The 230,686-nt window shown below is 33.9% G+C and carries 225 protein-coding genes and 2 tRNA genes (2 of these 227 only partly in view); 100 read left to right on the forward strand and 127 right to left on the reverse strand.

The window, feature by feature from the left end; all coding sequences use genetic code 11:
• Nucleotides 1-2,033, forward strand: the 3' portion of a protein-coding gene (locus tag EG348_RS06650) for a tetratricopeptide repeat protein (protein WP_164463261.1). It extends 607 nt beyond the left edge of the window; only the last 2,033 of its 2,640 coding nucleotides appear in the window; its start codon lies off the left edge, out of view; the stop codon is at nt 2,031-2,033.
• Between the two features lie 56 nt (nt 2,034-2,089).
• On the opposite strand, the gene tsaB is transcribed toward EG348_RS06650, so the two are convergent.
• The 9 genes from tsaB to rpiB all read right to left on the reverse strand — a co-directional run bounded on the left by tsaB (nt 2,090) and on the right by rpiB (nt 9,725).
• Nucleotides 2,090-2,776, reverse strand: coding sequence for a tRNA (adenosine(37)-N6)-threonylcarbamoyltransferase complex dimerization subunit type 1 TsaB (gene tsaB, locus EG348_RS06655; protein WP_123981805.1), 687 nt, complete (start codon nt 2,774-2,776; stop codon nt 2,090-2,092).
• 136 nt (nt 2,777-2,912) lie between these two features.
• Complete coding sequence (locus EG348_RS06660) at nt 2,913-3,314, reverse strand: hypothetical protein (protein WP_123981807.1); 402 nt, start codon at nt 3,312-3,314, stop codon at nt 2,913-2,915.
• Nucleotide 3,315: 1 nt separating this feature from the next.
• The gene (locus EG348_RS06665) at nt 3,316-4,065 is read right to left on the reverse strand and encodes an SDR family NAD(P)-dependent oxidoreductase (RefSeq protein ID WP_123981809.1); all 750 of its coding nucleotides are present in this window, start codon (nt 4,063-4,065) and stop codon (nt 3,316-3,318) included.
• Between the two features lie 91 nt (nt 4,066-4,156).
• Nucleotides 4,157-4,528: a YraN family protein gene (locus EG348_RS06670; RefSeq protein ID WP_123981811.1), complete on the reverse strand. Its 372-nt coding sequence runs from the start codon at nt 4,526-4,528 to the stop codon at nt 4,157-4,159.
• Between the two features lies 1 nt (nt 4,529).
• A complete protein-coding gene (locus EG348_RS06675; protein WP_123981813.1) occupies nt 4,530-5,027 on the reverse strand; it encodes a hypothetical protein in 498 nt (165 codons plus the stop codon).
• A 2-nt stretch (nt 5,028-5,029) separates the two neighbouring features.
• Nucleotides 5,030-5,959, reverse strand: coding sequence for an LD-carboxypeptidase (locus EG348_RS06680; protein WP_123981815.1), 930 nt, complete (start codon nt 5,957-5,959; stop codon nt 5,030-5,032).
• A complete protein-coding gene (locus EG348_RS06685; RefSeq protein WP_123981817.1) occupies nt 5,956-6,642 on the reverse strand; it encodes a LysE family translocator in 687 nt (228 codons plus the stop codon). Before EG348_RS06685 ends, EG348_RS06680 begins: the two co-directional genes overlap by 4 nt.
• A gap of 152 nt (nt 6,643-6,794) precedes the next feature.
• Entirely contained in the window at nt 6,795-8,948 is a 2,154-nt protein-coding gene (gene rnr, locus EG348_RS06690) for a ribonuclease R (RefSeq protein ID WP_123981819.1), read from the reverse strand.
• A gap of 342 nt (nt 8,949-9,290) precedes the next feature.
• Complete coding sequence (gene rpiB / locus EG348_RS06695) at nt 9,291-9,725, reverse strand: ribose 5-phosphate isomerase B (protein ID WP_123981821.1); 435 nt, start codon at nt 9,723-9,725, stop codon at nt 9,291-9,293.
• Nucleotides 9,726-10,281: 556 nt separating this feature from the next.
• On the opposite strand from rpiB, the gene EG348_RS06700 reads away from it, so the two are divergent.
• Nucleotides 10,282-11,472 (forward strand): phosphoglycerate kinase, encoded by a 1,191-nt coding sequence (locus tag EG348_RS06700; protein ID WP_123981823.1) that lies wholly within the window; start codon nt 10,282-10,284, stop codon nt 11,470-11,472.
• Between the two features lie 693 nt (nt 11,473-12,165).
• Here the strand turns inward: EG348_RS06700 and EG348_RS06705 are convergent.
• The 6 genes from EG348_RS06705 to EG348_RS06730 all read right to left on the reverse strand — a co-directional run bounded on the left by EG348_RS06705 (nt 12,166) and on the right by EG348_RS06730 (nt 20,957).
• A complete protein-coding gene (locus tag EG348_RS06705) occupies nt 12,166-12,987 on the reverse strand; it encodes a class I SAM-dependent methyltransferase (RefSeq protein ID WP_123981825.1) in 822 nt (273 codons plus the stop codon).
• A 113-nt stretch (nt 12,988-13,100) separates the two neighbouring features.
• Complete coding sequence (gene mnmG / locus EG348_RS06710; protein WP_123981827.1) at nt 13,101-14,963, reverse strand: tRNA uridine-5-carboxymethylaminomethyl(34) synthesis enzyme MnmG; 1,863 nt, start codon at nt 14,961-14,963, stop codon at nt 13,101-13,103.
• A gap of 250 nt (nt 14,964-15,213) precedes the next feature.
• Nucleotides 15,214-15,621: an rRNA maturation RNase YbeY gene (gene ybeY / locus EG348_RS06715; RefSeq protein WP_123981828.1), complete on the reverse strand. Its 408-nt coding sequence runs from the start codon at nt 15,619-15,621 to the stop codon at nt 15,214-15,216.
• A 4-nt stretch (nt 15,622-15,625) separates the two neighbouring features.
• On the reverse strand, nt 15,626-17,782 hold the full coding sequence (locus EG348_RS06720) for a patatin-like phospholipase family protein (protein WP_123981830.1): 2,157 nt from the start codon (nt 17,780-17,782) through the stop codon (nt 15,626-15,628).
• Between the two features lie 2 nt (nt 17,783-17,784).
• Complete coding sequence (locus EG348_RS06725; protein ID WP_123981832.1) at nt 17,785-20,232, reverse strand: bifunctional UDP-N-acetylmuramoyl-tripeptide:D-alanyl-D-alanine ligase/alanine racemase; 2,448 nt, start codon at nt 20,230-20,232, stop codon at nt 17,785-17,787.
• Between the two features lie 137 nt (nt 20,233-20,369).
• The gene (locus tag EG348_RS06730; protein ID WP_066753995.1) at nt 20,370-20,957 is read right to left on the reverse strand and encodes a thymidine kinase; all 588 of its coding nucleotides are present in this window, start codon (nt 20,955-20,957) and stop codon (nt 20,370-20,372) included.
• 60 nt (nt 20,958-21,017) lie between these two features.
• Between EG348_RS06730 and EG348_RS06735 the strand changes: the two genes are divergently transcribed.
• From EG348_RS06735 to EG348_RS06755, 5 genes are all read left to right on the forward strand, one after another.
• Complete coding sequence (locus tag EG348_RS06735; RefSeq protein ID WP_123981834.1) at nt 21,018-22,571, forward strand: hypothetical protein; 1,554 nt, start codon at nt 21,018-21,020, stop codon at nt 22,569-22,571.
• 8 nt (nt 22,572-22,579) lie between these two features.
• Nucleotides 22,580-23,254, forward strand: coding sequence for a 16S rRNA (cytidine(1402)-2'-O)-methyltransferase (gene rsmI, locus EG348_RS06740; RefSeq protein ID WP_123981836.1), 675 nt, complete (start codon nt 22,580-22,582; stop codon nt 23,252-23,254).
• A 39-nt stretch (nt 23,255-23,293) separates the two neighbouring features.
• Nucleotides 23,294-24,730 carry a WG repeat-containing protein gene (locus EG348_RS06745; protein ID WP_123981838.1) on the forward strand — a complete coding sequence of 479 codons (1,437 nt, stop codon included), beginning with the start codon at nt 23,294-23,296 and terminating at the stop codon, nt 24,728-24,730.
• Nucleotides 24,731-24,908: 178 nt separating this feature from the next.
• Nucleotides 24,909-25,652, forward strand: coding sequence for a 3-oxoacyl-[acyl-carrier-protein] reductase (fabG, locus tag EG348_RS06750; RefSeq protein ID WP_123981840.1), 744 nt, complete (start codon nt 24,909-24,911; stop codon nt 25,650-25,652).
• A gap of 3 nt (nt 25,653-25,655) precedes the next feature.
• Entirely contained in the window at nt 25,656-26,978 is a 1,323-nt protein-coding gene (locus EG348_RS06755; protein WP_123981842.1) for a DUF6056 family protein, read from the forward strand.
• A 52-nt stretch (nt 26,979-27,030) separates the two neighbouring features.
• Here EG348_RS06755 and EG348_RS06760 read toward each other — a convergent pair whose 3' ends face one another.
• The 3 genes from EG348_RS06760 to surE all read right to left on the reverse strand — a co-directional run bounded on the left by EG348_RS06760 (nt 27,031) and on the right by surE (nt 29,906).
• Nucleotides 27,031-28,071, reverse strand: coding sequence for a GMP reductase (locus EG348_RS06760; RefSeq protein WP_123981844.1), 1,041 nt, complete (start codon nt 28,069-28,071; stop codon nt 27,031-27,033).
• Between the two features lie 399 nt (nt 28,072-28,470).
• Nucleotides 28,471-29,136, reverse strand: a complete 666-nt coding sequence (locus EG348_RS06765) for a GNAT family N-acetyltransferase (RefSeq protein WP_123981846.1) — start codon at nt 29,134-29,136, stop codon at nt 28,471-28,473.
• Nucleotides 29,136-29,906 (reverse strand): 5'/3'-nucleotidase SurE, encoded by a 771-nt coding sequence (surE, locus tag EG348_RS06770; protein WP_123981848.1) that lies wholly within the window; start codon nt 29,904-29,906, stop codon nt 29,136-29,138. Before surE ends, EG348_RS06765 begins: the two co-directional genes overlap by 1 nt.
• Before the next feature lie 146 nt (nt 29,907-30,052).
• Here surE and EG348_RS06775 point away from each other — a divergent pair, with 146 nt between their 5' ends.
• The 3 genes from EG348_RS06775 (at nt 30,053) to EG348_RS06785 (ending at nt 33,826) form a co-directional block, all read left to right on the forward strand.
• Nucleotides 30,053-32,182 carry a carboxy terminal-processing peptidase gene (locus tag EG348_RS06775; RefSeq protein ID WP_123981850.1) on the forward strand — a complete coding sequence of 710 codons (2,130 nt, stop codon included), beginning with the start codon at nt 30,053-30,055 and terminating at the stop codon, nt 32,180-32,182.
• Nucleotides 32,183-32,293: 111 nt separating this feature from the next.
• Nucleotides 32,294-32,665, forward strand: coding sequence for a hypothetical protein (locus EG348_RS06780; RefSeq protein WP_123981852.1), 372 nt, complete (start codon nt 32,294-32,296; stop codon nt 32,663-32,665).
• A 15-nt stretch (nt 32,666-32,680) separates the two neighbouring features.
• Nucleotides 32,681-33,826, forward strand: a complete 1,146-nt coding sequence (locus tag EG348_RS06785) for a virulence RhuM family protein (protein ID WP_317127000.1) — start codon at nt 32,681-32,683, stop codon at nt 33,824-33,826.
• Between the two features lie 47 nt (nt 33,827-33,873).
• On the opposite strand, the gene EG348_RS06790 is transcribed toward EG348_RS06785, so the two are convergent.
• Nucleotides 33,874-34,377 (reverse strand): superoxide dismutase family protein, encoded by a 504-nt coding sequence (locus tag EG348_RS06790; RefSeq protein WP_123981856.1) that lies wholly within the window; start codon nt 34,375-34,377, stop codon nt 33,874-33,876.
• A gap of 189 nt (nt 34,378-34,566) precedes the next feature.
• On the opposite strand from EG348_RS06790, the gene EG348_RS06795 reads away from it, so the two are divergent.
• The 7 genes from EG348_RS06795 to EG348_RS06825 all read left to right on the forward strand — a co-directional run bounded on the left by EG348_RS06795 (nt 34,567) and on the right by EG348_RS06825 (nt 40,967).
• Complete coding sequence (locus tag EG348_RS06795) at nt 34,567-36,810, forward strand: TonB-dependent receptor (RefSeq protein ID WP_123981858.1); 2,244 nt, start codon at nt 34,567-34,569, stop codon at nt 36,808-36,810.
• Nucleotides 36,811-36,903: 93 nt separating this feature from the next.
• Complete coding sequence (locus EG348_RS06800) at nt 36,904-37,557, forward strand: hypothetical protein (protein ID WP_123981860.1); 654 nt, start codon at nt 36,904-36,906, stop codon at nt 37,555-37,557.
• Between the two features lie 137 nt (nt 37,558-37,694).
• Entirely contained in the window at nt 37,695-39,020 is a 1,326-nt protein-coding gene (locus EG348_RS06805; protein ID WP_123981862.1) for a 2TM domain-containing protein, read from the forward strand.
• Nucleotides 39,021-39,031: 11 nt separating this feature from the next.
• Nucleotides 39,032-39,334: a 2TM domain-containing protein gene (locus EG348_RS06810; RefSeq protein WP_123981864.1), complete on the forward strand. Its 303-nt coding sequence runs from the start codon at nt 39,032-39,034 to the stop codon at nt 39,332-39,334.
• Between the two features lie 235 nt (nt 39,335-39,569).
• Entirely contained in the window at nt 39,570-39,863 is a 294-nt protein-coding gene (locus tag EG348_RS06815) for a 2TM domain-containing protein (RefSeq protein ID WP_123981866.1), read from the forward strand.
• A gap of 33 nt (nt 39,864-39,896) precedes the next feature.
• Nucleotides 39,897-40,172, forward strand: coding sequence for a 2TM domain-containing protein (locus EG348_RS06820; protein WP_123981868.1), 276 nt, complete (start codon nt 39,897-39,899; stop codon nt 40,170-40,172).
• Between the two features lie 51 nt (nt 40,173-40,223).
• Nucleotides 40,224-40,967, forward strand: a complete 744-nt coding sequence (locus tag EG348_RS06825) for a LytR/AlgR family response regulator transcription factor (protein ID WP_123981870.1) — start codon at nt 40,224-40,226, stop codon at nt 40,965-40,967.
• A 48-nt stretch (nt 40,968-41,015) separates the two neighbouring features.
• Here the strand turns inward: EG348_RS06825 and EG348_RS06830 are convergent, their stop codons facing one another.
• Nucleotides 41,016-41,912 (reverse strand): hypothetical protein, encoded by an 897-nt coding sequence (locus EG348_RS06830; protein WP_123981872.1) that lies wholly within the window; start codon nt 41,910-41,912, stop codon nt 41,016-41,018.
• Nucleotides 41,913-42,026: 114 nt separating this feature from the next.
• Between EG348_RS06830 and EG348_RS06835 the strand changes: the two genes are divergently transcribed.
• The 4 genes from EG348_RS06835 to EG348_RS06855 all read left to right on the forward strand — a co-directional run bounded on the left by EG348_RS06835 (nt 42,027) and on the right by EG348_RS06855 (nt 46,426).
• A complete protein-coding gene (locus tag EG348_RS06835) occupies nt 42,027-42,752 on the forward strand; it encodes a glycine-rich domain-containing protein (protein ID WP_164463262.1) in 726 nt (241 codons plus the stop codon).
• 15 nt (nt 42,753-42,767) lie between these two features.
• On the forward strand, nt 42,768-43,118 hold the full coding sequence (locus tag EG348_RS06845; RefSeq protein WP_123981874.1) for a hypothetical protein: 351 nt from the start codon (nt 42,768-42,770) through the stop codon (nt 43,116-43,118).
• 258 nt (nt 43,119-43,376) lie between these two features.
• Entirely contained in the window at nt 43,377-45,626 is a 2,250-nt protein-coding gene (locus EG348_RS06850; RefSeq protein WP_123981876.1) for a carboxypeptidase-like regulatory domain-containing protein, read from the forward strand.
• A gap of 11 nt (nt 45,627-45,637) precedes the next feature.
• Nucleotides 45,638-46,426, forward strand: coding sequence for a DUF4249 domain-containing protein (locus EG348_RS06855; RefSeq protein WP_123981878.1), 789 nt, complete (start codon nt 45,638-45,640; stop codon nt 46,424-46,426).
• A 106-nt stretch (nt 46,427-46,532) separates the two neighbouring features.
• Here the strand turns inward: EG348_RS06855 and mnmA are convergent, their stop codons facing one another.
• Nucleotides 46,533-47,720, reverse strand: a complete 1,188-nt coding sequence (gene mnmA, locus EG348_RS06860; protein ID WP_123981880.1) for a tRNA 2-thiouridine(34) synthase MnmA — start codon at nt 47,718-47,720, stop codon at nt 46,533-46,535.
• Nucleotides 47,721-47,835: 115 nt separating this feature from the next.
• Between mnmA and EG348_RS06865 the strand changes: the two genes are divergently transcribed.
• Nucleotides 47,836-48,363, forward strand: a complete 528-nt coding sequence (locus EG348_RS06865) for a transporter (RefSeq protein WP_123981882.1) — start codon at nt 47,836-47,838, stop codon at nt 48,361-48,363.
• A gap of 85 nt (nt 48,364-48,448) precedes the next feature.
• On the opposite strand, the gene EG348_RS06870 is transcribed toward EG348_RS06865, so the two are convergent.
• The 7 genes from EG348_RS06870 to EG348_RS06900 all read right to left on the reverse strand — a co-directional run bounded on the left by EG348_RS06870 (nt 48,449) and on the right by EG348_RS06900 (nt 54,036).
• Entirely contained in the window at nt 48,449-49,003 is a 555-nt protein-coding gene (locus tag EG348_RS06870; RefSeq protein ID WP_123981884.1) for a hypothetical protein, read from the reverse strand.
• 4 nt (nt 49,004-49,007) lie between these two features.
• Complete coding sequence (locus EG348_RS06875; RefSeq protein ID WP_123981886.1) at nt 49,008-49,388, reverse strand: hypothetical protein; 381 nt, start codon at nt 49,386-49,388, stop codon at nt 49,008-49,010.
• 23 nt (nt 49,389-49,411) lie between these two features.
• Nucleotides 49,412-49,987: a hypothetical protein gene (locus EG348_RS06880; RefSeq protein ID WP_123981888.1), complete on the reverse strand. Its 576-nt coding sequence runs from the start codon at nt 49,985-49,987 to the stop codon at nt 49,412-49,414.
• Nucleotides 49,988-49,991: 4 nt separating this feature from the next.
• Nucleotides 49,992-50,366: a hypothetical protein gene (locus EG348_RS06885; RefSeq protein ID WP_123981890.1), complete on the reverse strand. Its 375-nt coding sequence runs from the start codon at nt 50,364-50,366 to the stop codon at nt 49,992-49,994.
• A 62-nt stretch (nt 50,367-50,428) separates the two neighbouring features.
• Nucleotides 50,429-50,980 (reverse strand): hypothetical protein, encoded by a 552-nt coding sequence (locus EG348_RS06890; protein WP_123981892.1) that lies wholly within the window; start codon nt 50,978-50,980, stop codon nt 50,429-50,431.
• A gap of 4 nt (nt 50,981-50,984) precedes the next feature.
• Nucleotides 50,985-51,359 carry a hypothetical protein gene (locus tag EG348_RS06895; RefSeq protein WP_123981894.1) on the reverse strand — a complete coding sequence of 125 codons (375 nt, stop codon included), beginning with the start codon at nt 51,357-51,359 and terminating at the stop codon, nt 50,985-50,987.
• A 148-nt stretch (nt 51,360-51,507) separates the two neighbouring features.
• Nucleotides 51,508-54,036 (reverse strand): ATP-dependent Clp protease ATP-binding subunit, encoded by a 2,529-nt coding sequence (locus EG348_RS06900; RefSeq protein WP_123981896.1) that lies wholly within the window; start codon nt 54,034-54,036, stop codon nt 51,508-51,510.
• A 153-nt stretch (nt 54,037-54,189) separates the two neighbouring features.
• Between EG348_RS06900 and EG348_RS06905 the strand changes: the two genes are divergently transcribed.
• Genes EG348_RS06905 through EG348_RS06920 form a run of 4 tightly spaced genes read left to right on the forward strand, consistent with a single transcriptional unit; the run spans nt 54,190 to nt 56,968 of the window.
• Nucleotides 54,190-54,417 (forward strand): uroporphyrinogen decarboxylase, encoded by a 228-nt coding sequence (locus EG348_RS06905; protein ID WP_123981898.1) that lies wholly within the window; start codon nt 54,190-54,192, stop codon nt 54,415-54,417.
• Nucleotides 54,414-55,523: a glycosyltransferase gene (locus tag EG348_RS06910; protein WP_123981900.1), complete on the forward strand. Its 1,110-nt coding sequence runs from the start codon at nt 54,414-54,416 to the stop codon at nt 55,521-55,523. Before EG348_RS06905 ends, EG348_RS06910 begins: the two co-directional genes overlap by 4 nt.
• A gap of 57 nt (nt 55,524-55,580) precedes the next feature.
• The gene (locus EG348_RS06915; RefSeq protein WP_123985031.1) at nt 55,581-56,000 is read left to right on the forward strand and encodes a SufE family protein; all 420 of its coding nucleotides are present in this window, start codon (nt 55,581-55,583) and stop codon (nt 55,998-56,000) included.
• A gap of 2 nt (nt 56,001-56,002) precedes the next feature.
• Entirely contained in the window at nt 56,003-56,968 is a 966-nt protein-coding gene (locus tag EG348_RS06920) for a glycosyltransferase family 9 protein (RefSeq protein WP_228414839.1), read from the forward strand.
• Between the two features lie 220 nt (nt 56,969-57,188).
• On the opposite strand, the gene EG348_RS06925 is transcribed toward EG348_RS06920, so the two are convergent.
• From EG348_RS06925 to EG348_RS06940, 4 genes are all read right to left on the reverse strand, one after another.
• Nucleotides 57,189-57,923, reverse strand: coding sequence for a metallophosphoesterase (locus EG348_RS06925; protein ID WP_123981902.1), 735 nt, complete (start codon nt 57,921-57,923; stop codon nt 57,189-57,191).
• A 32-nt stretch (nt 57,924-57,955) separates the two neighbouring features.
• Nucleotides 57,956-58,378, reverse strand: a complete 423-nt coding sequence (locus tag EG348_RS06930; protein WP_123981904.1) for a hypothetical protein — start codon at nt 58,376-58,378, stop codon at nt 57,956-57,958.
• Nucleotides 58,379-58,522: 144 nt separating this feature from the next.
• Entirely contained in the window at nt 58,523-58,948 is a 426-nt protein-coding gene (locus EG348_RS06935) for a hypothetical protein (protein ID WP_123981906.1), read from the reverse strand.
• A gap of 46 nt (nt 58,949-58,994) precedes the next feature.
• Nucleotides 58,995-59,459 carry a hypothetical protein gene (locus EG348_RS06940; RefSeq protein ID WP_123981909.1) on the reverse strand — a complete coding sequence of 155 codons (465 nt, stop codon included), beginning with the start codon at nt 59,457-59,459 and terminating at the stop codon, nt 58,995-58,997.
• Between the two features lie 150 nt (nt 59,460-59,609).
• Here EG348_RS06940 and EG348_RS06945 point away from each other — a divergent pair, with 150 nt between their 5' ends.
• Nucleotides 59,610-59,864, forward strand: a complete 255-nt coding sequence (locus EG348_RS06945) for a helix-turn-helix domain-containing protein (RefSeq protein WP_164463263.1) — start codon at nt 59,610-59,612, stop codon at nt 59,862-59,864.
• 410 nt (nt 59,865-60,274) lie between these two features.
• On the opposite strand, the gene EG348_RS06950 is transcribed toward EG348_RS06945, so the two are convergent.
• The 3 genes from EG348_RS06950 to EG348_RS06960 form a co-directional block, all read right to left on the reverse strand.
• Nucleotides 60,275-60,457, reverse strand: coding sequence for a hypothetical protein (locus EG348_RS06950; RefSeq protein WP_123981914.1), 183 nt, complete (start codon nt 60,455-60,457; stop codon nt 60,275-60,277).
• Between the two features lie 68 nt (nt 60,458-60,525).
• Complete coding sequence (locus tag EG348_RS06955; RefSeq protein WP_123981916.1) at nt 60,526-60,972, reverse strand: JAB domain-containing protein; 447 nt, start codon at nt 60,970-60,972, stop codon at nt 60,526-60,528.
• A 259-nt stretch (nt 60,973-61,231) separates the two neighbouring features.
• Entirely contained in the window at nt 61,232-61,582 is a 351-nt protein-coding gene (locus EG348_RS06960; RefSeq protein ID WP_123981919.1) for a hypothetical protein, read from the reverse strand.
• Between the two features lie 507 nt (nt 61,583-62,089).
• Here EG348_RS06960 and EG348_RS06965 point away from each other — a divergent pair.
• Complete coding sequence (locus EG348_RS06965; RefSeq protein ID WP_123981921.1) at nt 62,090-66,457, forward strand: NACHT domain-containing protein; 4,368 nt, start codon at nt 62,090-62,092, stop codon at nt 66,455-66,457.
• An 89-nt stretch (nt 66,458-66,546) separates the two neighbouring features.
• On the opposite strand, the gene EG348_RS06970 is transcribed toward EG348_RS06965, so the two are convergent.
• Entirely contained in the window at nt 66,547-67,044 is a 498-nt protein-coding gene (locus EG348_RS06970; RefSeq protein WP_123981923.1) for a hypothetical protein, read from the reverse strand.
• Nucleotides 67,045-67,048: 4 nt separating this feature from the next.
• On the reverse strand, nt 67,049-69,271 hold the full coding sequence (locus EG348_RS06975; protein WP_123981925.1) for a cysteine peptidase family C39 domain-containing protein: 2,223 nt from the start codon (nt 69,269-69,271) through the stop codon (nt 67,049-67,051).
• A 404-nt stretch (nt 69,272-69,675) separates the two neighbouring features.
• Here EG348_RS06975 and EG348_RS06980 point away from each other — a divergent pair, with 404 nt between their 5' ends.
• From EG348_RS06980 to EG348_RS06995, 4 genes are read left to right on the forward strand one after another with little or no spacing between them, the layout of a single operon-like run.
• Nucleotides 69,676-71,496, forward strand: coding sequence for a P-loop NTPase fold protein (locus tag EG348_RS06980; RefSeq protein ID WP_123981927.1), 1,821 nt, complete (start codon nt 69,676-69,678; stop codon nt 71,494-71,496).
• A 3-nt stretch (nt 71,497-71,499) separates the two neighbouring features.
• The gene (locus tag EG348_RS06985) at nt 71,500-72,336 is read left to right on the forward strand and encodes a hypothetical protein (protein WP_123981929.1); all 837 of its coding nucleotides are present in this window, start codon (nt 71,500-71,502) and stop codon (nt 72,334-72,336) included.
• On the forward strand, nt 72,333-73,631 hold the full coding sequence (gene qatC / locus EG348_RS06990) for a Qat anti-phage system QueC-like protein QatC (RefSeq protein ID WP_123981931.1): 1,299 nt from the start codon (nt 72,333-72,335) through the stop codon (nt 73,629-73,631). The genes EG348_RS06985 and qatC overlap by 4 nt, the downstream gene beginning before the upstream one ends.
• On the forward strand, nt 73,624-74,355 hold the full coding sequence (locus EG348_RS06995; protein WP_123981934.1) for a TatD family hydrolase: 732 nt from the start codon (nt 73,624-73,626) through the stop codon (nt 74,353-74,355). Before qatC ends, EG348_RS06995 begins: the two co-directional genes overlap by 8 nt.
• Nucleotides 74,356-74,411: 56 nt before the next feature.
• Here EG348_RS06995 and EG348_RS07000 read toward each other — a convergent pair whose 3' ends face one another.
• The 8 genes from EG348_RS07000 to EG348_RS07030 all read right to left on the reverse strand — a co-directional run bounded on the left by EG348_RS07000 (nt 74,412) and on the right by EG348_RS07030 (nt 82,586).
• Entirely contained in the window at nt 74,412-75,662 is a 1,251-nt protein-coding gene (locus EG348_RS07000; protein ID WP_123981936.1) for a DUF3871 family protein, read from the reverse strand.
• Nucleotides 75,640-76,131, reverse strand: a complete 492-nt coding sequence (locus EG348_RS21835; protein WP_228414840.1) for a hypothetical protein — start codon at nt 76,129-76,131, stop codon at nt 75,640-75,642. Before EG348_RS21835 ends, EG348_RS07000 begins: the two co-directional genes overlap by 23 nt.
• A complete protein-coding gene (locus EG348_RS21840) occupies nt 76,128-76,583 on the reverse strand; it encodes an ATP-binding protein (RefSeq protein ID WP_262696710.1) in 456 nt (151 codons plus the stop codon). Before EG348_RS21840 ends, EG348_RS21835 begins: the two co-directional genes overlap by 4 nt.
• Before the next feature lie 441 nt (nt 76,584-77,024).
• Entirely contained in the window at nt 77,025-79,544 is a 2,520-nt protein-coding gene (locus EG348_RS07010) for a DEAD/DEAH box helicase (protein ID WP_123981938.1), read from the reverse strand.
• A gap of 56 nt (nt 79,545-79,600) precedes the next feature.
• The gene (locus tag EG348_RS07015; RefSeq protein ID WP_317127001.1) at nt 79,601-80,794 is read right to left on the reverse strand and encodes a site-specific integrase; all 1,194 of its coding nucleotides are present in this window, start codon (nt 80,792-80,794) and stop codon (nt 79,601-79,603) included.
• A 325-nt stretch (nt 80,795-81,119) separates the two neighbouring features.
• Nucleotides 81,120-81,194 (reverse strand) — tRNA-Val (locus EG348_RS07020).
• 30 nt (nt 81,195-81,224) lie between these two features.
• A tRNA-Val gene (locus EG348_RS07025) sits at nt 81,225-81,299 on the reverse strand.
• A 42-nt stretch (nt 81,300-81,341) separates the two neighbouring features.
• Entirely contained in the window at nt 81,342-82,586 is a 1,245-nt protein-coding gene (locus tag EG348_RS07030; RefSeq protein ID WP_123981942.1) for a bifunctional folylpolyglutamate synthase/dihydrofolate synthase, read from the reverse strand.
• A 98-nt stretch (nt 82,587-82,684) separates the two neighbouring features.
• Between EG348_RS07030 and EG348_RS07035 the strand changes: the two genes are divergently transcribed.
• The 5 genes from EG348_RS07035 to EG348_RS07055 are packed head-to-tail and all read left to right on the forward strand — an operon-like array spanning nt 82,685 to nt 86,881.
• A complete protein-coding gene (locus tag EG348_RS07035) occupies nt 82,685-83,998 on the forward strand; it encodes a TolC family protein (RefSeq protein ID WP_123981944.1) in 1,314 nt (437 codons plus the stop codon).
• A 1-nt stretch (nt 83,999) separates the two neighbouring features.
• Nucleotides 84,000-84,590, forward strand: a complete 591-nt coding sequence (locus tag EG348_RS07040; RefSeq protein ID WP_123981946.1) for a SprT-like domain-containing protein — start codon at nt 84,000-84,002, stop codon at nt 84,588-84,590.
• Nucleotides 84,591-84,592: 2 nt separating this feature from the next.
• Nucleotides 84,593-85,675: a mannose-1-phosphate guanylyltransferase gene (locus EG348_RS07045; protein ID WP_228414842.1), complete on the forward strand. Its 1,083-nt coding sequence runs from the start codon at nt 84,593-84,595 to the stop codon at nt 85,673-85,675.
• A 32-nt stretch (nt 85,676-85,707) separates the two neighbouring features.
• A complete protein-coding gene (locus EG348_RS07050; protein ID WP_123981948.1) occupies nt 85,708-86,379 on the forward strand; it encodes a hypothetical protein in 672 nt (223 codons plus the stop codon).
• Nucleotides 86,339-86,881 (forward strand): GNAT family N-acetyltransferase, encoded by a 543-nt coding sequence (locus EG348_RS07055; RefSeq protein ID WP_123981950.1) that lies wholly within the window; start codon nt 86,339-86,341, stop codon nt 86,879-86,881. The genes EG348_RS07050 and EG348_RS07055 overlap by 41 nt, the downstream gene beginning before the upstream one ends.
• Nucleotides 86,882-87,028: 147 nt before the next feature.
• Here EG348_RS07055 and bcp read toward each other — a convergent pair whose 3' ends face one another.
• Nucleotides 87,029-87,478, reverse strand: a complete 450-nt coding sequence (bcp, locus tag EG348_RS07060; RefSeq protein ID WP_123981953.1) for a thioredoxin-dependent thiol peroxidase — start codon at nt 87,476-87,478, stop codon at nt 87,029-87,031.
• 33 nt (nt 87,479-87,511) lie between these two features.
• Here bcp and EG348_RS07065 point away from each other — a divergent pair, with 33 nt between their 5' ends.
• Entirely contained in the window at nt 87,512-88,132 is a 621-nt protein-coding gene (locus EG348_RS07065) for an endonuclease III domain-containing protein (protein WP_072410121.1), read from the forward strand.
• A gap of 9 nt (nt 88,133-88,141) precedes the next feature.
• On the opposite strand, the gene EG348_RS07070 is transcribed toward EG348_RS07065, so the two are convergent.
• Together EG348_RS07070 and EG348_RS07075 are read right to left on the reverse strand one after the other, a co-directional pair.
• On the reverse strand, nt 88,142-88,624 hold the full coding sequence (locus EG348_RS07070; RefSeq protein WP_123981956.1) for a DinB family protein: 483 nt from the start codon (nt 88,622-88,624) through the stop codon (nt 88,142-88,144).
• A gap of 93 nt (nt 88,625-88,717) precedes the next feature.
• Nucleotides 88,718-90,514 (reverse strand): DUF885 domain-containing protein, encoded by a 1,797-nt coding sequence (locus tag EG348_RS07075; RefSeq protein WP_123981959.1) that lies wholly within the window; start codon nt 90,512-90,514, stop codon nt 88,718-88,720.
• Nucleotides 90,515-90,685: 171 nt separating this feature from the next.
• Between EG348_RS07075 and EG348_RS07080 the strand changes: the two genes are divergently transcribed.
• From EG348_RS07080 to EG348_RS07095, 4 genes are all read left to right on the forward strand, one after another.
• Nucleotides 90,686-91,147 (forward strand): hypothetical protein, encoded by a 462-nt coding sequence (locus tag EG348_RS07080; protein ID WP_072410127.1) that lies wholly within the window; start codon nt 90,686-90,688, stop codon nt 91,145-91,147.
• A 175-nt stretch (nt 91,148-91,322) separates the two neighbouring features.
• A complete protein-coding gene (locus tag EG348_RS07085) occupies nt 91,323-92,027 on the forward strand; it encodes a MotA/TolQ/ExbB proton channel family protein (RefSeq protein ID WP_123981961.1) in 705 nt (234 codons plus the stop codon).
• 10 nt (nt 92,028-92,037) lie between these two features.
• The gene (locus tag EG348_RS07090; RefSeq protein WP_123981963.1) at nt 92,038-92,436 is read left to right on the forward strand and encodes an ExbD/TolR family protein; all 399 of its coding nucleotides are present in this window, start codon (nt 92,038-92,040) and stop codon (nt 92,434-92,436) included.
• Between the two features lie 34 nt (nt 92,437-92,470).
• Nucleotides 92,471-93,358, forward strand: coding sequence for a ferric siderophore ABC transporter substrate-binding protein (locus EG348_RS07095; protein WP_123981965.1), 888 nt, complete (start codon nt 92,471-92,473; stop codon nt 93,356-93,358).
• Between the two features lie 15 nt (nt 93,359-93,373).
• On the opposite strand, the gene EG348_RS07100 is transcribed toward EG348_RS07095, so the two are convergent.
• The 10 genes from EG348_RS07100 to EG348_RS07145 all read right to left on the reverse strand — a co-directional run bounded on the left by EG348_RS07100 (nt 93,374) and on the right by EG348_RS07145 (nt 101,434).
• The gene (locus EG348_RS07100; RefSeq protein ID WP_123981967.1) at nt 93,374-93,766 is read right to left on the reverse strand and encodes a hypothetical protein; all 393 of its coding nucleotides are present in this window, start codon (nt 93,764-93,766) and stop codon (nt 93,374-93,376) included.
• Nucleotides 93,763-94,332: a hypothetical protein gene (locus EG348_RS07105; protein WP_123981969.1), complete on the reverse strand. Its 570-nt coding sequence runs from the start codon at nt 94,330-94,332 to the stop codon at nt 93,763-93,765. The genes EG348_RS07100 and EG348_RS07105 overlap by 4 nt, the downstream gene beginning before the upstream one ends.
• Nucleotides 94,333-95,736, reverse strand: a complete 1,404-nt coding sequence (locus EG348_RS07110) for a nucleoside recognition domain-containing protein (protein WP_123981971.1) — start codon at nt 95,734-95,736, stop codon at nt 94,333-94,335.
• A 182-nt stretch (nt 95,737-95,918) separates the two neighbouring features.
• The gene (locus EG348_RS07115) at nt 95,919-96,431 is read right to left on the reverse strand and encodes a DUF6973 domain-containing protein (protein ID WP_123981973.1); all 513 of its coding nucleotides are present in this window, start codon (nt 96,429-96,431) and stop codon (nt 95,919-95,921) included.
• A 54-nt stretch (nt 96,432-96,485) separates the two neighbouring features.
• Nucleotides 96,486-97,340 (reverse strand): acetyl-CoA carboxylase, carboxyltransferase subunit beta, encoded by an 855-nt coding sequence (accD, locus tag EG348_RS07120; RefSeq protein ID WP_123981975.1) that lies wholly within the window; start codon nt 97,338-97,340, stop codon nt 96,486-96,488.
• Nucleotides 97,341-97,432: 92 nt separating this feature from the next.
• Entirely contained in the window at nt 97,433-98,503 is a 1,071-nt protein-coding gene (gene fbaA / locus EG348_RS07125) for a class II fructose-bisphosphate aldolase (RefSeq protein WP_072410144.1), read from the reverse strand.
• A gap of 70 nt (nt 98,504-98,573) precedes the next feature.
• The gene (locus tag EG348_RS07130; RefSeq protein ID WP_123981977.1) at nt 98,574-99,440 is read right to left on the reverse strand and encodes an NAD kinase; all 867 of its coding nucleotides are present in this window, start codon (nt 99,438-99,440) and stop codon (nt 98,574-98,576) included.
• A 2-nt stretch (nt 99,441-99,442) separates the two neighbouring features.
• Complete coding sequence (locus EG348_RS07135; RefSeq protein ID WP_123981979.1) at nt 99,443-100,093, reverse strand: CBS domain-containing protein; 651 nt, start codon at nt 100,091-100,093, stop codon at nt 99,443-99,445.
• 185 nt (nt 100,094-100,278) lie between these two features.
• Nucleotides 100,279-100,809, reverse strand: a complete 531-nt coding sequence (locus EG348_RS07140) for an RNA methyltransferase (protein WP_123981981.1) — start codon at nt 100,807-100,809, stop codon at nt 100,279-100,281.
• A gap of 4 nt (nt 100,810-100,813) precedes the next feature.
• Complete coding sequence (locus EG348_RS07145) at nt 100,814-101,434, reverse strand: toxin-antitoxin system YwqK family antitoxin (protein ID WP_123981983.1); 621 nt, start codon at nt 101,432-101,434, stop codon at nt 100,814-100,816.
• 56 nt (nt 101,435-101,490) lie between these two features.
• Here EG348_RS07145 and EG348_RS07150 point away from each other — a divergent pair, with 56 nt between their 5' ends.
• The gene (locus EG348_RS07150) at nt 101,491-102,090 is read left to right on the forward strand and encodes a hypothetical protein (protein WP_123981985.1); all 600 of its coding nucleotides are present in this window, start codon (nt 101,491-101,493) and stop codon (nt 102,088-102,090) included.
• Between the two features lie 10 nt (nt 102,091-102,100).
• On the opposite strand, the gene EG348_RS07155 is transcribed toward EG348_RS07150, so the two are convergent.
• The gene (locus EG348_RS07155) at nt 102,101-102,982 is read right to left on the reverse strand and encodes a bestrophin family protein (RefSeq protein ID WP_123981988.1); all 882 of its coding nucleotides are present in this window, start codon (nt 102,980-102,982) and stop codon (nt 102,101-102,103) included.
• A 225-nt stretch (nt 102,983-103,207) separates the two neighbouring features.
• On the opposite strand from EG348_RS07155, the gene EG348_RS07160 reads away from it, so the two are divergent.
• Complete coding sequence (locus tag EG348_RS07160; protein ID WP_123981990.1) at nt 103,208-104,083, forward strand: cupin-like domain-containing protein; 876 nt, start codon at nt 103,208-103,210, stop codon at nt 104,081-104,083.
• A gap of 181 nt (nt 104,084-104,264) precedes the next feature.
• Nucleotides 104,265-106,862: a DNA mismatch repair protein MutS gene (gene mutS, locus EG348_RS07165; RefSeq protein ID WP_123981992.1), complete on the forward strand. Its 2,598-nt coding sequence runs from the start codon at nt 104,265-104,267 to the stop codon at nt 106,860-106,862.
• Between the two features lies 1 nt (nt 106,863).
• On the opposite strand, the gene EG348_RS07170 is transcribed toward mutS, so the two are convergent.
• The 3 genes from EG348_RS07170 to EG348_RS22065 form a co-directional block, all read right to left on the reverse strand.
• Nucleotides 106,864-107,298 carry an energy transducer TonB gene (locus EG348_RS07170; protein ID WP_123981994.1) on the reverse strand — a complete coding sequence of 145 codons (435 nt, stop codon included), beginning with the start codon at nt 107,296-107,298 and terminating at the stop codon, nt 106,864-106,866.
• Between the two features lie 72 nt (nt 107,299-107,370).
• On the reverse strand, nt 107,371-108,165 hold the full coding sequence (locus tag EG348_RS07175) for a hypothetical protein (protein ID WP_123981996.1): 795 nt from the start codon (nt 108,163-108,165) through the stop codon (nt 107,371-107,373).
• Between the two features lie 181 nt (nt 108,166-108,346).
• Complete coding sequence (locus tag EG348_RS22065; protein WP_410494138.1) at nt 108,347-108,496, reverse strand: bacteriocin-like protein; 150 nt, start codon at nt 108,494-108,496, stop codon at nt 108,347-108,349.
• A 128-nt stretch (nt 108,497-108,624) separates the two neighbouring features.
• Here EG348_RS22065 and EG348_RS07180 point away from each other — a divergent pair, with 128 nt between their 5' ends.
• The 3 genes from EG348_RS07180 to EG348_RS07190 all read left to right on the forward strand — a co-directional run bounded on the left by EG348_RS07180 (nt 108,625) and on the right by EG348_RS07190 (nt 110,263).
• Complete coding sequence (locus tag EG348_RS07180) at nt 108,625-109,113, forward strand: TlpA family protein disulfide reductase (protein WP_123981998.1); 489 nt, start codon at nt 108,625-108,627, stop codon at nt 109,111-109,113.
• Nucleotides 109,114-109,123: 10 nt separating this feature from the next.
• Nucleotides 109,124-109,777, forward strand: a complete 654-nt coding sequence (locus EG348_RS07185; RefSeq protein ID WP_123982001.1) for a thioredoxin family protein — start codon at nt 109,124-109,126, stop codon at nt 109,775-109,777.
• Between the two features lie 90 nt (nt 109,778-109,867).
• On the forward strand, nt 109,868-110,263 hold the full coding sequence (locus EG348_RS07190; protein ID WP_123982003.1) for a DUF2809 domain-containing protein: 396 nt from the start codon (nt 109,868-109,870) through the stop codon (nt 110,261-110,263).
• Here EG348_RS07190 and EG348_RS07195 read toward each other — a convergent pair whose 3' ends face one another.
• From EG348_RS07195 to EG348_RS07210, 4 genes are all read right to left on the reverse strand, one after another.
• The gene (locus EG348_RS07195; RefSeq protein WP_123982005.1) at nt 110,264-111,181 is read right to left on the reverse strand and encodes a YARHG domain-containing protein; all 918 of its coding nucleotides are present in this window, start codon (nt 111,179-111,181) and stop codon (nt 110,264-110,266) included. It abuts the gene before it with no gap.
• A 66-nt stretch (nt 111,182-111,247) separates the two neighbouring features.
• Entirely contained in the window at nt 111,248-111,886 is a 639-nt protein-coding gene (locus EG348_RS07200) for a DUF2306 domain-containing protein (RefSeq protein WP_123982007.1), read from the reverse strand.
• A 6-nt stretch (nt 111,887-111,892) separates the two neighbouring features.
• Nucleotides 111,893-112,300, reverse strand: a complete 408-nt coding sequence (locus EG348_RS07205) for an energy transducer TonB (RefSeq protein ID WP_123982009.1) — start codon at nt 112,298-112,300, stop codon at nt 111,893-111,895.
• Between the two features lie 11 nt (nt 112,301-112,311).
• Entirely contained in the window at nt 112,312-113,514 is a 1,203-nt protein-coding gene (locus EG348_RS07210) for an NAD(P)/FAD-dependent oxidoreductase (protein WP_123982011.1), read from the reverse strand.
• A 114-nt stretch (nt 113,515-113,628) separates the two neighbouring features.
• Between EG348_RS07210 and EG348_RS07215 the strand changes: the two genes are divergently transcribed.
• From EG348_RS07215 to EG348_RS07225, 3 genes are all read left to right on the forward strand, one after another.
• Nucleotides 113,629-114,120, forward strand: coding sequence for an acyl-CoA thioesterase (locus EG348_RS07215; RefSeq protein WP_123982013.1), 492 nt, complete (start codon nt 113,629-113,631; stop codon nt 114,118-114,120).
• Between the two features lie 101 nt (nt 114,121-114,221).
• Complete coding sequence (thiL, locus tag EG348_RS07220; RefSeq protein ID WP_123982015.1) at nt 114,222-115,286, forward strand: thiamine-phosphate kinase; 1,065 nt, start codon at nt 114,222-114,224, stop codon at nt 115,284-115,286.
• 78 nt (nt 115,287-115,364) lie between these two features.
• Nucleotides 115,365-116,042 carry a hypothetical protein gene (locus tag EG348_RS07225; RefSeq protein WP_123982017.1) on the forward strand — a complete coding sequence of 226 codons (678 nt, stop codon included), beginning with the start codon at nt 115,365-115,367 and terminating at the stop codon, nt 116,040-116,042.
• A 102-nt stretch (nt 116,043-116,144) separates the two neighbouring features.
• Here EG348_RS07225 and EG348_RS07230 read toward each other — a convergent pair whose 3' ends face one another.
• Entirely contained in the window at nt 116,145-116,774 is a 630-nt protein-coding gene (locus tag EG348_RS07230) for a hypothetical protein (protein ID WP_123982019.1), read from the reverse strand.
• A 187-nt stretch (nt 116,775-116,961) separates the two neighbouring features.
• On the opposite strand from EG348_RS07230, the gene EG348_RS07235 reads away from it, so the two are divergent.
• The gene (locus tag EG348_RS07235) at nt 116,962-117,567 is read left to right on the forward strand and encodes an REP-associated tyrosine transposase (RefSeq protein ID WP_123982021.1); all 606 of its coding nucleotides are present in this window, start codon (nt 116,962-116,964) and stop codon (nt 117,565-117,567) included.
• 214 nt (nt 117,568-117,781) lie between these two features.
• On the forward strand, nt 117,782-118,144 hold the full coding sequence (locus EG348_RS07240) for a hypothetical protein (protein ID WP_123982023.1): 363 nt from the start codon (nt 117,782-117,784) through the stop codon (nt 118,142-118,144).
• A 104-nt stretch (nt 118,145-118,248) separates the two neighbouring features.
• Here EG348_RS07240 and EG348_RS07245 read toward each other — a convergent pair whose 3' ends face one another.
• The 3 genes from EG348_RS07245 to pepT all read right to left on the reverse strand — a co-directional run bounded on the left by EG348_RS07245 (nt 118,249) and on the right by pepT (nt 121,851).
• The gene (locus tag EG348_RS07245; protein ID WP_123982025.1) at nt 118,249-118,503 is read right to left on the reverse strand and encodes a hypothetical protein; all 255 of its coding nucleotides are present in this window, start codon (nt 118,501-118,503) and stop codon (nt 118,249-118,251) included.
• 261 nt (nt 118,504-118,764) lie between these two features.
• Nucleotides 118,765-120,339, reverse strand: coding sequence for a DUF3472 domain-containing protein (locus tag EG348_RS07250; protein ID WP_123982027.1), 1,575 nt, complete (start codon nt 120,337-120,339; stop codon nt 118,765-118,767).
• Nucleotides 120,340-120,603: 264 nt separating this feature from the next.
• Nucleotides 120,604-121,851, reverse strand: coding sequence for a peptidase T (gene pepT / locus EG348_RS07255; RefSeq protein ID WP_123982029.1), 1,248 nt, complete (start codon nt 121,849-121,851; stop codon nt 120,604-120,606).
• A 186-nt stretch (nt 121,852-122,037) separates the two neighbouring features.
• Here pepT and EG348_RS07260 point away from each other — a divergent pair, with 186 nt between their 5' ends.
• Both EG348_RS07260 and EG348_RS07265 read left to right on the forward strand, forming a co-directional pair.
• Nucleotides 122,038-122,886, forward strand: coding sequence for a hydroxymethylglutaryl-CoA lyase (locus EG348_RS07260; RefSeq protein ID WP_123982031.1), 849 nt, complete (start codon nt 122,038-122,040; stop codon nt 122,884-122,886).
• A 154-nt stretch (nt 122,887-123,040) separates the two neighbouring features.
• The gene (locus EG348_RS07265; protein WP_123982033.1) at nt 123,041-123,877 is read left to right on the forward strand and encodes a sulfurtransferase; all 837 of its coding nucleotides are present in this window, start codon (nt 123,041-123,043) and stop codon (nt 123,875-123,877) included.
• A 178-nt stretch (nt 123,878-124,055) separates the two neighbouring features.
• Here the strand turns inward: EG348_RS07265 and EG348_RS07270 are convergent, their stop codons facing one another.
• From EG348_RS07270 to EG348_RS07285, 4 genes are read right to left on the reverse strand one after another with little or no spacing between them, the layout of a single operon-like run.
• The gene (locus EG348_RS07270; RefSeq protein WP_123982035.1) at nt 124,056-124,382 is read right to left on the reverse strand and encodes an SUF system Fe-S cluster assembly protein; all 327 of its coding nucleotides are present in this window, start codon (nt 124,380-124,382) and stop codon (nt 124,056-124,058) included.
• A 3-nt stretch (nt 124,383-124,385) separates the two neighbouring features.
• Nucleotides 124,386-125,090: a 3'-5' exonuclease gene (locus tag EG348_RS07275; RefSeq protein ID WP_123982037.1), complete on the reverse strand. Its 705-nt coding sequence runs from the start codon at nt 125,088-125,090 to the stop codon at nt 124,386-124,388.
• Between the two features lie 14 nt (nt 125,091-125,104).
• On the reverse strand, nt 125,105-125,452 hold the full coding sequence (locus tag EG348_RS07280; protein WP_123982039.1) for a tRNA-binding protein: 348 nt from the start codon (nt 125,450-125,452) through the stop codon (nt 125,105-125,107).
• On the reverse strand, nt 125,449-125,958 hold the full coding sequence (locus EG348_RS07285) for a hypothetical protein (protein WP_123982041.1): 510 nt from the start codon (nt 125,956-125,958) through the stop codon (nt 125,449-125,451). Before EG348_RS07285 ends, EG348_RS07280 begins: the two co-directional genes overlap by 4 nt.
• Before the next feature lie 202 nt (nt 125,959-126,160).
• Here EG348_RS07285 and EG348_RS07290 point away from each other — a divergent pair, with 202 nt between their 5' ends.
• From EG348_RS07290 to EG348_RS07310, 5 genes are all read left to right on the forward strand, one after another.
• Nucleotides 126,161-126,742, forward strand: a complete 582-nt coding sequence (locus EG348_RS07290) for a DUF4840 domain-containing protein (protein WP_123985034.1) — start codon at nt 126,161-126,163, stop codon at nt 126,740-126,742.
• 103 nt (nt 126,743-126,845) lie between these two features.
• A complete protein-coding gene (locus EG348_RS07295; RefSeq protein WP_123982043.1) occupies nt 126,846-127,409 on the forward strand; it encodes an RNA polymerase sigma factor in 564 nt (187 codons plus the stop codon).
• The gene (locus tag EG348_RS07300; protein WP_123982045.1) at nt 127,402-128,796 is read left to right on the forward strand and encodes an outer membrane beta-barrel protein; all 1,395 of its coding nucleotides are present in this window, start codon (nt 127,402-127,404) and stop codon (nt 128,794-128,796) included. Before EG348_RS07295 ends, EG348_RS07300 begins: the two co-directional genes overlap by 8 nt.
• A gap of 144 nt (nt 128,797-128,940) precedes the next feature.
• The gene (locus EG348_RS07305; RefSeq protein WP_123982047.1) at nt 128,941-129,909 is read left to right on the forward strand and encodes a T9SS type A sorting domain-containing protein; all 969 of its coding nucleotides are present in this window, start codon (nt 128,941-128,943) and stop codon (nt 129,907-129,909) included.
• Between the two features lie 168 nt (nt 129,910-130,077).
• Nucleotides 130,078-131,613 (forward strand): YifB family Mg chelatase-like AAA ATPase, encoded by a 1,536-nt coding sequence (locus tag EG348_RS07310; protein ID WP_123982049.1) that lies wholly within the window; start codon nt 130,078-130,080, stop codon nt 131,611-131,613.
• A gap of 94 nt (nt 131,614-131,707) precedes the next feature.
• Here EG348_RS07310 and EG348_RS07315 read toward each other — a convergent pair whose 3' ends face one another.
• Both EG348_RS07315 and EG348_RS07320 read right to left on the reverse strand, forming a co-directional pair.
• Entirely contained in the window at nt 131,708-132,925 is a 1,218-nt protein-coding gene (locus EG348_RS07315; RefSeq protein WP_123982051.1) for a spondin domain-containing protein, read from the reverse strand.
• Nucleotides 132,926-133,106: 181 nt separating this feature from the next.
• Entirely contained in the window at nt 133,107-135,317 is a 2,211-nt protein-coding gene (locus EG348_RS07320; protein WP_123982052.1) for a S46 family peptidase, read from the reverse strand.
• An 86-nt stretch (nt 135,318-135,403) separates the two neighbouring features.
• On the opposite strand from EG348_RS07320, the gene EG348_RS07325 reads away from it, so the two are divergent.
• Entirely contained in the window at nt 135,404-135,838 is a 435-nt protein-coding gene (locus tag EG348_RS07325; RefSeq protein ID WP_123982054.1) for an META domain-containing protein, read from the forward strand.
• Between the two features lie 211 nt (nt 135,839-136,049).
• Here EG348_RS07325 and EG348_RS07330 read toward each other — a convergent pair whose 3' ends face one another.
• From EG348_RS07330 to EG348_RS07345, 4 genes are all read right to left on the reverse strand, one after another.
• Complete coding sequence (locus EG348_RS07330) at nt 136,050-136,466, reverse strand: hypothetical protein (protein WP_123982056.1); 417 nt, start codon at nt 136,464-136,466, stop codon at nt 136,050-136,052.
• 6 nt (nt 136,467-136,472) lie between these two features.
• The gene (locus EG348_RS07335; RefSeq protein ID WP_123982058.1) at nt 136,473-139,019 is read right to left on the reverse strand and encodes a beta strand repeat-containing protein; all 2,547 of its coding nucleotides are present in this window, start codon (nt 139,017-139,019) and stop codon (nt 136,473-136,475) included.
• 5 nt (nt 139,020-139,024) lie between these two features.
• Nucleotides 139,025-139,504, reverse strand: coding sequence for a T9SS type A sorting domain-containing protein (locus EG348_RS07340; protein ID WP_123982060.1), 480 nt, complete (start codon nt 139,502-139,504; stop codon nt 139,025-139,027).
• 190 nt (nt 139,505-139,694) lie between these two features.
• On the reverse strand, nt 139,695-140,408 hold the full coding sequence (locus tag EG348_RS07345) for a LytR/AlgR family response regulator transcription factor (RefSeq protein WP_123982062.1): 714 nt from the start codon (nt 140,406-140,408) through the stop codon (nt 139,695-139,697).
• Nucleotides 140,409-140,613: 205 nt separating this feature from the next.
• On the opposite strand from EG348_RS07345, the gene hflX reads away from it, so the two are divergent.
• The 9 genes from hflX to EG348_RS07390 all read left to right on the forward strand — a co-directional run bounded on the left by hflX (nt 140,614) and on the right by EG348_RS07390 (nt 150,060).
• The gene (gene hflX / locus EG348_RS07350) at nt 140,614-141,840 is read left to right on the forward strand and encodes a GTPase HflX (protein ID WP_072410390.1); all 1,227 of its coding nucleotides are present in this window, start codon (nt 140,614-140,616) and stop codon (nt 141,838-141,840) included.
• The gene (locus tag EG348_RS07355) at nt 141,840-142,469 is read left to right on the forward strand and encodes a DUF4919 domain-containing protein (RefSeq protein WP_123982064.1); all 630 of its coding nucleotides are present in this window, start codon (nt 141,840-141,842) and stop codon (nt 142,467-142,469) included. The genes hflX and EG348_RS07355 overlap by 1 nt, the downstream gene beginning before the upstream one ends.
• A 15-nt stretch (nt 142,470-142,484) precedes the next feature.
• Complete coding sequence (locus EG348_RS07360) at nt 142,485-143,765, forward strand: cation:proton antiporter (RefSeq protein WP_123982066.1); 1,281 nt, start codon at nt 142,485-142,487, stop codon at nt 143,763-143,765.
• A 14-nt stretch (nt 143,766-143,779) separates the two neighbouring features.
• Nucleotides 143,780-144,499, forward strand: a complete 720-nt coding sequence (locus tag EG348_RS07365) for a DNA alkylation repair protein (RefSeq protein WP_123982069.1) — start codon at nt 143,780-143,782, stop codon at nt 144,497-144,499.
• A gap of 57 nt (nt 144,500-144,556) precedes the next feature.
• On the forward strand, nt 144,557-145,222 hold the full coding sequence (locus EG348_RS07370) for a hypothetical protein (RefSeq protein WP_123982071.1): 666 nt from the start codon (nt 144,557-144,559) through the stop codon (nt 145,220-145,222).
• 15 nt (nt 145,223-145,237) lie between these two features.
• Nucleotides 145,238-147,307 (forward strand): hypothetical protein, encoded by a 2,070-nt coding sequence (locus EG348_RS07375; RefSeq protein ID WP_123982073.1) that lies wholly within the window; start codon nt 145,238-145,240, stop codon nt 147,305-147,307.
• 3 nt (nt 147,308-147,310) lie between these two features.
• The gene (locus EG348_RS07380; RefSeq protein WP_123982075.1) at nt 147,311-148,546 is read left to right on the forward strand and encodes a hypothetical protein; all 1,236 of its coding nucleotides are present in this window, start codon (nt 147,311-147,313) and stop codon (nt 148,544-148,546) included.
• A 39-nt stretch (nt 148,547-148,585) separates the two neighbouring features.
• A complete protein-coding gene (locus EG348_RS07385) occupies nt 148,586-148,924 on the forward strand; it encodes a DUF6122 family protein (protein WP_123982077.1) in 339 nt (112 codons plus the stop codon).
• Nucleotides 148,925-148,989: 65 nt separating this feature from the next.
• Nucleotides 148,990-150,060, forward strand: coding sequence for a calcium:proton antiporter (locus EG348_RS07390; RefSeq protein ID WP_123982079.1), 1,071 nt, complete (start codon nt 148,990-148,992; stop codon nt 150,058-150,060).
• 78 nt (nt 150,061-150,138) lie between these two features.
• On the opposite strand, the gene EG348_RS07395 is transcribed toward EG348_RS07390, so the two are convergent.
• On the reverse strand, nt 150,139-150,552 hold the full coding sequence (locus EG348_RS07395; protein ID WP_123982081.1) for a hypothetical protein: 414 nt from the start codon (nt 150,550-150,552) through the stop codon (nt 150,139-150,141).
• Between the two features lie 392 nt (nt 150,553-150,944).
• Nucleotides 150,945-151,325 carry a group III truncated hemoglobin gene (locus EG348_RS07400; RefSeq protein WP_123982083.1) on the reverse strand — a complete coding sequence of 127 codons (381 nt, stop codon included), beginning with the start codon at nt 151,323-151,325 and terminating at the stop codon, nt 150,945-150,947.
• A 245-nt stretch (nt 151,326-151,570) separates the two neighbouring features.
• On the opposite strand from EG348_RS07400, the gene EG348_RS07405 reads away from it, so the two are divergent.
• From EG348_RS07405 to EG348_RS07430, 6 genes are all read left to right on the forward strand, one after another.
• Nucleotides 151,571-152,542, forward strand: coding sequence for an ion channel (locus EG348_RS07405; protein WP_123982085.1), 972 nt, complete (start codon nt 151,571-151,573; stop codon nt 152,540-152,542).
• Entirely contained in the window at nt 152,543-153,031 is a 489-nt protein-coding gene (locus tag EG348_RS07410; RefSeq protein WP_123982087.1) for a YkgJ family cysteine cluster protein, read from the forward strand.
• 119 nt (nt 153,032-153,150) lie between these two features.
• Nucleotides 153,151-153,483 (forward strand): hypothetical protein, encoded by a 333-nt coding sequence (locus EG348_RS07415; RefSeq protein WP_123982089.1) that lies wholly within the window; start codon nt 153,151-153,153, stop codon nt 153,481-153,483.
• A gap of 109 nt (nt 153,484-153,592) precedes the next feature.
• Nucleotides 153,593-154,333, forward strand: a complete 741-nt coding sequence (locus EG348_RS07420) for a LytTR family DNA-binding domain-containing protein (protein ID WP_123982091.1) — start codon at nt 153,593-153,595, stop codon at nt 154,331-154,333.
• Between the two features lie 103 nt (nt 154,334-154,436).
• Nucleotides 154,437-155,690, forward strand: a complete 1,254-nt coding sequence (locus EG348_RS07425; protein ID WP_123982093.1) for a hypothetical protein — start codon at nt 154,437-154,439, stop codon at nt 155,688-155,690.
• Nucleotides 155,687-155,956 carry an amidohydrolase family protein gene (locus EG348_RS07430; protein ID WP_123982095.1) on the forward strand — a complete coding sequence of 90 codons (270 nt, stop codon included), beginning with the start codon at nt 155,687-155,689 and terminating at the stop codon, nt 155,954-155,956. Before EG348_RS07425 ends, EG348_RS07430 begins: the two co-directional genes overlap by 4 nt.
• A 149-nt stretch (nt 155,957-156,105) precedes the next feature.
• Here the strand turns inward: EG348_RS07430 and gdhA are convergent, their stop codons facing one another.
• From gdhA to EG348_RS07445, 3 genes are all read right to left on the reverse strand, one after another.
• Nucleotides 156,106-157,464 carry an NADP-specific glutamate dehydrogenase gene (gene gdhA / locus EG348_RS07435; protein ID WP_072410391.1) on the reverse strand — a complete coding sequence of 453 codons (1,359 nt, stop codon included), beginning with the start codon at nt 157,462-157,464 and terminating at the stop codon, nt 156,106-156,108.
• A gap of 192 nt (nt 157,465-157,656) precedes the next feature.
• Nucleotides 157,657-158,766, reverse strand: coding sequence for a DNA-processing protein DprA (gene dprA / locus EG348_RS07440; protein ID WP_123982097.1), 1,110 nt, complete (start codon nt 158,764-158,766; stop codon nt 157,657-157,659).
• Nucleotides 158,767-158,805: 39 nt separating this feature from the next.
• Nucleotides 158,806-159,573, reverse strand: coding sequence for a rhomboid family intramembrane serine protease (locus EG348_RS07445; RefSeq protein ID WP_123982099.1), 768 nt, complete (start codon nt 159,571-159,573; stop codon nt 158,806-158,808).
• Nucleotides 159,574-159,840: 267 nt separating this feature from the next.
• On the opposite strand from EG348_RS07445, the gene EG348_RS07450 reads away from it, so the two are divergent.
• Nucleotides 159,841-160,782 (forward strand): DUF3078 domain-containing protein, encoded by a 942-nt coding sequence (locus tag EG348_RS07450; RefSeq protein WP_123982101.1) that lies wholly within the window; start codon nt 159,841-159,843, stop codon nt 160,780-160,782.
• Between the two features lie 231 nt (nt 160,783-161,013).
• Nucleotides 161,014-161,937 (forward strand): DUF3078 domain-containing protein, encoded by a 924-nt coding sequence (locus EG348_RS07455; RefSeq protein WP_123982103.1) that lies wholly within the window; start codon nt 161,014-161,016, stop codon nt 161,935-161,937.
• Between the two features lie 121 nt (nt 161,938-162,058).
• On the opposite strand, the gene sufD is transcribed toward EG348_RS07455, so the two are convergent.
• The 4 genes from sufD to EG348_RS07475 all read right to left on the reverse strand — a co-directional run bounded on the left by sufD (nt 162,059) and on the right by EG348_RS07475 (nt 166,250).
• Nucleotides 162,059-163,366 (reverse strand): Fe-S cluster assembly protein SufD, encoded by a 1,308-nt coding sequence (gene sufD, locus EG348_RS07460; RefSeq protein ID WP_185145508.1) that lies wholly within the window; start codon nt 163,364-163,366, stop codon nt 162,059-162,061.
• Nucleotides 163,367-163,485: 119 nt separating this feature from the next.
• A complete protein-coding gene (sufC, locus tag EG348_RS07465) occupies nt 163,486-164,229 on the reverse strand; it encodes a Fe-S cluster assembly ATPase SufC (protein WP_072410231.1) in 744 nt (247 codons plus the stop codon).
• A gap of 160 nt (nt 164,230-164,389) precedes the next feature.
• Nucleotides 164,390-165,838: a Fe-S cluster assembly protein SufB gene (sufB, locus tag EG348_RS07470; RefSeq protein ID WP_123982105.1), complete on the reverse strand. Its 1,449-nt coding sequence runs from the start codon at nt 165,836-165,838 to the stop codon at nt 164,390-164,392.
• A gap of 82 nt (nt 165,839-165,920) precedes the next feature.
• The gene (locus EG348_RS07475; protein ID WP_072410235.1) at nt 165,921-166,250 is read right to left on the reverse strand and encodes a HesB/IscA family protein; all 330 of its coding nucleotides are present in this window, start codon (nt 166,248-166,250) and stop codon (nt 165,921-165,923) included.
• Nucleotides 166,251-166,464: 214 nt separating this feature from the next.
• Here EG348_RS07475 and EG348_RS07480 point away from each other — a divergent pair, with 214 nt between their 5' ends.
• Together EG348_RS07480 and EG348_RS07485 are read left to right on the forward strand one after the other, a co-directional pair.
• Entirely contained in the window at nt 166,465-167,397 is a 933-nt protein-coding gene (locus tag EG348_RS07480) for a GLPGLI family protein (protein WP_123982107.1), read from the forward strand.
• Nucleotides 167,398-167,405: 8 nt separating this feature from the next.
• Nucleotides 167,406-168,284 carry a GLPGLI family protein gene (locus EG348_RS07485; RefSeq protein WP_123982109.1) on the forward strand — a complete coding sequence of 293 codons (879 nt, stop codon included), beginning with the start codon at nt 167,406-167,408 and terminating at the stop codon, nt 168,282-168,284.
• A 52-nt stretch (nt 168,285-168,336) separates the two neighbouring features.
• Here EG348_RS07485 and EG348_RS07490 read toward each other — a convergent pair whose 3' ends face one another.
• From EG348_RS07490 to EG348_RS07550, 13 genes are all read right to left on the reverse strand, one after another.
• Nucleotides 168,337-169,197 carry a neutral zinc metallopeptidase gene (locus EG348_RS07490; protein WP_123982111.1) on the reverse strand — a complete coding sequence of 287 codons (861 nt, stop codon included), beginning with the start codon at nt 169,195-169,197 and terminating at the stop codon, nt 168,337-168,339.
• Nucleotides 169,198-169,297: 100 nt separating this feature from the next.
• Nucleotides 169,298-171,376 (reverse strand): LTA synthase family protein, encoded by a 2,079-nt coding sequence (locus tag EG348_RS07495; protein WP_123982113.1) that lies wholly within the window; start codon nt 171,374-171,376, stop codon nt 169,298-169,300.
• Nucleotides 171,377-171,611: 235 nt separating this feature from the next.
• Nucleotides 171,612-172,130: a 6,7-dimethyl-8-ribityllumazine synthase gene (gene ribH, locus EG348_RS07500; protein WP_123982115.1), complete on the reverse strand. Its 519-nt coding sequence runs from the start codon at nt 172,128-172,130 to the stop codon at nt 171,612-171,614.
• Nucleotides 172,131-172,133: 3 nt separating this feature from the next.
• A complete protein-coding gene (locus EG348_RS07505) occupies nt 172,134-172,841 on the reverse strand; it encodes a tetratricopeptide repeat protein (protein ID WP_123982117.1) in 708 nt (235 codons plus the stop codon).
• Nucleotides 172,842-173,023: 182 nt separating this feature from the next.
• Nucleotides 173,024-173,560: an adenine phosphoribosyltransferase gene (locus EG348_RS07510; protein ID WP_123982119.1), complete on the reverse strand. Its 537-nt coding sequence runs from the start codon at nt 173,558-173,560 to the stop codon at nt 173,024-173,026.
• Nucleotides 173,561-174,757 carry a hypothetical protein gene (locus EG348_RS07515; RefSeq protein ID WP_123982121.1) on the reverse strand — a complete coding sequence of 399 codons (1,197 nt, stop codon included), beginning with the start codon at nt 174,755-174,757 and terminating at the stop codon, nt 173,561-173,563.
• Between the two features lie 51 nt (nt 174,758-174,808).
• Complete coding sequence (locus EG348_RS07520; RefSeq protein ID WP_123982123.1) at nt 174,809-175,825, reverse strand: hypothetical protein; 1,017 nt, start codon at nt 175,823-175,825, stop codon at nt 174,809-174,811.
• Between the two features lie 145 nt (nt 175,826-175,970).
• The gene (locus EG348_RS07525) at nt 175,971-177,302 is read right to left on the reverse strand and encodes a quinol:cytochrome C oxidoreductase (protein ID WP_123982125.1); all 1,332 of its coding nucleotides are present in this window, start codon (nt 177,300-177,302) and stop codon (nt 175,971-175,973) included.
• Nucleotides 177,303-177,310: 8 nt separating this feature from the next.
• A complete protein-coding gene (locus EG348_RS07530; RefSeq protein WP_123982126.1) occupies nt 177,311-178,012 on the reverse strand; it encodes a c-type cytochrome in 702 nt (233 codons plus the stop codon).
• Nucleotide 178,013: 1 nt separating this feature from the next.
• Nucleotides 178,014-178,535, reverse strand: a complete 522-nt coding sequence (locus EG348_RS07535; RefSeq protein WP_034724188.1) for a DUF3341 domain-containing protein — start codon at nt 178,533-178,535, stop codon at nt 178,014-178,016.
• Nucleotides 178,522-179,919 (reverse strand): NrfD/PsrC family molybdoenzyme membrane anchor subunit, encoded by a 1,398-nt coding sequence (gene nrfD, locus EG348_RS07540; RefSeq protein ID WP_072410253.1) that lies wholly within the window; start codon nt 179,917-179,919, stop codon nt 178,522-178,524. The genes EG348_RS07535 and nrfD overlap by 14 nt, the downstream gene beginning before the upstream one ends.
• 25 nt (nt 179,920-179,944) lie before the next feature.
• On the reverse strand, nt 179,945-182,992 hold the full coding sequence (locus tag EG348_RS07545) for a TAT-variant-translocated molybdopterin oxidoreductase (RefSeq protein WP_123982128.1): 3,048 nt from the start codon (nt 182,990-182,992) through the stop codon (nt 179,945-179,947).
• 22 nt (nt 182,993-183,014) lie between these two features.
• A complete protein-coding gene (locus EG348_RS07550; protein ID WP_123982130.1) occupies nt 183,015-184,379 on the reverse strand; it encodes a c-type cytochrome in 1,365 nt (454 codons plus the stop codon).
• 182 nt (nt 184,380-184,561) lie between these two features.
• On the opposite strand from EG348_RS07550, the gene EG348_RS07555 reads away from it, so the two are divergent.
• Nucleotides 184,562-185,101 (forward strand): SPOR domain-containing protein, encoded by a 540-nt coding sequence (locus EG348_RS07555; RefSeq protein WP_123982132.1) that lies wholly within the window; start codon nt 184,562-184,564, stop codon nt 185,099-185,101.
• A 48-nt stretch (nt 185,102-185,149) separates the two neighbouring features.
• Here the strand turns inward: EG348_RS07555 and EG348_RS07560 are convergent, their stop codons facing one another.
• From EG348_RS07560 to EG348_RS07585, 6 genes are all read right to left on the reverse strand, one after another.
• A complete protein-coding gene (locus tag EG348_RS07560) occupies nt 185,150-186,424 on the reverse strand; it encodes a DUF6080 domain-containing protein (protein WP_123982134.1) in 1,275 nt (424 codons plus the stop codon).
• 77 nt (nt 186,425-186,501) lie between these two features.
• Nucleotides 186,502-187,347 carry a T9SS-dependent choice-of-anchor J family protein gene (locus EG348_RS07565; protein ID WP_123982136.1) on the reverse strand — a complete coding sequence of 282 codons (846 nt, stop codon included), beginning with the start codon at nt 187,345-187,347 and terminating at the stop codon, nt 186,502-186,504.
• A gap of 91 nt (nt 187,348-187,438) precedes the next feature.
• On the reverse strand, nt 187,439-188,980 hold the full coding sequence (locus EG348_RS07570; protein WP_123982137.1) for a protein adenylyltransferase SelO: 1,542 nt from the start codon (nt 188,978-188,980) through the stop codon (nt 187,439-187,441).
• Between the two features lie 75 nt (nt 188,981-189,055).
• On the reverse strand, nt 189,056-191,437 hold the full coding sequence (locus EG348_RS07575; protein ID WP_123982139.1) for a transglycosylase domain-containing protein: 2,382 nt from the start codon (nt 191,435-191,437) through the stop codon (nt 189,056-189,058).
• Between the two features lie 6 nt (nt 191,438-191,443).
• The gene (locus tag EG348_RS07580) at nt 191,444-191,908 is read right to left on the reverse strand and encodes a gliding motility lipoprotein GldH (protein ID WP_123982141.1); all 465 of its coding nucleotides are present in this window, start codon (nt 191,906-191,908) and stop codon (nt 191,444-191,446) included.
• On the reverse strand, nt 191,901-193,352 hold the full coding sequence (locus tag EG348_RS07585; RefSeq protein ID WP_123982143.1) for a stage 0 sporulation family protein: 1,452 nt from the start codon (nt 193,350-193,352) through the stop codon (nt 191,901-191,903). Before EG348_RS07585 ends, EG348_RS07580 begins: the two co-directional genes overlap by 8 nt.
• Before the next feature lie 276 nt (nt 193,353-193,628).
• Between EG348_RS07585 and EG348_RS07590 the strand changes: the two genes are divergently transcribed.
• From EG348_RS07590 to EG348_RS07620, 7 genes are all read left to right on the forward strand, one after another.
• Complete coding sequence (locus EG348_RS07590) at nt 193,629-194,864, forward strand: OmpP1/FadL family transporter (RefSeq protein WP_123982145.1); 1,236 nt, start codon at nt 193,629-193,631, stop codon at nt 194,862-194,864.
• Between the two features lie 10 nt (nt 194,865-194,874).
• Nucleotides 194,875-196,413, forward strand: a complete 1,539-nt coding sequence (locus tag EG348_RS07595; protein WP_123982147.1) for a G-D-S-L family lipolytic protein — start codon at nt 194,875-194,877, stop codon at nt 196,411-196,413.
• An 86-nt stretch (nt 196,414-196,499) separates the two neighbouring features.
• Nucleotides 196,500-197,438 (forward strand): ribose-phosphate pyrophosphokinase, encoded by a 939-nt coding sequence (locus tag EG348_RS07600; RefSeq protein ID WP_123982149.1) that lies wholly within the window; start codon nt 196,500-196,502, stop codon nt 197,436-197,438.
• 55 nt (nt 197,439-197,493) lie between these two features.
• Nucleotides 197,494-198,138: a 50S ribosomal protein L25/general stress protein Ctc gene (locus tag EG348_RS07605; protein WP_123982151.1), complete on the forward strand. Its 645-nt coding sequence runs from the start codon at nt 197,494-197,496 to the stop codon at nt 198,136-198,138.
• Nucleotides 198,139-198,298: 160 nt separating this feature from the next.
• Nucleotides 198,299-199,519, forward strand: a complete 1,221-nt coding sequence (locus EG348_RS07610) for a cysteine desulfurase (RefSeq protein ID WP_123982153.1) — start codon at nt 198,299-198,301, stop codon at nt 199,517-199,519.
• A gap of 180 nt (nt 199,520-199,699) precedes the next feature.
• Entirely contained in the window at nt 199,700-200,518 is an 819-nt protein-coding gene (locus tag EG348_RS07615) for a T9SS type A sorting domain-containing protein (RefSeq protein WP_123982155.1), read from the forward strand.
• 144 nt (nt 200,519-200,662) lie between these two features.
• Complete coding sequence (locus tag EG348_RS07620) at nt 200,663-201,295, forward strand: NAD(P)H-dependent oxidoreductase (RefSeq protein ID WP_123982157.1); 633 nt, start codon at nt 200,663-200,665, stop codon at nt 201,293-201,295.
• A 224-nt stretch (nt 201,296-201,519) separates the two neighbouring features.
• Here the strand turns inward: EG348_RS07620 and hemE are convergent, their stop codons facing one another.
• The 6 genes from hemE to hemA are packed head-to-tail and all read right to left on the reverse strand — an operon-like array spanning nt 201,520 to nt 206,727.
• Nucleotides 201,520-202,551, reverse strand: a complete 1,032-nt coding sequence (hemE, locus tag EG348_RS07625) for a uroporphyrinogen decarboxylase (RefSeq protein WP_123982159.1) — start codon at nt 202,549-202,551, stop codon at nt 201,520-201,522.
• Nucleotides 202,552-202,599: 48 nt separating this feature from the next.
• Nucleotides 202,600-203,283 (reverse strand): uroporphyrinogen-III synthase, encoded by a 684-nt coding sequence (locus EG348_RS07630; protein ID WP_123982161.1) that lies wholly within the window; start codon nt 203,281-203,283, stop codon nt 202,600-202,602.
• The gene (locus EG348_RS07635; RefSeq protein ID WP_123982163.1) at nt 203,283-203,939 is read right to left on the reverse strand and encodes an N-acetylmuramoyl-L-alanine amidase; all 657 of its coding nucleotides are present in this window, start codon (nt 203,937-203,939) and stop codon (nt 203,283-203,285) included. The genes EG348_RS07630 and EG348_RS07635 overlap by 1 nt, the downstream gene beginning before the upstream one ends.
• 10 nt (nt 203,940-203,949) lie before the next feature.
• Nucleotides 203,950-204,531, reverse strand: a complete 582-nt coding sequence (locus EG348_RS07640) for a DUF1287 domain-containing protein (RefSeq protein WP_123982165.1) — start codon at nt 204,529-204,531, stop codon at nt 203,950-203,952.
• A 26-nt stretch (nt 204,532-204,557) separates the two neighbouring features.
• Complete coding sequence (gene hemC / locus EG348_RS07645) at nt 204,558-205,466, reverse strand: hydroxymethylbilane synthase (protein WP_123982167.1); 909 nt, start codon at nt 205,464-205,466, stop codon at nt 204,558-204,560.
• Nucleotides 205,453-206,727: a glutamyl-tRNA reductase gene (gene hemA, locus EG348_RS07650; RefSeq protein ID WP_123982170.1), complete on the reverse strand. Its 1,275-nt coding sequence runs from the start codon at nt 206,725-206,727 to the stop codon at nt 205,453-205,455. The genes hemC and hemA overlap by 14 nt, the downstream gene beginning before the upstream one ends.
• A 399-nt stretch (nt 206,728-207,126) precedes the next feature.
• Between hemA and EG348_RS07655 the strand changes: the two genes are divergently transcribed.
• From EG348_RS07655 to EG348_RS07685, 7 genes are read left to right on the forward strand one after another with little or no spacing between them, the layout of a single operon-like run.
• Nucleotides 207,127-208,152, forward strand: coding sequence for a rod shape-determining protein (locus EG348_RS07655; RefSeq protein ID WP_054512301.1), 1,026 nt, complete (start codon nt 207,127-207,129; stop codon nt 208,150-208,152).
• Nucleotides 208,153-208,179: 27 nt separating this feature from the next.
• Nucleotides 208,180-209,034, forward strand: a complete 855-nt coding sequence (gene mreC, locus EG348_RS07660; protein ID WP_123982171.1) for a rod shape-determining protein MreC — start codon at nt 208,180-208,182, stop codon at nt 209,032-209,034.
• Nucleotides 209,027-209,533: a rod shape-determining protein MreD gene (locus tag EG348_RS07665; protein ID WP_123982173.1), complete on the forward strand. Its 507-nt coding sequence runs from the start codon at nt 209,027-209,029 to the stop codon at nt 209,531-209,533. Before mreC ends, EG348_RS07665 begins: the two co-directional genes overlap by 8 nt.
• Nucleotides 209,530-211,557 (forward strand): peptidoglycan D,D-transpeptidase FtsI family protein, encoded by a 2,028-nt coding sequence (locus EG348_RS07670; protein ID WP_123982175.1) that lies wholly within the window; start codon nt 209,530-209,532, stop codon nt 211,555-211,557. Before EG348_RS07665 ends, EG348_RS07670 begins: the two co-directional genes overlap by 4 nt.
• Complete coding sequence (gene rodA / locus EG348_RS07675) at nt 211,557-212,786, forward strand: rod shape-determining protein RodA (protein ID WP_123982177.1); 1,230 nt, start codon at nt 211,557-211,559, stop codon at nt 212,784-212,786. The genes EG348_RS07670 and rodA overlap by 1 nt, the downstream gene beginning before the upstream one ends.
• 47 nt (nt 212,787-212,833) lie before the next feature.
• Nucleotides 212,834-214,405, forward strand: coding sequence for a hypothetical protein (locus EG348_RS07680; protein ID WP_123982179.1), 1,572 nt, complete (start codon nt 212,834-212,836; stop codon nt 214,403-214,405).
• A gap of 56 nt (nt 214,406-214,461) precedes the next feature.
• Nucleotides 214,462-215,043 (forward strand): pentapeptide repeat-containing protein, encoded by a 582-nt coding sequence (locus tag EG348_RS07685; protein WP_123982181.1) that lies wholly within the window; start codon nt 214,462-214,464, stop codon nt 215,041-215,043.
• A 157-nt stretch (nt 215,044-215,200) separates the two neighbouring features.
• Here EG348_RS07685 and EG348_RS07690 read toward each other — a convergent pair whose 3' ends face one another.
• Complete coding sequence (locus EG348_RS07690) at nt 215,201-215,911, reverse strand: C40 family peptidase (protein WP_123982184.1); 711 nt, start codon at nt 215,909-215,911, stop codon at nt 215,201-215,203.
• Nucleotides 215,912-216,246: 335 nt separating this feature from the next.
• On the reverse strand, nt 216,247-218,442 hold the full coding sequence (locus EG348_RS07695; protein WP_123982186.1) for a glutamine synthetase III: 2,196 nt from the start codon (nt 218,440-218,442) through the stop codon (nt 216,247-216,249).
• Between the two features lie 215 nt (nt 218,443-218,657).
• On the opposite strand from EG348_RS07695, the gene EG348_RS07700 reads away from it, so the two are divergent.
• From EG348_RS07700 to EG348_RS07720, 5 genes are all read left to right on the forward strand, one after another.
• Nucleotides 218,658-220,346: a DUF6909 family protein gene (locus EG348_RS07700; protein WP_123982188.1), complete on the forward strand. Its 1,689-nt coding sequence runs from the start codon at nt 218,658-218,660 to the stop codon at nt 220,344-220,346.
• Between the two features lie 205 nt (nt 220,347-220,551).
• Complete coding sequence (locus EG348_RS07705; RefSeq protein ID WP_123982189.1) at nt 220,552-221,019, forward strand: DUF1572 domain-containing protein; 468 nt, start codon at nt 220,552-220,554, stop codon at nt 221,017-221,019.
• A 215-nt stretch (nt 221,020-221,234) separates the two neighbouring features.
• A complete protein-coding gene (locus tag EG348_RS07710; RefSeq protein WP_123982190.1) occupies nt 221,235-223,076 on the forward strand; it encodes a M1 family metallopeptidase in 1,842 nt (613 codons plus the stop codon).
• A gap of 74 nt (nt 223,077-223,150) precedes the next feature.
• A complete protein-coding gene (locus EG348_RS07715) occupies nt 223,151-223,909 on the forward strand; it encodes a type III pantothenate kinase (RefSeq protein WP_123982191.1) in 759 nt (252 codons plus the stop codon).
• The gene (locus EG348_RS07720) at nt 223,909-224,442 is read left to right on the forward strand and encodes a GNAT family N-acetyltransferase (protein ID WP_123982192.1); all 534 of its coding nucleotides are present in this window, start codon (nt 223,909-223,911) and stop codon (nt 224,440-224,442) included. Before EG348_RS07715 ends, EG348_RS07720 begins: the two co-directional genes overlap by 1 nt.
• Here EG348_RS07720 and EG348_RS07725 read toward each other — a convergent pair.
• The 11 genes from EG348_RS07725 to EG348_RS07775 all read right to left on the reverse strand — a co-directional run.
• Complete coding sequence (locus EG348_RS07725) at nt 224,439-224,870, reverse strand: nucleoside deaminase (protein WP_066753674.1); 432 nt, start codon at nt 224,868-224,870, stop codon at nt 224,439-224,441. The two genes, EG348_RS07720 and EG348_RS07725, sit on opposite strands and share 4 nt — an antisense overlap.
• Before the next feature lie 3 nt (nt 224,871-224,873).
• The gene (locus EG348_RS07730) at nt 224,874-225,497 is read right to left on the reverse strand and encodes an energy transducer TonB (RefSeq protein WP_228414844.1); all 624 of its coding nucleotides are present in this window, start codon (nt 225,495-225,497) and stop codon (nt 224,874-224,876) included.
• A gap of 52 nt (nt 225,498-225,549) precedes the next feature.
• A complete protein-coding gene (locus tag EG348_RS07735) occupies nt 225,550-226,470 on the reverse strand; it encodes a helix-turn-helix transcriptional regulator (RefSeq protein WP_123982193.1) in 921 nt (306 codons plus the stop codon).
• Nucleotides 226,471-226,666: 196 nt separating this feature from the next.
• A complete protein-coding gene (locus tag EG348_RS07740) occupies nt 226,667-227,020 on the reverse strand; it encodes a hypothetical protein (protein WP_123982194.1) in 354 nt (117 codons plus the stop codon).
• An 11-nt stretch (nt 227,021-227,031) separates the two neighbouring features.
• Complete coding sequence (locus tag EG348_RS22070) at nt 227,032-227,253, reverse strand: EndoU domain-containing protein (protein WP_123985037.1); 222 nt, start codon at nt 227,251-227,253, stop codon at nt 227,032-227,034.
• Nucleotides 227,250-227,561 carry a hypothetical protein gene (locus EG348_RS07750; RefSeq protein ID WP_123982195.1) on the reverse strand — a complete coding sequence of 104 codons (312 nt, stop codon included), beginning with the start codon at nt 227,559-227,561 and terminating at the stop codon, nt 227,250-227,252. Before EG348_RS07750 ends, EG348_RS22070 begins: the two co-directional genes overlap by 4 nt.
• A 107-nt stretch (nt 227,562-227,668) precedes the next feature.
• Nucleotides 227,669-228,007: a hypothetical protein gene (locus EG348_RS07755; protein ID WP_123982196.1), complete on the reverse strand. Its 339-nt coding sequence runs from the start codon at nt 228,005-228,007 to the stop codon at nt 227,669-227,671.
• Nucleotides 228,008-228,157: 150 nt separating this feature from the next.
• Nucleotides 228,158-228,538, reverse strand: a complete 381-nt coding sequence (locus tag EG348_RS07760; RefSeq protein WP_123982197.1) for a hypothetical protein — start codon at nt 228,536-228,538, stop codon at nt 228,158-228,160.
• A 10-nt stretch (nt 228,539-228,548) separates the two neighbouring features.
• Entirely contained in the window at nt 228,549-229,262 is a 714-nt protein-coding gene (locus EG348_RS07765) for a hypothetical protein (protein ID WP_123982199.1), read from the reverse strand.
• 94 nt (nt 229,263-229,356) lie between these two features.
• Entirely contained in the window at nt 229,357-229,746 is a 390-nt protein-coding gene (locus EG348_RS07770) for a hypothetical protein (protein WP_123982201.1), read from the reverse strand.
• An 11-nt stretch (nt 229,747-229,757) separates the two neighbouring features.
• Nucleotides 229,758-230,686, reverse strand: partial view of a hypothetical protein gene (locus EG348_RS07775; protein ID WP_123982203.1) — the 3' portion only. Its footprint extends 1,339 nt past the window's final position; 929 of the gene's 2,268 nt are visible here — the last part of the coding sequence; its start codon lies off the right edge, out of view; the stop codon is at nt 229,758-229,760.

Here is a 230,686-nt window from a genome sequence, read left to right on the forward strand (position 1 = left end):
TCACTCATATGAAGAATGACAAAAGGATTCCTTTAGCTAAAACTTATCAAGCTGCAGCATATGCTCAGTTAAAAGATTATCATAAAGCTCAGGAGATTTTCGCTCAATTGAAAACTGAAGATATTAGTAAAGATTATAAAAAAATATCAAGTATTTACTCTGCTGAATCGCTTTTGGATGCAGGAAAAAAAGAAGAAGCTACAAAAGAACTTGATAATGCTTTTGAATTAAACACCAACCGAAAACTGAAAAGCAGAATCGCCTTCTTAAGAGGTCAGGTGTTGGAAGGTTTAAACCAAAATGAAAAAGCAAGAGAAAGCTTTATGGCCGCATACAAATACGCCAATGATTTTGAATTTGAGGTTAAATCCCAGATTGAAATTGCCAAAACTTTTAACGGAAAAGGTGATTATGAAGGCGCCAGAAAGTATTTGGAAGATATCAGTAAAAAAGGAACTTACGGATCCAGAAAGAATGAATTTTATTATGCATTAGGTTTAATGGCCAACAAAGCAGGTAAAAAACAGGAAGCTCAGGATCTTTTCAAGAAATCTTTAAAAGAAAAGGTTTCAGATCTACAGGTTCGTGGTTTGGCTTACTATGAAATAGGAAAGGATTATCTTGATAAGAACGATTATATCGGAGCCGGAAGTTATTATGATTCCGCGCTTGTTGCAATGACTTACGAGCCTTCAAAAGTGCTTTTGCAGGAACAGTCTATCAACATCAAGAAAATATCAAAAAACTATTATCTGATCAAAAAAAATGACAGTATTCTTTCTCTAGCAAAGATGTCTGAAGCTCAAAAAACAGATTTCTTCTCTAAACATATCGCCAAATTAAAAATAAAAGAAGAAAAAGAAGAGCTTGAGAGAAGACGTGCAGAAAGAGCCAAAGGCTTTGATACAGGGGATTACAGTGCCAATTCTATTTTTGCCAATAGTTCTAATGGTTTTGAGGATTTCGGGACAAGTACAAAAGGTTTTTATTTCAGTAATACCGGTACCGTATCTAAAGGATCTTCAACATTTAAACAAGTTTGGGGAGACAGAGCGCTTGTCGATAACTGGCGTTATTCTAAGAAAATGGCAACGATCGATGATATGAAAAACGAGGCGTTGGGCGTTACTTCAGCACCTAATCCCAGACGTTTTGAACCTTCTTTCTATATTGAGCAGATTCCTACTGATGTAGGCAAATTAGACCAGCTTAAGAAGGATAGGGACACTGCTTCTCTAGGTTTGGGTATCATGTATCAGAATTATTTTACCAATACCCCTTTAGCTACAAAAACTTTATATGATCTTGTAGATGTAAAACCTGAAGAAAAAGTAATGCTACAGGCTTTATATGAGATTTTTAACATGAATTATGAAAAAAATCCTCAGATTGCAGAAAGAGCGAAGTCAATTTTGTTAAAAGATTATCCTTACACGTCGTATGCAGAATTTGCCAGAAATCCTAAGAACAGTACTTTTGTAAAATCTTCCGAAGATGTTCAGAATGAATATAAAAAGGCCTACGCGTTATTTGAAGCAGAAAAGTTTGCAGAAAGTAAAGCAGTCATAGAAGCAGCTATTCAGAAATATCCGAAAGATGCTCTGGTACCTAAATTCTCATTATTAAATGCATTTAATACCGGAAAATCAAGTGGAAAAGAGGTAATGATCCTTCAATTGGAACAAATTGCTTTAAATTATGGTAAAACCCCCGAAGGAATCAAAGCGAAAGAAATGCTAAATTATTTAAAGAGTGAGCTTTCTTTCCAGGAAACTGATAATAAAGGAAATACCATCCAGAAACCGGGTACTAACCCGCTACAGCAACCTTCATCGATGAATATGAATAATCCGGGGCAAATAAATAATAGCACGAACGCTATACCAACTAAGCCAGAATCTACAACTGTTCAGCCATCTCCGTCCGCAAATTCTGCTGCAGTGCTTTTAGATGAAAGTGTTCCGCCACCAACTCAACCAGGTAATACACCGGGACAAAAACCAAAAACTCAAGCTCCGGCAAAACCAAAATAAAATAAGAAAGCGAAGATTACTCTTCGCTTTTTTTTATGTAGTTGTTTATTATTTCGTTAAATAGAATCAGGTGATTTCTTTTTCTTTACTCCATGAAAATCTTTCAAATAAAATGGTTCGAAATAAGCAATATCTTCAAACTCCTTATTTTCAATTTTTTCTAATGTTTTCTTTACTAAATATTGTGCAGAAGGGTAGATGGTCTCATTAAAATCAGCATTCGGAAGCTGTATAATTTCCTGTGCTTTTTTAGCTCCGTCTCCTACAAACAATACTTTTTTATCTTTAAATTCTTCAAAAGAAGTTTCATCTAGAATCTTTGCTTCAGTCTGGGAAAGTTCTTTTCCGTTTTTGCCGTCATAAACGGCCGTATAAACCTCCATTCTTCTTGCATCGATCAATGGAATGATATAATCATAGTTTTGGTCTAAAAAAGGCTCTATCATTGTGTCAAGAGAATTAACTGCAACCAATGGAATCTTTAATCCATAACAAAAACCTTTTGCTGAAGAAGCGCCAATTCTTAATCCGGTGTAAGAACCCGGACCTTTTCCTAAAGACACCGCCTGAATCTCTTTCATGGAGATTCCAGCACCTTCCAAAGCCCATTCTACAAAAGTGTGCAGACTTTCTGACTGCTTATAATTATCTGAAACTTCTTCGCAAACGCACAATAACTTATCATTGTCTGAAATTGCTACAGAACAGTTTTTTGAAGATGTTTCGAGGTATAAAATTTTCATTTTTAATAATTAAATCTATCCAATATTTCATCAAACTAAAAGAAGTTTTAAAGATTTCTACGAAAGACAAAGTTTGGAATTATTCTATTTTGCAAATTTATGGCTTTATTTCGATACTCTGACGGCTCCAGAGTTTCTAGACAGAATTCTTTTTCATCCAAATTTCCAATAAAACCAGCTTCATCTCAAAACTTTGATCTTTATATAAACCTGATACTTGGATTTTTCTTCTGATACTGGCGAATTTCTTATGCTTTTTAATCTCAGAAATTTCAATTTGCTTGATTTCTTTATAGATCACTTTTTTACTCGAAAAGTCTTTTTTAAAATCATCAAAATTCTGAGTCCAGCCGTTTGAATGACCAAAAGATACATCGGAAGACAAAATATTAATTATTTTATTGTCGTTATTCTGCATGTATTGATCTAAAAGTGAAATACTTTCAAATAACTTTGCGTCTTTTTGACTTGTTTTAAAACTCTGACAACTCCAAAAAGTGAATGAAAGAAGTAGGAAACAAAGTGCTAATTTTCTCACCTTATTTTCTGTAAATCGTTCTCGGTTCTGCCTGAGCAGTAGGGTAGATTGTCATATCAGAAACACTCACATGCTTTGGAGCGTTGACACAATAAGCGATCGCATCAGAAATATCTTCAGCTTTTAAGGCTTCATATCCGGCATACACTGTGGAAGCTCTTTCGCTGTCACCTTTAAATCTAATTAAAGAAAAGTCTGTTTCTACGGCTCCTGGTTGAATATTGGTAACCTTAATTCCAAATTCTGTTAATTCTATTCTCATTCCTTCGGAAATTACGTCAACCGCTTTTTTGGTAGCGCAATACACAACTCCGTTGGCATACGTTTGTCTTGCTGCCACAGAACTGATATTTACAATATGTCCGGAATTTCTTTCTTTCATTCTTGGAATAATCATTTTAGAAACATATAAGATACCCTTTACATTTCCGTCGATCATAGAATCCCAATCTCTTGTGTTGCCTGCCGAAAGAGGTTCAAGACCATGAGCGTTTCCTGCATTATTAATGAGAACATCAATATTCTTCCATTCTTCCGGAAGCGAGTTTATCGCGTTCTCAACTTCTTGATGATTCCTTACATCAAATTTCAAACTAAATATTTCGGTATATTGAGAAAGTTCAGTTTTTAGAGATTCTAAGACCTCAATTCTTCTTCCGCAAATAATAATTCTGTTTCCTTGTTTTGCAAAAAGTTCTGCAGTGGATTTTCCTATTCCGGAGGTTGCTCCTGTGATGAGTATTGTTTTCATAAAATTTTCAATTTTAAATGTAGCAGTCTAAAAATTTATCAATGTAATAATCATTGGTAAAATGCTAGATTGATACATTGTTACACTTATACTAATTAGCATCAAATGCCTCAAAAGCATCTATTATATGCTCTATAACCAGTCTTCCTTTTTCATCGGGAAGAACTGAAATGATATCAAATCTTACTTCCTGATTTTTATTAAACTCTTCTAAATAATGATTCGTAGCCGAAACTATTAATGATATTTTTCTTTTATTAACGGCTTCTTGAGGCAGCATAAAAGCATCTGTTGAACGAGCTTTTACTTCGACAACAACTATTAAACTATCTTTTTCGGTGATAATATCAATCTCTGCTTTTTGATAACGAAAGTTTCTTATTAAAATTTTGTAGCCGTTCTTTTGTAGAAATTCTACAGCTAGGTCTTCTGCTTTTTTCCCGAGGTCGTTATGGTTTGCCATCTTATTTTTTATTAAATCTTGCTGCCTTTCCTTCGGATGCAATTTCAAATTCTTCTTCTATCCAAGATAGCAATTCATGGTGAAAATTCAGAAATAATTCTTTATTTTCTCCTTCAATAAGAGTTTCAGAAATATCGTAAGGAATATGAATAGTTTGCTCCTCTTTATTAATTTCTAATTTATAATATTCACTTTTTGAATGGGCAGAAGTAGAGTAAATAATTTTATCCGACTTTACTATTTTAGGAACAATAATCTTTAAGTTCAATCCTAAAATAGTTTTAATTTTCTGCTCTAGATCTTCTGATAATTTGTCCCTTATTATTGTAAATCTTCGTAATTGTTTTCTTTCAAAATCATTATCAGGAAGATGATCAAATTTAATATACCAGAAAAATTTTAGACAAAATTCAAAAGTATCAGAAATGTATAAATCTTTCAAAACAAAATCACCAATGAATCCAGGACTGAAATGATATTCAAAGATTATATTATCCATTTCTAAAATTCAACTTGTACCTTACTTTCAATTTTCAGTTTAACCTCGCTTCCAATAATCAAAGGTCGGTTGTCTTTAATATGACCATTCGGGAAACCAAAAGCAACAGGAAATTTATATTTTGAAAGTCTCTCTGAGATCAATTTATAAGCGAATTCATCGAAGCTATTATTATATTGGGTATTCTCTTTTTCATCTCCCATGTTGGTCATTCCTCCAACAATCAGTCCTGAAATTTTAGTAAAAACTCCGGCTAATTCTAAACTCATAATCATTCGGTCAAGAGCATAAAAATTTTCACCGATATCTTCGATGAATAAAATTTTATCTTTAAAATCAAATGAGTATTTGGTTCCTAAAAGAGCATAAATCAGGGCTAAATTCCCTCCAACCAATTCTCCCTTAGTATTTCCTTTTTTATTAAATTGATTGGGTTTTATGATGTATTTTGGAGCTTTTCCTTTTAAAACATCAAAGATCAAATCATAACTTTCGTCTGTAACCCCGAAACTTGAAGTTTTAATCGTCTGTCCATGAATAGAAGCAAAGCCTTTCTTCAACAAATAACTTTGGATCACGGTATTGTCAGAATAACCGATATACCATTTCGGATTTTCTATAAATTTGTTAAGCTTCAGATGCTGAATCAGATGCTGACAACCATATCCGCCTCTGGAAGCCCAGACTGCAGAAATTTCTTTATCATTTAAAGCCCAATTGATATCTTTTATTCTTTCCTTTTCTGTTCCTGCATAATTGTATCCGTTTGAGAATTTAGTATAAAGATGTTCACCTAAAACAGGCACAAAACCTTTATTCTTGATCATCTTAATTCCATTTTCTAGTTGAGATGCATCAACAGCACCTGCAGGGGAAATAACAGCTATTTTATCACCTTTTTTAAGGGATTTTGGAAAGATTATTTTTTTCATTTGTTTTTTTGATATTTCACTTCAGTTTTTTCTGCTTCTTCTAATCGTTTATCAAATTGGTTGAATTTTTTAAAGCTCTGTAAAAAGATAAAGAAACTGAAAAGTATAAGGATTCCGCCAACGATTCTTCTGATCTGATTGGCTAATTTTTGTGTTAATTTATCGTGGAATTGCTTTGCCAAAAAGATTTTAGCAAGATCAATACATAAATACGTTCCAATCACCAAACCAATATAAAGAATAAAATTACCCGTATCAGGATATTCTTTTCTCACCGAAATTACGGTAACCAGCCAGAAAAGGATAACTCCAACATTTAAAAGATTAAAGAAAAAACCATTCATAAAGGTTTTAAAATAATTTTGACTGATGATCTTTTCTTCACCCGGCATGTGCATTTTGGTTTTCGTGACCATCATGACAATTCCGTATACGAAGATAAGGATGGAGGTGATTCTATAAAATCCGGGATGCTTGTCTATTAAACTCACGAGGTCTGCGCTCGCATAATACGCCGCAATAATGCACAACAAATCTGCTGTAATTACTCCTACATCTAAGGCCAAGGCATGTTTTGGCCCTCTCGAGAAGCTGGTTTCTATTAATAAGAAAAATATTGGTCCGATAAAAACAAGACTCAACATGAATCCCAGAATAACAGCAGAAAGTACTAATTCAAACATTTAAAAATTGTTTCTCTTCCAAATTTAAAAATTATATTTCTATTTGTCGATAAAATCCAATTCTTTTAGGTTTTGAAACGCAATTTGGAAACTTTTTAAAAACAAAAAGACCGCAAAATTTGCAGTCTTTTATATTATATTGTGATATTTATTTAATCAACAATCTTAAAGTCTAATTGTTTTTGAATCAAATTAGCTTTAACCACTTTTATTTGAACCTGATCTCCCAGCTGGTATCTTTTACCTGTTCTTGAACCATAAACGGCATGTGTAGATTTATCATACGTATAAGAATCATCCATAAGATCTCTTAATTTAATCAATCCTTCGGCACCGTTTTCAGGAATTTCTACCCAGAAACCGAATTCAGCAACACCGGAAATTACACCATTGAAAGTTTCTCCCAAGTGTTTTTCCATAAATTTCACCTGCATGAATTTAATTGAATCTCTTTCAGCATCAGCGGCCAATCTTTCTCTTGAGCTACAATATTTTGCTTTCTCTTCAACTTCTTCTCTACTGGTAGATTTTCCTCCATCCAGATAATGTTGAAGAAGACGGTGAGCAATCAAATCCGGATAACGACGGATAGGAGAGGTAAAGTGAGAATAATAGTCAAATCCCAATCCGTAGTGACCGATAGGATCTGTAGAATAAACTGCTTTACTCATACTTCGCATCGCTAACGTTTCAACCATATTTTCTTCGCCTTTTCCTTTTACATCACTTAGTAATTGGTTTAAAGATTCAGCTACTTTTTTGGTATTAGCCAAATCCATTTTATATCCAAAAGTAGAAACAAAATCTCTTAGAGCCTCTAATTTTGCTGGATCAGGATCATCGTGAATCCTGTAAATGAATGTATTATTTGTAGGCGATCCTTTTTTAGATAGTGAAACGAATTCTGATACTTTTTTATTCGCTAAAAGCATGAATTCTTCAATCAGGTGATTTGAATCTTTACTTACTTTAAAGTAAACCCCGATCGGCTGATTGTTTTCATCAAGATTAAATCTTACTTCGCTTCTGTCAAACGTGATCGCACCCTGTCTGATACGCTCTGCACGCATGATTTTTGCTAAATTATCAAGAACTAAAATCTCTTCAGTATAATCTCCTTCTTTATTTTCAATTCTTTCCTGAGCTTCCTCGTACGTAAACCTTCTGTCTGAATGAATTACCGTTCTACCAAACCATTGCTTCTGGATTTCTGCGTTGTCATTTAATTCAAAAACTGCTGAGAACGTAAATTTATCTTCATTTGGACGAAGTGAACAAACATCGTTACTTAAAACTTCCGGTAGCATCGGAACAACTCGGTCAACTAAATATACCGATGTAGCTCTTTCGTACGCTTCATCATCCAAAATAGTTCCCGGAGTTACGTAATGAGAAACGTCTGCAATATGCACCCCAATTTCCCAGTTTCCGTTATCCAGTTTTCTTATAGATAAAGCATCATCAAAATCTTTTGCATCTTTCGGGTCAATGGTAAAGGTTGTGATACCTCTCATATCCCAACGTTTAGCAACTTCTTCTTCGGTAATTCGTCTGTCGATTTTATCGGCATCTGCTTCAACTTCCTCAGGGAATTGATAAGGTAAACCATATTCCGCAAGGATAGAGTGAATTTCAGTCTCATGCTCACCAGGAGCACCTAAAACTTTGATAATTTCACCTTCAGGATTTTTATCTCCAGGTCGCCATTCTGTCATTTTTACAACAACTTTATCACCATCCTGAGCCCCTCCGAATTTTCCTTTTGGAATAAAAATATCTGTGTTGATTGATTTTTTATCACAAACAACAAATCCGAAATCTTTATGCGTAACAACCTGTAAAGTTCCTACAAATTCTGTTCTGTTTCTTTCCAAAACCTCTAAAACAGAACCTTCCAGTTTCTTTCCTTTATAAGTATAGGTGACGATCAAAACTTTATCGCCCTGTAGTGCATCTTTCACATTTTTAGAGTGAATGAAAACATCATCTTCAAGACCTTCAACTCGTACATAGGCATTTCCTGATTGGTTAAAATCAATAGTTCCGGTTAAAGTTCCTGCAATATTCAGGTTTAATATGTATTTCCCTTTTTCAGTTTCCTTAATTCTTTCAGAAGCCTGAAGTTTATGTAAAGCCTGAATTACAAGCTCTCTCTGTCTTGGATTTTTATGATCAATTCCGTCTGAGATCTGCTTATAATTATAGATCTTCGTAGAATTTTCAGTCATGAAACGCACGATCAATCTACCGATTTCCATCAGCTTATGATCATTTTTCTGACTTATATATTTTTTCTTTTTTGGCATTTTTTAATTTTCTTTATTAATTACTTTTGGTTTTAAAAATCATTATTAAAACCACTTTTTACTTTAAAATCATCTAAAAATCTATTATATAAGATGATTTTATTTTTTGTTTAGTTTAAACAACTACATCAATTTTCCTTCCTTTTTTATAGTTGGATTTTTGTTTTGTATAAATTTAATACAAATATGGAGAAGAGGGGAGAAAAACCTTCTATTAAATATCTGTTAAATATTATATAGGTTTTGAGAAGTAAGTATGGAATATGTTCTCTATTCAACACGCAAATATACAAAATAAAAAATAAATAAGGCTTGCAATTTGATTTACAAGCCTTTATATGTTTAGCAAAATGCTATTTTGTCAACTCTGCCTTGGTGTCTGCCACCTTCAAAATCTGTAGAAAGAAATTGATTTACTATTTCAATAGCTACCTCTTTTGAGATGAACCTTGCAGGAATCGAAATCATGTTCGCATCATTATGCTGTCTTGCCAAACTTGCAATCTCGGGCATCCAACAAAGAGCGCAACGAATTTTCTGATGTTTGTTCGCCGTGATCTGAACACCGTTTCCGCTTCCGCATAGAAGAATACCCAGCTCATTTTCTCCATTTTCAACAGAGGTCGCTGCGGGGTGTACAAAGTCAGGATAATCCACACTGTCTGTGGAAAACGTTCCAAAATCCTGAACATCAAAGTTTTCTGATAAATAGTTCTTAACAATCTCCTTATACTCGAAGCCAGCGTGGTCTGCAGCAATAGCAATTTTTCTTTTCATAATTCTTGAATTAAACTTTTTTAGACATATTTCCACACAAATGTAAGTATAATGTGGATAACTCTTGAATTTTTGGGGATTAATTGTGAAAAGCCTTGTGGGTAAGTGTTGAAAAAACTTCTGAAATAAACCTTTTGTAACATTAAAAAAAGTTGTAATGAAAATTGCGTCCAAAAATTTTAACATTTTTTTTCAAAAAGTTTACTGGCAGATTTCTTCAACTTTTCCATAAATCAGTTATTAATAATTGGAATTGGGGAAAAGTTATCCATATTTGTTAGTAACCAATAGAAAAATCAGATTTACAATAGATTATAATGTAAATAAAATGTTAGTAGCGTACAAATTAAGTGTTATAAAGTATTTCAAAAAAACTTATCCCCTAAACTAACAACACTCAACAACAACTATCATTCTTTTTTTTATAAAAGAGAAAATATTGTTGATAGGTGAGTGATGGGTTTGCCAATAACTTTTTTGAAAACTTTTGTCCGGTTGGAGCTTTTCGAAAATTTTAAAATCTTACATTTGTGAAACGAAAATTCAACAGAAATTTATGAAAACAATCAACGATTTCAATTTTAAAGATAAAAAGGCTCTGGTAAGGGTGGATTTTAATGTTCCGCAGGATGATCAGCTTAAAGTTACAGACAATACGAGGATCGTAGCTGTAAAACCTACAGTTGAGAAAATTCTTAACGATGGAGGTTCCGTAATTTTGATGACACACCTTGGAAGACCTAAAGGAGAAGTGAAAGATGAATTTTCTCTAAAACATATTCTGAACGAAGTTTCTACTGTGCTTGGCAGAGAAGTAAAATTTGTAGAAGAATCTATCGGAGAGAAAGCTGAGCAGGCAGCAGCAAATCTTAAACCGGGAGAAATCTTATTATTGGAGAATCTGCGTTTTCATAACGAAGAAGAAAAAGGTGACGAAGGCTTTGCTGAGCAACTTTCCAGATTGGGAGACGCTTATGTGAATGATGCTTTTGGTACTGCACACAGAGCTCATGCTTCTACGGCAGTCATTGCAAACTATTTTTCTTCAACTAAGTTCTTCGGTTTATTGATGGCTAATGAACTAAAAGCTATAGATAAAGTTTTGAAAAGTGGTGAAAAACCTGTTACAGCTATACTTGGTGGATCTAAGGTTTCAACTAAAATTACCATTATAGAAAATATCCTTCCGGCGGTTGATAATTTGATCATCGGAGGTGGAATGGCATTCACTTTTATTAAAGCTCTTGGAGGAAAAATCGGAACTTCATTGGTTGAAGAAGATAAATTGCCTCTGGCTCTGGAAATTTTAGGAAAAGCTAAAGAACACAATGTAAAAGTTTATCTTCCGTCTGATACGATGATTGCTGAAAGTTTCAGTAACGACGCAGAAAGAAAAGAAGTAGATATTTACGAAATTCCTGAAGGATGGATGGGATTGGATGCTGGTCCAAAGTCAAGAGATCAGTTCAATGACGTTCTTTTGAACTCAAGAACAATTTTATGGAACGGCCCGATTGGAGTTTTTGAAATGTCAAACTTTTCAGCGGGAACTGTAGCCCTTGGTGACAGTATTGCTGAAGCTACAAAACTTGGAGCTTTCTCTTTAGTTGGAGGAGGAGACAGTGTTGCTTTTGTAAAACAGTTCGGTTACGCAGACAAAGTAAGTTATGTTTCTACCGGAGGTGGAGCAATGCTTGAAAGTTTGGAAGGTTTGGAACTTCCTGGAGTTGCTGCCATCAACAAATAAAATTTTTAAAAAATATATTTTAAAGTCTGCTGAATCTATCGGCAGACTTTTTTATTTTCTGATTTATCTAAATTTTAAAAATTACTATTTTCTGAAAATGTGAAAAAAAATGGCTTTCATAATTATATTTAAAATTAAAAAACTGAAATCTTTAAGGTATTTGGACGTTATTTTAAATTGGAGCTTCAAAATGTGTGTTTTTGAAAGAATTTACTTTTTTAAAGCTTAATTTTTATTGATTTATTTAATTTCTATTCATTTTGTCATTCCGTAGAAATCGAAACTTAGATTTTATTTTCATTGATGAGATTCTAAAGTAATTATTATATAGAATTATTAAATGAAATGTTTTGATTGCACACTTTGAATTTAATGATCATACTTGGAGTGTAGGTTAATTTTTTTGTAGAATTTGATTTTAAGGCGATTTATAAATTATAATTTATAAATTTTTTAATATCTAATTTTTGAAAATTCAAATCCATTTATAGAGTTACTAATATTTTACCAACAATTTTAATTGAAATAATTGGAATTTTCCAAGATTTTCTCTTTTTAAAAAATATTGAATGAAAAGTTTGGAGTAGGAGAGGAGTTGGAAAAATAAAAACTCAAGAAAATATCCTGAGTTTTGCTTTTTTTAATAGAAATTGGTGAAAATTCACCTCTATAAATGCCTTAAAAATCGATTTTCTACTTTTTTTCGATAATGTATATCAAACTTGAAAATTCGTTATTAAAAAGTGCTTTTACGTTAGAAATCGTTCCGTAGATGGTTGCTTTTAGCCAAAAAAGAGGTGATTTCTTGTATTTTTCGCTCAACATAGAGATATAATAAGAATCTAAGACTAAAGGTTTTATTTTTCTCATTTTCCAATTTGGTTTCTTTGAAATTAAATTTTCCATTCCGGTTTTTGAAAAATGATAGATGTGTCTCGGTACATCATACGCTGCCCAATATTCTTTATAATGTTTTGCATCGAAAGAAGTAGGGTTGGGAACTGCAATAATTAATAATCCTTTTTCTTTTAATTTTTTATTAAAGATCTCCAGCATTTCATCCTGATTTTCCACGTGCTCGAATACATGCCATAAAGTAATTGCATCTAAACTTCCATCTTCAATTATATTAATATTATCTAAAATTTTAGCCTTTGAAATTTTACTTTGAGCAGCTTTTCTGGCATCTGCATCAGGTTCAAAACCTAGAGTTTCAAAATCATTTTCTATATATTTTACAAATTCACCAGCGCCACATCCATAATCTAGTACATTGGAACCTTTATTTATTCTATCAATAAGGATGTTTTTTTTATACTGCAGATTGAAAGATTGTAAGAATTTATATAGCTTTTCTTTTAAACTTCCCGAATCCTGATGGTGAGAAATATAGTCTTCACTTTCATAATATTTTGAAATATTCGATGGAATAGGGGAGGTCTTGAAGACTCCTTTTGTTTCTGTTTCTTTAATTTCAAATACTTCATGAGAAAGAAAATGATCTTTAATTTTCATTTAAATAACTTCTTTTAAATTAAAAATTAAGATATTTTAAGGATAAAATAATCTCATAAATACCTTAATTTTTGCTTATATTTTATAAATGTTTCACGTGAAACATTTTGTAATTAACGTCCTAAATACACCATTAAAACATTAATATCAGCAGGTGATACACCGCTAATTCTACCTGCCTGAGCAAGAGTTTTTGGTCTTACTTTAGTCATTTTTTGTTTTGCTTCTGAAGAAAGGCTTGATATTTTTATATAATCAAAGTCTTCAGGAATCTTTACATTTTCCAAACGATTTAGCTTGGCAACGTTCTCTTTTTCCTTTTCTATATAACCTTTATACTTGATATTTACCTCTGCCTGTTCTCTTACTTCATCGTCAAATTGAGAAGTAAATTCTTTAATAACATCAATATTATCTAGTTTTTCTAGAGTAATATTAGGTCTTGTAAGGAATTGCGCAGCTCTGTATGCCTGGTCTACAGGGTTACTTTCTATGCTTTCAAGGATAGGATTAATAATGCCAGGCTTTAAAGAAGTTTCTCGTAGAAATGATTCAAGTTGCTCACTTTTAGCTATTTTCTCGTTAACTCTTATTAATCTGTCTTCTTTTGCTAGACCTAGTTTATATGCCTTTTCAGTTAATCTGATATCTGCGTTATCCTGTCTTAAAAGAAGTCTGTATTCAGCTCTAGAAGTAAACATTCTGTATGGTTCTTCGGTCCCTTTTGTAATCAAATCATCGATTAAAACACCGATATAAGCTTCATCTCTATTAAGGATAAAATCTTCTTTATCGTGTACTTTGTTGTGAGCATTTATACCGGCAATTAAGCCTTGTCCTGCTGCTTCTTCGTACCCTGTAGTACCATTGATCTGACCTGCGAAATATAGATTTTCGACCAATTTTGTTTCTAAAGTATGCTTTAATTGAGTAGGAGGGAAGTAGTCATATTCAATGGCATAGCCTGGACGGAATACTTTTACGTTCTCAAATCCTGGAATATGTTTCATTGCTTTGATCTGAACATCTTCCGGAAGAGAAGAACTGAATCCGTTTACATAGATCTCAACAGTTCTCCAACCTTCGGGTTCTACGAATAACTGATGTCTTGTTCTCTCTGCAAAACGGTTGATTTTATCTTCAATACTCGGACAATATCTTGGTCCTAAACTCTGAATTGTACCATTAAACATTGGGCTTCTATCGAAACCTTCACGTAGAATTTCGTGTACTTTTTCGTTCGTATAAACGATATGACAACTTAATTGTTTGGTTAATTTAGGTGTATCTAAATAGCTGAATTTTTGAGGATTTTCATCTCCTTTTTGTTCTTCCATTTTAGAGTAATCTAAGCTTCTTCCGTCTACGCGGGGTGGGGTACCGGTCTTCATTCTTCCGGCTTCGAAGCCTAAAGAAACCAATTGTTCTGTGATGCCAAAAGCTCTTGGTTCACCCATTCTTCCACCGCCTAATTGTTTATCTCCAACGTGGATTAATCCGTTAAGGAAAGTACCGTTTGTAAGGACAACAGATTTAGATTTTATCTCAATTCCTAATGAAGTTACAACTCCAATGGCTCTTCCATTTTCAATAATTAAGCTCTTAACCATATCCTGAAAGAAATCAAGATTGGGTGTATTTTCTAACGCTAAACGCCATTCTTCGGCGAAAAGCATTCTGTCATTCTGTGTTCTTGGGGACCACATTGCAGGACCTTTTGATAGGTTAAGCATCTTGAATTGGATAGCAGATTTGTCTGCTATAATTCCTGAATAACCACCCATTGCATCGATCTCTCTTACGATCTGTCCTTTTGCAATACCTCCCATTGCAGGGTTGCAACTCATTTGCCCGATCGTCTGCATGTTCATTGTAACAAGCAGAGTCTTGGAACCTAAGTTGGCTGCTGCAGCTGCTGCTTCACATCCTGCGTGACCTGCACCAACTACGATTACATCGTATATTTCTGATATCATTTTATATTGCTTATTTTAAGCCTTAACTTTTAATCTTTTTTATAAATGTTCCACGTGAAACATCGTTTCTGAATAAGATCTTAAAGAACCTGTATTCGGTATTATTTAGCCCCGATCGTAGCATTTGTTTGAGCTCTTTTTTATTTAAAAAATAAAAAGCGAGTGCGAAGAGCGGGAATAAGCTTCTAAAAAATTAAGAGATTGAGATTATGAAATTAAGTAATTCCCGTATCTCTGATTTCTAAATCTATTATAAATACTTTGCCAAATAAAAATCTTCTTTACTGCGCATTAACTGTTTTTCTTCCTCAGTTTTATCTTTATATCCTGAAAGATGAAGAATACCGTGAGCTAAAACTCTTCGAAGCTCTTCTTCGTATTCTTTGGATAGAGTAGAAGCGTTGTCTGAAATGCGCTGCAAAGATACGAAAATCTCTCCGCTTATTGTTTTGCCTTTCACGTAATCGAAAGTGATGATATCTGTGTAGTAATCATGCTGTAAATAATCCTGATTTACTTTTAATAAATACTCGTCATCACAGAAGATATAATTGATGTCACCAAGCTTTTTTCCTTCTGAAAGAATAATATCTTCCAGCCATTTTATGTAGTCTGTACTTACAGATTCCTGTAAGTTTTCGTAAAAGAATTGTATCATTGTTTTAAAACCAGTGTCCTAATATAACACTGAATATACCTTTTTGATTATTTTTAAGTGAGTGGCTGAAATTAAGCCTTATTTGTCCAAAAGGAGATTTGTATCCTGCGGAAACTCCTACTGAACTGTAATTAAGTTGTACGGTATCTTCAAAGCTTATATCATCTGAAAGATTTGCTAAAGAAAAATTACCGCTGAAAAAATAGTTCTTGTTAAATTTAAATTGGAGATCATTTGAAATCAGCAAAACATTATTAGAATTAAGCTGTGCAAAATAGAAACCTCCAAAACTTTTGAAGTTCACCATATTCTGTTCGAAAATTCCTCCCAATCTATACTGATAAAATTGTGGGAGATTTTCTCCAATTGTAACTCCTCCATAAAGATTCAAACGATAAGTGAATTGTTTTGTGAGAGGAATATTAATTCTGATATCGGCTTTTATCTGTACCAATCTTTTATCTACTTCAGATTTCATCAAATCAATTACTTTTCCTTCAGCAGAAATATAGACTCCTTTTGTAGGGAAATCTCTGTCGTTTTGAGTATCGCTTTTTAAGAACACATAAGGGTTTAAAAACCTGCTTATTCTTTTATTTGTACCATTAGCTTCAGCGTCGAAATAATCGTGGCTTATACCTCCTCCAATGGCGAACTTGTCTCTCCATACAGATTGTATGTAGGCTTCATTTCTGAACCATTCCCATTTATCTACACTGTAGTTATCTACATTTTTTAAATCAAAACTCATTCCTGAGGAATAAATTCCGAAACCCGGAATGTATCCGTTATCTATAAAGTAATTTAAATAGTATCTTGGTTTATCTCCAACAATTACATCTAGAGAAAGATTTGAATTTTTGAAGAGAAGACGTTTGGCAGAATAATTTACAAGTAAACCAGTTTTAAAAATTTCATCATAATGAAGACCAAATTTCACAAAATGTCTTGCATCATCTTCCGTTACATAAAGTTTCAGATAACTTGCATCGTTTTCCGAAATGATATCGTAATTAATAAATTTATAATTATTGGTAGCAACAAGCTTATCTATTTTTTTATTGATGCTCCCATAAGTCTGAAGAGAGGGGAGACGTAAACCCATTTTTCCTAAGACATAATTTTTTCCGAAAATTCTTCCTCCGTCTATGGCGATGCTGTCGATTTTGTAAACGTTAGAATAAATAGGATTTACACGTTGTCGAAGTCTGTCAAACGATCGCTTGGGAAGCTGATCTAGTATTTCTGTGTATTTTAAACCTTCCACGTAACCGCTATCGAGAATTTTTTTCTTTTCGTCATAGCTTGTGGCTGTCATACCTTTTAGATTAGGCTTAATATTGATATCTGTATATTTATATTGGCGTTTGGTATCTTTATGGATGTTCATGTCAATAACCTGATTGAGGATCGCTATAATACTGTTTAAATCCTCTCTTGTCGATAGATCCTGGTTAAGATCCACACCGATGACGATATCGATACCTTTGTCCTTTAATGGCTTTGAAGGATAGTTTACCGTCATTGCTCCGTCGATGTAAATACTGTCACCAATTTTTACAGGATCCATTAAAGATGGGAATGCAGAACTCGCCATAATAGATTGTACCAAATCTCCTTTTTCAAAGATTTCCATATTTCCACTTTCAAGGTTTGTAGCAACGCACATGAAAGGAATAGGGAGTTTTGAAAAATCATCTATTGTAGAAACATTTTTGAAAAGCTCTTTCAATAAATATACATTTTTCTGTCCTGAGCTTATGGAAGAGGGAAGTGTAATTTTTCCGTTTTTTAAAGGAATTGATAAAAGATATTTATCTACGGATTTATTGAAGAATGTACTTTCCTTTCGAGATTTGGGATCCATGATCAGGGAATAGAAATCGGTGTCCATCACAATCTTTTCTATTTCTTTTCCTGAATAGCCGGAAGCATACAAACCTCCTACAATTGCCCCCATACTTGTTCCGGCAATATAATCGACCTTTACTCCTAAAGAATCTAATACTTTAAGTACCCCGACATGAGAAAAACCTTTGGCACCGCCACCGGCAAGTGAAAGTCCTATTCTTGGGTTTTTAGGAATCACTAAATTCTTTTTTACTTGAGATGGTATCAAAAGTAATTGGAATACAAATAAGAGAATCAGGAGTTTTCTCATAATTAATCTTTTATATAAATCCGTTTCACCCGAGGCGAAATGGAGGTTAATACTTCATATGTGATCGTTTTGCAGTATTCTGCAAATTCTTTTAAACTTGGTTTTGCATTGAAGACCATAACGGTGTCGCCTTCCTTTACATTGGGAATATTATCTACATTCAGCATCATCATATCCATACAAATGCTTCCGACAATTGGAGCCAAGGTTTTATTGATGCCTACTTTTCCTATCTGGTTTCCTATCAATCTCGGGATTCCATCTGCATATCCTACAGGAATTGTTGCAATTTTTGTTAAATGGTCTGTTTTGTATTTTCTGCTGTAACCTACTGATTCTCCGTTTTCTACCATAGAAATTTGAGAGATAACAGTTTTAAAACTTACTACAGACTGTAATTGCTTTTGTATTTCACTATTTGGTGATTCTCCTAGCATTCCTATCCCGATTCTCACCATATCATATTGGTGATGGGTATAACTTGTTATCCCAGAAGAATTTAAAATATGTCTGAGTGGCGAATATCCTAATTTTCCAATAAAATAACTTGAATTTTTTTCAAATACTTCCAATTGTTTTAAGGTAAATTCTTTCTCCTCGGGTAAATCTGAAGACGATAGATGACTGAAAATACTTTGAACTTTTAAGTTTCTTTCATTTAAAGTTTCGCTTAATTGATCCAGTTCAAAATCTTTAAAGCCAAGACGATGCATTCCCGTTTCCAATTTAATATGAATTGGGAATTTTTTATCATAACCTGATTTCTGAACAGCTTCATAAAACAAATCCAAAACCCTGAAACTATAAATTTCCGGCTCCAAATTGTATTCAATAATCGCATCATAACTGTGTTGCTCAGGATTCATCACAACAATAGGAGTGGTAATACCTTTTTTACGGAGCTCAACACCTTCATCGGCATAGGCTACACCAAGATAATCAATATGATGATGTTGCAAAAATTCTGAAATTTCATAACTTCCTAATCCATAAGAGTTTGCTTTTACCATGGCCATCATTTTGGTCTTGGGTTTTAGTAAAGATTTATGGTAATTAATGTTATGAAGAATTGCATTTAGATTTACTTCTAAAACAGTATCATGTTTTCTGAGTTCAAGAAGATCTTTCAATTTTTCAATCTCAAATTTTCTTGCTCCTTTTAATAGAATGATCTGATTTTCTAGTTCGGTAAGGTGTTTACTGTCAATTAATTCTTGAGTATTAATAAATGTAAAAGTTTTAGATTTAAATAAATCACTAAACCTTGATATTTCATCTCCTATTAGGAAAACAGAATCAAATTTTTGTTCATTCACAAGCTCAGAAACTTCTTCATACAACTCCTGAGAATTAGAATTTACGCCCACAATATCCGTTAAAACCAAAGATTTTTTAGTCTTATTGTATTCATTTAAAAATTGTAGAGCGGTTTTCAGAGAATCAAGATCGAGGTTGAAAGAATCATTGATTACAATATTATTCTTAATTCCTTCAATCGCTTCAAGTCGCATTTCTACAGCCTTCAAAGCGTTGATTTTTTCGACGATCTTTTGATTTTCGATGCCTAATTCTTTTAGTACTGTAATTAGCGCCAAAGCATTCGTTAAAGTCGCTTCATCTCTTTGATTCGCCGGAAAACTTATTTCCTCACCGAAATATTCAACAACAATGTTTTCATCTTTAGAAATATTATTCTTAATGAAAACCTGATTGTGATTTTTAAAGCCGTAAGAAATTAATTTTTTACTTGAATATAATTCTTTTATTTTTTTGTCTACCAACTCGTTGTCACCATTAAAAATAATGATTTCGGAATCTTTGAAAAGCTTAATTTTTTCATCAATTAATTCTTCCTCAGATTCAAAATTAGCGGCATGGGCAGTTCCGATATGAGTAAGCAAACCGATTTGCGGATGGAAAATATTTTCCAGTTTTTGCATTTCGTTGGGCTTGGAAATTCCTACTTCAAAAATTCCCAATTTGTGAGAATCATTAATTTGAAGCAAGGAAAGCGGAAGTCCGATCTGAGAATTAAAACTTTTTGGACTTTTTACAGTCGGAAATTCATTCCAAAGACATTGGTACAACCATTCTTTTAAAATAGTTTTTCCATTACTTCCCGTAATTCCTATGGATTGCAAATTGGAATTTTCAAAATGATATTTTGCTAATTTTTGAAGAAAATCAATAGAATTTTCAACAATAATCCAAGTTACATTTTCTAACTGCGGAAATTGATGTTCGGAAATTATGATGGTAATTCCTCTGTCAATAGCAGCTTCAATAAACTTTTCCCCTGAATTTTTTTGAGTATTAATTGCAATAAAGGCGGCATTTTTTGTTGAATAAATGATTCTGCTGTCAAAAGCTATCGTTTTGACAATTAAATTTTCATCTCCAATAATCTTTGAATTGGTGATTTCTGCAATTTGTTGTACTGTATAATTCATTGGTGCCCCTTCTGCTTTATATTTTGTGTTGACTGTTTTGTTGATTAATTGGATAACAGGATAAAATTTTCCAGTATTTCATTTAACCATAATATTTTTTTATTAAATCTAAAATTAATTTAGACTTAAATTTAATCTTATTTTTTCTTAGAAAGTACTTCTTCAATAAAAACACGACGGCTTACTGCTTCATAACTTTCTGTTTCACCGAGCTCCACAAGATTATTGCCCTGAGAAATTCTCATGGAATAATTGGCAAGGTTACCCGTTCTCTTGCAAATAGCATGCACTTTCGTCACGTATTCTGCGGTGGCCATCAAGTTGGGCATTGGTCCGAAAGGACGTCCTAAAAAGTCCATATCCAAGCCTGCAATTACCACTCGTATTCCGCTATTTGCCAATTGATTAGCTATTTCTACAATGCTTTCATCAAAAAACTGTGCTTCATCAATTCCTACAACATCACAATTTGACCCCAATAAGAGAATCTCACTGGGACTTTCCACAGCGGTACTTCGGATTTTATTCTGATTATGAGAAACAACGTCCTCATCGGAATATCTGGTATCCGTTTTTGGTTTAAAAATCTCCACATTTTGCCCCGCCATTTCAGCTCTTCTGAGTCTCCGGATCAACTCTTCGGTTTTTCCGGAAAACATTGAGCCACAAATAACTTCCATCCAACCACTTTGTTTGGAATGATTAATTGTATTTTCTAAAAACATTTGTTAAATTAGCCGTATATTTTTAACATCAAAAGTAAGCAATTTTAACAAGATTCTCATATGCAGAACATCCAAGATTTAAAGGAAAAGATTTTTTTTGAATCCAAGAATATCATTGATATTTTGGAGAAAATCAACAATGTGGACGAACTACTTTCCAAGCAAGATCTTGTAGATGAGCTTGCGAACAGGATATCGTTCTTACGGCTGTTGGAAAAGAATATCGAGTATTTTATTACCGATAATTCTGTTCAAAATTCAGAAAATCAGCAGAATATTTCTTTCGTTAACCAAAATTTTGAGTCTCAGGAATCAAATAATGATGTTACAGAAGAGGAAGCCATTTTTAATAATGAATTTAATGAAATTGACGAAAATGATAACGGCTCTTCCTACAAAGATAACGCTGTAATTACTGTTGATACTGAAAATATTCAACCTGAAGAGGCTGAGGAAGAAGCAATTTTCAATAATCAGCTGAACGAAATCGTTGAAAATGAATATCACGAAAATATTGTAAATCTTGTTGAAGAAAATTCTGAACCGAAAAATGAAGAAAATTGTATTGATCTGGATTTAACGAAAGAAGAAGTTATTTTTAATCATCAGTTAAATGAAATTGATGAAGAGCAACCTTCAGATTATCAGGGCAATATTTTAAGTTTCATTGATGAAGAAAGAATTCTTGCGGATGCAGAACCTGAAACGGATGAAGATATCAATGAAGAAATATTTAGTCAGACCATTACGGAAGAGGAAGTAATTTTTAATAATCAGTTGAACGAAATTGATGAATTTGAAAATGAAATTTCCGATAATCGAGGAAATGAATTGAATAATTTTGATGAAGAAGAGAAGATTCAAGATAGTTTTGAATCTAAAAAAGAAGAAAAAGTTGAAATTATCCCAAATATTTTTGGAAGCGAAGACTTAGAAGACGAAGAAATATTGATTGAAGAAAATGAGGAGCAATTCATTACTTCAAACGTAACCATCGGACAGGGAGAAATGGTAAATGAAACCTCCAATGTTGAAAATATTCTCAGTGAAATAAAAAATGATGCTCAAAATGAAGAAAAACATGAGCAAGAAATAATCGCAGAGGAAATCGACAGAAGAAAGATCGTAAATATAGATAAGCCACTTCCTGAATTTGAAAAAGAAAAACTGGCTTCTGACGAAAGTTTTGAAAATCTAGAGGCTTATAATCAGGAGAAAAAAATAAGATTGTCTAATATTAAAGGTTTAAAGGCTGTTCAGTCTTTATTTGATGATGACCATTTGCAGGTAGAAAATCCTCTGGAAAAACCAATTCCGGTTGTGAAAGAAGATACAGGAAGTATTCTTAAAACAAATATTCCGACCAATTTAATGGAAGCGCAAAAGGCAAAACCTGAGTTTAAATTAGATCTAAACGACAGAATTGCTTTTACAAAAACATTATTTGGAGGAAGCCAGTCTGAACTGAATGAAGTAATTGGTGTACTCAACAGATTCAGAACATTAGAAGAAGCAAAAGAGTATCTGAGTGACCTTTATTACGACAGAAAATGGAGCAAGGTAGATGAATATGCACAGAGACTGTGGATATTGGTAGAAAATAAATTTTTATAAACTAAATTTTGAGCGGAATCCTTTATTTTGTTCCCACACCCGTCGGGAACTTAGAAGACATGACTTTCAGGGCAGTAAAAGTACTGAAAGAGGTAGATTATATTTTATGTGAAGACACGAGAACTTCCGGAATTCTTTTAAAGCATTACGAGATCTCTAAACCTTTAAAATCGTATCACTTACATAATGAGCATCAGGCAACGGAAAAGGTAATTAATGATCTTAAAAGCGGCCAGAATATCGCCATTATTACCGATGCAGGAACTCCCGGAATTTCAGATCCCGGTTATTTATTAAGCAAAGCAGGATCAGACAATAATATTGAGATGATCTGTCTGCCCGGAGCAACAGCTTTTGTTCCGGCTTTGGTGGTTTCCGGACTACCGAATAATGAGTTTTTATTTGCAGGGTTTCTTCCTCAAAAAAAAGGAAGGCAGACGAAACTTAAACAACTTGCAGAAGAAAAAAAGACAATCGTTTTATACGAAAGTCCACACAAAATAAATACAACACTTGAACAGGTAAAAGAGTTCTTTGGAGAGAATACGAAAGCCAGTTTGAGCCGTGAAATTTCTAAAAAATTCGAAGAAACTAAACGTGGGACAATTAATGAGCTAATTGAATTCTCCAAAAGCAAAACTTTAAAAGGAGAGATTGTTCTTATTGTCAATAATTCTATTTAATTGAAAAATATAATTTTAATATTGTTTTCATCGGTTTGTATGGCACAGCAGACCGATCAGTACAAGCAGATCTTATTATCAAAAGAACTGGGAAAAGACGTCCGCTTTTATACGAAAGGCTACGGAATAATTTCCGATCCGCAAACCGGGAAATCCGGGATTGTAGATTCGTCGGGCTCTATTTCTTTTGATTATCCTTTTAAGAGTGAAATCTCACGTTTATCTAAAAACAGATTCATTTTAAAGACCAAAGATGCCATTTCTAAAGGAAAAATAGCTTTAATTGATGCAAAAGGCGATCAGTTGATTGCTCTTGATAATTTTAAGTTCAGAACATGGGAAAATAAAGATAGAATGATCTATTCCAAAGACGGAAAAGACTGTGTTTATGATTACAATGGTAAGCAGATCATTCCTTTTTATGATGAAATACAATTCGCCAGCGAAAACAGATTCTTTGTAAAAAAAGACAATGGCTGGTTTATCTATGATTTTGAAGGAAAGCAGGTTTCAGACAGAGAATTCAAGGAAAATCTTCGTTTTTATAAAGGGAAAGTATACCTCACAACAGGTGCCAGAAGTGGTGAGGTTGTGGATAATAACGGAAAAACTGTAAGCACATTTTCTGATCATTATATTGAAGATATTAATGGTTTTCCTTTCTTAATTACAAAAAATGTTATCAAAAATAAATATGGAATCGTAGATGAAAACGAAAATGTCTTGGCTGATGAAATCTACGAGCAGGCTTTTATAGGAAGAGAATATATTTATCTGATACAGGATAATAAAGTGAGTATTTTTTCTAAAGCAGAAAAGAAGGTTTATCCTACTGATTTTCATTATGTAAACCATTTGTTTAATGGAATGTTTAAGACCTTAAAAGATGACAGAAATCCTAAAATAGCTGTTCTTAAAACCAACGGAGAAATCATTTTTCCTAAAGAATATGATGTTGTTGAAGCTTTCAAAATTAAAGATGAAAATTATCTCTATGTAAGTAAAGATGGGGAAGAGAAACTTTTAGATAAAAACTTAAACAGCGTTTTAGACGATGGTTATCAAATAGAAAAGGTCTTTTTTGATAATTTAATTGTAAAGAAAGAAGATACTTTTTATAAATTTTTACCAAAAGATAAATCTTACACAGAGCTTAAAAATATCACTTCCATAAAACCATTTCAGTTTTATCCGGCGATTATCTGCAAAAATAAGGAAAACCTTTACGGCATGCTTGATGAAGCGGGAAATGAAATCATACCATTCGTATATGACGATATTTTCACGTTTTTTTCAGGAGATGAAGTTGTAGTACAAAAAGGAAATAAATTCGGCGTTACGAATCTTAAAAATGAACCTTTAAAAGAGGTTGTTTACGATAAGTATTCGGTGGACAGAAAGAAAATTAAGCTTACAAAAGGCAAAGAATCGGAATTTATAGATTTTACGTCTTCAGAAAACAAAGTCTTATTTTAACGATATTTTCATATGACAAAAAACATTCATAAAATTTTATTAAAATAATGGTTTAAAATGCATTAAATAACAAATTATAATATCTTTGCGCACCATTTAATTTCGATAAAATTAAATATATTAAATTAGCCAAAACACAATAAGCTAATTCATTAAAGGAAAAATAATTGTCAGAAATATGAAACTATTAGAAGGAAAAGTAGCACTTATTACCGGAGCTACAAGAGGAATCGGAAGAGGAATTGCAGAAATGTTTGCTCAACAAGGGGCAAAAGTAGCATTCACTTACGCTGGTTCTGTAGATAAAGCGAAGGAATTAGAAGCGACTTTAAGTTCTGTAACTCAAATTAAAGGTTACCAATCTGATGCATCAGATTACGATGCGGCTCAAAAATTAGTAGATGAAGTAATGGCTGAGTTTGGTCAAATCGATATCTTGATCAACAACGCAGGAATTACAAGAGACAATCTTTTAATGAGAATGTCTAAAGACGATTGGGACACAATTATCAAGGTAAATTTAGATTCAGTATTCAACCTTACAAAGGCGGTTATCAAGCCGATGATGAAGGCAAAATCAGGATCTATCATCAATATGACTTCTGTTGTGGGAGTAAAAGGAAATGCAGGACAGGCAAATTACGCTGCATCTAAGGCAGGAGTTATCGGATTTACAAAATCTGTTGCGTTAGAATTAGGTTCAAGAAATATCCGTTGTAACGCTGTTGCTCCAGGTTTCATCGAAACTGAAATGACAGGTGCTTTAGACGAAAAAGTGGTACAGGCTTGGAGAGAGGGAATTCCATTGAAGAGAGGAGGACAGCCTGAAGATATTGCAAACGCTTGTGTATTTTTCGGAAGCGAGATGTCTGCATATGTTACAGGACAGGTTCTGAATGTTGACGGCGGAATGCTAACATAAAATATGAAATCTGTACAGAATATCGTTTTATTCTTGTCGATTTTTACCCTTATCGGTTTGATGTACATTGCTTATTTTAATGTGTATCAAACCGATGATTATATCTACTCATACGGAACCCGGAAACTTGGAGTTCTCAATAATATCAAAGACTTTTATTTAAACTGGGGTGGAAGGTATTTTGGATATTCTCTTAATACATTAAATCCTGTTTCGTATGATAGCGCAGGGATTTTGCCTAAAATTTATCCGTGTTTTTTATTTTTAAGTTTTATTGGAATTTCAATCTTAAATTTTAAGCAATATTTCAAATATTCTTTAAAAGAATCGACTGTTAAGAGCTTTATTCTTTTCTTTTTTTATACCATCCTTTTAGTTAGTCTTCCTGAACATTATTTTTGGGTTACAGGAGCTACTATTTACTATCTCCCAATTATTTCATCCGGATTTCTACTGTATTTTATAGGCAAATATTTGGAATCAGAAAAAAAGATATGGTTTTATCTGTCGATTCTGGTTATTGTTCTTTTAATGGGTTCTAATGAAGTTTTAGCATTGATTCTTCTTGGTTTGCTAGCTGTGTTTTATTATCAGAAAAGATCAAAAGAAATTGGATTATTATTAATTATTGGAATTCTGTTTTGCTTTATAAGTTTTTTAGCTCCCGGAAATTTTAAAAGATTAGATGATTCCGCAGGCGGATTTCTTATAAAATGGATCAAAAGAATAGGCGTTTTTGGAGTCAATAATATCTATATTTTTATTAAAACAGGCTTATTGATGCCTTTATTCATCAAAATATTTGAAAATGAATTAAGATTTATTGTAAAAAAAATAAACTTCAAAAAAGCATTAATTATTTGGTCAGTTTCATTTTTGCCATTGATTTTTACAGCCTACATCATGAATACGATGGGAAGACAGTTTGAAAATCTTATATTTTTCTATTTTATTTCAGCTTCGGTTTTATGGTTTTTTAGGTTTGAAAAAATTAAAAAATATTGGTGGGTAAGCCTTGCGATCATATTTTTACCCGAAACTAATTTTTTACCTGAAAAATATTCAAATTATAACCTTGATTTTAATGTAAATTCTATCGGAAAAGAGATTCTTTATACAGATTTGAATAAGTATGATCACGAAATAGAAAACAGAATAAACACCATCAAAAACTCCCAAAAAGACTCTTTAATTCTCGATAAAATTAAAACTGTTCCTAAAGTTTTATATTTTGATGAAATGTCTTCCGTAAAAGAGGATAAAAACTATGTAAGTGATCAAATGCAGAAGTATTTTGATAAAAAATATATTAGAGTAAAGGATTAAAAAAATGCCTCCAGATCATTATCACAGAGGCACTTTTTATATTTAAATGGTTTTAATCTTTAAAAATCTGATTTTCCTGTTCCTGAACTCTGATAAAAGTCGTCCTTTTTGACAATTCTTTCAACTTTGAAGCTCCAACATAAGTACATGTAGAGCGTACACCTCCCAAAATATCTTTCACAGTTTCCGAAACCGGACCTTTGTAAGCAACTTTCACCGTTTTTCCTTCGGAAGCTCTGTATTCTGCAACGCCACCTGAATGTTTATCCATTGCTGTTTTTGAACTCATTCCGTAGAATGTGCGGTATTTTTTGCCGTTTTCTTCGATAATTTCGCCGCCACTTTCGTCATGACCGGAAAACATTCCGCCGAGCATCACAAAATCTGCACCGCCACCGAAAGCTTTAGCTACATCTCCCGGAACTTTACAGCCACCGTCAGCAATGATATGACCTCCTAAACCGTGAGCAGCATCAGAACATTCTATAATTGCAGAAAGTTGAGGGTAGCCAACGCCGGTTTTTACACGCGTTGTACAGACAGAACCCGGACCGATTCCGACCTTAATGATATCTGCGCCTACCAAAAGAAGTTCTTCTACCATTTCTCCGGTTACAACATTCCCTGCGATAATGATTTTATCAGGAAAATTGGTTCTTGCTTTCTTCACAAAATCCACAAAATGCTCGGAATAACCATTGGCAACATCAATGCAGAGAAACTCGATTTTTGGGTGGTTTCCGAGGATTTGTCTCAGCTTTTCTTCATCAGCTTTTCCTGTTCCTGTGCTTAATGCAATATATTGATGAATACTTTCGGGCTGACTATTTAAAAATTGGCTCCATTCTTCAACAGAATAATGCTTGTGAACAGCTGTAATGATTTTATCTTTAGCTAATTCTACCGCCATTTCAAAAGTTCCCACTGTATCCATATTGGCTGCAATGATAGGAGTTCCCAGCCATTTCTTTTTGGTATGTTTAAAAGTAAATTCTCTTTCTAAGCTAACTTCCGAACGGGATTTTAATGTAGAACGTTTCGGGCGGAACATGACATCCTTAAAACCTAGTTTTATATCGTATTCTATTCTCATAATTTGGATAAATTAATAAGAATAAATGTAGGAAAAAGATTTAATGAAATGGTGGATTTGAAGGATTTTATAAATTCTTTAAGAAAGAATATTATTCATTAATGTCCTTTTGTCTTGAAACAAAAGAACGAAAAATTCAAGACTTGGAAACTTCCGCTAAAAATAAATTTTGTTCACTAAAAATTCTAAAACTTGCGCGAAATCAATATTTTTTCTTCATTTCTAAATTTGTCTCGCGCTTCAAACAGTAGAATTTTCTTAACGTTCACAAAATTAATTTTCTTAACGCTCCATTTTCCTATGTCGTTTTAGGTCACGTCTAAATGTATTGAAAGAATCTGTGAAAATTTGTGAAAACTGTGGTTAAAAATATTATTTTAATTAAAAAAGGTGCAAAAATTATCTTTTCACACCCCATAAATTTATTTTTCCTCTAAGCTCAAAACCGAGTTTTTCATACAGTTTTTTTGCTCCAAGATTATTTTCAGCAACATGAAGAAAAGGAGTTTTCCCATCTTCAAATATTATATTTGAAACAAATGCGACCAATTGTTTTGCAAGACCTTTTCCCAGATAATCTGTATCTGTGATCACGGCGCTTACTTCTGTCATATCTTCCATTTGCATTCTTTGGCCTGTTACTGCAACGAGTTTATCATCTTTAAAAATCCCAAAATATCGACCCAATTCAGGCGTTCTGCTTTTGAAATAATGAGGATAAAACTTTTTAATGAAAGTCAATAGTTCATCATGATCTTCATTTTGAAGTTCAATGATTTCTTCAGTAAAATCTAATTCAATTGTATTTTCTAAAACATACTGATCGCAGACAAGCTGAGACATTTCAGTTTTAAAATCTCCCAAATCAGGCTTTGCTCCGAAAATGAGAAAATCATCACAGATTTTTGCATACTCTGTGATGTCATTTTCTTTTGCTCTATTTAATGAACCTCCAAAAGTAGCGACTTCAGGATCATAAAATTTAGAATCTCCGAAGTTCAAGCAAAACTTTTTATGATATTCATTAAGTGAATGATAGATAGGATTGTCTAATTTCTCGTACATTAATCAAAGTTCATTACTTCTTCCAACGTTTTGATATATTCATACGCTGTCATATCAAATTTTACAGGGACGATTGAGATGTATCCGGCAGCTAAAGCCGTTTCGTCAGCATCTTCAGATTCATCCATATTATTGAAATATCCTGTCAGCCAATAGTATTTTTTTCCGTGTGGATTTACTCTTTCGTCAAAACTTTCTTCCCATTTTGCATTGGCCTGTTTGCAGACTTTGATCCCTTTAATTTCTTCTTTAGGAAGTTTCGGAATGTTTACGTTTAATACAATTCCTTTTGGCATTGGGTTTTCCAATGTTCTTCTAACGATATTTTGAATAAATTCTTTGGCTTGAGTAAAATCTGCTTCCCAACTGAAATCAAGCAATGAAAATCCGATGGCCGGAATTCCTTCAACTCCAGCTTCCACAGCTGCAGACATAGTTCCTGAATAGATCACATTAATTGATGAATTCGCCCCGTGATTGATCCCTGAAACCACGATATCCGGTCTTCTTGTCAAGATTTTATCAAGAGCCATTTTCACACAGTCAACGGGAGTTCCGCTGCACGAAAAGTCTGTTTGTGGACCGTCAAGCGTCACTTCTTCGAAGCTTAAAGTAGAATTAATGGTAATTGCGTGGCCTTTCCCGCTTTGAGGAGAATTGGGTGCTACAACAATAACTTCTCCGATTTCGTTCATAAAACTGATAAGATTTCTGATACCAGGTGCTGTGATTCCATCATCATTAGTAACCAGAATAAGTGGTCTTTCCATAAAATATTTTAATTTTAACAAAAATACTTAAAACTATCTGATATTTATAAATAAGGTATTAAATTTGATAGTTTGTAACAGTAATTTAAAAATTACTACTAATTAAAATACTTTTTTAAAAATTAATAAAAATACATTACAGATTTATGTGGAAAAATTTCAAGCTAAATAAATTTTTACTCCTAATTCCATTAACAAGTCTAATGTTTTGTTTCAACTCACCTAAAAATGACGATGAAAAGATGCAGACGATAATGGTGAGCGTAAAGAACACTCTTTCTTATCTACATTACAGCCCGAAAGCTATTAATGATGCTTATTCTAAGGATGTTTACAAACAATATTTTGAGATGATAGATCCGGGAAAAAGATATTTCCTGCAATCTGATATGGATGAATTCAGCAAGCACGAAACAAAGCTTGATGATTATCTGAATATCGGAGATCTTACGTTTTATAAATTGACTACGGACAGACTTTTCCAAAGGGTTGATGAGATTGATAAATTAACTCAGGATATTTTCAGTAAGCCAATCAATTTGGAAGAAGATGAAACGTTGGTTTTAGAAAATAAGCTTAAAAAAGCACCGGTTTCTAAGCAGGATCAATATAATGAGTGGAAAAAATTCATTAAATACAATATTCTTCAGGAAATTGAATCTTTAAATAGCAAAGAACAAGCTCAAAAAGAGAAAAAAGATTCTGTACAGAAATATAAATTACAGGATACGATTAAACTTCAGATCCTTACGCCTGAACAGAAAAAAGTAAAAGCTACAGATGAGGTGAAAGATCTTGTAAAAGACACATTCACAAGGTTTAAAAAGAGAAATAAAATGAATTGGTTTACAGTGTACATGAATGCTTACACTGAGGTTTTTGACCCGCATACCAATTATTATTCTCCAAAGGATAAAGAAGAATTTGATATGACTTTCACAGGAAAAGTGATTGGTATCGGAGCTATTATTCAGGAGAAAAAGGGGTACTTGTATCTTGGAGCTCTTACAATCGGTGCACCCGCTTGGAAGTCTAAACAACTTACGGAAGGTGATAAGATCCTAAAAGTAAAATCTAAACCGAAAGATGATGCAGTAAATGTTGTAGGAATGCTTTCTGAGGAAGCCGTAAGATACATCAGAGGTGAAAAAGGAACTCCGGTTACGTTAACGGTTCAGAAAAAAGACGGAACGATAAAAGAAGTTACAATGATCCGTGAAGAAGTTGCTATTGAAGATACTTTCGCAAGAAGTATTGTAGTGAACTCTCCAAACGGTAAAAAATATGGTTTCATCAATTTGCCAAGTTTTAATGCTGATTTTGAAGATGCTAAAGGAAGAAACGCTTCTGATGATATTAAAAATGAGATCATTAAACTTAAAGCTCAAAACATTGACGGAATTGTTCTTGACCTAAGAAATAATGGTGGTGGATCTTTAACGGAAGTGGGTGATATCATGGGACTTTTCATGAATGCAGGACCTTATGTTCAGGTAAAAGATGGAAACGGAAAAATTCAGACATTAAAAAATAAGCAGGAAACTCCGATCTGGACAGGCCCTCTTGTTATCATGCAAAACGAACTTTCGGCTTCAGCTTCTGAGATTTTGGCTGGTGCAATGCAGGATACTGGAAGAGCAATGATTATCGGTTCTCCGCAGTCATTCGGAAAAGGAACGGTTCAGACTTTTGTTGATTTAAACAGATTCTTAAATACAGAAGATGATTTCGGTTCTTTAAAATTAACGATTCAGAAATTCTACAGAATTACAGGAGAATCTACGCAAAGAAAAGGTATTGTTTCTGATATTCAGATGAAAGATTTCTTCACGTATGCTGAAATAGGAGAGAGATATGACGATTATGCATTGGCATGGGATAAAATTCCAAGCACGACTTTCCAAAAGCTGAACTATTTCGATGTGAAAGCATTAGAAAAAGCAAGCAACGATAGAATGGCTAAAAACACTAACTATCAGTTATTGTTAGAATCTGCTCAATGGAGAGAAAAATTAGATAAAGAAGAAACAATCACGCTTAATATCAATAAGTTTAACGAGTTGATGAAGCAAAGAAAAGCTCAGATCGAAAAATTCAAAGCATTAACGAAATTTGAAAACGGTCTTCAGTTCACACTTTATCCAAATGAAGTTGAAAGAGAGAAAAAAGACGAAGCATTCAAGAAAAAATCTGATATGTGGATCAAAAATCTTAAAAAAGATCCTTACCTTCAGGAAGCAATGAATATCATTGGAGATATGAATGTGAAAAAATAAAATAAAAACCCCGCTAACTAAAATTAGCGGGTTTTTTTATGCAATAAAGCTATATATATATAATTACATTAATATTGGTTTTGTGTAATTATCTTCTTATATTTGAATTGTATGGAAAATATAAAATTTAAGTCAGTTTCAGATTTGATAAGAGAATTTCCAAATGAGCAGACATGTATTGAATATTTGGAAAAGCTCAGGTGGGATGGGAATGTAATAAGCCCATTTGATCCGACTTCAAAAGTATATAGCTGTAAAGGAAATAGGTTTAGATGTAAGAATTCGGGAAAATATTTTAATGTTAAAACAAATACTATTTTTGATAATACTAGGCTAGAATTACAGAAATGGATTATAGCTATTTATATAATAACTTTTGAAAAGAAAGATATTTCATCCGTACAACTAAGTAAAGATCTGGGTATTACTCAAAAGTCAGCTTGGTTTATGATTCAAAGAATTAAAAAATGTTTCGAAGTTTAATTATAAAAATAAATGATGGAAAATAATTTAGATAATATTTCAAATTTTATATTTTATCAGTCAGATGATGGTAAAATAAGTGTTCAGGTTGTTATAGATAATGATGGTGAAACAATTTGGGCTTCTCAAAATTCAATAGCAAACATATTTAATACTTCTAAACAGAATATAAGTTATCATTTATCTAATATTTTTGGTGAAAATGAATTAGATGAAAATTCAACTGTCAAAGAAATTTTGACAGTTCAAAAAGAAGGAAATAGAGACGTTAAAAGAGTAGTTGACTTTTATAATTTAGATGCTATTATATCTGTTGGGTATAGGGTTAATTCTCATCAAGCAACACAATTTAGAAGATGGGCAACAACAGTTTTAAAAGAATACTTAATAAAGGGATTTGTTTTAGATGATGAAAGGTTAAAACAAGGAAATAAACTTTTTGGGAAAGATTATTTTGCAGAATTACTTGAGAGAATTCGAGAAATTAGATCAAGTGAGAGACTTTTCTATCAAAAAATAACTGATATTTATGCAACTTCTATTGATTATGATTCTCATTCACCAACTACGAAAGATTTCTATGCGACGGTTCAAAATAAGTTGCATTGGGCAATTCATCAACATACAGCCGCTGAGTTAATCCAATTACGAGCTGATTCAAGTAGACCTAATATGGGGTTAACTTCATGGAAAAACCAGAATAGAGATGGCAAAATATTAAAAACAGATGCAGTTGTTGCTAAAAATTATTTGAATGAAGAAGAATTAAGTGAATTGAACAGAGTTGTCACTATGTATTTAGACTTTGCTGAGAATATGGCCAGAAGACAAAAAGAAATGAAAATGGTTGACTGGATAGGAAGATTAGATGGATTTCTTTTATTTAATGAATATGGAGTTTTAAAAGATTCGGGCAAAATTTCAGCTTCTGTAGCAAAAAAATTAGCAGAAAAAGAATATGAAAAATTTAGAGTAATACAAGATATAGAGTATAGATCAGACTTCGACAAAGTAGTTGAAGAAATAAAAGTTAGTGGAAGATTACCAAAACAAGCAGGGCTCAGTATCAGAAAAGCTTTAGATGATTTTGAAAACAATAAAGAAACAGATTTTGATCAAAAACTTAAAAAAGGATTAGGCTTTAATCCTAAAGACGAATAAAAACCCCACTAACTAAAATTAGCAGGATTTTTTATTCAGTAAATTGATTATTTAATTTCAATACATCCAACTCTTCCGCCTGCATTTCCTGTAGGCTGAGTATGGAAATCATCTGCCGCAGCATGAATGATCATCCCTTTTCCGATGATATTTTTAGACTCGTCTGTACATCCAAGACACCATTTATCAGTTTTGAAAGTCAGCGTTGCAACTCCTTCCTGATTTACCACTAAATTCCCTATATCTCCCATATGGAAATGCTCTGCTCCCCATTTTCCATGATCGTCTTTTCCTGGGTTCCAGTGACCGCCTGTAGAAGTTCCGTCTGCTGCAGAACAATCGCCTTTTTCATGAATATGTACCGCGTGGATTCCCGGAGTAAGATTGGTGATATTAAGTTTCATTACAACCTCGTTTCCGTTCTGAGTAAACTTTGCAGTTCCTCCTGTTTGTGTTCCGCTTTTAGCGTTTACAGAGTACATCTTTGTAGTTCCGCAAGAAACTGCAAATAATGCACAGCCCGCCAATAATGCTAATGTTTGTACCTTCATTTTAAATGATTTTTTAAGTGATTTATAATAGTATAAATTTAGGAACATTTTTTAGAACACTTTATAATTCTAGTCTTTTTTATGTTAAATAGAAAGATCTTACAGTTCAGGATACAAATTTTACCATTCGGAAAGAAAAAATTAGCGGATTTAAATTTTCAGATTAATTTTGGAATCAAATTAAGACTAATGAAAACCCAGAGACAAAAACTTTTATTTCTTACCACCTTTTTCTTATTTATCTTGAGCTATTCTCAGGTAAAGGTTTCCGGAAAAGTTACTTTTCGAAATAAAGGAATAAGCGAAGTAAATGTCACGTTAAAAAATACTTACGATGGAGCAACGACGGATGCAAACGGCAATTTTACATTTGAAACTTCTGAAAAAGGAAACCAGATATTAAGCTTTACCCATTCAAAATATAATGATATTGAAAAAGCGATTGTCATTGAAAATCAGGATCTTTCTGTGAATGCAGAATTGAAAGAGCAAATCAACGAAATCGATGCCGTGGTAGTTTCTGCAGGTTCAATTGAGGCGAGCGATAAGAAAAGAGCGACCGCTTTACTGTCTCCAATCGATATTTACACAACAGCAGGAGCAGACGGACAGATTTCTTCAGCTTTAAATTATCTTCCGGGCGTTCAGAAAGTAGGTGAAACAGAAGGTTTATTCATCCGAGGAGGTACAGGAACAGAATCTAAAATTTTCATGGATGGAAGCTTAATTAATAACTATTTCTCAAGCTCAGTTCCGGGAATTGCAGGGAGAGATCGTTTTAACACGTCTCTTTTTAAAGGAAATGTATTTTCAAGTGGTGGATATTCTGCGCTGTACGGGCAGGCTCTTTCCGGGGCTTTAATGTTGGAAAGTGTTGATCTTCCGGATCAGAGTTCTTACGATTTTGGGATTTCTCCGATATTTTTAAGCGCAGGATTTCAAAAATTGGGTGAAGATAAAAATCATTCTTACGGAGCAACTTTGGGATATTCAAATTTAAATCTGATGCAGGAAGTTCTGAATTTTAATACTGATTTTATCGACGCTCCTCAAGGCTTGAATGCAGATGCCAATTTCAGAATTAAAACAAAATCAGGCGGATTTTTCAAGTATTACGGAATGTACGACACCAACAGCATGGGCGTAAAAACAGAAAGCTTAGAAGCTGATAATCAGTTTTCTTTAATTAAATTGAAAGGAAAAAACACGTATCATAATTTATCGTTCAAACAAAAATTCGGCAAGTATCTTTTAAATGCAGGAACTTCTTATTCATTCAACAGAACGGATCTTAATTTTTCAACAGAATCAAATGAAGTTGAAGCTGATAAGATGAGGTTGCTTACAGACGGAAATTATATAAACCTAAAGGCAGTTTTAGAAAGAAAAATAAACAAAATCAGTGCCTTACGAGGCGGATTTGAATTAAACAGTACCGACGAAAAGCTCTCTTTTGAAGAAATAAATAAACATTATAAAGACCTTATTTCAGCTGTTTTTGTGGAAACAGATTTGGGTTTCAGTAATCAATTATCAGCAAAAATAGGAGTGAGGGCAGAAAATTCTTCTTTCCTTGGCAAAACGAATTTTGCTCCGCGTATCGCTCTGGCGTATCGTTTGGCTAAAGACTGGACAACCTCTTTCGCGTACGGACTTTTCTATCAAAATCCTGAAAGTAAATATATTAACGGCTCGGCAGATCTTGATTTTCAAAAATCTCAACATTACATTTTGCAAGTTCAGAGAACGACGGATGGCAGAAGTTTACGTTTTGAAGCTTTTTACAAAAAATACGATCAATTGATTAAAGTTTCAAACCTTGGATTTAATAATAATCAGAATCAACCCGTTCAAAAAGCAGATAACAACAACGGATTCGGTTATGCAAAAGGCCTTGAACTGTTTTGGAGAGATAAAAAAACATTCGAAAATATTGATTATTGGATCAGTTATTCGTTCCTCGATTCAAAAAGAGATTTTATGAATTATCCTGTAAGCTTAAAACCGAATTTCGCTTCAGAACACACGCTATCTGCGGTTGCGAAAAGATTTATTCCAAAATGGAAATTAGGAGTTAATCTCTCTTATACGTACGCAAAAGGACGACCTTATTATGATTTTGCAACGAAAGATGTGAACGGCGAGACGATTAATTATACAAGAAATGAAGGAAGATTGAAGGATTATAACGCGCTTAATGTAAGCTTTAATTATCTTCCGAATCTTGGGAAAAAAGATGCCAAAGCATTCACTGTTTTTGTGTTGAGTGTTTCAAACGTTTTAGGATCAAAAAATGTTTATGGATACAATTTTTCACAAGATGGATCAAGAAGTTCTGCAGTGGTTCCGCCGGTGAATACTTTTGTCTTTATAGGCGCATTTATAAGCTTTGGAGTTGATAAAACACAGGATGCGATTAATAATAATTTATAAAAATCTAAATAATCTGTACTTTTAATGATTTAATTATATTGATTAAATACATATCTTTGAATAAAATATAACTAACCTCAAAAATTAGAAATAATGAAGAAATATCTATTAAGTTTTGCTTTAGCTTTTATGGGCTTAACGGCATTTGGTCAGACTGCTTACGAAAAATCAATGACTGAAAAAATTGCCAAGCTGGAAACCGTGAAATCGGCAGAAGATTTTCAGACGTTGGCCAATGATTTCGAAAGAATATCAAGAATTGACCAAAACCAATGGCTACCTGTTTACTATATCGCTTATGCTTATATCCAAAAAGGGAGAGCGCAGATGAACGCTGGTAAGAAGGATGAATTGTTAACCTATTCAGGAGCTGCTGAAAAATATCTGACACAGGCAGAAGACCTTGGCGGAAAAAACAACTCTGAGATCCATTTATTGAAAAAAATGGCATATTCTTTAAGAATGATGGAAAATCCTCAACAAAGATATATGACAGACGGCGTGAAGGCTGCAGAAGAGCTTAAAATAGCTGAACAGCTAGATTCAACCAATCCAAGAATTGCTTTGATCAAGGCTGAGGATATGTATTTCACTCCGGAACAATACGGAGGAAGCAAAACAAAAGGAATTGAGCTTTTCAAACAGGCTTTAGAGAAATTTAATGCTTTCAAACCAAAATCTGCATTAGATCCAAACTGGGGAAAAGGAGAGGCTCAGTATTTCATCAGCCAAGGAGCTAAGAAATAAAAAACTTAAAATATTGTAAACCTTCCAGATCATGGAAGGTTTTTTTTGTGCAGTTCAGTTATTGAAAATGACCGTTCGGTGAGAAATAATTTTTAATACCTTTAATTAAAACTAATTTTGAGCTAAGAAATTCAATCATGAAACGTAAAAATATTATCACCTTACTTTGGATATCACTGGTTACTTCAATGTTCTTTTTTATCTTTTTTACGGATGAAAAAAACGTTGAAAACTTTTTACTGACCGTGTTGATATCTTTCATGTATTCGTTCGTTTTAGGTGCAGGAAATGGCTTAATTAATGATTTTCTTAATAAAAAATTCCCTTGGTCTGAGGCTACAACAAAAAGAGCGGTCATAAGCATTGTTTCGATTCTTATTGCGAATATTATTTTAGTCTATTTCTGTAATTATGTGAATTTTGTACTGATTCAGAAAGCAGTAAATACAGCAGAATATTTTTCGGGAAGATATAATTTCATCAATTGGTTTACGATCAATGTGGCGTTGTTGATTTCTGCTTTTCTTCATGCGCGAGGTTTCATGGAAGAGCTCAAAAAAACGTCCAAAAAAGAAGTTGTAGAGCAAAAACTGATCGCAAAATCTGCCAATGCACAATTTGAGAGTTTAAAGAACCAGTTAGATCCGCATTTTCTTTTCAATTCACTGAATGTTTTGAGTTCATTAATTGATGAAAATCCGAGACAGGCGCAGAAGTTTACTGCTTCAATGTCAAAGATTTACAGATACGTTTTAGAACAGAAAGATAAAGAGTTAGTCACTGTTGAAGACGAAATAGAATTTGCAAAAACCTATTGCGATCTTTTAAAAACCAGATTCGAAGACAGTGTAGATTTTGTTTTTGATGTAAATAAAGAAGATTACAGAAGATATGTCGTTCCGCTTTCGCTTCAATTATTGTTGGAAAATTGTATAAAACATAATTTTGCGACTTCTTCAAAACCATTAATTATTAAAGTTTTTTCTGAAAATGATACGCTTTGTATTGAAAATAATCTTCAGGTAAGAGAGCAGATGAAAGAGAGTGCAGGAATCGGTTTGTCGAACATCGTTCAGCGTTATTCTCTGCTTACGAAAAGGAATGTTTTTATCGAAAAATCCGAAGATTATTTTAAAGTAAAACTTCCGATATTATTAGCTAAACCAAACGAAACGAGCATAAAAGTTGAAGATAACGATAAAGCTTACGAAAGGGCTAAAAAAAGAGTAAAAGAGATCAAAAGTTTTTACGGGAACTTAATTTCGTATTGTATTATCATTCCTTTTTTGATCATTGTAAACCTTATTACCAATCCAAAACATATCTGGTTTTATTTTCCGATGTTGGGCTGGGGAATTGGTCTCGTTGCTCTCGTTGCTCACGGAATGAGCGTTTTTGCAATCGGAAAAAGCTGGGAAGAAAAGAAGATCAGAGAAATTTTAGAAAAACAAGATAAAAGATAAAAACTACTAGTATGGAAAATATGGATCAAAACGATCTTCGTTACAAAGAAGCGGAAAGAAGAGTGAAGAAAATAAAGAATTTTTATGTTTTCCTTTTCATTTATTTTGCTGTGAATATTTTTGTTTTATTTCTGAATTACAGAGAATTGGAACCAGGAGAAACGATTTGGAGCCTAAAATACTTTTCTCTCCCGATATTCTGGGGAATCGGCGTTATCGGTTACGGAATGAGAGTCTTTATACCCGGCTTTTTACTCGGAAGCAATTGGGAAGAGAAAAAAATAAAAGAATTAATGGAGAATGAAAAAAATTAACTCTACGATATTATATAGCACAATTTATATTGTGCTTTTTTATTTTTATCACAAAACTATGTTGGATCATATGTGTAAATCAGTGGGAGTTTAAAGATAGCATTTCTATTAATCTTAGAATTTTACATTTCAGTATCCATTTTCTACAGCTCGGTAAGATAAAGTTGATTTGAAGCTCTTTATTGATCTAAATTTGAATCAACAAAAACAAACAAAACATTTAAAAACAAATATTATGGAAACATTCGCAAACAAAGAAAGCATAGCTTACAGAAGAGCAGAAAGAAGAGTAAAAGAATTAAAAGGATTCTACGGAAATCTTACTTCTTATTGTCTTGTAATTCCTTTTTTATTGGTTCTTAATCTTTTAACTTCTCCGGATCATTTATGGTTTTACTGGCCAATGTTAGGATGGGGAATGGGTCTTGCCGCACACGGAATCAATGTTTTCGGAATCGGAAAAAATTGGGAAGAGAAAAAGATCAAAGAATTGATGGATGAAGATAGAAAAAACGTAAAAACACTTTAATTAATCAATAATAACTTTTTAAAAATCAATATCATGAATTATAATCAGGCAGAACAAAGAGTAAAAGAACTAAAAAAATTCTATAAAGGTCTATTTTGGTTCGCAATCATTACAGGATTCGTTTTTTTAGACGATATTTTTGAAAAAGGAGCATTTGATTTCTCACTTTTCGATGGATCAATTATTTTAGGAATCTGGGGAATTATTTTGACTGTAAAAGCGGTTAAATTATTTATTTTTGATTCAGATTGGGAAAAAGAAATCATGGAAAAGGAGATGAGAAAATCAAAAGAACCAATAAACTTTTAATACCTGAGAAGTTTTATTTAATTTTAATTCCAAATTAAAAACTAAAAATCAATGATTAAAACTGTCATTATCGAAGACGAAAAACCTGCAGCAAGAAAGATTGAGAGAATGTTGAGTCTATTTCCTGAATTACAGGTTGTTGCAAGTATTGAATCCGTAGAAGATGGCGTAAAATGGTTCTCTGAAAATGAACATCCGCAGCTTATCTTTTCAGACATCGTTTTGGGTGACGGTTTATCGTTTGATATTTTTGAAAAAGTTCCTACAAAAGGTTTTATCATTTATACAACAGCGTTTGATCAGTATACATTGAAAGCTTTTAAACTCAACAGCATCGACTATCTTTTAAAGCCAATTTTGGAAGAGGATCTTGCCGGAGCTATTGAAAAATTCAAATCATTTCTTCCATCAGGAAATCCTGTTACTTCACAGGAAATTAAGCAGTTAATTAAAAAAGATAAGACAACACTTTCCAGGGTTTTGGTTAAGATCGGATATAATTTGAAGATCGTTCAGACAAGCGAGATCAGTTGTTTTTTTAGTGAAAATAAGATCGTTTATCTGCAGACTGAAGACCGTACTTATCCTTCAGATTTCACATTGGATGAGTTGGAAGATGTCTTGGATGAAAAGAAATTTTTCCGGGCAAACAGGCAGTTTATTATTAGCTCAGATTATATTAAAAATATTCATACCTCACCCAATTACAAAGTAGAATTGAATTTTCAGCCACAGGAAGAAATTACTGTAAGCCGCGACCGTGTGAAAGATTTTAAAGACTGGCTGGTAAGTTAATTTTTTAGCCAAACACCAAACACTAGCAACCAAACACCAAAATACCAATCACCTGTAATCAATCCTGTTAGCTTCAGTATCTTCAAGTTGTGCTATAATTGATTTTGGAATTTCATCGCTGTCAATCGGGAAGCTGATAGAGTCAGGAAAAAATGTTTTCCGGTCTGCTTTCTGAAAAATTTCGAACAGGGCAATCGGCTCTTGATTAAAACTAATACACGTACTTATAAAATGCAACTCATGGAGCTTATATTCTGGATTTTTCAGTTTTTCCTTGATATCTTTTATTCTTGATATGAAGTGTCTTTGGCGGATAAATGTATTGCTGTTCATGATGATAAAAACATAATCAGAATAGGCTGTCACCTTCCCAAAGTACTTGTGGTGATCACCACCGCTTCTTTCTATAAAATATTCGCCTGAAGTCTCCGATTTGTAGATTTCCATTGCAGAACGCCAGATTCGGTCATCTTTTGCCTGTAAGGGGTTATCAGGAAGATTTCTGTTGTATGAATACCAACATCCAACCAATCGATCCAAAAGAACGATGTTTTGCTTGGCATTATTCATATCAATTCTCAGATCATTAAAATTAAATGCTTCTGTATTTGAATTAATAAAATCAATGTAATTTGAATATCCCAGCACCTTTACTATAAGACTTAATTTCGCCAAATTAGGTTTGCTTAAAACTGCATTTTCATTTTGATAATATTTCTTTAGTTTGTTGATTATCAAATGTTCATAAAGGTAGTTTAAACCTAGTAAATCCGGTTCTTTTTTTATGTTCTTTTCTGTATTGTCATTGATAATTAAATCATTAAGTTCAGCAACAATATATGACCATTCTGTTTTTGAAACATCTTCCCAATTATTTTTCTTTAAAAAATGCAGACTCAGGAAATTCATCAATTTCTCAAGATGCAGGATATCTTCTTTTTTCATGGGTCTAATTTTATAAGACTAATTTAAGATTTTTTTAAAACCAAAAAAGATTATTGTAAGACTTTTATATTTTTTAATCAATCCAAATTTGAGTAGAAATTAAAAGTTAAAACAATGGAAACAAAAAAGTTATTACAAAACGATTCTCTCTGGAACAGACTTCAGGAGTTTTCGTTAGACGCTCCCAATGTTGATTTTCCTTTCTCAAAAAAATTAGCAAAAGAAGAAAACTGGAGCATAGATTTTACTAAAAAAGCGATAGAAGAATATAAAAAATTCGTTTATCTCTGTTGTACGCTTCCAAACGGAGCTTCACCAAGCGAAATTGTAGATAAAGTATGGCATATGCATCTTATTTATACCCAAAATTACTGGGAAGAATTCTGCCCGAATATTCTGAAGAAGAAACTTCATCATCATCCTTCAAAAGGTGGTTTTGCAGAAAAGGATAAACACCATAATTGGTTTTCAGATACTTTAAAAAATTACAGAGATATTTTTGACCAAGACGCACCCGAAGATATTTGGAGCAATGAAAATAAACCCAGAAGAGTAAATTGGCTAAAAAAATTAAGATTGATTCCTTTTTTCATCCTTTTTTTGATCTTTACCTCTTGCTCAGAAGGAATTCTTAGTGTTTTTTCAATTACTTTTCTAGGACTGCTACTTTTTTCCATTTTTATCTCTGCAATGAATGCAGTTTCAGATGCTGATGATACAACTAACGACCGGAATAAAAATAATGATTCCGGATCCGGCTGTGGAGGTGGTGGTGGAAGCTGCAGCGGCGGTGGCGGTTGTGGCGGAGGATGTGGTGGTTGCGGAGGGTGTGGCGGCTAAAAAAAACTTGCAACTATGAAAAAAATAATATTTCATTCAGTATCGGTTCTGATAAGTCTGATTTGGCTTGTTAAAGAACATCAAACTTACAATCCCATTACTTTAAAAGGTCCGGATTTCCTAAAGTTCTATTTCATTCTTTTGTTAGGATTTTATGTTTCGGTTATAATTCTTACCTTTTTTAAAGAAACCATATCTAAAATTACAATTTACTTTATGATTTTTATTATGGTTTTAGGTATCGTAAAATTGATAAGAGGGATGATTTTGGTTAAACCGTTTGGTTATCTTTTAGTAATTATGTTTTTTGAAGTGGCTGTTTTGATATATTTTATGTTATTTTATTCTAATAAAAAGTTAAAATAATGATCAGATTCGACAATCAATTAATTGAGAAAGTTAAATAATATTAATTTGTAATCTTTTTAAATACCTTCTTAAAACAGAATTTATTTAAAAGGTTTTAAAAAATACTTTTGATTTAAGCATTGCTTTGTTTTTTTTAATTTATACTTATTTTTTAGCTAATATTTTTAATTTTTGGCATAAAAAACTGTTATTTATCATGAATTCTATACAGGTTTAAATCTGTATATCTTTGCCGAAAGTAAATATACAACACAAATGATGCGAGTTACAACGATGGCAATTTTTTTGTCAGTTTTTGCTTACGCCCAAAAAACACATACTATAAACGGCGTTATCAAAGACAAAGATACCGGAGAGCTTATTCCCGGAGCATTGATAAAGGTGAAAGAACTGCCGGAAATCAATGTTCAAACCAACGAATATGGATTTTATTCCATTTCGCTTCCTGAAGGCGATTATACGCTGGATATCAATTATTTAAAACATATCGAGGCTACTAAAAAAATTCATCTTGCGGAATCCATGAAAATGAACTGGGATCTGGAAAGACAAGACGGTGAAATTGAAGAAGTTGAGATAAAAAAAAGGACATCTATCATTTCTAACAAAACAAAAACCGGAGCAGAGGTTTTGGATGTTCAGGCGATGTCTAAACTTCCTGTGATTTTTGGTGAAAAAGACATCATCAAGACCTTGCAGTTTCTTCCGGGAATCAGCGCTCAGGAAGGTAGTTCAGGTTTCAGTGTGCGAGGCGGAAATACAGACCAGAATTTGTTTTTGCTGGATGAGGCTCCTGTTTTCAACAACTCACATTTACTTGGTTTTTTCAGTATTTTCAATAGCGATGCGCTTAGAAGCGTTACGGTGTATAAAGAAAATATCCCTTCGCAGTATGGGGGAAGATTATCTTCAATCATTGATGTTAAAATGAAGGAAGGAAACAATCAAAAATATAACGTAACAGGTGGTATTGGTTTGATAAGCAGTAGACTAAGCGTTGAAGGGCCTCTTCAAAAAGGAAAATCTTCTTTCATCATTTCTGCGAGGCGTACCTATGCAGATATTTTGTACAATGCGATCGCAAAACCTACTCCCGAGAATAAAGTTAAGCTGTATTTTTATGATATTAATGCCAAGCTTAACTACAAAATCAACGAAAACAACAGTCTGTATTTTTCGAGTTATTTCGGACGTGATGTCTTAGGTTTCAAAGAATTCAAAAACAACTGGGGGAATTTAGCCGGAACATTGCGATGGAATAGTATTCTGGGAGATAAGCTTTTTTCCAATACCTCTTTGGTGTTCAGCAATTACGATTATAAAAGTACAATAGAAGATAATAAAGGTGGTATTGTGGAAGTAAATCCCAATGTCAGAAATTTAATTTTCAAGCAGGATTTTACGCATAACCTTAATCTTCAGCATTCTTTGCGATATGGTTTCCAGTCATCTTATTATATTTTCAATACGCCAAATCTTCCGGAAACGGTAACTTCTGACTTCTTAAGGCAACCAAGATCGATGTGGGAAAATGCAGTTTATATTAATGATGATTTTAAGATCACGGATAAATTATTTGCAAATTACGGATTCAGGCTATCATCTATTTCGTCGGGTGATAACAGTGTTGAAAATCAGGCTACAACTAATTTTAAGAAAAACTATATCAATTTTGAGCCGAGAATTGCTTTTAATTATGAATTTAATAAAGACAATATAGCAAGGTTTGGTTATACCAGAAATACGCAGAATATACAGACTTTGGTAGCCAACGGCGGACTGAATGATGTCTGGATAAACCTTAGAAAACCACAGATAGCCGACCAGATAAATGCCGGATATACCAGAAAACTGAACGATACATATGAGCTGAATGCAGATGTTTATTACAAAAAGATGCAAAATCTTGCCGATTATAAAGATGGATTACAAGTAAATGTAATGGATAATATTAAGGATAATCTTTTGTATAACGGGCAGGGAAGAGCCTATGGACTGGAGCTTATGCTAAAGAAAAACCGAGGCAGGCTTACCGGCTGGGTGGCTTATACATTGTCTAAATCACAGAGAAGAATAGACGGCATCAACGATAATGCATGGTACAATGCGAACCAAGACAGAACACATGACTTATCGATTGTTTCAAATTACGAATTGAGTCCGAAATGGACAGTTTCCGGAGCGTTTGTATTTCACACCGGAAATGCAGTTACGTACCCGGTCGGAAAATATGAAATTGGCGGAAATACAGTGTTAGACTACGGGAAAAGAAATTCCGACAGAATGCCATCGTACCAAAGACTGGATCTTAACTTTACTTATGAAGCTAAAAATAACAACCGTTTTAAAAGTTCATGGTCTTTCGGGGTCTACAATATTTACGGACGGAAAAATCCATATGCCATTACATTTGGTTCGGATAAGATTTCATATGGAAAAGTGGAGGCAACTCAGTTCAGCTTTTTCTCGATGGTTCCCAACGTTTCTTACAACTTTAAATTCTAAAAATATAAATAATGAAATATATAGTAAAATTCTTGCCTGCTTTTTTATTGCTTCTTTGTGTCAGCTGTGCGTTTGAGGATGTTGTAGAGCTTCCCATCAAAGAAAAGGATGGTAAAATAGTGATAGAAGGTAATATTACGGATCAGCCGGGACCGTACTTTATCAGGATCACAAGATCCATAAAACTGGCTCAGACGGGAGAAACCCCTGCTGTAAAAAATGCTAAGGTTATTCTAAGTGATAACAACGGGCAAACCGAAACGCTGGAATTTGAAAACGGAATGTACCATACCACAAATTTTACATCACACCCAGGAAACACATACACGCTTTCTGTAACGGTAGACGGTACAACTTATACTTCAAAAAGCACAATGCCTAGTTTAGTACCGCTTAATTCATTAAAACAAGTCGTAAGGGAGCAGGTAGATTCGGCAGATATTTTAGGAGTGGTTCCAGTGTTTACAGATCCTGTGGAAAAGGGTAATTATTATTTATTTAAAATGCGTCTTACCGACCACGATTTGGATCCTCAGGTTTTCTCTGATAATGTTGATAATGGTATGGTGAATACGAGATTTATTCCCAGTACAACAGGTTTTAGAAAAAATGATACCGTTGCAGTTGAAATGCAGTGTATCGATAATCCTGTGTACAATTATTTCTCTGTACTTTCTCAGGCTTATCTTAACGGTTCTGGGGGAACAACTCCTGTTAACCCGCCAAGTAATATCAGCAACGGAGCTTTAGGTTATTTTTCAGCACATACCTCGCAAACGAAAATTATTATTATCCAATAATTAAATGATCATTAATTAAAGTAAGTTTAAGATTAAAATAAATAAAAAGACCTGAAAATGTTCAGGTCTTTGTGTTTTAAATATATTGTAAGTTCAACAGATTTTATTAAGAAATCACACCGCTCCCAATAAGTTCATCTTCAAGATACCAAGAAGCAAACTGACCTTCGGCAATAGCAGATTGAGGTTGCTCAAATTCCATGTAAAAGGCATTTTCAAACTGATAAATCGTGGCTTTTTGAAGTTCCTGTCTGTAACGGAATCGCGCCAATACTTCCATAGACTCGTTATTTTGTAATCTCAAATCTTCGCGAACCCAATGAAGTTCAGTATTATCAATTTTCAATGCTTTTTTATGCAATCCCGGGAAGCTGTGTCCTTCTCCAACGAAAATAATATTGTTTTCCATGTCTCGGGAAACTATAAAACAGCTTTCTTTATGTCCGCCGATTCCAAGTCCTTTGCTTTGTCCGATCGTGAAAAATTGGGCACCTTGATGCTTTCCGATTACTTTTCCGTCAGCTTTTTTATAATTGATTTTTTGACTTAAATATTCTAATTCTTCTTCTTTTGAAGAAAATTCAGGTATTTCCTCAGCAAAAAGCGGAGAATCTTTGAAAATTTCTACGATTTCACCTTCTTTTGGAACCAATTGCTGTTGTAAAAACTGTGGAAGACTTACTTTTCCGATAAAACATAATCCCTGAGAATCTTTTTTATCAGCTGTAACCAATCCGATTTCCTTTGCAATTTCTCTTACCTGTGGTTTTGTCAGTTCTCCAATCGGAAATAATGCTTTTGATAACTGATCCTGATTTAATTGGCATAAAAAATATGATTGATCTTTATTGTTATCTTTTCCGGCTAAAAGATGGAAAATTTCCTTTCCGTTTTCATCAAAAGTAGAATCTACTCTTGCATAATGTCCTGTTGCTACTTTATCTGCGCCCAAAGACATTGCCGTCTTCATAAAAACATCGAATTTTACTTCTCTGTTGCATAAAACATCAGGATTCGGAGTTCTTCCTTTCTGATATTCATCGAACATATAATCCACGATTCTTTCCTTGTAAAGATCGCTCATATCAATCACCTGAAACGGAATTCCCAGTTTCTGGGCAACCATCAAGGCATCATTACTGTCCTCTATCCACGGACACTCATCTTCTAACGTTACCGAAGCATCGTTCCAGTTTCTCATAAACAAAGCCACCACTTCATGGCCTTGTTGCTGCAGCAAATATGCTGTAACACTGGAGTCTACACCTCCGGATAATCCTACTACTACTTTCATTGTATTTCAATTTTACGAAACTCTTAACGGGAGTTCTTAGTTTGACGCTGCAAAAATACAATTAAAAAAATTCGTAAAAAAACCATAATTTTAAACATCGATAAAAACAATTTATATGAAAAAGTTTATTATTCCTTTAGTATTGATGCTTTCAGGATCGGCATTTTCCCAAGTTTCAGTTGGCACAACAGAACAAAATAATAACCGATGGACGTTCGGTGGCGGAATTGGGGTTGGATTCGGCAGCAACAGCACATTTAATTTGTCAGCTTCCCCAAGAGTTGGTTACAGGCTTACGGATGATCTTGAAGTTGGAGTTGTAGGAAGTGTTTCCTGGCAGACTTCAGATTATTATCGTTCGACAATGTTCGGAGTTGGCCCGTTTCTGAATTATTATATTGCTCGAACTTTTTATTTAAGTGCTAATTATCAGCATTACTTTATCAATTATAAAGATAAATATTACGATTATAAAATGAATGAACAGGAAGATGCTTTGTATCTCGGAGGAGGCTATATGCAGAGAATCGGGAACAATTCTTTTATGCAGATTGGTGTGATGTATAATGTTCTGTGGAAAGAGAATTCAAGTATATTTTCAAGTGGCTTAGTGCCAAATATTGGATTTGTAGTTGGATTGTAAAATTAATTATAATATTGATATAAAAATAATTCCCGAAGCATCTCGCTTCGGGAATTTTATTTGATTTTTTTTTTAGATTAAATCTCTAAAATAATACAATAAAAGTTGAACCTCCAACAGTAAATATAGTCCCATTAACCGCGGGACTACCATAACCGGAAAGATCTAAAACAGGAGGGTTAGCCGTGCCACAACCCATATGCATTGTGTAATAGCCACCTATTGCTACACCCGAAGTATTTTTTACGCCGAATTTCATACCTGCCCATTTTGATCCCATCCAAAATGCTGTAGGGACAGGATTTCCGGGAAGATTATAAGGATTCAAATAATCAGCGTTCACCACCCAACTATTAATTAAAGGGGTATCGGGATAGGCAGGATTATAAGTATTTGAAGTATTTACATCCTGGTTATAATATGCTTCTACATAACCTAGAGGAGATGAAGACGCAGGCCCCAATACCGACAGGCTGGTGTTAGCCTGAATATTAGGGCCGCAGTTGATTGTGCTGGTATAATTGGATTTCCAGATTGTATACTCAATAATTGTATCCGTGTAGTTTTGTATAAAAAGATCATCTTGCGCGGAGGCCCAAAATGATGCAATAAATGCTGTCAGTAAAAATAACTTTTTCATAATGTTAATTTTCAGATGTATAGTTTTTATTAGTTTTCTTGTTGTACTCTCCATAAACTTGGACTGCCCAAGTAAGAATTTTTTCCTTGTCTCCGCGTGTTTGTCTTTCTATTTCAGCATAAGAAACTCCAGATGAAGCGATGAGGTCCTTTGCAGCAGGTAAAAGCATTTCTTTTTTATAATCACTCAATTCTGCAGATGTTTTTGGCGTTGCGGGAGCAGGTTCTTTCTCCATCGCTACTTTTTTAATCGCTAGATTGAATTTTTGTACCGCCTCAGGCTTTGAAATATCCGGAGTTGTATTTGTTGCCATATTTTCATTTGCACAAGATAAAAATGTAAGCATGGGAATACTTAAAAGCAAAATTGTTTTTCTTAATTTCATGATAATTGTTTTTAATTAAATGATTAAAATATAACAACCCAAGTTGCTCCTCCTACTGTAAAAAGGACGGCATCTGTCATAGAGGGAGGAATTACGTTACCTGTTAAATCTGAATATACAGTTGTACTCCCACAAAATTGACCAAGGAAATAATATCCTCCAACATTTACTCCTGATTGATCCTGTACTCCAAATTTAATCCCCGTCCAGGTTGTCACATTACTGAAAACATTAAGAACCCCTGCAGGAGCATAATATGGAGCTGCAAAATTGGAGTTAGCGATCCATCTGCCTACCTGAGGGGTGGATGGATAGGCTGCATTAAATGCGAAAGTATTATTTACATTCCCATCATAATTTGCATCTATTGAAACTGAAGGATCATTAGTATATCCTAACTTTAATAAATTGTTTGTGACGGTTCTTGCTTCCAAATTAGGAGTACATCCTGTTGTCGGGCTCCCTAAATTAGATTTAATCAAGTTATACTCTACATAATTAGGAGTATAGTTCTGGATATAAATTGGTGGAGGAGGTGGTGTTTGAGCAGAAACGCAATATGAAGCAATAAATGTTGCCAGTAAAAGTAGTTTTTTCATGATTTTAGTTTTCAGATTTGTAGTTTTTATTAGTTTGCTTGTTGTAATCTCCATAGACTTCTACAGCCCATTTTAGAATTTTTTCTCTATCACCTCCTGTTTGTCTCTCTATTTCAGAATACGAAACTCCGGATGAAGCGATGAGGTCTTTAGCAGCTGGTAAAAGCATGTCTTTTTTGTAATTACTCAGTTCAGCAGACGTTCTTGGTGTTGCAGGAGCAGGTTCCTTTTCCATGGCTACTTTTTTGATCGCTAAATTGAATTTTTGTACTGCTTCCGGCTTCGAAACATCAGGCATCGTGGTTGTTGCAGATGATTCATTCGCACAAGATAGAAATGTAAGCATCGAAATGCTTAAAAGTAAAATTGTTTTTTTCATGGTTAAATTGTTGTTAAAAATTTTATTGATAGTGTTTTAACTAGTTAAAGTGATCTAAATTATTAATAGAGTATTATCCAGGTTGCTCCTCCGGCTTCAAAAAAAGTACCATTGATAACCCCGCTAAATCCGGCAACAGCTGTTGGTGATCCGCAAAAATATCCCATAGAATAATATCCTCCGATATTGTTTCCCGACTGATCCTGAACGCCCAGTTTTATACCTCCCCATTTTGATCCTGAAATAGCTGCTGCAGGAACCGGATTAGAAGGAAGAGTGTACGGATTGGCATAGTTGCTGTCTAAAGTCCAGGTGTCAATTAAAGGAGTTTGAGGAAATAGAGGATTAAATGTATTTGATGTATTGATATTTCCGCTATAAAGAGCTTCAACAGGTACTATTCCAGGTGAAGTAGAGTAGGTTAATGTTGACATTCCTGTGACAGAACTTGAGGATTGTAGGTAAGGGCTAATACAGTTTCCCGATGTATTTAAAGGGTTTAATCTCCATACGACATACTGTATAACCGTATCCGTATAATTTTGGATATAAAGATCTTGTGCCGAAACGCAAAATGAAACAGCAAATGATACTAATAAAAGTAATTTTTTCATGATTCTAGTTTTCAGATTTGTAGTTTTTATTAGTTTGCTTGTTGTAATCTCCATAGACTTCTACAGCCCATTTAAGGATTTTTTCTCTGTCACCTCCTGTTTGTCTTTCGATTTCAGAATATGAAACTCCGGATGAAGCGATGAGGTCTTTAGCAGCTGGTAAAAGCATTTCTTTTTTGTAATCACTCAATTCAGCGGATGTTCGTGGAGTTGTGGGAGCCGGTTCCTTCTCCATTGCTACTTTTTTGATGGCTAAATTGAATTTTTGCACAGCTTCCGGCTTTGAAACGTCAGGCATTGTGGAGGTTGCAGATGATTCATTGGCGCAGGATAAAAATGCAAGCAAGGAAAAGCTTACGAGTAGAATTGTTTTCTTCATATTAATGATATTGATTTAATGTTCAATAAAATTAAATATTTTTTTCAATTAATCATTAAATAGTGAAAAAAATATGTTAAAAATTAATTAAAACGAAAAAAGCACCGAGAAAATCCCGATGCTTTTAATTTTAAAATTAATTTATTGGTTAAGAAGATTTTTCAACCGTCTTTTTTGTTTTCTGAGCTTTTCCGGCTAGGCCATCTTTCGCTTCATTCACATCTAAAATAATAGTTTCTCCTTCATTTAATTGTTTGTTTACCAGCATTTCAGCCAATAAATCCTCAATATATTTCTGGATCGCTCTTTTTAGAGGTCTTGCGCCGAAGTCTTTATCCCATCCTTTTTCAGAAATAAAGTCTTTTGCTTCTTCAGTAAGATCAACTTTATATCCTAATTTATCAAGTCTTGTATAAAGCTTGTTCAATTCAAGATCAATGATTTTTTTGATGTCTTCTTTCTCAAGAGAGTTGAAAATCACAATATCATCAATTCTATTCAGGAATTCAGGAGCAAATGCTTTTTTAAGGGCATTTTCAATTGTTCCTCTAGCTCTTGTATCAGAACCTGTTTTCTTAGCAGAAGTTCCGAATCCTACACCGTCACCGAAGTCTTTGATATCTCTGGTTCCGATGTTTGAAGTAAGGATAATGATTGTATTTCTAAAATCAATTTTTCTACCTAAACTGTCCGTAACGTGACCTTCATCTAAGATCTGCAACAAGATGTTGAATACATCCGGGTGAGCTTTTTCAATCTCATCCAAAAGAACCACAGCATAAGGTTTTCTTCTTACAGCTTCTGTTAATTGTCCACCTTCCTCGTATCCAACGTATCCCGGAGGCGCTCCAACCAATCTTGAAACCGCGAATTTTTCCATGTATTCACTCATATCGATTCTGATCAAAGATTCATCAGATTCGAAAAGTTCTCTTGCCATTACTTTCGCTAGCTCAGTTTTACCAACACCCGTTGTTCCAAGGAAAATAAATGTTCCAATTGGACGGTTTGGATCTTTAAGACCAGCTCTGTTTCTTTGAATAGCCTTAACAACTTTCTTCACAGCATCTTCCTGACCAATCACTTTTCCATTCAGTTTGTCGTCCATCTGAGCCAATTTATCAAGCTCATTTTTACCGACTTTCGTTACAGGAACTCCGCTCATCATAGAAACTACTTCCGCTACATTTTCATCGGTTACAGTTTCTTTCTTCTCTTTTACATCTTTGTCCCATTTATCCTGAGCAGAATTTAATTCCATTTGAAGACGTTCTTCTTCATCTTTAAGCTTTCTTGCCTCAAGATAATCCTGAGCTTTTACAGCTTTCTGTTTCAGTTCTTTAATTTCTTCAATTTTTTGTTCAAAATCAATGATCTCGGTAGGAACTTTCATGTTTTTAATATAAACACGAGATCCGGCTTCGTCCATTGCATCGATCGCTTTATCCGGTAAGAAACGGTCTGTAATATATCTTGCCGTTAAGTTGACACAAGCCAGAATTGCTTCCGGAGTATACACTACATTATGATGTTCTTCGTATTTGTCTTTAATCTGATTCAAGATCTGAATGGTTTCCTCAATATTAGTAGGCTCCACCATTACTTTCTGGAATCTTCTCTCTAAAGCACCGTCTTTTTCAATATACTGACGATACTCATCAAGAGTTGTGGCACCAATACATTGGATCTCACCTCTTGCTAAAGCCGGTTTGAACATATTGGAAGCATCTAAACTTCCCGTAGAACTACCTGCACCAACAATCGTGTGAAGCTCGTCGATGAATAAGATCACATCACGGTTTTTTTCTAATTCCGTCATGATGGCCTTCATTCTCTCTTCAAACTGTCCACGGTATTTTGTACCAGCTACCAAACTTGCAAGATCCAAAGTGATAACTCTTTTACCATAAAGAACTCTTGAAACTTTTTTCTGTTGAATTCTTAATGCTAAACCTTCAGCGATGGCAGATTTACCAACACCAGGCTCACCAATAAGCAACGGATTGTTTTTCTTTCTTCTTGATAAGATCTGAGAAACTCTTTCGATTTCTTTCTCACGACCGATCACAGGGTCTAATTTTCCGTCTCTTGCCAAAGAAGTTAAGTCTCTACCAAAGTTGTCCAACGTTGGAGTTTTACTTTTTGCAGAGCCTAAATTTCCTGTAGGCTTTCTCATTTGCTCAAAATCTTCTCTCTCTTCGTCGTCATCGTAAGCACTCATTTGTGGCGTCTGACCAGAATTTTTCAGCATCGTTTGATATTCTTTTGATACTCCTTCATAGTCGATGTCGTAAGCGCCTAGTATACTTGAGGTAGGGTCTTCATATTTATATAGAATGCCTAAAAGCAAATGAACGGTATTAATTTCATTACTTTTATATTGTCTGCATTCTAGCTCAGCACGTTTGATTGCATGATCTGCCATCTTGGTGAAAGAAATATTAGTAACCTCCTCAGAAATAGGATTAAGACTTACTGTATTTAGAGTTTCAATTTTTCTTCTGATTTGTGTTAAATCCGCATTAAGGTTTTGAAGGATTTCTTTTGCAGAGTTTTCCGTTTTTATAATACCTAAAAGTAGATGTTCTGTATTGAGAAATTCACTTTTCAGCCGTTTAGCTTCGCTTTTGCTTTGTTTGAACACTTGGCTCAAACCTTGTGAAAACTTATAATCCATAATATATCTCATTAGAATAAAAGCAACATTGCCATTTATTCATTATCTAAATTACAAATATTTTACCAAAAATCAAATAATGACTTTATGGCAGAAAAAAACTTTATTATCTTATTGAAAATGACTAAGTTTGTTATCCTATAAATTTTTCTCATGAATCCCGAAATTTCTACTTATATCGGATATTCTGCTTCACTTTTTGTAGTGCTGAGTTTTATATTGAAAGATGTAAGAAAAATCAGAATTGTTAATATGATCGGCTGTATCTGTTTTGTCATTTATGGCATTTTCAGCGGAATGCTTTGGCCGGTGATTATCCCAAACGGGCTTATTTGCTTTATACAAATTTACCATTTGCTGGCAGGAAAAAAAAGTAAATGAGGAAAAAAATAATTACTTCTGCTTTTAGTAATTTATATACAGATCAACGTATTGAGAAGGTCTGCAGGACTTTGCATGAAAACGGCTATGAGATAGACTTAATAGGAAATGACTGGGGCGGAGCGGAAGAAATGCAGCGACCTTATTCTTTTTCCAGAATTAAATTAATTTCTAAAAGTTTAAAAACAGCTTATTTTGAATTTAACTGGAAATTATATCAGGAATTAAAAAAGAAAGCAGATGAAAACACTATTCTTCATGCAAATGATCTTGATGCACTGCTTCCGAACTATCTTATTGCTAAAAAATTAAATATTCCTTTGGTTTTTGACAGTCATGAAATTTTTTCCGAAATGCCGGCAATTCAAGGCAAAATGTCACAAAAATTGTGGAGATATTTGGAGAGAAGCATCGTTCCGAAAGTGAAATTTATGATAACGGCGAGTGGAAGTTATGGAAAATGGTTCCAAAAAAAGTATGGAATTGATCCAATTGTTGTTCAGAATGCACCCCGAAAAATCAATTTTAACCTTGAAATTTCGGAAAATGATCCCAAAATAGTTTTATATCAAGGTGCAATAAACCCGTTTCGCGGAATTGATAAAGCAATTTTAGCAATGCATCATCTTGATAATGTAATGTTGAAAATTGCAGGAGATGGACCTCGTAAAAAAGAATATGAAGAATTAGTTATTAAAGAAAATCTTCAACATAAAGTCCAGTTTTTAGGAAAATTAAGACCTGAAGTTCTACGAGAAATTACATTAACTGTCGATTGTGGGATGAGCATCGAAGAGAACGGGGGAGAGAGCTATCTGTATTCTCTACCTAATAAGGTTTTGGATTGTATCCAGGCGCGAGTTCCTTTAATTCTGTCAAATCTTCCTGAAATGCAGAATATTAAAAGACAATTTGATGTTGGAGAAATTATTAAAGATCATCAACCTGAAAATATTGCCGAATCCATCCGATTAATTTTAAATAAAGGAAGAAAAAATTATCAAACCGAACTTGAAAAAGCCGCAAATGCTTTTTGCTGGGAAAATGAAGAAGTAAAACTATTGCAGGTTTTTGAAAATGCTTCAATTTCGCATATTTGCGTATAGCTTACTGCTTCAAGCCTAAAGCATAATTTAGTATCTTTGCAAAAAGAAAGTAAAGAAATGACCATTAAAGAAAAACAGAAGGAACTTATCGACGAATTTGCGTTTCTTGAGGACTGGGAGCAAAAATATGAGTACATCATTGATCTTGGGAAAGAATTAAAAGGTCTTCCGGATGAAAAAAAAGGTGATGAAAATCTTATTAAAGGCTGTCAGAGTAAAGTTTGGATTGATGCAGAGTTCAGAGATGGAAAATTGTTTTTTGATGCAGATTCTGATGGTATTTTACCAAAAGGAATCGTTTCTTTATTAGTGAGCATTTACAGTGGCCATTCTACACAGGAAATTTTAGATTCTGATTTCGAATTTATCTCAGAGATAGGATTACAGGAGTTTCTTTCTCCTTCCAGAGCCAATGGACTCATGGCGATGACAAAACAAATTAAATTTTATGCAGTTGCCTATCAACTAAAGTCGTAGCTGTGACCAGAATTTTAGCATATCGTTTTTCCGCTTTTGGTGATGTCGCTATGACAGCGCCGGTTTTTCGAGAGTTCTTGGAACAGAATCCTGACGTTGAAATCATCATGGTTTCGAGAAAGAATTTTGAGAGCTTATTCTCTGATATTCCGAATGTTATATTCAAAGGAATCAACTTAGATGATTATAAGGGTATTTTTGGTTTGCAAAGATTAGCGAATGAATTAATTAAAGAATTTCATCCCGATATGATCGCTAATCTGCATGATGTGATCAGAACGAAAATCTTAGATAAAATTTATCGAAGAAAAGGACTTAAAGTATTCAAAATCAATAAAGGAAAAGAGGAGAAAGAGCATCTAACCGATATTTGGAATTTAAATAAAGTTCAATTAAGAAAAACGGTTGAACGCTACGCTGATGTTTTCTGCGAAATGGGTTTTAAGGTGGAACTTTCTCATCAGTTAAGACCAACTTCAACTAATAAATCCGGAATTGGTTTTGCGCCATTTGCCCAACATAAAGGAAAAATGCTTCCTTTAGAGAAATCTTACGAGTTGGTGAAAATTTTAGCCCAAAAACATAAGATCTATTTCTTCGGAGGCGGAAAAGAAGAGACTGAAACATTAGAAAAATGGGAAAGTCAGATTCCGAATACAAAAAGTTTATCAGGCAAATTAAGCCTTACCGAAGAACTCAATAAAATTTCAGAATTAGAACTAATGATCTCCATGGATTCGGCAAATATGCATTTGGCGAGTTTAATGGGAACGAGATGTGTTTCTATTTGGGGCTCTACGCATCCATATGCGGGGTTTTTAGGCTTCGGGCAGAGTGAAGATGATGTTGTACAGGTGAGTGATCTTACGTGCAGGCCTTGCTCTGTTTTTGGAGATAAGGAATGTTATCGAGGAGATTGGGCTTGTCTGGAAGAACTTAATATCCAGAAAATAGTTGATAAAATTTAAATAGAATTAAAAATATATAATTAAGGAATCTCTAAATAAAGAGGTTCTTTTTTTATGATTATTGTATTGAATGATATAAACAAAAAAATCTCCCTTTAAAAAGAGAGATTTTGTGGGCCCTGAGGGACCCCAGTTCTTTTAGTTTATAGGTTGATATGTAATATCTTACAGTTTTTTCTTAATAAGGGTATGCCTAAAAGTATGCCTTTTTACTTTAAACTTAACTACTTTCTTTTGTGTCAGGATATAACTCTTCTATAATATCACTTTGCCATATTTCTTTGGAGTTAGTATCCATAATAGTAAGCCTTCCTTCAGCATAACCAGCTCCTGTATCTAGATTCCAAATGTTACATCTTTTAATAGGTACAGTTTCATTGAGAATCAGTGTAGGGGTATGACCTATGAAAACTTCCTCATGTACATTAAATATTTCCATTCTAGCCTCAAATTCAAAAGTATTATGTTCTGTATTGGCAAATGACCACAGGCTTCTATCCCAATAATAATTTTTAACAAATCTTTCATTCCCTAGACCTTTAGGAGAGGTGAATCCTGCATGAACATAACCTCTGTTTTTGGTGTCAATATAGAAATCAAACATTTCATTAAAGAAATTCAAGTGTGATTCTTCATTGATATATCCTGTATTAATGTAGGATTCTACAGTAGCTTTTCCTCCTTGCATTAGCCATTCCATTTTAGGGATTCCTCCTCTTAGCCATTCGTGGCAAAATAAGTCATGGTTACCTCTGATAAACAAAGGCTTATAAAGACATTCTTCTGAAAGATCTATATAAAACTGAACTAATTCAGCACTTTCTGCGCCTCTATCAACCACATCTCCTAAGTTTATTAATAGGTCTTCATTTGGATTGAATTTACATCTTTCCAAGACCTGTTTTACAGCTTTTAAAGCTCCGTGCTGGTCTCCAAGTACTAGTATTCTTCCCATTTTTAATGTTTTTAGATTAATATTTTAAAGTTTTATTCCAATAGGGTTTTGATGTAAGTAAAGGAGTTTGAAAAGTAAATCAACCTTATTTCTTTACTTACAGGAAAATAGATACTCCAATAAATCACCTTTCTGGTTATGAACCTGTGTATAATCATACCATCAGGAAGAATTTCAAGGTTCACTCTGGTAACTCTTTCTGATAAGGCTTTATTAAGCCTGTTATAATAGTGTTCAGATTTCTTGTCAAATTCCAGTATTACAACTTCCAATATATCCCAATGGAAAATAAGCTCTGTTCTGTGAGGTGTGAAGTTTAAGAACTTTTTAACCTCACTTCCTACCCACAAGTAACTACAGTAAGAATTCTCTGAGATACTGTTTGTTATACTCATTAGGCTCAGTTCCCAGTTGTCATATTGGTAGCCTATACGAAATGATATTCTTGGTTTCATATTAGTTTTAAGATTAAAAAACCACTCTTTGAATAGAGTGGTTTAAATAGAATTACTTTTTCTTTTTTATAAGCCTAACAATCACAATTGCAATCATGGCTAAGACTATTCCTTGTACCATATTATATTCCTTGTACCATATTATTATTTTAATTGTTTGAAAACTGATATTATTCCATTTGTATTATCTGCACCTATACGCATTGTGCTATTTTCATAATACTTTGTACTTTTATAGCTGTATGCATATTGAAAATCTGATGTAAGAATCTTATTTCTTAAAATTTCATACGCAGTATACTCTGGCCTATAAGTAATCATGAATAGCTCTGTATTTTTCCCTACTTCAATTTTTTCTATTCCTCTTGAAGTTTCCTTTGCAAATCGATATATGGGATAACCTTCTGAATTATCAACTCTGGTTTGAAAACCAAGTTGCTTTAATTCTTTTGTTATTGTTTCACTATTCTGAATATTAATATAATCAAGCAATTTTGAAGCACTAATAGATTGTGATGTATATAATAATGGAAGGAATAGAAGCAGATACAGATGTAAGTATTTTTTCATGTAAAAAAATTAGTTATTATTTGAATCTCTTAGAGTATAAGCTTTGTTAATCAACATATTTCACTTTAGGTTGTGGGAACTTTTTAATGTACTCTTTTGCTTTGTCAGGCTCAATAATATCAAATGAAGCTTTTCCTGTTGTTAGACCATAAGCTGGACTAAGTCTTATGTAGTATGTCTTTCCTTCTTTTGCATTTACTGTGAAGAAATCTTTATTCTCAGTCTGATCCTTTCTGATCTTATTACCCTCAAAAGCTCCTTCTAAATTATATTTACCAGCATCTACATCCCAACACAGATAGTTCTTATAGTCAAGCCTCCCAATCATGCTTCCATTAGATGATAGAGTTATATAATAGTGGCTTAACTTTCCTGTTGGTCTTATAACATAGATTCTTGCTTTATTAACAGGTACCTCAGAGTTTACATCTGGAAACTCTACATATTGAGAAGTCTGAGAGTATAGGTAAGTTGAACATACTAAGATGAATAATAGTAAAGTCTTTTTCATTGTTTTTAAGTTTATTTAATTAGCAAATTATATATAAATAGTTTCTGTTCCTTACGGGAGTCCGTAAAATTACAAAACATTTATTGCCATATATGGCATTACAATACGCAAACTTAACCATTTCCTTTGATGTTGCCAAATATGTCAATAATGGATAAGATAGAACTTCAAAAGTTAGTAGGTAGAAAAATTAAAGAACTTAGGGAGCAAGAGGATTTGACTCAATTACAATTGACTGTAAAGATTGTTGAGTTGGGAGGAAAAATGGATGCTACCAATATTTCTCGCATAGAGTCTGGAAGAACGAATATTAGCCTCCATCAACTTTATAGAATTGGTCAGGCATTAGAAATTCCAATGAAAAACTTTTTAGATATAGATGATTTGGCTATTTATGATTTATAGCCTTTAAAATAATAGTTCCTTATCCTATTCGTTACCATTTTCACTAGGAACTAATCAGTATCTAATTCTATTTACTCTCCAACTTACTAGTAGCCCAAGATATTACAATTTCGCTATAATATATATGTAATAGGATTTTGGCTATTAGCCTAAATCTAGGTGGTTTGGGGTAATGTTCTGCTGCTATACACGAGTGGAAGTGATTTAAAAAAAAGTAATTAATTACCATGTTTCTAGCATAGCAGAGATATATCAGTGACAAAGTGCTAAAATATCTGAGAACTCACTTAATATTGCTTCTATTTCACTAGGTAAAGTGGTAACATTTTGATATTGTTTGGTTTATGATTTTACACTAGTTCCAAAAGCTGAACTTGGGATTAAATGGCACTTTGGCACTGTTAAGGAACTCACATTTCCTGAAACTCATTCAGTTTTGCTTCGAGTATTACAACTTCTGTTTTGTCTGTGTAGCAATTATTTTCCTTCGCATATCTGTTTGCCAATTCAAAGCTGGAAAAAACACCTAGGAAGATTCTAGATGATTTACTTTTATAAACATCTGTTTCAAATAATATAAATAAGTTTTTCATGATGGATTTGTTTTAAATTCCAGATAGATATAATAAAGCTAGAGACATATTGGAACTACTGTGCTTATTTACAATAAACCATCATCTGCAAAGCTGAAATAATCTTCTTTTGAAATGATTAGGTGATCTAATAGCATAATATCCATTATCTTACAGGCTAATTTCAATTTCTCAGTAGTATCAATATCTGCTTTACTAGGACTGAGGTTGCCACTAGGGTGATTGTGAACAATAATAATTCCACTAGCCAAGGTCTTTAGTGCTATGGAAAGGACAATTTTAATATCTATGATACTAGATGAAATTCCTCCTTTTGATAGATCATAAATGCCTAGAACCCTATTGGCTTTGTTTAGTAGCAATATCTTCACTTCTTCCAACATTTCCATTGTATCTAGGTTCCAGTGGTTGGTAATAAGGCTGTAACTCTCTCTGCTATTACTTATTTTTTGTTCAGACATTATATGAGCAGAATAAGAAACAAGTAATTCTGCCACTTGTGTGTTTGTTTTCATAAAAGAATTTAGGGTATTAGTGAATGAATAATCTGAAAAGTATGAGTTTCTGTATTTACTATATATACTCCTGCAAAAACTCATACTTTTTACTAGTAGATAAAGATTAGAAATGTCCATTTTGTGCGAGAGTATATAGTATTACCACACAGAATGGACATTTTCTTGTTCTAGAAAAAAAGTAAAATCCGTCCAAAATTCCTACAATCTATATATGGACTCAGGAAAAATGGACGGATTAATTTTTATGTTCTAGGGCTTATGCAAAGGCTTCTTCAAGTTGTTTTGCTAATTTCTCTTCAGAACTTTCCACACCTTCAGGAAGATAGATGTATTTGTGGTTCAGAGTAACTTCCTCACCAGATTCTTTGATAGTGTACTGATAAGGCTCTGTAGTAATCTTTGCAACCTTTCCAGACATCTCAGCACCTATTAAACCTTTACAGGTTTCTTCATCAAATGTAGTTGATATAGTAGCTTTCTTAGCTGTAGCATAGTATTGACCTGTAGCCTGGCTTAATACCATTTCAATTCCTCCTTGAACTTCTAAAATGTAGAATGAAGTTCCATCCTCTTTTTGTCTTGTTTTGTAACTGATAATTCGTACCATTGCTTTTGATTTTTGAGTTAGAAATTAATGATTAAGCCTGTTTACTACAGACTGTAAGAATAAGTGGAGGTGTTGAGTGCGGGGCGTAATGTAAGAGGTATTATCTTATTTTTCTAGAAACTATAGTTGATTTGTAAGTTTGGTTGGATGCAAAGCACTAACATAAATATTCATATGTTAAACAAAAGGTTAAGATACCATTCCTAGAAATGAATGAAATAGATTTTAGAACTGTAGCAGAATAGAGATCTATCCTTCAGTTTCAAAGTAATATTTACCTCCAATAAAAAAAGCTTAATTCCAACTTAGGGAGGGGGTATTGAGGAATCTTTAATCAAAGGGGGTTTGCAATGGAAGGACGGAAGCATAAGAATAAAGTCTCTAAAATTTTATTTTTTATAATTTTTTACAGAGGGAAGGAATAGATGGAGGACTTTCGTGAGGTGTAAAATTTTAAGGTTTATTTAAATCTGCTTACCTTTAATATTCTTTATAAGAATAAAAGTGATGAATAAGGATTGGTTATTATTAGTTCAAAAGTTTGATGTAGAAAGTGCTAGAATAAAATTTGAAAATATATGTGAAAGCCTGTTTAAAAAATTATACCCAAAAAAAACTGTTAGAACAGTTAAAGTGAATCAAGGAGATGGCGGAATTGATATATTTATAGGTGAAATAGGTGTTGAACCAATACATGTAATTCAGTGCAAATTCTTTCTTTCAGGGATTGACGAATCACAGAAATCTCAAATAAGAGAATCTTTTAAAACTGTTGTTGAATCTAAAGAATTTGAACCTAAAAGCTGGACTTTATGCATAATAAATTTGCTGGATTTATCACAAAATAAGTGGTGGAGTTCTTGGAAAAAAAATGTTGAAAAGAATTACAACTTACCAAACAGCTTTATAAGCTTAAAAGATGGGAATGAGTTAGTAGGGCTACTTAAAGAACACCATCTTTACAATAATTCTTTTGAATTAGAGGACAGCATCAGACTAGAGGAAATACATAATAAAATTGTAAAAGGAGATTTTGTTCCAGAAATTGATGTGAAAGAAATCCTAAAGAAAGCATCATATCCTTTATTACAAGTAAGAAACTATATTGAAAATAAAACTATTACTCATATAACGAGAACTGAAACTAAGTCAATATATGATTGGATTATAAATGAGCTACCTGTTAAACAAAAAAATGTTCTCATCCTAAAAGGAGAAAAAGGATTGGGTAAATCTGCAATACTAAAGGATTTATATGAGAAACTAGAGAAAGAGGGATTTGATGTAATAGGTATAAAAGCAGATAAGTTTTATTCAAATTCTATTTCAGATCTTGAAAGTAAGTTATTTGATAATTTATTAACCTTTGATAAAATAATAAAGAAGGTAGAGGAGAAAGGAAGCAAGATAGTAGTTATAATAGACCAGATAGATGCCTTATCTCTTACTTTATCTTCAAATAGGGAATTTATAGAAACTTATAATAAGCTTATTTTACATCTCCAAAATAGTAAATATATAAGAATAATAGTGTCTTCAAGGTCATATGATTTAAAATATGATGCAGAATTGAGTATTTACAATTCTGACGAATATAGAAAAGTGCTTGTAAACCCACTTTCTACAGAGAATGTAACCCAGACTCTTTCTTTATTTAATATTAACAGCACTTCCCCAAAATTACTACAGCTATTAAGAGTTCCAAATCATTTAGATATTTTTTGTAGAATATTTGATGGTAATTCTAAAAAAGAGGTAGATTCTATTTCTTCTTTAAAGGATTTATATGATCAACTATGGAAAAAATATGTCAGTCCTAAAAGAGATTTAAACCTCAAAAAACTTATTTTCTGTATAGCACAAAAAATGTATATAGAGCAAAGAATTTCTGTAGGTAATATTTATGAAGATGATTACTTTCAAGAGATTCATTACTTAAATTCATATAGCTTATTAAGTGAGTATAATAAAGAAATACAGTTCTTTCACCAATCATTTTATGAATATTGTTTTGCAAAGCAGTTCGTAGAAAATCAAGAAAGCCTAGAAAAATATATTTTAGATAATGAACAGAGTCTATATGTAAGGTCCGTTATAAAGATGGTTTTGGAATATTTAAGAGAATATGATATAAAGAAATATATAAATACAGTAGAAAATATTCTCATTTCTCCTGATTATAGGTTTCATGTGAAATCTCTTGTAATTACTAATATTGGTAGTGTAAAATATCCATGCACTTTAGAGAAGGAATTAGTTGTCATTAACGTACTTAAACGTGCTGATTATGAAGAGGTTTTTATGAATTCCGTTTATTCTGAGGGTTGGATGAAGTTTTTTATGTCAGAAAATATATTTATTAAGCGTTTTTCAAGTGAGAAAAATATAAATAATGAAGAAGATAAAACTTATTCTTTAAGTGATACTCTTTTTAATAGCAACTGGTTTATATTTAGAAATAACATAAATCTCTGCTCTATTTCCATTCTTGACTATTTAGATTCAATATCTTTTGAAAATAAGGATGGATTTATTGCTCAACTTCTTATGCAAATTGATGATTGGTCTGATGAAAATCTATTAAAGTACTTTGAAAAGTATATGCCCTTTGAAAATGAATCTACGGGTAGAAGAGAAAACTTTTGGCATTATGAAATCCTTAAAAGGGTTTTTCCAAATAATAGAGAGTATACTTTCAATAAACTTGCAGAGCCTATTTTGAATTTATATGAAGATAAAAAACAAATGTATGAATTTGAATACTCCTTAAATGCCACCATCGAAGAGCTTTATAAACACTCTCCATTAGAAACTTTTCAATTTCTATTTGGTCTTTATCAACAGATATCAAAAACACATAAAAAGCCATATTTTAATTATGAGAATATCCAATCTCCATTATATGAAAGCTCTAAGCTAAAGGATACTGACAGGTCTTTGATATCTCGAGGAGAAAAAGGAATAAAGCACTATCTGTACGAGTTTATAGAGAGTAGTGAAAACAGTTTTATATTAGGACTATTTACTAATTATAAAAATACTGATAATGTAGCTATTATTAAGTTAATTGTAAGAGGGCTTAACACTAGCCCAGACGTATTTAAAAATGAGATTATAGAACTAATAGATATTCTAACTAAGAAAGATATCTTTAGTGGAAGTGATGATAATTTTCAAGTGCTATTAAGGGAGCTTATTAGTAATATTTATTTGCACTTGGATAGGGAACAGACTAACTTTCTTAATAAGATTTTGTTAAATATTAAAACAACTTATGATTATTGGGTAGATAAAGGGAGGAAAAGAGTGTACTTACAGAGCTTTGGGAAAAAGAAATATCTTTTTATAAAAGCTCTTCCATCAGAAAAGATAAAAGATTATGAAAATCTCTATAAAACCTATCAAGAACTCAATAGAAAATTTGGAGAACTTAACCATAAAAAAGCAATGCATTCTTCTGGAGTTAAATGGGGTTCTGTAGGCTCTCCTTTAAAAGATTCAGCATACAATAATATGAGCTTTAAGCACTGGAGAAAAAGCATGATAAAGTATAATGAAAACTATAGTCCTATAGAATGGTTAAAAGGTGATATAGAGCAACATTCTACTGCTTTTAGTAATAAAGTAAAAGAAAATCCAGAAAAATTTTATGATTTTATAGAAAGCTTATTTGAAAACAAGGATATATCACCTAGGTATGTCATTAAAGGTATTGGAGGACTGATAGATGGTGGATATAACCCTGAAAAAGTGAAGAGAATTTATAAAAAATTTTTAGCATTAAATATTAAAATCCCTTTATATCAGGACATACTTAATCATCAAGCTGGTTATTTCGTGAAAAATAAAAATATAGATTTAGATATAGTATCATATCTACGTGATATGGTGATTAATTTTCCTGAAAAAGAGAAAGAATTAAACCCTCAATATCCTTTACATGATGCCATTAATTCAATAAGGGGATCTGCTCTTTACGAATTAATGTGCTGTTACTATGATAAAGATTTTGAAGAAATAATATTTTCATCAATAGAAAATGTAATAGAAAATCCACTTTGTAATGACTCAGTAAGAGCTATGATCTTGGATAAGCTTGCATATCTAAATCACCTAGATATAGATAGAGCATTTAAAATATTCTCAAAACTAACAGATACAGATGATGTTAAAATCCTTAAGTTTTCTATTAATACTGCTCAATACTTTAATAATAAATATCATAATGAAATGGAGATTTATTTCAACAGAATATTAGGAATCTCAGAACTTCATAAGGAGAGCTTTGTAATGATATCAAGCTGGTTACTTGGCTTAGATAATGACAAACAACTTTTCAATAAATTTATAAACAAAGGAAAAGAAGCGAAGCTATGTGCCCTACATGTAGCAGAAGAGTTTCTAATTGACAAAAGTGGAAGTGTTAATGATAAAGCATTAAATATATTATCTAACCTCTTAGGTGAGACTGATAAGGAATTTGCACATGAATATTCAGCCATAATTTTGAGAAAATTTAAATTGGCAAACTTCTCTTGTTTCTTGCCTTTTCTTCGAAGCTATTCTAAATCTTTTTCCTGCAAAAGGAGTCCATCATATTTTTTACAATATCTTTTAAAATCCTCTAAAGATTATCCTGAAGAATGTATAGAACTTTTAAGTAATATGGATTTCCGTGAAGCTCCAAATATTCAAGAAAGGGGTTATTATGATAAAGAACCTGTACAGCTAATACTGGGAATATATAGTAAATTGGTTTCAGAAATCAATAAAAATAAACACCTCATAAATAAGTCTCTTGATATTTTTGATAATATGCTAAAGCATACACATCTTAGAAACAATGCTAATCAAGCCATAGAATCTATGATATAAATTAGTTAATATTTAATCTGGCAGCTATAAATAAAACCATTCCTAATCAAGAAATGGTTTTGTTATTAGAGTGTAGGAGACTTTAAGTTCTATTTTAATATTTTATATGAAGTGTAGTCCTTGATTGTTTTTAGCTCATAAAATTCTTGTTTATCAGCATCTATAATCCTAATATCATCTAAAGGAACATTTTGACAGTGGATGAAATTAATAAACTTACCCGCGTTAAACTTGCCTTTTACAATAATATCAAAACCTTTTTCTACTTCTAATGAGCTGTACCATTCCCAATCTCTAAGCCTTTGATAATCATCGATATTTGAATTAACACTATACAAAAATTCATCATATTTTTTGTTGTCATCATCTAACTGATTAATTTTAGATACAATTCCTTGTGGTAAAAGTTTTTCCCATTTAGGGTCTTCATCACTTAAATTTTTATTTTTCAAAATTGTTAGAACAGCTTCCTTAAAATTGGTCAATACCTCTTTAGCGTTGTTTATATTTCTTATTCTCACAATTTGATACCCTTTTAAAGGCTTTTCACCTTTTACATTAAGTGTTATGTTTCCTTGTTCTGTCATCACTTTATTTTTTAATAATTACTGCTTTTTTGTTAAATATTTTTTCAAAATCTTCTATTTTCATACTATAAGAAGAGCCTTGATTCATAGGTAATGGGTCTCGTAAAAATACTTTTCCATTTTCTACTTTTTCCAATACTATTGCATGTCCTTTAAACTCATTAGTCCATAAACTTACAACTGCCTTATCTCCATCTTCTAGTTTTTCTAAAAGCATGGTGAATTTAATATCTCTTTCTGCAATGGCTATAACTTCATCTTCTAATCTCTTAAAATATAAAGCTTCAGGAATATCTAAAATTGAAGCCCCACCAGCATCAGTTTTTAAGGCTCTAGCCAACTCATCTTCTAACAATAAAATACCTTTGTCATGTAATGCCATTCTCAAAGAAGTAGCAGCACAAGTATAATCTGTAGATTGTCCAAAGACTTTGGCTTCACTTACAAATCTTTCAATCTTAATTCCTGCATTTTCAGCAAAAGATTTGGTTGCATCACCACCACCTTTTTGTAATTTTCTTCCTTTAAGTATTACTTCCTCTATATCATGAATCTCATCAGCTAGTTCTTCAGCCTTAGCTCCATTTTTAGTACCCTGTAATAGTTCTTCTATAAACTTAATGAAGCCTTTAAACCCTTTCGCACAAGCCTTCCCAAATCTAATAATAAATCTTGAAAGAAAAGTTAGTAAATCTGTAATACCAAATGTTACAGCAGAAATTGCTTCCCTTGTTATTACTTTTAGCAAGCTTGTAGCTTTTTGTAGATAAGTTGTTCCTTTTATGACATTTCCTGCACCCTCAGTAAAAATAAAAAGTAAAATATTGATGATGAACTCAAAAAAGACTATACCTACATAAAATGCTATTGTATAACGAGAAGCTTTATCCCAATACTCCTTCATCTTGTCAAATATACCTTCAAAATCAGATTGGGAGATACCTCCACCTGAACTGAACAGATCTTTAACTCCTTTTAAAAATACAGGACTATTTGCAAGAATCCAGTCTAATACATCTTCTGCTTTCTCTAACAAATCTCTTTTATCCTTATACTGGTCATAAGACAAGGCTGTTGTTGGCTGAAAAAGAAACTGTAAGATGTATAAAATACATTGTAAAAGACCTATAAGCCCACTGTTTATACCACAGTAAAAGGCATTAGCAACTTTCAGAACCTCTATTCCTTGTTTTGCCAGCTCAGTAAGGTCATCTCCAACCTCAGAAAGAAAATTTTTAATGGTATCAATAACACCACTAATCTTTTCTACAAGTCCTTTGAAGGCATCAGGAAGATGTTCAATAGAAGCATCCTTAACTTTACTTGCTGCCTGTTTTACCAATTCCCAAACCTGAGTAAAAGCAACTTCTGCACCCTGAACAAAAGGATTGTTCCCCAGATTTTCAAAGAATTGTGAAGCCTTATTCATATTTATTGGTATAGGAATCACACCTACACCAACTACAAGAGGAATCAAAGGTGTGTAATCCTTAGATTCAGGGTTGTAATTCTTCTCTGTAGGTTTTAAGCTTTCCAATTGCTCTGCACACCATCCAATGGCATCAGCAGGAATGGAAGTGATATTACCTATGATTTCTTCAAATCTTCTGTCTCCTGTGTAAAACTGATATTCTCTCATTAATGCATCACGTGCAAGAGTTGCATTAATCTTATCTCCTTCATGGGTGTATGCTAGCTGGGCTAAAAAAGCAGCTTCATCTTCCAAAGATGTGATATTCTTAAAGAACTTTCCACCAACAGTAGAGGGGAGTGGGTCTGGAAATCTCTTAAAAAGCTGAACAAAATAATCTCCCATCTTGGCAATATAAAAATCACCTGCGAAGTTGGATTTTTTAGAATCTGGTTTTTCATAGAAAAGGAAAAGACTCTGGGGTTCTCTTTTGTTGGCATTATAGCTTCCCAATACCTGAGAACCATTCTCACAAGGTAATACCTGAGCTTGATACTCATATCCTTTCTCTCCCTTATCATTTATTCCAGTAGACGCAAAGACTGATACAGGATTATCAGTAAGATAAGAATATCCTAGTGGAGTGTTTCTGTAATCATGGAAAGGACTTCTGTAATCAGGAGAATTATCCTTGTTGACTATAGTATTTCCAAAGGCACTATTATTCCCTACAAATCCCTTATTTAAGTCTTCAATGGAAATGACTTTGAACTCTGATAAATCATCACTCCAGTCATCATCAAATAGTTTTTTCATAAGCTGTGTTTTAGAAGTTAATATTTTGTTTAAATGTTTCTAAAGCAAAGCTAATCTTCACTCACGCCAAAACTTGACGTGTTATATTTTGTTATATGGAATTAAAAAATCCATCCCAAATAAAAGTAAGCAAATTTCATTTTTAGCTAAAGTCTAATCTGCCTGAAAAACTTGTTTTTCCGGAAAAAATTTACGGAGGAATCCCATTATCCAGAATAGTGGTGTGTTTGGTGTGGGGAGTATTACATGAGAATATAACCGTAAAGTTTTAATACAAGGATAGGAGTTTTTGTTATATCCAAAACTGTATTTAAGCGCAAAACTTAACTAATATTACGGAAAACAGTAATTATAACATCAAAAATCTTTGTATTTTACGAATTCAAAAAATAAAAACATATAATATGTGGAAAGATAGTGAAACGCACATTGACTTATTGAACTTTGATTATTTAGTTGAGGTCACGAAAGATATCATTGAAAATGAAGATTTGTCTCCTTGTACCATTGGAGTATATGGGGATTGGGGAAGTGGAAAATCGAGTTTGGTAGAAATGATTCTAAAATCATATGAAGCAAATGAAGATTTTTTATGCATAAAATTTAATGGATGGTTGTTTGAAGATTATGAAGATGCCAAAACAGCGTTGCTAGGAACAATTATAGATAAAATTAAAGAAAAGAGAAACCTCAGTGCAAAGGCAATAGCCGGAGTAAAAAAGCTTTTAAAAAATATAAATTATCTAGATTTAGCAAGTAAAGGGCTGAAATATGGAGTAGATTTCATGCTGACAGGTGGATTAGGAACTATTGCAGATATTACAATACAGCAGGTTGCTTCACATTTAAAATCAGCAGGTCAAGAAGTTAAAGATGAGGAAATAAAAAAAGTTCTTGAAGGTACTTTTTCAAAGGAGGAAGTAAGAAAAAATCTTAGAGAGTTTCAAAAAGATTTTGAAGACTTACTTAAAGAAACTAAAATTAAAAAATTAGTTGTTTTTATAGATGAACTTGACAGATGTAACCATGATACAATTCTAGAGACTTTAGAAGCAATAAGATTGTTCTTGTTTACAAAGGGAACTTCATTCATAATTGGCGCAGATGAAAGGCAAGTAATGTATGCTGTAGGAAAAAGATTCCCAGAAGTTAAAGGAAACCATTTAGATATTGGTAAAGAGTATCTTGAGAAAATGATACAATATCCAATAAAAATACCTCAGTTGGGTATTTACGAGATGGAGTTTTATATTACATCATTATTTCTTCAAGAAACTTTCAAAAAAGAATATGCTGAAATAATAGAATTTCTTAAATCAGAAAGAGAGCAAAACTTCATTAAATTCGAGATTAGTTATGACTTAATAAAAGATAAATTTCAGGACATTGATGAGGATAAGTTAAAAGATGTAATATCAGTCTCTAAGCAAGTTTCATCAGTACTTTCAAACAGGCTTAATGGAAATCCAAGACACTGTAAAAGGTTCTTGAATGCGCTATCCATGAGAATGAAAATGGCTGAGTTTAAAAATATAAACTTAGATAAAAAGGTTTTAGCTAAATTAATGTTAATAGAATATTTCAAAGATGATGTATTTAAGAAAATAGGAGAACTTCAGGCAAATGAAAATGGGAAGCCAACAGAAATTAAACTAGTTGAAGAAAACAAATGGGATGAGGTAGAAGCTTTGAAGCTTTGGAAAGATGATTCTTGGTTAAATAATTGGATAAAGTCTGAACCAAAACTGTCAGATATTGATTTACAAAACTATTTTTATTTCACAAGAGAAAGCTTACAAACTGCTTCCTTTAAATCATCTTACTCGCTTAGCTCAGAAGCTGAAAATATCTTAAAAGGTTTGCAAGCAGGCTCTGATACTTTCAGAAATGAAGCTATTAAAAAATCAAGAAATATAAATGAATTTGAATCTTCAGAGATTCTAAAAACACTTTTTGTATCAATAGAAGCATCAACAGAGATTGATTTAAACTTATTAAAGTCATTTCTTGAATGGGGTAAAGCTAATGAAAGTCTCCATTCTGATACTATAGCAAAATTGTCAACCTTACCTGCAAAAGCTCTAAAGTTCACTTTCATACCCAATATTTTTGAGTTTGGAAGAGCTACTTATAAGTTTGAAGATATTAAAGAACTAGCTGGGAAATGGGAAAAAGAAAATACAAAATTAAAAAAAGCAATTGAGCAGGAACTAAAACAAAACTAAACTATGGGAACATCAAGTATGTATGGGGGGTATTCCAATGGGGGTTCACAAAATAATCCTCTAATACCACCAGATTTTGAAGATAATGAGCAGGAAAACACCAATAATCAAGAAAGTCAGAATCCTGAAAATGAAGACTCTGAACAAGATTCAGAGGATAATAAGGTAGAACAACAAGAAGAACAAACTGTTGAATGGAGCAATGCAAAAACTTTTATGTCAAATGTAGCTTCAGGAAGATCTTCTAATATTAAGGGAACAGTTTCAAAATATGTAAAAGCATATGGAGGAGCTAAATCTGCTTCAAAAAATGCAGTAGGAGGGATTAAAACAACTATTAATCTTGGAAATTTTGTAAAAAGTATTTCAGAGCAAGGACTGAAAGAAACTCTTGATGCTTATAAGATAGATTATAAGGATAAGAGCACAAAAGAAATTCTAAGCGAACTAATAAACATTTTAGCCCCTTCTCCTAAAACAAAAGATGATGCTGTTTCAAGAAAGGCTTTGATTCTCACAATGGAAGTGTTATATGAACTTATAGAAAAAGAGAATTTAGAGATAGAAGCTATTGAAAAATTAGATATAAATATCATAATTCCAACTTATATAGAAGTTTATATCTATCAAAAGTTAATAAATGATTTAGGATCAAGAATTGAAAGTAATTCTAAAAGTGCAGCAGATGCAGTAGCATTAGAAAAGGATATAAAAGAATATATTCATTCTAAGATTGAGATTGTCTTTAAAGGTAAAGAGATTAAAGATTATGAATTTTCAACAAAAGAAATACTAAGCCTTTATAACCAATGTTACACCGTAATTGAAGATTTATTATGACAGAATTTATATTTAAACTAAATACTGATGATGCATTCACTGTAGCCTCAGCAACTGAAGTAGATTTAACTTCAAAGGCAGACTATAATCATACATTTTTTAATTTATTAAGACCTCTATATCGTATGCCAAGCTTTTTTCAAAATGAGGCATTAGATTTATGGTATATCTCTTTAATGGTGTATTATGTTGATAGGAAGGTTTTAAGAAGCGGAACCTTTGACAACTGGACTAGAGAAGTAAAACTTTACATTCCAGTATTAGAAGTTGATAAATGGAATGAAAATAAGGATTTGCTTGTAGAAATGATTTCTTACTTAAGTGGTGATATTTGGGATTTTGAGTTTAGAAAAAGAGAATTAAATGAAAAAGAGGCTAAAATATCTAGAAACATTGCTCAAAGATATATTTCAAGTAAGTATATTCCTGATTGCTTTTGTATGCTATCTGGGGGTCTAGATTCATTTATTGGTGCAATAGATCTACTAAAAGAAAGCAAAAACATTGCATTTATTGGGCATTATGGAGGAGGAAAAGGGGTAAAGCCTTTCCAAGATAAAGTTGCTTCCCTATTAAAGGATAAATTTGGCTTACAAGATGAGCAATTTTTCAATTTTAATGCAACACCAATTGGAGGAATTGAAGATACAACCAGAACCCGTTCATTTATGTTTTTTATGCATGCTATTATTCTAGCATCCTGCATGAATAAAGAAGTTGATTTATATATTCCTGAAAATGGATTAATATCTTTAAACATTCCTCTTACCAATTCTAGATTGGGGAGTAGTAGTACTAGAACAACACATCCATATTATCTAAAAATGTTTCAGGAATTATTAGTAAAACTTGGTGTAAAAATAAAATTAAAAAATCCTTATCAGTTTTTAACCAAAGGAGAAATGTTATTAAACAGTAAGGAACCAGATTTTATTAAGGAACATTATAAAGAGACAATGTCTTGTTCCCACCCGGATCAAGTCAGATGGGTAAAAGGTAGTTTTAAGCCGAAACACTGTGGCACATGTTTGCCATGCACTATTAGAAGAGCTTCTGTTTTAAAAGCATTTGACAGTGATGCTACACCATACAGAGATATTGATTATGAAAATAGGAAAGCAAACATAGAACTAAGATCTTATAAGATTGGACTTTTAGATTATGTTGAAAATGATAAGGGTTTATTTACAATTCAAATGTCCGGAAAAATTGATGAGGAGATAGATAAGTATGAAGATTTATTTAAGAGAGGAATGGAAGAATTAGCCACTTTTATAAATACTAAGAATGACTAATTTTTTATTTGACACTCATGCTCATTTAGATTTATCACCTAATTTTAATGAAGAAGTTAACAGTATTGAAAGACTAAAAATATATACAGTAGCTGTAACAAATCTTCCTCCTCTTTATATTAAATTTAAAAATAGGATTGAATCAAAATATATAAAGCCTGCTTTAGGCTTTCATCCTGAACTCATTGAGAAATATCAAAAGTATATACCTCAAATGTGGAGTTTATTAAATGAGGCGAAATATATTGGAGAAGTTGGTTTAGATTATAAGGTTGCAATTAACTCAAAAGCAACTCAATTAAGTTTTTTTGAATCACTTATTCATAAGTGTAATGATTTAGGTGGGAAAGTATTAACCATACATAGTAGAAATAGCGTTGATGATATTTTATCTATTATAGGAAGTAGGTTTAATAGTAAGTTCATCTTACATTGGTACTCAGGTAATTTAAAAAATATAGATATAGCAGTTGCCAATGGAGCCTACTTTTCTATTAATAATGCAATGTTCAATTCTAATAATGGTTTAAAGGTAATCAATCATATACCTGCTGACAGGCTTCTTTTAGAATCTGATTATCCTTTTGTAATGAATAAGAACAAAACTCCTTTCAGAGTTACTGATATTAATGAAACTGTTAATAATTTAGCCAAACTCAGAAATAAGGACTATGATGAAATGCTGGGGCTTTTAAATATTAACCTGAGAAAAATATTATCATAAAAATTACTTTAGGTAATAAATATTGAAAAATAGCCCTGTATCAAACAGGGCTATTACTAACTCAAAAACCAATGATAATTAGGACTACCATTGAGTGTTTTCTGAATACCCTTTGAAAACTCAAAAGCATTCAGATTCCTGTCTAGGAAAGTATCTATATAACTGCTCTTATTAGCCTGTGTAAAGAGATTGTAAGCATCCCAAAGGTTAATTCTTCCATCTGCCTGTCTACAAAAGTTATTATCTTCATAATAGTCTTTTGCCATAGTATTGATATGGCTGTCATTAAAATTTAACAAAGGAATATTCTGCTTTTCAGACTTAGGTAGATGTTGATAGAGCCTACTTTTTCCTATAAGCTGAGCAAACTGATGCTCAGAAAGATAATCCTGTGTAAGCTCTTTCATTTCCATAAGGTGAAGCTCTGCATTATAACTCTGCATTGTTTCTAGTGCCTTAGTGTATAATTCATGAGCATTGGAAACCCTCATATCTTCAAGAAATCCATCTGTTGATACACACAGATTCATGCAGACTTGGTTTTGGAATCCTATAAAAAACTTAAACCTCTCCAGTGACTTTTTTGAATATAAATTTTCCTGATTATAACTTCTGATTCCTCCTATTGTAAGAGATAGCTCATTACCATTTACAATATCAGTGATACTTGGAACTTTAATAATGAATGCCATTCTCTCATAGTAAATAGTCTTTTCATGCTCTAAAAGCTCTTTTACGGGCTTATATATTGCACTTGGAGTTCTGCCTTTAATTTGATGAGAAACTCTGATTTCTGGTTCTGTAATGCTATGGTGAGGGAACACTTCTTGAACAGCACTCAATACCACTTCGATAAACTCCTGATGAGCTATTGTCTTCTCATTATCCTTAGAAAATACAGGAATAATACAATCACTCTGTAAGTGATGTAGTGTGACTTCTGATGTATTAGCTAGGATAAAAGGATTAGGCTGATTATCTCTACTTTCAGCTAGAACAGCAGGATTATGAGATATAGTCTGTGCTTTAGAATTAGGCATTAAAAAAGCCTGAACTACATTTGAAGTTTCAGGCTCTTTCTTTGGGATATCAATTCTGGGGATATCAATCTCATTCATCTTGCTTGGGTAGAAAACCTCTGCATCTTCAAAGGTCTCATTATCATCTAGGAAAAGGTCTCTGATTGATTTCTTTTCTACAGAAACAGTATTGCTTACACTTCTTAGCTCTAGGCTTATAGGAGCTTCTACTGATCTAGAAACTAATTCTATAATGTTGGGAGTTTTACTGAAACTTTGAGTGTCCATTTTTACTGAAATTATTAGGGTTAGTTAAATTGATAAGTAGGGATTTCTTAGCTTCAAAATCAGGCTTTAAGTTCTCCTGATACTGAGGAAACTGTCTGTACAAGGCTAATAGTTCAGTAACAGATTTACAGCTTTGGATAGTTTCATATACTTCCTGTTCTGTAGCATCTATCAGGTTTTGGCTTGGAGTACACTCAAAAGCATCTTTTGGATCTATTTTAGGCATAGAGTTTCTTCCTGTAGGACTTGGGACAAAGCTTTGTGTAGGATCAGTTTTTGAACCTGAATTACACCATTCCAATATCATTTTACCCGTATCAGATGTAACTACAAATTCAGGTTTGTTCATAAATAGTCCTGTTCTGTCCTTTGAAGCTTTAGCTAAGTGGTTTTCATTGACTAACTCGAAGTTGATGGTTAATTCATATTCAAAACCATCTCTGGTGATCTCTTTTGTTCCATGCTTCACCACTTGGGTTTTGCCATTACTTCAACATCTAAAGAGTAATCTATCTTTCTTCTTGTGGTGGTAATTATGTGGCAACTTGATTGTAATATCTTATTGATAAAGGCTTGGTGGCGAGGCGTAACTAAACTCCAGTCTTGGAACCTACCTCCTAATTGCTCATGAATTTGTAAACATCCTCCAGAACCATTCCATTCATGACTGACAGAATCAATGATTACAACTGAGATATTAGATTTCTCACATAGCTCAATTGCCTGAATGTATCTTTCAGGACTGTATGGAGCTTGTAAGTCCAGTACATTGTAGTTTCCTAAGTCTGAATAAAGAGAAGCAGAAGAGTTCTCTGTATCTATTACAGCTATTTTACTCCAGTCCTGTGTCATTCCGTAAGCTAATAGTAAAGCTGATTTGGTCTTTCCAAAGCCTGATGCTCCAGATAAGCCAAGTCTCAACTTGACCTGTTGTCTTTGTGATTGTTTTAATTGCATAATGATTAATTTAAAAGGTTGAAAATGAATTTATTTTATGGGTGAATTACAATTTGGCTATCAGCTTCAAATGTTTATGAGTAGAGCTAAAACTATTGAAATTGTGCTGAGAAAATTGTAACTTCGTGTACCAAAAGGTTTTGGAACAAAAACTTACAACAGAGTTGTCCTCCTCTGAATTCGTGCGTTGTTAAATCATAGATTTTTAAGGTTGGGGAGATTTAAAAAGAACCCCTTGTGTCATTACCTAAAACTAACCATTTTATCTAGGGTATAAGAGGTAATATGAAAAGAGAATTTATAACTTGATAAAATAATAAATCCCCGTACACTAGAGTACAGGGATTGTTTTTATACGTCCACTTTTCCTAAAACCTATATATAGTCTTAGGGATTTTGGACGGATTAGTTTCTTCTTACTTGTTCCGTTATATTTCTGATCTCTTCTTCAGAAAGTGCATTTACCTCAAAAAAGGTTTCAGGTAAAGTTTCATAGTCATAATCAGGCAGAGAAATATAGTTTACTACTTCTGTATGATTAGGAATAGGTCTAACAATAAGGATTTTCTTACCATTTCTTCTAGCTCCAGTAGATTCTTTATAGTTTTCAGTTTTATAAAAGTCTGCTATAATGATACTATACAAAGATTCAATTTGTTTGCTTTCTTCTTTTTTCACAAATCTATCTTTAAAATCATATTTTGAAAGCATCTCATCCTCTTCTAGGAAATGCTTTAGCATTTCTCTAAACTCTTCTATTCTGTCTTGTGGGATAAAATCAGCATCAGGTTTATTTAATACAAATTGAAATGTGCCCTGTTGAGCTGTAGTAATAGTTTGTTGTGAACTGATTATTTGTTGCCTTAGAAAAGATAAAAATTTGAATGCTTTAAGTCTTCTAGTAGCTAATGGATTGTCCTGAACATCATCAATATTTATTCTTTCAGCATGAGCTAAACCTTCAAGGAAATATTGGCTTCTATCATATAGTCCATCATAAAGCTCTCCATCTTTAAAATACTTATACTTATTCACTGGATTATTGGGGTAACCAAAATGTTGTACAAAGCTAAGTAGTTGTAATTCAAAGTATTTATTGTGGCTAGCTGTTCCATTCTTCTTTAAAGGTAGCTTTTGTCCACTAGAAGTTTGGAATATAAGTTGAAAGTTATTGAATAAATCATCTCTGAATATATTATAAAATTGAGCATCATTATAAAAATAATATATATGCATTCTTCTATCATCTTTGAAGTAGTAGTTATTACAATATTCTTTCAATCCCTTTTGTATTTCTCCATATTTAAAGATTATGGTTGGCATTCTATTACCAGAAACTAGTTTACAGTTGATAAATTGGTTGGTAATAGCGCAATAAGTGATATAAGAAGATAGATCATTTCCAAAGAAATCATATTTTTTAGCTAGTACAGCTTCTCCCTCATCTAGCTTAAACAGCCTGTATTCAGGGAAATCTAATCTGGCTTTACTTGACCTATCTAATGTCTTAACAAAATCAATCTCTTGTTTAATATTCTCTTTGATTTCTTTTTCATAGAATGTACTAAGTAGCTCATTTTGTGATGATAGGGTGAGATATTTTACTTTATATTCTACTTCCTGAATATCCATTACAGAAGTGTAAAATTCTTTGAATTCTTCGGTCTTTTCTACTTCCTCAAAGTGGAGAGATTCAAAATCAAAATCTTTTGGTTTTGGGAGAATGAGATGTATTTCTCCTTTTACTCTTTGTCTTGCTAGTGCCTGAATAATGGAGTTTATGCCTCCAGAGAATATTCCATAGTTGTTTTTAAAAAGCATTTTAGCTCCTCTAGGAGGTAGGATGATTACATAAGCATGATTCTCCTTTTTGATGCTTACACCAGTTTTAAAATTAGTCCCAACATTGCACAGGCTTGAATTGTATCTGTTTTGGGGTATAGCTCTATCATTTCTTTGATTTAGAACCAGTTCAGAAGTACAATTATTGATTTTATCATACTTCGAATATAATTCCTTTCCAATCCCTGAATCTTTATTTTTAATAATATTATCTGCTAGTGTTTTTGAGTAAGATAGTATATCAATATTTTTTCCTAGATAGATAAGTTCCTTTACTAGCTCAGTAATAGTCTTATCATCATAAGTATAGAATTGTTCATTATTGTAATGTAAGAATAGTTCACTTTGTTTTTCAGGGAACCTTATCCTTTCAGATTCTATAATTTGTATTTTATCATCAGTTAGCTCAGCTAAGTACTCAATAACAACTTTTGAGGCTTCATTATATGTAGCACTGATGATGTAGTTTTTAAGGATTACATTTCTCCATTTCCAAAGATTAAAAATATATTTTTCTTTAAAATTATGAATAGCATCATGTATTTCATCATAGATAAAGACAACTTTCTTTCCATGTTTTTCACAGTATTTAACCAACCTATTGATGTAATATCTTTTGATACTGGAGTTTATAAAAGCATCCTCTCCGGGATTTCCTAAAAGACAATTTGCTGTAACTATATGAACTCTCTTATGCCAGAAGTCTGCGGCTTCTTCATTTCCCAAAACCTCATATCTGAATACATCTCTTTCAGGAATTTCTTTTTCCAAGATATCCTTGTAATATTGTTCTACAAGGCTCACAAAAGGAGAAGCTAAGAAAACAACATAATCTGTATTAGTGTAATATTGCTTTACAACATCAATTATTGCTGTAGTCTTACCTTGCCCTACACCTGCATTAATAACTACAGTATTCTTGTCATGTAGCTTAATGTGACTAGTTAAAGGGGTTTTAATATATCCATTACTATCAGGAGAAATAATAATCTTTTCAGTAGTATGGAAGTTGGGGAAGTCTTCAGGATTGATTTGTTTAAACTCAATAGGGAAGTCTTCAAAATGTATATTTGGTAGCTCCATGCTTAATAAAATTTAACTGCTTTGTAAAAATAGTACAAAGCAGTTAATAATAAGACTTATTTTAGTTTAGAATTTAACTTACCCATCTGTTCACTAACTTTTTCCTTTACAACCTTAGCATAATGTTGTTGTGTAATTCCAATCTCTGAATGACCTAAAAGCTCAGAAACTATTTCCATAGGGACATCATTGTAAAGTAGAATAGTAGAAGCAAAGGTTTTTCTTGCTATGTGATGAGTGAGAACTTTGTTGATACCTACAATCTCTGCTATCTCCTTTAAATAAGAGTTGAACCTTTGGTTTGAAACAATAGGGAGTGTTTGATTTTCAGCCTTGTACTTGTCTAAAATGCTTGAAGCCTTTGATAGTAAAGGAACTTCATAGCTCTTATTAGTTTTCTGTCTGTGAATATGTATCCACTTGTTGGTGTCAAAGCCTGTCTGAATATCACTTTCTTTAAGGTTTGACATCTCTGTGTAAGCTAATCCAGTATAACAGCAGAAAATGAACATATCAGCTACTTGTTGTAGTCTTTCAGAAGCAAAATTATGTTTTTCTAATGCTTCAAGCTCTTCTTTAGATAAGAATACAATTTGCTTTTTAGGCTTCCTATTCCTGTAGAGTAGGAAAGGGTCTTTAGCTAAATAATCCAGTCCTACAGCCAACTTAACTATTTGTTTAAACCTTTGTATAGTCTTGTAGATTGTATTCTGTTTAAACTGCTTTTCTGCCTTTAAATAGAACTCAAACTCTGTGATAAATGCCATAGTCATATCTTTCAGAAGATAATCAGATTTTTTGTACTGATGCTTTATGAAAGACTTTACATGAGTCTGTGTCTGATAAAACTTAGCTACTGATACTTTAGTGGTAGAGATACCAATCAGTTTTTCCTGTTTAGAGATATGTAAATTAAACATTTCATTAATGGATTTATCCTGCTTGATATTCTCTCCTTTGAACTGTCTGTAGATGTCATCTACATCAAAGTCCTTTTCCTGAACTTGGAGAAATAAAAAAGCCTGATTAATGTCTTGTTTAATCAGGCTTAATTGAGTGTTGATTTGAGTGTTTCCTTTATTGGGAGGATGAGCTTTCTGTTTTGAAGCATTCCAATAATCTGGGTTGATAAACATCCCAGTTGAAAAAGGTTTTCTTTGCTTGTCTAAAGTGATTCTACACTCAATTGCACAGACTCCTTTTTCATTAGTTCTGTTTCTTCTTAATAGAAATAGTATTGATAATTTCATAGTATTCATGGGTGTTTAGATTGGTAACCTAGATTTTTGTTGGTAACCTAATTGGTAACCTGAGTTTAAAACATTTTAACTTTAGTAATGCTTTATTTTACTCTTTTTAATCTTGATTTTAGAAGTAAAATCAGAGTAAAATAGCTCGAATAATGAAGTTGGTAACCTGTAGGAAATATTGGTAACCTAAAAGTCTGCCTTAAAATTGGAAAATGATGCTTAAAATTAAGTTTCTGAAAGAATGATTAAAATACTCAAAAAGCCCATGAATAGGAGAGATAAGTGTATATAACAAAAAAATCTCCCTTAAAAAAGAGAGATTTTGTGGGCCCTGAGGGATTCGAACCCCCGACCCTCTGGGTGTAAACCAGATGCTCTGAACCAACTGAGCTAAGAGCCCTAAATTTTTTAAAGGTGTTAGGAACCTTTGTGGGCGATGAGGGATTCGAACCCCCGACCCTCTGGGTGTAAACCAGATGCTCTGAACCAACTGAGCTAATCGCCCTCTGTAACGTTATTTCCGTTTAGAGTGGTGCAAATATACGACTTATTCGGAAAACTCCAAATTTTTTTCTAAAAATTCTCCAACAACAAAGTTACTTCCGCCGATAAAAATCATTTCTTCATTTGTACAGCGTTGTTTTGCAGATAAATACGCTTCCTGTACAGAATCGAAAATTTTATAAAAAATTTTTGCATTTATCAGCAGATCTTCATAATCTTTCGGATGTCTGCCCCTGTAGATAGACGGTTTTGCAAAATAAAACTCAGAATTTTCAGGTAATAAACTCATCACTTCGTCGATCTTTTTATCAACCACAAAGCCTAAAATAACGTGTTTATGCTTATCAATTGAGTTTAACTGAGTAAAAACCTGCTCCAAACCTGCCTGATTATGTCCTGTATCGCAAATTGTCAGTGGATTTTGTGAAAATTCAAACCAGCGACCGATGAATCCGGTATTTTTATGAACGTTTAATAATCCGTTTTCAATATTTTGATCGGAAATATTTACATTGAGTTTTCTTAATTCTTCAATTAATGCTAGAACAACCTTTATATTTTTTTCCTGATAATTTCCCTTTAAGTCAGATTTTAAATCAGTTTTTAATAGCGTAGCATCAACAAATAAAGCATTTTCTTTGATTGATTTTTCTTTAATAATATTTCTTACGACCTCATTTTCGTCTCCAAAAATAATTGGAGTGTTATTTTTAATGATACCTGCCTTTTCAAATGCAATTTGCTCAATTGTATCTCCTAAAATATTTTGATGGTCTAATTGAACGTTTGTAATGGCAGAAACCAAAGGTTTAATAATATTCGTGGAATCTAATCTTCCGCCCAAACCAACTTCAATGATTGCAAAATCTACCTGCTGCTGATAAAAATATTCAAAAGCCATAATGGTTGTGAACTCAAAAAAAGAGGGAAGAATATCTTCAGGAAGACCTTTCAGTTTTTGGATAAAATTAAAAACAAATTCTTTGTCACAGTTTCTGCCGTTTACTTTTATACGCTCCGTAAAATCAATAAGATGAGGGGAATTGTATAAGCCAACTTTATAACCTGAGTCCTGAAGAACCGATGCCAGCATATTGCTGGAAGAGCCTTTTCCGTTGGTTCCTCCGATATGGATGCATTTTATTTTTTCCTGAGGGTTGTCAAAAAAATCACAAAGTTTAGTGATATTATCTAAACCAGGTTTGTAAGCTTTTTCTCCATCAATCTGATAGTTAGGCGCTTGTATGAAAAGCCAATCAACGGCTTCTTGGTATTTTTCGGTTGTCATGATACAAAATTCTCAAAAGTTTGATAAAAATAAAACATTAATTTTTTTTATCTGTAACTTTTTTAAATTTGATTCGTCTAATATCATAAAATCAGAATATGAAAAAAGTTTGGATTATTGTTTTGGGATTAACAAGCATGGGCTTAAGTGCTCAGAAAAGATGGTCCTTAAGAGAATGCGTAGACTATGCCGTAGAGCATAATCTTCAGGTGATCCAAAATGAATATTCAAAACAAATTCAGGATTCTAATTTAAAAATAGCTAAAAATAACTATTTACCATCTGTTTCTGCAAGTGTAGGAAATACGGTGAGTTTTGGTCAGGCTTCGTTGGGAACGGGAAGTATCAGGAATGACAGGTTTAGTAATAATGCCAATCTGGGTGCTGATATGTTGATTTACAACAATGGAAGGTTAGAAAAAACAATTCGTAAGACAGAATTTGATGTAGAAGCCAGCCAGTACGACATAGAAACCATTAAAAATGATATTTCTCTGCAAATTGCTCAACAGTATTTAACAACATTGCTGAACAAAGAAATCGTGAAAATTTCTCAGGCAGCGGTAGAAAATGCTCAAAAACAAGCCGACAGAGCAAAAATTACAACTCAGGTTGGAACTACAGCTCAAACAATTCTGGCGGAAGCTGATGCTGGATTGGCGAGAGAAAAGCAAAATCTTAAAACTGCTGAAATTAATGTTGGAAGAAGCTTATTTGCATTAGCTCAGCTTTTACAATTAAATGAATATAAAGATTTTGATGTGGAAGATGTAAGTGTTTCAGATCAATTATCTCCGCAATTAAAATCTGTAGATGAGGTTTTGACGACAGCTTATGAAAATCAGCCTCAGGTGAAAGCTGCTGAAAGTAGAATTAAATCAGCCGTAGCACAGACAGAAGTATCGAAAACTGCATTTTGGCCTACAATAACGGCAAGTGCAGGGATTGGAAGTTTTTATAATAACTTGTTGAATGCTCAGGATGAAAGAGTTTTCTTCCCACAATATAAAGACAATTTTGGGCAAAATGCAGGAGTTTCTATAAATATTCCGATTTTTAATAAAGGAATTACTAAACTTCAGGTTGAGCAATCGAAGATTAATGAAAATATTGCCAAAGCAACTTTAGAACAGCAAAAGCAAACCGTAAGACAGAATGTTCAGAAGGCACAATTTGATGTTGATGCAAATTATGAAATCTATTTATCAGCCGTTGAAACTGAAAAAAGCACGAAACTGGCTTTAGATTTCGCGGATAAAAGTTATGTTGCAGGAAGAACAACTATTTACGATGTGAATGTTGCAAGAAATAATTATGCAAATGCGCAAGGTTCTGTAGCTCAGGCTAAATTTAACTATCTTTTCAGTCTTAAATTATTGAATTTCTATGCAGGAATTCCACTAAGTTTGTAAAATGTCTATTCAATCATTAGAAAAATATTTACCAGCTAATACACTTCAATATTTAAAAAATTGGTTTTTAGATTATTATATTCATATTAAAATTACACGAAACAGGAATTCTAAACTTGGAGATTACAGAAAGCTCCCTGATAATTCTCATGAAATAACGATAAATTCTACACTTCCGCCACAGCTTTTTTTCTTTGTTTTGACCCACGAATTGGCTCATTTAATAGCATTTGAAAAATACGGAAGAAGAATTTCCCCACACGGAAATGAATGGAAAGAAACCTTTCGATTAATGCTTCTTGAAAGTGTTGATGTGTATGAGGAAAATTTAAGACCTATTATTGCAAAATTTTCTAAATCCCCAAAGGCTAATTTCATGGCCAGCCCTGATTTGGTTAAATATTTTCACATTGAAAAACAAGATGATACCTTACAATTTATTGAAGAACTTCAAAAAGGAGACTATTTTATCTATGGAAATGAGAAGTATTTGTTAGAAGGTCTGATTAAAAAAAACTATCTTTGTAAGAACCTGGCTACTGGGAGGAAGTATTCTTTCAAACCTTTAGCAAGGGTAGAAAAATGTAGTTAAACATGTCAAATTCAGATAAATACTGTGTGATAATGGCTGGAGGAATCGGCAGTAGATTCTGGCCGTTGAGCACGCAGAAATTTCCAAAACAATTTCAGGATATTTTAGGAACCGGGCGTACGATGATCCAGCAGACGTATGACAGGATCAAAAAAATCATCCCGAGTGAGAATATATTTGTAATTACGAATAAAGAGTATGTAGCTCTTTCTCATCAGCAATTACCGGAAGTTCCCGAAGATAACATCGTTGGGGAGCCTTTGATTAAAAATACGGCAGCCTGTAACCTTTACATGGCTAACAAAATAGCTGAGATCAATCCGAATGCGACCATGATCGTTTTGCCGGCAGATCATTTGATTTTAAAAGAAGATATTTTTCTGGAAAAAGTGGAGGTGGCTTTTGATCTTGCTTCTAAGCATGATTATCTGGTGACTTTGGGAATTACGCCTACAAGACCTGACACTGGTTACGGTTACATACAATTTGTAGACAAAAAAGACTCTGAATATTTTAAAGTAAAAACTTTTACAGAAAAACCAATTCTGGAACTTGCACAAAGCTTTCTTGAAAGTGGAGATTTCCTTTGGAACGCAGGGATTTTTATCTGGAATGTTAAAAGTATTCATCATGCTTTTGAAATGTATCTTCCTGAGATGACCCAGCATTTTATGGCTTGTGAATATAATGCGGACAGTGAAAAAAGCTGTATTGAAATTATTTATCCGAAAGTTCAGAAAATTTCTATTGATAATGGGATTTTAGAAAAAGCTAAAAACGTTTATGTAATCCCTTCAGACCTTGGTTGGAGTGATTTAGGAACATGGACATCCGTTTATGAAAACGCTGAGAAAGATGAGAACGAAAACGCGGTAAAGCAAAAACATATTCTGACTTACAACACAGAAGGAAACATCATTCACGTAAAAAACAGCAATAAAGCAGTTGTAATTGACGGATTGAAAGACTTTATCGTTGTAGATACAGAGAAAGTTCTATTGATATGTCCTAGAGATCATGATCAGTTAATAAAAGATTACGTTCTTGATCTGAAAAATTTAAAAAAGGGAGAGAAATTCATTTAAAAAATGGCATAATTTCTGCCACGTTTTGAATTATGATAAAAAATACATCCAAACTTATTTTGTTGGTTTTCTTTCTTTTAGGTGCGCTTGCGTATTCTCAGGAAAAGAAAAAGTTTAGCAGTATTCCTAATATTCTGAAAGGAATTATACCAAACGATAAAATAGATTTTTGGGTGTTGGTGTACAATACCTATGCAAAAGATCAGGAGATCAGTATTTCTGGATCTAAGCATGATTATACGCCTCAATTTTCAGGATTTGATCTTTTCCCCGATGAAGAAAGCTTTTATTATATCGCATATTCTTCAGGAGGAAAAATAAATTACGTTACAGATCTTAGTAGTTTAAAAACATTTATCGGAAAGGTAGATAATGTACAGGAAGCCGCAATTATGGCTACTGTAGAAGGATATCTTGTAGATGAAGAATTCAAAGATGTTGCAGGAAATTATTATGAAGACGGTTCGAATTATTATCTGGATCTGGGAAAATTGACTTCACAAGAGTGTCCTTACCAGAAAAAGCATTACACATTAACGGTAAATAAGTCTACCGGAGCGATTACCAATGTAAAAGACAACGGAGCCTATATTGAGCTTTACAATAAAAAATGCGCCAATAATCCAAGGCTTCTGAAAATCGAAAAGAAAGAAGAACCAAAAGATGAGCCTAAAAAACCAGCCAAATCAACCAAACGAAAATAACGTCTACGAAACAGAAAGACTCATCCTCCGTCCAATGTCATTGGATGACAGGGAGTTTATTTTTGAATTGTACAACAGACCAAAATTCATAAAATACATCGGTGATCGTAATTTAAAAACGGTTGAAGATGCAGAGAATTATATCAAAAACAGATTTCTTCCGCAATTTGAAAAATTAGGTTTCGGAAATTATTTGGTTGTTACTAAAGATAAAAATGAGAAAATCGGTGGAGTAGGAATCTTCGAAAGAGAAGGCCTGGACATCGTAGATATTGGATTTTCCCTGTTAGAAGAATTTGAAGGTAAAGGTTATGCTTACGAAGCTGCTCAAAAAGTAAAATCCATCGGAATGGATGATTTTGGGTTAAAAAAGATCTCTGCCATTACATCAAAAGAGAATTTTTCTTCCCAAAAATTAATCGAAAAATTAGGTTTAAAATTTAAAAATCATGTCACTCTTCCCAATGAAGATGAAGAATTGATGTATTACGAAACGGAATAGTTTCCCATTATGTTTGTCATTCTGACGAAGGAAGAATCTAAACTTAATGTTCTTAACCTCTAAAAATAATTTTAATGGTTAAAGATTTGATTATTAATGAGATTTAGATTCTTCCTTCGTCAGAATGACAAAAGAATGTGTTTAAATTTATCCTTCCAAAATCTGCTCAGCCGCCGTTTTCGAAGTCACTTTTTCAATTACTCTTTTACAAACACCTTTTTCGTCAAAAATAAAAGTTGTTCTTACAATTCCCATATACGTTTTTCCGAACGTTTTCTTTTCCTGCCAAACCCCGAATTTTTCAATGATATCGCGATTTTCATCTGCAATCAGATCATAAGGAAAAGCAAATTTGTTATGAAAGTTCTTCTGTTTTTTCACAGAATCTCCGCTTATTCCTAATAATTGGAAGCCTGCTTTTTCCAATTGAGAATAATTGTCACTCAAATTGCAAGCTTCTACCGTACAAGTCGGAGTATTGGCTTGAGGATAAAAGAAAATAACCAACTTTTTTCCAATTAATTTTGATGAGGTTACCATTTCTCCATCTTGATTTGTTCCTTCAAATTCTGGTAATTTGTCTCCAACTTTAAGCATAATGATTTAATTTTGCTCAAATTTAATGGTTAAATGACAAAAAAGCAAAGAGCCGAGCTTGTGCAACTCGAATTAGAGAAATTATATCCTGAAGTTCCCATTCCGTTGGATCACAAAGATCCGTATACATTGATGGTTGCCGTGGCACTTTCTGCGCAGACGACCGACAAAAAAGTAAATCAGGTAACGCCTCAATTATTTGCAGTTGCAGATACGCCTGAAAAGATGGCAAAATTGGAGGTTTCTGAAATTAAAGAATTGATCAAAGAAATCGGATTATCCAATACCAAAGCTAAAAATCTAAAGAAAATGGCAGAAGTATTGGTGGAAAAACATAACAGTATTGTTCCGCAAACTTATCAGGAGTTAGAAGAATTGGCTGGAGTTGGTCATAAAACAGCTTCCGTGGTGATGAGCCAGGGCTTCGGATTTCCCGCTTTTCCTGTCGATACACACATTCACAGACTGATGACGCAATGGAAGCTGACTTCCGGAAAAAACGTCGTAGAAACGGAACGTGATGCAAAAAATATTTGGAAGGAAGAGGTTTGGAATAAACTTCACCTTCAAATTATTTTTTATGGAAGAGAATATTCTCCTGCAAGAGGAAAAGGAGAGAAGGATTTTATTACGAAGATGATGTTCGATAAATAAAAAACAACCTCAAAAAAGGTTGTTTTTACTATTGAAAATATGTTTTTGATTATCCAGTAATCTTCTATGATAATTGATCTGCCCCAAATGATAACTTAAATGTCCAAACAAATGGATCAGAAAATATTCGGTTGTCATTTTATATCCTAAAGGTTCAATAGGATATTCTTTTTCCAGATCATTTTCATTAAGCTGATTGAGTGTTTTGATGACAATATCTAATGTTCCTTTAATTTTTTCAATTAACTCAGTACGTGGAATATTTTTTAATGAAAACTCAAGTTCTCTGTTTCTCACATAACCGGAATTTCCCAGTATTGCTCCGAAAAAATGATTAAGATTTCCAACCAAGTGAAGACAAAGATTTCCAGCCGAATTGGCAATATTTTCATCTGTTTTCCACATTGAAGTTTCGTTTTGATAAGCTTCAATTTCTGTTTTTAATTTATTGAGATCTCTGGTGTAGAGAGATTTTAGGCTTTCTGTTATCATTTTGATGATATTTATTATTGAATGGATTTTCTGTTAAACAAAAGACGGAGCTTTTATGATTGCTCCGTCTAAATTATATAAATTTTTCAAATATTACTTCTGCTTCTTCGCCCAAAGCTCCATTTTTCTGTTCAAAACATCCAAAGGAAGACAACCCTGACTCAACACTTCATCATGGAATTTTGCCAAGCTAAACTTATTTCCAAGTTGTTTTTTATATTGATCTCTCAATTCACGGATTCTCAACGAACCGATTTTATATCCTAAAGCCTGTCCAGGCATTGCCATGTATCTCTCAACTTCTGCAGTTGCACCGGCTTCATCATAAGAAATATTGCTTAGGAAATATTTGATAGCTTCTTCTCTCGACATTTTTCCGGTGTGAATTCCTGTGTCAACAACCAATCTTACAGCTCTCAACATCTGGTCGCTTAAATATCCCATTTTCTGATAAGGATCTGTATACAAACCGAATTCCGGACCTAAAGTTTCGCAATAATGAGCCCAACCTTCACCGTAAGCTCCAAACCAACCGAATCTCATGAACTTTGGTAATTTAGTATTTTCCTGTTGCAGAGAAACCTGATAATGATGTCCAGGAATGGCTTCATGCAGGAAAAGCGACTCCATTCCAGATGTTACATTGAATTTTGAAGGATCCGGAAGCGGAACATAGAAAATTCCCGGTCTTTTTCCATCAGGAGTTCCCTGGATATATTCTGCGCTTGCACTTGCTTCTCTGAATTTTTCCGTCTGTCTGATCTCAAATTTTGTTTTTGGAGTTACACTGAACATCGTTTTTAACTTCGGAGTTATTTTAGCTAAAATCCCGTTGAATCCGGCTAAAACTTCCTTAGAAGTCTTGTAAGGCATCGCTTTTGGATCAGTTTTTACAAAATTGATGAATTCTTCCAACGTTCCTGTAAATCCAACTTGTTGTTTTACTTTTTCCATTTCAGCACGAAGCATCGCAACTTGTTGAAGTCCTATTTTATTAATTTCTTCGGGAGATTTATTGGTTGTCGTCCAGCTTTTTACATAATAAGCATAGATGTCGCTTCCTTTCGGCAGGCTGTTGTAACCGTCTGTATCTCTTCCTTTTGGCAGGTATTCTGTTTCTAAAAATTTACCCATCTTAGTGTAAGCAGGAATTATTTTTTTAGCAATAGCTTCCTGATACAATTTTGTGAATTTATCTTTTTGAGCTTGTGTAAAATCTTTCGGGAATTTTTCAATAGGTCCGTAGAAAATATTTTTTTCAAAATCCGGAGTGATGATTTCTTCAGCTTTCATCTGAGGAATCATCTTTACAATTAGTTTTTTAGGCAAAACCACTTTATTATTGATTCCTTCTTTGAAATTTTCAATCGCGGCATCGATCCACAAAGGAAATTTTTCCATTCTTTTTAACCAGTCTTCGTAATCTTTTTCTGTTTTAAAGGGCTGACTTCCTTCTCCACTTCCATACAAAGGAAAATTTAATGGTAATCCTCCAAATTGGGTAAACGGAATATATTCGGGATGATAAGTATAGGCTTCAATTTTATCTTTTAAAGTATAATCCAAAACGTCATATACCACTTTATCGTCATCAGAAAGGTTTTTATAATCTACCTGATCCAGCTGTTTCTGAACAGAATTATAAAATGCTACTTCTCCGGAAATAAAGTCTTTATCGATGTTTATCGGAAGCTGATCATTATATCTGAGATCTCCCTGTGACGTAGCTTCCAACGGATAGAGTTTTAGATATTGCTCATAATAATTTGAAGCAATAGAATCTATGTTTGTCGGAGTCACTTTCGTTAGCGGAGAATCGGATTTTTTACATGAAATTAAGCTTGCTGCCAAGCCTAATCCTAAAATACTTTTCGATAAAATGTTTTTCATTTTCAGAATCTTTATGAAAACAAAAGTAAGTATTATTGAAGTAAACCGATTATTAATAAACTCGATTTTTAGAAAAATAATTTTCAAAAAATTTTCCGCTTTCAATCTATTTTTTATCTTTGCTGAAAACGTTTAACAATCATATTTATTACAGCTCTTTTTTAAGAAATAATGAAAGGGATTTTAAAAATTTACCATCCGGAGGAAACGCTAACATACAATATTAGAAATACTTATTGCAAGGCGGTTTACAGTAACCAAGAACATTTTCTTGAGGTTGAAATAATCACGGATGACAGCTTAGATCATGTAGACGATGATTCTTTACACTACAATTTTCCACAGCTTTCGCTGAATATTTTCGATTTTCCTATCGAGACAGCGGAAATAGAAGGAAAAACTATTCAAATCAATGATTCTGAAGAGGAAACCTATACAGAAGTAGATCTTTTTGACGATGAAGATGCTTTTATCTATGATAATGAGCTTCAATTCGAGAAAAACGAAGAAGACGTGCTTCAGGTGATTTGGAAAGGAAATATTGATGATTTCTACACAGGATCCGGCAAACCGATTCCTTTTAGGCTCAAATGCGAATTTAAACAAGATGAGATTGTGGTAGACGAAGATTAATTTAATCTTCTCTTCAATAGTTTTATAATCAGATTTCTTTTCAAAATATTTTGGAAAGAAATTTGCTGTTGATAAAAAATAACAAAATTTAAGGTGTTTTTAAGCATTTTTTAAGACATCAATTCATAATATTCAACTACTTTTGTCGTTAAAACCTTTATAAATACTAATATTAATGCTGCTAACGGAACTTACTCAGATTTTATTTGCACAAATAACTGCGCCTGCAGTTGCAACAGATGATTTAGAATTTTCATTTTGGAAGATCATGTTCCACGGTGGAGCTTTCGCCAAAATAGTAATGTTTACCGTGTTGGCACTTGGTGTGTTTTCGGTATATCTGTTTTTTGAACGTTTTTTCTTTATTAAAAGAGTGACTTCAAAAACGGATGCCAATTTCATGGATAACATTGAAGATTTTATTAAAGAAGGCAAAATAGAATCTGCTGCAGATTACTGTAAAAGACAAAACTCTCCTGAAGGAAGGATTCTAGAAAAGGGAATATCGAGATTGGGACGTCCGGTTTCTGACATTGTAAGCGCCATGGAATCTCAGGCTCAGGTAGAAGTAGCGAATATGGAAAAAAACCTTAACCTTTTGGCCGTTGTACCGAGTATTGCACCGATGTTAGGGCTTTTGGGAACGGTTATCGGGATGATCATTGCATTCTTTAATCTATCTCATGCGTCAGGATCTTTCTCTCCGAAAACATTGTCTGAAGGTATTTATACGGCGTTGGGACAGACGGCGGTTGGTCTTGCAGTGGCAATTCCGGCAAACTTTTTCTACAATATTCTTTTAACAAGAATTGATAAATTTGTATTGAAAGCGCAGAATATGTCCGGCGAATTTTTAGATCTTATCAATAAACCTTTATAAATCTTTCCAGATGAAAATTCAGAGAAGAAATAAAGCGAATCCCGAATTCAGTTTGGCAGCGATGACCGATGTTATCTTGCTGATGCTGATATTCTTTATGATTACTTCGTCAGCAGCCAATCAAAGCGCTATTGAGGTGAATCTGCCAAAAGCGGGAGCCGTAGAAGATAATATTCCGAATCCTTTGGTGGTAAGTATAAAACCGGACGGAACTTATTTTGTGGATGATAGTCCTGTAACGAAAGATCAATTGGAACCAGTGATTGTCAATAAATTAACTAACCAGACCAACAAATCTTTTACCATTCGTGCAGACGAAAATACAATGCATAAAGATGTTGTTTTTGTAATGGAAATTGCTGAAAAGAATAAATTCAATATTGCCATTGCGACGGTTAAAGATAAATAATAACTCCGAAAATATCGGGAAGGATCATTTTAAGATGAGAAGTTATACAGTGAACAAAGACGAGCAAAACAGAGACAGGATAAAGAGTGCGATACTTTCTATCCTTATTTGGTCTGCAATTCTACTTTTTGTTTTTCTATATAAATTAAAACCGGAGCTGGATAAAAAGCCTGATGAAGTTGTTACCACAATGCTCGTCAACTTTGGAGACAACCGAAACGGGAAAGGTATTGAAGAACCTGCCGAACAGGAAGGAAGTCTAGCGGCTGCGACAGAAGAAGTTACTCCGGAACCTGTAGAAGCTGCCGTTCCTGAGACTAAAACTGTTGTAAAACCGGAACCACAGCCTGAAACGAAGAAAGCTGAAGCTAAGGACAAAGTACTTACGGGAAATAATTCAAAACTTACTGTTCCTAAAAAAGAAGAAGCAAAAAAATCTGATAAAAAAGCAGCGACAAGTACTTCTGCTTCTAAAAATACTAAAAAAGCAGGAGCCACAACTGCCAATTCTAAAACAGGAAGTGGTGACGGAAAAGGAAATGCGGCCATCGGAAATTTAATTAAAGGAAGAGGAACCAAAGCCGGAAGCCAGGGAACGGGTGAAGGAATCGGAAATGCGGGAGATCCTCTTGGCGGTGACGGAAATGGCGATAGCAAAGTAGGAATCGACAGGAAATTAATCGGGTACATTCCCGGAACAATGGGAAGAGGAGGTGCACAACCAACTAATAGCTGTACAGCAAGTGGTACAATCACAATTGCTTACACTGTAGATAAAGCTGGAAACGTAGTCTCTGCAAGACGATCAGGTGGAACGTCAGATCCTTGTATTTCTTCTAATGCGGTGGCTTGGGTTAAGAAGTATGTAAAAGCCGAAAAAGCAAGCACATCCTCAACCGGAACTTATAAAATTACATTCTAAAAATACAAAAGCACTTTATTCAAGTGCTTTTTTTATTTCGTTGATTCTGTTAATAACCGGAAGGGCAAAAATTCCGCTGGTTTGAAGATACAGTTCGTAGAACGTTTTTGCTTTGTCCAGAAAATCATTATTGTTGGTTTGTTTTCCCGTAAAGTAAAAAAGACTGCCCAACATTTCGTAATAATCTTTGTGATCCCTTTCCTGTCTTTCGTTGACGATTTCTATAATTTCTTCTTTTGATTTTGCTGAAAGTGTAGTAAAATCAAATTTGAAAATATCCCTCATTAAAGACTCAAAATCTAATTCTTTCTGCATTAAACTTTCTTCAGGTTTGTCTAAAATCAGTTTTTGTAATGCTTGAGTTAACTGACGTATTAATCGTAAGGTGAATTCTTTATCTGTGATCATTTCTTTTTATTTAAATTGTTTATATTTTTGTGTACTAATTTAATAGAATCATAGTATTTTGAATGTTCAATTGGATTATTAAACATCTTTAAATTAATAGAATTAAAAAAATCGATATAATTTTTTATATGTGCACGTGGAGGTTTACTGCTTTTAATATTATTGCACTCAAAACAAACAGAAATATAATTAATGACTTTTTTATCTTTAAGAAAAATGATATTATGTCTAGGGTAGAAGCAATCAGTAAAAATAACTGATGTGAAAGGATTTTTATTTTCTCGTCCGCTTAAAATATCATTAAGGTGTTTTATTTGAGAGGGATTTAATGTTTTGCTGATTGTATCTTTAAACTTTTTTACATTTAATTCTTTATCAAAATCTCCATCATAATAATCCATAGGATTTACGCTGGCAAAAGCAATGACTTTATCATATTTGAAATCAATATAATCTTTTAGATTTTTATTTTGAACAAAATTGCTTTTTACAGGCTTATTTACATTGTCCTTTTTACAACCGACAATGAATAAACAAAAAAGCGTAATGTAAAATACTCTAACCATTTACGCAAAAAATAGATAAGCTAGCGCAATCGCAGTAATAACACCCACTAAATCCGCCAAAAGCATTGCAATTACCGTATATCTTGTATTCTTCACGGCTACAGCTCCAAAATAAACTGCAATCACATAAAACGTCGTATCTGAGCTTCCTTGCAGAACTGCAGCCAATTTCCCTTGAAAACTATCTGCCCCGAAAGTTGTCATGGTATCAACCATCATTCCACGTGCTCCTGAACCGGATAAAGGCTTGATCAAAGCGGTTGGAAGTCCGTCAACAAAACGAGGGTCAAAATTGGCTGTAAAAGCAACCCATTTCATTCCGTCAATGATCACATCAAAAACTCCTGAAGTTCTCAGAAGAGAAATTGCGATCAACATTCCAACTAAATAGGGAATGATCTTCACACAGGTCGTAAAACCTTCTTTTGCGCCTTCAATAAAAGCGTCAAAAACATTGATTTTTTTATAAAGTGCACCAAGAACAATTCCTAAGAAAATAAAGAGAATCAATCCATTGCTTAAGACTTTACTAAAGGTATCTAATTCGTCTTTACTTAATTGAACTAAATATACAACCAAAAGTCCAATGATCGCTGAAATTCCGCCTACATAAGCGATAACAACAGGACGAAGAAGATTTATTTTCTGATATAAAGAAACAATGATCATGGCTGCTAGCGTCGCTGCGAACGTGGCAATCATACACGGAAGAAAAATATCCGTTGGCGTTTTAGAACCCATTGAAGCTCGGATGGCGATGATAGAAACCGGAATTAAGGTCATTCCTCCCGCGTGAAGACACAAAAACATGATCTGTGAATTGCTCGCAGTATCTTTATTTGGATTTAAAGTTTGCAGACTTTCCATAGCTTTTAAACCAAATGGGGTTGCAGCGTTATCCAATCCTAAAAGATTGGCACTGAAATTCATCAGCATATGGCCAAAAGCAGGGTGGTTTTTAGGGATTTCAGGAAATAGCTTTGAAAAGAAAGGTTGAATTAATCGACTTAAAAGATTGATTCCGCCGGCTTTTTCTGCAATACTCATGAATCCCATGAATAAGGTCATGATTCCAATTAAGCCAATACAGATTTTTACGGCAGTTTCAGAGGTTCCTATAACGCCATCTGACTCCTGAACACGATATACTTTTACATCTTGTTTAAGAGAATCTGTCTTGTAATGAATTCTGCTGTCGGCAAAATTCTGTGTTTTCATCAAACTGTCTCGGACAACATGAGAGAGGGTATTCATTTTCTGAGTTCCTATTTGTACCGTATCACCGCCTTTTCCAACAACCATATCATTGAAAATGGTTTTGTAATGACTTGATGACATATACTTTATACTTGCAATAGCAATGGCAACGATAATAAAAGCTGACCAAATTCTGCTGAGAACCATTTGATTAAATTATAATTGGTTAAACTTATCAAAAAAACTCCAGATTACAAAAGAGACAGCAACTTTTTGTCATTGCGAGGAGCGTAGCGACGAAGCAATCTCAATAAAACCAAGAATACTTTAATATAAATAAGTTTAGATTCCACGCTTCACTTCGTTACGGACTAAATGGTTACATAAAACTATTTTTCATCAAGATAAACCAAGTGTCCTGCAAAATCATCATCTAGGTTTTTCAGAACTTTTGCGTCTTTCATTTTATCAATTAATGCATCAATGAAAAATCCTTTTTCAAAAAACTGACGGTGAATTCCGGGTAATAATTCCATGAAATAATCCATTCCGATTTTATTGTTATGGAGATCCATTTTGGTTTCCAAAGGTTTGTTTGGAAATAATTCTTCGTGCATATCGGTTATTCTTTTACAGAAATCCAATGCTTTTTCGGGTGAAGAGATCTTGCTGCAATACATCAGGATGAAAGCGCACCAAAGGGCGTGTCTGAAAGCATTTCCTATTCCATTATTGGATGCGGTTTCGGGAAAGCGTTTCTGAGCGATAGTAAAAGCCTGCATGGTGGCATAAAAGCTTAATAAAGAAAAAAGAGGATGGGGAAGAACGAGCGATAAAAGACGACAAATCTTTTTAAAGCTCATACTTCGGATGGTATTGAAAAATATTTTAAAAGTCCTCATAAATAAAAATCTCTCCCCAATTAGAGAGAGATTGTATTGTATTTGTTACAAATTTTAAGCATGTACTGCTAATAAATTTACTGTTTTAGCTACTACTTCTTTAATTTCAGTTCTTTTTACGATGAAATCAACAAATCCTTTTTCCTGCAAGAATTCAGAAGTCTGGAAACCTTCCGGTAAATCTCTACCAATAGTTTCACGGATAACTCTTGGTCCTGCAAAGCCGATCAAAGCTTTAGGTTCAGCCATAATGATATCTGCAGTCATTGCAAAAGAAGCTGTAATTCCTCCAAAAGTAGGATCACAAAGATAAGCGATGTATAAAAGTCCCGCTTCTGAAAGCTGAGCTAATTTAGCCTGAACTTTAGCCAATTGCATCAAAGAGTACGTTGCTTCCTGCATCCTCGCACCTCCGGACTGACAAATAATCATGTAAGGAAGTTTGTTGGCGATACAGTAATCAATTGCTCTTCTGATCTTTTCACCCATTACAGAACCTAACGATCCTCCGATAAAAGCGAAATCCATACAAGAAACTACCATTTTAGTTCCGTTTACAGTTCCTACACCATTTCTGATGGAATCTGTAAGCTTTGTTTTAGCTTTTACTTCTTTTAGACGGTCTGCGTAAGGCTTTGTATCTTTGAAGTTCAGGATGTCTATACTTTCAACATTAGCATCTAGTTCAGTGAATTTACCTTCGTCAAAAAGGATATCAAAAAATTCTGCACTTCCTATTCTTACATGAAATCCGTCTTCAGGAGAGACATAATTGTTCTTCTTAAGTTCGTCATGTTCTACTACTTTTCCTGATGGAGTTTGGTGCCAAAGACCTTTTGGAACATCCTTTTTTTCATCAGTAGAGGTGGTAATGTTTTTTGCTTTTCTTTTAAACCAGTCGAATGCCATATCTATATAATTGATGTATGATAAAAGATAAAAGATGAAATGAAAGCGGTTTAAAAATCACAGATCATTCATCTTTTATTATTTATTTAAATTTATTTAAGCGTATTTACGTTATTTAAGTCTTCAAACGCTTTAACCAATCTTGTAGAGAAAGTTTCTTCACCTTTTCTTACCCAAGCTCTTGGGTCATAGAATTTTTTGTTAGGTTTCTCTTCTCCTTCAGGGTTTCCTATTTGAGCTCTCAGATAATCAATATTGTTAACCATATAATCTCTAATTCCTTCTGTGTAAGCGAATTGAAGGTCTGTATCGATGTTCATTTTGATCACACCGTAATCTATCGCTTCTCTGATCTCTTCTAAAGTAGATCCAGAACCTCCGTGGAATACGAAATTCACAGGTTTTTTACCAGTTCCGAATTTCTCTTCAACAAATTTCTGAGAGTTGTCAAGGATTTTTGGTGTAAGAACCACGTTTCCTGGCTTGTAAACTCCGTGTACGTTACCGAATGCTGCTGCAATGGTAAAGTTGTCTGAAACAGCTTTTAATTTTTCGTAAGTATAAGCGATATCTTCAGGCTGAGTGTATAATTTAGAATTGTCTACATCAGAGTTGTCTACACCATCTTCTTCACCTCCTGTAACACCGATCTCAACTTCTAAAGTCATCTGCATTTTAGCCATTCTTTCGAAATACTTAACAGAGATCTCCAGGTTTTCTTCTAAAGATTCTTCAGAAAGATCCAACATGTGAGAAGAGTAAAGAGATTTACCTGTCTGCTTGTAAAATTCTTCACTAGCATCCAATAATCCGTCGATCCAAGGCAATAATTTCTTTGCACAGTGGTCTGTATGTAAAATTACAGTTGCTCCGTAAGCTTCTGCAAGAGTGTGAATATGTCTGGCTCCGGCAATAGATCCTAAAATAGCAGCCTTCTGACCGTCATTGCTTAATCCTTTTCCTGCGTTAAAAGCAGCTCCACCGTTAGAAAACTGAATGATAACAGGAGAGTTTAATTTTGCTGCAGTTTCCATAACAGCATTTACATTACTAGAACCAATTACGTTTACAGCCGGTAATGCATATTTGTTTTCTTTAGCATGCTGAAAAATATCAGTAACTAATTGACCTGTGGCAACTCCTGCCGGGAAAATTCTGCTCATGTTTTACTTTTTATATAAATTATTAGGTGTTTCTAAAATTCCTGTAAAGGTAAGAATTTTTGATAAATTGTTAATTTCTTTTGTCGCGCCCCCAAAGTAGTTTCTGGCGGATGGTTTCATAGAAGCTCAGATCATTCGGCTGTACCAGAAGAATCTGGAAACTTGCCTTTTTAATAATGATTTCTTTATCTGTTTCTATATGGATTAATCTTGAATCTAAAGAAAGCGAATACTGAGGCACTCGGCTTTCTACTCTGAATTTTATTTCTACTCTGTCATTTACCACTAAAGGTCTCACATTCAGATTGTGAGGGGCAATAGGGGTGATGACGAAGTTTTCGTTATTTGGAGAAATGATCGGTCCGCCACAGCTTAAAGAGTACGCCGTTGAACCTGTTGGGGTAGAAACGATGACGCCGTCTCCCCAGAACACATTTAAAAATTCATCATTAATATATGAATCTACCGTAATCATAGATGTTGTTTCTTTTCTTGAAACCGTAACATCATTTAAAGCATACGGAAAAAACTCGTCTGATCTTGGTGAAACGACCTCAATAACAGCACGACGGCTTGTTTTTACATCACCTTTTAAGATAGCATCCAGTTCTTTGAAGGCTTCTTCTTTGGTAAAACTTGCCAAAAATCCTAATCTTCCGGTATTTACACCAACAATTGGGATTTCAAGATCTTCAATGAAAGTTAAAGAGTTTACGATCGTACCATCCCCACCGAAAGTGAAGAAAAGATCAACTTCCTTATCGATAAGATCCTGCTTATTATTAAAGGTTTCAAAAATTTTTGAAAACTGAAGGGCTTCCGCCATTCCCTCGTACAAAACAGATTTTACGCCTCTGCTTTCAAGTTCTGAAACAAATTTGCTTAAATATAAAAAAGTATCAAGATCTTTTTTCTGAGAATATATGGCTGCCTTCATGTTTAAATTTCTATGAATTTTTGTAAAAACCCGAATCTGTCTTTAAACAGATCAGATTTTTCGTCAGAATAAAATTTTTCTACAATTCTATAATCATAACGGTCAAAAGTTGCGTCTATCGAGCTCAGATTTTCATTGCTGATCTTTATGGTCACGTGAATCACTTCATCGGACATAAAACTGATGAATCCGCCATAAAATTTTGAGTTGTTGCTCTCAATAATATTGGCGATTTCGGTCATCGAATATTTTCTGGCAGGGGTTTCAATCGTAAGAATAGCTCCCAATTCCGAAAACAGCGGATATCTCGACAGATCCTGAAAAATGTCTTCACAGCTGATATATCCCAAATACTTTTCACTTTTAGTGATAACCGGAATAATGTTGGCATTGAAGGTATAAAACAAACGAATGCTGTCCATAATATTGTTATCCTCAAGAATCGCAAAACGCTCGATCTGATGTTCCAGATCTTTCAAAGTTCCTTCTTCTTCATAAAGGAAATCCTGCGCAATTGCTCCGTAAAAGTGATGGGATTTTTTAACGAAAATATGAGAATATCCAAAGTCCTCTAACATGTCTCTTGCTGATTCTATTGAGTCAGTCAAGCTAAAACACGGGAAATCTTTTGAGATATAGTCCTTGATAAACATTGTGCTAATTTATAAAAAATTAAACGAAACTTTTTCTGAAAACCTATATTTTTTTTGGGAAAAATAAAAAAACCAAATTTAAAATTTGTTCGCGCCGAAAAAAAAAGTATCTTTGTCGCCTTTCATTTTTACTTTTTATTAGATTTATTTCAAACTGCACTGTCTTTTAGACACATGCAGTTTTTTTATTTTAAGGCTTTTGTGAATTCCCACATGACGATTCCGCCACATACACTTACATTTAAAGAATGCTTAGTTCCTAATTGGGGAATTTCTAAAAATGTATCAATATTTTCTAATGCTTCATCGCTGATTCCTTCCACTTCATTTCCTAAAATTAAAGCATATTTCTTTGTTTTATCGATCGTGAAATCTGTAATCATCTGGCTGTTTGAAGTTTGTTCAATACCAATAATTTCAAATCCTTTACTTTTCAGATCACCGATTGTTGTGTTAATATCACTTTCATGGCTCCAGTCAACGCTTTCTGTTGCGCCTAATGCCGCTTTGTGAATCTCACGGTGAGGCGGTTGTGGAGTGATCCCGCACAGAATAATTTTTTCAATTAAAAAAGCATCTGCCGTTCTGAAAGTAGCACCCACGTTGTGCATGCTTCTAATATTATCTAAAATAATGATCAAAGGAATTTTCTCAACTTTCTTGAATGTTTCTACATCTATTCTGTTAAGTTCTTCCAGTTTTAATTTGTGTACCAATGTATTATTTTGTTGAAATTAATTTTCCGTCTTTATAAACTTCTGTTTTTTCAATGCTTCCGTCTTCGCGATAATGTACTCTGGTGCCATTCCATTTATCATTTACGAATTCCGTTTCCCTTTGGATTTTACCCGATGGATAAAGCATTTTCCACTTTCCTGTAGCAATCCCTTTTTCGTAATATCCGATCTGCTTTACGGATTTTCCATTTTCGTGAAAAAGTTTGCTTTCGCCGTCTAATTTACCAAATTTATAATTAGAAACTTCAATTACAACGCCTGAAGGTGAATAAAAAGTTGCCGTAGAGCTGTTATCGTAAACGTTTTTTTCACCATTTCTAAAGACTTCTTTCGAGGTTAAAACTCCATTTTTATCGTAATACGACCATTCTTTTACTTTATATCCTTTTTTATATTCTCCTTTGGCCTGAGTTTTTCCATTTTCAAAATAAAAAACAGCATCGCCTTCTAATTTCCCTTTTTTCCAGTCTGCAACTTCTTTTACCTGTCCGTTTTCATAGAACTGTTTGCAGGTTCCTTCCTGTAAGCCGTCTTTAAATCCGCATGGTTTTTGAGCTAAAGCGAAAGATATTGTTGAAAATAATAATAGAAAAATGTATTTCATAGAATTTTTTATTTCAAAAATAGCAAAATACTTATATTTGACTAAAAAAATACGCTATGAAAAATGTATCAGTTGTCATGATGTTGTTCTTTGGTTTTATTTTTTCAAAGGCTCAAAATACTTATTATCCACAGGCTTTTTTCGATAAAAAGCTGGCTCAACAAATGATAGGCTTTGGAAATTCTACGCTTGAGGGTGTTGCTTCAACCAAACAAAAGAATAATTGGGGGATCAAACCTTTATTGGGAGAAAAACATTATGCTCCGAAGGGAACTGTAGTGATGCTTTTTCCTGTAACGCCTTATTTTGAAGAGTTTTACAGCATGAGAAAAAAGTACGAGAACAAAAAAACTACAGTTTATATGTCCGAAGAAGCTTTTAAATATAGAATTGAAGCTTTAACCGATGATCGCGGCAGATTTAAATTTGAAAAACTTAAACGCGGAAAATATTATCTTGAAACCATCGTCAATTTCACAGCGACAGCAAGTTATCAGCAGAAAACGGGGCAATCAGATGCGTACAACGCTTATGGAGGATATTTGTACTCCACACCGATATATCAAACGTTTTTCTACGGATATTCTTCCGGAAACCGAGAAAGCAAATTTGTAGAAATAAAACAAGACGGCGAAATAAAAGAAATCAACCTTTAAAGGTTGATTTTTATTTTTTAAGACCCATAATTTGGTGAACATTCTTCTCGATATTCTGCGCCAAAGCTTCCATCGGAATATCATTTTCATCATTATTAAAAGGATCTTCAATTTCTTCCGCAATCATTTCCAGACTCATCAATACATAGTACACAAAAACGGTCAATGGCACCATGAAAAGCCCGATGTTGATGACATAAGCAATCGGCAAAGCAAAAACATACAGAATAATAAATTTCTTAATAAACGAAGAATAAGAATAAGGAATTGGAGTATTTTTAATTCTCTCACAACCACCACAAACATCCAGAAAACCGGAAAGTTGATTATCTAAATACAGCATTTCAACGTCTGATATTTTGCCTTCTTTTTTTAACTGACCCAATTTATGCGTTAAAAGAATAACAATTTCACTTGGTCCGTGATGTTTCAAAGATTTTTCAATTTCAGAATAATCTTCATCCAAAGCCAATCTCGTGGATTCCTTAGAAAGATGTTTTGCTAAAAAGTGAGGATAAAATTTTAGATATCTTGCAATCTGTTCAGCATCTTTTCTGTCATCAATTAAGATATTATTGATTTTTACAGCAAAATTTCGGGTGTCGTTTACCAATTTTCCCCAAAGTTTTCTTCCTTCCCACCATCTGTCGTACGCTGTGTTTGTCCTGAAAACCAATAACAAAGAAAGAACAAAACCTAATAAAGAATGAATCATTCCCACATTGCTGACTCCGGATTTTGAAGTAAGATGAAAATATTCTACTTCTAAATACTGAATACCCCAAGAGTACAGTCCTACCAAAATCATACTTGGAAAAAGGATTTTCAACGTATCACTTTTATGTAAACTGAAAAGGATTTTAAGGAAATGTTTGGTATTGTAGGCTCTCATAAATTAGGTTAGTCTTACAAAGATAAAATTTTCGTTTTACTTTCCTTTTACGGGAAACTTAAAATTAGTTTTAAAAAAAATGAGAATTTAATGTCCCACAGATTTCCAAGGTTTTAAGCTATTTTTTAATCATCTGTGCAGATCTGTGTGATCTGTGTGAGAAATATAATTTTTCTAAATTTCAAAAAAACACTATTTTTATTTCGCATTAAATCCACAAACAAAATGATTCTCGAAAACGTAGATGTTGTCAACGATATCAGTAAAGAAGATTTTCAGAAAAATTATTTTAAAAAGCATAAACCTCTCTTAATTAAAAATTTTGCGAGCCGTTGGGATGCTTTCGATAAATGGAATTTCGATTTTATCCGCGAAAAAGCAGGTGAACAGGACGTTCCGTTGTATGATAACAAACCGGCAGATGCTTCCAAAAGTACAGACGCTCCCGTCACACACATGAAAATGAAGGATTACATCGATACCATAAAAAGTAAGCCTTCAGATCTGCGTATTTTCTTTTACATTATCACTGACAGACTTCCTGAGTTGCTGAAAAATTTCACCTATCCTGATCTTGGAATGAAGTTTTTTAAACGACTTCCCACTTTATTTTTCGGGGGAAGTGATGCCTATGTTTTGATGCATTATGATGTCGATTTGGGAGATTTTCTTCATATTCATTTCGAAGGAAAGAAGAGAATTTTATTGTTTGATCAAAAACAATCGCCTTACTTATATAAAGTTCCGCTATCGGTTCACACAATCTATGATGTAGATTATGAAAATCCTGATTACGAAAAATTTCCGGCTTTGAAATATGCAAAAGGCTATGAGATATTTATGGAACATGGTGATGCGCTTTTTATTCCGGGAGCATTTTGGCATTTTAACAGATATTTAGAACCCGGATTTTCCATGTCTCTACGAGCTTTGCCTAATAAGCCTAACGTTTTTGCAAATATGCTCTATCATGTTTTCATTATGAGATATACAGACAAACTAATGCGAAAGCTTTTTAAAGAAAAATGGGTGAATTATAAGCAGAAATGGGCGTATGAAAAAAGTACGGAAGCTTTGGCTAAAAATTTAAATAATAGATGATTTTTTATTTCCCACAGATTTCACGGATTTAGACAGATGATTACGCATATTTTTTGTAGAAATTTAAACAGAAACATCTGTGTAAATTCGTAAGAGAAAAAATATTTTAAATTAGGAAGCATTTTAATCCTTCTGTTTTATTTCTTACTTTTACCATCCTAATTTTTTAAGAAAGATTTTAATGGCAAAGGCGAAGAAAGAAAAGAAAGAAACCCCGTTAATGACTCAATATAATACCATCAAGGCGAAATATCCTGATGCGCTTTTATTATTCAGAGTGGGAGATTTCTATGAAACTTTTGGGCAGGATGCTGTTAGAACTTCTCAGATTTTAGGTATTGTTTTAACTAAAAGAGCAAATGGAGACGGGCACATAGAATTGGCGGGATTTCCACATCATTCTGTAGATTCTTATCTGCCAAAGTTAGTGAGAGCCGGACTTCGAGTTGCGATCTGCGACCAATTGGAAGATCCTAAAACCGTAAAAGGAATTGTAAAAAGAGGAGTGACCGAATTGGTGACGCCCGGAGTTACGTTCAATGATCAGGTTTTAAACTCAAAAAAGAATAATTTTCTCCTTTCTGTGCATAAAGAAAAAGAAAAATTCGGAATTGCTTTGGTTGATGTCTCAACAGGAGAGTTTTTGGTAAGTGAAGGAAATCTTGAGAAATTGCTTCACATTGTCAATACTTTTGATCCGAGTGAGATTATCTATCAGAGAAGTGTGCAACTTCCGGAGCAGCTTAAAAATAAAAGCGCCTTCAAGCTTGAAGACTGGGCTTATCAATATAATTTTGGCTACGAAAAACTGACGAATCACTTTAAAACCAATTCTTTAAAAGGTTTCGGGGTTGAAAATTCTCAGTTGGCTATTACCGCAGCAGGAGCCATTTTTGCTTATCTGGTGGAAGATACGCACCATAATTTATTGGCCCATATTACAAAGATTCAGGTTATTCCGCAGGATGATTTTTTAATGATGGATAATTTCACGCTGAGAAATCTGGAAATTGTTTATCCAAGTAATCCGCAAGGGAAATCATTATTAGATATTATCGATAAAACTTCAACTCCGATGGGAGGGAGGTTGTTGAGAAGAAGAATTATTCTTCCTTTAAAATCTGTTTACGAAATTGGCAGAAGGCTTTCTTTAATTGATTTTTTAAATGAAAATGACCATCTGAAATACGAAATTTCCCAGCTGTTAAAGGCTATTTCCGATTTAGACAGATTAATGGGAAAATTGGCGGCCGAAAAGATCTCGCCTAGAGAATTAGGACATTTGCGTCAGAGTTTAATTAATATTCATAAAATTAAGGCTTTGCTTCATCCTCATGCCGATGTTTTGGCTTGGCTTGAACCATTGTGTGATCTTGATGAGTTGATTAAAGCTCTGCAAAATCATTTGAATGAAGAACTTCCGGTAAGTCTTGCGAAAGGAAATGTCATTAAAAAAGGTATTTCCGAAGAGCTGGATATGTTGAGAGGACTTCAAAGCAAAGGTCGTGGTTTCCTTGATGATATGTGTCAGCGGGAAATTGAAAGAACAGGAATTACAAGTCTTAAAATTGATTTTAATAATGTTTTCGGATATTATATTGAAGTTCGAAATACACATAAAGATAAAGTTCCAAGTGATTGGCTGAGAAAGCAAACGTTGGTGAATGCAGAACGTTACATCACGGAAGAATTAAAAGAATACGAAAGTCAGATTCTTGGCGCTGAAGACAAAATTGGGGTTTTAGAGAATCAATTATATAGAAATGTTTGTTCTGAAACCATGGTTTATATGGATCAGATTCAGGAGAACTCAAATATAATTGCACAATTGGATGTTGCGGTTGGTTTGTCAGAACTTGCTGTTTCTGAGAGTTATACGAAACCTGTTTTAACGGATACTTTTTCAATCGATTTAAAAGAAGCAAGGCATCCGATTATTGAAAATGCGCTTCCTTTAGGCGAAAAATATATTCCGAATGATATTTATTTAGATAAAGATTCTCAGCAAATTATCATGGTTACGGGACCCAACATGGCGGGTAAATCGGCGATCCTTCGTCAGACAGCGATTGTTTGTCTTTTGGCGCAAATTGGAAGTTTTGTTCCTGCAAAATATGCTGAAATTGGAGTTTTAGATAAAATTTTTACCAGAGTAGGAGCAACAGATAATATTTCGGCGGGTGAATCAACTTTTATGGTTGAAATGAACGAAGCTGCTAATATTTTGAATAATATTTCAGACCGAAGTTTAATTTTATTAGACGAAATCGGTCGTGGAACTTCCACTTATGATGGAGTGTCTATTGCTTGGGCGATCGCGGAATATCTTCATCAACATCCGACTCAGGCTAAAACGTTATTTGCAACGCATTACCATGAATTGAATGAAATGACCGTGAATTTCGAGCGTGTAAAGAATTTCCACGTTTCTATTCAGGAGAATAAGGGAAGTATCATTTTCCTTAGAAAGCTAATTCCTGGTGGAAGTGAGCACAGTTTCGGTATTCATGTTGCAAAATTGGCTGGGATGCCTTCAAAAGTGGTTAACAGAGCCAATGAGATCTTAAAAACGTTGGAAGCAAGCCGCGGACAGGGAACTGGCGCATCTGAAACTATCAAAAGAGTGACCGAAGAAAATATGCAACTTTCTTTCTTCCAATTAGACGATCCTGTGTTGGAAAATATCCGTCAAGAACTGACGAAAATTGATATCAATACTTTGACACCAATTGAAGCTTTAATGAAGCTTAATTCGATTAAAAAGATGATCGGGAAATAAGTTAATATTTCTTCAATGATAAAGGGAAAGTATAAAGATAACGAACGGGCTCATTATTTACAGTAGCTGGTTTCCATTTTACAAACATTCTTCTGATCGCTGTTTCTGCGGCTTCTGAGTGTTTTTTATCATCTCCTGTCGCTGTAACGTATCGTACATAGCCGTTTTTTTCAACGATAAAATAGACTCTTGTGTTGATCTTATTGGTTTTTACATCAATAATATCCATATTGTCGGCAAATTTTCTGTGGAAAGCTTCCATTCCTCCCGGAAATTCGGGTGCCTTATCTGCTTTTGTTACCACATCATCCATTTTCATTTTTGATTTTAAAAATGTATAATCTGTAATCGTTGGAGTACCTGTTTTTGTTTCTGCTTTTTGCCCAAATACTGTAATACCTAAAAATGCTATTAAAAAGAAGAATAATTTTTTCATAGCGAAAGAATTTAATTAAGATTTCGATGCTTTTAACCAAAGCAAAAAGAGAGCCTAAGTGCTCTCTTTGTATTATAAATGATTGTATTCGTAAGTAGTGATCTCGGTATCGGTTATGCTTGTCCCTGTTTTTTCATAAAAATCGCGGGTGTCTTTCTTAGGATATCCGTTTGTATGGTATTCGTAGGTTGAATGGTAGATTGTCCATTCGTCTCCTGGTGTAGTAGTATATTGGATACGGTTGTTATAATCTATAACATTACGGGTTGATCCGTTCATATCCTCACTGTCCATAAGTCTGGTGTATCCGATGATATTTTTAAATGGAAAACTTCCGCCGTCATAAGCAACATTTTTAAGAATTCCGGTTCCGTTTTGATTTGTTCCCGGCTGTACATCTGCTACGGTTTCCGTCCAGTTTTTTAAAGATCCGTCAGTGTTTAAATACACATCTTTTACATAAGTTTTAGTTGAGTTGGTATGAGCAAGAACATCGGTTATTCTTACACGATCGGCACCAATATAGGCATAATCTGTAGTGTAAGTTCCTCCTTGATAAGTAGATGATTTTTTTGTAATCTTGTTTGAACTGTTATACGTTACATTTGTGGTCTGTGTTGATCCATCAGCGTAAGTATCAAGATATTTGGTGATCAAGTCACCGGAATAGGTATAAGTTCTTTTGAAATTATCCGTTGTATTGGTCATGGTAACAATCTTGGCTCCGTTATAGCTAAAAGTGTAATTATCACCATCCTGCACCATTTTTGTGACTAAAATTGGGTTGTCTTCCGCGGAAGTATCTTCCTCAACCGTTGCACAAGATGTGAAAAGTAAAATAGGTAGTAAGAAGTAAAATTTTTTCATATAAATTGATTAAATGAGTTATAAGAGTCAAAAATAAGAGAAATAATTAATTATTGGAATTAATTATGATTAAAAATATAATGTGATTGACGCATTTTTAATTAAAAATATATTTTTTCTAACAAAAAATGACACCAAAATTTGATGTCATTATAATTTTAATATAGAGAAGTTTTAAAAATTAACAGCAAACTCCTTTCGCGTTGCAAGCACCAATGTAAGCTTCACCATCTGTGTCTGTAAAACAAAAACAAGTTGCAACACACTTTATTTCTCCGGCGCCATTAACTTTCTCTAATTGTTCTCTTGTAAGTTTCTTTAAATTTTTCATAAAATAGTTTTGATTTGTAGTACGAATATAAATAAAATAAGTCAAACATAAGTGATAAAATTATTTTTAGGGTTAATTTTAACATCATTCCAAAATAAAAGCTAATAATAATTTCACTAATTTTGAGTATGAAGAATGTAATCAGTATATTATTTCTGTGCTTGTGTTTTACGGTTTTTAAAGCACAACAGACAACGGTTCCTTCTGTTAAATATGAAGAGCTTGAAAAACGTATTCAGCAGGAGAAAGATAAACTTCTTGTCGTTAATTTTTGGTCAACAACATGCGCGCCATGTGTAAAAGAGCTTCCACATTTTATGGAAATGAATAATAAATACGCCAACGATCTGAAATTTAAAATGATTCTGGTTTCACTTGATCGATTGGTAGATAAAGAAAGAGTAATCAAATTCATCAAAAATAAAAACCTCACGGCAGAAGTCATTTTATTGGATGATATCAAAAGAATGAATACTTGGATTCCTAAGTTTGAAAAAGACTGGGACGGAAATATTCCGGTGACTATATTTTATAAAAATGGTGAAAAAGTACATTTCAATGACGGCGAAATGAGTAAAGAAGAACTTGAAAATACAATTACTAAAAATTTACAATAATCAAAATAATATGAAAAATCTAAAAATTTTAATGACAGCTTTTATTGTTGGTTTAGGGCTTTTGAGCTTCACCACGATAAACGATGATAAAACACCTCAAAAGCGAAACTCTTCTTCCGTAAAAGGATATGAAGTAGGTGATGAAGCAACAGATTTTAAGCTTAAAAATATCGACGGGAAAACGGTTTCTCTAAGTGATTTTAAAGCTGCAAAAGGCTTTATCGTGATCTTCACATGTAATCACTGCCCGTACGCGAAAAAATATGAAGATAGAATCGTAGAGCTTGACAAAAAATACAAAGACCAGGGTTATCCTGTGATCGCGATCAATCCAAATGATCCAAGTGTACAGCCGGAAGACGGTTACAAACAAATGATCGAGAGAGCGAAACAAAAAGGTTTTACTTTCCCCTATTTGGTTGATGAAGGTCAGAAGATTTTCCCTCAATACGGAGCGACAAAAACGCCACATGTATTTGTTTTACAGAAAGAAAACGGTAAAAATATCGTAAAATACATCGGAGCAATCGACAATAATTACGAAAATCCAAACGACGTCTCAGAATATTACGCTCAAGACGCTGTAAACGCTTTAATAAAAGGTGAACCCATAAAAATGACAAAAACTGTTGCCATCGGATGCACCGTGAAAGTAAAGAAATAATATCTTTGTCGAAATAATAAATAATCGGTGTTCTTTTGAATGCCGATTTTTTTAATAATAAAATCAATTGGCTTTAGCCAAAACTTAAATATGAAATTCAAATTCAGTTTAAAATATTTCGTTGCAACAATAGTAATTTTCTTGGTTGAGGTTTTAATTGCTACAAAACTAAAAGATATTTTCTTCGTCAGAGCCTACCTTGGAGATGTAATTGTGGTGATTCTTCTGTATACTTTTGTTAAAAGTTTTTTTATTGTTAATAATCAAAAACTGATTCTGGGAATTCTTGCTTTTTCTTGCCTGATCGAGTTTGCACAATTCTTCAATATTGCAGAAAAATTAGGCTTCCAACAAGGAAGCCTGATGTATATCGTGATCGGAAATTCATTTTCCTGGATCGATATTTTATGTTATGTCGCGGGTTGTTTGCTGCTTTTTCTTTTTGTGAAATTTATTAATCCAAAAGAAGAAATAAACGTAAATTAATTATCTTCCGAAACTGTCATATTTATCTTCCGCATATTTTATAAAACGGTTCAACAAAGCCACGTTCTCTTTTTCCATTGGAGAAAGGTCGCTGTCTACATTATTAGAAACCGGAATATACCAATCTGTCTGTTCAAAAAAGTTTCTGTAAGTCTGTTTTTTAAAAGCATAACCATGTCTTGCAAAAACCGAATTTTTAATGATTTCAAGATCTAGTTTTCTTAAGTTTTTAAGGTCTTTTTCTGCCAGTTTTTGTTTCGAAGCATTTAATTTAAACACAGCATCAGAAGCAACTCTGTTTTTTTGAGTTGTATATTTTTCTGTTTTTCCGGTTTCTTCATCGGTGTATTTTTCGACAAAGTCTTTCGGGTTTTCCCAATCTACCAAATTTGATTCTTCATCCAACATAAAATTAGGATTATAAACGAATTCTTTCTTGGTTAATTTTAATGTCTTTAGTGGAGATTTTACAGCTTTTTTATTGAATACAGACCATTTTCCGGTAAGGCTGTCACCAGTTAATTTTACTTCAAATCTTCCATCCGTTTTATCGTTTCCAGGTTCGTCAAGCGTAAATGATTTTGAACTTTCATTAAAAATTCCTCGGAATGGTCGTTGATTTCCATTCACAATACTTTGCCCGTAAACACTGTCTTTTGTGATCCTGTTGATCTTTAATGCGATCTTTTTATAAACATCACCTTCATATTCCTCACCATCTTCAGAAGTGATCATTTCCTTTCCTGCAAAATCACCCATGTAAATTCCGTACAATTCTTGGTGAACTTCAGGAACAACTGCAGAGTCTTTCTTTGCAACAAGAGAATCTTTTGACGAAACGGTTTCTTTTGCATCCTTTTTACAGGCAATTAAACTAATTGTAAATAAGGAGACTAATGTTAATTTTAAAATTTTCATATGTAGTTTTTTTGATTTTTAATGGTGGTGTACAATCGCAAAATTACGGATTGTAGTAAAGCGATTTTATATAATTTTTTTTGTGATTAAATATTCAATTAAAAGGATATTCGGAACCCAACCCATCCATGCAATAATTTCATAAACATCCATCGGATTGGGGTGGAATAAATATACAATAATAACCTTCCACATTCTTAAAGTGACTGCAGAAAGCGTTAATGCAAAACTGCGCCACATCCATTGTTTATGTTGTTTAAATTGCTGCTGTCGGGCAAATTGGTATGCTTTAAAAGTAGTAAACCACCACAAACTTCCCAAAATAACAAAAGAAATTTTAGAAAAAACATCTCCGTTAGCTAAAAATCCCATATAAACTCCTGATGGAGCAGAAAAGATCAATAATAGAAAAATATAAACCTTTCCCGAGTTTCTGTGGAAATTTTTCAACCCAAAATTTTTCCTGAGAATAGATGAAAATCCTGAAAGTAAAACAAAAATACTCGTGTAAACATGCGTGTAGAAGAACCACAAATACTCCGGTCTGTCGGTAACTTCGGTTTGTTTTATCATTAAAAAACTCACCTCAGTTTTTAACGGAATATATTCTAACGTGATTTTCAGCATAAGCCAAAAAAAATATCCGAACCCTATGATTAAAAGGGTTTTGAGGACGTTTGGGATGTTTTTTTTGATTAAATGCATTATATTTTACATACCATTCATGGTGAAAGGAATAGTAAACCAATACTTAACAGGTTGATTATTATACATTGCAGGTTTCCATTTCTTTTTGATGGAATTTATTACACGTTCCATTTCTTTATTTAAAATTTGACTGTCGCCAGTTGCTGTTACAGATTTTATACTTCCGTCAATATCAATAGAAAATTTTACTTGAGATTTGACGGTTCCATTAATTTTAGATAGTATAGCGGTATTAAATTTTTTTGAAATAAGGTTTCTGAATTCATTGATTCCACCTGGAAATTCTGGCATTGTGTCTACCTTATCAATATAATATGAGGCTTGTGTATTATTTGATTTACTTGCTTCTGTTGTTTGAGAAAAAATCAGATTGAAACCTAAAAATAGAATTAAGATTAATGTTTTTTTCATAAATGTATTTTTTAAATGTTATTCAAATCCTGTGCAATCAGCCAAGCTTCACTCCAGCAAGCCTGAAAATTAAAGCCTCCTGTCACCGCATCAATATTCAAAACTTCTCCCGCAACATAAAAATTAGGCAAAATTTTAGAGGACATATTTTTAAAATTAATTTCTTTTAAATCTACCCCTCCAGCAGTTACAAATTCATCTTTAAAAGTTGATTTTCCTGTTACCTGCAGTTTCTTTTTGCATAAATTTTCAAGAATCATCTGCATTTCCTTTCCAGAAATTTGGGCAACCTGTTTGTTGAGGTCAACTTTTGAAACTTCTAATATTTTCTGCCAGAATCTATTCGTAATATCAAATATTTTCGCTAGTCCAATAGTCTTTTTTGGATTGGATTGTTTGAAGTTTTGAAATAATTCTTCTGCATCATCAATATCTTTTGAGATAAAGTTAACTTCAATTTCAAAATTATATTTAACCTTTGCTAAGCTTAATGCTTCCCAAGCCGATATTTTTAAAATTGCGGGTCCCGAAAGTCCCCAATGGGTAATTAATAAAGGTCCGCTTTCTTCTGTCTTTAATTTCGGAATGGAGATTTCTGCATTTTCAAAGCTTGTTCCGGGCAATTCTTTTAATAAATCATTCTTAATATTGAATGTAAAAAGGGATGGAACCAAATCAATGATTTTATGTCCTAAATTTTCAATGATTTTCAATGACTTCGGCGAACTTCCCGTTGTATAAATCACAAAATCAGCTTCAAAATCGCCTAAACTTGTTGTAACGATATATCTTTCGTCCAGTTTTTCAATTTCTTTTACCGAGCATTTTGTTTTTACTTCAACTTTTTTTTGCTGAATTTCATTCAATAACGTATTAATAATGGTCTGTGAAGAGTTGCTTTCAGGAAATACTCTGTTGTCATTTTCTATTTTCAACGGAACTTTTCGTTGATCAAACCAATCCATCGTGTCTCCCGGCTGAAATTTAGTAAAAACACTTAATAATTCCTTATTCCCACGAGGGTAAAACTGAACCAATTCTTTTGGATCAAAACAGGCATGCGTCACATTACAACGTCCGCCTCCGGAAATTTTAACTTTCTGAAGTACATCTGAATTTTGCTCAAGAATCGTAATTTTATATTTTTTTTCGTCAAGATTTGCTGCGCAGAAAAAACCTGCCGCACCACCTCCGATAATGATAATTTGCTTCATAATTCCTTTAATCTTATGCTGAAGATTATTTTTCCAAAAGTACAATTTTTATAAACCATCTTATTTGAGTAATTTTGAAGAATATAGTTTAATTATTCTAAAACAGATTTCTAAATGATATTTTACCATAAATTCGAAGTTCGTTGGAGTGATCTTGATGCCAACAAACACTTAGCAAATTCTTCTTACGTGCAGTTTTGCGCCCAAACCAGAATGGCTTTCATGAAGCAGGAAAAAATGGGCGTTACGCAAATGAGCCGATGGGGGATTGGCCCTGTGATCATGCATGAAAGATTTTCTTTTTTCAAAGAAATATTCGCAGATCAGGTTGTTATTGTAAGTCTGGAAATCGATGGATGTGCGGAAGATTGTTCCATTTATCGTTTTGTACATAAATTTTATCTTCCTGATGGTTCACATTGTGCTACTTCAGAGGCCACAGGAGTTTGGATCGATACGATGTTGAGAAAAATGACAACTCCACCGGATGATGTAATAGAAGCGATGAACAAATATAAAACACCGAATACGGTAATTTTAACGAGAGAAGATTTTAAGAAATTACCTTTCCGTCCGGAAAATATTGATCCGACGAAACTTAACTAATAAATGATAATAGATAAATGATAATAGATAAATGATGGTTGATAGAGTAAAATTCTTCAAAATCATTTATTATTTATTAATCATCACTTATAAATTAAAATATGTTTGAAGATAAAGAACCAGAATTAACGCCGATCTCTAAATTAGGAGAATTTGGCTTGATTAAGCATTTAACAGAACATTTTCCTTTGTCCAACGAGTCTTCGGAGATTGGAGTGGGAGATGATGCGGCAGTGATTAATCCTGGAAATAAAAAAGTTGTTCTTACAACGGATGTTTTGGCAGAAGGAGTGCATTTCAATTTAGGATATGTTCCATTAAAACATTTAGGATATAAAGCAGTTGTTGTGAATCTAAGTGATGTTGCAGCAATGAACGCTACTCCGACACAGATTTTGGTTTCTTTGGCGGTTTCAAACCGTTTTCCTGTGGAAGCTTTGGAGGAAATTTATTCTGGAATTCAGGCTGCTTGTACTCGATATAAAGTAGATTTGATCGGTGGAGATACAACAAGCTCAAATGCAGGTTTGGTCATGAGTATTACTGCTGTCGGAATTGAAGATGAGGAGAATATTATAAAAAGAAGCACTGCAAAACCAAATGACCTTCTTGTTGTAAGTGGTGATTTGGGTGGCGCTTATATGGGACTTCAGATCTTAGAAAGAGAACATGCTGTGTATCTTGCTAATCCGAATATGCAGCCTGAAATGGAAGGATTTGATTATATTCTGGAAAGACAATTGAAACCTGAAGCAAGAACAGACGTTAAAGGTATTTTAGAAGGACTGGATATCAAACCAACTTCTATGATTGATATTTCTGACGGTTTAGCTTCTGAGATCTTACATCTTTCAGACCAGTCAAAAGTTGGTTTCAGATTGTATGAAGAGAAAATTCCTATGGATAATTTGACGATCACTACGGCTGATGAATTTAATTTAAATCCAGTAATGGCAGCTTTAAGTGGCGGTGAGGATTATGAATTATTATTCACCATTTCACCAAACGATTTTGAAAAAATGAAAAATCACCCAGATTTTACGATCATCGGGCATGCTGTTGATAAAGAGGAAGGCAATTTCATGGTAGCAAGAGGTTCTAATCAATTGGTTTCTCTTACTGCACAGGGCTGGGATGCTTTTTTAGGAAATAATCAAAACGATTAAATTTTATTTAATTTTGAAATATTGTGAAACCACTGCTTTTGTAGTGGTTTTTTTGTTTAATTTAATTAGGTCTCTAATTTGCAGAGAAAAGAAAAACATAAAATGAGATTCTATAAAGACACAAATGATTATTATCTGAGAAAAATTCTCGATGATATTGAGTTATCAAAATTTACAACTTCATGGGTTTTCTACGAATGGGAGAATGGTATAAATGTGAGAGATTTTTTTAAGAATGAAAAAGTCTATTCTTTTTTATGGGAATATTCAAATGATATTTTTCTAAAAAAAATTGATGACTGGAAGAGGGCGTTTAGAAGAAATAAAATTGAAATTCCTGAAGATATCAACTCATATCAAAAGGATTATTATTTATCTCCTGAAAGAAAAGTATATTTAGATATACTGGAAGCTGACTTTATTACAACAGGAAAGATATTTGAAAACTTCACAGGGCATAATCATACAGAACGCCTTGCTCAAATTGTTGTTAAAAATAATGTGCGGTTTTCGGATTTAAACTTGAATTTTCTTGAAAATATTGATTCTTTTGCTAGATTTGAAGAATATCTCAAAATTTTAAATTTAGACTCAATTCATGCAATTATATTAAACGGATATCATCATGGAGGAGAGTTAATAAAAATTTTTGTACATAAAAAAGAAGTAAAAATTATCCCGAATGAGGATGTTTTATCGTGGAATATTTTTGAAAATACTTTTGTATCTAGACCTTTTAATTGGAAAGTTGAATAATCTATTTAAAATATTATTAATAACCATTTCATTGTGCAACTTTATTTTCAAAGTTTTTCTTTCCGATAAAATCTTAACATTGAAAATTAGAAAAATACATCTTTATATTAAGCCATTTTCACGTAGTAATTTTTCAATTTCAGCACTATTTCTGAAAATAAGACTTCCATTCTTATCTCTTTTAGCTTGAAATCCGTAAGTGCAACGACATCCGTATTTATTACTACAATTTTTGTGAGGTAATCTAGGAGTTTTAACAAGAAAATTGTAGTCGAATATTTTTCCATTATCTGAATTACACTCTTGACAGCAATTTTTCCCCCCAATAATAATAACTTCCCCTTCAATACCATCAACTTTTAAGCTTAATAATTTATGCTTTGACGATAACTCTCTCAAATGAATTGAATTTATGCTGTCTTTATTTTTTAAAGAAAATGTTGACATAAAATAATAAATCATACTTAATGTTTGATTATTATTGGAGTTTTGAGCTATTAAATGATTATAAGCAGACCATATAAAGTCTTTTAGTTTTTCTATTTCATTATCCTTAATCTTTTCCTTGTTAAACTTAGCTATTAAAATTGCTTCATTAAAACCAAGATTTTTTAAATCATTAAACGAATTGTTCTTTAGGTTATGAAATTTTCGACTTATCTTATTATCAATTAGGTTTTTATTTTCTATTTTATCATTTGAAAATATATTTTTGAGAAATTTAGAAATCATAATTATTATTTTTTCAAATTTAAGGACTAAAAGTTACTGCATTATAATTAGATATAAAAAATTAATCCCCGCTGCGCAAAGTCTGTGACTTTGAGCCAGATTAATTAAAAATAACCGCTACAATTTAGTAGCGGTTTTTACATAAAAAAGAAAATTAATTTTACATTTATACTATAAAAACAAAAAGGTGAAAGAAGGATATATTATAAGAGATCAGGAGAGACCGCATTTCATAACCTGTACAGTTGTGGATTGGGTTGATGTTTTCACAAGAAAAGTTTATAGAGATGTAATAATTGAGTCTTTAGAATATTGTAAAAAACATAAAGGTCTTGTACTGTACGGCTACGTCATAATGAGTAATCATATTCATTTAATTATACAATCGAAAGAAGGTAAGTTATCAGATTTAATCAGAGATTTTAAAAAGTTTACATCAAAGAATATTTTAGAGAAGATACAAATAGAACCCGAAAGTAGGCGAGAATGGATGCTGGAAAGATTTTCCAAAGCAACAGAAAGCCATACTAGAAATAAAACGTATCAATTTTGGCAGTACGGAAATCATGCAGAGGAAATATATACATTACATTTTTTATGGGATAAGCTTAATTATATTCATCTAAATCCTATAAGGGCGGGTTTAGTTGATAAGGCGTATAATTATCTATACTCGTCAGCAAGTAATTATGTTCTGGGAAATGGATTATTGGATGTAGAATTAGCAGATAATCCTGTGATTGATGTAACTAAGAAAAATGAGTTTTGGAAATATAATAATTATAATGAATAGAGCTCAAAGTCACGGACTTTGCGCAGCGGCTTAATAAAAAAACCGCTACAATTTAGTAGCGGTTTTTTACATAAAAAAGAAAATTAATTTTACATTTATAATATAAAAAACAAAAAGGTGAAAGAAGCATATATTATAAGAGATCAGGTCAGGAAATATGGTCAGCTCAAAGTCACAGACTTTGCGCAGCGGGTTAAAATGAAAATTTGTCAATATGAATGGTATAGAGGAAAAAAGTAAGCCTAGAATCTCAAAAAAACAGTACATCCAATTTGCATTTGTAATGATTGGTATGATAAGTTTATTTATACTTTTCCTATACTTTATGGCAAATAATAGGCAAAAAGAAATACAAGAAATCAATAATGATTACTCAATAACTACTGGTGTTATAACAAAAATTAGCCTATATAAGGGGCATCACATCGATGTAAAATTTAAGGTAAATAATGAGTTGATAAAAGGATCTGATGGAATGCAAAAATCGACAAATAAAAATGTAGGAGATTCTATACAGATTAAATATTCAAATAAAAACCCAACTAATTTTATAACCGAATTAAATAATAGTTTTTGAGAAAGTCGATATTTGCTATCTAGCAATAAAAAAATCGCTGCACAAAGTCTATGACTTTGCGCCAAATCAAAAAAAAACCACTATGATTATAGTGGTTTTTATCATTAAAAAGGCTGTTCCGTACAACGATCATCTCCGGGAGGGCAATACGTTCCGCCACCACCGCCAGACCCACCGCCACCGCCTACGGCGACACATTGTCCGGGATTTCCGTCGTCATTCATTTCGCATGCTTTTCCGAAGGTACATTCGCAGTCTGTCCAGCAATAGGCAGAATCTCCGTTGCTATGACAGCCACCTCCACCACCTCCCAAAATGTTGGAAAGATCTTTTCTTAAAAGTTTTTTGATGTTTTTCATAATTAAAGTTTTGTATTTGGTTTAAAATATTTTGTAATATTTAAATATAAAGAAATTTAATTAATTCGATTTTTATAAATTATGTTGAAGAAAATTCGGAGCTTAAAATTTATAAAAAAGATTTAAAAGTAATATCAATGGGTTTCTGGCTATAGTAAGCTCAATTTTATAGATAAACAAACGCCCTCGTGAGATCATATTATTAAATCAATAAAGATCAATAAGGCTGCTTCAATTTTGAAACAGCCTTATTGATGTACTTTAATTTTTAGTAAATTTAAAGTTGCCTTTCATCTCATTGTTTTTACTAAACAGACAGAGTATGTAGTTTCCTTTTATCAATTGTCCAAGGGAAATTTCGCTTCCGTTAGTTTCTCCATTCATGATCATTCTTCCATCTGTACCAAATATTTTGTATTTATAGGTATTATCTTTTAAACCGCTTACTTTTATAAAGTTTGTTGCAGGATTAGGGGAAATTTGTATAGTGTTCGGGTTTTCAATATCAGATACAGATAAAGTCTGGCAACCTGGCAGATCTGCAGGGTTTATATCAGGACTTTGCGTAGGAGTGGCAGTAGTTAATATTGTATTTAAAGGAATTGTTTCATTGAAAAACCCGCCATTTTTTAAATAAAATTTATTGTTGATCGTCCCTCCGTAAGCATCTATTCTTTGATTGGCAGTATAAGTGGCATCAGCTGTAAATTTTGCCTGATTAATAGGCATCCATTGTCCCTGCTGTGTTTTTATCCACTGATTTCCATACTCTGCTCTTCTTCCCATATAACCGGAGTTGGGGGTGAAGTTTTCTACAAAGCTGTAAAATCCTTTTAAATAAGTGTCTGTGTAAGGTCTTTTCCAGCTTGCAATAATTTTCCATGTACCTGATTCGGGAGCAAAAAACCATGCTGTGTAATCTGTTTTTCCCGTTCCGTCCGGTTCTCCTTTTACTAGAAACTTGTAGGTAACTCCGGCTTGCCAATTGTATTGCAGATAGCTTTGTCCGCCAGAACCTTCGTTTCCGAATTGTCCCGTTATTACATTGGTTCCCTTACAATTTAAAGTTATTTTGTGATCTTCCGGAATATTGTTGGGATCATCTGTAGGAAATGGGCTCCAGACAGAGAATAAAATTCGTCTTTCTGTGCTGGAATTTACCTGCATTCCAAAATATCCTTGCTGAAAACCATTGGCCATAAAATAAGAACCAACTTTGTCTTCCCCTACAGGAACTGTTACTTCATTATAATAATAAGAAACATTATTTGTAGTAGGAATTACATATCCTAAATGACATGAAGGCCCTCTTCTTGCCCAATAATAATAACTGGTATCATTGCTGAAAATATTGGTCCCTGTAGTTGCAGAACCCGAAAAAATAAAATGAGAAGCATCTCCGAAATAACCTCCAGTTTTCGTGACACCTTGGAGATCTATTTTTACGTAACCAGGAGTTGAAACGGTGAAATCTCCCACAGGATATTCCGTATATGTTGATCCGGTCATGGTAATGGTCTGAGAAACACCATTTACTGTGATTTTTGCTGTACTGCTTCCTGAAGGAACACGTGCTTTCAGACTGAGGGTAAGAGTTCCCGCATTCGAAACTTTTAAATAGGTGCTGATTATGGTATTTGGATTAACCCAATTGGCTAATCCATTGGAAGTGATCACTTCTGGTGCACCTGCTGGTGAATAGGTTATAAATGCGTTTCCTGCTAAAGCAACCTCATTGGAAGGAGGATAGTGACTTAAATTCCTGCTGTAATTTGCTGAAAAAAGAAAGCCGAAAGAGAATACCATGAATGTGGTAAACAGTAATTTTATTTTCATTTTTTTTATTTTTTATAAAGATAAAAAATGTTTTTTTTGTTGAAAAATAGGATTTCGTAATTATTTTTTAATAATTATGTATTTAAATGTAATATTTATTGAGGAAAATAAATTTTTGTTGAAAAAAATAAAATAAATCAGTTTGTAGTGAAAATTTTATTTTAAATATTTTTTTTCATAAACTGAAGAAAACTTTAAGAGCTTAGCAAAAAAAAATCAGGCGCAGATTACTGCGCCTGATCTTATATCTTTAATCAATATTGATTATTTTTTTACAATATTAATAATAACCTCCATTGCTTTCTCCATACTTTCCAAAGCAACGTACTCGTAAGGTCCATGGAAGTTCATTCCACCTGCAAAAATATTCGGACAAGGAAGTCCCATGTAAGATAGCTGAGCTCCGTCTGTTCCGCCTCTGATTGCTTTGATCTTAGGTTCAATGTTCGCTTCTTTCATCGCTTTTGCAGCAAGATCGATGATGTGCATCTTTCCTTCAAACTGCTGCTTCATGTTACGGTATTGTTCCTTGATCTCCACTTCAGCGGTTCCTTCTCCATGTTTTTGGTTGAATTCAGCAACTTTTTCCTCCATGAATTTCTTTCTCGCTTCATATTTTTCTTCATCATGATCACGGATGATGTATTGAAGTTTAGCTTCAGAAATATCAGCGGTAATATCCATTAAATGATAAAAACCGTCAAAACCTTTCGTCGTTGCCGGAGTTTCATTTGCCGGAAGTAATTGAATAAATTCAGCTGCTAAAAGACCAGCATTCACCATTTTTCCGAAAGCATAGCCTGGGTGTACACTCAATCCATGGATTTTCACCACAGCGCCAGCAGCGTTGAAGTTTTCATATTCTAATTCCCCAACTTCACTTCCGTCCATTGTATAAGCAAATTCTGCCCCGAATTTTGCAACATCAAATTTATGTGCCCCTCTTCCGATTTCTTCATCAGGAGTAAATCCTACAGCAACTCTTCCGTGCTTGATTTCCGGATGCGCGATCAGATATTCCGCAGCCGTTACAATTTCTGCACAACCTGCTTTGTCATCAGCTCCCAAAAGAGTATTTCCGTCAGTTGTAATTAAAGTCTGACCGGTATATTGTTTTAAGCTTTCGAATTTTGAAGGAGATAAAGTGAATCCTGTTGTCTGGTTTAAAACTAAATCATTTCCATCGTAATTTTCCCAAACCTGAGGTTTTACATTTTCACCACTGAAATCTGGTGAAGTATCATAATGTGAAATAAATCCAATCGTTGGCCTGTCATCATTTTCAAGGTTAGATGGGACGTAGCCCATAATATAACCGTTATCATCAATCGAAACATTTTCTAAACCTATAGTTTTAAGTTCCTCAACAATATATCTTGCGATGTCCCACTGCCTTTCTGTAGAAGGTGTTGTTTCACTTTCTGCATCGCTCGTTGAGTATATTTTTACATAATTAAGAAAACGGTTCAGTAACTTTTCTTTCCACAATTGGTTGAATTCTATTGTACTCATTAGATATCATAAATTTTAACAAAGTTAGCAAATTTGATGCTCAGAATAAGTTATTTGCAGCCGAATATATGTTATTGAAATTTTAAATCACCTATAAAAGGTTGAAAATCAAAATAATGTTAGCTTTGTGCTAATCTAATATAAACTTGTTTAGTTTTATTATATTTGAGAAAATCAAAAGTACCAATGTTTCTAACTGAATGTCCGAGAGATGCAATGCAGGGTTGGGGAGAATTTATCCCTACTGACAAAAAAATAGACTATATCAACTCCTTGATGGAAGTTGGGTATGATATACTGGATTGTCTGAGTTTTGTTTCTCCAAAAGCAATTCCTCAGCTTGCTGATTCTGATGAGGTTGCCGAAAATATCGACAAATCTTTATCCAACACAAAAGTTTCTGCGATCATCGGAAATTACAGAGGTGCCGAGAAAGCATTGAAGCATCAATCTGTTGATATTCTGGGTTTCCCGTTCTCTATTTCCGAAACTTTTCAGCATAGAAATACGAATAAAAGTCAGGAAGAAGCTTTTAATGAAATTATTAAAATGCTTGAACTGACGAAAAGCGAAAATAGAGAATTAAACATCTATTTTTCAATGGCTTTCGGAAATCCGTACGGCGAAATGTGGAAATGGGAAGATGTAGATTTCTGGGCACAAAGGTTTTCGGAAATTGGAATTAAAAACATCTTACTTTCTGATACAACGGGAGTTGCAACGCCAGAAACGATCTCTCTTTTATTCGAAAAAATACCTTCAAAATATCCTGAAATCAATTTCGGAGGACATTTTCATAACCGATATGAAGATTCTTATTCGAAACTAAAAGCAGCTTACGATAAAGGCTGTAGAAGATTCGACAGTGCGATTAAAGGAATCGGCGGTTGCCCGATGGCAAAAGATGATCTGGTAGGAAATATGCCTACAGAACAGGTGATCAATTTTATGAGCGTTGAAAAAATAGATCACAAATTAAATTTATTAAACTTCGAAAGTTCTTATAACAGAGCGAAGGATATTTTTCATTTTTGAGACATTGTCTCTTTTATTATGAGCGATTTCAGCCTGAGCTTGTCGAAGAATAATAAAATAAATATCAATAGGAGCGGGTTTTAACCCGCTTTACTATATTTAAAATCAAACGGCTTTAGCCAAAACTTAAAAATTAACTCCAAAATCAACAAAAATGTCACCAATAATCTCACCATCCGAATTTAAAAATCTTCCAACAGCAAATCTCATCATTCTTGATGCAAGAGCAGGAAAAGATATATATCAAAACTATCTTGAAAAGCACATTAAAGGAGCAAGATTCATCGATTTAGATAAAGATTTAGCCGAGATTGGAGAAGATGCAGCTTTTGGTGGAAGACATCCTCTTCCGGATATTGAAAAATTTGCAGAAACATTGTCAAATCTTGGAATTTCAGAAGATTCTCATGTTGTTATTTATGATGATAAAAACGGAGCGAATGCGGCGGCAAGAGCTTGGTGGATGTTAAGATCTTTTGGATTAAAAAATGTTCAGGTTTTAGATGGAGGTTTTCAAACTGCTGAAATAAATGAAGTAGACTTTTCATCAGGTAAAGAAACTTTTGAAAAATCAGATGTAATTAAAAAAGATAGTTGGCTTCTTCCAACTTCAACGTTAGAAAGTGTTGAAAATGAATTGACAAACGATTCTTCAACAGTAATTGATGTAAGAGATGCTTACCGATATAATGGTGAATCTGAGCCTATTGATTTGGTTGCGGGACACATTCCCGGCGCAATCAATATTCCCTTTTCTGAAAATCTTGACGAAAATGGAAACTTCTTAAAACCAGACATTTTAAAAGAAAAATATTCAAAATTATTAGAAAATAAACCTAGTAATTTAATCATTCATTGTGGATCTGGAGTTACAGCATGTCATACGATTTTAGCTTTAGAATATGCTGGTTTTCAAATGTCTAACTTGTATGTTGGCTCATGGAGTGAATGGAGCAGAAGAGAAGGGAAAGAAATTGCTAGAGAGGTTTAATATTAATAAAGTAATCGTCCTATTTGTATTTGTCATTCTGTGACGAAGGCAAAATCTCAGCGTTAGTTTAGAGAGATTCTTCACTCCACTTTGTTGCGTTCAGAATGACAGTGAAGATTATAAAAACAAAATAAAAGGCTGCCAAAAATGACAGCCTAATTTATTTTAATTCAAGAATTTAAAGCATTCCTAATTCAAACTTCGCTTCTTCGCTCATCATATCCTTGTTCCAGCTAGGCTCAAAAGTAAGCTCTAAATCTACACTTTTCACATTTTCTACTTCCGCAACCTTGTCTTTAACCTCCTGTGGAAGCGTTTCTGCAACCGGACAGTTGGGAGTAGTAAGGGTCATGATAATTTTTACATCGCCATCCTCAGAGATCTGAACATCATAAATAAGCCCCAATTCATAAATATCCACCGGAATTTCCGGGTCATAAACGGTTTTTAATACTCCAATGATTTCTTCTCCTATATCGGCAATTTGATCGTCTGTAAATTTCATTTTTTAATCTAGATTGATATTCCTTTTCAACAAATCTTCCTGACGCATTCGTCGGAAAACATTTGCCAAAGTTAAGACATCTTTTTCACAATAGTCGACTATTCTTTGCAAGTCTTTTTCTATGTAATAGATTGATGAAACCATTGAACCGTCGATATCATCTTTCGGAGTCGGAATTCCGAAAACATGGGCAAGTAATTCTAAAGAAATGAAGCTTTTATAGTCTCCGAACTTCCATAATTCCATCGTGTCTATATGGGGGATTTCCCAAGGTTTTTTCCCAAACATCTGAAAAGGATTGGGCGGTTGCATTCCGTTAATCAGAAAGCGTCTTGCGATCCACGGGAAGTCAAATTCCTTTCCGTTGTGGGCACAAAGGATCACGTCACGAAGCCTTGGACTGTTGAATATTTCACCAAATTCTATCAACATTTTCTTTTCATCATCATTTGCGAAACTTTTGATCTTTAACGTGTCATTTTTTTCGATCATTCCGATGGTGATGCAGATTATTTTTCCGAATTCGGCCATAATTCCGGCTCTTTCAGGATAAAATTCTTCTGCTGTAGCTTCATCTTTCCTCTGAAATTTTGTTTTTTTATCCCAAAGTTTTTGTTCTGTTTCGGGAAGCTCTTCCCAAGAACCTGTTCCCGTAACGGTCTCAATATCAAGGAATAAAACTCTGTCTAATGGAATATTTTGTATCATGTATTTTTATTATTTTAACCAACCTGCAATCCGTTTTTTGTCGGAAGAGAAGGTGATAAAAGTGTAATGTCTTTTGAATCTTCGCCATAAACTCCTAAAACCAGACATTCGCTGAAAAAGTTGGCAATTTGTTTCTTTGGAAAATTAACGACAGCTAAAATTTGCTGTCCGATTAAATCTTCTTTCTGATAAAGAGAGGTTATTTGGGCTGCAGATTTTTTTATACCTAAATCTCCAAAATCAATTTCTAATTGATAGGATGGATTTCTAGCTTTTTCAAAATCGGTTACTGAAATTATCGTTCCCGTTCTGATATCTAATTTTTCAAAATCTTGCCAAGAGATTTCGGGTTTTATTGTCATGATAATGAGTTGATTAATTGTTCTACTTCTGTTTTCTGTTCTGCATATTTGTGTTGTAGCTCGGAGCCTTCGCCCATTCTTCTGTAATATTCCAGCGCTTTATTTCCGAAAAATTTTCTGTGAAAATCTGAAACATCAGGGATTTGAGGGAAAACTTTATGAAAAAGCATTTCATAATACGCCTGAAATTCTCTTTCATTTTTATCTTCAACTACATTTCCTGGTGCTTTTTGTCTTACATGAAGCATTTCGTGAGCAATCATATTAAGAACGAGATTCAAATCAAAATCAAAAATATTCTTGGGAATCATTACCATTTGAGGATGTCCCAATTCTCCTTCAGCTGTTAAAAGCATTGAATTTGGGGAAAGTTCTTGCCTAAAGCCAAATCCTGCAAAATTTTCATGTTCTAATTTAAATGAGCTGATTAAATATTTCGCAGCATCTAAAATTTGATCATGCTCTTTATAGGCATTGAGATGTAAATTGATTTGTTCGAAATTCATTCAAATATATGTTTTAACAAATGTATTAAAATATTAAAAACTTAAAAATTATTTTTCGAAGCATAAATTTTTTCTTTTTAAAATCAATTAGTTATGATTTTTTTTAATGTTTATTTCAAAATGAATGCAAGATTCCTTCAAAAACGGATTTATATAAGTGAGTACTCAAAGTAAATAATGTATAATGAAAATAATTAAAGTAATGAAGAAATTAACAGTACTTAAGGCTTTTATGGTCGTTTTGGTTGCGTTTGCAGCGATGTCTTTAACATCTTGTAATAATGATAGTTATAACCCTGTTCCGGTGAAGCTTGAAGATGTCAATGGCAACTATAAGGCAAAACTTTTTATACAGCAGGGAAATAAAGGACCTGTTGTGGAGAAAATTATCAACTTTTCAGCAAAGGATACGATAGTTACTTTTAAAGATTTCCCAATCAGAGAAATTGTAAAATCTGTAGTAAAAGATCCTGTGAAAACAGATACGGCATTAGCTAAAATCGGAAAATTTGAATATAAACTTAATTATACTTCAAAAATTAATACAGAACAGAATATTGTTGAGTTGACCTTTGCTCCCAAGAAGCTGAATATCCAAATTCCTGTAGACGGAGTAACTAAGAATGCTGTAGTAACAGTTGTTGCTAAACAAAAAGGTTTTTTTGTGGGACAAGATTGGTCTTTGAGATTCGGCTTGGTAGCAGAAAAAATAATAGTTGATGGTGTAGAATTAGCCCCCTTTGAAACCATTAAATATGATATTCCGTATTCTATAAAAAACTAAGAGACGGATATCATGCATGATAGGTTGTGCTTTGTAAAAAGGCAGCCTATTTTTGCATTAGAATTAAATTAATCATAAAATCAGGATGTTATTGTAAAAATACATGGAAGAAAGTAAGGAGCAGATTTTGATAAAACGCCTTCATTTGAAGGAAGAAACTGCCTGGAAGGAGCTTTTCGAAGCTTATTCCGGAAACCTTACCTATGTATGTTCACGATACATTATCGGGCAGGAAGATGTGCATGATGTTTTGCAGAACAGTTTTATAAAAATGTTTCGTTCGATAGATTCATTTGAATACAGAGGAAATGGTTCTTTAAGAGCCTGGATTACCAGAATTGTGGTGACGGAATCTTTAAAATATCTTAAGCAAAATCCTGATTTTAAACTCGTTGAAGATGAATTTGAAATACCGGATGTTCCGGAAGAAGAACCCGATCTTCAGGAAATATCCCAAACAACGATCATGAAAATGATACGAACTCTTCCCGATGGTTACAGAACCGTTTTTAACCTTTTTGTGTTTGAGGAAAAGAGTCATAAAGAAATTGCCGGGATTTTGGGAATTGCTGAAAATTCTTCGGCATCGCAATTTCATAGAGCTAAAGCGATGCTTGGTCATAAAATAAAAGAATATAAAATGTCAAAAACAGCGCAATATGAGTAATCAGTGGTTGAATGATATGCGCAGAAAAATGGAAGATCATACAGATGATGTTCCGGAAGGATTGTGGGACAATATTAAAGATGATCTGTTCTCTGAAGATGATAAAATAGCAGGATTTCCTATCATTGGAAATGATTTGAAGGCGGAAAATAAAAATACATCTACGTTTAGATCTAAAAAATTAATATACCGGATCAGTGCTGTTGCGGCTGTGATTGCAATGTTTTTTATTGGTGGAAAAATATTCGATTTTTATAATAATGAAAAGGAAGATTTACCAAAAATTACTAATTCTAAGAATGGAAATAAAGCAGAATCAACAGATCGCTTGTCTGAAAATCAAAATCTATCGATTAAAAATCAAAATTTAAATAATTCTGATTTATTTAGAGGAAATTCAAGTTCAAATATCATCACTTCAAATAAAAATTCATCAAAAAATAGTCTTAATGAGATTCTGAATACACATAATGAAATTTTTAAAAATGGAATTAATCATTCTGGAAATCAAAATATAAATACGATAACAGATATAATTGATCATAACAATAAAATTGCACAACAAGAAAATGTAATTATTGGTAATAATCAGTCAATCAATGATATAAAAGAACCGTTTTCACAGGAAGAAAAAGAGTATAAAGATAAATTTGAATCAATTCAAAAAGAAAAAATAGCAAAAAAACAATCCAAAAAACCTTGGATGCTGAGTTTGCTCACAGGAAATACTTCAGGAAGTTCATCAGAACAATTTCCGGGATATGCTACCTTAAGCGGAAGCCCGATGAATGTTGATGATCTTTTTTATGCAAGCTCAGAAGGAAATCCTTTTGTACAGGTGCTTTTAGCGAATCAAAATAAAGAAGTGGAAGCAAGAATAAGACATAAAGTTCCCGTTACTTTAGGTGTTTCAATGTATTATAGTTTAGGGAAAAAATGGGGAATCGGAACGGGAATTAATTATACCAAATTATCATCCGAACTTCGTTCTGGGAGTGATGCTAATTTAATAAAAAGCGATCAGTCGGTTCATTATATCGGTGTTCCTGTGCAGGTAAATTATAACGTGATTAAGAAAGGAGCATTTACAGGATACGTCACTGCCGGAGCCATTGTTGAAAAGGCGGTTGCCGGAGGTGTCACCACAAAGTACATTGTAAATAATGAAGTAAAAGAAGAAAATAAAGAAGGATTGGAGGCAAAACCGGTTCAGTTTTCTGTTAACAGCGGAGTAGGATTACAGGTAAAAGTTGTCAATAAAATAGGGATTTATGCAGAGCCGGGTATCGGCTATCATTTCAAAGATGACAGTTCACTCAATACAATATATAAAGAAAAACCATTAAATTTTAATGTAAAGTTCGGGATTAGATTGTTGATCGACTGATAATTAATTCACACATCAAAAACAATATCTAAAAATAAATCAGGCTTATTAATTAATACGCTCTATGGTATTGATATGCCGGAATCTTAACCAAAATTAAAACTGATAAAATATTAAAAATCAATTCACTAAATAAATATTAACATGAAGACAAAATTAATTTTTTTAGCATTTTGCCTATTCCTGAGCATTGTAAAATTACAGGCTCAATGCACACCTACAATCACAAGCCCGAGACTTGGGACAATGTTTCAGAACAGCGTCGTTTTTTGTCATGCAGAAACTGAAACGCTTTCTACAACACAAACTTACGGAAGTTATCAATGGTACAAACAGCAGTGGGACTGGCAGTCTCCAAATCCAAATCCGTGGGTTGCCATATCGGGAGCGACATCACAGACATTGACGATCAATGGTACAGATGACATGCTTTATTATTTTAAAGTTGAAGTTACAGACGGAGACTGTATAGCAGAGAGTCCCGCGATTCTTGCAGATGGATATGCTTATGGGCTTCCATTCATGATGGTAGATCTTACGCCCGGAACTTACGAAGAAGTACAGCCCGGAGAATACAATGTTTGCCAGGGAGCAACCGTACAGCTTAATAACGGATTCCCAGTGGTATACGGAAATCACACTTGGTTTAAATGTCTTCCAAGCAATAATCCTCCTTCACCCACAGATCCTTGTATCATCGCCGGAGCAACGGGAGATTCTTATGTTGCAAGTGCTTCCGGAGAATACGGATTTTATGCCTGTACAGAATATTGCCCTAGCCAATGTGAAATGTTGAGTGATATAGCATTTATTAAACTTAATTTCGGAAACTGGAGCTTTTGTACTTTAGGAACAGGTGAAACCAAACCAAAAGAAAATATTTTAAAATTATACCCAAATCCGACAACACAGTTCTTATACATCGGAAAGGAGTCTGATAAAACATATAATAATGTTTCTATTGTTGATATGTCCGGAAAACTTGTTTTACAGAAAAAAAGCCATCAGTATAATGAAGCGATCGATGTAAGTAGTTTTGTTCCGGGGACTTATATGATTGTTTCTAAAACGCTGGATGGAAAAGTATATAAAAATAAATTCATAAAGAAATAGAGTAAAGTAATAGTTAGTTTTTTAATAATTTATGTTAAGATCGGTACAGAATTCATCCCTGTGCCGATTTATTTTTTTTATATAATAACGATTAAAACTAAATACCATAAACTCAACAGTGAATTCTGTAAAATAAAATATTAATTATTTTTACGGCAAAACACAATCATGCTGATTAAAATATATGGAAGTGCAATTCACGGAGTTTCTGCTCAGACAATTACCATTGAAGTTAATGTTGATACAGGTGGAGTAGGTTATCATTTAGTAGGACTTGCAGACAATGCTATCAAAGAAAGTAGTTACCGGATTTCTGCTGCTTTAAAAAACGTTGGCTACAAAATTCCCGGTAAAAAAATCACCATCAATATGGCTCCAGCAGATCTTCGGAAAGAAGGTGCTGCATATGATTTGAGTATTGCCATCGGAATTTTAACAGCTTCGGATCAGATTTTAGCTGAAAATATTCAGGATTATATCATTATGGGTGAGCTTTCGTTGGATGGAAGTTTACAGCCGATCCGTGGCGTTCTTCCGATTGCTATTCAGGCGAGGGAAGAAGGTTTTAAAGGAATTATTTTACCTAAACAAAATACGCGAGAAGCTGCTATCGTCAATAATCTTGATGTATATGGTGTTGAAAATATCAAAGAAGTTATTGATTTTTTTAATGAAGGAAAACCTCTTGAAAAAGTAGTTTTAGACACCAGAAAAGAGTTTCAGGATAAAATTAATCTGTTTCCTTTTGATTTTTCTGAAGTTAAAGGTCAGGAAACCGCAAAACGAGCTATGGAAGTCGCTGCAGCAGGTGGACATAATATTATTCTGATCGGACCTCCCGGAAGTGGAAAAACAATGTTGGCTAAAAGAGTTCCAAGTATTTTGCCTCCTTTAACGTTGAAAGAAGCTTTGGAAACAACAAAGATCCATTCTGTAGCCGGAAAAATGGGAACTGAAACGTCTTTAATGACGGTTCGCCCTTTTAGATCACCTCATCATACGATCTCGGATGTTGCCTTAGTTGGTGGCGGAAGTTATCCTCAACCCGGAGAAATTTCTCTCGCTCATAACGGTGTTTTGTTTTTAGATGAAATGCCGGAATTTAAAAGAACCGTTCTTGAAGTGATGAGACAACCTTTGGAAGACCGTGAAGTTACCATTTCGAGAGCCCGATTTACAGTAAATTATCCGGCAAGTTTTATGTTGGTCGCCTCTATGAACCCAAGCCCGAGCGGATTTTTCCCTGATGATCCTAATAATACTTCATCTGTCTATGAAATGCAACGATATATGAATAAGCTTTCCGGACCGCTTTTGGATCGAATTGATATTCATATAGAAGTACAAAAAGTTGAATTTGAACAGCTTGCAGAAAAAAGAAAAGGAGAGAAAAGTGAAGACATCAGAAAGCGTGTTTTAATTGCCCGTGAGATTCAGGGCGAGCGATATAAAGACTTGGAAATTAGTTATAACGCTCAAATTGGACCAAAAGAAATTGAAAAATTTTGTGAACTTGATCAATCTTCTTTTAATCTCATAAAATTAGCCATGGAAAAACTCAATCTTTCCGCAAGAGCCTACGATAGAATTTTAAAAGTAGCAAGAACAATTGCTGATCTTGAAGAGTCTCAAAATATTTTATCTCATCATATTTCTGAAGCCATACAGTACAGAAGTTTGGATAGAGAGTTTTGGAATGTGTAGCTCTCATTAATTATTTTAAATTGATTTCTTACAAATAAAAAAATCCGAATAGTATGAGCTGTTCGGATTTTTTATGCAAAATTTTAAAGCAAAATTAATTAATAGTCACTTTCAAAACATTCTGAACACTCGGATTTGGAAATTGGTTTCCAACTTTAGAAATCACCACATTTTCAACTTGTGGAGTTCCTCCAAATAAAGCCTGATGATTTCCTGCTCCGGGATACTGATCAACACCTGTTCCAGAATCAAATAAAGTGGTTTTTGAAGTTACATCACCAATGGCGCTGGCGTCGATACTTTGTTCGTTGGCATAAAACCAGTCATTAGAAAAACCAAACATCGTTACATACGCGATCTTATCTCCCGGACTTGATTGAAACTTAGTCATAATCTTACTTCCGGGTGCAACTGGTGCATTTCCTGCAACATAGATTCCTTTTACATTAGGTGAAGATTTTAAACTGTTTTGAAGTTTGGTTACATTTCCCATCTGAGCAATTTCTTTTAATCCTTTTCCGTCATCTACTTTTCCCAGCTCATAAATTGGATTTTTGTCACCACTGTAAACAACAACCAGAGCAGGCGAAAGGCCTGTCATAATCCCTGTATTGGCATTTAGTTTTGTTACCATTTTGGTGATATTTCCCATTTGTGCAATGTCTGTGATTTCAGGATTTGACATAGCATTTGGGGTGAAAAATGGCGCTGGATTTAATAATTGTGAACCATTATAATTTGAAACTGCCCAAACTCCGGGTGAGAAAGGTGTTTCATTGGCAGTTCCGCCCGAAGTGTTTGTAATTGTTAGGGTAAATTCTGATGAAATATCATTATAAGAGAGATTCAATTGCATTAATTGTGATGCTGTTACATTCGGAACCAGTGCAATTGGTTTGTTTTCTGCTTGGCCGGAAATATTGTCTTTGGTACCGTTGTCCCATAATTGAACTTCTGATGAAACATCTCCTGTAATGGCATTTCCACTGGCATCAAATAATTTTATTCCTGGTTGCTTGGATGCGAAAAACCAATCTTTCGAAGCTCCATACATCGTTGTAAACATTAGAGATTGAGCTTTTCCTGCACTGAATTTGAATGATACAGATTGGCCTGGTGTGATAATGGGAGTTCCTGTTCCTTGAAAACTTCCACTTTGTACAAAATCTTTTGGTGTAACTACATTCTCAAAAGTGATGGTTTTTTCTGCTGAAAGCATTTCCATCGTATCATTGTTATCACAAGATGTAAGAGCAAATGTTGTCATGATTCCTGTTGCTAATAAAGCAATTTTAAAGATGTTCTTTTTCATAATAATTTTTTATAGTTATAATTATATTCTTACAACTATAGACGACAGCTTTTTTAAAACCTGACAAAAAAAATATATTATTTTCTTTTTTGCTCGCTTAATTGGTTCAATTTTAAATGTTTAACAATAAAAGAACCGCGAAATAAAATTTCGCGGTTTTCAAAAATATATTCAATGAAGATTATTTTTTCTTTTTACCTGTAGCTTTTGTGTGCTCAGGCTTTGCAGCTTTAGTTTTTGTGTCAGCAGGAGTATTTTCATCTCTTACTAATTTTAGCTCGTCGATCAATCTTCTTGCGCCAGCGTACTTATCGATTGTCCAAAGAACGAAACGAACGTCAACGTTGATTGTTTTTTGCCATTCTTGTTCGAAAACGATGTCACCGCTTAAAGCTTCACTATTTCCGTCGAATGCGATACCGATAAGGTTTCCGTCTCCATCAATTACAGGAGAACCAGAGTTACCACCTGTAATATCGTTGTTTGACAAGAAGTTTACAGGCATATAACCTTTAGCATCAGCATATTGACCGAAGTCGCTCATGTTGTAAAGATCAATAACTCTTTGTGGAAGATCAAATTCTTCATCACCTTTCTTGTATTTACCTACAAGACCAGCCATATCTGTATAATAGTTATCAGTAACACCGAAATAGTTTCTGTCTGTTCTGATTGGTAATTTATCTACAGTTCCGTAAGTTAATCTCATTGTAGAGTTAGCATCCGGATAGAATTTTTTCTCAGGCATAGCTTTCATTAAACCAGCTAAGAAAAGACGGTTGTTTTTAGCAAAATTGTCATCGATTTTAGAGAATCTCTCTCCAGATAATCTTTGGTCTGTAGCTACACCGTTAGCGATCTTAAGAAGCGGATCTGCATCTAATTTTAAAGCATCCGGGTGCAAAACAAAGTTTGTAGCAGAAGTTTTGTTAGCGAAGATAGATGAATAAGCAACGTTTGACAGGTTCTTAGCATCTAATCCCATAATTGTAGGAGAAGCAACATCTTTATCTACTTTTGTCTGATAAAGGTTAACCATTGAGTTCAACATTTCACCTTCTAAGTTGGTGTTGATGTTTTCGTAAGCAGCTTTTACAGCAGCATCTACTTTTGGCTTCATAGCCAATCTTCCCTGCATATCTTGTGCAGCATAAGCTTTAAGTACAGCACCTAACTGGTAAGCAAGGCTGATGTATTTTGAGTTTCTTGAAAGCTGAGACATATAATTTCTCTCAACATTTCTTTTAGAAACTTGTTTGTAATAAGTAGCGATATCATCTAAGACAGTTTCGTTCTCTGCAACGTTTGCAGGTTGTACAGCCCATGTTTTGAATGCTTCTTCTACTTTTTGCTTGTCTGTAATTGTTCCGTTTTTGATAACGGCATCAATTGTTCCTTGTCTGTTTTTCCAGTAGTTGGCTACAGAAGCGTACTGAGAAGCATAGTTTAATTGAGTTCCTTTATCTTTATCCATGTACTTCTTCATAACGTCCATCGCTAATTTAGAAGCCTCAACCCAAGCCGGATAATCTTTATTAACCATTTGCTGAATTCCGTAAGAAGTCAAATAACGGTTTGTTCTTCCCGGGTAACCTAGGATCATTGAGAAATCACCTGGCTTAACTCCTTTAAGAGAAACAGGTAAGAAATGTTTAGGCTTTAAAGGAACGTTTGTTGGAGCAAATTCCGCAGGATTTCCTGCAGCGTCAGCATAGACTCTGAAAACTGTAAAGTCTGCAGTATGTCTTGGCCATTCCCAGTTATCTGTGTCACCTCCGAATTTCCCTAAAGATGATGGCGGTGCACCTACTAATCTGATATCTTTATAATCTTGGTAAACGAAATAATAAAATTCGTTTCCGTTGAAGAAGTCTCTTACGACTACTGTATATTTCCCGTTTTCAGAGTTTTCAGTCTGGATCGCTTTAGTTTCAGCATCAATCACAGCTTTTCTCTCTTCTCCGGTCATTTTATTGTTTAATTTAGAATTGATTCTCTGCGTAGCATCATCCATTCTAACTAAAAATCTTACATAAAGATCTTTTGCATTAAACTCATCTTTCTGCTTCATTGCCCAGAAACCATTCTTCAAATAGTCTTTCTCCGGAGTAGAAGCTGCTGCAACAGCACCGTAACCACAGTGGTGGTTTGTGAAAATAAGTCCTTTGTCAGAAACGATCTCACCAGTACAGAAACCACCGAAACTTACGATAGCATCCTTCATGCTTGAGTTGTTTACTGAATAAATCTCTTCAGGGGTTAAATGCAAACCTTCTTTTTGCATGTCAACACCATTTAATCTTTTGATGAGCATTAACAGCCACATCCCCTCATCCGCTCTCATCTGAGCGAAGCCCAACAAGAAAGTGAATAGTAGAAATAGTCTTTTCATTTTATATAATAATTTTTGTGTCGCTAATTTACTAATTTTTATGGGATTCTGCTTCTGAATGGTATGAAAATGGGATTCTGGAATGTATGAAAAAAATATTGCTCTCAGTTTTCACTGTTTTGTTTTTAGGTTTAGTTCTAAATTGCTCTACAGTACAGATTAAAGATCCGCACATTCAAAGAGAGTGGATGTTGGTTTCTTTTGGTAATTTCACTAAAAATGAATTAGTTGAAAATAAAGCGGGTATTAATTTAACTGCCAACAAGGAAAAAGGTAAAATCCGTGGAAGTGCTTTTATGGGATGTAATAATATGTTCTTTGGTTCTGAGTTTAAGAACAATGGAAAAGTGAAGATTTCAGAAATTGGAAGTACTATGAAAGCATGTCAAAATATGGACTTGGAAACCAAATTTTCAAAAAGTTTTCAAAACATGACGAAATATTCTGTTGAAGGGCATTTTCTTACATTGTCGGATGGTCAAGGAAATTCAATGAAATTTGTTGCTGCGGATTGGGATTAGTAAAAAGATTTGATAAAAAAGGCTCACTCTTCAACGCTAAGTTTTTCATTCCAGAGAAATCCAAATGAATTTTATAGAGATGCTTCCAGCATGACAAAGTGTATTTTCTACCTGTAAATATTTAAATAATTCAATTTTAAAAATATAAAATATAAAAAGTCCACCTTGTTAGATGGACTTTCTTTTTGGTTGAAAAATCTAGTGTTTGTTATTAGTTTTTAGGAATTGTTTTTTTTATCTCTTCCAAGGTTGCCGTGTTTGGTAATCCTTGTACATTTTGATTTGTGTTCCTAGAATTATTTGCTTTACGTGCCTGTCTATTGGGAACTGTTGCTAAAATTTCTTCTAAACTTGCTGTATTGGGCAGTAATTTTCCTGTGTTGTTACTTGATGGTTGTGTTTTTGCCTCTTGTTTTTTTACTTCAAGACCTTGTTCGGATGCTAAAGTTACAGTTTGGGTCTGCTTTTTCTGAGCATTTTCCTGGTTGCTTTTCAGCATTTGGGCATCACGCTCTTTAAGTTCTTTTACGACTTGAGCCTGATCCTGCAGTTCGGAAGTTTTTTTACTTTCCTGAGCGTAAATATTTACACTCAATGCTAATAATGCGATGATATATAATGATTTCATGATCGTTTATTTAATGTTTACAAGTACTTTTATTTTTCCGATTCCGTCTTGGTCATAATCTTGAAGTGCTTTTCCAATTACTTGTCCGATTTTTACTTTTTTAATATTGGCTTTCATGGCAACTCCTGATTTTGATGAGGTTACTAAAAGATCGCCTCTTTTTATAGCTCCGCCTTGCAGACAAACTTTTGTCGGAATAACTCCAATGACACCCATCGGAACTTTTCCGATTAATTCAGAATCAATGTTTTCTTCTGTTAAAAGAACCCCGGGCTTAGTGGCGTAAACTCCGGCAACAAGATTAGAATATGGTTTTGAAGATTTTTCTACGGTTCTGTCGGTATCAGTTGAGATCACCAAAATATCACCAGGTTCGTATTCTGAAGTGTTTCCTTCAACGTCAAAGGCTTCGGCTAAATCGGCACCACTGTTTTGAGTTCCTCCGTTGAAGAATCCTTTTCCTGTTTTATCGATACGGGCAACGTTCGTTGAGGCGCTTTGATAAGTCGCAATGCTACCTGATGGGCCTTGATGATTAATAAGTAAAGTAGATCCTGTACCGGTTGTGGTTATATTCACAACTGGCTGGCCGTTGGCATTATTAAAGTTTCTGAAATATCCGGCTCTACCAGTCCCGAAATTAGGAACCCAGCCATAAATAGCAGAACCCGTTCCGTCTACTGTAGCTTCAACACCATCTCCGTTTCCTCCTGCATTTGCTGTAATTCCGTTTCCTGCACCTTCTGCTAGCGCAATTAAAGCGGGTCCGTTTCCTGCCGGATTTCTTTGATAGAATAATCCTGCAAAACCGCCTGTTCCTGTTGATTCTCCATAAACACCCGCAGTTCCGAAATTAGCAAACTGAGAACTTACTTTTCCGTGTACAGCAGCTGAAGTTCCTAAGATGTTATCTACAAAGAAATCTCCCGCTATACCATTTCCGACGGTTTTAACGGTAACTACAGCATTGTTGTTATCTGTGTTAAAATTTTGAAATTCGGCAGCACGTCCTGTACCGAAAGTAGGAGTCCAGCCATAGATGGCACGTCCTGCTCCGTCTACATTGGCTTCTATTGCGTCACCGTCTTTTCCGGCATTGGCGACGATAGCATCACCATTCCCATCTGTGATGGCTACTAATGCACGTCCGTTGCCGTTTACATTTGAAGCAAAGAAAAGACCTCCGAATCCTCCAGTTCCTGAAGAGACACCGAAAAGTCCTGCTGCTCCAAAGTTTCCGAAAATAGTTTTGGTTTCACCTCTTACGGCTGCACTTACGCTGTTTGTATTATTTGAAAGGAAAGATGAAACGTTTCCTAAAGTATTATCCGGAATATTTCCTGTACTGTTTGATTCTACTTCGAAAGTGTTTCTGTCATTCGAAGCATTTAAGTTTTCGAATCTTCCTGCTCGTCCTTTTCCACTGTTTTGTCCAACCTGTCCTAAAACACCCACAGATGTTCCTGTTGTATTTGTCGCCACAAAACCTCTTACGCCATAACCTCCACCATCATTTCTTCCTACTACGGCTCCAGCAATATCGCTGGTGTTTCTACCGACAACAGCCTCGCCGCCTCCGTTATTATCTCCTATAATACCAGCTGAAGATTGAGCAGTGGTGATTCCCTGTACGGCAAATCCACTTCCAGTAGAACTTAATAGACCTGCGCCGCTTCCTGATGAAGAGACATTAATAACGGTTCCGTTTCCTAAAGTTGAGGCGTTAAGAACGTTATTGGCATTGGCATTATTTGCTATTGAAATATTTGCAGCAATACCATTTGTACTTGTAGCATTAAGACCTGTTCCTGTATTACTGTTGGCATATACTCCATATCCGGCTCCTGATGAATTTCCGTAAACTCCTAAGCCGCTAGGGGTAACACCATAAACTCCCCATCCGCTTCCTGCCTGGCTTCCCCAAACACCGACACCTAGTCCTCCTGTACCATTATTGATACCCCGAACACCTGAAGAAAATCCTCCGGGGGCAGTATTGCTAACGATTCCGCGAACGGCAGCAATGCTTGAAGTTGTTGTGTTATTGATACCTTCCACTGAAGTTCCGTCTCCATCATTAATTAATGTGAAAAGTGTTCCAGCATTATTTACAGTATTGGTATAAGGAATTGCAAAACTTCCGCCACCTCCGCCTGCTGTTTTTGCATACATTGCGTAAGGAACACTTAATAATTGACTTGTTCCTGCGATGGTATAGTTAGTTCCACCTGCTGGATCTGTTTCTGTTTTTAAATAATAATTTCCTGTAGACCAGTTGATGGTGTTGAATGTTCCTGTAAGAATGGTTCCTGTTCCTATTTCAAGGGTTACAAGGCCGTTTACGTTGGTATTTCCGGTAAGTCTTTCAGAATATACCGCTGCTCCGGCTGGAGAACCCTGTAATACACTTACTCGGACAGCCACAGCCTGATTAGATAAAATTTGACCTGAACCATTTCGCATAATGGCCTGATAACTCATTTTTTCGGGTACCTGTGCATAAGCTAAAAAGGAGCCCAGCATAATCCCGAACGTTAATAATATTTTTTTCATGGTAGTTATTTTTTAATGATTTTGAATGTTTTGATGTTTTCTCCGTTTTGGTTGATCCTGATGATATACATGGCGGATGGTAACGAAGAAAAATTGAACTCGGATTTTGATTGAGTAATTTTATCCTTTTTAATTAATTTCCCTTGAGCGTCGAATAATGAATACTCGGCTCCTTTGTAACTGTTTATGGTGAAATCTAAAAACAGATAGTCTTTAAATGGGTTTGGATAAATTAAGATGTCTTTTTCAGCTGATGACGTTTCACTGGTAGCGAGGGTGGTGATTTCGTAGGCCTGTTGTACGCCTTCCAAAATTTGATTGGTACCTTTCACAAGGTAAGTGGTTTGCCCCACACTGTAAGAAACGGATCCTGTGCCTCCTGTAGCATTTGCTCCCGTTGCCAAGACTACTGATTGTGCTTTCAGCAGGCTGACGGATAAGGTGAGCAGAATGAGAAAGAAACAGTAAATAGATGTTCTTTTCATGTAAAATAGTTTTGTGGTTATTAATTGGTTTTGTCCTAAAATTTGTGAAAATTTTGGAAGACTAAATTACCACATATCACGGCCGTATATTTGGAAAATAGACAAACGACCGAAATAATCGACGAATGACGATTAGTGAAATATTGTTTACAATTTATTTATAAACCAATAGGTTAGGATGGTTTTGTTTTTAAGATCTTGGTTCAAAAAAAGAAAGATTGTCTTTGTAAGTTCTTCCGATGGGAAGTTTGATTTGATGAACCAGCTCAACCTCATGCGTATTTTTACTTCTGATCAAATGGCGCGGCACAGCATAGCTTCGATGAATTCTTACAAAAGAGTCGAAAGAGTTTTTATGGAGAAGATTTCCTATGGAATCTAGAATACAGTGTTTTTTTTCGGAAGTGATGATCCTTGTGTAGTCTTTTAAAGCTTCAAGATACAGAATGTCAGTTATTTTAACTTGGAAAACATTTCCGTTTTCTTTTATTTTAATGCTGTTTTCGCCCAGTAAAGTATCAAAACAGTCGCTTTTCTCTTTCATTTCAAAATAATCGAAAAGCTTTTGCATGGAATGATGAAAACGTTCTGTTTTTAAAGGTTTTGAAATAAAATCAAAGGTATTGATCTCAAAAGTTTCAATAGCAAATTCCGGATAAGAACTTACAAAAATGCAGATAGGGATTTTATGAGCTAGTTTCCTGAATTCCAATCCATTCATGCCGGGGAGCTTGGCTTCGATGAATAAAAGATCGATAGGAAGATCGAGATACGGAATCGCTTTTTCGGCTGAATCAAAAGACGCAACAATTTCTATGTTCTCATATTGTTTAATATGATGATGCAGAACCAGCATGTCCAGTTGATCATCGTCTATGATCATACATTTAATATTGGTAATCATGATTCTCCGATGTTAGTTTTTATATAACTGATTAAATTTTAATTATTAAACTCAAACAATTACTTCATAAAGTTATTAAATTTCTATAAATCAACAGCATTGTAAACTTAAATTAACATTAAGATCTTATGAAATATAAAAAATGATTTTGTTTTTTCTTCTGAAAATGGTAACTTGTAAATCTCATAAACATAGACAGAATTTAATGCTAGACAAGAAAGAACATAATTACGAAAAAGCTATTTTGGTGGGTGTTATTACTCAAAACCAAGATGAAGATAAGCTTACGGAATATATGGATGAATTGGAGTTTTTGGCTTTTACAGCCGGAGCTACCGTACAAAAAAGGTTTACTCAAAAATTAACTCAGCCTGATTCCAAGACCTTCATCGGAAGCGGGAAAGCTCAGGAAATAAAAGAATATGTAAAGGAAAACGAGATCGGAACCATCATTTTTGATGATGAATTATCACCATCTCAGCTTAAAAATCTTGAAAAAGAAATTGAAGTAAAAATCCTAGACAGAACCAATCTTATCCTTGATATTTTTGCCCAAAGAGCTCAGACTTCTTATGCAAGAACTCAGGTTGAATTGGCGCAATATCAATATCTTTTACCTCGACTGACAAGAATGTGGACTCACTTGGAGCGTCAGAAAGGGGGAATCGGGATGAGAGGTCCCGGGGAAACTGAGATTGAAACAGACCGTCGTATCATCCGCGACAGAATTTCCTTATTGAAGGATAAACTGAAAACAATCGATAAGCAAATGGCTACCCAGCGTAACAATCGTGGGAAGGTCGTTCGTGCAGCTTTGGTAGGGTACACCAATGTTGGAAAATCTACATTGATGAATGCTTTGTCGAAATCTGATGTTTTCGCTGAAAATAAATTATTTGCAACACTGGACACTACGGTAAGAAAAGTAGTGATCGGAAATTTACCGTTCTTATTGACGGATACGGTAGGATTTATCAGAAAATTACCTACTCAGCTTGTTGAATCTTTCAAATCGACTCTTGATGAGGTTCGTGAAGCAGATTTGTTGATTCATGTTGTAGACATTTCTCACGAAAGTTTTGAAGATCATATCGAATCTGTAAACCATACGTTAATGGAAATCAATGCCCATCAAAAACCGATGATCATGGTTTTCAATAAAATTGATGATTTCAGTTATGATAAAAAGGATGATGATGATTTAACACCATCTACAAAAAGAAATGTTTCGCTAGAAGAATGGCAGAAAACATGGATGGGAAAATCTAAGCATCCAACTGTTTTCATCTCAGCTTTAACGAAAGAAAACTTCCCGGAAATGAAAAAGATGATCTACGATGAGGTGATGAAAATTCATATCGCGAGATTTCCTTACAATGATTTCCTTTTCGAATATTTCGAAAATGATGAGGAAGAAGAAACCAACGAGTAATGAAATATCACTTTTTCCTTTTACTTCTTTTTGTGTCGGTTTTTGGTTTTAGTCAAAAATCAAAGATCGATTTCAAAAGTATTGAGAAAAACCTTACGAATGCTCAGTCTCCGTATAATTACGAAAAACTGATCTTTAAATATAAGGGATATCCCAAATCTTTAGACAGTATAGAAGCGCAATATCTGTACTATGGAAGAAATTTCAAAAAAGATAAAATTTCTACTTCAGATGACGATTTTAAGAAGCTTGCAGAAGCTTTCAAGGATAAAAATTTTGAAGAATGCATCAAATTAGGCAAGGTTCTTTACGATAAAGATCCTACCAATTTGGATGTTCTTCTTATTTTGCTGCGTGCGTATGATTCTCAGAAGGATGGTAGTAATTTCTCGCATCATTTGGGACAGTTCCGTCTGCTAGCAGACGCTATGAAGGCTTCCGGAGACGGGAAGTCCGAGAAAACGGCATATGCTGTAAACTCTGTCGGGGATGAGTATATTCTTCTGAATATGTTAAATATAGGACAGGATTACACAAGAGGTTCTAAAGCTTTAAAAGACGGAATGATGGATATTTGGGAAAAAGAAGACAATAAAATTTATATCAAAGTACTTTATATGGACTTTTAATTTAAAAACAACTTAGTGGAGTTATATTATTCATTTTCAGCTTTAATCGTTTTAGCATCAATATTCGCATATCTTAATTACAGGTTTTTGAAACTTCCGAGCACAATCGGGATTATGGTGATTGCCATAGTGGTTTCTATTATTTTGGTTTCTTTCGGAGAAACTTTTTTACCAAGAACGTTCTGGCACCTTCATGATTTAATGAGTGGAATAGACTTTACAGAAGTTCTGATGGGTGCCATGCTTAATTTTCTTCTCTTTGCAGGAGGAATCCATATTAATATAGATGATCTCAAGGAACAATTCCGGCCTGTGGTGATCTTTTCAACGGCGGGAGTGGTTATTTCTACTTTTGTTGTCGGGTTTGGGATGTTTTATCTTTTGCCTTTTTTAGGAATTAATCTACCTTTTATATACTGTCTTCTCTTTGGGGCTTTAATTTCACCAACTGATCCTGTTGCAGTTTTAAGTATTTTAAAACAGGCTAATGTTTCAAAATCATTGGAAACTAAAGTTGCCGGAGAATCTCTTTTTAACGACGGGATGGCAGTTGTGATATTTTCAGTAGTGTTGCAGTTGGCGATCGGAAAAGAAGTTGATTTAGGACTTGAAAGTATAGGTTTATTATTATTAAAAGAAGCCGGCGGAGGTTTGTTATTAGGTATCGTGTTAGGTTGGGTAACTTCAAGATTAATGCGTGAAGTGGATGACTATATTATCTCCGTTTTGGTAACGCTTTCTGTCGTAATGGGCGGTTATCTTATTGCAAGACAAATGCATATTTCAGGACCTTTGACGATGGTTGCAGCAGGTTTATTCATGGGTAATTTTAATGTTAGATTTAAAATGAAATCCATCACTCAGGATTATCTGATCAAATTTTGGGAGTTGATTGATGAGATCCTGAATGCCGTGTTATTCTTATTTATAGGTTTTGAATTACTAATGATCAAGGACCTTAAGCATTTTATTGTTCCGGGATTAGTTGCTATCGTAATTGTTTTATTAGCGAGAGTAATTTCGATTTGGGGACCTACCAAATTAATGAAAACAACTTTTAGCCCGCAAACGGTAAAGGTATTGGTTTGGGGAGGAATTCGAGGTGGTGTTTCCATTGCGTTGGCGATGTCTATCCCAAAAAGTGAATACAGTGAAATTATTTTAAGTATCACTTACTGTGTAGTTGTGTTTTCAATTATTGTTCAGGGACTTACCATTGCAAAAGTTGCCAATCCTAATAAAATTGCAAAAGAAGAACAGGAGCTGGGAAATATTACTTCAGATGAAAGTCGTTAATTATTTAAATATCAATGATTAATATAGTTAAAGAAATAAAAGAAGCATTAGCCGTTCTGTCAATCCCAGAAAAAGCAGCATTTTTTCCGAAATTCTTCAAAACGGGAAAAGGAGAATATGGGGAAGGTGATTTGTTTTTAGGCGTAAAAGTTCCTGATCAGAGAAGCGTTGCCAAAGAATATTATGCTAAAATTTCCTTAGATGAACTCAGCGAATTGCTTTCTTCGGAATATCACGAACATAGATTAACTGCATTATTTATTTTAATTTCTAAGTTTGAAAAAACAAAAGACCCAAAAGTAAAAGAAGAAATCGTTGAATTTTATCTGAATCATTTGCAATACGTTAATAATTGGGATCTGGTAGATTCAAGCTGTTATAAGATCTTAGGTCGGTATACTTTTGAAAATCAGCGAGAAGACTTACTAAAAAAGCTTTCTGATTCTGACGAAATGTGGCACAAAAGAATTGCCGTTGTCGGAACAATGCATTATGTGAAAAAAGGTGATTTTAATTTAACTAAAGAATTTGTAACCAATAACTTAAAGCATCCTCATGATCTCATGCACAAAGCAAACGGATGGCTGTTAAGAGAAATGGGACAGAAAAACGAAACAGAGCTGATTAATTATTTAAATAAACACTATAAAGAAATGCCGAGAACCTGCTTGCGATATTCAATTGAAAAACTGGATGAAGAAGTGCGACAGGATTATCTTAAAGGCAGAATATAAAAAATAAAACTACTTAATACAGGAGAATTAAGTAGTTTTGCGTTTTAAACCTAAGTCATGAAAACTTTTCTAAAGCAGTTTATATTGCTGCTTCCTTTATTATTGCTAACGAGCTGTTTTGATATCATTGATAAAGTCAATGTAAAAGCTGATGGAACAGGAGAGTACACTGTTATTCTGAATGCCAGTAAAAGCAAAACCAGACTTGCTTCCATTTCTAAAATGGAAAAGGTAAACGGTAAAAAAGTCCCAAAAAAACCTGAAATTGAAAGTAAAATCAATGAAGCAGCAAGAATTTTTAAAGCGACTCCAGGAATCAGCAATGTGAAAACAAGTGTTGATTTTGATAATTATATCATTAAATTAAGCTGTAGTTTTAAAAAAATTGAAAATATCAATGCCGGACTGGAGCAATTAAAGGCTAAAAATATTCTTGGAAAAATGATTCCTACCCAAATTTACAGTCAGAGTATTGGAAAATCATTTACAAGAAACAAGATCAATACCTTCAAAGCGAATTACGATAAGATGAGTAAGGCGGATAAAGAGGTCTTTAATAATGCCAAATATACTTCCATTTTACAATTCGAAAACACGATAAAATCGCAAACGAACTCTTCTTATTTGCTTTCGCCCAATAAAAAAGCGGTGAAGCTTGAAGCCAATGTTTTAGATTTTATTCTTCAAAAGAAACAAATACAAAATAATATCCTTTTCCAATAATTTCAAATTTAAACCATGAAATCTATCTTTAAAAAAACACTACAAATTACGCTCTTTGTCTTCGGTTTTGTGCTTGTTTTTGCACAACAAAAGATGAAAATACCCAATGATGCCGCATTTTACATGGAAATCAACGGAAAACAGCTTAATAAAAAAATAAACTGGGACAAATTCAATCCTTTTTTAAAGGAAATAACCGAAAAAAAGAACAAAAAAGACAAAGGCAATAAAGGAAATCCGTCTTGGAACGATTTTTCCAAAACAGGGATTAAATACGATGCAACGCAATATCATTACGGAACTTTCAATGATTCTGTACAATCATATACCGCTCATTTTATTTTAGATAATAAAGAAAAGTTTCAGGAATTTATTAATTCTACCAAGAAAAAAGGACAGGAAATTTCCAAGAAAAACAAATATTCTTATGTTGACATCGACGATGATATTTTCGTTGCATGGAATGGTGAACGTGCTGTTTTAAGCGTGATCAACTACAACAAGCCTTACAAAGATGATTGGGCAGATGAAGTTTCCATAGACAGTGCAATGGCTGTGGTTGACAGTACTGCAGCCGTTGTAGACAGCGCGTATGCTGAAGAACCCGAAAAACCTTTTGATTATAAGGAAGAAATTAAATATTTGAAGGAAGATATTCAGTCTTTAAAAGAAAATATAAAGGAAAATAACTCCGAAATTGCGAAAATTCAGAAAGACATCAAGTATCTTGAAAAGCATCATGAATATCCAAAAGAAAAGAAAGTCGCAACGGATACTCAATATTCTGAAAATGAAGCTGAAGCAGTGGCTCCTCCCGAGAAAGATGAGGATATGGAGGGTGAAGATTATGCAATAGATTCGGACTATCAAAAGGAAATGGATTCTATACGAATAGAAAAGTTCAAAGTGGTAAAAAAGCTTGCAGAAGATTCATTTGATAAATATTTTAATTCAAATTTAGACCTTGATGTTCCGTCGCAAATGGTGGCTTTCAGAGATACAAATGCTGATGTTTTCGTGTATACAGATTACGGAAGAATCGTTAATGAAGGGATCTACGGAAGAACGATGAAGCGTTTAGAGTTTACTCAGTTTCTTCAGAAAGCTTACAATTCAAACTCTTCTTATAACTTATATTTTGACAAAGACAAAGTAAAATTGGTTAACAATTATCAGCACAAGGATGCCAATGTGCAGAAAAGTATTGCTGATGTTTACAAAGGCAAGAAAAACAAAAAATTAACGGAGCTGATTAATGATAAAAGCATAGGATATTACTCAGTTAATATAAACGGATCTAAAAGTTTTGATATGATTTACAGTCTGTTCAAGGATATTGGAGACGCAGAATATCAGAAAGAAATGGAGCTGATGATGGAAACCATGAAAATTGTTCTGGATGAAGAAGCCATTGCTAAAATAGCACCAGGAAACGGAATTTTTGTTTTAAATGAATTAAAATCTAAAAAAGTAGACTACACAGATTACGATTACGACGACGATTATAACGAAAAAGAAGTAAAGAAAACGAAAGATATTATGGTTCCTAACTTCGTTTTTGCCTTTGCAACAGAAAATGAAGGCTATTGGAATCGTATTTTTAATTTATTAATTACGAATAAAAAAACAGCGAAGAATTTTACGAAAAAAGGAGAATTCTATTCTTTTAAAGACGATAAAAACAGCGGATATCTTGATCAGTTCTTTTTTACCGTAAAAGACGGAATTGTATATGTTACGACCTCAACAGATAATATTATTCCGAAAGATCAGTCTGATATTTCTAAAAAATGGGCAAAAGAATCAGCTAAATATCCTTTGTCGGGAAGACTGAATATCCAGAAGCTTTTGGTAGGAATGGAAAAAGAATTCAAAAGTACTTCCGAGAAAAAAACGCTGGATCTTTTAAGAAAAAATATTGGCGAAGTTTATTATAAAACAGAAGTGAAAAGCGAAAACATACAAACGGAAATGGATTATAATATTAAAGATTTATCTGAAAACAGCTTAATGTATTTCTTTGATCTGTTTGATGATGTTTATAAAATCATGGAAGAGCCTGAAAAAACATTGAAAACATTATAATCAATGAATAAGAAGAAATTTATTGTCCCGTTAGTTCTTTTGCTCGGCATTGCTGTTTACTTTGTGTTTTATCATAAAGACAAAACTTTGAAATTTGTCCCGAAAGATGCAGATGCTATAGTTTTAATTGATGTTAAGAAACTGACGAGACAATATATTTCCAGCTTTATAACCCATCCTTCACAATGGTCTGGGAACAAAAATAAAAGTGGAAATAAAATTTCATTACAAGATTCGGGGATGAAAATTCCCGATTTTTTGCAAATTTTTCACATCAAAAATTCCAAATTCTCGGATTGGTATTCTGTGATTGAACTTAAAGATCAACAGAAATTCTTAGCTTATTTAAAACAGCAAAAATTTATCAACAAAGGGAAAAATACCTTTCAAAAAAACCTGATCTTCATTAAAATTGACGAAGGAAGATGCATTTTAGGAACTTCTAATTTGGCTTTTGTAAATATAGATCGACAACTTTCTCAATCTTCAGAAAAAGATAATTTTAATTCAGATAGCTTTATTCACAATGCTTTAGGAAGTATTTCCTTTATTTCCGGTGATAGAACCCGAAATTTTTCAATTGAATTAAATGAAGATGATATTGAAATTAAGAATGAATCAAGTTCGGAAGAATTTGCTTCAATTATTTCTAAACTAGAGCAAAAAATCTCTTTTCTAGAAATGGAATTGGATGCTCAAAACATAAAAAAATACGTTCAATTTTTCGATAAAAGTATCTCGGATTCTTCGCAAATTAATTATTTAAAAGCAACTGCTGAACTCGAGCAGGTGAATGATACGATTGTAAGCTACGGATATGATGATAATTTTAATGAAGTCGAAAAAAAGACCTATCAGAAAATCACTCAGCCGAATTATGTGATTGATCTTCAAAGTTTAAATTCTGAAAAAACTTGGAAATATTTTCAAGATAAAAAATGGATCAATGCTCAAAATCAATTTACGATTATTCCATTTCAGCCGAATTTTATTGAAAAAAATAAAGCCGGATTTAAAATAAAATCGACCAGAAAACCTCTGCAATCATCTTCAAATTTAAAAGAAAACTATATTTTTGTCAAAAATAGCAATTTGCTATTGTCGTCTTTCAGTACTTTAGGATCAACCGAAAAAAAAATAATTTCTAACTTAGACTATATTTTTTACGGAAATAAGGGAATGGAGTATTATATAAAACTAAAGGCAAAAAAAGGAGATCTACCTTTGATTTTAAGATAATAAATATAATTTTCTCTATGCTAAAATGATTAATTATTAATGAGTTCTTTTGAAATTTTTTTATTAAAAACATGCACGCATTATTTTCTGCATCTGATTTTTCCGGTGTTTATTGCGTTGATGTTTTTTCGTGAAAACTGGAAGAAGGCTTATTTTATTCTATTGGCTACCATGCTTGTTGATTTGGATCATTTACTTGCCAATCCCATTTTCGATCCGAACAGAGCAAGTGTAGGCTTCCACTTTTTACATTCTTATTATGCCATTTCGGTGTATTTTTTGATGCTATTTTTTAAAGGAAATATCAGAATTATTGGTGTCGGACTTTTGTTTCATATGCTGACAGATCTTCAGGACTTTTATCTCTGGCCTCATTAAAATAAGATTAATATTTTCTTTTGATATTTGAATTTCAATAGATTTTTTGTATTTTGTAGAAACTTATGAAATTAAAAGAATTTTTAAATTACACGTATATTTTTCCTGTTCTGGCGGTCATTTATTACTTTTCCGGATTAATGGGCGGCGGAGTTATTTATGATGTTATTGCCGGTCTTTTACTTACCGGGAGTGTTTTATCGGCAGTTCATCATGCTGAAGTTGTAGCACATAAAGTAGGGGAGCCTTTCGGAACAATTATTCTTGCGCTTTGTATAACGATTATTGAAGTTGCATTGATCATTTCGTTAATGGTTGCAGGCGGGGACGATGCGATGACGCTGGCCAGAGATACAGTTTTTGCTGCGGTAATGATTATTCTGAACGGTATTTTAGGAATCTGTATTTTAATAGGAGGAGTGAAGTATTACGAGCAATTTTTTGCAAGAACCTCCGCAACCACTTATTTGGTGAGTATTGTTTCTATTTTGATATTAACCTTGGTACTTCCCAATTTTACATCAAGCGTCAACGGACCTTTCTATAACAGGGCTCAGCTTATTTTTGTTTCTATTGCTTGTTTGGTCATTTACGGAGTCTTTCTGATGGTTCAGACCGTAAGACATCGAAACTATTTTATTATTACTGATGACGATCCTAGTTCACATTATATTCCGTCAAAAACGGCAACAGTTGTAAGTTTTGTTTTCTTGGTTATTTGTCTTGTTATTGTTGTTTTAATGGCAAAAGGACTTTCAGGAACGATTGAAGATATGGTACGAAGTGTGGGAGCTCCAAAATCATTGGTAGGAGTTATTATTGCGGCGGTGGTTTTACTTCCGGAAGGGGTTGCAGCGATCAGAGCGGCAAGAAGTAACCAGATACAGTCAAGTTTAAATTTGGCATTAGGTTCTGCTTTGGCAAGTATCGGATTAACGATTCCTGCGGTATCTGTTGTGTGTATTATGTACGATATTCCTTTCGTTTTAGGACTAGATAAAAAAGATATTATTTTACTTTCTTTATCAGTCTTTATTGTAATGCTGTCTTTAAGCCGAGGAAAAACAAATATTCTTTACGGAACGGTATTGCTGGTGAACTTAGCAGCGTATATTTTTACAGTAATTGTTCCTTAATTATTAAAATTTTACTTCAATGAAAAACTACAATCTTAGCTAAGATTGTAGTCCTTTTATATTAATAGGTACGCTAGATTAATCTTGCATTTCCCATAATTCTCCTTCTCCCTGATATCCATCTTGTAGCCACATTTTATCAAATGCGTGGCTAAGAGTTTTTCCTACTTCTTTACCATAGCAGTTGAAAGAAACTTTATTTGGGCTGTGAACTACCATTTCCCACTCTTCTCCTTCTCCCTGGATTCCGTTTTGTAGCCATAATTTATCGAATGCGTGGCTTAAATACAATCCACTTTCTTTACTGATGCACTTTAATGCAACTCTATTATTTGATAGTGTTTCAAGAATGAAAACTTCGCCTAATCCTTTAATGCCATTTTGAAGAAATACATCTCCATTTCCATGGCTTAAAAATTGTCCGATTTCTTTTCCTTGAGCTTGTAATAATACTACTGTAGCTGTTTCTACGTTTTCTTTAGTTAATTCCATGATTTCTAAGTTTTTTGAAAATTTCCTACTCTAATTGCTTTTCGGATACCGCAGTCAAAATTTTATTTTTGAGACGTCTGTAGTAATTTTGATAGGGTAAAGCTAGAGATTAAAAAAGTATCTCAAATCAGTAGAAATACTTAAAAATCAATTAGTTAAAAAAGTATCGAAATGGTGATATATTTTGTTTTTTCTTACTATTCATGCTATGTGGTAGCTCTTGAAATAAAGTTGAAACTGTTTTTGATGATCAAAAAACCGTCTTTAGATTTGTATCTTGAAAGATAAAGTAGTATGTAAATCAATTTGATTTACATCCAAAATTGAAAAAAAAGATCCTTTAATGAAACGATAATGTTGTGGTGAATGTGTTGTAAGTAATTTCTTAATTATTAAAGTTTTCTGGCCATTTCCATCTTGTAAGCCATTAATTTGGCGATGTTTTCTGATTTATAAATAGCCATATCAGCATTTTCACCAACGAAATTTTCTTCGATGGTCAGTTTCCATAATTCAAGCCATTTTTCGAAATGTTTTTTTTTCATCGCTTCCATTTCATTGATGGGGAAGTGTACGGCCATTGGATTTCCTTTATAAGTCATTTGCCCGAAAAGAATGGTTTCCCAAAACGAATACATCTTTGGTAAATGCTTGTCCCAATCTACTTTGGCAACGTCATTAAAGAAAAAGCTAATGGTTTCATCTTTAACCACTTTAGCGTAAAATGAATTCACAAGATGCTCAATATCTTCTCTTGATTCCAGTTTTTTCATACGTCAAATTTAGTTTAAAATCAATTTAAAAATTCAATCACAAGATTGATAAATTTCATGAAAACAATATTTTATCTTTGCATGTTGGTTTGATTTTAATTGAAATTAAAAATGATCGATTAGATCTTTATGACATTGCTAATACGATCTGCTTTGACACTCGCTTCGCTCGCGACATTTGTCTTTGTGAGGAGTGGAATATTATAAAATCAAACTAAAGAAAAAAACAAAAATGATTTAAAGAAATGGCAAGAGGTTTCATGAAAAAAATTCGGCAGAAAAACACCGAGAGTAGTGGTTTTGGAGATAATGTTTCCGGAAGATTTATTAATAAAGACGGTCTTCCAAACGTTAAGAGAAGAGGCGTGAATGTTTTCAATAGACTCAGCTGGTATCATACCATGCTGAATTTATCTACATTCCGATTTCTCACATATCTTGTTGTGGCATATATTCTGATTAATCTCGTTTTTGCGATGATCTACTATTTGATTGGAGTACAGCATCTTACCGGGATTGATAAAAGTGACCCGTTAAACGAATTTATTGATGTATTTTTCTTTAGTTCACAGACTTTTACGACTGTTGGTTACGGAAGAATAGCGCCAGTTGGTTTTGCAGCGAGTTTAGTGGCTACTTTTGAAGCTTTTTTAGGATTGCTTACCTTTGCCATTGCAACGGGTTTATTTTACGGAAGATTTTCGAGACCGAGAGCCTATTTGAAATTTTCTGATATCACAGTGATTGCTCCTTTTCAGGATACAACGGCTTTGATGTTCAGATTGGCTCCATATAAAAATAATGCATTAACGGATGCCGAAGTTATTTTGTCAACAGCGATTGAAGTGATTGAAGACGGTGTTCCGAAGAATAAATTTTACAGATTAGATACTCAACTGGGGAAAATTAATACATTGGCGCTCAACTGGACGGTTGTTCATAAAATAGACGAAAATTCGCCGTTTTATGGCTTCTCTGAAGATGATTTTAAAAACACGAATATTGAAATTATCGTTCATGTACGGGCTTTCGATGAAGTCTTTTCAAATACGGTGGTTCAGAGGTCGTCTTATGTATCTAGAGAAATCTTGTACGGAGCAAAATTTACTACGATGTATTATCCAAATAAAGAAGATCAGACAACCATTTTGGATTTGGATAAGATCAATGATTATCAAAAAGCAGAACTTCCCGTTTTGGCGGAAGAACAATTATAAATGAATTTAGAACTTTACAAGAAACAGGCTTTACAGAAACAAAAGGAGCATAAAAAATTTCTGGACGGATTAAAGAAAAAACCGCCCAAGAACCTCGATTATGTTGTTCAGGAAACACATGATGAAGTTTTTGAAAAGATAGACTGTCTGCAATGCGCCAACTGCTGCAAAACGACAGGGCCTTTATACACTGAAAAAGATATTGAGCGCATCTCAAAACATCTTCGCATGAAATCTGCGGATTTTGAAGCCAAATTCCTGCGCGTAGATGAGGATAATGATAAAGTTTTGCAAAATCTGCCATGTTTTTTCCTTAATAATGACAATACATGTTCAATTTATGATGTAAGGCCAAAAGCATGTAGAGAATATCCGCATACAGATCGTAAGAAAATTTACCAAATCAATAATTTGATGATAAAAAATACGGTGATTTGTCCTGCAGCGTTTGAATTTGTTGAAAGAATTATGAAAAATTTAGAGAAATAATTTATAATCCCAATTCGTCTTAAAGAGTTATAAAGTACGTTAAATAAAGGTTTTAGATATAATATTAATGGAAAGGAGGTCGTTTTAAAAGTATTAAACAACCATTTAAAATTTATATTATGAAAAAGTTAATCTTAACATCAGCATTTACATTAGTCGGAGTAATTGCGGTATCGGCTCAAACGGAAACTCAAAAGCCAGCAGAAACTAATAACCAAACTTCAACTCAAGCACAGACTCAAGGAACTTGGAATACAGCTACGGCTACACAGGGAGCAACAGCAACTACACCAAGTACAACCACTGCAACGACAACAATTGATGGTGCAGCAACAACGGCAACTACCGCTGATGCAACAGCGACAGTAACTGCTGATACAAGTATGGAAGCAACGAAGCCTGCAGATGCAACAAAAGAAGAGAAAAAGTCTAAAAGAAAAAAGTCAAAGTAGAAATAGTCTTTTATAATTCAATGAAAATCCTGGAATGTAATATTTCAGGATTTTTTTTGTAATTATGTGTAAATAATTAATCACTATATAATAGTCATTTTCTTATTACATGAAAAAACTAAACCCATCGATTAAGCATCATTTACTAATAGGGATTTTCCTAAGTATCTGGCTTTTTATTTTTGCCTTTTTTATAAGACCATTTGACGATGGAACAATAAGTTTTAAAGTATGGGTTCTTATCAGTATTGGTTTTAGTTTCATCGCATTTCTATGTTATGGTATGCTTGCTTTAATTCAAGAAAAGATTTACAATAAACTCTTAAAATGGAGCATTGGATTAGAGGTAGCCAGTCTTATTTTTTTTCAACTACTTTTTTTGGTATGTACTTTTTGTTTTTACAAAAGTCCTTTCTTACATGGAGGATATGATTTTTTTACATTTTTAAAGATGATAATTCTTAAATCGGCTTTGATCTCGACACCTATCATAGTTCTGGCAAGAATATATGCTGTTACATTAATTCCTGCAAAAGATGATAATATCATTATTAGAGGAGATAATAAGTTGGATATTTTAAAAATAAAAAAAGACGATTTGATTTGTGTCTCAAATTCGCAAAATTATGTCGAGATCTTCTTTATAGATGGTAGTGTGTTAAAAACAAAACTAATCCGGAGTACGCTTAAAAAAATCCAGAATGATTTTGATTTTTTAATCCAAATTCATCGTTCACATTTAATAAATCCATCCCATTTTAAGGCCTGGAAAAATCAAGATACGATTTCTCTTACTCAAATTGAACTTCCAGTTTCTAAAAATTATAGAGAGCATTTATTGGCTTTGTAATTTCCGTACCTAAAACGGTGTATTTCGTACCTAATCCCCATTTTTACATAGTTTTAGTGAGTTTTTGTATTTATTTTGTTTTTCAAATTAAACGAGATAATTTATGAAAAAACGATGGATCAGGAGAATTTTGTATTCAGTTATGGCATTATTAAGTATTCTTATCTGTACTTTTATTTGGGCTGATCATGAATTAAATAAAGTCATGGGAAAGTCTACTAAGAATATTGATATTTCTTCAATTATTAAACCTTCTAAAATACTGCAGATAAGAAATGTCAACGTTCTTTCAGAAGATTGCAGTCATTTCATCAAGAATCAAAATGTACTGATTAAAGATGGTGTGATTATTCAATTAAGTGAAAATCCGGTTATAAATAAAGATGCTGATATTATTGACGGGACAGACCAATATCTGATTCCGGGTCTTGTAGACAGCCACGTTCATTTAAAAGAAAGTAAAAATGACCTGTTTTTATATTTGGTAAACGGGGTTACTTATATTAGAGAAATGGCCGGACAGCCTGTTGTCTTAGAATGGAGAAAGGCGATACAAAAAAATGGTCTCGGCCCAAGAATGTTTATTGCATCCCCGCCAATATTTAGTGAGAGCGGATTGATGGGTTATTATTATGGTTGGACAAGAAAATCTATCAACTATTCAAATAAAGAGGATGCCCAAAAAGCGATAAAAAAAATAAGCGAACAAGGTTATGATGCCATTAAAATGTACGGTTTTGTGAATCTGGAAATGGTTAAGACAACCAATGAAATTGCTAAAGAAAATAATCTTCCGGTGATTGGTCATATACCATTGGTTAATTTAGAAACCTTTTATCATTCAGGTCAAAAAGAAGTGACTCATATTGAAGAGCTTACCATTAAAACTATTGATGAGTTTGGAAAGCCAATTTCTAAAAATCGGAAAGAGTATCTTGAGTTTTTAAAAGTACGTTCAGTTCAGATTGCCGAAAAATTAAAAGAAAATAATATAAGTGTTACTTCAACGGTTGGGTTGTGTGAAAGTTTTGTAGAACAAAGATTTAATTTAAAATCTAAACTTAAAGAAGTAGAATTAAAATACGTCAATCCCAAAATTATTGAAGGAACGCCGCTTTATAAAATGGGTTGGCTGCCAGGCAAAAGCGGATATGAATATGATGGAAAAGATGAAGCCAAAGCAAAAAGATCATCGTTAATTTTTTGGAAAACCTATGTAGAAGCAATACATATCATGACAAAGGCAGTAGCTGATCATAAAGTTCCCATTATGGTGGAACAGATGCTAATGTACCTGTTTCTGTTCCCGGGTTTTCTCTTCACAATGAATTGGAATCCTTGTCCAAATCCGGAATGACCAACTCGCAAGCTATTTATTCTGCAACGGTTGCGCCCGCAAATTGGATGAAAACTAAGACGGGAAAAATAAAAGCAGGATATTATTCAGATTTAGTGCTGCTTAGAAAGAATCCGTTAGAAGATATTAAAAATACGAAGACTATTGAATATGTATTTTTTAATAAATATGCCATAAACAAAAACCAAATTAAAACTATTTTGAAAGCTGTAGAAGATGCTAATAACGAAAACAGAAGCATTAAAATTGATGAATATTTACATTGAAAAAATAGAGTACTTTTTAACCAAATAAAAATAAAAAAGCGTTGAATAAATCAACGCTTTCTCCTTTCACTTTTTACTTTTTTCCCATTTATAACCCCGGGAACAGGCTGTATCAAAAAAGGTCGGGAAAATTTCCCAACCTTTATATTTTATACTACTCCTTGAGCTAACATTGCTTCTGCAACTTTCACGAATCCGGCGATATTGGCACCTTTTACGTAGTTTACATAGCCGTCTTCCTCTTTTCCGTAGTCTCTACAAGCTTTATGAATTCCGATCATAATTTCTTTCAATCTAGCATCAACTTCCTCAGAAGTCCAGTTTAGACGGATAGAGTTTTGAGTCATTTCTAATCCTGAAGTAGCTACACCACCAGCGTTAGACGCTTTACCAGGAGAGAATAATACTTTATTGTCTAGGAAATAGTTGATTGCATCTAGTGTTGAAGGCATGTTTGCAGCCTCAGTTACACAAAGACATCCGTTTTCAACCAATAACTTAGCATCTTCTAGGTCTAGTTCGTTTTGAGTTGCAGAAGGGATGGCAACATCACACTTCACTTCCCAAGGACGTTTTCCAGCAAAGAACTGCGCAGAAGGATATTTTTTAGCATAATCCTCAGCTCTGTTGTTTCCTGAATTTCTAAGCTCTAATAGATAATCGATTTTTTCTCCATCGATTCCGTCTTTGTCATAAATATATCCGTCTGGTCCGGAAATAGTTACTACTTTTCCTCCTAGTTCAGATATTTTTTTGATAACTCCCCAAGCTACGTTTCCGAAACCTGAAACACTTACCGTTTTATCTTTGAAAGTTTGACCGATCGTTTTAAGCATCTGCTCAGCGAAGTAAACAACGCCGTAACCTGTAGCTTCAGGACGGATTAATGAACCTCCGTAAGCAAGACCTTTCCCTGTAAGAACTCCCGTAAACTCGTTTCTGATTTTTTTGTACTGTCCGAATAAATATCCGATCTCTCTTGCTCCAACTCCGATATCTCCTGCAGGAACGTCCGTTTCAGGACCGATATGTTTACATAATTCTGTCATGAAAGCCTGGCAAAAACGCATAACTTCCATATCAGATTTTCCTTGTGGATCGAAGTCTGAACCTCCTTTACCACCTCCCATCGGAAGAGTAGTTAATGAGTTTTTGAATACCTGTTCGAAAGCTAAGAATTTAAGAACTGACAAGTTTACAGTAGGGTGGAAACGGATTCCTCCTTTGTAAGGCCCAATCGCAGAGTTCATCTGAATTCTGAAACCTCTGTTTACCTGGATTTCTCCTTTATCGTCAACCCATGGAACTCTGAAAATAATGATTCTTTCAGCTTCCGCCATTCTTTCTAGAAGTTTCATTCCCGTATATTCCTTTTTGGTCATGATAAACGGAATTACAGTCACAGCAACTTCTTTTACAGCTTGTAAAAATTCTGGCTCGTTAGGGTTTTTTGCCTCAATTTTTGCAATAAACTCCTGAATTTTCTGGTCAATATTATATTGTTCCATATAATGTAAGGTTGAATATTATTGTCAACAAATTTAATTTTTTTTTCAAAATTCACAATACCTTATTTAATATTTGCTGAAAATTTAATAATAAGATGGCTAAATATTATTAAATCCACAATTAGTGTTCAAATATTGTTGAAAATTAAAAGTTATCTATGAAATAATGCAATATTAAGAAATAGTTAAATCTCAAATTGCAACGAATTGCCTCCCGGAATATGATTTCACTCTCCCCAAAAGCTCTAATTCTAAAATTACGGGTAAAATTTTGTGAGAAGGAAGCGATATTTTCTGTACAAGATCGTCTAAAGTTATTTGCGGATTTTCAGTGATCGAATTATATATTAATCTTTGATTTTCAGTTAATTGAATGCTTTCTTCAATATGCTGAAATAATTCTCCTGTTTTTTCTTGAGGCTTATTGAAATCCAACAAATCAATCAGGTTTTTTATGGTTGAAATTGCTGTTGCTTTATGCTGGAAAATCAGATGATTACATCCTTGGCTGTATTTATCTGTGATTTTTCCTGGAAGGGCAAAAACTTCTCTGTTGTAATTATTCGCAAATGTTGCGGTACTTATAGAACCTCCTCCAAAAGCTGTTTCTACAACAATTGTTGCAGGAGAAATTCCTGCAACGATCCTGTTTCTTTGGATGAAATTTTCCCTGTCAGGTTTTCTTGAAGAATTAAATTCTGTAAATAAAGTACCATTATTTTCAATAATCTTTTCTGAGAGTTTTTTATTTTTTGCAGGATATAAAAGATGAAATCCGTGTGCCAGAACTGCCACCGTAGGAATTTGATTTTGAATGGATTGTTCATGAACTTCCTTGTCGACTCCCAATGCCAATCCGCTCACAGAAATATAATTGTTTGTTCTTGTTTCTTCAAAAAAATCCTGTATAAATTGTTTACCATAAAGTGACATGTTTCGCGTCCCGACAATACTCAATGTTTCTAAGGAATCATCAAAGTTTCCTCTTTGATAAAGTATGGCTGGAGCATCATCGCATTCGTTAAGTAAATGGGGAAGTTCGTTGAGATGTCTTAGTCTTATTTGAATTTTATTGTTTTCGCAAAATTTCAATTCATTTTCTGCAAATTCCAGATAAATAGGATTTCCGATATCGGAAACGATTTTTTTGCCGATCCCATCTACTTTACTGTATTCTTTTTTTGCGTTTTCCCAAACTTCTTTCGCGCTTCCAAATGTCCGGACGAGTTTAATGAAATTAATATCACCAATAAGGTTACATTCGCGTAAAGCGATGGAGTAGAGTTGTTCTTCAGAATACATTTGTGTTGTTTTATCTCACAAATGTAGAAAAAATAAGTTTTATTTTTTTCTTAATTCATCCAAATGATCCCAAATATCATCTCTTTTTTTATACGGTAATTCTAAGAAATCGTCGGGATGATTTTCTTTGTATTCCTGCCAAAGTTTGTCGTCTTTTTCGCTGTAATAATTAGGAAATTCCCAAATGTATTTTTTCTTTTTCTCACCTACATTTTTAAAGGCAAAAGCAATAATACTTCCCACAACCGCGCCGGAAAGGTGTGCCTGCCAGGAAATTTTGCTTGGTTCCTGCAAGTTGTAGAAAAGCTCTTCCGGAAACATCCCCCAAATCAAACTTCCATAATATAGAACCACCAATAATGATATGGTTAAATGTGTTGTATTCCATTTAAAAACACCACTGAAGAAAAGGAAAAAGGCGAGAACATAAACCACTCCGCTGGCTCCGATAGTACATGTATAAATATATTCGCCGGTAAGAATATCGACAGGTGGCAATAGCCAAACCAATAAACCTGTAGCAAGCCATCCTAAAATGAAGACTTTATTGGCGACCAAAGGATAAAATTGATAAAGGAGAAACATAAGAACCGCAATAGGAATTGAATTTCCTATGATGTGATCTATATTTCCATGTAAAAGAGGAGAGGTGATGATTCCTAGTAAACCTTCCGGCAACAATGGAATGATTGCCCCAAAGCAACTTCCAAAAAAACCTTGCATCTGTAAAAAGTAGCCAAACCACATTGCTGCAAGCATTAGCAAAGGGTATATGATAGCTCTTTTGGAAATTACATTTTTTAACATGGATATTTTACGTCAAATGAAACGCCAATGATAAATTTCGGAAAATTTGGCGATGATTTCATTGATCCTCAATTATTTTAAGACAAAACGTTATGATTTTAATCACTTTTTAAATTTAAACAAAATTTTTTGTCATCGAATTTTATAAACTGGCTTAGTTTTAGTATGTTAATGCTGAAAAAATACATTGTTGAGAAGATTCATATTGATACAGATTTGTTTCAACCAAAATTATATTGATATTTTTGTAAATGAAAATCTTGAAGAATGAAGAAGTTTTTATTGATTCTTTCCGGTTTTGTCGGGATCTATGCAAGTGCGCAAGAAGAATTAAAAAAAGATACTGTAGTAGTAGATACTGTAGTAGTAGATACAGTAAAACACTGGTCGGTTTTGGGTAAAAACTCATTAATGTTTAATCAGGCGGCCTTTTCAAATTGGGTCGGTGGTGGAGCTAACAATATTGGTTGGCTTGCGGGAACAGATTACAATATTACCTATGAAAAAGGCAAAGATCTCTGGGAAAATATTATTGTTTTAAATTACGGACAAAATAATACCCAAGGTATCGGAATGAGAAAGACCCAGGATGTTATTAATGTCTCTACCAATTATGGAAGGCAGTTTTCAAAAAGCTGGTATCTGTCTGGTGGTGCGAGTTTACTTACTCAGTTTGCAGCAGGATATGAGGACGGAAATAATCCTGAAGCTAAAAAAATATCCAATTTTATGGCTCCCGGATACTTAAACTTTGGTTTGGGTATTACGTACAGACCGAATGATAATCTTACGGTTACTATGCGTCCTGCCAACGCGAGATGGACTCTGGTTCTGGATAAAGAACTTCAACTTGCAGGAAATTACGGTTTGAAACAAGACGGAGATTCTTCTTTATTACAGTTCGGTTTTCTTGGAACAGCTTTGTATAAAGTGAAATTGATGGAGAATGTAAGCCTTACCAATACAGCTTCCGTATTCTCAAATTATCTGGATCATCCGGACAGATTGGTTCTTGCTTATGGAGCCGTTTTGAATTTAAAAGTGAATAAATTCTTATCTTCAAACGTAGCAGTTGATGTTCTTTACGATCATAATCAGATTCAAAAAACGCAATTGAAGCAGACATTAGGAATTGGTCTTGCTTACACTCTTAATAATGGAGTAAAAAGGTCTGACAGAAAAGACAGCCAATGGTGGCTTAAAAAATAAAATACTAGAAATAGTAGATGTAAAAGCAATTCAGAAATGGATTGCTTTTTTTGATTTTAATTAAAACTGATTTTAAGTAGCTTTAAGTTCATGCTTTAAAATTTAATATAAATTATATTTAACATTCAGAGAAATAAAGTTTTATGCATTGAATATTTATGTCAAAAATAAGTGATTTGTTTTTTAACAAAAATTATATTTATACTTTTGTGTTAATAAAATCCTTCAACTATGAAAAAAAGTTTATTACTACTTTCCATTTCTCTTGGAATAATTGCAGCTGCACAGGAAACAAAAACTGATGCGCCAGTCGTGGATACTACGAAAGCCTGGTCTATTCAAGGGCAAAATACATTAATGCTGAATCAGGCAGCCTTTTCAAACTGGGTAGGCGGTGGAGCCAATAACGTTGGTTGGCTTGCCGGAGTTAATTACAATATGACCTACGAAAAAGGCAAAGATCTTTGGGAAAATATCGTAATTCTTGGTTATGGACAGAATAATACAAAAGGTGTCGGTACGAGAAAAACACAGGACGTTATTAACCTTTCAACCAACTACGGAAGAGAGTTTAGAAAAAACTGGTATCTTTCCGGAGGTGCGAGTTTACAGACTCAGTTTGCAGGTGGTTATGAAGATGGAAACAATCCTGATGCAAATAAAATCTCCAATTTTATGGCTCCGGGGTATGTAAATGTGGGTGTTGGAGTTACTTACCGTCCTAATGATAATTTTACAATGACGCTTCGTCCGGCCAATGCAAGAATAACTTTTGTACTGGATGAAGATCTGCAATATGCAGGAAGTTATGGATTAAAAAATGACGGAGATTCTTCACTTTTCCAGTTCGGTTTCTTGGGAACGGCTATTTATAAAGTGAAATTGATGGAAAATATTAATCTGACCAATACAGCTTCCGTATTTTCGAATTATCTGGATCATCCGGAAAGATTGGTTCTTGCTTATGGGGCTGTTTTAAATATGAAGATCAATAAATTTATCTCTTCGAATATTACATTGGATTTAATGTACGATCATAATCAAATTAAAAAAACTCAGCTAAAACAAACCTTAGGCGTTGGTTTTGCGTATAATATTGATAACGGCAGAAAACGTTCTGATAAAAAGGATAATCAATCTTGGATGAAAAAATAAGTTGGTGAATGGTGAATTTTGCTCTGCAAGTGAATTGTCAATGTAAAATAGTAATGAAACCAGCCACATTAAATAAAAAAAGCACTTCAATTTGAAGTGCTTTTTTATGATCAATTTATTTTTAGAACTCTATGTCTACGTTTAATTTCTCTGCCAAAAGCTTTGAAACTTTCTCTTTAAGAGGTTCAATATCAATATTCTGCATGGCATCATTCGCAAATGCATATAACAATAAAGCCTGTGCTTCTTTTTTAGAAATACCTCTTGCTCTTAGATAAAATAATGCATCTTCATTCAATTGTCCAACCGTACAGCCATGAGAACACTTCACATCGTCTGCGAAAATCTCTAACTGAGGTTTTGTATCAATTGTAGCTCCTTCACTTAGTAAAACGTTGTTATTTTGCTGATAAGCATTCGTTTTCTGAGCAATTTTATCAACAAAAACTTTTCCGTTAAATACACCGTGAGCATTATCTTTGAAAATACCTTTATAATTCTGGTAACTTTCACAGTTGGGTGTCTTATGATGAACCGCCGTGTGGTGGTCTACCAATTGGTCTTTCCCAATGATTGTGATTCCGTTCATGAATGAATTAATGTTTGATCCATTATGAATAAAATCAAGATTATTTCTAACCAATTTACCTCCGAAAGTGAATGTGTTTACAGTCGTTAAACTGTCTTTTTCCTGTTTTGCGAAAGTGCTGTCTACAAGATAAGACGTATGATTATCGTTTTGAAGTTTATGCCAGTCTGCCTTTGCATTTGGATACGTGAAAATCTCCGTTACAGAATTTGTTAATACAAATGTATCATCAAAATTGTGGTGACTTTCAATAATTTCCACTTTTGCTCCATCTTCTACGATCAACAGGTTTCTTGTGTTGTAGAAGGTGTTTTCTTCTTGATTTTGAGAAATATAGAAAACATGGATTGGTTTTTCAATCACGACATTTTTCGGAACTTTCAGAAAGAAACCATATTTGCAATAAGCAAGATTTAAATCTGTAAAAGCCGAATTTCCGTCAGCAATTGTATTAAAATATTTATCAAAAACTTCTTTGTGATTCTCATCATTCAAAGCGTAATTGAACGATAAGAACTCTACGTTTTCGATAGAAACTTTAGATAATTCTTTATGAAGTTTACCGTTTACAAAAACGATCCAGTCAAAATTTTCTTCGCCTAAATGCAATTGGTCGAATTGCTCTTTGGTGATATTGTGACTTTCTTTCGGGGAAAAGTTATAACTTTTTTCCGTGATCTCTTTGATGTTGGTATATTTATATTCTTCGTCTTTTTTGGTCGGAAAACCAATGCTTTCAAACTTTTGAAGAGCAGATTTTCTATCTTCATCCAGAAATCTGTGACGAAGACCTTCCAAAAATTCACCGTGGTTGTCAATAATTTGATCGTATAAAGCCATTACTGCGATTTCGGCCATCACACCTTTTTTATATATTTGAATATTGTAATAATACTGCGGTTTTTCCGCTTTGTTTTTTAGTTAAAATTGATAAAATCTTAACTGAAAACTTTTTCTTCTTAGTTAAGAAGCCAATCGTAACCTTTCTCTTCAAGCTCTAAGGCCAGAGATTTGTCTCCTGTTTTGATGATCTTTCCGTCTGCTAAAACGTGTACAAAATCAGGTTGAATATAGTTAAGCAATCTTTGATAGTGAGTAATCAAAAGAACTGCATTTCCTTCGTTTTTGAAAGTATTTACACCATCTGCAACGATTCTCAATGCATCAATATCTAATCCTGAATCTGTCTCATCAAGAATAGCCAATTTTGGGTTAAGCATCATCATTTGGAAGATCTCGTTTCTTTTCTTTTCACCTCCTGAAAATCCTTCATTCAATGATCTTGAAAGAAAGTCTTTTTTGATGCCTAATTGCTCAGACTTCTCACGAATCATAGCCAACATTTCTTTTGCAGACATGTCTTCCAATCCGTTTGCTTTTCTGGTTTCGTTTAAAGCAGCTTTGATAAAGTTGGTTACAGAAACCCCTGGAATTTCCACAGGATATTGAAAAGAAAGGAAAATACCTTTGTGCGCTCTGTCTTCCGGAGCGTCTTCAATAATATCTTCTCCTTGAAAAAGAATTTCTCCGTCTGTAACTTCATACTCTTCTTTTCCTGCGATTACAGAAGAAAGAGTAGATTTTCCGGCTCCGTTCGGTCCCATGATGGCATGAACTTCACCCGGTTTTATTTCGAGATTGATACCTTTTAAAATTTCTGCGCCATCTGCAATTTTGGCGTGCAAGTTTTTTATATTTAACATACTTTTAAATTTATCGCAAGGTTAGACTAAGATTTTTTTTAATCTCCTTTGCTTTTTTAAGATAAACAAAGGCGCTAACACTTATCAATGAAATACTATTTCTTAATTTTTTGTTTTAAACATTAAGAATTTATCAAATAAAAACTTAATGCTTATATATCTATCCTACTGATCCTTCTAATGAAATTTCCAATAATTTCTGCGCTTCAATAGCAAATTCCATTGGTAATTTATTTAAAACTTCTTTACTGAAACCGTTTACGATCAAAGCAATTGCTCTTTCAGTATCAATTCCTCTTTGGTTACAGTAGAAAATCTGATCTTCACCGATTTTTGAAGTTGTAGCCTCGTGCTCTAATTGAGCTGTAGGATCTTTAATTTCAATATAAGGGAAAGTATGTGCACCACATTCGTTACCCATTAGCAAAGAGTCACACTGAGAGAAGTTTCTTGCTCCTTTTGCAGAAGGCATTACTTTTACCAAACCTCTGTATGAATTCTGAGATTTTCCTGCAGAGATTCCTTTGGAAATAATCGTTGATCTGGTATTTTTACCAATGTGGATCATTTTTGTTCCTGTATCTGCATATTGGTGATTGTTGGTCACAGCAATAGAGTAGAACTCACCGATTGAATTGTCTCCTTTCAAGATACAAGACGGATATTTCCAAGTAACAGCAGAACCTGTTTCAACCTGAGTCCAAGAGATTTTTGCATTTCTTTCGCAAAGTCCTCTTTTCGTTACAAAATTGAAAACACCTCCTTTTCCTTCTTCATTCCCAGGATACCAGTTTTGAACGGTTGAATATTTAATTTCAGCGCCATCCATTGCAATAAGTTCTACAACAGCAGCGTGAAGCTGGTTTTCGTCTCTTGATGGAGCTGTACAGCCTTCAAGATAAGAAACATAACTTCCTTCATCCGCAATAACGATTGTTCTTTCAAACTGACCTGTACCTGCTTGATTGATACGGAAATACGTAGATAATTCCATCGGACATCTTACGCCTTTTGGAATATAGCAGAAACTTCCGTCAGAAAATACTGCGGAATTTAATGCTGCATAGAAGTTATCTCCTCTAGGAACTACTTTACCAAGATATTTCTTCACAAGATCCGGGTGATTTTTGATCGCTTCAGAAATTGAACAGAAAATAATTCCTTTTTCCATTAACGTGTCCTGAAAGGTCGTTTTTACAGAAACTGAATCTATTACGATATCTACAGCAACTCCTGAAAGTCTTTTTTGTTCCTCAATATTGATTCCTAATTTTGCAAAAGTTGCCAATAATTCCGGATCTACTTCATCTAAGCTTTCTAGTTCTGGCTTAGATTTAGGGGCTGCATAATATTTAATCGCCTGAAAATTAGGTTTTGTATATTTAATGTTTGCCCAATCAGGTTCTGTCATTTTCAGCCAGATTCTGAAAGATTCCAAACGCCATTCTGTCATCCATTCCGGCTCTTCTTTTTTAGCAGAGATGGCACGGACGATGTCTTCATTTAAACCAATCGGGAAATCTTCATAATCGATCTTTGTTTCCCAACCGAATTCATATTTCTTATTTTCTAAATCGACTCTTAAGTCGTCTTCAGTGTATTTACTCATTTTAATAGATTTTAGATGTTAAAATGCAGATGTTAAAATTTCGCGATATGCTAACTTCTAACCTCTAGTTTCTAACTTCTAATTATAAAGAAAAACTCTCTCCACAACCACACGTTCTGGATGCATTAGGATTGTTGAAAACAAACCCCTTTCCGTTTAATCCTCCTGAATACTCAAGAATTGTTCCTGCAAGATAAAGGATAGCTTTTTTCTCAACAACAATTTTTACGTCATTGTCTTCAAAAATTTGATCTGTGTCTGCTTTTTGATTGTCGAATCCCAAAACATACTCTAAACCAGAACATCCTCCACTTTTTACCCCAACTCTTATATAATCTTCAGCAGGGTTGAAGCCATCTTCCGTCATAAGTTGGATAGCTTTTGCCTTTGCTTGGTCTGATACTTTTATCATTGTATTTATTTAGAATGATTTAATCTTGCAAAAATACGAACTAATTTCCGCAATCTCAAATTGAAGATATCTATTTTAATGATTCTAATCTTATTAAGTTCATTATTGATATGATTGTTAATGTTAAAATTGTATAAATTTTCTATCACCAATCGGGAGATTCTGTTTTTGATTTAACTTTGATCAGGATTTTTTATCTATAAAATAAATAATAATGAAAAAGAAAGGGCTTGTTTTTTTAATGTTGTTTTTAGTAACAATGTCTTACGGGCAGACTATCAGATACATTTATGAAACTTCAGTTAATCCTGATTCAATTAATCTGGTCAGTTTAAAGAACGAGAAAACTTTTTTAGATATTAAGGACGATCGATCATTATTTATAAGTGAGAATAAATTAATTAAAGATTCTTTATTCTCGACATTTAAACTTGACGAAAAAAAAGAAAATAAAAAAGAGGAAAAAGATTTTTCGAAACTTGGACTCAAAAAACATTTTGAACCTACTTTTTTTGAATATTACATCATTAAAGATATTCCTAGTCAGAAAGTTTATTATTATGATAGAGTAGCCGGAAAGCAAATTTATTATCAGGAAGACAGACCTGTAAAATGGGAAATAACAGATATTACAGAAAAACAGAATGGATATCCGTCCCAAAAAGCGATTGCCAATTTTGGGGGTAGAGTCTGGACGGCATGGTTCACAAAAGAGATTTCAATTTCTGACGGGCCCTATAAACTTTCAGGATTACCAGGATCGATTGTGAAGCTGGAAGATGATAAAGGCGATTATAAATTTGATCTTATTAAAAAAATTATCGTTAAAAATGCTTTCGAAGAACCCGTTAGCTCTGATGCAAAACAAAGTAAACGAATTAACTTTAATGGAGATAAGGCTGCAGTGGAACTGGAGTTTGCAAAAAATAAACGACTGGGCGGAAATGGAATGCAGAACTTTGGAGACGGCGGAGGAAGACATGGCGGTGGAATGGGCGGAATGAGAGGCGGCAACCACTCAGGTGGTGGCGAAGGAATGTCTCACAGAGGAGCGATGGACGGTAATAATCCATCAATTCAAAGTTCTAACACAGAAAATACATCTTTTAAAAAAAGTATAAACCAAAACCCAATTGAATTAAAATAAAATTTAAAATGAAAAAAATAGGAATCATTGCTTTAGCATTATTCATGCAGAATATCTATGCACAAGCCAACAGATTTGTGTACCAAGTGACCATGAAACCGGATGCAGCAAACAAAACTGATATAAAAACTGAAAACGCATACTTAGATATTTCAGCTGAAAAATCGATGTTCTATTCTGAAAACAGATTGAAAAGAGATTCTATTATGCAGAGAAGCTTTCAAACTAACGGTGGAAGAGGTATTAGTTTCAACAGAGATCAGATGGAAGGTTTAAGGTCGATTATTAATTATTCTATTGAAAAAGATAAAACAAACCAAAAGACCTTTTTTAAAGATAGAATAGGTCGAGATAATTATTCTTACGAAGAAGATCGCCCCTTAAGCTGGAAAATACTTCCTGAAACCACAAAAATTGGAGAGTATAAAGTTCAAAAAGCTGAAACAGATTTTGGTGGTAGAAAATGGACGGCGTGGTTTACAACAGACTTACCTTATCAGGATGGGCCGTACAAATTTACGGGACTTCCAGGGTTGATCGTAAAAGTGGAAGATGCTCAGGGAGAGTATTCTTTTGATTTAATGAAAAACTATAAAATTGCCGATTTTCCGACAATGAATCAGTTTGGGAATACCATTAAAGTAAAAAGAGCAGATTATTTAAAACAACAGGAAAAATACAGAACTGATCCAATGTCATTCATGAGCCAGCAAGGCGGAGGGTTTTCTCAGACCAGAATTGGAGGTAGTGGTATTGCTTCACCAAGATCAGGTGGAGGCGGTGGAGGCCGTGGTGGAAATCAAAATCCTGCCGAAATGAGAAAGAGAATGGAAGACAGAATAAAAGAGGAAGCTAAAAACAACAGCAATCCGATAGAGTTGAAATAAAACAAAACCCTGAAGAGCTTCTTCAGGGTTTTTAATTTTTATAAGGATCAATTTATTTTAAAAGCTGATTGAAAGTATCACCTTGTCTGATGTCTCCGGTAGTATAACCTTTCATAAACCATTCTTTACGCTGTGCAGATGAGCCGTGCGTAAAGCTTTCCTGATTCACATATCCCTGAGATCGTTTCTGAATGTTATCATCTCCAACGGCCTGTGCAGCTTCAATGGCAGACTCAATATCGCCGGGTTCTAAAATATGCTCTCTAGAATCTGTTTTCTTAGCCCAAACTCCGGCATAGAAATCAGCCTGTAACTCCGTTGCAACAGAAACTCTGTTCATTTCGGTTTCAGAATATCTTCCGCTTCTTCTCAAAGCATCAACTTTTTGGGTTGTTCCTAAAAGCGTTTGTACATGGTGGCCAACTTCGTGAGCCAAAACGTAAGCAATCGTAAATTCGGTAACTTGTGCTCCAAATTTTTGCTGTAGCTCATTAAAGAAACTCATATCCATGTAAACAGACTGATCTGCAGGACAATAAAAAGGTCCCATTGCAGATTGTGCAGTTCCACAACCGGACTGAGTGGTTTCTGTAAAAAGAATGATTTTTGGAGGAGTATAAGTCATGCCGTTTTCCTTGAAAATCTGGTCCCATGTAAGGATGTTCCATTTTCCCATCATGTCCACCATTTCTCCAATTTTCTTGTCATTGGCACTTAATTCTCGTTGTTCAGTCTGAGTTTGCGGTGAAGACATGCTGCCAGAGCCTAATATGCTTGAAGGATCTCCTCCCAGAAAGAAGATGATAGCGGCAATAATTAAAGTTCCAAGTCCGCCACCTACAATTGCACCGCCACTTCCACCGCCTCCGCGACGGTCTTCAACGTTGCCTCCTCTATCGTCTGTCCATTTCATAGTGTGTAATTTTGTTAGTAAAGTTAAAAATATAAAATTAATATTAACATTAAATATTTACTTGAAAAATTCTCAAGAAAAATATTTTTGACGATTAAAATTAACGATTCAACTGATTGTTTTTTAACCAATAAGAAGTGGACTGGTATGCTGAAATTGTTTCATCAACAAGCTTTTGATTATTATCTTTTAAAATATTTTCATCATAATAAATATTGAATTTAGGAGATAATTTACCCGGTTTTTGTTTTAAAGAATATTGTCTGATAATTCTTACAGGCGAAATGATCGTTAAATGATCATCTTTCACAAATCCCAGGTCCTGATACGTTGCAATATAAGCTTTAGGCTGAAATTCTTTTGTGAAAACATCCTGACCTAAGAATTTAGATTGATAATTAAAATTCAATAGCCCAAAAACAGTCGGCATTACATCGATCTGAGACATCAGTTTATCAAATTTTTGAGGCTGAATAAATCTGTCAGAATAAACCATTGCAGGAATTTTATATTTATCCATCGGTAATTCTGTGTCTCCTGCGCTGGAAGCACAATGATCAGCGATAATAACGAAGACTGTATTTTTGTACCAATCTTGTTTTTTAGCCATTTCAAAGAACTTTCTAAGCGAATAGTCGGTATATTTTACTCCGCCTTCACGGGATTTTGCATTTCCTGGAATATCAATTCTTCCGTCAGGATAAGTAAACGGTCTGTGATTGGAAACCGTCATCCAGTGATTAAAAAACGGTTTTCCTGATTTTGATTCGGCATTCATCACCTGAATTGCTTTTTTAGCCATATCTTCATCAGCAACGCCCCAAACATTGGCAAAAGAAATTTCTTCAGGTTTAAAATTATCTCTGTCAACAATTCCATAACCGTTTCCGGCAAAGAAATCTTGCATATTGTCAAAATAACTGTATCCGCCGTATAAAAATTTCACATCATAACCTTTAGATTTGAAAACACTTCCGGTCGTGAATTTATTCTTATTATTTTCTCTTTTAATGATACTTTCTCCAGCCGTTGGAGGAATACAAAGCGTTAATGCTTCCAAGCCGCGAACGGTTCTGTTTCCTGTAGCATAAAGATTGGTAAACATCATTGATTTATCAGCCAAACTATCCAGAAATGGAGTAAGCTTTTCTGTGTTACCATAATGTTCCATAAAATCTGCAGAAAGACTTTCAATGGAAATTAAGACTACGTTTTTCTTTAATTCAGGTTGCTCAGAGGTGATATTTCTTGTTAAAGTTGGCTGTGTATATTGACTTAAGAAAGTTTTTTCAGCCAGTTTTTGATCTATTTTAGGATAAAACTGGAAATAATCTAGTTCGTTATGAGTAAATGCCCAGTAAAATTTTGGTAATCCGTTAGCTTCAATTTCTTCCGCAAAGACATTTGGAGAGGTTATTTTCGTTGTAAAACTTAATCCTAATAAACTTACTGCAACCAATACAATGAAAGAACCCAACAAGATGAATTTCTGTTTCAAATTCGGAAGGTCCAGAAGCTCCTTTCTTGTTTTTCTATAAATGAAAAATGTGATCGCAAGTCCAACAGCAAAAATGGAAAGGAATAAAGGAACAACAGGATAACTTTCCATGATGTTTCCGATAACTTCATTCGTGTAAATAAGATAATCTACAGCGATGAAATTGTATCTCAAGCCAAATTCATTATAAAAAAAATACTCACTTACCGCATTGAAAATGATAATTACCGAATACAAGAATAATATGATGAAATAAAGAACATTTCTGATCTGGATTCTTTTGCTCGGCAAGAAAAGCATTAATCCAAAGAAAAGTATTTTTAAACCAATAAAAGCGAGTGCGATCTCAGCAATTGAGCCTCCATATTGTTTAAAAATATTGTTGGGAATAACGAGGATGTAAAGGAAAATAAGGATAAGTATTCCTAATATGATATGTCCGTAAGGCTTATCGTACTTCGAATTTGATAGAAATAAAAAGTACAGTGCTAAGAACACACTCGCAATAGTGAATACAAAAATGTCGTTAATAATTCCGATCGATAATACTTTAATGATCTCAAAAAAGCTAAAACTTGCGGTTGTAATGGGATGAAATAAGAAAACAAGTCTTATAACTAATGAAACGATAAGGTAAAAAATACCCAAGTATAAAAAAGGTTTAATTTTTTGAGTAATCATCTGGTTGAATTATAAGTTGATTTTTCGCAAAGATACTTTTTGTTCACAATCATTTAATAAAAAATACATAAACATGTTATTTATTAGGAGTTTTATAAATTTTTAATTTATCCTTAAAAAATAGATGTCTGAAGATAAAACCTTATTTAGTGCAGAAAATAAGGGAGTTATCAATAAAAAAAGGACTATAAATAATAGTCCTTTTTGTTTTATGAATTTATAAAGAATGTTAAAATTATGAGTGTCCGAAACCAATATTTCCAGTTTTTTCAGATAAATTCTTTTTAAAATCTATCATTCTTAACGCTGTAACAGCTGCTTCAACTCCTTTATTTCCAAGATCGCCACCGCTTCTTGCGATAGACTGTTCTTTGGTATCGTCTGTTAATACGCAGAAAATAGTCGGAGTATCGGTTAAGATATTACAGTCTTTGATTCCCTGAGCTACTGCCGAGCAAACAAAATCGAAGTGAGGAGTTTCTCCACGGATCACGCAACCTATGGCAATTACCGCGTCGTATTTTCTTTCCTTGCAAAGCTGCATGCTTGCATAGTTAAGCTCAAATGCTCCCGGAACCGAGAAAAGTTTAATATTTTCAGCTTTTACGCCTTCTTTTTCAAGGATTTCCAAAGCTGCATCACGAAGATTGTATGTTACAAAATCATTCCACTCAGAAAAAACAATGCCGATAGAAAAATCTTCGGCATTAGTTATATGAAGTGGCTTGTAATCGGATAGATTAACTGTTGCCATTTTTTAGTAATATTTAGTCATTTCAATATAAGAATCAGACATTCCGTTGTCGTAGTCCTGATATTTTTCGTCAATTGCAGAGAAATATTTTTTAGCATCTGCATTTTTCTTTAATCCTAATGCTAAAATACCTGCTTTTCTTGTGAAATAGTAAGTAGTATAAGGATCATCAGATGCAGAAGATGCTTTGTCTAATAATGATAAAGCTTCGTCATTTTTGTTAAGACCTGATTTTGCATCTGCCATTGCGCCATATTTCATTGCCATCAATGTTTTGTTATCAGATGAAAATTGATCTAAAAGATCATAAGCTTCCTGGAATTTTCCTTCTTTGAATTTTAATAAACCAGCGTTGTATCCTGCAAGTTTACCAACATTTGTAGAAGAATAATCGTTATAAGTACCTACAAAACCTGGGTTTGCAGCAGATTTCCCTCCCAAAGCTTCTTTATCTTTACCTTCCATAAGATTTTTCTGAGCAGAAAGGAAAGTTTTCATAGCTTCAACATTTTTAGGAGCTACAATAAATTGCTGATAAGCGAAAAACCCTAGAACACCTAAAACAAGTGCGCCAAAAACAATACCTAGAGGCTTTGAATATTTTTCAAGAAACCTTTCAGTGTTTAAAGCCTCTCTGTCAAGGTCTTTAAAAAACTCTACTGTTTCTTTACCTTCTTGCTCGTTTTGAGCATTCTTTGTAAGTTTTGCCATAAATTCTTAAAAATTGAACTGCAAATTTAATTGTTTCTGAATGATTTACAAAATACTTTGAGGGTATTATTAATAAAACTCTGTGAAAGCTTTAGATAAATCATTTAAACTCTTGAAAAATTGCTTGTTTTTAGATTAAAAAAGATGCTCAACATTGTTCAGCATCTTTGTATTTGTACATTTTAATATTCTAAAATATGATAGATCTCGGAGTTGAATTTTTTTAATTTTTCATCACCATTAAGACCTTTAAGACCAATCAGGAAACTGAATTGAGTTACGGTTGCACCTTGTTTTTCAACTAATTTAGCCGCTGCTTCTGTAGTTCCGCCTGTTGCCAATAGATCATCGTGAATTAAAATTCTTTGTCCTTTTTTGATCTGTCCTTCGCGGGTTTCAATTACTGCATTTCCATATTCCAGATCATATTTTTCTGAAATGATGGGTGGAGGAAGTTTTCCCGCTTTTCTGATCAGGATAAACGGAACTTCTAATGCTACTGCAATCGCAATTCCGAATAAATAGCCTCGGCTTTCAATTCCGCAGACTGCATCTACTTTTCCTTTACTGAATGCTACCAGATCTTTAATTACATCTTCGTAAAGCTTTGGATCTAAGAAAATAGGAGAGATATCTTTAAACTGAATCCCCGGAATCGGAAAATCAGGAATATTCTCAATCGTATCTTCTAGTTTTTTGATGAGTTCTTTTGAAGCCATTTATGGGTTTATTTTATAGCTGGAAATTTTCCAGTCTCCGTTTACATTTTTAAGTCCGAAAGTTACCTTTAAAGAAGTTGTTTTTCCGCTTTTATCGGTAACATCGTAAGTTGCATTTACGCTTGCATTATTAGGATTTGTAGCGTTTGAACTGATGTTTTTAACGCTCACATTTTTCACAGATCCAAAACCTGAAGTCGGGTTAGAGAAAGACTCATAACTTCCCCAGTTTGGATTGTTTGATGCATCGAATGCCGCTTTAAGGTTTTGTGAACTTACATTATTTAAAAACTTCGTTACTGTATTTTTTGGATCTGCAACCGGCTGTTTTGGTGTAGCAGGTGTTGTAGTTGCTGCAGGATCTGTTGTTCCTGTCGTTGGAACTGTTGCCGTAGGATTATTTGGATCAATAACTGCAGGATCTTGAGTTACCGCTGTTGAATCTACTTTTGGAGGTGCAGGAACTTTCAATGCAGATGGATTCACATCCAATCCTATTTTTGACATTTTGAAAGTTTTTGCAGTCGTTTTTACAGAAACTGTGATGTCTATTTTATTATCAACCACTTTTGAAGCAAGAAGTGATGAGAATTTCAAGTTAAATCCTTTGAAATTATTATCCTGCATCAGGTTTTTAGCGGTAGAAAGTCTTACTCCGTTGCTGAAGACTTCTAATGTAGCTTCTAATCCAGCTCCTGTAAATGCAACAGGATTTCCTGCATTATCTACCAATCTTGGAATGATCTGGATCGCAGTTGCGCCATTTCCGTCATCCGCAGAAGGTCTTGTGATGAGGCTTAAAGAGCTTGCTTTAACATCGTTTGGATCGCTTTCTTTTGCTTTGTCGTCACCGAAGATATTCATTTCTCCTAATGAAGGTGGAGCAGTACTTGCCCAATCGATACCGTTTTTCTGTGCAACCTGATCGGCCATTGTCAGGATTTCTGGAACTTTTTTTCCGTTAATAAGCTGGCCAAGAGCTTTCAATTCGTTGACATCACCTTCAGCTTCTACTCCAAATGTTTTAAGAATATAAAGAGCTTCATTAAATTTTATCTGTTTAATGGTAGGAAGACTAGAGGTCATATCGTTGATACTAGACTGTAAAGTTTGCGTACTTGTAGCATCTACATGATCTTTCTTACATGCCGTAAAAAGCAATAAGCTGAAAATTAGTAGAAAAGAAAACTTTTTCATGTTTTTTTGGTTTGCTACAAATTTAATAAAACCTTTACTAATAGACATTTTTTATTTTTTATTTTGTTGCTCTTTTAAATCATCTTTAAAGAATGAGCTGAAAACGCTCTGCATGTTCGGAAAAGATGGTGTTTCCCAGAACTTTGTCTGATAATTGCTGTTATCTGTTCTGAATTTCACTTTTTCAATGTCGTTTTCGTTGCTGAAATTTAATTCTGTAGGATAGAAATTGGTATAAAGAATCAATTGATTGTAATCCGGCTCGCTTTTATGTTTTAACTTTAAAAAATTGATTTCATTAAATTCTAATAAATCACGTAATGTTTTTTTGCTTCCTTTTTCATAGGAAAGATTTAAAATGCTTTTAATATCAAAAAATCTGTATCCGAACAATGCAAATTCTTTTTTCTGTAAAGCTTCGCCGGTAATTTCGATTTGATCTTTTTGCTCGCCTTTGAGTTCTTTAATGGTTGATCTTTTACTTTTATAGTCTAAAATATTTCCCACTTCTTTTAAATCCGGAACCTCCAGTGTTGAATCATAATCCCACATTGCAGTCTGCTTTTTTTCAAACTTTACATCTTCCAGTTTGTAGATTCTGTATTGCTCAACATTAGTACTTTTTAGTTTCTTGGTTTTATTATCAAAAATGTATGTGACGATTCCATCTGTATAACAATTCAGTTTGTTGTTGACTGTTACATAAGAATTAAAGTTTCCTTTCACAAAAATATACTTTGCAGGCTTATTATTTTTAATAACTACCGTTTCGATATCTTTTACTCGGTCATTGATCTTTATTACTTCTTTATCAAAGTCTGAATAGGAGATCGTTGCAACCGAAAAATTATCATAGATGATTTGGAATTTTTCCTGCGCCGGATCTATAGATTTCTTATCTATTTTTCCATCAATATCAGAAAAAGCAAGAACGCTTCCGTCTTTTCCGAAAACTGAAACTTTAGGAAGTGGTTTATTTGTTTTTTCCGAAACAAAAGTAATGGATTGTGCATTGATGATTTGAAATGCAAAAACGAATAACATGTAGAACAGATAACCTTTTTTCATAATAATTTTTTAATAGTTATATAACCAATCTATTCATAAGACAACTTAATTTTAAAAAAGTTGCATGGAATGGTGGATTTATTCCATAAAAAAAGACTGATTATTTAATAATCAGTCTTTTAAAGTTTTATTATGTTACAAGTCCTTAGAAAGGATACTCATAAATTTCAGATTCATGTAAGAATGGGTTACCTGTAGGAATCAATTTAAGTTTAGCTAATGCAGAAAGCACTGTAAACATAAATAATCCAACTACAAATAATACAGCTCCTAATATTAGCAACAATACTTCCGGAGTGTTCCAGAAAGGTCCTACCGTTCCCGGCATTACCATGTTAAAGTAATCTAACAAGTGACCTAAAATAACCACAACTGCCATTACTGTAACCACTTTGTAGTTTCTCTTAATACTACTACTTACTAATACCAATAATGGTAATAAGAAGTTGATGATCAACATTGGTAAGAAAGTAACACCGTAATGTTGAAATCTTCCAAAGAAGTAGTTAACCTCTTCCGGTACGTTTGCATACCAATAAAGCATAAACTGTGCAAACCACGTGTACGTCCAAAGCATACTTGTAGCGAAAAGGAAAACTCCTAAATCATGCAAGTGATTGTCATTGAACTGTGGTAAGAAACCATTTTTCTTAAGATAAACACTTAATAAAATGATAACAGCAATACCACTTGAAAGGCAACTAACCATTGAATACCAGATATACATTGTAGAATACCAGTGAGGGTCAATAGACATCAACCAGTCCCAAGCCCAAGCTGCAGAAGCAAACCCGAAGAATGCGATATATCCAACAGCCCATCTGTAAAGGAATTGATACTCAACTAATGATTTTGTATCATCTACTTTTTTAGACTGTGCTTTCAATTTCCATGCGAAGAATGATGCTCCGATTACGTAGATCAATGTTCTGATTGCATAGAAAGGAATATTTAAGAATCTTTTCTTTTCAAATAAGATCACATCAAAATGTGCAGAGTTTGGATCTGTTAAATCCGGATCCATCCAGTGGAATAGGTGACCTTGGTGAAAAATGTTCAATAACATTAGAATTACCAAGATTGCACCACCGTAAGGGATGTAAGAAGCAATCGCTTCCATTACTCTTGTAATGATGATCGGCCATCCTGCGTGAGCAGCGTGCTGAATACAATAGAAAAATAATACTGCGCAGCTTACTCCAAAGAAAAATACAGCCACAAAGTGTATTGCCGCTAAAGGCTGATTGTGAATCTGTAGTTCCGCATGTTCCAAGTGAGCAGCGTGATCCTGAGGACCAATCATTTCACTTGAATGTGTAGGAGCAGTGTGACCAGAAGCATGAACAGCTTCCATCATTTGTTCTATTCTTTCTGTGCTAATTCCTTTATTCAAGAAAAAACCAATACCAAACAGAACTAAACCTACAACAAGAAGTATTAGAGAAGTTGATTTTAATTTTGGTGAAAAACTATACATTTCTTTTCTTATTTTTTAGTTTCGGTAGTAGTCTCTGTTGCAGCTGCAGCTGGTGTAGCTGTAGCCGTTGTAGCTGCTGCGGGTGCTGCCGCTCCTTTTTTGAAGGCGCTCATCACATACATTGCAACTCTCCATCTGTCTCCAGCGTTAAGTTGTCCTGCATAAGAACCCATCGCGTTTCTACCGTTTGTTAGTACATAATGAACAGACCCTACAGTAATTTCTCTATCAGCATAGTTTGGTACACCAGAGAAAGCACCGCTTTGTACAATTGGTCCCTGTCCATCACCTCCTGTTCCATGACATGCAGCACAAGTATGGTCAAAAAGTATTTTTCCTCTTTCGATATCCTTAGCAGCATTTGCCGGATTTAAAGGAGAAGCAGTCATCTTTTTAGATGCATCATATCCTGCATTATATTCGTCTGCATTTTTTGGAAGTAAACCTTCTTCAAAAACACCGTCTTTATTTTGAGCTACCGATCCTTCTACTGGAGCAAGACCTGTTGCAAAACTATTTTTAACAAACGCCGGAATTTCATTTTCATGATCTGAATACGCATCCTGAGCCTTCATCAATGGATCATAAGCTACAGGAAAGTACATATCCGGGAAATATACCAACGGAGTGTTTTCTTTCGGTCCGCAAGAATTAAGTAAAACTGTAGTTAAACCTAAAATTGCTGTAATTTTTAATACATTCTTTTTCATTTTAAGCGTCTTTAACAGTTATTTCTTCAACTCCAGTCTCAATAAGCAACTGCTTCACAGATTCTACATCTTCAGTTACAAACTCCATAAGGAATTTATCATCTGTAGTTCTAGGATCAGGGTTTTGTGCAGGAGCTCCGGGATACATTTTGTTTCTTACTAAGAAAGTCAATGACATCATGTGAGCGGCACAGAAAACCATCAATTCAAACATTGGAACTACGAATGCAGGCATGTTGTGCGCCCAGTCAAAAGCAGGTTTACCACCAATGTTTTGAGGCCAGTCATGGTTCATTACGTACCAAGTAACTGTTGCACCAATAGTAACACCATAAAGTGCGTAGAAGAATGCAGCATCAGAGATTCTAGTTTTCTTTAAACCTAAAGCTTTATCTAGTCCGTGAACCGGGAATGGAGTATAAACTTCGTTTATCGCAATCCCTTTATCGTTGAATGCCTTAACGCCGTTCATTAAATCGTCGTCGTCAGCATAAAGTCCGTATACAATTTTAGTGGTGCTCATCTCCTTCTTTTGCTTTATAAGTTTCACCTGAGATTTTCAGAATTGATTTCAATTCGGCCTGTGCAATTACAGGGAATGTTCTTGCGTATAATAAGAATAATACAGAGAAGAATCCGATTGTTCCTAAATATACACCCACATCAATGATCGTTGGTTTAAACATTGTCCAAGATCCAGGTAAGTAGTCTCTAGAAAGGTTGATAACGATGATATCAAAACGCTCGAACCACATACCGATGTTGATGATTAATGCAATAATAAATGTTGCAATGATATTTGTTCTTATTCTCTTGAACCAGAATAGTGCAGGAATAATTAAGTTACAGCTAATCAATGCCCAGAACGCCCACCAGTAAGGACCGGTTGCTGCACCTGGAGAAAGATAAGTAAAGTCTTCAAATCTTGATCCTGAGTACCATCCGATGAAATATTCAGTTGCATAAGCTACAGTTACCATACCACCTGTTAGGATGATTACGATGTTCATAATTTCGATATGATACATTGTAATATAGTCTTCTAAATGACAAACTTTTCTAGCGATCAACAATAGTGTTTGTACCATTGCAAATCCTGAGAAGATCGCCCCTGCAACGAAGTAAGGAGGATAGATCGTAGAGTGCCATCCTTTAATAACCGAAGTTGCGAAGTCAAAAGATACGGTAGTGTGTACTGAGAATACAAGTGGAGTAGCTAAACCTGCAAGAACCAAAGATAATTCTTCGAATCTCTGCCAGTGTTTTGCTTTACCACCCCAACCGAATGCTAGGAATGTATAAATTTTCTTTGTCCAAGGAGTTTTTGCTCTATCTCTGATCATCGCAAAGTCAGGGATTAATCCCATGAACCAGAATACGGTTGATACTGAGAAATACGTAGAGATCGCAAATACGTCCCAAAGTAGAGGAGAGTTGAAGTTCCCCCAAAGAGAACCAAACTGGTTAGGTAAAGGGAAAACCCAATATCCTACCCAAACTCTACCCATGTGGATAACAGGGAAGATTGCCGCCTGAACAACCGCGAAGATAGTCATCGCTTCAGCTGAACGGTTTACAGACATTCTCCAACGCTGTCTAAATAATAATAATACTGCGGAGATAAGTGTTCCGGCGTGACCGATACCTACCCACCATACGAAGTTGGTAATATCCCAACCCCAGTTAATAGTTCTGTTAAGCCCCCATGCTCCAATACCTGTCCCGATAGTATAAGCGATACAGCCGAATCCGTAGATGAAAAGAACTAAGGCTGCATATAGTGATACCCACCATAATTTTCCTGCTCTTTCTTCGATAGGTCGTGCGATATCTTCTGTAATATCGTGATAAGTTTTGTGACCAATAATTAGAGGTTCCCTTATCGGAGCTTCGTAATGTCCTGACATTTTTTACCTATTTATTATTTAAACTTTATTTTTCTACTCTGTTTCTTACTTTAGTGTGATAGAACACGTTTGGCTTGGTTCCGATCTCTTCTAGTAAATAATATCTTCTGTTGCTAGAATATAATTTTCTAACTTCAGATTCTTTGTCATTCATATCTCCAAACTTCATGGATCCTGTAGAACAAGCTGCTGCACAAGCAACCGATTCTTGGAATTCATTGTCTGTAACTTTTCTTCCCTCTTTTTTAGCTGAAAGAATAGTTGCCTGAGTCTTTTGGATACACATTGAACATTTCTCCATAACCCCTCTTGTTCTTACAACAACATCCGGGTTAAGAACCATTCTTCCTAAATCGTTATTTTGATTGAAGTCGAATTTATCATTCAAGTTATATGTAAACCAGTTGAAACGTCTTACTTTGTACGGACAGTTGTTTGCACAATATCTAGTACCGATACATCTATTGTAAGCCATGTGGTTTTGACCTTGCTTACTGTGAGAAGTAGCCGCTACCGGACATACAGTTTCACATGGAGCGTGGTTACAGTGCTGACACATTACCGGTTGGAAAATCACATCAGGACTTTCGTTTGGCTCGATTAAGATGTCGTATAAGTTAGGAACGTTAAGTCCTCTTTCAATACCTTCTTTAGTTTCGATCTTTTCTTTAGCAGAGTAGTAACGGTCAATTCTTAACCAATACATATCTCTGGACATTCTGATCTCTTCTTTACCTACAACAGGAACGTTGTTTTCTGCCTGACAAGCAATAATACATGCTCCACAACCAGTACAAGAGTTCAAGTCAACTGATAAGTTGAAGTGAGGACCATCTGTATCATCGAATGCATCCCAAAGGTCAATTTTACCAGCTGGCAATGCTCCGCTGATCGTGTGGTACTCCAAAGGCTTGTTCCATCCTTTGTGCTCGTCATCGAATGCTACGTTGATATATTCAGCTAAAGGAACTTCTTTAGCAATCTCGTAACGTCCCATTAGAGTATTCTGAAGCTGAATACCTGCAAATTCATGATCTTCACCTGTTTTTTCAATCTTAGCGTTTGATACAACTAAGTTAGAACCATCAAATAAAGGATAAGCGTTTACACCTGTATCAGCGGTAGCTCCTGAGTTTTTCTTACCATATCCAAGCGCAAGACCTACTGATCCGTCTGCTTGTCCCGGTTGAATGAATACAGGAACATCTTTTATTGTTACTCCGTTTACAGTAAGGTTTACGATTGAACCGTCTAACTGCATTCTAGCATTAAGATCGTTTTCAATACCTAATCTTTCTGCATCTTTAGGAGAAATTGTCAAGTAGTTATCCCAAGACATTCTAGTGATCGGATCCGGTAATTCCTGCAACCAAGGGTTGTTTGCCTGAGTACCATCTCCCATTGAAGTCTTAGTATATAATACCAATTCCAGATCAGAAGCTTTGAAGTTTCCTAATTCAGCAATAGCTTGAGCAGCATTTCCACCAGCATAAGACAACGTTGTTGCATTATTAGAAGGAACGATACCGTTATATAAAGCTTTGTTGAAAGAAGTTGCCCCTAAGATTGAAGCAGAACTAGCTTTTAAATAATCGTAGTAGTTATTAGCAGCGTTGTTTTTTCCGTTTTTCCAAACCAATAGAGATTCTTCAATCTGTCTTGATTTGTAGATTTTTTGAATTGTTGGCTGCATTAATGTATAAACTCCGGTCTGAGGCTCCATATCACCCCAAGATTCTAGCCAGTTAGCTACAGGAATTACAGCTTTCGCTGCCTTGTACATTTCATTTTTCTTATCTGCAACAGCAATTACATAAGGAACCTTAGTTAAAGATTTTTTGAAATCTTCTCCTTTTGGATGAGAATAGATAGGATCTACGTTGTTTGTAATTAATACTCCAACCTGTCCTGCGTTTACCCATGTTAAGAATTCGTTATATCTTGCTTTGTCAAATTCTCTTAAGAAGTTTGCTTTACCAGTGAAAGCTACTGAGCCTAATTTTTGGTTGATCAAGTGTGCAAGAACCTGAGCTCCTTTAGAACCGTCAGCCAATACTACAGCTTTGCTGCCTTTAGCCTGTAATTCTTTTACGATCTCAGAAGCAATCTTGTCAGAAGCAGCGCCTCCTCCTACGATTGCATTGTAAACTTCAACTAAAGTTTTGTTTACAGCACTTGGCTTTAATCTATATCTTGAGTCAGCATTAGCACCAGTTAAAGACATGTTTGATTCCACTTGGATGTGTCTCAACATGTTTGCTCCCGGTTTTCTTGCTTCTGCAAAAGAAGTTTCTAAGCTTCCCGCGTTGTAATCTCCTAAGAAATCTGCCTGGAAAGAAACTACTAATTCAGAACCTTTAAGATCGTAAACAGGTAATGCTCTTTGTCCGAATACTTCCTGAGCAGCATCTAATCCTGCAGAGTAAGGGAAAGCATCAAAAGTTACTAATTCAGCTGTAGGATATTTTGCTTTAAAATCAGCGAATAACTTTTTGAAAGTAGGTGAAGCAAAAGATTGAGATAAAAGAACGATCTTCTTACCAGCTGCCTTAGCTTCTTCTAATCCTTTAAGAACGAAATCATCTACTTTATCGAAAGTTTCGTCTTTACCGTCTAGCTTAGGTTGCTTTACTTTATCATTATCATAAAGAGAAAGTACTGCTGCCTGAGCTCTAGCGTTAGTTTTACCTAAATCACCAGCAGCCGGGTTTGGATCAATTTTGATTGGTCTACCTTCACGAGTTTTTACTAAAACACTAGCGAAATCGAATCCATCAAAATATGTTGAAGCGTAGAAATTTGGAACCCCCGGAATAATATCATGAGGTTTTACCACGTAAGGAATCGTTTTAATTACCGGAGCTTCACAAGCAGCAAGCGTTACCGCCGCTGTAGAGAATCCTAGTAACTTTAAGAAATCTCTTCTTGAAGTACTTGATCCGTTTTGTTCAGCATCTCCAAGGAAATCTTCTACCGGAATTTCTTCCTGAAACTCTTTCTGAGCCAGCTTATTATTTAAAGCTGGGTCTTTAAGTTCATGAATACTTCTAAATTGTATTTTGTTTGAAGCCATTTATACTTCTAATTTTTAGTTATTAATAATGACATTTACCACACTCAAGACCTCCAATTGCATCTACAGTGATCTTACCTTCTGTTTGAGGGTATTGCTTCTTAAGCTTGTCGTGTAGATTCTTGAAGTATTCTTTATTATAACCGTTGTTCATATCAACTTCAGTAGTTCTGTGACATTCTATACACCATCCCATTGTGAAGTCATTAGCCATTTGAACAACATTCATTGTATCAATTTTTCCGTGACAAGCTTTACAAACAACATCAATCTTGTTTGTTGGATTCTTTTTGTTGAAAGAATTAATGATCGCTTGTTCACCTGCTACTACGTGTTGAGAGTGGTTGAAGTACACAAAGTCAGGCATGTTGTGGATTCTCGTCCATTCAACTGGCTGAGTTTTTCCTGTATACTGTTGTTTTGCAGGATCCCAACCTGTCGCAGCATAAATTTTCTGGATTTCTCCGTCGTAGAATGCTTTGTCTTTTCCAGGTTCCATGTAGTGGTCTTTGTTGTATTCAGATATCGTTCTGTGACAGTTCATACAAACATTCATAGAAGGAATCTCAGATACTTTACCGTATTTAGCACTAGAGTGACATAACTGACAGTCAATTTTCTGTTCTCCAGCGTGGATTTTGTGAGAGAAGTAGATAGGCTGCTCTGGCTTATATCCTTTGTAAACCCCGATCCACATGATCCAGTTCCAAATTCCATAAGTTGCCAAAATAGCTAGGATTGCTAATGCTCCTTTACCTACATAATGGTATTTTTCATAGATTTCGCTGAAAGATTTAACTCTAGTTTCGTTAAGTCCAGCCAAATCTTCAGATTGACCTAATTTTACTAATTGTCTTAGTTTAATTAAGATCCAAACTAATAAAGCCGCAATCGCTAAAAGTGAAATAATTACGACACTTGTAGTTGTATTGCTTGCCGGAGCAGCTTGAGCTCCATCTGCTGCAGTTGCTGTTCCTGCATCCTTTTTAGGCTCTTCCGGAGCCGGAGGATTAGTTGTAAAAGCTAAAATGTCATCAATATCCTTATCTGTAAGATTAGGAAACTGTAACATTTCAGTTTTATTAAATTTTTCGAAAATCTCATTAGCGTATTTGTCCCCAGAAGCTCTCAAAGCTTTGTTGTCTTTGATCCACTTGTGAAGCCAATCCTTGTCTACACCACCTTCTGTCTTCACTCGTTCTACAACCCCTTTCAAAGGAGGTCCTATTACTTGTTTGTCCAGCGCGTGACATGCAGTACAATTCGCTTTGAAAAGTTTCTCTCCGTTTTTAGGATCGCCGTCTTGCCCGTAAATTGAAGCACTGGTTGATAGCAATAAGCCTATTGCGATCAACGTTTGTTTATAATGCTTTCTCCAACTAATCATTTAAATTATCTTATGTTAGTAAAATATTGAACCAATCAATCCCGCAAAAATAATATTTTTAACAGGAATTTAACGCCATAACGAGAGGGGAAAATATCATTTGTTGTTAATTTGTATTAATTCTAAATAACTCAGTTTGGTATAATTTTTTAATTTGTATAAATTTGCGGAAACAAGTTTAAATGAAAAATTTAATCAAAATATTTTCAGTATTATCATTATTAGGGTTTTATAATATTGGAGCACAGCAGGTTGTGAAGAAAGATACTTTGTCAGGAACAGAGTTAATCATGTCTATGGATCCGAAAGTGAGTGATGCTTTGGGGAGTTTGGAGGACAAATGTTCCCGAGTAGCAACAAATAATTCATCAAGAGATAATGATGATGATAGTTCTTATACCAAGCCAACCAAAATTTATGTTCCCAACAGAGAGCTTACAAATGCGGAGATTTGCAGAAAAAATCCTCGAATTTTAGGGTATAAACTACAAATTACTACAGTAAAGAGTAATGAAGAGGCTAATGAAGTGAAGTCTTATTTTAGAAGAAGGTTTCCTAATCTGAAGGTTGAAACTGATGCTTCTTTAAGACCAAATTATAAAATATTGGCAGGAAGTTATTTTACAAAACAGAGTGCTGCTTCGGATTTGTCTAAGGTTAGAGAGTATTTTAAATCAGCAATTCCTGTTCAGTACAGAATTTTCTGTGCAGAAGCAAAATAATTTTTTTTAAATATAAATATTAGAGCTGAGGATTTTCTCAGCTTTTTTTTATTGATAATATTGATTTAGAAACCAGAAAAACTCTGTCATTCTTAAATAATTATTGAAGGCTAAATAAGTAAATAAAAGACCTACAATAACAGTTAAAAAAGATAAAATTTTAGGAGATGATTTGTAAGAATAAAACAGCCATCCTAAGAGTAATGGATAAACAAAAACAAAGTGACCGCCGTAGATGTAGGAAGTGTGAAGTCCAAATCTCATAATGCAATGGATGACGATATCAATGAAAAAAGAGATCATTAATATCTGAACAAATTTACTTTTAAAATTTTTGAAATAACTCCACAAAATCAATATCAAAAGTATAGAAATAAAAACATAAGGAACCCACGAAGTATAAACATCCATAAATAAGCCTTTGAAATCGAATCCTTTCATGTTGTGTTTATTGCGAATGATAAAACTTGGAAATAAGATATTTCCTCCAAAAAAATAGGATAAAATCATGTCCCAAGTTGGAGTTGATTTTACATTGGAGAACTTTTCATATTGACTATTGGTCTTTGAAAATATTGTTTTATACTTAAAATCAATTCTATTTAAGTATAATAATATGAAGCAGATACAAGTTATAGTGATTCTGAAAACAGCATTTCCAAATTTCTTCCAATTTTTGAAGAGTCCTTTTTCAAATGCTACCGGAATAAAAACTTTTACAATGTTTGTTACGGTAAGGCCTCCAATTGAAATTCCTGCTAAAATTAAAGAAATAGCTGGTATTTTTTCTTCTTTTTTGATCTTTATAGCTGCATAATGATTAAATAAAGTCAATAAAAATAAAGTATAAGTAAAATTTTCTGGAGTAAAGCAAAGGATGATATTTGTTGAAAATATTCCGAAAAAGAGGATGATTAATAGATTGATCATTAATGGAAGTTTAATGACGTTTTTGAGGTATTTGAATATTTGAAGTATGCTTAAGCTTACTGCAATATTGCTAAACCAAGCTAAAGTGAGCCTAAAAGTGACATCAGTCTTTCCATTAGAAATAAGAAAGGCTAATTCTCTAACCCAATTGAAGAAATAGTAGGCTAGAGGGTGTCTTTCGAAACTTCCGCCAGTCATTATGATTGAGCGGTTGTCAAAGCTAAAATAGGCGTCCCAAGGAATTCTGTCATCAAAAATTATTCTGTAATTAATGGCAATATAAGAGCCTAAAATTCCATAGCAAATCAAAAAAAATGCAAAAACGCTCAATTCGATCAAGCTTGAAGGGAATATTAATTTTAAAAGGTTAATTAATTTAGATTTAAAAGCCACTTGTTATTAATTTTTGCAAATGTAAAAATAAAAGCTCACCAAATTGGTGAGCTTTAAAAAGATTATGTAGTGAATAATTATTCCTTAATTACTTTTTCTGTAGTTGATGTTCCATCAGAGAATTCAACTTGTAATAAGTATCCTCCTTTGGGAAGAGAAGAAATGTCAACTCTATCAGATGTTGATTTCAACACTGATTTTCCTGAAAAATCTAATACTGTTGAAGATTTTATCTTTTTGTCAGTTTTGATGTTGATCTCTCCTTTTGTTGGATTAGGATAGATTCTGATTGATTTTGATTTTAAGTTAACTTCATTTGTTGCTAATGTAGTTCCTAAGACTTGAACATCATCTATTGAAACGCCATCTGCATCGGTTCCTACATATTGAAATCTGATTTGAACATTTGCTTGCCCGATATATGATGACAGGTCTACTGTTACAGGAACAATGTTTAAATTATAAAGATCTGTATTATCATTTCCATCTCCATCGTCCATAAAGCCTGCTTCACCATCTTCAGTCCATAGAGTGGTCCATGTTGTTCCTCCATTAGTTGAAATTTGTGCAAGTAAATTTCCAGCATCAAGCGCTATCATATATGAATATCCTACCACTGCTTTAAAGTTTAATGAGGGAGATGCGGCTCCCACTAAACTAAAGGTAGGACTTGTTAAATTAGCTGTATTTGATTGAAGGATATAATTAATACCAGCAGATTTAGTTCCAGAAATTACAAAATCAGTGGCACCAGCTCCAAAAACAACAGGAGTAAAATCCCAAGGTCTTGTTGAAACTGTGCTTGATCTAGTCCATCCTGTTGGAGGAAATGTAGTTCCTTCAAAATTTTCTGATAATAATGTTTGGGCCTCTAAAGAAGCTCCAATAAACAATAAGCTTAGAGATAGTAGAAGTTTTTTCATGAGATTTTTTATTTTATGTAAATATAACAAAAAAAGCTTAATAGTAAAAAAAACTCATCCTAAATACTATATTAATAGATTATTAATAAATTTAAGAACTGCACGAAAGTGTTGAGCATCCAGAAATATCATCATATTCTGAAGGTCTTTTTACGGAAAATTCAGGATAGTTTTTTTCATAAGGATTTTCTAATGCTGTTGTTAATTTTTTAAGCATATTAGTCTTTCCTAAATTAATTTCTTCAATACATTGATATAAAAGAAAATTTCTTAAAATGAATTTTGGGTTTGTTTGCTTCATTAAGTTGATGGATTCTTCTTTTGAGATTGTGTTTCGCTCCAATCTGGCTTTATATGTATTTGTGAAATCCTCAATTTTTGCAAGCTTTTTATCATCTAAAAAAATGTATGAAATACTTTCAAAATGAGATTTTAAATAATTTTTATCATCAATATCTTCTAATTGATTAAAAAATAATGTGTGGTCCAATTGTAATTCCTGCATGAGCCCTTGCCAGTTTGTGAAAAACTCTTCATCACCATCTAGTAATTGATTAAATCCAAACTTTTTGCAAAGCATATTGTCATGAGATTTCCAGAAATAGTCTCCAAACTCATTTAATGTTTTTTCTAAAAATTGTTCCTCTTTAATTAATGGATGTAGCGCATTGGCCAATTGCCAAAGATTCCATTGTGAGATCTGGCCTTGTTTTCCGAAAGCATATCTTCTTCCGGGTAGATCTGTTGTGTTGGGAGTGAAGTTTAAATCATATTCATCCATCATAGAATAAGGGCCGTAATCAATAGTTAAGCCTAGAATTGACATGTTGTCAGTATTCATTACTCCATGAACGAAACCAACTCTAAACCATTCAACCATAAGATTGGCCGTTTTTTTGCAAACACTTTCAAAGAAGTCTTTATATTTTTGACTTCCTTCGGAAATGATTTCAGGATAATAATTATCAATGGTGAAATTAACAAGCTTTTCCAGAGTATCATATTCCTGTTGAGCAGAGAGCAATTCAAAATGTCCGAATCGAAGGAAACTCTCCGCTGTTCTTACAACAACTGCTCCTTTTTCTTTTTGAGGATTTCCACTATACATCATATCTCTTACCACATCTTCTCCTGTAAAAGATAAACTTAATGCTCTTGTTGTTGGAACTCCCAAATGAAACATCGCCTCACTCATTAAGTATTCTCGGACAGATGATCTCAAAACGGCTCTTCCATCTGCATGTCTGGAGTAAGGTGTTGCACCAGCTCCTTTCCATTGGATCTCTGTTTTTTTACCTGAATCACTTGTGATTTCACCTGCTAAGATCGCTCTTCCATCACCTAATTGTCCTGCCCAATTTCCAAATTGATGTCCTGCGTAAGCTGTTGCGTAGGTTTGAATATTTTTGGGAAGGTTATTTCCAACCAGAAAATCAAGATCTTTTTCTTCAAACTTTCCTAATCCTATTTCTTCCGAAAGTTTTTCATTAAAAGTAATCAATTCTGGCTTTTCAAAACCAACAGGATCTACCGTTGAAAATAAAACTTTTGGAGTATTTCTTTGAATAGTATTGCCGGAAAAATCTCCCGGAAAAATTTTTATAAAAGGTTGTTTGATGTTTTCGATATTCATGAATCAAAGTTATTAATAATAAAAGAAAAGACCTTCCAAATAATTGAAAGGTCTTGTGTATTTCTAAAAGAGAATTTATTTATTAAAATCTACCTCATCTGATGAATGTAGGTTTTCGTTCACATTTTCTTCTTTCTTGTTAGAGTTGTTTTTAGGGGTGTTATCTACAGGTCTAGGATTTTTGATCTCGTCAATTGTCTGAAGACCTCCGTCATCCCCATAACCACCGCCGATACCTTTTAGTCCGGAGCATCCGTCTTTCCAGTCGGAAGGTTTTGTGAATTTGTCGTCAGGTGAAATTCCTAATGTTTTATCAGCCCAAACTTTCTTCATGAAGATCGCCCAAATTGGTAAAGCCATTTTTGCTCCCTGTCCTTCACCAGTTCCGAAGAAGTGAGTTGCTCTGTCTTCCCAGCCAACCCATGCGCCAGTTGCCAATTTTGGAGTAATTCCCATAAACCAACCATCGGAGTTATTTTGCGTTGTACCTGTTTTAGCAGCAATTTCAACAGCTTTTGAGATTCCTCTTCTGCCAAGCTCACCTGAAGCAGTTCCGTATTGTGCAACACCTTTCATTAGTTCGATCATGGTGTAAGCATATAGCGGATTCATTACTTCTTTTGGCTCTACATTTACTTCTTTAATTACTCTACCGTTGGCATCTTCAATTCTCCAGATCATTTCTGGTTTATTGTGATTTCCGTAGTTGGCAAAAGTACTGTAAGCACCCAGCATTTCAAAAATTGTAATATCTGATGAACCTAATGCAATGGTATTGTTCCTAGGGATTTCTTCTGTTACACCTAAGTCTCTTGCGGTTTGGATTACAGCGTCAACACCTGTCATTTCGATAAGTCTTGCCGCAATTGGGTTTTGAGAGTGTGCTAAACCGTCTTTTAACGTTAACATTCCTCCTCTTCCCGGTACGTGCCATCCCTTATGATCATAAGTTCCGTTGGATACTGTTGAACAAGGAGTCATTCCCAGTTTCATAATAGCAGTTGCGTATACGAAAGGCTTAAATGTTGAACCAACTTGTCTTTTTCCTTGTTTGATGTGATCATACTGAAAATGTTGCCAGTCGATACCTCCAACCCAAGCTTTAATCTCACCTGTTCCAGGAACCATGGACATTAAACCTGCCTGAGCAATTTGTTTGTGATATCTGATAGAATCCCAAGGTGACATTTCAACCTCTTCTTCTCCGGCCCAAGTAAAACGTGAAGTTTTGATTGGTTTGTGGAATTCCATCATGATTGAATCCTCAGAAACTCCGGCTGCCTTCAATTGTTTGTAACGTCCGGTTCTTTTCATCGCCTGAAGCATTACGCTGTTGACCTGAGTATTTGTTAAATAATAAAAAGGTCTGTTTTTTCTACCTCTTTGCTCGGCATCAAATCTTTTTTGAAGATCTGTTAAGTGTTCCCTGATTGCATCTTCTGCATACTTTTGCATTTTAGAATCAAGAGTAACATATATTTTTAAACCGTCTTTATATAGGTTTAATTTCTTACCTGTCTGCTTTTCGTAATCTTTAAGATAATTATCAATTTCCTTTTTCAAATAAAACTTATAGTAAGCAGAATAATCGTCACTAATGTTTTTAATTGGATGATAATCTAAAGTAATCGGAGTGCTAACAGCCTTATCGTAAGTTGCCTGATCGATATAACCTGTTTTTTGCATTTGCTCCAAAACTACATCTCTTCTTGTCTTAGCCTTTTCGATATTCCTCATCGGATTGTTCTTTACCGGATTTTCCAGCATTGCTACGAACATTGCAGCTTCCGGAAGGGTAAGTTGAGAGGTTTTTTTATTGAAATAGATTCTTGAAGCCATTTCAACGCCGTTTGCATTGTATAAAAAGTCAAATTTGTTGAAATATAAAGTAACAATTTCTTCTTTGGTATATCTTTTCTCAAGACTTACCGCAACAACCCATTCTTTTAATTTCTGGAATGCTCTGGCAGCCTTATTTTGAGAAGCCCCACCTGTAAAAAGTAATTTTGCAAGCTGTTGCGTAATCGTAGAACCTCCACCTCGTCCACCTCCGTAAACAACGGCTCTGGCAACTGACTGTAAATCAATTCCTGAGTGTTCTTTGAAACGCTCATCTTCTTTAGCCTGTAAAGCGTAAACCAGATAAGGAGGAAGGTCTTTATAGGTAATAGGCTGAGTTTTTTCTTTTTCAAACTTGCCTAATAATAAACCATCAGATGAATAAATTTCAGATGCAACGTAAATGTCTGGATTTTCAAGCTCTTTTACATCGGGCATTTCTCCAAGAAAGCCTTGAGAAACGGCGAAGAAAAGTCCTGAAATTCCTAAAACGACTGCAATGAGTCCAATCCAAATAAAGCTCACCCATTTTTTCCAACCGGTTTTTTTGCCATTCTTTTTGGGAGGAAGGGGAAATGTTTTTCCTTTGTTTCCTGCGTTTTGTTTGTTTACTTCCATTTATGATTACGGTTTAGCCGTTTCTATTTTTACTCCAATATCTTCAATTCCGGGAAGGGCATCATTTCTCATGGCTTGTACCACGCCGATCTCATACTTGCCTTTCGTAGGAAATTTATAATTCAATTTATATTGAAAAAGCGTTTCCTTCGTGTCTCCAAAACCTGTACCAAGCCATTCTCCGTTTGGTTTTGCCAATACGTAATTCAATGTGTCAGTTTCCTTTTTCTTATTCTGAAGATTGGTGAAATTTACAATAAATCTTATATTGCTGTAAGGATAATCATTGTTATTCCTTACAACAAATATAATATTTTTAGGATTTTGTGGATCCGTAATTTCAAGATTAAATTTTTGTTCACTTTTCTTATTCCATTTATTATCAACGGAATTCATAGTGACTTCTCCTTCGGAAGAAGAGTTACAGCTAAAGAAAAGGATAAGAGTTAATAATCCTAAAATTTTATGCATTGTTATCTTTTTTTGGAGGAAATTTCTTCTTGAATTTTTTCTTATTCGGGTTGGTTTGAGGCTTTTTCTCAGGATCTACGCTTCCTTCTGCCTTTGCTTTTTCTAACTGAGCTTTTGGCTGCTGAGGCGGTCTTTGCTGTTTTGGGTTGTTAGAATTATTATTGGCATTCGGGTTCGGATTTTCTGTCCTTGCCGGTCTTTCAGATCTTTCCGAACGTTCAGATTTATCAGAGTTTTGAGGTCTGTCAGATCTTTCGGGTCTTGGTTTTCTTGGACCTTGATTTGAACTGTTTTGATTGTTATTCGGTCTGTTTTGATTCTGATTTTGAGGTCTGTTTTTGTTAAAACTTTTGTTTTTCTTCTCAAATCTGTCAACACTGTTTTCCTGAATAAGGTCAATCGTGTGCAAAGGAGCATCAGGTTGTTTAAGATCTTCAAGAGGTAAAGTTCTTTCGCCTTTTTTATTTTGTGCGATCAGCTTTTTAACCAAATCAATATCGAAATCATACCAAGCCATTGAGCTGTCTACATAAGCAAACCACATTTTCTTTTTGAAAACGTCGATTTTAATACAAAAAGCTCTTCCTTTTTCTGTATCTAACACGGTAGATGAAGAAGGGAAGTTGCTTAAAGCATCAAGATAGCTGTCTAATTCATAATTAAGACAACATTTAAGCTTACCACATTGTCCAGCCAGTTTTTGAGGGTTGATACTCAACTGCTGATATCTTGCAACGTTGGTGTTTACAGATCTAAAATCCGTTAACCAGGTTGAACAACACAATTCTCTTCCACATGATCCGATTCCTCCAACTTTTGCAGCTTCCTGTCTGAAACCGATCTGTTTCATATCGATTTTAGTTCTGAAAGTTGAGGCGTAATCTTTAATTAACTGTCTGAAATCTATTCGGTTATCAGCAGTGTAATAAAATGTAACTTTAGAAGCATCTCCTTGATATTCAACATCTGTAACCTTCATTTCAAGGCCTAATCTGTGAGCGATCTTTCGGGCTTCTATTTTTACGCTGTCTTCTTTTTTTCTAACTTCCTGCCAAACTTCAATATCTTTTTGATTGGCTAATCTATATATTTTAAGTGCTGATTCTTCAGAAGCTCTTTTCTTCTTCATCTGAATTTTCACTAATTCTCCGGTGAGACTTACCACACCTACATCATGTCCGGGACTTGATTCTACTGTTACTACGCTACCTATATGTAAAGGAACATTATTTACATTTTTATAAAATAATTTTCTGTCATTTTTAAATCTAACTTCTACATAATCACACCTGTTAGATGCAGGATTATTGATGTTAGACAGCCAGTCGAAAACACTTAATTTATAACTATTACCACAGGTATTTACACTTTCACAGCCATTCGCGGTTTTCTTGGGTCCGCAAGAATGTGCAGAATCGCCGGATGTTTTACATCCACAACTCATATAACTTTTATTTGTTCTTGCAAATTTATATATTTTTATCTTTATGTAATTCTAAAAAATTCAAATATTCGTCAACATCATTGTTTAATATTAAACGAAAAACTTGATTAGTCAGTAAAACATTATTAAATGCTTAATAGTTATGTGTTTAAGGTCTATTTTCGTTAAAGTGTTATTTTAAACATAATTTTCTTTTAGCATAATGTTTAAAATTTTAAGATTTATTAACAGTTGTAGCCAAAATAATTTTATATTTGGGTTATATAATAATAGTCTATGAAAAAAATATTAGTATCAACTGCTTTATTGGCGGGTGTTCTATCTTACGCCGGAGGCTTCAGAGTGTCTCTGCAAGGGGTAAAGCAATTGGCAATGGCACATACTAGTGCGCATGCTGAGGATGCAAGTGTGGCATTCTTTAACCCGGCGGGTATGTCATTCATTCCTTCGAGACTGAGTATTGCAGTCGGAGGTTTTGCTGCAGGTAATAAAGTTACCTTCCAGAATACAAATACTCTGCAAAGTACAGAGACGGATAATCCTATGGGAACTCCTCTTTATGCAGCAATTGCTTATAGGCCGATTGAGAAATTATCAGTTGGTTTCAGTTTTTCTACCCCTTTCGGTAGTACGATTGAGTATCCAAGTGATTGGGAAGGAAAAGAAATGGTTCAGAGACTTGAGCTGAAGGCTTTCTATTTTCAGCCAATGATTTCATATAAATTTAATGATTGGTTTGCATTTGGTGCGAGTTATATCTATGCAAAAGGAGATGTGAAATGGGATAAGGCTATTACACAATTTGGAGGAGAGCTTAATCTTGACAGTAAAGCAAGCGGACATGGATATGGTTTTGGTTTCTATTTCAGACCAGATCCAAAGCTTGATGTAAGTGTCGCTTACCGTTCACCAGTTGATATGAAAGCTAAGAAGGGAACAGCAACTTTCAGCTTCCCGACAGCTTCTATCTATCCGTTATTAGGTCTTGATGCATCAGGAAAAGATAGTTTCTCTGCAACATTGCCTTTGGTTGAAGAGTATACTATTGGTTTGACGTATAAGATTACTCCAAAATGGTTGATTTCAGCAGATTTCAACTACCATGGATGGGAAAGATACAGTAAATTGACGTTGGATTTTGGCAATGCTCCGGTTGGAAATCAGCCATCAGATCCTACAGTTTCTGTTTCTCCTAAAAACTTTCACAACACTAAAACATTTAGGCTAGGAACTCAATATGCATTTACAGATAAGATCTTTGGTCGTCTTGGTGCTTATTATGACGAATCTCCATATACTGATGAAAACTTTATTCCTGAAACACCTTCATATAATACATATGTTGTAACAGGTGGGGTTGGATTTAAACTAAAACAATTCGGAGTTGATGTTTCTGGAGGATATGCAATGCCTCAGGCAAGAGACGTGAAAAATGCTAATCTTGGTTTCTACGGACAATCTACTGCAACAGCATTTTATGTAGGTCTAGGTTTATCTTATAATCCTTTTTAATTGAAAGACTATGAAAAAAATTATAATTTCTACAATCGCTATTTCCGCGTTACTTTTTACAACGAGTTGCGAAAATGAATTTGATACAGACGTAAAGGACATTGTTGTAAGTAAAGGTGAAGCTGATTTTACTAAGTATGTTTCTTTAGGAAACTCATTAACTTCAGGTTATAGAGACGGTGCTCTTTATATTGATGGGCAAAATGAATCTTACCCTTCAATGATTGCTCAGCAAATGAAACTTGTGGGTGGAGGAGATTTCAGACAGCCTTTAATGGCTGATAATAATGGGGGTCTTCTTCTTAATGTTGGTGTAAATGTCCAGATCGCTACTACAAAACTTTATATTGATAGCTTTATTGCAGGTGCTCCGGACATAAAAAATGCAAATAACAACGTTGCAACAACTTTAACAAATACTGTTTTAGCGGGTCCTTTCAATAATATGGGAGTTCCGGGAGCTAAAGTTTCTCATTTATTAGCTCCGGGTTACGGAAACGTTTCGGGAGTTTTAGCAAAAACGGCAAATCCTTATTTCGTAAGATTTGCATCAAGCCCAACTACTTCGGTTATTGCGGATTTTAAAGCTCAAAATCCTACATTCTTTTCTTTATGGATAGGTAATAATGATGCTTTATTATACGCTTTGGCGGGTGCTGATAGTTCAGTAGAAACTTTAACACCTCCGGCTCAGTTTGCTCAGTATTATAATGCATTGATTGCTGAGATTGCTACAACTAATGCTAAAGGGGTGATTGCAAATATTCCTAGTGTAACATCTATTCCTTCTTTAACAACAATTCCTACAAATCCTCTTACATCTGCTGTTTTAGGAAACGGAAATATTGCAGCTGGAGAAGCTAATATTGATAATTTAAATACAAACCTATACGGGCCGTTAAATCAGATCTTAACCGCATTTGGAGCTGGAGACAGAATTAAACCTCTTTCTAAAACTGCTGCAAATCCATTGCTTATTAAGGATGAAAGTTTACCTGATTTGAAAGTTCAAATCACAGCAGCGGCGGCGGCTTCAGGAAATCCTCAGTTGGTTGCTTTGGCTACTTATCTTGGGACTACTTATGGGCAGGCAAGACAGGCAAAAGCTGGAGATTTAGTACCTTTGACTACAAAATCTGAGATTGGTAAAGCAGAACCTACTGCTTTAGCTGCTCTTTCTGCAAAAGGAGTTTCTTATCCATTTGCTGATAAATATATTTTGATCCCATCAGAAATTACAGAAATCAATACAGCTATTGATGCTTATAACGTAACAATTAAAGCTGCTGCAGCTTCAAAAGGATATGCTTTTGTTGATGCTAATAAGAAAATGAATGAGCTTGGATCTCAGTCAGGAGTTTCTTGGGACGGTGTGAAATATACTGCTAAATTTGTTACAGGTGGAGCTTTCTCTTTAGACGGAGTACATCTTACGGGTAGAGGGTATGCAATTATTGCTAATGAATTTATTAAGTCAATAAACGCTACTTATAAATCTACACTGCCATGGGTAGATCCGAATAAATATTCGGGAGTGAAATTCCCTTAATAAAAAGGAAAATAAAAACATATGAACCACAAGGAGTAATTCTTGTGGTTTTTTTATAAATTTGCAAAATCTTTTAAAAAGTAAAAATGGCCGATCAGTTAAGTTATCTATTTTCTACAAGAACAAGTAAGGTCTTGGCAGAAAAAATTGCCCAACATTATGGGAAAGAATTAGGGAAAATCATCATTCAGGAGTTCAGCGATGGTGAATTTGAACCTGTGCTAGACGAATCTGTAAGAGGAGGAAGAGTTTTCCTGATTGCTTCTACATTTCCGCCGGCAGACAATCTTTTAGAGCTTCTTTTAATGATTGACGCAGCAAAAAGAGCTTCTGCTAAAAGTATTACCGTTGTACTTCCGTATTTCGGGTTGGCAAGACAAGACAGAAAAGACAAGCCAAGAGCACCTATCGGAGCTAAATTGGTGGCAAATCTTTTAACTGCTGCGGGAGCAACAAGAATCATGACGATGGATCTGCACGCGGATCAGATTCAGGGATTCTTTGAAATTCCTGTTGATCATCTGTATGCTTCTACAATTTTCGTAGATTACATCAGAGATATGAATCTTGATAATCTTACCATTGCTTCTCCGGATATGGGTGGAGCAAAAAGAGCAAAAAACTATGCCGGTCACTTAGGCGCAGATGTTGTAATTGCTTACAAAGAAAGAAAAAAAGCAAATGTAATCGAAGAAATGTTTCTTATCGGAGATGTTGTAGGGAAAAATGTTATCCTTATTGATGATATGATCGATACTGCAGGAACGCTTTGTAAAGCTGCAGACATTTTAATGGAGAAAGGAGCAAAATCTGTAAGAGCAATGGCAACTCACGGAGTGCTTTCAGGCAAAGCTTATGATAATATTGAGAACTCAAAATTATTGGAAGTTATTGTAACTGACTCAATTCCTGTAAAAAATAATTTGACAAACAAAATAAAAGTGCTATCTTGCGCCCCTCTATTTGCGGACGTTATGAAGATGGTTCATGAGCATCAATCAATTAGCAGTAAGTTTGTTATTTAATTGATAATTAGCTGTTTGCAAATTAAACTTTAAACAAATTTTTAAATTTTTATAAATGAAATCAATTACAATTCAAGGTACAAAAAGAGAAAGCGTGGGCAAAAAGTCGACAAAAGCTTTACGTGATGCTGAATTAGTTCCTTGTGTTGTTTACGGAGGTGGCGAGCCATTGAACTTCTCTGCAACAGAGAAATCGTTCAAAGGTTTGGTATATACTCCTGAAGCACACACGGTATCTATTGAAGTTGACGGGCAGACAATTCCTGCAGTTCTTCAAGATATTCAGTTCCACCCAATTACTGATAAAATTCTTCACGCGGATTTCTATCAACTATCTGCTGATAAGCCAGTTGTTATGGAAGTTCCTGTAAGAATCACTGGTCGTTCTAAAGGTGTTGTAGCTGGTGGTGTTTTACGTCAGTCTTTCAGAAAATTGAAAGTAAAAGCTATTCCTGCAAACTTGCCAGACGAGATCGTAGTAGATATTACTTCTCTTAAAATTGGTAACAAACTTTATGTTGGAACTATTAAAGCTGAAGGTTATTCTTTCGTACACCCAGACAATGCAGTTGTAGTAGCTGTTAAGATGTCTAGAAATGCAGCTAAAGGTGGTGCAGTTGCGGATGATGACGATGAAGAAGAAGTTGTAGCGGAAGTTGAAGGAGGTTCTCCTGCAACTGAAGAAGCAGCAGCTGAATAAGAAATTTCTTAATCACAATATAAGACCTGTCAATGTATTTTGGCAGGTTTTTTATTTTTAGATTAAATCTATAATCGTGTTCATTCAATTTTCTTTCGGAAAAAAAGCCGTAAATTTGAAGTGTTCTAAATAAGAGCATTTTAATTTAAAATTTTAATAAATGTTTGACATTCAAGAAATAAGAAGTCAGTTTACTATATTAAACCAGCAGGTGAACGGTAAGCCATTAGTTTACTTAGATAATGCAGCAACATCTCAAAAACCAAATTCAGTTTTAGAAGTTTGGAATAAATATTACACCGAGCTTAACGCTAATGTACATAGAGGAATTCATACATTAAGTCAGTTAGCAACAGAAGAAATGGAGCTTTCAAGAAGAAAGGTTCAGAAATTCATTAATGCTAAACATGATTTTGAAGTAATTTTTACAAAAGGAACAACAGAAGGATTAAACCTCATCGCTTATATTTTAACTCAGAAGCTTAAAAAGGATGATGAAATTATCATTTCTTACCTTGAGCATCACTCAAATATCGTTCCTTGGCAATTGCTTTGTGAAAGAACAGGCGCGAAACTTCGTGTTATTCCAATTGATGAAAATGGTATTCTCCAACTTGATTATTTGGATCAATATTTAAGCGAAAAAACGAAAGTTGTTTCTGTAAATCAGGTTTCCAATGCATTAGGAATTGTAAATCCGATTGAAGAAATCATTGCTAAAACAAGAAAAAATTCTGATGCTTATATTGTAATTGATGGAGCTCAGTCGGCTCCGCATTTCACAATCGACGTTCAGAAAATGGATTGTGATTTCTTTGTTTTTTCAGGTCATAAAATGTACGCTCCGATGGGAACAGGTATTTTATACGGAAAACAAGAGATTTTAGAAGATTTGCCGCCATTTCATGGAGGAGGAGAGATGATCGCAACATGTTCTTTTGACGGAACTACTTACGCAGGTTTACCTTTTAAATATGAAGCCGGAACTCCAAATGTAGGCGGAAATATTGCTTTGGGTGCTGCCATAGATTTTATTGGAAAAGTAGGTCAGTCAACCATTCAAAATCATGAAAATGCTTTGTTGGAATATGCTCAAAGACAATTGTTAGAGATAGAAAACCTAAAAGTCTATGGTGAAAAAGCCAACAGAACAGGTGTTGTTTCTTTTAATTTAGAAGGAACAGGAATTTCTTCTGATGTAGGGATGATTCTTGATAAAATGGGCATTGCTGTGAGAACAGGGCATCATTGTACACAACCTATTATGGATTTCTTTAATATTGCAGGAACCGTGAGAGCAAGTTTTGCCATTTACAATACTTTCGAGGAAATTGATTCTTTGGTGGAAGGGGTAAAAAAAGCACAGAGAATGCTTTCTTAAAAAAGACTTTAAATAATTTAATTAAAATACGATCACCCTTCATTTTTGAGAGGTGATTTTTTGTTTTGTAAATGTGAATTATTTCATTTATAGTTAATTATTGTTGATTTTTTTGTGGTTTTACTTTATTTTAATTAATTATTTTTATAAATTTATCATAACCTTACAAAATTAATTACCATGAAAAAAATATTACTTCCTTTAGTATTGGCTTGCGGTATGACCAATGCTCAATTGTTTTCAGAGAACTTTAATGCTGGAGCTTTACCTACAGGATGGACGGTAAACAATCCAGATACAACCTATAATTGGGCAGTCGGAACTCAATCCGGGTTCTCTTCTTTTCCAACCGGAGCCGCGTTTTTTGATGATGACGATGCCGGACCATCAAGTATAAATTCCAATGCCAGATTGGTATCACCTGTTATTAACCTTACAGCAGCTTCCAGTCCAAAACTATCCTTTAAATATGCCAATATGATCTACGATAATGATTCAACCTTGAAAGTTGAAGCATTTAACGGTACAGCGTGGGTGCAGGTTTTCAGCTTCAGTGGAAATGCTGGTGAGTGGGATATTGATTTTAATACATTTACATATGTACTTACTACTTATGAAGATGCTACGAATATTGATTTAAGCCCTTATGCTAATCCTAATTTCCAACTGAGATTTGTATATGACGATGCAGCAGATTATTCATATGGAGTAGTGGTGGACGATGTTGTTATTTCTGCAACTACTATATTGGGAACATCAGAAGTTTCGGCTTCTGATAAGGTTAAAGTATATCCAAATCCTGTAAAGGACGATCTTTTCATTAAGTCTGATGAATTAAAAAGTTCTAAAGTAAGCGTGATAGATATGTCCGGAAAAAAAGTGAAGGCTTTCGAAGGAAAATCTGAAAAATATAATCTTTCTGACTTACCAAACGGAAATTATATGATCTTAATTGATAACGGAAAAGAAATCATAACAAAGAAAATTCTTAAAAAATAACAATGTAAAGTCTTCAATTTGGAGGCTTTTTTTATACAATTAAAACTCATTTTAAATAATAGATTTTAACAATACATCAAATTTGATTTTTCGAGTCTGAGTTTATACTAATTCCAACTAATTTTGTTGCGTAAAATTTATGTAATGGAATTAATAGAAAAATTAAACTGGAGATTTGCCACCAAAGCGATGAACGGTCAAAAAGTACCTCAGGAAAAGGTAGATAAAATATTAGAAGCAGCAAGGTTAGCTCCAACTTCAAGTGGACTGCAGCCTTTCGAGATCATTGTAATTACCAATCAGGAAGTGAAAGAGCAAATAAAACCTCACGCTTGGAACCAGCCACAGATCACGGATTGTTCGCATCTTTTGGTTTTTGCAGCTTGGGATAATTATACGGAAGAAAGAATCAACAATATGTTTGATCTTACGAATGAAATCAGAGGTTTCAAAAATGAAGGTTGGGGAAACTACAGACAAATGTTGTTGGATACTTACCCTCAGAGATCTGCTGAAGAAAACTTCACTCATGCAGCAAAACAAGCTTATATTTCTTTCGGAGCGGCAATTATTGCGACAGCATTTGAAGAAGTAGATTCAACGCCGATGGAAGGTTTTTCTCCGGAAGCTGTTGATGAGGTTTTAAACTTAAAAGAAAAAGGATTGAAAAGCGTTTTATTGTTGCCGATCGGTTACAGAGAAGCAGCCAACGACTGGTTGGTGAATCTTGCCAAAGTAAGAAAACCTAAAGAAGATTTCATTACAGAGATTAACTAATTATTATATATTTTATTCATAGAAAAATCCCTTTCAGTTTTCTGAAAGGGATTTTGTTTATTTATATTTAAGTTTAAAATTTTACATAAAGTTTGTCATTCCGTAGGAATCTCGACAATGTATTTTACATAATTTTTAAAGCTAAGTTTAGATTCCTACGGAATGGCAAACATGCTGTGAAATCTGCATTATCTGAATAATCTGCGCGAGATTAAAAATTAAACTTAATTATTCGGTTTCCAATCCACAACAGCTCTAATAAAAGCTTCTGCATTTTCTACCGGAATATTAGGTAAAATTCCGTGACCAAGATTCGCAATATATCTGTCTTTTCCGAAACGGTTGATCATTTCAGTTACCATTTTTTTGATAGTTTCAGGCGTAGAATGTAATCTCGCCGGATCAAAATTCCCTTGAAGGGTCATTGTGTGATTCGTCAATGTTCTTGCTAGTTCAGGCTTGATTGTCCAGTCAACACCTAAAGCCGAAACTTTAGACATGGTCATATCTTCCAACGCGAACCAACATCCTTTTCCAAATACAACAACATGAGAAAGCGGACTTAAAGCTTCAACAATTTGATTGATATATTGCCAAGAGAATTCCTGATAATCTGCAGGAGAAAGCATTCCGCCCCAAGAATCGAAGATCTGTACGGCAGAAACACCTTTTTCTACTTTTCTTTTAAGATAAGCTATTGTAGTATCTGTGATCTTTTGAAGCAATAAATGAGCAGCTTCCGGCTGTTGGAAACAGAATGACTTAGCAATATCAAAAGCTTTACTACCTTTTCCTTCTACACAGTAGCAAAGAATCGTCCAGGGAGAACCTGCAAAACCGATCAATGGAATTTCATTGTCTAGTTTTATCAAAGTTAATTCGATCGCATCAAAAACGTATCCTAGCGTATCATTCACATCGGGAACGACAACGTTTTGTACCTGTTCCATCGTTCTGATCGGGTTGTCTAGCCACGGACCAACATTTTCCTTCATTTTAAAATCAATTCCCATCGCTTGAGGAACTACCAAAATATCAGAAAACAGAATAGCAGCATCCAAAGGAAATCTGCGGATCGGTTGTACTGTAATTTCAGAAGCTAGTTCCGGGGTTTGACATCTCGTGAAGAAATCATATTTGTCACGAAGAGCAATGAATTCCGGCAAATATCTTCCGGCTTGTCTCATCATCCAAACTGGCGGTCTTTCTACGGTTTCTCCGCGAAGTGCTTTTAAATATAGGTCGTTCTTAATCATAATTTATTAGACTATTACTGCCGTCCGTTACCTTTGGGCAATCACATTTCAAAGATTGTTTTTTACTGTTCTTCGTATTAATTCAAAGATCGATACGAGATTGTTTCCCACGGAAGTATAAATCTTCTCTTGGGTATATTTTCTAAGTTCGTTGGAAGTCGTTTCTCCGATAGAAAAAATCGTCATTCCGTCCAAAGAATTCAGTTTTGCAAAACTACGAACTCCACTTGGACTAAAAAAAACTACAGCATGATATTTTTCAGGAACTAAAGGATTAGTTTCCTCGGTATTGTAAACTGTTATTTTTTTATACTTAATGTTTTGTAACGGAAGCTCTTTATCGAGAACATCAATCGCTAAATTTCCACAAAAATGAACAAATTGCTCATGCTGACAATGACTGATGATAAATTTTGAAAGTGTTTCGGCATTTTTCAACACTTTAAAAGTTCCAAAACCGTTTTTTCTTAATTCTCTTTTGGTTTTTTCGCCAACACAATAGATTTTATTGTAATTTTTTGCAGTAAAATCTTCATTGGGTTTAAAATTATTTTTAAAAAAAGAAATTACACCGTTTACACTTGTGAAAATTAAGGAATGGTTTTTTAGGTCAAAAGAATCAATTTTAATAGGATTGGTCTTAATTACCTCAACACAATCGACCAAAATATCCTCTCCTAATTCTTTGGATATAACAGATTGGTCTATATTTTTGGTAAATAATATTTTCATTATGGTTTATCTTTAAGATGCAGATCTGTGACTAAAAGTCTTACTTTGCTCATAAAATCTTTTCCGGGATCTTCTTTTGCTGTAAAGTAATTGGGATCGGTTTCTTTCCAAAGTTTAGAATTTCTAAAGATACCATATTCTGAATGTCCTATTAAATATTCTATATTATATTTTTTAGTTAAAAATCTAATTAACTGAGCATTGGAAACTATTTGTTTTTCTGTGAGCGGTTGCTGTTTGCTTCCAATATTTTCAATACCTATTGCACAATAATTAAGTCCGATGGTATGTCTCGCAAACATATTGGGCTCCATAAGCTGATAAATTGTGCCATCTCTGTCTACAATATATTGCGAGGAAACGTTCAGGGTACTTTGTTTTTTTAAAGTATTTCTGGCGCTTTCCAGATTAGTTTTATTAAAGTATTTGTAATTCGTTTCAACCGTTCCGCCTGCTGTATAATGCAGTACAATCATTTTCGGTGAAATGGTGGGTGCATTTTGTACAATTTGATGATGGTTTTTTAGATATTCCAAACTGAGACGAATTCTTTCCTGTGAATAATTAATAGGTTTATTAATTATTTTAAACTCGCTGTTTTGTGCGTTTGCGACATTTAATATCAATAAAAATAAAATACAGATCAGTTTTCTCATGATGAATAATTTATTTAGGATATTGATAATGTCCGGTGATTGTAAATTTAAACAGGCAATCTTCTATGACCTGTCCGCCTCCTATATTATGTACAATTAAATATCTTTTTCCGTCAGCAGATTTTTTATTGACAACGATTCCGATGTGCGTTAAGTTTCCGGGTAAAATCCAAGTGACAATATCGCCGGGGACATAAAGAGCAGGATTAGTTTCAATGGATTTTTCTTTTCCGAATTTTGCAAAGAAAACTCTCAGATTAGGTACTCTTCGGTGATCGATATTGGTATCTGCTTTTTTTAATCCCCAGTTTTTTGGATATTTTGAAAAGTTTTTCGTCATATCTTCATGTACTTCTTTCTGCAGGTCAATTCCCAGTTTTCTGTACGCTCTGATGATAACATCTGTGCAGACTCCTTTATCAGAGGGAACATCACCGTTTGGATATTCGATGGGGAAATATGCAGGATCGTAGCTTACTTTATCTTTTGTTAAACCCAAAGCAGCATCAGAAAGTCGTGATGCAAATTTATTCTGTGATTTTGCAATGAAAATACAAAATAGAAAGACTAGAAAAGAGAGATACTTTTTCATGCTGCTTTTGGAAAATTTTAAATAAATTAAAACTGACCTTTAATTTCAGCCATTAATTCTCTTCCACCATTTTCTAAAACGATGTTTGCTAATTTTTTACCGAAATTCTCTTCTTCATTATATTCAAAATTCTCATCCGTTGCAATGCAGTTTTTTCCGTCTAATGAGCAAAGTGCCGCTTTGAAACGAATTTGATCTCCGAAAAATTCAGCAAAAGCTCCAATAGGGGCTGTACAGCCTCCTTCTAAAGTGCTTAAAAAGTTTCTTTCGATCTCAACACAGATTTGCGTTGTTTTATGATTGATTGTACTTAGGATCTCGTTGATCTCTTTCTTGTCAGAATGACCCGCAACAGCAATTACACCTTGTGAAGGTGCGGGAATCATTAATGGAAGCATCTCGTAATCAATGTCCATTTTCATCCTTTTAATTCCTGCTAAAGATAAAATTGTAGCATCAAAATCCTGATCTTCCAGTTTTTGAAGACGTGTCTGAATGTTTCCGCGAATATCTGAAAATTCAGCGTGAGGATAATTTCTTAACCAGAAAGCTCTTCTTCTCAAGCTGCTTGTTGCCAATTTCAACTCGTGAAACTCTTTCGTTCTGGATTCTTCTTTTCTTATTAATACATCCTGAGGAAAATCTCTTTCAAGATAAGCAATAAGTTCAATGTTTTCAGGTAACTGAGTAGGTACGTCTTTTAAAGAGTGAACCGCAATGTCGATCTCGTCATTTAATAATGCAACATCCAGATCTCTGGTAAAAACACCCGTAATTCCTAAAGAATAAAGGGGCTGATTGAGATTTTTATCGCCGGAAGAAACGATAGGTACGATGTCGGTTAAATAATTATTGTTTTGTAGGTGCCTGGCAACCTCTCTTGCCTGCCAAAGTGCAAGTGCGGAATTTCTGGTTCCGATTCTAATGCTTTTCATTGAATTCGTTGTTTGGTTGTTCAACTAATATTTCGTGCATTAATTTACTAATTTCTTCGGCTTTCCAAGGATTATCGATGATATATTTTGCAAAACGATTGGTGATTTTCTGAATCATTTTCTCAGAAAGTTCCATATCTGTGATGTTTATATATTTATTTTTTCTGTAAAAATTATGCATCTCGTTGCGTTCCATGTTTTTAAGAACGGCTTTGAAATGGTGAATATTTGGTGCTAATTTTCTCTTTTTTTCCCACTCAAGAAACTCTTTTGCTAATTCTTTAATGATAATTTCAGCTTTTGGAATCTCTTTTTCTCTCTGTTGAATAGTTGCCTGAATCTGCTTTGAAAGCTCATCAACGTCAATTAGCGTTACATTTTCATTCGTAGTAACATCTTTATCTACGTTGTAAGGAATGGAAAGGTCAATAATTAATGTTTCTTTTCCGTTCGGGAAGTGAGAAGCATTGATAATAGGTTTTTTGGCTCCGGTAGCAACAATAAGGATGTCTGTATTTTTCAGCTCGTTGTCAAATTCAGAATAGTCAACATGAGGAATGTTATATTTTTCAGATATCTTTTCAGCTTTTTCCTGAGTTCTGTTTGCGATTTTTATTTTGGGCTGATAAACATGTTTTACAAGATTTTCAACCGTGTTTTGCCCGATCTCTCCAACGCCAAGTAAAAGAATGTTTTTCTCGGTAATTCTTTTCTGGCTGTTTAAAATATAATGAACGGCAGCATAAGAAACGGAAGCGGCTCCATTGGAGATTCCTGTTTCATTTTTAATTCTTTTTGAAATCTGAATGGCAGAGTTAATGGCTCTTTCCAGATAAGGATTAGAATTTTGTCTTTCTTTCTTAAAACGGTTGTATGCTTTTTTGATCTGTCCGATGATCTCGAAATCACCGATGATCTGGCTTTCCAATCCGGCTGCCACTCTAAACAAATGCGTCAAAGCTTCTTCTTTGGTCAGAATATTAGCAAACTGAAGGAAATCTGTGATGTTTACTCCGATGGTTTTACAATATTCTTCGGCTACCAGAAGGTAATTGGGAGAAGTAGTGTAAATTTCGGTTCTGTTACAGGTAGAAACCACAAAGGCATCGCCTAAATTTTCGTCGTGAATTCGAGCGACAAAATTTTTAATATTTTCATCAAAAAATGCAAATTTCCCTCGCGTTTCTCCATCAGCCTTTTCATAGCTTATAGAAAGAACAGCAAAATTTGAAGTTTGATTGATATTGGAATATTGTAACATAAGCGTTGCAAATTTAAGGCTTTTTTTATTAACCGCTTTCTGATAATGTATATGATAATTATCGTAAAAAACTATTTTGGTATACTTCTAAATAAGCTTTTAATTAATATGGAAAATTTAAATTCAGATTTTTATTCCAAAATAATTTCAGAGTGTAATTTGATGATTTTTTATAAGCTAATTTGCCATTTTGTTATCAAAAAGCTTCCTATTTTCGCCTTCCTTCTTCTATCTAAAAGTATCTTAAATCTTATTTAACTCAAAGTCTGTAATTAATTAATGCAAAAGTTAATAGAATATTGAAAAATTTAATAAAATTTTAACCAAATTATATGCTCGTGGAATTTCGTTAGTGATGTTAAATTTATATCTTTGTATTCTTAAAATCAGAAGAAAAATATGAGTTTATTCGATATGTTTACGCAAGAAATTGCGATAGACCTAGGAACTGCCAACACGCTTATCATCCATAATAATAAAATTGTTATAGATCAGCCATCAATTGTTGCAATTGAGCGTTCTACCGGTAAACCGATCGCGGTGGGTGAACAGGCAAAGCATATGCAGGGAAAAACTCATGAAGATATTAAGACGATCCGTCCATTGAAAGACGGTGTAATTGCAGACTTCCATGCTTCTGAGCACATGATCAAGGAGTTTATCAAAAAAATTCCCGGGATCAAAGGAAGATTTATTCAGCCGGCTTTAAGAATAGTTATCTGTATTCCGTCAGGAATTACGGAGGTTGAAAAAAGAGCGGTAAGAGATTCTGCACAAAAAGTAAATGCAAAAGAAGTAAGGTTGATCTATGAACCAATGGCAGCTGCAATAGGAGTTGGTATTGATGTTCAGAAACCTGAAGGAAATATGATCATCGACATAGGTGGCGGTACTACAGAAATTGCTGTGGTAGCTTTAGGAGGTATTGTTTGTGATAAATCTGTGAAAATTGCAGGTGATGTATTTACAAATGATATTGCTTATTTCCTAAGAACGCACCATAATCTTTACATCGGAGAAAGAACAGCTGAAAGAGTGAAAATTGAAGTTGGTTCTGCTGTTGAAGATCTTGATGTTGACATTGAAGATATCCCGGTACAAGGTAGAGACCTTATCACGGGTAAGCCAAAAGAAATTATGGTTGGCTATAAAGAAATTGCTCGTGCACTAGACAAATCGATCATAAGAATTGAAGATTCTGTAATGGAAACTCTTTCTCTAACACCTCCGGAATTGGCAGCCGATATCTATAAAACAGGTATTTATCTTGCTGGTGGTGGTGCTTTATTGAGAGGTTTGGCAGACAGACTGCACAAAAAAACGGGTCTTCCTGTTTTCGTGGCAGAAGATCCGTTAAGAGCTGTAGTTCGCGGAACGGGTATTGCGCTTAAGAATATGGATAAATTCAATTTCTTAATTAAATAATTTTAACTTTTACGACACTTTATCTGAATGGGATTTTTGCTGAGATTATTTTCGAAGAACTCTCTTTTTGTCTTCTTTATTTTCTTGCAAATCATTGCTCTGGTTCTGATATTCTCTAAGAATGCCATGCAGAGATCCTGGGTTGCAGGCCAATCGGCAGCGCTAAACTCTAGGGTTTCCGGATATATTGATGAGGGAGTTACTTATCTTAAGTTAAAACAGGTCAATGAAGATCTTGTAGCTCAAAATAAGGCTTTGATGGTGGAACTCTATGGAAAAGAGGGCGCCAAAAACCCTGTATTCAGAAAAGTACATGATACTTTAGGAGGGGGACAGATCTATACATTTGTAGACGGAGAGATCGTTTTCAACAGTATTAATAGAAGAAACAATTATTTTACCATTAACCGTGGTAGAAGAGACGGCGTATATCCTCAAATGGGAGTTATGGCTCCGAGAGGTGTTGCGGGGATCGTTATTAACTCTACAGATAGTTACGCATTGGTTCAGTCGGTATTAAGTGTAAATACGATCAGAATTAATGCCGCTCTTAAAAACTCAGGATATTTTGGAACATTAACTTGGAATGGAGATAACTCCAGAGTAATGCACTTGGCAGACATTCCGAAATATGTTGCTTTGAAAATCGGAGACAGCGTTGTTACAGACGGTAAGTCGGCGATTTTCCCTAAAGGAGTGATGATCGGTACAATTGCGGGTTACTCCGTTGATAATAAAACAGGTTTTTGGGATATTTCGGTTGAGCTTAGTGAAAAAATGGGCGCTCTGAATAAGATCTATGTTGTAAAAAACCTAAAGAAAGCTGAAGTACAAAAGATTCAGGATACAATGCAAGCTGTAATAAAAAAGGAAAATGATTAGCAGGACTTTATTTACGGACATATTAATCATGATATTTCTTGTTGCATTACAGATCTTTGTACTGAACAGGATAATTATTTTCGGAAAATATACTCCGGTATTATACCCTGTGTTCGTTATGTTTTATCCTTTTTTCAGAAATAAATATCAGTTTTTAGCTTTAAGTTTTTTAATTGGGCTTTCTGTTGATGCATTCTTGTCCACATGGGGGATCAATGCATTTGCAACAACCTTGATCGCCTATTACAGAACTTTGATTTTCAGGACATCTACAGATACATCTACAGACTTTTTCTCTTTTCAGTCCCTTCAATGGGCACAGTTTTTAGTGTTTCTGTTTTCAAGTATATTCTTGCACCAACTTTTCGTACAATATATTGAATTCTTTAAGTTTAGCAGAATTTTTGAAATATTACTTAATGTGTTGGTAACAAGCATAATTTCATTTATATTTATCGTTATTTACGCATTAATATTTAAAATCAAACAAAAAGTTTGAACACACGTTATTTAAAAATCTTTTCCGCCCTAGCAATCATCGCTCTAATATTTGTAGCGCGACTTGCCTATTTGCAGTTGTTTACTGACCGCTACGCACTTAACGCGGCCAATACTTCCATTAAAACGGAGTACGTTATTCCTCAACGAGGCGTAATTTTTGACAGAAACGGTAAGATCATGGTGGGCAACCAGCCTGCTTATGAGATTTCGTTTACTCAAGCCTTAATGAAACCTGATTTTGATACTTTGGCTTTCTGTAACTTAATGAAGATTAGTAAACCTGATTTCATTAAGAGAATTAATATCATTAAAAAAGAAAAATATTACTCCAAGCTGACTCCAATGACTTTTTTGAAGGATCTCAGCAGAGAAGATATTGCCAGAGTACAGGAGATTATATTTAAATATCCCGCATTCAGTATTGTGTCAAGACCTCAGCGTCAGTACGAAGTTTCTACTTCCGGAAACCTTTTGGGGTACACAAGTGAGGTAAACGAAAGAGATATTAAAAAAGATTCTACGTATTATTTACCTGGAGATTTTGTAGGAAAATCCGGAGTTGAAAAATCTTATGAAAAAGAACTTCGTGGAATAAAGGGAATTAAATATATTCAGAAGGATATCAGACTCAGAAATATTGGTTCTTACAAAGATGGAACTTTAGATAAAGATGTAGTAACAGGTAAAGATATTACGCTTACCATTGATTATGACCTTCAAAGAATGGCCGAAGAAATGCTTGTGAATAAACACGGAGCAATTGTTGCCATTGATCCAAATAACGGCGAAATTTTAACCTTAGCAACCGGACCGGATATCGATCCGAATGTATTTACGGGACCCAATAAGTCTAAAAATTTATACGCATTATCAAAAGATACAATCTACGAAAATAAACCAACTTTTGACAGATCACTTCAGGCGGCATATCCACCAGGTTCAACTTTCAAATTGCTGACCGCTCTTGCCGGAATGCAGATGGGAGTAATGGATGAAAACACTATTTTCCCGTGTGGAGGAGGCTTTAATTACAGAGGGTTGAGAATTAAAGGTCACGGTGGCGCAGACCCGCTGATTCCTTCAATACAGATTTCAAGTAACTGTTATTTTTCATACGCTTATTTAGCTATTATGAATAAATATCCGGGAAATCCTTCAAAAGGTGTTGATGAATGGAAAAAGATTCTGAATAGCTTTGGTGTAGGAGAATTCTTAAACAATGACTTGGCGGTTGGAGCTAAAGGCAGAATTCCTTCCGGTGAATTTTATGAAAAAAGAATGCAGTCCATTTATAAAGCGAGTGGTGCCAAAAAAGATCCTAAAAACTGGGATGCTTTGGCTACCGGAGCTGTTTTCAACGGAATGGGGCAGGGAGATGTTCTGGTAACACCTTTACAATTGGCCAATTATGTTGGTGCTATTGCCAATAAAGGCTGGTATTATACTCCTCATATCGTAAAAGCAATTGATGGAAAGCCAAATCCAGATAAAAGATTTAAAACTAAACATAAAACACTTGTTGACCCAAAACATTTTGAGCCTGTTCTAAAAGGTATGGAGGCTGTAGTTCTAAGAGGAACAGCAAGAGGGTTAAAATCAAACGACTTTACGCAATTAGCAAAAACAGGTACCGCACAGGTTCCTCAGGGAAAAGATAACTCGATTTTCGTGTTGATCGCTCCGGCTGATAAACCTAAAATTGTTGTTGTTGCCGTAATGGAGCACGCTGGTTTTGGGGCAACATGGGCTGGTCCGGCTTGTACCGTAATTGCAGAAAAATATATTACCGGAGATGTAAAGAGAGAAAATCTTTACAAAAAGATGACCACTTCAAGCTTCATGCCTGAATATAAAAGACAGTGGATTGCAGATTTAAAACGTAAAGGATTATATGTAGATCCGAAACCGGATTCTGTAAAATTGAAAAAAATTCAGGATAGCCTTAATTTTATTAAGGAACAGAAAGCAAAACTGCAGAAAAAGATAGACGAGGAAACCAAAAACATCAAAACCACGAAGTAATGAAATGGACAGAGGGAATAGATAAATTAGGTCTTGGTTTATACTTCATGCTTTGTATTTTTGCCATCGCGAATATTTACAGTGTTGACCAGAAATTAGGCGAAAAACAATTGGTTTTCTTCGGTATTTCGGTTTTTGTAGGGCTTATCATCTTTGTCGGAAGAAGTAAGTTTTTCGAAAACATGGCGGGTATTTTTTATATCGGCGGTGTTTTATTACTTATTGGTCTTTTCCCGTTTGGTAAAGAGATTTTAGGGCAGAAAAACTGGTATAAATTCGGAAGTTTTACCATGCAGCCTGTAGAGTTTGCAAAGATTGGGACGGCGCTTATGGTAGCCAATTATGTTTCCGGACCTGATTTTAATTTAAGTAATAGAAGGTCTCTTTTAACGATATTAGGTATTATCGCTATTCCAGCAGTTGTTGTTTTGGCGATTCCCGATGTGGGATCCTTGTTGGTTTTTACAGCATTTTTCATTGCTTTATACAGAGAAGGATTAAGCGGTTTACTTTTCGGAATCGGATTTCTTTTTGCAGGAGTTTTCTTAGTATCCTTAGCGATAAACCCTATTTATGTTGTCATAGTTATCCTAGTGATTGTAGCAGGTTGGATTGCCATGAACTATTATAAAATGTCTTGGAACGTAATTTCCATTGCGAGTATTGTGGGATCTGTCGTTTTATTATGTGGGTTGGCTTTTGGCTCACCGTATATTTTAGAAAAACTGCCAAAACACCAAAGAGAAAGAATTGAAGTTCTTTTTAAAGGTGAAAAAGCATTTAGAGATACTTCAGGTTATAACTTATTATATTCTAAAACAGCGATCGGCTCGGGAGGAATCTTAGGTAAAGGGTATCGCGAAGGTTCTGTTACCCAAGGAAAGTTCGTTCCCGAACAGGAAACTGATTATATTTTCTGTACCGTAGGTGAAGAATGGGGCTTTGTAGGAAGTGCGGTTCTTGTACTTTGCTACATGGTTTATATTGGCAGGATTTATTATCTCGCAGAACAGCAGAAATCAGTATTTAACCGTGTTTTCGGGTATTGTTTTGCCTCGATCCTTTTGATGCACTTTACGATCAATTTAGGGATGGTTATGGGGCTTTTTCCGACTGTTGGGATTCCGTTGCCGTACTTTAGTTATGGGGGAAGTTCGCTTTTAGCCTTTTCTATCATGACTTTTATTTTCTTTAAATTAAATTATGCTGATAAAAACAGCTTAGTTTAGTTCTAAGTATTTGGAATAAATTATATTTGTGGTAAAATTATTTTACCATGAAAAAAAGATATTTATTTTTTGCGATAATTCAATATTTGGGATTATCTGCACAATCTGTTGCTATTCTTCCTAATACTGATAATTACGATTCAAATGGAATAGTTTATAACAACTCTTTATTTTTTTCTAAAAATAATAAACTATCAAAATTTGATGGTGCATCTGTAACAATTCTTCCGGATCCTTCTTATGATAATCAGTCTATTAATGGAAAAATTACAGGGAGCATGGTCATTTATGATAATAAATTATGCTATAATTATGATTATAAATATCTTTATAATACAGCACCGTTAGAATATAGAACTAAGGATTTTATTGTTACCTACGATGGAACAACACAAACAGCCTTTTGGAACTCAGCTGCAAGTTATTCTGCAGGAGGAATATCTATTGATGATAACGGAAAAGAATATGAACCTGTTTTATTTAATAATAAACTCGTTTTTAAAGGTTATTATTATGGAGCATCCAATTTATATACATTTGACGGGCAAAACATTGTTAAAATCAATAATCAAAATAATTATAACTCGATGTACAACAGGTTGATGTTAGGTGATTGGGCTTTAGTTTATGATAATATCCTTTACTTCGGTTATCAAGGAGAAAATACTAGTTTTGATGGATTTGGGAAATTTGATGGAACAAGTATTACTAAACTTACAGGTAATGATAGAGAATATCGAGGAGGTATTTTTAGTCTTAATAATGCTCTATATTTTAATATACTTTTTCTAAGCATCCCTACAGAATACACAATTGGAAACTATAATGCTACAACTAATGTAGTCTCAAAAGCGATCTCTCTTCAGAGACCAACAGGTTTTTATAAACCTTTAATTATCAACTCTAAAGCCTATACTAGTGTTAATGACGGAAAATTAGGAATTTTTGACGGAACTACTCTTAATGAAATAAATAAGATTAATACAAACGATATAGGAATTGCAGGAAGATTAAAATTATTTGGGAATGATATTTTTTTCCAATACAAAAATAATAGTAATCAATATTTTCTTGGCAAATATACACAGACAAATACTTCTTTATCTTTAATTCCTAATCCTTCGACCAGTGATATAGGAATCGGAAGTAGTCTAGTAGAATTTAATGCAGAGCTTTATTTCATTTATAAAACATCTGCTTCTTCACCTGCTTATCTGGCAAAATATAATGGTACAAATATTACAGTACTTCCAAATCCGGATAGTGGAGCTGGTGTTCAGGATTCTAAATTTGTAGTATATGGTAATGACCTTTATTTTCCGTATAAAAACTCCGCAGGAATAATTGTTATGGCTAAATATGGAACTACGGTCTTAAGTACTCAAGAGGTGGCTAAAAATACAGATGTTTCTATATACAAAGATAACAAAGGCTTTACTGTAATTTCAAAATCTAAAGATATTGACAAAATAGAAATATTGGACAGCTCAGGAAGAATTATTTCTAATACTAAACCTCAGTCAAAAAAATACTATTTTGAGATTGAAAGTGCAGGAATTTATATGGTAAAGGCTGTTCTTAAAGGTGGAGAAACTACAGTATTAAAAATTCGAAACTAAAATAACATTAACCATTGATCTTTGATGGTTAAAAACATTTAAATTTTACTTTCTTTATGAAAGAAGCATACATTCTTGACCAAAATTTCAAAAACATAGATTTTGGAAAGTCTTCATTGGAAAAAGGTGAATATGAAAACTGTACTTTCCTTAATTGTAATTTTGAATATGCAAATCTCTCCGAATTTAAATTTACCGACTGTGAGTTTATCGGTTGTAATTTAAGCGTGGCAAAGCTTTCCAATACTGCTTTCCGCGATGTGATTTTCAAAGGATGTAAAATGTTCGGGCTTCAGTTTAGTGATTGTAATGAATTTGGATTATCATTTAAGTTTGATGAATGCTCTCTGAATAATTCCACATTTTATAAAACAACAATTAAAAAGACCTCTTTCAAAAATTCAAAGCTTATTGAGGTTGATTTTGAAGAATGTGATCTTTCAAATTCAGTATTTACAAACTGTGATCTTGCAGGCGCTATATTCGTGAATACAAACCTTGAAAAAACAGATTTCAGGACTTCCATCAACTATTCCATAGATCCGAATATTAACAAGCTTAAAAAGGCTAAATTCTCACTTTCTGAGGTGCATGGTCTGTTATATAAGCTTGACATAGAAATAGAGAAAAACAGTTAGTTTTAGAGGTTAGATACTAGAAATTAGAACTTAGAACCAGAGATATTAAAATTTCCCTTCTCTGAAAGCATAGATTTCAAATTAACAAAAACCTCATCAACAATAAAAAAGCCATCAAAATTTTGATGGCTTCATTATTTAAATCAATTATTTAAAATTAAAAACTTGTTGCGGTTGTCGCTGTTGTTGCAGCTAGGTTGTTGTAAGCTTCTCCGTTTTCGTTGATCACTCTTTTTGCGAATCTGAATTTAGGTCCCCAATAAGAATCATTAAGAGAAGATATCATAACACCTCTTGAAGTGGCTGCATGGATGAATTTGATTTCACCTTCTTCAGAAACACTTTCTACAATACCTACGTGAGAAATTCTTCTGCCGTGAGAAAAGAAAATCAAATCTCCTTTCTGTAAGTTTTCTTTCTCGATTTTTTCTCCTTCCTGAGCCTGAGAAGCTGCTACTCTTGGTAAGCTAAGCCCTGCTGCTGCTCCGAATACAGAAAGCACAAAAGCTGAACAATCTATACCGTTTCTTGTCATTCCTCCGTATCTGTAAGGAGTTCCTAGGTATGTTTCAGCTTCCGTTAGGATATTGTCTATTGTTTTATTGTATTTAACTACCTTAGCAATGCCTGCATTTTTAATAGAATTTTTTGCATTTGCTATAGATGCCGCTTTTTCTGCCAGAAATGAATTGATAAGTCTTTGCTTATCCTGCTCCATTTTGTTGGTATCGATTGAAGCTAGTTTGGCATCTGTTTTGTATTCTTTAGAGTAAGTTGCTGGTTTTGAAACTACATAATTTGTAACGCAAGATTGTAGTGAGACTGTAGAAACTAAAGCTACTAAATAAGACAAAACTCTTTTCTTCATATACATATTTATTACCGTGTTAAAGGGATATTTATTTCAAAAGCCTTACAAAAGTAGAGATTCCATGCAAAAGGAGCCCGATATGATTATTATCAGGTTCTTCATTTAACACATTTTAACATATTGTTGAAGTATGTTAAAGAAAAACAAACCGCTACGTCCCATTTTTGGTGAGTGTGCGGTTTTTTTTATTAAGATTCTTTAACATAATAATTGATATTTCCTCTATTAATCATAGTTGAGTTTTTAAAACTCCAATTTTCAGACTGTTAACAAAACAAAAAAACTCCCCGGAAAAAACCGAGGAGTTTAACTAATATGGAACTTTACAGATGTTATCTTGTAAATAACATTTCTCTATATTTCGTCATTGGCCAAAGCTCGTCATCAACCATCATTTCAAGATCATCAGAAGCTTCTCTGATCGGATCAAATAATGGGATTACGTTTTTGCAGTAAGTTTCTGCTTGTTTTTGGCTGTCAGACGTTGCTTTTGCAGCTTCTCTTGCTTTCATAAGATCCTCAACACCTAATTTGATCTTAGAAATGTTTTCAGAAATTTGAGTAATTAAACTCATTTGCTCTTTTGCTAATTTTTTGAATTCTTTGTCTTCAAAAATTTCTTTAAGACCTTTTACGTTCTCAATTAATCTGTTTTGATAATTTAAAGCAGAAGGAATGATGTGGTTTCTTGCTATATCACTTAAAACTCTTGCTTCAATATCAATAACGGTAGAATATTTTTCTAATTTGATCTCGTTTCTTGCCTCAACTTCTCTGTGAGTGAAAATTCCCATTTCCTCATAAAGATCTACAAACTTCTGATCCATTTCCTGCTTAAGAGCTTCCGGAGTGGTTTTTAAGTTGTTAAGACCTCTTTTCTCAGCTTCTTTTGCCCAGTCATCAGAATATCCATCACCTTCAAACATGATGTTTTTACACTGCTTGATGTATTCTCTTAATACGTTGAAAATAGCTTCATCTTTCTTAAGGCCAGTTTCTATTAAAGCATCAACTTCTTTTTTGAAATCACCTAATTGTTTTGCAGCAATCGTGTTCATTACGGTCATAGATTCTGCACAGTTTGCAGAAGAACCTACCGCTCTGATCTCAAATTTATTTCCTGTAAATGCAAATGGAGACGTTCTGTTTCTGTCAGTGTTATCTAACAAGATTTCAGGAATTTTTCCAACTACATTTAGTTTTAGGTCTGTTTTTTCGTCCGGAGAAAGTTTACCTTCTGTTACTTTTTCCAATTCTTCCAATACTCTGAACAACTGGCTTCCGATAAATACAGATATAATTGCCGGTGGAGCTTCGTTTGCGCCTAATCTGTGGTCGTTGCTTGCAGAAGCGATACTTGCTCTTAAAAGATCAGCATATTCATGAACTGCTTTAATAGCATTAACGAAGAATGTTAAGAACTGTAAGTTTTTCTTAGGATTTTTTCCTGGGCTTAATAGGTTTTCACCTGTATCAGTAGCTAAAGACCAGTTGTTGTGCTTTCCGCTTCCGTTTACCCCTGCGAATGGTTTTTCGTGGAATAAAATATGGAAATGGTGTCTGTGAGCAATTCTTGCCATAACATCCATCAATAAAGAGTTGTGGTCTACTGCAACGTTTACTTCTTCAAACATTGGAGCCAGCTCAAATTGGTTTGGCGCAACCTCGTTGTGTCTTGTTGTTACAGGAATACCCAATTTCATACATTCGATCTCCAATTCTTTCATGAAGTTCATTACTCTTGTAGGAATTGAACCGAAATAATGGTCGTCCAATTGCTGTCCTTTTGCTGGAGAGTGTCCTAGCAAAGTTTTTCCTGTTAATACAAGGTCCGGACGAGATTGGTATAATGCAGAGTCAACCAAGAAATATTCTTGCTCCCAACCTAAAGTAGGAGTTACTTTTGTTACGTTTTTGTCGAAATACTGCATTACGTTTGTTGCAGCTTCATCTACAGCATTCAAAGCTCTTAAAAGAGGTGCTTTATAATCTAAAGTTTCTCCTGTATAAGAGATGAAGATTGAAGGGATACAAAGAGTGGTTCCCATAATGAAAGCAGGAGATGTAGGATCCCAAGCAGTATATCCTCTAGCTTCGAAAGTATTTCTGATCCCTCCGTTCGGGAAAGAAGATGCATCAGGCTCTTGCTGGATCAATAAGTTTCCACTGAATCTCTCGATTGCTCTTCCACCTTCGATCGGCGTAAAGAAAGAATCGTGCTTTTCTGCAGTACTTCCTGTTAAAGGCTGGAACCAGTGTGTGTAGTGAGTTACTCCTTTGCTCATTGCCCAATCTTTCATAGCTACTGCTACCTGATCTGCAATTAATCTTTGGATTTTAGTTCCTTTTTTAATAGCATCCATAATAGATTGGAATGCTTCTTTTGTTAAATATTCTCTCATTGTGTTTTCAGAGAATACATTTTCACAAAATAATTCTGATAATTTAGCAGGGATTTCTACTGAGTTATCTTTTCTAAAGTCCTTGAATGGTAATGTTTCTAATGCTTTAAATCTTAAAGTTGACATATTAAGGTTGTATTTTGTGGGGCAAATTTACAAAAAAAATGCATTCAAAATATTTTTACCCTGATTTTTTTAGGGGTGTCTGTTAAATTTATTAAAATTTAAACAATAATTTAATTTTTTAACCTCATCAAATTCTTATTATGTTAAGTAGTTTGTTAAAAGATACTTAAAATAAGTTGAAGGGAGATTTCGTATATTTGTGTGAAATTTATTTTATGACAAATTCTAGAGCAAGAGAAACAACAGAGGCAATTGAAAGACTATACATCTCTATGAGACATTTATTTTATAGAGGATTTTTCAAGCCTGGTGGTGTTTCTGGAGAAAGTATTAGAAGTTTGTTGAAAACAATCAATCCTGAAATTTATGGTACCATGAATGTTCCAAACAAATTGGAACTAGATGGTTTGATGTATGTTTTAGACAGACTTCCGGAGGGAATTGAGGAATGTGCTTTTATTCATCTTACATCAGATGAGGGTTTTGATAAAGGAAGTTTCGAACCAATTGTACCTAAAAAGAGAAGAAGAAACTGTTACAGAATAGACGAACACCAGATGAATATTGAAGTTCTTTTGGGACGTTCTGAGATCTATGACATTCTTACTCACTTAACATTCTTATTTATAGAAGCGGACAAGATCCGTAATCTGGCGTTCATTCAGGACGAAAACTGGAAGCCGACACGCGCTTTTAAAATTATCGAAGAAGTAGTAAAAGGCGAAAAAAAATTCAGCAGAAGAGAAAAAGAGGTTGCTCTTATTCACCTATCATCTTTAATAGGAAGAACTTTTGATGAAACGTTGAGAGCGTACAACACTTTCGGAGATGACAGTAATCCTGACCGTTTGTTTAAGATCATTTATAACTTAGGAAAAGTAAGTTTAGAGGATGCTAAACAAAGCAGAGAAAGAGAAATTCATTTCAGTGCTATATTAAAGGAAAGAGTAGGTCACCATTATTTTGGTGAAAAATGGGCCAACAAAGTGAAAGATGTTTTATTTGAAAACGATCTTCACATGCGTCCGCTACATATTATTTCTGCAAACATGCACTCCGTGAAAAATATGCTGTACGGAAATGATGCTCTGAAGAAAAAAGATCACAAAGAAGTAGACTATAAAATGTACGGAGATATTTCCGACAAGAAAGATCTTCGTGATAAAGTTTCAAAATATGCATTAGACCAAGGTTTAATTTATATTGATGATAAAAGCGGGAGTAACATCGATGTTCAGATCATTGATTTAAGCAAAACAGAACTTAAAAACACACCGTTCGGTCATATTAAATATGGCGGAGATGATGTAATTATGGTTTTTGATTACGCTTTCGGAGAACAGGCTTTTGAGGTGATGGATGAATTATTAAGACCTTTCGAACAAAAAGGAGAGGTTTATATGATGAAAGTAAAATCTGTTTCTATCATGGGTAAAGCTGGAATTTTAGAAGGTGCAAAAGGAGACATTATGATCCCAACTTCCCATATTTTTGAAGGAACGGCAGATAACTATCCTTTTGAAAATGCTTTGAAACTGGATGATTTTAAAGATGATGAATTAAAAGCTTTTGAAGGAACGATGATCACCGTTTTAGGAACATCGCTTCAAAACAGAGATATTTTATCCTATTTCATGCATACTTCATGGAAAGCGATCGGATTGGAGATGGAAGGAGCGCACTACCAGAAAGCAATTCAGGTGGCGTCTAAAATCAGACATCACATTGCACCGGATCTTTTTGTTTGTTATGCTTACTATGCTTCGGATAATCCTTTGGAAACAGGAAGTACATTGTCTTCAGGAGGCTTAGGACTTACTGGGGTAAAACCAACATATCTGATTACATTGAAAATTTTAGAAAAGATCTTAGAAAGCGGTAAAAAGTTACCGACTAAAAAATAATTTTGATTCTACATTAAATATCAACCTCAAGTGTTCTGCATTTGAGGTTTTTTTTATTAACCACAGATTTACACAATTTTTCACAGATGATTGCGCATAAGATCTGTGTGAATCCGTGAAAATCTGTGATCAAAAATAATTTTTCTAGCGAATTAGGCGAGAGAGATAAAAGTTTAAATTAATTATCTTTAAAAAAATTAAAACAATGAGTTCAGTTTTACAATTATCAAAAAGATTCAGAGAGGTTTTGCTTGATGGTGTCTGGATCGCGAATACTAATTTTAAAGATCAGCTTAAAGATGTAACCTGGGAGCAGGCAACAACAAAAGTCGGTTCTTTGAATACGATTGCAATGCTTACTTTCCACATTCATTATTATATTGCAGGACTTATTAATGTTTTTGAAGGCGGCGATCTCGAAATTAAAGATAAATACAGCTTCGATCTTCCTCCAATTGAATCTCAGAAAGAATGGGAAGATTTATTAAATCAATTATGGATCGATTCTGAAAAGTTTGCAACATTATTAGAACAAATGCCTGATTCTAAAATGGATGAAGTTTTCGTAGATGAAAAATATGGGACTTATCTTAGAAATATTGATGGAATGATCGAACATTCTTATTATCATTTGGGACAGATTACTTTGATTAAAAAGCTGTTGAGTAATTAATTCTTTTAAACACAAATTAGCACTAATCTTTTCAAGAATAACACGGATAGTATTTGTGTTTAAAATTGTGAATTCATTTGTGATATTAGTGTTTAAGTATTTAACAAACCGTATTAAAATCCATCTAAAACCATTCAAACAAAATAAAATCTCAACATAACTCTATTTTTTAGGTCTTATTTTAATTACTTATCTTTAAAAAAATAAAATTTTAAATGAAAAAATCGGTTGCAATCCTATTTGCATTTATCATTTCTCAATTTCAGGCACAGCAGACGCCTTACTATCAGCAGGCTGCGAAGTACAAGATGGATATTGATGTTAATGCGGAAAAATTTACTTATCAGGGAAATCAGACTTTAGAATATACCAACAACTCTCCGGACGAACTGAACGTGGTGTATTTCCATTTATATTGGAATGCTTTTAAACCCAATTCAATGATGGATCAGAGGGTGGCTAGTCAAGGTAAAAATGGTGACTCAAGATTGCAAAAAGATGGTATTTCAAGATTGGCTTATATTCCGAAAAATGAAGAAGGCGCTCAAAATATTCACTGGATCAAACAAAACGGACAAAACCTTAAGTTTGAGATTCAGGAAACAATCATGAAGGTGTATTTGGCAGAACCGATCAAGCCAAATTCAACAACCAATTTCACAATGGAATGGGATGCCGTGATACCTCAGCAAATCAGAAGAAGCGGAAGAAACAACAAAGAAGGCGTTGATATGACCATGACGCAATGGTACCCTAAAATTTCAGAGTACGATTATGACGGATGGGCAACTTTCGATTATTTGGGAAGAGAGTTTCATGCACCGTTTTCTGATTTTGATGTTACGATTAAAATTAATAAAGATTATGTGATCGGAGCAGGTGGAATCCTTGAAAATCCGACAGAAGTAAAAGGTTATGATACCAATGCAAAGATCAAAACAGAAAAAGATAAAAAAGCAATCTGGAGATGGACAGCTAAAAATATGCTCGATTTCGCATGGAGTGCCGACAGAGACTATATTGTAAAAAGTTTTGATGTTCCGGAAGGTCCAAAAGTTTTCTTGGTTTATCAAAACAATGACAAAACAAAAGCTTGGGAAGAGGCTCCGGCATATCTTACGAAGTATTTCCAGATCATGAATGCTCATTTCGGGAAATATGTATATCCTACTTACGCTTTCATTCAAGGTGGAGACGGGGGAATGGAGTATGGGATGTGTACCATGATCTTAGGTGAAGCTAAAAATATTAAAGATTTAATGGGATTAATGGCTCACGAAGGCGCTCACTCGTGGTATCAGCAGATGCTGGCAACTAATGAATCGATGCGACCATGGATGGATGAGGGATTTACAAGTTATGCGGAAGGATACACCATGTATCAGTTATTTCCGGAAGAATTGCCGAATCCTTTTGCGAAAACATTGGAAGCTTACAGAAAATTCCTTCAGAAAAAGATTGAAGAACCTGCAGTTTGGTTAGGTGATCATCACGACAACGGAACTTCTTATACGTATTCTACCTATGTGAAAGGAGAATTATATTTGGTGGAATTAGGTTACATCATCGGTGAACAGAATTTAGCTGAAACCTTGAAACAATATTACGATCAATGGAGTATGAAACATCCTACAGACAGAGATTTTATTCACATTGCTCAGAAAGTTTCAGGAATGGATTTGAAATGGTTCCATCACTATTGGATCAACACGACAAAAACGATCGATTACGGAATCAAGGATGTAAAATACGATGCAAAATCTACAACGATCACTTTGGTTAATAACGGACAGGTTCCGATGCCTATCGACTTCAGTGTAATGACAACGGATAAAAAAATTGTTACATATCAGATTCCAACGAATCTTACTCATACTTGGAAGTCAAAAGATGCTTACGGTGATTTTAAAACCGTAGCATATTGGCCTTTTACACAGAAAGAATATACATTGACGGTTCCTTACACGAAGTCCCAATTATCTGTTTTGGGAATAGATTTCAGTCAGAGAATTGCTGATGTGAATATGGAGGATAACTTTTTAGAAGTGAAACCGTAAAAAATGTAATATATAAAGGAGTGTTGGAAAATACTCCTTTTATTTTTTATAAATTTGAAATTATTTTTAAATAAATGAATTCAATCGTAATCAACGTAGGAAACAGCAATATCAGATTTGGTCTTTTTGATGACGACAATTGTGATATTTCGTGGGTGATCAATACAAAACCTTACAGAACGGCAGACGAGCTTTATGCTCAGATATTGATGCTGTATCAGACCTACAAAGTGGAGCCAAAAGACATCACTAAAGTCATTATAGGATCGGTTGTTCCTCAGCTTACTAAAGTGATAAGTTCTGCGATAAAAAAGATCCATGGGATCGCTCCTGTGATTGTTGATAGAAGTACACCCTCAGGCGTTCAGGCAAAATCTAAACAGATGGGAACGGATATTTATGCCAATCTTGTCGCTGCTCACAATTTGTATCCAGACAGAAAGAAAATTATCATAGACTTCGGGACAGCTCTTACGGCAAGTTGCGTAACGGAAACCGGAGAAACTTTGGGAGTAATTATCGCTCCGGGGATTATTACAGCTTTGAATTCTTTAATCAGCCAAACCGCCCAGCTTCCTGAAATTGAATTAAAAAAACCAAAAACTGTTTTAGGATTGGATACTGTAACCTGCATGCAAAGCGGGATGGTTTACGGGTTTTTAGGAATGGTAGAAGGTTTTATCGACCGAATTAATGATGAGGTGAATGACGATTGTTTTGTGATCGCAACTGGCGGTGTTTCTCATGTTTACAAGCCTTTGACAGATAAAATACATATCACAGACCGACTTCATACCCTGAAAGGATTATACTTTTTAGGAAAAGATTTATAATGAAAGAATTTCCAAGAATAGAAACAGAACGATTGATTATCTCTCAATTGAAAGAGGAGGATATCCCTTTAGTGGTTGAATATCTTCAGTCAAAAATATTTTCTGATCTTACCTCAAATATCCCTTCTCCTTATACAGAAGAGGATGCTCAATTTTGGTTAAAAAACTCTCAGCAAGCCTTCGAAAACGGTTCAGGATTTACTTTCGCGATCCGAGATCAGGACGATAAAATTATTGGAGCAATCGGACTTCACGATAGAGGAGACGATAAAGCGGAACTCGGATATTGGCTCGGTGCTTCGTTTTGGAATAAAGGCTACGTCACCGAAGCCGGAAAAGCGATTATAGATTTTGGATTTAATGAATTGCATTTAAATAAGATCTATGCTACCCATTTTTTACACAATCCTGCATCAGGAAAGGTATTAGAAAAAATAGGAATGGAAAAAGAAGCTCTGTTGAAACAGCATTTAAAGAAAAACGGAGAATATTTTGATATTCCACTGTATTCTGTTTTTAGAAATAAGGATTAACGCTTAGATTTAAAAAATTCTTTAACGATTGAAGAACACTCGTTTTCCATAACTCCAACGACCATTTCTGTTTTTGGATGAAGGGAAAGATGTTTATTGATAAATCCTCTTTGCTCATCTCTAGCACCAATCACAACTTTTGAGATCTGCGACCAGGAAAGGGCTCCCGAACACATTACGCAAGGCTCCAGCGTCACATAAAGTGTACAGTTTTTTAAATATTTTCCGCCAAGAAAGTTCGCTGCTGAAGTTATTGCCTGCATTTCGGCATGAGCTGTAACGTCATTTAGAGTTTCTGTAAGGTTGTGAGCCCTAGCAATCACTCGGTTGTTAGAAACTATGACACATCCGATGGGAACCTCATCTTTTTCCAATGCAATTTCAGCTTCTTGGAAAGCCATTTTCATGTAATATTCGTCGGTAAACATTAATTATTCGATATTCAAAGTTAGAGGAAGTTTAAAACGAAATCTTACGGCATCACCATTAATTGTTGCCGGAGAAAATTTCGACGAAACAGAATATAAGGCGATCTCGGCCTGTCTGTTAAAGGTGAAATTATCACCCTGAGCCTGAACATTGCTAATGCTTCCATCTTTTTCAACAATAAAAGCAACATTGGTTTTAATTATTTTTAAATCTGAATGAACACCTTCTGAATAAAAAAGATCGACAACTTCCTTTCTTAAAGCATCAACTCCGCCGGGATAAACTGCCGTTTTATCTGTCGTTGCTTTGAGTTCGGAAGGATCTTGAGGGCTGATGTTTTTCTTTTGAATTCTGGCAAGATCTTCAATATTTTTCACTTTTAATAAAGCTCCGATCAAGGCTACATTTTCAATACTGTCCATTTTCTTCATGAAAAAACGGAAGTCATTTTTTATGGCAGATTTGTTAAAAGCATTGGTTTCGGCATCGAATTTTTTCTTAAACTCCGTACCCAACATACTTCGGTGATTGTTGTAATAATTCTTTACTTGTTTAAAATCCTCCGTCTGTTGCGAAAAACAAAGGGACGAAATGAGGCAAAACAGGTAAAGAAATAATGCTTTCAAATTGATATATTTATGTAAAAGTAATCAAAAAATATGACATCTGATCATTCTTTTATTGCTCAGAATAGCTGTTTAAAGACTCCTGAAGATGGGTGCGGATGTCATCAACTAAGGTTTTAGGTTCTAAAACGGTAACTTCTTTTCCGTAAGACAGAATTTCCTGCATAAAGTCGTAAGTTGGGTGTAGGAAAAACTCAAAAAAGGTTTCTTCAAGGGTTTCTTTTGTCTCTTTCTGTGACTGGTGAAGAGGGAAGCTCTTAATGTATTCTCCCTGATGTTTAGTACATTTAATGACAATTTTTTGAGGTTTTTGTTCGGATAAATTCATTACCCCGAAAGCATTTTTAAAATGTTCTCTGAAATTATAATTATATTTTTCCCTGAATTTATTTTTATCAACATCGAGATAATTAATTCTGTCTAAACCGAAAGATTTCAACGCTTTATCCTTGGTGTCGATCGCAATAAGATACCACCTGTCTTTGGATTCTTTCAACGCCAAAGGATGAACTTTTCGGGAAGTCATCAGTTTGTTTTTGTAATTGTAATGCTCAAAAGTCACGACTCTTTTATTACGAATGGCAAAGAAAAGATCATAAAAATGTTCAACTCCAGTCGGCTTTCTGGATTCAAAAAAGATGAAATTAGAGAAATCCGGATGAAGATTCAGCGCATTACTTACCTGAAAAGATTCTAATAATTTTTGGTTGTATTCATCCACTTCCATGATCGGTCGGCTCTCAATATAATATCGATTGTCACCTTTCTTTTTGTTATGAATAGAAAGGTTGAAAAGACCTAAAATCTCACGAATATCCCTCTGCAAGGTACGGATAGAGTAGCTCTTAATATCCGCATCCTGAAATTCAAAAGAGTTCAAAAGATAGTCCTCCAGCTGAGAATACGTCGCCGGAGAACTCTCTAATCTTTTTATAATTAAGGCATATCTTGTCAGGTAAAAGTCTTTTTTCATTCGGATATATTTATGTTGCAGCTTTGCTGCGTTTTATTTTGTCGAATGGAACGCAAGCGTTTCATGGATGAATTTTATAAGACAAATATATGGGGTTAATGCGACAAAAGGTGTCGTGTTTTATTTTTTTGTGGAAACTATAGACTTTTGATTTAATAAAAAAGTGTTGTTATCAAGTGAAATATTTTTTTGAATTTTAGGCCATGAATGCTTTCCAGTCTTTCATTAAGTCAATAAGCTCTTGTAATGGCATTTGGAAACTTTGGTTATATTTATTGCCTGTCAAAAAATAAGCTACATTACTTTCTACATCTAAACTACCATTACCATAACCAATGTCCCAATTATTTCCTAGGGGAGCAATTATTTCATCCCATGTTTTTACTTCATTTTTTACATTCTCTAGATCATCTATTACTTCTTGTATGTCATCTAGAAAACGAAATTGACCAACGAAATGACTTAATAATATATATTTATCATCTACAGATTTTACCGCTTTAATATCTTCATTATTCAATCCTTTATTAATGAATTTTACTTTTTCCATTTTTTTACTTTTTAAAAAATTATAAATGCTGTATGAATTTCTCTTGTATTTTTATCAATATAAAATTCTAGTTTTACACCATTTTTAGTTATTCCTTGAAACTTGTTTCCGTCAGAAAATGTAATATTCTCACTTGCTTCTTTTACAACACTTTTTATTTTTTCTAAATCCCACTCTTTTGGGAAAAAGGTATGTTTATCTTTTTTTATTTTAAAATCTCCTAATTCTTCTATCCTCTTATTTTAATACCATCTGCAAAATCTGAAATAATTGGAGCATTTTTAACCTCCATCTTCAGAAAGACATTCTTTTTAGCTTTATCAAAAAAAGCGGCTTTTGTGTTACTTCCGCAAGAAACAAAATCATTGTAATTTACTACACTTCCTTTTTTATGCGTTTTTAAAAATGCTTGTAATAAGGAGTCTTCACTAAATTCTAAGGCTCTAAAAGCAGAGCCGTTGTATCTTGGCATTTTTTCTAAAGCAGCCGTAATAAGCTTGGAAATTTCCTTTGTTTGCTTACTATTAATTCTGTTTCTCAACCAATTATTTAAATCGGAATAATAATGGTTAGTGGTATAACTCCAAAGTGAAAAGGCGTCTGTTTTAGTAATACTTTTACTTTTTTCGACTATTTCAGATATTTGATTTAAAAAAAAATAAAATCATTTTCATTATGATATTTTGTATAATAGTCTAAAATATCATCTTCTGTCTTCCCAAATTCTTTTAATGCGTTTAAGAAATCTTTTGGCATTTCTTTTTTCATTATTGACTTACTAACTTTACCAAAACGCCTCCTAAAAATTCCAGATTTCTTTTCTTTTAATCTTTTTTCTCTAGCTTCTAGTTTATCCTTCACCCTTTTCTCAGCAGGAGTAAGAGCATGATCTCCGACTTTTTCACCAAACCCGAAAACCTCATCTATAAAACTTTCTAATTTAGCAAAAAGTTCTTTTACGCCTTTCTTAAACTCCCGGATGAGCATTTGGATAAAATCCAGGACTCTTGTGAGTAAGTCTTTGGTAAAAGTAACAGTTTCTGGAAATTAAAAACCGCTTCGTTGGAAGCGGCGTAATATGGAAATTGTTTATCTTTCAGTGGGATGTTGTATTTTATTCAACATTATTAATGTTTATTATTTACTGTTTCTAGTCCTTACTAGTGGTTTATAATTTGAATCTATATAGTCTCTAATCTCTAAAATGTCAGATTGTATAAGTAAGGGGTTCCATGTAAGAACATCGGGGTGTAATTCAAATATTTCAGTCATAAGGGGACAATGCTGAAATAGTAAATTATATTTTTGATAAGTTTTCTTATGACCTAATTCATACTTTTCTAAACTTTTTAATCCTATTTTTGTTTGTTTTAGCCATGTTAATAGCCAGCTTACAGCAAAATAAAAATCATCTGTAGATAATTCATCTTTTGCTTTTTTTAAATAAATTTTTGGTCTTACATTATTAACTTTCCAATTAATTATTTCATCAAATAATTCTTTAAATTCTATTTTCATAATATTATATTTAAGGATAAGTGTAAAAAATATGTTCTAGCATACTTTCAATTGTTTTGTATTCCACATCCATTTCGGTTGCAATTTGAAATGCTCTTTCATGAAAATAAGCTCTTTTCTCAAATGAATATATATCTCCTAGTATTTTGTCAATTTCTGCTTCAGATTTTCCTAATTCAAATAATCTTTGCTCCTCCAGATAATCTAAAGTGTGAGTACCTTCATGTATCAATTCACTCATAAATGATTCTATTGATTTATCTTCTCTAAAATAATTTATATCACCATAAGAAAATGCTTCTATTCTATATTTTTTATAATTTGATAATTTTCCACCACTTTCTAAATAAGCCATTTTAAAGGTGCTTTCGTTTAATATTTCAAAAAGCATTTCTCCATCTTCAATTAATTTTGCAATTTTATTTCCTTGCTCAGTAAAACCTTTTAATGAATTAGCAATTTCAATCTTAGTAAGAGTTCTTATAGATTTTCCCGACCATTTTTCAACAAAATCTTCATGTTGTTTTATTCTTTTTGTCTTAGCTGGGTCTTTCTTCCTCTCCAGCTTTTTCTGGATCTTCCTATGTTTATCTTTCCATCTTTTCTCTGCAGGAGTAAGAGCATGATCTCCGACTTTTTCACCAAACCCGAAAACCTCATCTATAAAACTTTTTAATTTAGCAAAAAGTTCTTTTACGCCTTTCTTCAACTCGCGGAGAAGCATTTGGATAAATTCCAGAACTTTTGTGAGTAAGTCTTTGGCAAAAGTAACAGTTTTTGGAAATGAAAAACCGCTTCATTAGAAGCGGCTTAATTAGTTATTCTTTTTTACCATAACTATGTCTTACTATTTTGTAATGCTCATTTACATAATCTAAAATTTCCTGTTTTTCCTCTTGGCTTAAAAATGAATTGAAATAAATTTTACTGGCTTTGAGTTCATACAATTTTGAAAGCTCAGGACAGTTGTCGAAAAAAATCTTATATTTCGGTAATGAAACATCAGAAAGCTGAAGATAATCATTTTGGTATTGAGCAAAGGGAACACCTTGTTTTATTTTTTTGTGCCATTGCATGAGTAAATTTGTAAGAGTTACGGAATCACTTATTCCTAGCTTTTCATCAGCTTTTGCTAATATTTCATATTTAAATGGCTTTTTCCCATTTAATGTTAGCTCTATTAATAATTTTTTTATTTTTGAGTCCATTTTATAAAAATTTAATATTCGTCGTAATTTGAAAAAATATTATTCAACATTTCTTCTATTGTTTCGAAGTCTTTTTCCATACCCGTAGCTTCTTGCCATGCCTTTTCATGAAAAAAAGCCCGTTTTTCAGAAGACCAATTACTTCCCATAATTTTGCTAATTTCAATTTCAGATTTACCATTTTTAATCATTTCTATAATTTCATTCATTTCTTTAGCATGCGTTCCCTCATGGATTAATTCGCTTAAGAAAATATCAGGTTTTCGGGAAGCTCTGAAATACATATCGGTACCGTCAGCAAAAGCATGAGTATTTTCAGCAATTTCCAAGGTGTCACCATATCCATCCATACATAATTTAATGTAATCATCATCATCTAAAATATGGATAATAATTTTTTCCTCTTCTATTAATTTTGCAATTTTATTTCCTTGCTCAGTAAAACCTTTTAATGAATTAGCAATTTCAATCTTAGTAAGAGTTCTTATAGATTTTCCCGACCATTTTTCAACAAAATCTTCATGTTGTTTTATTCTTTTTGTCTTAGCTGGGTCTTTCTTCCTCTCCAGCTTTTTCTGGATCTTCCTATGTTTATCTTTCCATCTTTTCTCTGCAGGAGTAAGAGCATGATCTCCGACTTTTTCACCAAACCCGAAAACCTCATCTATAAAACTTTCTAACTTAGCAAAAAGTTCTTTTACGCCTTTCTTAAACTCACGGATAAGCATTTGGATAAATTCCAGAACTCTTGTGAGTAAGTCTTTGGTAAAAGTAACAGTTTTTTCAATAGCCTGTGTAATTTTTTCTAAAGGGTTGAGCATAAAAGCTTCTACACTTTTTGCAAGCTTTGCAACGGCGGCTGCACCTCCTGTGAGTAGGGTTTCTACAATAATATCTACAATAATTCCGGTGATATAACCATAATAATAAGTTGCTTTTT

The sequence above is a fragment of the Chryseobacterium sp. G0201 genome (genome assembly GCF_003815655.1).
Taxonomy (GTDB): Bacteria; Bacteroidota; Bacteroidia; order Flavobacteriales; family Weeksellaceae; genus Chryseobacterium.

Bases quoted from the DNA above. Each gene is read 5' to 3' on its own strand.
- tsaB (WP_123981805.1), bottom strand. From the start codon at position 2,776: ATGAAAATTTTATACCTCGAAACATCTTCAAAAAACTGTTCTGTAGCA.
- EG348_RS06665 (WP_123981809.1), bottom strand. From the start codon at position 4,065: ATGAAAACAATACTCATCACAGGAGCAACCTCCGGAATAGGAAAATCC.
- EG348_RS06670 (WP_123981811.1), bottom strand. From the start codon at position 4,528: ATGGCAAACCATAACGACCTCGGGAAAAAAGCAGAAGACCTAGCTGTA.
- EG348_RS06675 (WP_123981813.1), bottom strand. From the start codon at position 5,027: ATGGATAATATAATCTTTGAATATCATTTCAGTCCTGGATTCATTGGT.
- EG348_RS06680 (WP_123981815.1), bottom strand. From the start codon at position 5,959: ATGAAAAAAATAATCTTTCCAAAATCCCTTAAAAAAGGTGATAAAATA.
- EG348_RS06685 (WP_123981817.1), bottom strand. From the start codon at position 6,642: ATGTTTGAATTAGTACTTTCTGCTGTTATTCTGGGATTCATGTTGAGT.
- rnr (WP_123981819.1), bottom strand. From the start codon at position 8,948: ATGCCAAAAAAGAAAAAATATATAAGTCAGAAAAATGATCATAAGCTG.
- rpiB (WP_123981821.1), bottom strand. From the start codon at position 9,725: ATGAAAAGAAAAATTGCTATTGCTGCAGACCACGCTGGCTTCGAGTAT.
- EG348_RS06700 (WP_123981823.1), top strand. From the start codon at position 10,282: ATGAAAACAATCAACGATTTCAATTTTAAAGATAAAAAGGCTCTGGTA.
- EG348_RS06705 (WP_123981825.1), bottom strand. From the start codon at position 12,987: ATGAAAATTAAAGATCATTTTCTTTCTCATGAAGTATTTGAAATTAAA.
- mnmG (WP_123981827.1), bottom strand. From the start codon at position 14,963: ATGATATCAGAAATATACGATGTAATCGTAGTTGGTGCAGGTCACGCA.
- ybeY (WP_123981828.1), bottom strand. From the start codon at position 15,621: ATGATACAATTCTTTTACGAAAACTTACAGGAATCTGTAAGTACAGAC.
- EG348_RS06720 (WP_123981830.1), bottom strand. From the start codon at position 17,782: ATGAGAAAACTCCTGATTCTCTTATTTGTATTCCAATTACTTTTGATA.
- EG348_RS06725 (WP_123981832.1), bottom strand. From the start codon at position 20,232: ATGAATTATACAGTACAACAAATTGCAGAAATCACCAATTCAAAGATT.
- EG348_RS06730 (WP_066753995.1), bottom strand. From the start codon at position 20,957: ATGTTTTTAGAAAATACAATTAATCATTCCAAACAAAGTGGTTGGATG.
- EG348_RS06735 (WP_123981834.1), top strand. From the start codon at position 21,018: ATGCAGAACATCCAAGATTTAAAGGAAAAGATTTTTTTTGAATCCAAG.
- EG348_RS06745 (WP_123981838.1), top strand. From the start codon at position 23,294: ATGGCACAGCAGACCGATCAGTACAAGCAGATCTTATTATCAAAAGAA.
- fabG (WP_123981840.1), top strand. From the start codon at position 24,909: ATGAAACTATTAGAAGGAAAAGTAGCACTTATTACCGGAGCTACAAGA.
- EG348_RS06755 (WP_123981842.1), top strand. From the start codon at position 25,656: ATGAAATCTGTACAGAATATCGTTTTATTCTTGTCGATTTTTACCCTT.
- EG348_RS06760 (WP_123981844.1), bottom strand. From the start codon at position 28,071: ATGAGAATAGAATACGATATAAAACTAGGTTTTAAGGATGTCATGTTC.
- EG348_RS06765 (WP_123981846.1), bottom strand. From the start codon at position 29,136: ATGTACGAGAAATTAGACAATCCTATCTATCATTCACTTAATGAATAT.
- surE (WP_123981848.1), bottom strand. From the start codon at position 29,906: ATGGAAAGACCACTTATTCTGGTTACTAATGATGATGGAATCACAGCA.
- EG348_RS06775 (WP_123981850.1), top strand. From the start codon at position 30,053: ATGTGGAAAAATTTCAAGCTAAATAAATTTTTACTCCTAATTCCATTA.
- EG348_RS06780 (WP_123981852.1), top strand. From the start codon at position 32,294: ATGGAAAATATAAAATTTAAGTCAGTTTCAGATTTGATAAGAGAATTT.
- EG348_RS06785 (WP_317127000.1), top strand. From the start codon at position 32,681: ATGGAAAATAATTTAGATAATATTTCAAATTTTATATTTTATCAGTCA.
- EG348_RS06790 (WP_123981856.1), bottom strand. From the start codon at position 34,377: ATGAAGGTACAAACATTAGCATTATTGGCGGGCTGTGCATTATTTGCA.
- EG348_RS06795 (WP_123981858.1), top strand. From the start codon at position 34,567: ATGAAAACCCAGAGACAAAAACTTTTATTTCTTACCACCTTTTTCTTA.
- EG348_RS06800 (WP_123981860.1), top strand. From the start codon at position 36,904: ATGAAGAAATATCTATTAAGTTTTGCTTTAGCTTTTATGGGCTTAACG.
- EG348_RS06805 (WP_123981862.1), top strand. From the start codon at position 37,695: ATGAAACGTAAAAATATTATCACCTTACTTTGGATATCACTGGTTACT.
- EG348_RS06810 (WP_123981864.1), top strand. From the start codon at position 39,032: ATGGAAAATATGGATCAAAACGATCTTCGTTACAAAGAAGCGGAAAGA.
- EG348_RS06815 (WP_123981866.1), top strand. From the start codon at position 39,570: ATGGAAACATTCGCAAACAAAGAAAGCATAGCTTACAGAAGAGCAGAA.
- EG348_RS06820 (WP_123981868.1), top strand. From the start codon at position 39,897: ATGAATTATAATCAGGCAGAACAAAGAGTAAAAGAACTAAAAAAATTC.
- EG348_RS06825 (WP_123981870.1), top strand. From the start codon at position 40,224: ATGATTAAAACTGTCATTATCGAAGACGAAAAACCTGCAGCAAGAAAG.
- EG348_RS06830 (WP_123981872.1), bottom strand. From the start codon at position 41,912: ATGAAAAAAGAAGATATCCTGCATCTTGAGAAATTGATGAATTTCCTG.
- EG348_RS06835 (WP_164463262.1), top strand. From the start codon at position 42,027: ATGGAAACAAAAAAGTTATTACAAAACGATTCTCTCTGGAACAGACTT.
- EG348_RS06845 (WP_123981874.1), top strand. From the start codon at position 42,768: ATGAAAAAAATAATATTTCATTCAGTATCGGTTCTGATAAGTCTGATT.
- EG348_RS06850 (WP_123981876.1), top strand. From the start codon at position 43,377: ATGATGCGAGTTACAACGATGGCAATTTTTTTGTCAGTTTTTGCTTAC.
- EG348_RS06855 (WP_123981878.1), top strand. From the start codon at position 45,638: ATGAAATATATAGTAAAATTCTTGCCTGCTTTTTTATTGCTTCTTTGT.
- mnmA (WP_123981880.1), bottom strand. From the start codon at position 47,720: ATGAAAGTAGTAGTAGGATTATCCGGAGGTGTAGACTCCAGTGTTACA.
- EG348_RS06865 (WP_123981882.1), top strand. From the start codon at position 47,836: ATGAAAAAGTTTATTATTCCTTTAGTATTGATGCTTTCAGGATCGGCA.
- EG348_RS06870 (WP_123981884.1), bottom strand. From the start codon at position 49,003: ATGAAAAAGTTATTTTTACTGACAGCATTTATTGCATCATTTTGGGCC.
- EG348_RS06875 (WP_123981886.1), bottom strand. From the start codon at position 49,388: ATGAAATTAAGAAAAACAATTTTGCTTTTAAGTATTCCCATGCTTACA.
- EG348_RS06880 (WP_123981888.1), bottom strand. From the start codon at position 49,987: ATGAAAAAACTACTTTTACTGGCAACATTTATTGCTTCATATTGCGTT.
- EG348_RS06885 (WP_123981890.1), bottom strand. From the start codon at position 50,366: ATGAAAAAAACAATTTTACTTTTAAGCATTTCGATGCTTACATTTCTA.
- EG348_RS06890 (WP_123981892.1), bottom strand. From the start codon at position 50,980: ATGAAAAAATTACTTTTATTAGTATCATTTGCTGTTTCATTTTGCGTT.
- EG348_RS06895 (WP_123981894.1), bottom strand. From the start codon at position 51,359: ATGAAGAAAACAATTCTACTCGTAAGCTTTTCCTTGCTTGCATTTTTA.
- EG348_RS06900 (WP_123981896.1), bottom strand. From the start codon at position 54,036: ATGGATTATAAGTTTTCACAAGGTTTGAGCCAAGTGTTCAAACAAAGC.
- EG348_RS06905 (WP_123981898.1), top strand. From the start codon at position 54,190: ATGAATCCCGAAATTTCTACTTATATCGGATATTCTGCTTCACTTTTT.
- EG348_RS06910 (WP_123981900.1), top strand. From the start codon at position 54,414: ATGAGGAAAAAAATAATTACTTCTGCTTTTAGTAATTTATATACAGAT.
- EG348_RS06915 (WP_123985031.1), top strand. From the start codon at position 55,581: ATGACCATTAAAGAAAAACAGAAGGAACTTATCGACGAATTTGCGTTT.
- EG348_RS06925 (WP_123981902.1), bottom strand. From the start codon at position 57,923: ATGGGAAGAATACTAGTACTTGGAGACCAGCACGGAGCTTTAAAAGCT.
- EG348_RS06930 (WP_123981904.1), bottom strand. From the start codon at position 58,378: ATGAAACCAAGAATATCATTTCGTATAGGCTACCAATATGACAACTGG.
- EG348_RS06935 (WP_123981906.1), bottom strand. From the start codon at position 58,948: ATGAAAAAATACTTACATCTGTATCTGCTTCTATTCCTTCCATTATTA.
- EG348_RS06940 (WP_123981909.1), bottom strand. From the start codon at position 59,459: ATGAAAAAGACTTTACTATTATTCATCTTAGTATGTTCAACTTACCTA.
- EG348_RS06945 (WP_164463263.1), top strand. From the start codon at position 59,610: ATGGATAAGATAGAACTTCAAAAGTTAGTAGGTAGAAAAATTAAAGAA.
- EG348_RS06950 (WP_123981914.1), bottom strand. From the start codon at position 60,457: ATGAAAAACTTATTTATATTATTTGAAACAGATGTTTATAAAAGTAAA.
- EG348_RS06955 (WP_123981916.1), bottom strand. From the start codon at position 60,972: ATGAAAACAAACACACAAGTGGCAGAATTACTTGTTTCTTATTCTGCT.
- EG348_RS06960 (WP_123981919.1), bottom strand. From the start codon at position 61,582: ATGGTACGAATTATCAGTTACAAAACAAGACAAAAAGAGGATGGAACT.
- EG348_RS06965 (WP_123981921.1), top strand. From the start codon at position 62,090: ATGAATAAGGATTGGTTATTATTAGTTCAAAAGTTTGATGTAGAAAGT.
- EG348_RS06970 (WP_123981923.1), bottom strand. From the start codon at position 67,044: ATGACAGAACAAGGAAACATAACACTTAATGTAAAAGGTGAAAAGCCT.
- EG348_RS06975 (WP_123981925.1), bottom strand. From the start codon at position 69,271: ATGAAAAAACTATTTGATGATGACTGGAGTGATGATTTATCAGAGTTC.
- EG348_RS06980 (WP_123981927.1), top strand. From the start codon at position 69,676: ATGTGGAAAGATAGTGAAACGCACATTGACTTATTGAACTTTGATTAT.
- EG348_RS06985 (WP_123981929.1), top strand. From the start codon at position 71,500: ATGGGAACATCAAGTATGTATGGGGGGTATTCCAATGGGGGTTCACAA.
- qatC (WP_123981931.1), top strand. From the start codon at position 72,333: ATGACAGAATTTATATTTAAACTAAATACTGATGATGCATTCACTGTA.
- EG348_RS06995 (WP_123981934.1), top strand. From the start codon at position 73,624: ATGACTAATTTTTTATTTGACACTCATGCTCATTTAGATTTATCACCT.
- EG348_RS07000 (WP_123981936.1), bottom strand. From the start codon at position 75,662: ATGGACACTCAAAGTTTCAGTAAAACTCCCAACATTATAGAATTAGTT.
- EG348_RS07010 (WP_123981938.1), bottom strand. From the start codon at position 79,544: ATGGAGCTACCAAATATACATTTTGAAGACTTCCCTATTGAGTTTAAA.
- EG348_RS07015 (WP_317127001.1), bottom strand. From the start codon at position 80,794: ATGAAATTATCAATACTATTTCTATTAAGAAGAAACAGAACTAATGAA.
- EG348_RS07030 (WP_123981942.1), bottom strand. From the start codon at position 82,586: ATGACAACCGAAAAATACCAAGAAGCCGTTGATTGGCTTTTCATACAA.
- EG348_RS07035 (WP_123981944.1), top strand. From the start codon at position 82,685: ATGAAAAAAGTTTGGATTATTGTTTTGGGATTAACAAGCATGGGCTTA.
- EG348_RS07040 (WP_123981946.1), top strand. From the start codon at position 84,000: ATGTCTATTCAATCATTAGAAAAATATTTACCAGCTAATACACTTCAA.
- EG348_RS07045 (WP_228414842.1), top strand. From the start codon at position 84,593: ATGTCAAATTCAGATAAATACTGTGTGATAATGGCTGGAGGAATCGGC.
- EG348_RS07050 (WP_123981948.1), top strand. From the start codon at position 85,708: ATGATAAAAAATACATCCAAACTTATTTTGTTGGTTTTCTTTCTTTTA.
- EG348_RS07055 (WP_123981950.1), top strand. From the start codon at position 86,339: ATGAGCCTAAAAAACCAGCCAAATCAACCAAACGAAAATAACGTCTAC.
- bcp (WP_123981953.1), bottom strand. From the start codon at position 87,478: ATGCTTAAAGTTGGAGACAAATTACCAGAATTTGAAGGAACAAATCAA.
- EG348_RS07065 (WP_072410121.1), top strand. From the start codon at position 87,512: ATGACAAAAAAGCAAAGAGCCGAGCTTGTGCAACTCGAATTAGAGAAA.
- EG348_RS07070 (WP_123981956.1), bottom strand. From the start codon at position 88,624: ATGATAACAGAAAGCCTAAAATCTCTCTACACCAGAGATCTCAATAAA.
- EG348_RS07075 (WP_123981959.1), bottom strand. From the start codon at position 90,514: ATGAAAAACATTTTATCGAAAAGTATTTTAGGATTAGGCTTGGCAGCA.
- EG348_RS07080 (WP_072410127.1), top strand. From the start codon at position 90,686: ATGAAAGGGATTTTAAAAATTTACCATCCGGAGGAAACGCTAACATAC.
- EG348_RS07085 (WP_123981961.1), top strand. From the start codon at position 91,323: ATGCTGCTAACGGAACTTACTCAGATTTTATTTGCACAAATAACTGCG.
- EG348_RS07090 (WP_123981963.1), top strand. From the start codon at position 92,038: ATGAAAATTCAGAGAAGAAATAAAGCGAATCCCGAATTCAGTTTGGCA.
- EG348_RS07095 (WP_123981965.1), top strand. From the start codon at position 92,471: ATGAGAAGTTATACAGTGAACAAAGACGAGCAAAACAGAGACAGGATA.
- EG348_RS07100 (WP_123981967.1), bottom strand. From the start codon at position 93,766: ATGATCACAGATAAAGAATTCACCTTACGATTAATACGTCAGTTAACT.
- EG348_RS07105 (WP_123981969.1), bottom strand. From the start codon at position 94,332: ATGGTTAGAGTATTTTACATTACGCTTTTTTGTTTATTCATTGTCGGT.
- EG348_RS07110 (WP_123981971.1), bottom strand. From the start codon at position 95,736: ATGGTTCTCAGCAGAATTTGGTCAGCTTTTATTATCGTTGCCATTGCT.
- EG348_RS07115 (WP_123981973.1), bottom strand. From the start codon at position 96,431: ATGAGGACTTTTAAAATATTTTTCAATACCATCCGAAGTATGAGCTTT.
- accD (WP_123981975.1), bottom strand. From the start codon at position 97,340: ATGGCATTCGACTGGTTTAAAAGAAAAGCAAAAAACATTACCACCTCT.
- fbaA (WP_072410144.1), bottom strand. From the start codon at position 98,503: ATGAGCAGAATTTTCCCGGCAGGAGTTGCCACAGGTCAATTAGTTACT.
- EG348_RS07130 (WP_123981977.1), bottom strand. From the start codon at position 99,440: ATGAAGGCAGCCATATATTCTCAGAAAAAAGATCTTGATACTTTTTTA.
- EG348_RS07135 (WP_123981979.1), bottom strand. From the start codon at position 100,093: ATGTTTATCAAGGACTATATCTCAAAAGATTTCCCGTGTTTTAGCTTG.
- EG348_RS07145 (WP_123981983.1), bottom strand. From the start codon at position 101,434: ATGAAATACATTTTTCTATTATTATTTTCAACAATATCTTTCGCTTTA.
- EG348_RS07150 (WP_123981985.1), top strand. From the start codon at position 101,491: ATGAAAAATGTATCAGTTGTCATGATGTTGTTCTTTGGTTTTATTTTT.
- EG348_RS07155 (WP_123981988.1), bottom strand. From the start codon at position 102,982: ATGAGAGCCTACAATACCAAACATTTCCTTAAAATCCTTTTCAGTTTA.
- EG348_RS07160 (WP_123981990.1), top strand. From the start codon at position 103,208: ATGATTCTCGAAAACGTAGATGTTGTCAACGATATCAGTAAAGAAGAT.
- mutS (WP_123981992.1), top strand. From the start codon at position 104,265: ATGGCAAAGGCGAAGAAAGAAAAGAAAGAAACCCCGTTAATGACTCAA.
- EG348_RS07170 (WP_123981994.1), bottom strand. From the start codon at position 107,298: ATGAAAAAATTATTCTTCTTTTTAATAGCATTTTTAGGTATTACAGTA.
- EG348_RS07175 (WP_123981996.1), bottom strand. From the start codon at position 108,165: ATGAAAAAATTTTACTTCTTACTACCTATTTTACTTTTCACATCTTGT.
- EG348_RS22065 (WP_410494138.1), bottom strand. From the start codon at position 108,496: ATGAAAAATTTAAAGAAACTTACAAGAGAACAATTAGAGAAAGTTAAT.
- EG348_RS07180 (WP_123981998.1), top strand. From the start codon at position 108,625: ATGAAGAATGTAATCAGTATATTATTTCTGTGCTTGTGTTTTACGGTT.
- EG348_RS07185 (WP_123982001.1), top strand. From the start codon at position 109,124: ATGAAAAATCTAAAAATTTTAATGACAGCTTTTATTGTTGGTTTAGGG.
- EG348_RS07190 (WP_123982003.1), top strand. From the start codon at position 109,868: ATGAAATTCAAATTCAGTTTAAAATATTTCGTTGCAACAATAGTAATT.
- EG348_RS07195 (WP_123982005.1), bottom strand. From the start codon at position 111,181: ATGAAAATTTTAAAATTAACATTAGTCTCCTTATTTACAATTAGTTTA.
- EG348_RS07200 (WP_123982007.1), bottom strand. From the start codon at position 111,886: ATGCATTTAATCAAAAAAAACATCCCAAACGTCCTCAAAACCCTTTTA.
- EG348_RS07205 (WP_123982009.1), bottom strand. From the start codon at position 112,300: ATGAAAAAAACATTAATCTTAATTCTATTTTTAGGTTTCAATCTGATT.
- EG348_RS07210 (WP_123982011.1), bottom strand. From the start codon at position 113,514: ATGAAGCAAATTATCATTATCGGAGGTGGTGCGGCAGGTTTTTTCTGC.
- EG348_RS07215 (WP_123982013.1), top strand. From the start codon at position 113,629: ATGATATTTTACCATAAATTCGAAGTTCGTTGGAGTGATCTTGATGCC.
- thiL (WP_123982015.1), top strand. From the start codon at position 114,222: ATGTTTGAAGATAAAGAACCAGAATTAACGCCGATCTCTAAATTAGGA.
- EG348_RS07230 (WP_123982019.1), bottom strand. From the start codon at position 116,774: ATGATTTCTAAATTTCTCAAAAATATATTTTCAAATGATAAAATAGAA.
- EG348_RS07240 (WP_123982023.1), top strand. From the start codon at position 117,782: ATGAATGGTATAGAGGAAAAAAGTAAGCCTAGAATCTCAAAAAAACAG.
- EG348_RS07245 (WP_123982025.1), bottom strand. From the start codon at position 118,503: ATGAAAAACATCAAAAAACTTTTAAGAAAAGATCTTTCCAACATTTTG.
- EG348_RS07250 (WP_123982027.1), bottom strand. From the start codon at position 120,339: ATGAAAATAAAATTACTGTTTACCACATTCATGGTATTCTCTTTCGGC.
- pepT (WP_123982029.1), bottom strand. From the start codon at position 121,851: ATGAGTACAATAGAATTCAACCAATTGTGGAAAGAAAAGTTACTGAAC.
- EG348_RS07260 (WP_123982031.1), top strand. From the start codon at position 122,038: ATGTTTCTAACTGAATGTCCGAGAGATGCAATGCAGGGTTGGGGAGAA.
- EG348_RS07265 (WP_123982033.1), top strand. From the start codon at position 123,041: ATGTCACCAATAATCTCACCATCCGAATTTAAAAATCTTCCAACAGCA.
- EG348_RS07270 (WP_123982035.1), bottom strand. From the start codon at position 124,382: ATGAAATTTACAGACGATCAAATTGCCGATATAGGAGAAGAAATCATT.
- EG348_RS07275 (WP_123982037.1), bottom strand. From the start codon at position 125,090: ATGATACAAAATATTCCATTAGACAGAGTTTTATTCCTTGATATTGAG.
- EG348_RS07280 (WP_123982039.1), bottom strand. From the start codon at position 125,452: ATGACAATAAAACCCGAAATCTCTTGGCAAGATTTTGAAAAATTAGAT.
- EG348_RS07285 (WP_123982041.1), bottom strand. From the start codon at position 125,958: ATGAATTTCGAACAAATCAATTTACATCTCAATGCCTATAAAGAGCAT.
- EG348_RS07290 (WP_123985034.1), top strand. From the start codon at position 126,161: ATGAAGAAATTAACAGTACTTAAGGCTTTTATGGTCGTTTTGGTTGCG.
- EG348_RS07295 (WP_123982043.1), top strand. From the start codon at position 126,846: ATGGAAGAAAGTAAGGAGCAGATTTTGATAAAACGCCTTCATTTGAAG.
- EG348_RS07300 (WP_123982045.1), top strand. From the start codon at position 127,402: ATGAGTAATCAGTGGTTGAATGATATGCGCAGAAAAATGGAAGATCAT.
- EG348_RS07305 (WP_123982047.1), top strand. From the start codon at position 128,941: ATGAAGACAAAATTAATTTTTTTAGCATTTTGCCTATTCCTGAGCATT.
- EG348_RS07310 (WP_123982049.1), top strand. From the start codon at position 130,078: ATGCTGATTAAAATATATGGAAGTGCAATTCACGGAGTTTCTGCTCAG.
- EG348_RS07315 (WP_123982051.1), bottom strand. From the start codon at position 132,925: ATGAAAAAGAACATCTTTAAAATTGCTTTATTAGCAACAGGAATCATG.
- EG348_RS07320 (WP_123982052.1), bottom strand. From the start codon at position 135,317: ATGAAAAGACTATTTCTACTATTCACTTTCTTGTTGGGCTTCGCTCAG.
- EG348_RS07325 (WP_123982054.1), top strand. From the start codon at position 135,404: ATGAAAAAAATATTGCTCTCAGTTTTCACTGTTTTGTTTTTAGGTTTA.
- EG348_RS07330 (WP_123982056.1), bottom strand. From the start codon at position 136,466: ATGAAATCATTATATATCATCGCATTATTAGCATTGAGTGTAAATATT.
- EG348_RS07335 (WP_123982058.1), bottom strand. From the start codon at position 139,019: ATGAAAAAAATATTATTAACGTTCGGGATTATGCTGGGCTCCTTTTTA.
- EG348_RS07340 (WP_123982060.1), bottom strand. From the start codon at position 139,504: ATGAAAAGAACATCTATTTACTGTTTCTTTCTCATTCTGCTCACCTTA.
- EG348_RS07345 (WP_123982062.1), bottom strand. From the start codon at position 140,408: ATGATTACCAATATTAAATGTATGATCATAGACGATGATCAACTGGAC.
- hflX (WP_072410390.1), top strand. From the start codon at position 140,614: ATGCTAGACAAGAAAGAACATAATTACGAAAAAGCTATTTTGGTGGGT.
- EG348_RS07355 (WP_123982064.1), top strand. From the start codon at position 141,840: ATGAAATATCACTTTTTCCTTTTACTTCTTTTTGTGTCGGTTTTTGGT.
- EG348_RS07365 (WP_123982069.1), top strand. From the start codon at position 143,780: ATGATTAATATAGTTAAAGAAATAAAAGAAGCATTAGCCGTTCTGTCA.
- EG348_RS07370 (WP_123982071.1), top strand. From the start codon at position 144,557: ATGAAAACTTTTCTAAAGCAGTTTATATTGCTGCTTCCTTTATTATTG.
- EG348_RS07375 (WP_123982073.1), top strand. From the start codon at position 145,238: ATGAAATCTATCTTTAAAAAAACACTACAAATTACGCTCTTTGTCTTC.
- EG348_RS07380 (WP_123982075.1), top strand. From the start codon at position 147,311: ATGAATAAGAAGAAATTTATTGTCCCGTTAGTTCTTTTGCTCGGCATT.
- EG348_RS07385 (WP_123982077.1), top strand. From the start codon at position 148,586: ATGAGTTCTTTTGAAATTTTTTTATTAAAAACATGCACGCATTATTTT.
- EG348_RS07390 (WP_123982079.1), top strand. From the start codon at position 148,990: ATGAAATTAAAAGAATTTTTAAATTACACGTATATTTTTCCTGTTCTG.
- EG348_RS07395 (WP_123982081.1), bottom strand. From the start codon at position 150,552: ATGGAATTAACTAAAGAAAACGTAGAAACAGCTACAGTAGTATTATTA.
- EG348_RS07400 (WP_123982083.1), bottom strand. From the start codon at position 151,325: ATGAAAAAACTGGAATCAAGAGAAGATATTGAGCATCTTGTGAATTCA.
- EG348_RS07405 (WP_123982085.1), top strand. From the start codon at position 151,571: ATGGCAAGAGGTTTCATGAAAAAAATTCGGCAGAAAAACACCGAGAGT.
- EG348_RS07410 (WP_123982087.1), top strand. From the start codon at position 152,543: ATGAATTTAGAACTTTACAAGAAACAGGCTTTACAGAAACAAAAGGAG.
- EG348_RS07415 (WP_123982089.1), top strand. From the start codon at position 153,151: ATGAAAAAGTTAATCTTAACATCAGCATTTACATTAGTCGGAGTAATT.
- EG348_RS07420 (WP_123982091.1), top strand. From the start codon at position 153,593: ATGAAAAAACTAAACCCATCGATTAAGCATCATTTACTAATAGGGATT.
- EG348_RS07425 (WP_123982093.1), top strand. From the start codon at position 154,437: ATGAAAAAACGATGGATCAGGAGAATTTTGTATTCAGTTATGGCATTA.
- EG348_RS07430 (WP_123982095.1), top strand. From the start codon at position 155,687: ATGACCAACTCGCAAGCTATTTATTCTGCAACGGTTGCGCCCGCAAAT.
- gdhA (WP_072410391.1), bottom strand. From the start codon at position 157,464: ATGGAACAATATAATATTGACCAGAAAATTCAGGAGTTTATTGCAAAA.
- dprA (WP_123982097.1), bottom strand. From the start codon at position 158,766: ATGTATTCTGAAGAACAACTCTACTCCATCGCTTTACGCGAATGTAAC.
- EG348_RS07445 (WP_123982099.1), bottom strand. From the start codon at position 159,573: ATGTTAAAAAATGTAATTTCCAAAAGAGCTATCATATACCCTTTGCTA.
- EG348_RS07450 (WP_123982101.1), top strand. From the start codon at position 159,841: ATGAAGAAGTTTTTATTGATTCTTTCCGGTTTTGTCGGGATCTATGCA.
- EG348_RS07455 (WP_123982103.1), top strand. From the start codon at position 161,014: ATGAAAAAAAGTTTATTACTACTTTCCATTTCTCTTGGAATAATTGCA.
- sufD (WP_185145508.1), bottom strand. From the start codon at position 163,366: ATGGCTTTATACGATCAAATTATTGACAACCACGGTGAATTTTTGGAA.
- sufC (WP_072410231.1), bottom strand. From the start codon at position 164,229: ATGTTAAATATAAAAAACTTGCACGCCAAAATTGCAGATGGCGCAGAA.
- sufB (WP_123982105.1), bottom strand. From the start codon at position 165,838: ATGAGTAAATACACTGAAGACGACTTAAGAGTCGATTTAGAAAATAAG.
- EG348_RS07475 (WP_072410235.1), bottom strand. From the start codon at position 166,250: ATGATAAAAGTATCAGACCAAGCAAAGGCAAAAGCTATCCAACTTATG.
- EG348_RS07480 (WP_123982107.1), top strand. From the start codon at position 166,465: ATGAAAAAGAAAGGGCTTGTTTTTTTAATGTTGTTTTTAGTAACAATG.
- EG348_RS07485 (WP_123982109.1), top strand. From the start codon at position 167,406: ATGAAAAAAATAGGAATCATTGCTTTAGCATTATTCATGCAGAATATC.
- EG348_RS07490 (WP_123982111.1), bottom strand. From the start codon at position 169,197: ATGAAATGGACAGACGATAGAGGAGGCAACGTTGAAGACCGTCGCGGA.
- EG348_RS07495 (WP_123982113.1), bottom strand. From the start codon at position 171,376: ATGATTACTCAAAAAATTAAACCTTTTTTATACTTGGGTATTTTTTAC.
- ribH (WP_123982115.1), bottom strand. From the start codon at position 172,130: ATGGCAACAGTTAATCTATCCGATTACAAGCCACTTCATATAACTAAT.
- EG348_RS07505 (WP_123982117.1), bottom strand. From the start codon at position 172,841: ATGGCAAAACTTACAAAGAATGCTCAAAACGAGCAAGAAGGTAAAGAA.
- EG348_RS07510 (WP_123982119.1), bottom strand. From the start codon at position 173,560: ATGGCTTCAAAAGAACTCATCAAAAAACTAGAAGATACGATTGAGAAT.
- EG348_RS07515 (WP_123982121.1), bottom strand. From the start codon at position 174,757: ATGAAAAAGTTTTCTTTTCTACTAATTTTCAGCTTATTGCTTTTTACG.
- EG348_RS07520 (WP_123982123.1), bottom strand. From the start codon at position 175,825: ATGAAAAAAGGTTATCTGTTCTACATGTTATTCGTTTTTGCATTTCAA.
- EG348_RS07525 (WP_123982125.1), bottom strand. From the start codon at position 177,302: ATGTATAGTTTTTCACCAAAATTAAAATCAACTTCTCTAATACTTCTT.
- EG348_RS07530 (WP_123982126.1), bottom strand. From the start codon at position 178,012: ATGAAAAAGAATGTATTAAAAATTACAGCAATTTTAGGTTTAACTACA.
- EG348_RS07535 (WP_034724188.1), bottom strand. From the start codon at position 178,535: ATGAGCACCACTAAAATTGTATACGGACTTTATGCTGACGACGACGAT.
- nrfD (WP_072410253.1), bottom strand. From the start codon at position 179,919: ATGTCAGGACATTACGAAGCTCCGATAAGGGAACCTCTAATTATTGGT.
- EG348_RS07545 (WP_123982128.1), bottom strand. From the start codon at position 182,992: ATGGCTTCAAACAAAATACAATTTAGAAGTATTCATGAACTTAAAGAC.
- EG348_RS07550 (WP_123982130.1), bottom strand. From the start codon at position 184,379: ATGATTAGTTGGAGAAAGCATTATAAACAAACGTTGATCGCAATAGGC.
- EG348_RS07555 (WP_123982132.1), top strand. From the start codon at position 184,562: ATGAAAAATTTAATCAAAATATTTTCAGTATTATCATTATTAGGGTTT.
- EG348_RS07565 (WP_123982136.1), bottom strand. From the start codon at position 187,347: ATGAAAAAACTTCTACTATCTCTAAGCTTATTGTTTATTGGAGCTTCT.
- EG348_RS07570 (WP_123982137.1), bottom strand. From the start codon at position 188,980: ATGAATATCGAAAACATCAAACAACCTTTTATAAAAATTTTTCCGGGA.
- EG348_RS07575 (WP_123982139.1), bottom strand. From the start codon at position 191,437: ATGGAAGTAAACAAACAAAACGCAGGAAACAAAGGAAAAACATTTCCC.
- EG348_RS07580 (WP_123982141.1), bottom strand. From the start codon at position 191,908: ATGCATAAAATTTTAGGATTATTAACTCTTATCCTTTTCTTTAGCTGT.
- EG348_RS07585 (WP_123982143.1), bottom strand. From the start codon at position 193,352: ATGAGTTGTGGATGTAAAACATCCGGCGATTCTGCACATTCTTGCGGA.
- EG348_RS07590 (WP_123982145.1), top strand. From the start codon at position 193,629: ATGAAAAAAATATTAGTATCAACTGCTTTATTGGCGGGTGTTCTATCT.
- EG348_RS07595 (WP_123982147.1), top strand. From the start codon at position 194,875: ATGAAAAAAATTATAATTTCTACAATCGCTATTTCCGCGTTACTTTTT.
- EG348_RS07600 (WP_123982149.1), top strand. From the start codon at position 196,500: ATGGCCGATCAGTTAAGTTATCTATTTTCTACAAGAACAAGTAAGGTC.
- EG348_RS07605 (WP_123982151.1), top strand. From the start codon at position 197,494: ATGAAATCAATTACAATTCAAGGTACAAAAAGAGAAAGCGTGGGCAAA.
- EG348_RS07610 (WP_123982153.1), top strand. From the start codon at position 198,299: ATGTTTGACATTCAAGAAATAAGAAGTCAGTTTACTATATTAAACCAG.
- EG348_RS07615 (WP_123982155.1), top strand. From the start codon at position 199,700: ATGAAAAAAATATTACTTCCTTTAGTATTGGCTTGCGGTATGACCAAT.
- EG348_RS07620 (WP_123982157.1), top strand. From the start codon at position 200,663: ATGGAATTAATAGAAAAATTAAACTGGAGATTTGCCACCAAAGCGATG.
- hemE (WP_123982159.1), bottom strand. From the start codon at position 202,551: ATGATTAAGAACGACCTATATTTAAAAGCACTTCGCGGAGAAACCGTA.
- EG348_RS07630 (WP_123982161.1), bottom strand. From the start codon at position 203,283: ATGAAAATATTATTTACCAAAAATATAGACCAATCTGTTATATCCAAA.
- EG348_RS07635 (WP_123982163.1), bottom strand. From the start codon at position 203,939: ATGAGAAAACTGATCTGTATTTTATTTTTATTGATATTAAATGTCGCA.
- EG348_RS07640 (WP_123982165.1), bottom strand. From the start codon at position 204,531: ATGAAAAAGTATCTCTCTTTTCTAGTCTTTCTATTTTGTATTTTCATT.
- hemC (WP_123982167.1), bottom strand. From the start codon at position 205,466: ATGAAAAGCATTAGAATCGGAACCAGAAATTCCGCACTTGCACTTTGG.
- hemA (WP_123982170.1), bottom strand. From the start codon at position 206,727: ATGTTACAATATTCCAATATCAATCAAACTTCAAATTTTGCTGTTCTT.
- EG348_RS07655 (WP_054512301.1), top strand. From the start codon at position 207,127: ATGAGTTTATTCGATATGTTTACGCAAGAAATTGCGATAGACCTAGGA.
- mreC (WP_123982171.1), top strand. From the start codon at position 208,180: ATGGGATTTTTGCTGAGATTATTTTCGAAGAACTCTCTTTTTGTCTTC.
- EG348_RS07665 (WP_123982173.1), top strand. From the start codon at position 209,027: ATGATTAGCAGGACTTTATTTACGGACATATTAATCATGATATTTCTT.
- rodA (WP_123982177.1), top strand. From the start codon at position 211,557: ATGAAATGGACAGAGGGAATAGATAAATTAGGTCTTGGTTTATACTTC.
- EG348_RS07680 (WP_123982179.1), top strand. From the start codon at position 212,834: ATGAAAAAAAGATATTTATTTTTTGCGATAATTCAATATTTGGGATTA.
- EG348_RS07685 (WP_123982181.1), top strand. From the start codon at position 214,462: ATGAAAGAAGCATACATTCTTGACCAAAATTTCAAAAACATAGATTTT.
- EG348_RS07690 (WP_123982184.1), bottom strand. From the start codon at position 215,911: ATGAAGAAAAGAGTTTTGTCTTATTTAGTAGCTTTAGTTTCTACAGTC.
- EG348_RS07695 (WP_123982186.1), bottom strand. From the start codon at position 218,442: ATGTCAACTTTAAGATTTAAAGCATTAGAAACATTACCATTCAAGGAC.
- EG348_RS07700 (WP_123982188.1), top strand. From the start codon at position 218,658: ATGACAAATTCTAGAGCAAGAGAAACAACAGAGGCAATTGAAAGACTA.
- EG348_RS07705 (WP_123982189.1), top strand. From the start codon at position 220,552: ATGAGTTCAGTTTTACAATTATCAAAAAGATTCAGAGAGGTTTTGCTT.
- EG348_RS07710 (WP_123982190.1), top strand. From the start codon at position 221,235: ATGAAAAAATCGGTTGCAATCCTATTTGCATTTATCATTTCTCAATTT.
- EG348_RS07715 (WP_123982191.1), top strand. From the start codon at position 223,151: ATGAATTCAATCGTAATCAACGTAGGAAACAGCAATATCAGATTTGGT.
- EG348_RS07720 (WP_123982192.1), top strand. From the start codon at position 223,909: ATGAAAGAATTTCCAAGAATAGAAACAGAACGATTGATTATCTCTCAA.
- EG348_RS07725 (WP_066753674.1), bottom strand. From the start codon at position 224,870: ATGTTTACCGACGAATATTACATGAAAATGGCTTTCCAAGAAGCTGAA.
- EG348_RS07735 (WP_123982193.1), bottom strand. From the start codon at position 226,470: ATGAAAAAAGACTTTTACCTGACAAGATATGCCTTAATTATAAAAAGA.
- EG348_RS07740 (WP_123982194.1), bottom strand. From the start codon at position 227,020: ATGGAAAAAGTAAAATTCATTAATAAAGGATTGAATAATGAAGATATT.
- EG348_RS07755 (WP_123982196.1), bottom strand. From the start codon at position 228,007: ATGCTCATCCGGGAGTTTAAGAAAGGCGTAAAAGAACTTTTTGCTAAA.
- EG348_RS07760 (WP_123982197.1), bottom strand. From the start codon at position 228,538: ATGAAAATAGAATTTAAAGAATTATTTGATGAAATAATTAATTGGAAA.
- EG348_RS07765 (WP_123982199.1), bottom strand. From the start codon at position 229,262: ATGCTTCTCCGCGAGTTGAAGAAAGGCGTAAAAGAACTTTTTGCTAAA.
- EG348_RS07770 (WP_123982201.1), bottom strand. From the start codon at position 229,746: ATGGACTCAAAAATAAAAAAATTATTAATAGAGCTAACATTAAATGGG.